Origin of the sequence: [Clostridium] fimetarium (assembly GCF_900111235.1) — a bacterium.
Taxonomy (GTDB): domain Bacteria; phylum Bacillota; class Clostridia; order Lachnospirales; family Lachnospiraceae; genus Clostridium_N; species Clostridium_N fimetarium.
In genome coordinates this window covers 56,868-287,553 of record NZ_FOJI01000001.1, presented here as the reverse complement: position 1 = coordinate 287,553, position 230,686 = coordinate 56,868, and the positions used below count along the sequence as shown (strand labels likewise).

The window sequence follows — 230,686 nt, the reverse complement described above, 5'->3', positions numbered from 1 at the left end:
GTCATCGTTATGAAGTCAACAACGACTACAGAAATGTACTTTCAGAAAATGGAATGAAACTTTCCGGTCTTTCACCTGATGGAAGAATTGTTGAAATGATTGAATTAATAGACCATCCATGGTTTTTAGCAACACAAGCTCATCCAGAATTTAAATCAAGACCAAATAGGCCACATCCTTTGTTTAAGGGATTCATAGCAGCTGCACTTAAGAATAAGGAAGATTGAGTGGGATGTTAGCGAGAACGGGCGAAAAAACGTAAATATGTCCTCATGTTCGCTATTGCCTCTACAACCATATGAGATTGTTTCCATTCGGTTCGACACAAAAAGATGTGTCAACCGCCTGGATACAATCTCATATGGTTGTAACGGCAAATGCGGACAATCGAGGACATTTTTACGTTTTTTCTTGGTTCCATCGCTAAGGACTTCAGTCAATCTTTGCGCGCAAAAAAACCGTTCATAGGAAGATAGTTTCTCCCGGTTAGGCGGTTTTCGCTCTTTCCCGCGTGAATTTCGGCTACGATCGAGTAGAAAAACTGGGTATATGTCCTCTATTGTCCGCATTTGCCGTTACAGCCATACGCGATTGTCTGCAGGCGGTTGACACATCTTTTTGTGTCAAACCGAATGCAGACAATCGCGTACGGCTGTAGAGGCAATAGCGAACAGGAGGACATATACCCGGTTTTTCGTCCGTCCATCACCAAAATTCATCCCATCTTGACCATCTGAAAGAACACGTTTCTAACCATCTGCGTCATTGCTTTCCTCGTATCCTTCGACATCCCTTTTATTCCAATTAATATCCCAAATGCTACTCTTCTCCAATTTGATACAAACTCATTTGCGGTTCTTATTTTATTTTTGATAATGATTCTATATATGATATCAACAAGTCTTTTTCTTTCATCATCACTAATATTTTCAATCAAAGTATTCAGCAAACTGTTTAATTGAACGGAATCTTCCCTCAAATTATCCAGATATACAAAATCACCATTTTCAACTACCCACGAAAAAGCATCATGTTGTAGAATTCCTTTTACACTACTTTCTACAATAAAATAGTTTTTTTCTTGTAATAGTAACATTCCTACTATTGATGAATTGGGAACATATTTTAGGATTCTATCGACTACACGCAAGTATCCCTCTTGTGTATGAATATCTTCCTTAAATCCTGGTGCATCAAAAGAATAGATTGCAACAATTCTATTCTGCACCTTTTCATCCGCATATGTCGCACTATATATCGCTAAATTTCCGCCCTTAGAATGTCCGCCTAAATATATTTTCCCATTCGTTTGTTTTGAAATATAATCAATATATATAGATGCTGCCCTTTGAGATGGAATTATAGATATATAGGACATATTAAAATTTTCTTTCCAACCGACAAATGAGTTGTCAGTTCCTCTATAAGCTATAAATGCACTATCCTCAAAAAATACCGTAATGGCAGAAAATTGTTTTTCCTCTTTTTCATCATGTTCATTCACATAGTAATTTAATTGAATACTACCAAATCTCTTACTTTGCAACATCGCTTGAAATAATTCTTCACTTTTCAAGGGATCAAATGTATCTAAAAACATCTCCTCATAATTACTGGATTTAGACAAATCAACTATCGTTACATTTTCTGATTCAGCACTAACAGATGGTACCAACTTGCCAAAATCAAAATAAGCAAAACATGCAAGAACCAAGCCATCAACAGCTTCAAATGGTTTTTCTTTAAAATTTACTGATTGAAATTCGTTAACATAATCAATTATATTACCCATTATTTTGCTCCTTCGCTGTTTGATTGTAATAACTCATATCTATACTATACAAATAAGGATATTGATGTGTCATAAACCCATATAGCTTTATATATATGTTTACAAAGCTGTAAAAAAATGGCACAATATATTTTATGAGGCTATAAAGCAGTAGTATATTATAAGTATGAAAGATATTTCATCTTTCATACACAAGAATGTTGAAAATTTAAAATGAATAGAAAATTTTTAAAATAGTATTGAAATGAGGGAAATTATGATTCAGGTAAATAGTATATGTAAAAACTACGGTAAAAATCATATTCTTAATGGCGCAACTTTTAATGCAAAAAAGGGTGAATACATAGCAATTGTTGGTGCGAATGGATGTGGAAAATCAACTTTACTCGGTATTCTTTCCGGTTCTAGGAAATCAACTTCAGGAAGTATCTTATATGATGGAAAAGATCCGATTAAAAATCCGAAGTTATTTTCTGACTATGTAGGCTATGTGCCGCAAGACAACCCTCTAATGGATAAGTTATCTGTGCTTGATAATCTTCGTTTCTGGTATTGTGAAAGTACAAGAAATCTAGATGAAGATTTAAAAACTGGTGTTCCAGCTAGATTTGGTCTTGATTCTTATAAAAATTATCCTGTTGAAAAATTATCAGGTGGTATGAGAAAACGTTTGAGCATTGCTTGTGCTCTTGCAAAAAGCCCGCCGATTCTTATCCTAGATGAACCAGGCGCCTCCCTTGATATTATTTGCAAAGAAGATATTAAATATTATTTAAAAACATATATTAAAAATGGCGGTACAGTAATTATTACAAGCCATGAAGAAGCTGAACTAGATTTTTGCACCCGTATGTATCTTTTGCAAAACGGCATCCTCACTGAGCTTTTAGATAAGCCAGTTGGTCAAAAATTAATGGAAAGGATGATTGCAATTCATGGCTAAATACCTTTTATTATTATGGTTTCAAATAAAAGCCGCATTCAAATCTCTTCCAAAACTAATTTGTGCGACCCTAATATTTGCATCACTTGTTGTACTGATAGGATTTTGTGGAACGAAACTGTTAACCAACAGTAAAAGCAGTAGCAAGATGGACATTGCCGTAGTGCTTCCTCCCGATGGTGACGCATACACATCCCTTGCTTTTTCATTTTTATCAGAAATCGAGACAGTAAAAAATGTTTGCACTTTTAAAGAAATGAGCAAAGAATCTGCGTATGAAGGTCTAAAAAATGGTAGTATCTATGCCATAATATTAGTTCCTGATAATTTTATTAATCACATTATTGATGGGACAAATACACCCGCAAATATTATTTTTCCTAGAAGTGGAATCGGCACAAAATCAATGCTGTTTCGGACTCTTGTGAATTCTGGAGTTACCGATATTGGTGCTGCTCAAGCTGGAATTTATGCAGTTGATGATGTTTGTAATTATTACAAAATCAAAGATGGCGTAGAGAAATCAGAAGATTTTTTGAATAAGGCATATTTTTCATATGCGCTAGATAGAAGTGTATATTTTAAAACAAATACTATTTCTGCAACTGGTAATCTAACAATTATTCAATTTTATATATGTTCTGGAATTGTACTTCTCCTTTTACTTAGTGGAATCTCTTGCTCTGATTTGTTAAAGCGAGAAACTAGTGCACTCAGTATTTCCTTGAAAAGGCGCAGAATTCCAATTTTTTTGCTGTTTTTATTTAAAATTGTAGGTGTAACTTTGGTGTTTTTTACCATGCTAATATTTGCATATATGATGACAGCCCTCGCCCAAATAAGATTTCCAGCGATTAGCAATGTTCTTGTTTATATTAATTTCACTTCTTTTATTAGCTTATTTTTACTAATATTTGGTGTGTTTTCAATGATTCTTTTCATTTTTCAATTTGCGAACAGTCAGTCTTTAGGCGTGTTATTACTATTTACACTGTCTACATTAATGCTATTTATCTCAGGCGGATTTATTCCAAGCTCACTTCTTCCAGAAATAGTACAAAAAATTGGCGTATTTTTGCCAACCACCTATTTCATCAAACTTTGTGGAGAAATCATTACGAATACTACAACCCTTGGGACTTTTATAATAAATGTAGGATTTTCAGGGCTTTTTATTGGTGGTGCCGCATTTTTTGACCATGTTCAACAAAATCGATTATAGAATGGAGGCTAATTTAAAGATATGAATAAAATAATTTTATGGTTTTTCCTTTTAGTAAAAAGACAGTTGAAAAATATCGTTTTGCTAATATTCTTGATTGGGCTTCCGTTATGTGCCTTTATTATTAGTCACATTCCTAAAGCCTTAGAAAGTGAAGCCCCTCGCATAGGAATCGTTCTTTTAGATCTGGACTCAACCTCAGTAGACACTGCTAACTCACTGATTAGTGACAGTTCTGTTTTAGAATTTTATACATGTGATTCCTCTGAAGAGCTCTACCGAAGTATTGAAAACGGAGATACGGACTGTGGATATATTTTCTCCAAAGATCTTACCAACCAGCTAGACAGCAAGTCCTACAAAGGATGTATCACGCTCATAAAGAACTCATCTGAATTTATATCTTCACTTTCTAATGAGATATTATTTTCTGCACTTTTTCGTGTCTATGGTAAAAACATTGCAACGAATTACATAAATGAAAGCACACTTTTCTCTTCTATTAAATCGAGCGCAATTAAAATGACTAATGAGAAATATGATTACTATGTTAATGGTGCTGCAACTTTTCACATTGATTATAATACGCTCTCAGATAATGGAGACACCAATAGCCTCAGTGAAATAAAAGTCGAAAAATCTAGTTTTCCGATACGAGGAATTCTATCGATTTTAATATTTGTAGCAGGATTATTTGGATGTGTGCAATGGTTAAAGGACTCTGAAAATGGTGTTTTTGCGCCAATGAGCTACTCATTTCAGCGAATTAGCAGGATTTTATATATCGTGATCCCAACACTTTTGTTTGCTATTTCATCACTGCTTACAATATATCTTGCTAATGTTCAAGTATCACTTTGGGTAGAATTAAAATCTATGATTTTATATATTTTACTAATTATTGTGTTTTGTTCACTTCTTTCCTATATCATTCGAAAAAGTTCACTAATGATTTCGCTAATACCTGTATTTATCATTGGAAGTCTAGTATTGTGCCCTGTTTTTATAAATATCGCGGCATTTTTACCAGTTGCAAATATACTAAACAAGCTATTTTTACCTTATTATTATCTTATGTGGGTTGCATAGGCAAACTGGCTATTGTATAGTTTTGAATAAAATCCATTTTCTTGAATTAATGATTTATGGTCACCCTTTTCAATGATATTTCCATCCTTCATTACAAGGATTATATCAGCGCTTTCTATCGTCGATAGTCTATGTGCAACAATAAAGCTAGTACGGCCTTTCATCATTTTCGCAAAAGCTTCTTGTATCTTAATTTCTGTACGTGTATCAATTGAAGATGTTGCTTCATCTAATATAAGCATTGGTGGAAGACACAGCATCACTCTAGCGATACATAGGAGCTGTTTTTGTCCTTGTGATAGGTTTCCCCCATCTTCTGAAATAAATGTATTGTAACCGTCTTTCAAACGCTTGATAAAGCTGTGTGCATGAGATGCTTTTGCTGCCTCAATTACTTCTTTATCTGTTGCATTTGGTTTACCCATTACAATATTATCTCTAATTGTTCCAGTCTTTAACCAAGTATCCTGAAGAACCATCCCATAACTTTTTCTAAGACTATTTCTGGTTATTTCTTTGATATTTTTACCACTTACATTAATTTCACCACTACTAACATCATAGAAACGCATGAGTAGATTAATGATTGTTGTCTTTCCACAACCCGTTGGTCCAACAATTGCTACTCTTTGACCTTTTTTTACATGAAGATTAAAATTTTCTATTAATTTATAGTCAGGATTATACGAAAAATATACATCATTTAACTCTACAATTCCATTAACATTTTCCATATTAATTGCGTTATTGGGCTCTGCCGTTTGTGGTTCTTCTTCTATTAATTCAAATATTCTATTCGCACATGCCAATGCATTTTGAAGTTCTGTAATTACACCTGATATTTCATTAAATGGCTTTGTGTACTGGTTTGCATAACTAAGAAAACAGGAAAGCTGTCCTACGCTCAAGCTGCCCGAAACAACCGCAAACGCTCCTGTGATACCAACTCCTGCATATACAATACTATTTACAAATCTAGTTGCCGGATTCGTTATTGATGAGAAGAAAATGGCTCGAAGCGAGTATTTTTGAAGTCGGCTATTGATTTCATCAAATTTCTCTTCTGTTTCAGGTTCATGTCCAAATGCTTGAACAACTTTTTGATTTTCTATCATTTCATCAATTAAAGCAGTCTGTTCGCCTCTGGTTTCTGATTGAAGCTTGAACATCTTGAATGTTTTCTTGGCAATATAACTAGCCACAAATAGTGAAACGGGCGTGATGCAGACAACTACCGCTGTAATCCCACCATTTATTGTTAGCATAAATCCCAACGTCCCCAAAATTGTAATAACTCCTGTAAATAGTTGCGTAAACCCCATTAAAAGTCCATCTGCAAACTGATCAACATCTGCAACGACACGACTTACTATCTCCCCATAGGAATGTCCATCAATATATTTCAAAGGTAAAATTTCTATCTTTTTAAATGCTTCCTCACGAAGATCTCTAATTACATTGTATGCTATTTTATTATTGCTTATATTCATAACCCATTGTGAAATTGCGGTTATTCCGATTACAATCGCAATTTGCAACAGGATATTAAATACGAAATCAAATTCTACCTGCCCTGGTTTTATAATGGAGTCAATTGCTCTTCCTATAAGAATTGGAACATACAACGTGGAGGCAACTGTAACTGCTGCCGAAATAATTGAAAGTATAATGTATAACCAATACTTTTTGATTCTTTTAAGAACCTTGCTTATCGTTTTTTTCTGTACTTCTTTTGGTTTTACTATATGATTTTGCATTTATTTCACCTCCACTTCTGAATTACTTGTATGATGTACTTGAGAAAAATATATTTCCTGATATACATCACAATTTTTAATCAACTCATTATGGGTTCCTATTCCGACCACACTACCATCATCTAATACAATTATCTGGTCTGCCTGCTGAATCGAAGATGCTCTTTGCGATACAATAAAGACAGTTGGTGCATAATTCATCTCTTGAATTGCCTTACGAAGGTTTGCATCTGTTGCAAAATCAAGTGCAGAAGCACTGTCATCTAAAATCAATATTTCTGGATCTTTAATGATTGCTCTTGCAATTGTAAGTCTTTGTTTTTGGCCACCTGATAGGTTCTTACCACCTTGGTCAACAAATGATTCAAGTCCCTCTGACTTTTTATCAACAAATTCTTTTGCCTGCGAAATTATTAAGGCTTGATTTATTTCATCCTCTGTCGCATCCTTGTTTCCCCAAAGGAGATTTTCTCTAATTGTACCCTTAAACAGAACTGCCTTTTGCATTACAACTCCAATTTTATCTCTAAGTTCCTCTAATGAATATTCTTTTACATCTATTCCATTAATCAAAACAGCACCATTTGTTGCATCATAAAACCTTGGAATCAAATTCACAATTGAAGATTTTCCAGAACCAGTTCCACCAATAATACCAACTGTTTGTCCACTTTTTATTTTGAAATTAAGATCCGTAAGTGATTCCTCACCCGCATTTTTATAAGTAAGACTTACATGTTTAAATTCTACTGAAACGAAGTCTAGCTGGCGCCTACTTACGTTCTTAGTCTCAACCACACGATTTCCCGTGATTAAGTTCTCATTTCTCACTACAGTTTTGCTATCATCTTTACTTACACGCTTAATTTCTTCATTGTTAGTTTCTTCATTGTTAGTTTCTTCATTGTTAGTTTCTTCATATTTAGTTTTCATGCTAGATTCAATTTCGAATATATCTTCAATACGATTAGCACATGCTAACGCCTTGGTTACTGTAATAATTAAATTTGCCAGTTTCACTAATTCCACAAGAATCTGTGACATATAGCTTACCAATGCAATCAATTGTCCCTGCGTTATATTACCAGCCTCTACTTTTAGTGCTCCATGCCAAATCAGCGCTATAATTGCTACATTTATAATGACATAGGTAATTGGATTCATTAACCCAGAAATTTTACCAACATATTTCTGAATATTTGTAAGGGTTTGATTGCTATCTTGGAAATGCTTTATTTCATTTTTTTCGTTGCCAAATGCTCTGATTACTCTGGCTCCAGTAAGATTCTGCCTAGTAATTCCAAGTACCTTATCAAGATTTGCTTGCACTTTTTTGTACATTGGCATACTAATAAACATAATACCAAATACTACAATTGAAAGAATTGGAATTGTGATAACAAATATAAATGCTTCTCCTGCATTAATTGTAAACGCCATTATCATTGCTCCAAACACAATAAATGGTGAACGAAGAAACAATCTAAGCACTAGATTTACGCCAGCTTGCACTTGATTCACATCACTTGTCATCCTTGTAATTAATGTTGAGGTTCCAATTGTATCCATTTCTGTAAATGAAAGATTTTGAATGTGATGAAATAGTTCGTGTCTCAATTTTGTTGAAAATCCAACTGCTGCTTTCGCCGCAAAAAACTGAGCGGATATTGAACATACAAGCCCAATAATAGCAAGTGCTACCATTAGTGTGCACATTTTTACAATATAGCCCTTATCTCCATTTGCAATTCCATTATCTATAATCAATGCCATAACAAGTGGCACAAATAATTCAAACAATGCTTCAAGCATCTTAAATAATGGTGCTAAGATACTTTCCTTTTTATAATCTTTTAAATAAACTAATAAATGTCTCATTTTTCTCCATCCCTGTGGTTACTTTTGCAAGAGTGTCTTCTTCTTTTGGTAAATTATATTTGCCTACGAATTTTGCTACACTGTGTTTTATATTACCACAGAATTATTTGAATTGTATAGTGTTTCACAAACTTGCTACAAAAAAAAGAGTTGCACACTAAAGTTCATGTGACAACACTTTTTAAATAATTATCTAATCTATTCCATCTTATTTAATATATCATCCAATATATCTGAAGCATCTTCAATACAACCCTGACAGCTACGAAGTACTTGATTCGTCTCTATCCCCTTTAGATCCTTACACACAATTGCTTTATTCTTATTCTTAAAGGTTTCCACTAATTCTTTAGATAACTGATATGTCTTTCCCTTAGAATTAGGTGCTTCTAAATTAGCCGTACTATTTTTGAAGCCAAGGATAGTTATTGCTCCCGTAATCGCTCCGCATGTACCTTCCATACATCCCATTCCAAGACCAAGACCTTCTGTCATTTTAAATGCAGTTTCTTCATCTACTCCAACTACATCACAGTAGGCACAAGCAATGGCCTGACCACAATTATATCCTTTTTTATGATTCTCTATCGCTTTATGTTTTCTATCTTCCAAACTTACGCCTCCTAGCTATCTTACTTATTATTTACCCATGCCAAATAAAATATTCGCAATCACCATTGATACATTATTATCAGATTAACTTCTTCAATCCCTGCTTATCTATGATTTTCACGCTTCCTCTTTTCAGAACAATAAATCCTTCTTCCGAGAAATATTTCATCATTCTAGTCACTACTTCACGGGCACTGCCTAGATGATTGGCAATTTGTTCATGTGTTATTTTTAGTGTATCTGTTTTTTCTAAATCCGATTGTATAATCAAAAAATGTGCTAACCGTTTATCAAAGCTCTTAACAAGCATTTCTTCTAATACCCACATTACATCTGACATTCTAGAACTCACCACTTCGTTTGTGAAATTCGCAACTGCAATGTTTTTTTCGGATATCTGGCTATAAAGAGACGATGGGATTAGAATTGTCTCGACATCTGTTTCTGCTGATATCCATATATCAAAGCTTATGTTTCTCATCATACATGATGCTGAAAATATGCATAATTCTTTCTCCACCAATCGAAATAATGTAATTTCTTTTCCTTCTTCCGTCACAATATAAGCTCTAATTCTACCTGATCGTATTAAAAATAAACCAACGCAATCTTCACTTCCTGCATGTAAGATCGTTCCCGTTAGATAATTTTTATCAATTGCTCTCTGACTCAACATCGCTTTTTGTTCATTTTGTAGTTTATTCCAAAATGGTAACATTTCCTCTAATTCTTGTTCTAATTTAGATGTCATATTTGCTCACATTTCTGCGCATATTTCAACGCATCGCTGGTTTGTGCAATTGCTTACTGGTTATTGGTTAATGGTTATTGGTTAATGGTTAATGGTTATTTTTCAGCAATCTTCAAATCATTTTCAAGAATATGTTCAACCAACCAATTATTTATAAATTCAAGAATATCCATACAAGCTTCTTTTTGATCTGCATCAATCTTATCTGGATTATAAGAACTCATCTTTTCAACAAATTCAGCATGCTGAATCTTCTGTGTAAACATTCTTTTGTAATTAATCTTCTCCATATAAGCTTCTTCATCTGCAAAATGTTTTTTTGCATAATCTTTTAACTCACCGACAACTTCAAGAATATAGTCATATTTGTCTGGAATAAATTGATCATTTAATAAATTATAAAGTTTATCGGCGATTTCAAATAGCTTTGTGTGCTCTTCATCAATCATTTCAATCCCTGTTAGATATTCATTCTTCATTTCGTACATAATAAATTCCTCCATTTGGTATATAATCTATGTTATAGAAACTTGTAAGTTCTTATAACTAATTTATTCGAATTATATCATAAGATAGCGCGTACTGTACACAATGATTTTTTGTATTAGTATAATAGTTTTATGTAATAATATATTATTTTTATGTAGTAGCAAAATATTTTTATAGTAGTATAATATTACAAATTTTGCTATAATAACATTATTATCACTTAAATAGGAAAGGGAGGATTATTATATGATTGAAATATTCAAAACAATAGATGGTAATATTCAAAAATTAGACGAAATCACAACTAATTCGTGGATATGTGCTACACATCCTACTCCTGAGGAAATACTTCATATTTCAGAACGTTGTGACATTGATCTAAACGATGTAAAAGCTTCTTTAGATATTGAAGAAGCATCTCGTATTGAACGTACTGATAACTACACCCTTATACTGGTTGATATACCTAGTCGTGAGATTCGTAATGGCAATGATGCCTATACAACAATCCCCTTATCAATTATTTTATCTAAAGATGTAATTATCACTGTATGCACGGAAGACTCTATTGTTCTTAGCCACTTCAAAGCTGGAAAACACAAGGATTTTAACACAAGTAAACGAACCCGATTTATATATCATATTCTCTATAGCAATACTTCCGTCTACCTGAATTGTCTTCGTAATATTGATAAATCAAGAGAAGACATTGAAGCCAGATTGCATAAAGGTACTAAAAATATCGATCTAATTGAGTTACACGAATTAGAATCCGATCTTGTATACTTTGCAACTTCACTACGTGTGAATGGTGTTGTATTAGACAAATTAACTCGTTACGGCAAAATCGAACATTACGCTGAAGATCAAGAACTTCTAAGTGACGTTATTATAGAAAATAAACAGGCCATCGAAATGGCCAATATTTATCGCGATATTTTAAATGGTACTAGAGAGCTTTTTGCCTCTATAATCGATAATTCATTGAATCAAGTCATGAAAGGATTAACCTCCATTACGATTATAATGGCGATTCCTACTATTATTTCAGGAATATATGGTATGAATGTTAATACAGACGGAATGCCATTTTCAGATAGTTCCTTTGGGTTTGCTATGATTTGTACAATCACTTTGGTTACTTGTGCTATTTCAGCCTTTGTATTAAAAAAGAAAGGGCTATTTTGATTTAACCAGATTTTGAATATTATAATATTTTTAAGGGAGGCCCATTTGAGCTTCCCTTAATTTTTATCTTTATTAATACTCTCCAAACCAACGTGGAGATTTTTTCTCAATCGCTTCACCTTGAAGTAAACTCTCTTTCGCATCAAGGATTCTCTGATTCGAACTTCCACGATATATCAATGAAAGATTTCTAAGACCTAGAATAAAAGGCCCATCGATTAGGACATCAATATTTTGTAGCAAGTCTTTTTGTTCTTTTGTACCGTTCACAAGCTGTTCAAATGTATATCCAGAATAGCTAGCAACTTCATATCCTTCTTTTTTTAAAAGCTTTGCAAGTTTTGCAAATCCTGCTGCTTGGTCAAATGGCTCACCACCTGAAAAAGTAACGCCCTTTACCAATGGATTCGCCTTAGCCATCTGCACAATTTGTTGCTCTTCCATTTCAGTTCCGCCACAAAATTCCCAAGTATCGGGATTATGGCATCCCTCGCAGTGATGACTACATCCTTGGCAAAATACTGTCAGCCGAATGCCCGGCCCATCTACGATACTATCATCCACTAAGCCTGCAAGATTAAGCACTTAATTTTCCAGGACCATGCTTTACACGGTCCTTTTCTTCTGCCTTCTTTGCATCATTCCATTTGTCCATGGTTCCTACTAGATAACCTGTAATTCTTCTTATTCTTTCAAATCCAACTTCTTCACCTATTTTTTGATTTTTTAATTGTTCCATAATATTTCTCCTTTTGTTATATGTATTATTTTGTAACTATAGAATATATTTCTATTGTTAATTGTGTCCGTAAAACTGAGCCATCTCTGGGTACATCTTTTGTAATTCGCCTAATTTTTCGGGAGCAATGGATTCTCCTTCGTGACGTCCACACCTTGGGCATACATCATCAATAACGCCTACATAGCCACATACAGGGTCTCTGTCTACAGGATGGTTTACACTTCCATAACCAATTCCTAAATCATGCATACAGCGTATAACGCCTTCAAATGCTTCTACGTTTTTAGAAGTATCTCCATCTAATTCAACATAGCTAATATGACCTGCATTTGTTAATGCATGGTATGGTGCTTCTTTCCTTAGCTTATCATATGCTGAAATGTGATACCACACTGGAATATGAAAACTATTTGTATAATATTCACGATCAGTAACACCGGAAATAGAGCCGAAACGTTTCTTATCCATTTTAACAAAACGTCCTGATAATCCTTCTGCTGGAGTTGCAAGCAATGTAATGTTCATTTGTAGTTCTTTCGATTTTGCATCTGCATATTCACGCATATAACGTACAATCTGCAACCCTTTTTCCTGGATTTCATCACTTTCTCCATGATTATGACCATACAAAGCAGTTAATGTTTCTGCAAGTCCAATAAATCCTATAGACAACGTTCCATGTTTCAGCACTTCCCTTACTTCATCTGTAGGGCCTAACTTATCAGAATCCAGCCATATACCCTGGCCCATTAAAAATGGATAGTTATATACTTTTTTCTTTGCCTGTATCTCAAATCGGTCAAGTAATTGGTTTGTAACAAGTTCTAACATTTGATCTAATTTTTTATAAAAAAGATTCTCATCGTGATTACTTTCAATTGCAATCCTTGGTAAATTAATTGATGTAAATGATAGATTTCCTCTTGAATAAGCAGTCTGTCTATCAGTATCATATACATTTCCCATAACTCTTGTACGGCATCCCATTGTCGCAACTTCAGTTTCTGGATGACCAGCCTTATAATATTGAAGATTAAATGGAGAATCTAGGAATATATAATTAGGGAAAAGTCTCTTTGCACTTACCTTACAACTCAAGCGAAACAAATCATAATTAGGATCTTCTTCGTTATAATTTACTCCTTCTTTCACTTTAAATATGTGAATTGGGAAAATACATGTTTCACCATGTCCCAAACCTGCATCAGTAGCAAGAAGTATATTTTTTATGACCATTCTGCCTTCATTTGATGTATCCGTTCCATAATTAATGGAGGAAAAAGGTGTCTGCGCGCCAGCACGACTATGCATCGTATTTAAATTATGTACAAAACTTTCCATTGCTTGGTAAGTTTCTTTATCAATGGCTTCAATTGCACGTTTTCTTGAAACAGCTACTATATGCTCTGCATTTTTAGCCTCAATATTCTTCTTACTGATAATCTCATCTACCAATACCTTATCAAATGCTACCACGTTATCATTCATACGTGCGTAACTACCTGTTGTAGTTTTAGCAGTATCTGTTATTTCTTGTACAAACTGGCTTTCATCCTCTGTAAATAATGTGTCTTCCAATATCTCTCTGATTTTACCTTTATATATCTTTACAAAAGACTTCGCAACACCTTGTGCCATACCATAATCAAAATTAGGAATGCTTTGTCCGCCATGCTGATCATTTTGATTAGATTGAATTGCAATTGCTGCCAATGCTGCGTAGCTTTGAATTGCCTGTGGTTCACGAATGAATCCGTGTCCTGTTGAAAATCCATCTTTAAATAATCTCACAATATCAATCTGCGTACAGGTTGTTGTCAAAGAATAAAAATCGAAGTCATGGATATGTATATCACCTTCACGATGCGCTTTTGCCTGCTCAGGTGTCAACAAATATGCTTCATTATATGCTTTTGCACCAGCAGTTCCTATTTGAAGCATGCTACCCATAGCCGTGTCACCATTTATATTGGCATTGTCTCTTTTTAGATCACTGTTTCGAGCATCTACCATAGTAATTTCATCAATTGTCTTCATTAGGCTGGTATTTGCTTCACGTATTCTACTGCGATTTGCACGATATAAAATATATGCTTTCGCCGCATCTTCAAAACCGTTTTTCATAAGTTCAAATTCAACTTTATCTTGAATCTGCTCAATTTGAGGTTGAAAATCTCCTGAACTTGCTTCTATATCTTTTGTTACAGTCTCAGTTATTCTTTTTGCATCATCAATTCCCCCAGATTTTGAAGCTTCTAATGATTTTAAAACTGCTTTTATAATTTTATTTTCGTCAAAAGGAGCAACCCTTCCGTCCCTTTTTACTACACTATTAATCATAAATAATTTTCCTCCCTATTGGTTGTTCATATATCACATTTCTCTTATATTGTGTCTTATATTATAATTCTATACCATATATTGTGTTTGTCAACTTGTATTTTCACGATAACCGACTTTTTTATAAGATTATGCCATTCTATGCACACCACTAAAAAGCAAAGATAACTAATCCTTATTATCTTTGCTTTACCTGATTTATTTAATATGTGTAAAAATTATCTTGGCAAAGAGACAATAAATTCACTGCCCTTGGTTAGTTCACTTTTTGTCGAAATGCTTCCACCATGTGAATCAACAATAGCCTTTACGACTGACAAGCCAATCCCTGAACCACCAGTGCTTCGATTACGTGATTTATCGACTCTATACAAATTATCAAAAATATTAGGTAAATCCTGCTCTGCGATTCCAATCCCTGTATCAGAAACAATAAGTTCCGCCTTGTTACTATATTTATTTACCGTAATCTTTATGCTTTCACCATTATCCGTATATTTGATTGCATTTGATAGCAAATTAACGATTACTTGAATAATTTTATCCTTATCACCATATATTTCACATTCCACTGTTTGCGTTACAAGACTAATATTTTTGGCCACGATGGATGGCTGAAAAGTTAGAACGATTTGATCTACAACCATTTTTAAATCAAACTTGGTCTTTTCGAGTAAAATGCTCTCATTTTCAATCTTAACAATTTTATCAATATCCGATATCATCCTTGTCAAACGCAAAATTTCTTCTCGGCAACTTTCAAGTCGCTGCGCATTCGGTTCCCAAATACCATCAATCATTGCCTCCAAATTTAATTGCAAGGTGGCTAATGGCGTCCTAAATTCATGTGCATAATCACTTGCCATTCGTTTCTTAGAAATTTGTTGTCTTTCAAGTGTTTGGGCTAATGTATTAACACTGTTTATTAATTGATTAATTTCATTTGTTCTTGATGTAAACTGGAGTCTATCTGAATAATCTCCGGCTTCAATTTCCCTAGTTTTATCAATCACTTTTCTAATTGGTTTTGATATTCTATTTGCCATAAAATATCCTAAAACGGCAGCGATTAACATAAATATTATAGCAACAGCGATAAAGATTTTATTTAATACATTTAAAAATTGTACATCTTGATCATTATAATAGAACGGACCATAATATCCAAGTGTAACCGAACCAATTTTTAGCTTATTTTTTACAATATCGTATGACTTTTGTCTATATTGGCCCTCAAAGTTTGGGTATATGCTTGCCATATGAGTACTCATACTTGCAATCATATCATCACACATTTCACTATAATCATCACTCATACAAAACAATTGGTTATCATTTGAGTCATTGACCATAAGCACCAGACCTTCTGATAACGCTGTATTTCCTATGTTTTGAAAAGCATCTGCACTCAGAACGTTTCCATTTTCGTCAAATTCATTTGTAACTAAATTTACAATGTTATAATTTTTATTCTCTTGCGTATTTATAATATAACTCTGGAACTTTTTTTGGAGCAAATAATTGGATACGACAAAAAGTGAACTAACTAGGAACAGCGAAAGTAAAACATATGATATTGTAAGTTTCATTTTTAGACTTATTTTTAGACTTATTTTCATACTTGCTCCCGTCTGCGCATCTTTTAATGGCTTTAATTTGTAATACCAAATTTATATCCGACGCCTCGTACCGTAACAATATAGCGCGGATTTGTTGTGTCATCCTCTATTTTGCTTCTCAAATTTTTAATATGTGAATCAATCGTTCTATCAAATCCATCATAATTTGCTCCGAATGCAACTTCAATCAATTCTTCCCTTGTAAATATTTTTTTAGGATATTTTATCATTGCACATAATAATTTAAATTCATTTGGTGTAAGATTTACAATTTCACCTGACTTTTTAACCGTATATAAATCAAGATCAACTTCAAGATCATTATCATTCCAGCTCATCTTATCAAAAAGAGGAGATGCCCCTTCATCAGAGCGCCTCAATAGACTATTAATTCTTGCCATTAACTCCCTAGGACTAAATGGTTTTGTAACATAATCATCGGCGCCAATATTGAAGCCGTTTATTTTATCATCTTCATCAATTTTAGCGGTAAGCATAATAATCGGAATTCTTGAAATTTTTCTGATTGCTTTGCACACCTCTTCGCCTGAAATTTGGGGTAACATTAAATCAAGAACGACTAGATCAGGATTCATTTTTTCTACTTGTAATAATGCATTTTCTCCATCATAAGCAGTAATAGCCGTATAACCACTATTTTCGAGATATGCTGCCACTGCTTCTACAATTTTAACCTCATCATCAACGATAAGCACTTTTTTCTTTTTATCATTCATAATTTTCGCCATTCCTGCGCATCTTTCTGCACAAACCTAGTTTATGTTTATACCCTAGCAATATTATTACACATAACCAATCCAATGAAAAGATTAATATCCACAACATCCTTTGGGGATTCCTGTGTTATCAACATTTGTTGAACTTTCTGTGCCCGGATTTACTGCAGAAGACTTTAAATCCTCAACAACTGTAATATTACTTCTAATCATTCCCATCCAACAGCTATATCCAAATGTACCTGCTTTTATTGGTGTAAATAAAATAACATTCTCTCCTACAACAAGTTTTTGTTCTACATTATATTGTGGAATAACGATTTGATTATTACAACCATTTAAGTTCTTAGCATCTGCAGTAATCGTCCATTTCACAGGAACGCCCGCTTGTACTGTGATTGCAGGATATTGTCCCGATTCTAATGTTGATTTAATTTCTTGAACATTATTATTAACAACAGCGGTGTTTTGACTATCGCTACTACTATTACTACTACTTTGCGCTGCAAATGAATTCATTGAAAACCCTGTAAATGCAACCCCTCTATTCACCATTACAAATCCCAAAACGATAACGATCATTGCACTTGCTTTTATCATGTTTTTTGAGAACTTAGAACTGAGTAATGAACCTAGTGCACCAAATGCAAACAAGAGAGGAACGGTTCCTAGACTAAATGCAAGCATAGATATTGATCCAGCTATAAAGCTTCCTGTTCCAAGGGCATATAACTGCATTGCCTGTAATGGACCACAAGGCATTAATCCATTTAATAATCCAACCACAAATGGACCTTTGTTTTTCTTCTCACTATGGATTTTATTTGCAAATGCTTTCGGCATATGTGGGTTTAATTTTCTTAACGAAGGGAATATATTTAACATATTTAATCCCATAATCACCATAAATCCACCGGCCAATATTGAAATAAATGCACTTCCAGTATTGGATATACTAAAAACCGAACCCAGTGCACCAACAATACCGCCGATTATTGTATAAGAAATAACTCTTCCTGCATTATACATTAAACTTGGTTTCAATTTTGAAAATTTGCTATCTTTATCCTTGTCAAATTTATATGATACACATACTGACAGATTAATTCCACCACACATCGCAACACAGTGAAGTGATGTTAGTAGTCCAACAACAAATAAGATTCCGTATCCCATATTAGGATTAATATCTGGTATAAGATTAAATCCAATGGTATGTTTTATAATCATATAAGCACCTAAAATCATAACGCCTATTATAATCAACTGACTATTTGGATTAGTTGAATTACTTGAATTAGTTGTATTAGTAGTATTACTTGAATCACTTGAATTCTTTGGGTTTTTTCCAATTTCATAATCTGTTTCTGTTATATCTTTCCTGACATTGTAATCTAATTTTTCAATTGTTTTAATAATTTCTTCTATTGAAACTTTATCTGAATCATATGTAATTTGGAGAATTGAAGTTACATAGCTTACTTCTGCTTCTTGAACGCCATCCATTTTTATAAGCTTATTTTCAATCCTTGTTTCGCAGGATGTACAAGTCAGTCCATCTAATTTAAATGCCTTTTTAATTATACTATTTCCCATTATTAAATCCTCCTGATTTATGACTTCCACTTAGCAAACATTGTCTTTGATTTTTCAAGAAAGCTCTTTGCTATTGTTATATTTGTTCCATCAACTGTTTTATCTGCATCAAATATTGGAACCGGGTTACAACCACCCTTTGAAACTTCAACTTGGTCTGCTTTAAAACGATTTCCACAGTTTTGACAAACAAGATTGTCTCCTTGTTGAACGTAATAGCCTTTTCCTGAGCTGTAGCATACCTGGCAGGTGTTAAATGCGGTTCTGATTGAGCCATCTGCAGCTTTAATCGCAATTACTTCTAATTTTGTACCATTCACATTATATTGATAAAAGCTCGCTTTTTCTGTTATACCAGAAAGCGGAATAACCAAGTCGCCATTCGCAGCTAATTGACCCTGCGTAGAACTCGCACCAGACTGCACATTATTTGAAGCTAACTGTACTTGCGTTGAGTTTGGCTGCGCATTGTATGTTTGTTGCTTATTATTTTTTCCGATTGCAACTAACACAATTCCTACAAGTACAATCACAGCTAATCCCGAACCAATTAACAACTTCATAGGTCTGTTTGTTTGATTTGTTTTGTTTCCTTTACTTTTTTGATTTTGAACCACTTTATTTTTCTCCATTTTTTCTCCATTAAATTAAATTTTTTCATTAAATTTTGTTTCAATATTTTCTTGGTTATATTTCATATGATAATAATAATTCTTTAGAGTGGAGATTATATGGAGATTTTATATTATCACACAAAAATTGAGTATAATTAGAAAATAATAACAAAATAGTAATTAAAACAATGCTACTTTTATAAGTAATTAAAATAATGCTAACTTTATATTGACAATTTCATAATAATTAACTATAGTGGTACTAGATAAACCAATCCGGTACCAAATTGTAAAAAGGAGAAATCGTATGGAGAAAATTATATATCTCAAAACATTAAAATTAATTGGAAGTGTAGGTTTAAGATTTACAACTGAAGATTTAGCAAAAGAAATTGGTACAAGTAAACGTACAATCTATTCTTATTTTTCTAGTAAAGAGGAGCTTATAGAAAAAACCATAGATTTTGTTTTCAATGATATTAGTATATCAGATGCAGAAATACTTGAAAATAATGGACTTTTACTTGAGGAAAAGATTAAATTATATTTTCAAAATATTCCTGATGCATACAATTTAGGATCAATTATTCGTCATATGGATGATCTTCAAAAATATTATCCTTATTTATGGAAAAAAGTTAATGATAATCTAAATACTATATGGGATGCCCCTATTCAATTGATAGAACAAGGGATAAAAGATGAAGAACTTGAACCAATAGATACGGTTATACTCAAACTAATGTTGAATGAAAGTATTAAAAAACTTTTGGATTATGAATTTGTTGCAAAAAATCAGGTTAGTTTTGATTCAGGTCTTAAAGCAATTAGTGATATTATTTTATATGGTTTAATTAAAAGATAGTGTCATTAAATTATAAAACAGGAGGAAATAAAAATGGAAAATATCTCAATTGTAAACGGAAACCCAATGTCTCAGGTTGGTGGAAAACTTAATAGTATTGCTTTGGATTATATGGCTTATCCACTTATTGGATCCAAAAATTCAAATTTGATTGAAAAAACGTTTAATAAATTATGGACATTAACTTCAAATCGTTTTAGTCATCAATATGCTTTTGAAGCTCAAATCAATCAGAAAACTGTAGGCATGATAACATGTTATCCAGTGTCAGAAATGAAAAAGTTAGCATGGCCAACATTTAAGAAATTAATAAGTATACGAAATTGGGCGTTAATAAGCCATTCGTTAATGAACTTTAGAGAATTATGGTCAATAGCATCTTTAAATGAAGGCCGAGAGGATGAATATCATATTGGCACATTGGCAACATTGCCGGAAAGTAGAGGCTATGGTATTGGTTCAAAATTAATCGCTTTTGCAGAGGAACAGGCAAAACTAAGTAAGTATAATAAATGCTCATTAACGGTTAAAAAAGAAAATATTCAAGCATTTAAGTTGTACGAAAGAATGGGATATCAAATTGTAGATTCTATTGAAAAATATCCTTATAATATGTATCGTATGGTAAAACATATTTAATTTATACTTACATTTTATTTGATTTAGTATTATACACCCTAAATGGAGGAACTCTAATGAACTTAAAAGAAAGATTTTTGAATGCTACTCTATATTCTATTAAATTTAAATTAGTAATGGCAATTGTAATTGTACAATGTTTTAGTTCTTATATTGGTCAAGTTGTTAATATGGCTATGGCACGTGGAAAACACACTTTACAAGACATGGGTCTAAATACGTATATTCTTGATGGTACTATCGGTATGATCTTATCTACTATTATAAGCATAATAATCTCAGTATTTATTATTGTTTATTTCTATGACAGACTTGTTTTGAAAAGACTAAAAAAAGTTCTGAATTTTACAGAAAAACTAGGTAATGGAGATTTATCTAATACGCTTAGTTTTAAAGGAAATGACGACATTAGCCGATTAGGGAATTGTTTAGATAAAGCAACCACAAATATCAAAATATTATTAGCAGATATAATAGATATTTCCAGTACAATGAATATCTCAAGTCATGAACTATTAACCTCTACAAAAAAATCTTATGAAAGTATAAACTCTATTAATTCAACATCATCCGTTCTTTCTGACGATGCTTTTGAGCTAATAGATACAACCAAAAAAGTTAATTACTCTATCGATGAGATATTAAAAATAACAGATTTACTTTTATCAAAAGTAACTGCTGGATTAAATTCATCAATGGAAATGGAAAATCGAGCATCCGACATGAAATTAAAAGTATCAGGTTCTTTAGAAAAGGCAAATAAAACATATAGTGAAAAACAAGAAAAAATACTTACTGCTATCGAATCTGGTAAAATAGTAGATGAGATTAAAATAATGTCAGATACGATAAAAGGTATTGCAACCCAAACAAATTTACTAGCGCTAAATGCAACAATTGAAGCAGCAAGAGCTGGGGAACAAGGAAAAGGTTTTGCAGTTGTTGCTGAAGAAGTAAAAAAATTAGCGGAACAATCAACTCAAGCTATTTCAAATGTGGAAAATCTGGTAAATCAGGTAAGTGCAGTTTTTGATAACCTATCAATCAGTGCCCAGGATATTCTTGAATACATAGAGACAAATGTTAAATCTGATTATGAATTATTACTTCAGACAGGGGATCAATATCAAGATGATGCAAAACTCATAAATAATATTTCCACAGAAATTACTTCCTCTGCAAAATTAATGAATACTTCTATTGAAGAAATAAGTAATGTGATTAATTTTGTTATTGAAATGTCTGGAAAAACGTCCAGTTCCACAGAGCAAATTAATTCTAATTTATCAGAAATAAATATAATTATGAATGAAGCAAATGAGTCTATGGAGTATCAAGTAAATTTGACTAAAAGATTAGAAAAATCTGTAGAAAAATTTATATTATAATGCATTGGATTGCAGACCGGCTGATAGCTGTGCTTATATTTTGTAAAGACTCAGATAAAAACCGAACAAAGTGAGACGCTTCGGCTCGTTTGCTCCCTATCCTACGCATAAATCTGACGTTACCACTTCAACTCCAAGGACTCAGTACATACCGCTTTCTTACTGTAGATTAAAAGGCTTTAAAAACTTCATAACTTCAATTGTCTTTCCAGTATTATCTTTCATTTGAACTGAAGCATATTTCCAGCCTTCTACTTTGTCTGGATCAACACCAGCTGCAATGAAGATTTCAGGATTTACTACAAATACAATGTCTTTATCATTTTTACTCATATCCTTTGACCATTCAAACTTGTTACCGCTTCCTAAATCAACACCGTAATGATCTAACACTTCGTGGTATCCAATCGAAGCTCTATATAAATCAACAATTTGATTAAATGACGTTAATGGAGTTACTTCTCCACTATATTTAAGTTCATTATTTCCTAACTTTGTTCCAAGCATTATTTTGTCCTCAACAACAATACCAGCTGGTAGCTTATTAACATCCAAACCTGCAGCTATAAAAGGAGCAGAATCAAATTCTAACATAACGTCATGAATTGGACTTTTACTATAATCTTTACTCCAAATAAACCTCGCTGAATTATCTGGTGCACTCAAAGACCAACCACCATTCATTTCATCCGGTTTTACTTGATTCGGAATTGTTTTTAGCACAGACTCAAAAGAGGTCTTAGAAACTTTACCTATTACATCTGTTTGGGCACATGCCGTAAGCGATCCTATCAATAATAAAGAAATTGATGCAATTACAAGTTTTATATTTTTCATATTTTATTTATTCCTTTTCTCATATTATATTTTTCTGTTCTTATTTATACGGTTTAAAACCTTTTAATCTAAGTGCATTTGTTAATACAGAAACTGAACTTAATGACATTGCACCCGCTGCCAATATTGGATTGAGTGTTGGTCCGCCAAATACATACAACAATCCTGCTGCAACTGGTATTCCAAGTACGTTATATCCGAAAGCCCAGAATAGGTTTTGCTTAATATTTCTGATTGTGCTTTTGCTTAATTGAATTGCAGTCGGAACGTCCATCAAATCACTTCTCATTAACACAATATCCGCTGATTCCATTGCTACGTCTGTACCCGATCCAATTGCTATACCAATATCGGCTTGAACTAATGCTGGAGCATCATTAATTCCATCACCGACCATTGCTACTTTTTTACCTTCGGCCTGTAATTTTCTAACTTCATTTGATTTATCCCCCGGAAGTACTTCAGCCAAAACTCTGTCAATTCCAACCAGTTTTGCAATTGCTTCTGCAGTTCTTCTATTATCGCCCGTAATCATTGCTACTTCGATACCCATATCATGAAGTTTTTTAATTGCCTTTGCACTGCTTTCTTTTACGACGTCAGCAACCGCTATTATTCCGGCAAGTTCATTTTCAACTGCAATATACATTGGGGTTTTTCCTTCAGATGCCAGTTTGTCTGATTCCATTTCTAATTTGGACAGCGAAATACTTCTATCTATCATTAATTTTCTATTACCAAGAAGTATTTTTTTACCCTCTATCGATACCTCAATACCATATCCTGGTATTGCTTCAAAGCTATCTAATTTTATCATTTCTAATTTTTCTTTTTCTGCGCCACGTACAATCGCTTCACCAAGTGGATGTTCTGAACCTTTTTCTGATGATGTGGCTATTTGTAATAATCTTTGCTTTGATATCTCTCCTATTGTTAATATATCTGTTACTTCAGGTTTCCCTTCTGTTATAGTGCCTGTTTTATCAAATACGATTGTATTTATTTTATGTGTGGATTCAAGCGCTTCTCCACCTTTAATTAATATGCCATATTCTGCTCCTTTTCCTGTTCCTACCATTATCGCTGTAGGTGTAGCAAGGCCTAAGGCACATGGGCAAGCAATTACTAAAACCGAAATAAATATCGTCAAGGAAAATACGGCACTCTGACCACTTAGGAACCAAGCAATTGATGTTACAAGGGCGATTCCAAATACAATTGGTACGAAATATCCTGCAACGATATCAGCCATCTGCGCAATTGGAGCTTTTGTTCCTTGTGCATCTTCTACTAATTTAATAATCTGCGCTAAAGCAGTATCACTACCGACTTTAGTTGCTTTAAATCTGATAGAACCATTTTTATTGATACTAGCTGCATATACTTTATCGCCCTGTTTCTTTTCAATAGGCATACTTTCCCCTGTTAACATAGATTCATCAATTGAGGTATATCCTTCTTGTACAATTCCATCCACTGGTATTTTTTCGCCCGGTTTTACTAGAATGATATCATTCACTTCTACTTCTTCTATTGGAAGGATAACTTCCTTTCCATCCTGGATTACAATGGCTGTTTTTGGAGCAAGGCCCATTAGCTTTTTGATTGCTTCTGATGTTTTTCCCTTTGAAACAGCTTCAAGCGATTTTCCTAATAAAATCAAGGTTATAATTACGCCGGCTGTTTCGAAATATAAATCCTCCATATAGCCAAAATCACCAATCGAAATTCTATAGGTTGAATATAGGCTGTATAGAACGGCCGCTGATGTACCCATCGCAATCAAAGAATCCATATTCGGACTCCGTCTTATAATTGCCTTAAATCCTACTGAATAGAATTTGTTACCTACAATTAGAATAGGTAATGTTAATACTATTAGCGCAATTGCGTAATTCAATGGATATTGCATCGGTTCTAAAATATTTGGAATAGGAAATCTTAGCCACCATATCATAGAGCCCATTGCCAAATATAATAAGGGAATACAAAACACGAAAGATATAATAAATTTTGTCCAAAGTGTTTTGATTTCCTTTTGTTTTCTGATTTTATCTTCATCTATAGCAGCTTTTGTTTCTATTTCTAATGCCTTATAACCGGCCTTCACTATAGCTTGCTTAATCTCTGAAATGCGTACCTTTTCCGGATTATATTTTGTTACAAGCTTTTCTGTTGCGAAATTTACAGCGGCCAAAGATACGCCTTCCAGTTTTGAAACAACCTTTTCTATTCTATTTGCACAGGCGGCACATGTCATTCCTTGAATTGGGATAGTTATTTCTTTTTCTTTTGATTTTTCCAAAACCTCATATCCCGCTTTTGTTATTGCTTCTTTTATGATTGGAATTGATAATTTTTCTTCATCAAACTCTATTATAAGTTTTTCAGAAGAAAAGTTTACGTTGGAAGATAAAACTCCATCTAATTTCTTTGTTACTCGTTCAATTGTTTTGGCACATACAGCACACGACATTCCTATAATTTGTAAATTTTCTTTTTGCATCCTTAATCCTCCTCGCTCAGTTCATGTAAATCAATTTATACTACCTCATATCCTGCATCTTCAATGGCCCCTACTAAATCACTGTCCGCTACAAGGTCGATATCATATTGCACGGTTACCGTCTTCCCGCTCAAATCAACATCTGTATTTGATACTCCATTTAATTCATTTAATGCATTTTTTATTGCTCTTTCACAATGGCTGCAAGACATTCCTTCTACTTTAAATTCTTTTTTTATTACTGACATACTATGTCCTCCTATAATTTACTGTTATACACCGCACCCCCCTATAGTGCTTTTAGGAGGAAATAGTTGTATTTATTATTTATATATTACAATTCCTTTATGCAGATTTGATGGAGATTCTCTAACATCTAAATAATTTTAATACAGAAAACTTCCATTACCTTTCAATTTGTATCTATACATTTAAACAAAGAGAAAAACCCTAATACCGAAGTAATATAAATTTCGGTATTAGAATTTTTCTCTTTGTTTTATTCGAAAATCTAGTAAATCTTATTTTGTGACTATTTTGCTAATAATTCCTTAACTATTTTTTTTGCATTATCTTTGCATTTCTTACAGCTCGTACTAACCTTAGTTGCTTCCTTAACCTCTTTAAATGACTCTGCTCCATTTTCGATTGCATCTTTCAAATCTTGTATAGTGACCTTAAAACAACTACATATTACTTTTTTATTATTCATTTTATTTTCTCCTTTAAATTGAACATCTTAATAGTATTTTGTTATCTTGAGTTATTTTACTATGCTCTATATTATTTTTTTAAAATACATTTTATTTTTTCCACTAACTTTCCATCTAATTCATAATTAAGGACCATATCATCAATAATTGACCAAACTTTTTCTACGGGAATTTTATTTCTATATGGCCTATCTTCTGTCAATGCCTCATAGATATCACATATTGCCATAACTCTATCTAATTCACCAATTTCATTCTCCGCTAAATGTAAGGGATACCCATTTCCATTTAGTTTTTCATGATGATTTGATGCATAGTTTGTAATGTTTTCAAATCCGTCAATTTGTTCTAAAATCCATCTTGTGTAATAGGTATGCTTATTAATCTCATACCGCTCTTCTTCATTAAGGTTTCCTACTTTATCGATAATATCATTTGATATCGCTAATTTACCTATATCGTGTAATAATGCCGCAATATACATCTCATTTTGAATTTCTTCATCATAACCTAATTGTACAGTTATTTTATTAACGAGATCAGCAATCCCAATAGAATGTTCATAGGTAAATCGGCTCCTCATATCTATTATTTGAGAGAATGCATATGCAAATCTTCTCACGCCTTCAAAATCTAAATCTTGCCCTTGTATCTCGATTCTTTTAAATGACAACTCATTAAAGTTTTTACTAAAATAATCTAAAAATATGTATTCTTTTTTTATAAGATTTGTAAATGTTGCTAGTATTTCTGGTTTAAATAATTCCTTATTATTGATAAGCCATATTTTTATGTCATTGATAACATCTAAATTTAGCTTCACTACATTCCCAAATTTTATATCAAATGAATTCGCAATACATATAATTTGCGCAAGTAATGGTATTTGGTCCCCCTTTAATTTAAATGGACCTGTACCATCAAAATATTCATGATGGTAATAAACATACTCTGCTATTATATTTTTAATCGGAAGTTTTAAGATGATATCTTTGCCTGCTTTGCAGTGTTCTTGAATTATGTAGGTATTCCTTGCCCCGATATCATGCAAAAGCGCTGCGTAATAAAGGTCCTCTTGTTGTTCTAATGATAATTTTAATTCCTTCGCTATCATAACTGAAATATATGCCACATGTTTTGAATGAGACAAATACGATTTCTCAGCAATATCCAAAGCATAAGATAGTCCCTCTACAAGCGGTCTGCTGTTGATTTTCATATTATTTCCTCCCCAAACCAATCTTTGGTCGGTATTCTTACTATTTTTTCATATTCGTTTAAAAATATAAGATTAATAGTATCACATATTTGTGGGTAATTTAAGCGAATAATTATAATTGGTATATATTACCATCTCTATCTATTTTCCTTTCATTCACATTATACGTCCCTAATTTTTTATATAAATATACATCCACTTTCTTTTAGTGCATTTATTACGTTATCCAGTTTGTCCTTTTTAATAAATATATAGTCTGTATCATATGTTGCAACTGCTAAAATACCAGTCTTTTCTTTTGCGATTATAGCCGACAAAAATGCAATCATTCCATATTTTTCAAAAGATGCATCCTCTGCTATTCTAAAACATCCCCATCCATGCTCCACACTTATATTCTCTTCTATTACATAGCGGCTCTCACATATAACCGACAATTCAGTATCCGTTTTGCTGATAAATACAAATTCATTCTGTAAAATTTCATTATTTAAACTTTTTACCTTGAAAATTGAAAAGTCCCTGTTTATCAATTGTAAAATCATTTTTATTCCTCCTAGGATCATTACCATATGCCAGTCTATACGCAATTACGAGGCTGTCCCTATTGCCTTTGTATAAATATAAAATAGCATTTGAATTCCATATCTTCTGTGGCCTAACGAGATGGAATTCAAACGCTAAAATTAGTATACTTTACCCGGCGGAAAAGTGTTGCGTATGGTTTATTTAATTATCTATTAAAATATCACAATAAATATACTGTGTCAATCTATTACTTCTTACTATTGTTTTATAATATGTTTTATAAATTTATTTATATTTAATTATGATCATGAAAGTGCTTATGACCGTTCCCGTTATTCCCTTCATGACTGTGATAATATTCATCAACAAGATTTACTTTTTTGAGCAACTCAATATCCTCCAATAACTTCTCTGTCGGCATATCTGCAACAATTTTATGTTTTTCATCAAAAAGGATTGCCCTGTTTGAAATCTCGGAAACGAGTTCGAGATTATGCGTTGATGTAATTAACGTTTTACCTGCTTTACTCAGTTGTACCAGAAATTCAACCAACCATCGTTGCGTTCTTGGATCAAGTCCATTCATCGGCTCATCCAACACCAAAACATCTGGATTAAGTGACAGCACACAAGCAATAGCAACCTTGCGTTTTTCTCCACCACTTAGATGATATGGTGTTCTATTCTTTAGATCCTGTATGCTTAATAAAGTAAGGCAATCATTCACCCTTTTATCTACTTCAATTTCATTCATTCCCATCTGCCTTGGTCCAAATGCAATTTCATCATATACAACCGAACAAAATAGTTGTGTATCTGAATTTTGAAATACAAATCCGATTTTTTGATGAAATGATTTTCCGAACTTTGCATCTTGAAGCATTTTATGGTTTATTTCCTGATTGTCAAATTTATATGATCCGCTATCTGGTGAAATGATACCATTGATTAATTTAAGCAAAGTTGATTTTCCGCATCCATTTGATCCCATTAATGCAACGGTTTCGCCATCTTCAATTTTTAAACTTATATGATTCAAGGCATTGTCGCCTTCATATGAAAAAGAAACATCATTTATTTCTATCATCTTATATCCTTTCAAAATACATAAATATAAATACGATTCCGATATTCATTACAATATATATGTAATCTGCAATATTGATTTTAGAATTACTATATACATAGTATTCACCTGTAAATCCCCTGCACTCCATCGCCGCATACATATCGTCCGCCATTTCCTTTGATTTAATGAAAATAGTTCCAGCAATTCCTGAAATCGAGGTATTTTTTGTTTTGTTTTTTCCTACAGACCTTAACTTCAAAGCATATAACATATTCAGTGCAAAGTCACCTAGCATGACTATGTATTTGATCGTGATATCAAGAACAACGATAAAAATATTAGGAACAAAGAAACTTTTTAATGCACTGGTAATCGCGTTCCATCTTGTCGAATGTGAAAGTATTCCAACCGCTGTAATTGTTGCAAACTCCTTTGTCGTTATCATAACTGTGTTAAAGCTATTACCCCAAATTGCAGAAGGCAATAGCACGATAAAGGTGAAAAAAGTGGTCACTAAACTAATCTTTAAGATTTTTACAATTACATCTGCATCCATAAGACATAAAGTGGAAATCAAATATACATTTATAATTATTACAAACGTAAAATTTCTAGAAAATGAAATTAACAATATAAGCATAAATGTAAATGCCACTTTCACAGTAGCATTTACGCTATGTTTTGCTGATTTACCAGAGCCTTGTGCCCTTATTCTAGATAAAATACTTAATACAGAAAGGATACTTTTATTGATAAAAGTATCCTTATCTGTTTGAGGGGAATAATCCTCACCTTTTAATAGCCAACCAGGCATATCAAATTGTTTCAATTTATTATTATCCAATACTATCTCCAACTTTACCTTTTTTAAATGTACTTATCACTTTAAACAAAATAATTAGTATCGCAACACCTGCCACTGCAGACAATATATATCCTACAACATCCGATAGCCCACCGACAGCATAATCAGGCATGATCGCCTCAAAGCTGAATCCATTCGCCATTTTTTCTGGTATATATCCTAGTGCACTTCCGCCGGATACAACTTCGTTTATTTCATCGATGTCCCATTCTCCCCAGGCTGTACCTGTTGCTATAAGTCCAAGTGGCGTCAGACAAATCAAGGCAATAATTAAGCCATAAATTGCTTTTGTCTTTTGTTTTGCACCTTCATAGATTGTACCAGGCGAAACATTTTTAATAAATGAAAAGATAGCAACTGTAAATATAACTTCAACTACTCCTGCAATTAAAAGATGAGGAATTGTCATTGCAGGTATTGAAACCGCTAGTGGATAAGGGCTATATAGTGCTTGCCCTGCTGCGTTTTTAAAGAGCAACGGCTGAATTCCAAATTCTATTGCTGTACATAATGCTGCTACATTAATACCAATATATGAGCCGAAAACGATCCCTAAATATTCACCTTTTTCTGTTGTTGCTCTATCCTTAATGAATTTATAAATAAAGTATCCTAAGAAGGGTAATACGAACGCCATATTAAAGCAATTTGCTCCAAATGCCAATATACCTCCATCGCCGAACATAAGTGCTTGAATCAGCAGCGCTACCGACACAGAAATACATGCTGAATATGGTCCTAGCAGAATTGCCAGCAATGTTCCTCCAACTGCGTGTCCAGTTGTTCCCCCAAGAAGCGGTACATTAAACATCATCATTAAAAATGAGAAAGCGGCTCCAATTCCGAGTAATGGAAGTTTCTCCTTTGTTACTTCGCTTTTGATCTTTCTGACTGATATGGTCCATATAGGTACCATTGCCGCCCCCATCACAGCACAAGTTGATGGACTTAAATAATTGTCTGGAATATGCATTTTTTATCTCCCTTTCATTTATATGGTTAGAATTGTATAATTGTATATAAATCATTCTAATCCGCTCACATCCAGCCTGCAAGCCCCTACAGGGGATAAAATTTATTCAAATATTACTGTTTTATTTTTTCCACTTGTCTTTGCTGCATACATTGCAGTGTCTGCATTATTAAATAATTTGTTTGAATCCACTCCCGGCTTCCATGATGCGATCCCAGCGCTAATAGTGATTGCTTCATTGTTGAAACCAAATGTCCGTTTTTGAAATTCCGTCCTAAGCGCTTCCATATATCCAAACACATCATTGATTTCGATTCCAGAAAATATAATAGCAAACTCTTCACCACCAAATCTTGACAAAAAACATCTTTCGCAATTACTTTGTTGCATAAGTGCAGATAGTGTAAGTATCACTTTATCTCCTGTTAAGTGACCATGTGTATCATTGACTTTTTTAAAGTCATCTATATCTATTATAGCCAACGTAAATCCTTGATTTGTCGTTTCGGATGATTTCACCATTTTATATAGGGTTTTCATAAGCATTCCGTGGCCATATAAACCGGTCTTCTGATCTTTACTGACTTGATCTTGCAAATCTAATTGTTGTAAATACCCCTTATAAATAATATCACTTTTTTCGTTTTGATATTGAATCAATACCGAACAAATTATTCCAGATGCAATCAGAATCGCAAATGCAATTATTGCTTCGGGTACAAAATTATCATCTATCTCCATTTTAAATGGTGAGAATTTTCTGCTCAGTAATGCAAGAATCAAAAACATACCGCATATTATCTCTATAGTTCTTGTCATTCTTTTATCACCAAAGAGAACAGTTATAAACATTGGGAAGAAGAAAAAACATAATGTAATTGGAAAAACAAAATGCGTAGAAGCCACTATTAGTGCAAGAAAAGCCATTTGAATCACGGGTATGTAATTAATAAATTTAAAATCAGTAGACACATGTTTTAATATAAAATTTCCTATTAAAACAACCAAGACATTCGCTGTGCTTGGTAGAATCAAGAAAGCAACTATATATACTGGTATTGCTTGAAAAATCAAATTGGATTTTAACAAAATAAAATACATAAAAAATTCTACTGCGAAATTAAAAACGACAAAATATAGATTCGTACGTGCTATTATTTTTCTCCACTTATCAAATGTCTCACCATATTCTTGCATAAAGCTCCCTGTTTTCAACAAAAATAACCTTATTAGACACTACTAATAAGGTCATTTAATTTTTTTCGTCAGAATAATATCTTTAAAATATTATATCATAAATAATCTATTTTACCATATCTAAAAAAAAATTATATCAATTCATTTCTCTGGAATTTTCTAAACCCTGCATACGTTAAAACAGTAATAAGAATGATGCATACAAGGCTCCTTTCTCATTATAAATATGCCCAAAAATAAGACAGGTAATATTAATATTACCTGTCTTATCTTTTAAAAAAATAAAAGGCTGGCAATTAAGCCAACCTTTTGTTTTTTTTGAATTAAAATTAAGCTACGATTACGTTAACTGCTTGTAATCCACGAGCGCCATTAGTAATATCAAAAGTAACGTTTTGTCCGTCTTCTAAGCTCTTAAAGCCTTGTGAAGCGATTCCTGAAAAATGAACGAATAAATCTTCGCCATTTTCGCTGTTAGTAATAAAACCAAAACCTTTTTGAGCATTAAACCATTTTACTGTACCTTTATTCATGAAAGATACCTCCTATTATTATATTAATATTTTGTACTGTACATAAAAAAATCACATATTTGTGTAAATCATTACATCCAGTAGAGTTAATGACTTACAAAAATATGCGAATCAAAAATAACATCTAAAATACTTCCCTAATAGTATCATGAATAAATACATGTGTCAACCATTTTTGCAAAATAATTTATTTATTTTTTTATCTAATAAATTATGATGATTATAATAGCTTACATCTATGTTCATCCGCACTCCTATTGTCACGTTATATACTTCTAATTCCATAATGTGTGTATATATTACTTTTATTTCTTATCCATATCTGATGCTATTCTAGCAAGCGTAGTTGCTAATAATTCTTGGTCAGTACATAAAATCACCATTGCTATTTCTATTGCGATATATGAGATCTTATGAACTTGCAAATAACTTATATCTTCTTCTATATTCTTATAAATAATATACTTGCTAATAATACTGTTTAGATTTTTGAAATATGTCATTAGATCCTTGAAATCATTTATATCATCTAATACACTTTTTAGGTTATTTTTATATTCATTATCACAAGTTGTGATAACCTGCATCGCCAGTTTTAATTCTCCTGTTGTATCTGAAGCTTGCATTAAAACATCAGGTCTCTTTTTTAGAGACTCAACAAAGTATGTCTTTGCTCCATAAATGTCCTTGTTTTTAAAATACTGCGCCAGTTTTAGTTTCATTTCCTTTGTTTCGTATTTTTCTTCCGTCATACCTACCATGCATTCATATGCTTTTAATTTTTTTGTAGATACCCATACCATAAGAAGAAACTCAGATATAAAACCAAATACCCGTTTATGATATTCATCATAAGAACTAACATCAATTCTTTTCTGAACTTCAAAGAATATATCGAATAGCCACGAAGAATACTCATCAAATAACTCTTTCGAGGTAACCATTATATTTCCGAAATATGATTCATTTGAGTGTACAAGCCGTTCAAATTCAGTATAATACTCAGGGTATTTTTCACTGATTACTTTTCCAGTTTCAATTAAGTCAATTATATTATGGGCATCTCCATATCCATCATAATATGTAAAATCGTATTTCAGTTTTTTTGACGTAATGATATCATAATCTTTTAATATTGCATTATATTCAGATTCGCCCAACATTTTGCCTTCTGAATTAATTAAATATCTTCTATAATGACATATTCCAACATAACCTAATATTTTATAGTTCTTCCAAATCCAGTAAATTCCTGTGAGTTCGCTATAGTAGCAGTTCATTTTTGAAATATTTTCACCTGTGTCATCCCCAAGGTAACCTAAATCGACTGATTTTCCCTTTCCAACATGAAGTGGTATATATATCTTATCTGTAGGCTCATTGAATTTTTTATGTGTCATTGTAAATATTTTTACCGACATATGCGGCCTCGTTTCTTAACAAGATTTGTTAGCATTTTTAAGTGAAAGAACTCAACCAATTACTGGAGTATAATTCTTAAAGATATCAAAATCATCAAATATTACATTCCATGCGCTGCCACCACCTGCAATCACCACCACGTAATGTCTTCCATTTTTTTCTGCATAACTAACCAAACAATTTCCCGATTGATCCGTATAACCTGTTTTTCCAGCTATAATTCTCATCCCTTGAACTTCATTTCCATACATTTTGCTAAACATATTACTCGTCAGCAGAATTCCCTCTGGATGCTGCACGGTTGGAGTCGTCGTATACTGATATGTTGATAAAATCTTAGCACATATCTCATTTTTCATAGCATAATCCATTATCATAGCCATCTCTATCGGGGTCGTGTAATGGTTAATATCTTGTAATCCTGATGTATTCACAAAATGAGTATTTTTTAATCCCAGCTCTTCGCATTTGCTGTTCATCAGATTCACAAATTCTTCTTCAGATCCAGCAATCATATCTGCCAATGCTACGGCCGCATCTGCACCCGAGGGAAGAATAAGCCCATATAGTAAATTATTAGCATCCACGATCTCCCCTGGATCGAAGCCTGCCCTTGAAGCCTGCTGTTTCATAAGGGAGGATACGATATCACTGGTCATCGTAAATGTTGTATCAAGCCTTTTCAATTTTTCAACCGCAACAATGAGGGTCATTACCTTCGTCATTGATGCAGGATATATTCTTCTCTCACAGTCTCTTCCTGCAATAATCTGATTATTCTCAACATCTAAAAGAGCTAAGTAAGGACTTCTAACCGTAGCTGATGTTATTTGCATATATGAATTGATAATTTCAGGATAAGGATAAACCTTTTTCCCTTGTGGCTGAGGCTCAGTTACAACTTCTCTTTGTACATTGCCATCATCTACCGCCACAATATTCTCAATTTCTATATTATCTGTATTCGAGCTGGTTGTCCCTTTAACAACTACAGTTACAACCGCTAATATTAAAATTATACATGCAGATAATTTTATTATTTTCATTTTTCTTTGCTGCTTTGCTCGCTTCTCTTTGATCCGCCTATATGATTCTGTGGCTTCTTTATTAGAATTATCAATATTATTGTACATTTCTCCCTAGTCCTTTATTAATTATCTTATTTGTAAATTCTTCTTAATAAAATTGCAGCCATTATATTATTTTCGCGTTTTTCTTTTGTAATATTTCACGCAATTTTTTGTACGATTTCTTGTACAATTTTTTGTGCAATTTTCCTGTGCAATTTCTTCTGTAATCATACCACTTTTTTATTTGTATGGAAATATATTTTTTACAATTTTTCTTGTAAAATTACAATATTTTTTAAATTAATTGACCATCGTAAATGTTACATAATAAAGCAAAATGAGTTATTTTATATAACAAAAAAGTCTGCTTTCAGATTACTAAACCCGAAAACAGACTATATCCCTCATTTTATTTTTAAAAGATATAACGTTATAATTTTTATGTAAATAGTATCTCTAGTCTAACAAAAATAATTCTTCATACCTTAAGACATCTATAAAATGAAAAATGATGCCGCTATTATAATATAAACGGCTATAAGCTGAACGCCCTCTAGCCAGTTAGACTCGCCATCACTTGCCAATCTATTTGCAATTAATACCGAAAATATCAGTGCAATCAATTCAAATGTATTGAACACGATACTCATTGGTGAAAATAATAGGCTTAAAAAGATAAGAACCGGTGTTACAAAGAGAATGATTTGTAAGCTTGAACCCAACGCTATTTCAATTGCCACATTCATCTTATTCTTGTATGCCATCATTACGGCGGTGCTATGTTCAGCTGCATTACCAATGATTGGAACTAAAATAATACCAACGAAGAATTGACTCAATCCAAATACCTTAGTCATTGGTTCAACGGTTCCAACAAAAACTTCTGATTCAATTCCAATGAGCACTGTAGCCACAACCAAAACCATGATTGCTTTCTTTAATGACCATTTTGGAGCAGCTTCTTCCTCACTTTTGACCATATACAAATCTTTATGTGTGAAAAACGAAAAAACCATACTCAAAATATAAATTGCTAACATAATAAATGCAACTAACACACTAAGCCCTTCGTATCTGGTCGTTAACAATGTTGGTGCGACAGTATATGTAAAAATTGCCGGAATTGTTAGGCCGATTACTGCAAAGAGTAGCATACTGGCTGTAACATCAATTACTTTCTGATTAAAGTATTGTGTTTTATACTTTAAACCTCCAACAAGCATACTCAACCCCAACACCAGTAAAATGTTACCGATAACAGAACCTGCAATGGAAGCTTTCACTACATCAAACAAACCTGCTTTCATAGCGAAGAATGCAATAATCAACTCTGTTGCATTTCCAAATGTTGCATTGAGAAAACCGCCAATACGATTCCCTGCATAATAAGATATAACCTCTGTTGATTCCCCCATCACTCCTGCTAGTGGAATAATCGCTAATGCGGAAAATAGAAAAATTAATGGCTGTGAAATGTCCATAAATTCAGCAATTAAGCTGATAGGTATGAATATTAATAAATATCTAAGTATTTTCATTTAGCGCTCCTTTTTTATTGTGCTGTTTTTCTGTTATAATATGGTAAATTGTATCATATTTTTATCCACTGCACCACAAAAAAGTTGGCCTTTTCCCTATTTATAATTATAAGCGGTAGGAAAGCTTTTCTGCAATTTTTCCAACGCGTTCATAAGTAATTAATTTGCATATATTGTCGGTTACTTTACCAAATTTTCGATAAACAAAGTTAAACAAAAAATATGGCACTCGCTGCCTATGCGTCTTTGGCACCCTTTTAAGTATATTTTTTATGGAGTAAACTTGTTTGTAAATCCATAGGTATCCATTATAAAGTTCTTCAGCAGTCATATTGGGGGGCTTAAATACAACATTAGCAGTATTATACTTTGAAAAGTCAAAATCTGTAATTCTATCATTTGTGACAAACTCATCATAGACTATAGTTCCTGGATAAGGTGTAAGTATATGAGATGTAACCGTTTCGATCTTATTCTTTACTATCCAATCTAATGTCGTCTGAAACGTTGTAGAATCATCGGCATCAAGACCAAATACAAAACTGGCATTAATCATAATTCCACGATTGTGAATTTCTTCAACCAATTTCTCGTATTTTCGTATATTGTTCTGACCTTTATGAATATTCTTAATCGCATTTTCATTTAAGCTTTCAAACCCAATAAATAAACTTTCACATCCCGAAAGAGCCATTTCATCAAGCAAATCAAGCATGTCGACCATATTTGCTGACACTGCTGCATTCCATTTCAAGTGCATCGGACGAATAGATCTTACAAATTCTAACGTCCACTTAGGATTGCCAATAAAATTGTCATCAATGAACATTACATGTCGCTTACCAATTGTTTTTATATCAGCAATCACATCTATAATCGGTCTATTGATATATAATTTTTTATATGCTTCACTGCTGTTATAACAAAAATCACATTGAAATGGGCATCCCCTGCTAGTGCTAATAACATTACAGAATAAATACTTTTTCTTATCAATCAAATGATAGCCCGGAGAAACAATCTCACAACCTTTGATTTCACTGTTGCAGCTATATATTTTTTTCAGTTTTTTGTCTTGAAGATCCCGAATAATATCAGGCCATGTTTTCTCCGCTAATCCAATAGATATAACATCAAAGTATTTTTTGACTTGCTCTGAAAATGCAGTGATATGAATTCCACCTGCCACAACCGGAATTCCTTTGCTTTTATAGATTTCTGCAATTTCTGTTGCACGAACCATAACATCAACGGTAACTGTAATGCCTACAATGTCTACCACATCATTAAAATTGATATCTTCAATATTTTCGTTTTCGATTATTACTGTATGTTCATTATGAAAAATATTTGCAATTGTCAATAGCCCAAGTGAAGGTGACATTCTGGTTTTCAGTTGTGTATCCATTGGTCTCATTATCATTTTGGGTTGTATCAATTTGATAATCATATCTGTATTCCCTTCTTATTTAACAATATTATGCATGTCTAAACATTATTAAATCATAATATAATTTTTTATTTGTACTATATTGTCTATGACGACTATGAAAATACAGCCAACTGCATAACAAATTATATCCTTCCAGTCAAATGATGTTCCAATCACTACATTTGCAAGTGTATTCCCACCCAAACCAAGGCATCCAACGATATTCAAAAACTGCAAGCATTCAACTGCTACTGCAAATATAAAGATATATATTGGTAATAACTTAATCTTAAGAGTAAATATTCTTGCAAAACAATAAATCACTATAACTACGAGAACATCCCCTATATATGGACGTATAAATCTATCATGAATGAATAATGCGATTATAACTTCTATTAGTAATAGCACAATAAATGCCATCACATATGGGGTTCGCTTTTGCATGTTATACCTCTTTTCTTGCATTCTTTGGAAGATACTGTAGAGCAATTCTGTTCTCAGGTTTTTTATCAAATAAATATAGTACAATCAAAAATATCCATTCCAGTGGTTTCATGATCAAATAAGTCAAATCTGCTAACCATGCTGTGCGAATCAATTTTGATATTGGATATCCGTATTTATCATAAAAATTCCTGATCGCACGATGAAAGCTTGGAGTTCTCTCCATTATCAACTCCTCGAATGCATTTGCAATGCAAAGCTGTCTATTAACCACAATCTTTTCTCCACCCCTTATTCCATATCGAGTTGGCTTTACTAGTCCCTTATGTCCTCTTAAGGAAACCGTGCATAAATAATGACCATTATAATTCACGGTTGGTGGAGGTGAAATCTGCTTTGATAGCATCCAGTCGCTGGTCTGTGTAAATGCTTTTATCACACTATCAGGTTGTTGACCAAACAAGCATAAAATCATCACTACTATTATTATAAGGGGTATCATTACCACAAATGCTGACACATGCCAACTATTACATCTTAAAATACAATTATTTACAACACGGATGAATCTATTTTTATATTCTCTATCTATTTGATAAGTTGCTTTTTCTTTTGCCACCCCTACAAGTAATGCAAGCGCATTTATAAGATAATTAAGCGGAATCAATACCATATAAAATATATATCCAGTTTTCTCGTAGTATGAATGAATTGATTTTAATGTTACATCCACCTCGCTCACTACCGCACCCATCAATTGTATAATTATCAGTGAACTAATGATGCAGCCAATGTATACCCCTGCGATTAATATTACAGATAGCAATGGTGAATATTCCTCTTTGTGAAATTTTAACGCGAAATAGGAGCTAATCCCTATCACAACGAATGCACAAATTGTTCCAATATGATTTGTCGATATTAATTGATGCAATCCAAGTGACTCAGCTAAATTTACAGGAATTGTATAGTCTGGAAGTCCGGAGCTCATTTCTAACATAAACCATATTCCCATCCCATATAAACATGCTTCAAATCCTAGATTTTTCTTCTTTTTAGCTACATATATTATATTTGTTATTGTTACAATAATTGGTGATATTAGAATCAATGTTCCTAATATGTAAATGAAAACCAACAAACCCCCATCAAATATATCATTCATACCATCCCCCTTGTAGTGCCCCCAAAATTAGCACTTATTTATTCACATTAAAGAACTCTGCTGCCGCATTTTTCCCTATATACTTAGAAAGATTAAACGTTCTTGCATCCATATCTTCTCCATTGTTATATACTCTGGTAAAATAAGAATTAAAATCCATGACACTAAACATTGTCGAACTGAGTTTCGTATCTTTCTTCAGTTGCTCTGTGTAATCTAAAATAGCAGGAGCTGCATCCGCACACAGTTCGCTTAAGTAATTAGAATCTAATCGGTTTTCATTTACGAAACTTGCCTGACCATAATTATACTTTGCAACCAAATAATCGGGATGGCTAAAAGAGAATACGATATAAAGTGCTGTTATGGTAACTATGGTATATTTTAATAATGGAAACTCTGGTTTTAATATAAAAGTTACAATTCCAGTCATCATCATAAAAATTACTACGAGAGACCAAAGTACAATAATTCTTAGAAATGTCAGATGATACTGACTGATATATAAAATCATGCGAAATGCACTTGAAGCAATCATTATATAAGTACATAAACTAATTATGGTAAGGATCATTTTTAACGCTTTATGATCTTTGAAATAATAGATAGAAAAAAGTACCAATGTAAGATTCAATATACAGACTGCAACCAGCTGGAAAAATCCCTCTCTTGCATACTGAGCATAAGAGTAATCTCTTGGGATATTTCCAAGGAAGAGATAAAATATCTGAATGCCGCTAAAAATTATATATATCAATGCGATCAAGCTAGTAAATGTGATTGCAATAATAGGTTCGCCCTCTTTTCTCTTGCCCTTATTCATTTCTACCTTTTCTTTTGATAGATATGCCAAAAAGCAATAAGATGAAAGGAAAGCAAAAATTGTCATCATCGATATTCCAATCAAGTTTTTTGGTAAAACAATGTTTCTAAACAGAAATTCTAACGAATTCGCAAATACTGAATCTGCACTAGTTAACAACATTAGAATAATGATTACAAAGGGAACCGAAATCAAAAGGCCGGTAAAGATATATTGCATTTTACTACTTTTTCCCTTTTCCCTTGACTGAATCATATGATTACAATCATCAAAAGGCTGTGCTATATGAAACATTGACTCAACTAAAGTAGTACAAAAGTTAAAAATATATTGAGGAATATCCCATTCTTTATCTTGAAAAAACTGATGCATCATGAAGCTTACAATTAATATGAAGCTTCCCATATAATTCATTAATATTATTCTTTCATCATCAGTGAACCACGTAGCGAGCCCCAAAAGTATAATCGCTGCTTCATAAAAATATCCATCTCTTTTTTTTGAAACTTCTAACTTTTTCATACATAAATGATAGTAGCAAAGGGTTCCTAATGTAAACAAAGGGATTGTAATCCCCGATAAATTTTTGTAGAGGCAAAAAGTAAAAAAGCACGCATATATACCACTTAATAAGCCAAAAAATATAAAATTCTTTTGCATTATATGGCCTTTAACCATAATTTCTTCATTTTCATTCATAATCGTTTTCCTCTTCTTCAATTTTCATTTTAAATCTCTATATCTATTTCTTAAATCTTCATTTAATAATTAATTAGAATGAATTATAAGAGCTGTTCTTTGAACTTTTTATAATGAAAGGTTAAAATTTTATGATTTGGTATACCGATTAGAAGCGCTTCTTATTACAGACGTCTTGTGTTATTCTTTAATGATTTCGTCATCTACGAACTCTAAAATATCCCCGGGTTGACAGTTCAGCGCTTTACATAATGACTCTAGCGTAGAAAAACGAATTGCTTTTGCTTTATTGTTTTTTAAAATTGATACGTTGGCTAAGGTGATATCCACCTCACTGGCCAGTTCGGTCAGACTCTTCTTGCGTTGGGCCATCACAACGTCTAGATTAATTACAATTGACATTTTGACCCTCCTTATATTGTTAAATCATTCTCTAGTTTATAGATTATCGCTTTATCAAATACCTGTGACAATACCTTTGAAAAAAGGCCTGCAATCAAAAATACCACAACCACTACAATTACTCCTGGAGTGATGTAAATAATCAAGCGAAATGCTGTAATTAATGCAATCAGGAAGCTATAATTTCCCATTCTTCTTAGACTCACAACATTTTCATTAATAAAACAGTCGTCATCAATTACCGTTTTAAATATCTTTCGCAATTCAAAGATCACTAGTACAGCAAAAAATCCTGATAAGGAAAATAAAATGGTTAGGCTAATCGCATTATCTTTAAAATAGATATTGTATCTTCCATATAATTTGATAATTAAAAACATTAATACAGTAACTAGTATCCCTATAAAGAACATAAAATCTAAAAGTAATTTTGTGGTTCGAATCAATTTATTGTTCATCCTAATATATCTCTCCTTTTTTTCCCATCTTTTTTTATAATATAGCATCAAAAAAATTGAATGTCAACAATTATTTATTGTTTTTCAATAAATAGTTGTTGATATTCAATCTATTTTTCAGACAGGAAACTCAATAGCAGATGAAATACAAAACGAGATTCCCATTTGTATTGTAAGAATCCAAGGTAATATGCAAAGAAAAAGCTGAATTTTTCGTATTGAATACGATTATTCAGCTTTTTCCTTTTATTTAAATACAACCACATACACAAAACTTGATTGCACTTTTATATTTATTTATGATAACTTCTCTTTCAATCGTATTATCCTGCAAGCCCACCATACATGATATATGCTATGATACAGCATATAAAACCGACGATCCAACCTGTTGGAATTGACATTTTCATATAATCCTTTGTGGTTACCCTTGTATAACCGAATCCCCAGGCTACCCAAGATTGTGTAATATCCAAATGCTGAGGAGCAATTGTTGTTACTGCAAACAAAGGATAAAGGAATGCAATTGGAAAGTTCGCAGGGCTAGATATAACAACTACAAGAATAGCAGCACCACATCCAACTAGATTCAAAGGTCCACGGAAGAATCCAAGTGGTGTAAGAATTGCAAATGCTACGGCGATTATCAATGCTGAAGTAGGAATAAAGCTGCCTAATAATGTTTGAAAGTAAGGAGCTGCAAAGATTGCTGCATTATTGAACATAGAAAGCATTAACAAGAAACCAACCATAGGTGCAACATCAACTGCACCATCTGCAAAAAGTTTTGCAAGCATACTACAAACACTAACAAAACTTCCTTTTAACTTTCTACACGTAAGCAAAGCATAGAAACCTGAAACAAGGAATCCTAAAATTATTGGGAACTTAAATGCCACGACTCCAATTACTGGTAAAATAACTGCAATCCATGAAATGGCTGGTGCATTATTATCAACACTTCCTGAACTAGTCTTTGCTGCCCACGCATGTGAAATTTTGTTTTTATTCAATGCAATATTAGCCACAACCAACACTACAACAATTGTTATAATCATACATATAATTCCGAAATTGAAGTATTGATTGTAAGTATATTTGCTATATTCACTGTTTGCAGCAACAAACATTGCCTGATACTGATTGAAATTTACAACATTTGCAAAAATTCCAGACATGATAGATCCCATAAACGCAAATAATGTTACATTTGGCGGAAGACCAAGCGAAAGCAAGATAGGAATAACAATTACTGCGATTGATATAACTGGTCCAATACCTGTCATTGTAGTAAAAATAACTGATGTGGCAACACAAAGAAGTGTCATTGTGACTCTTGGTCGATCTCCGCCAAGTTCAACTGTTTTTCTAATTAATGTCGATGCGATTCCGGTACTCATAAGGATTCTTCCAAAGAACGCTCCAAAGAATACATTTACCAATATTGACTTACCATAATTTTGTGGTCCATCTTGAAATACATTGGTCAAAACACCAATAAAATCAAGCTTCGCCATTGCCGAATTAGGGACTATTTTATTACCAACCAAGGCTAATCCAGTCCAAAATATAGCCATTATAAAAAATCCAATCATCAGATTATAACCTTTTACACAATACCATATCATTCCAAAGAATGATAAAATCATGATTAATCCAATTATTACATTTACCGAGTTCATACACAAATACCTCCTGAAAATAATATAATACTTTATTAGAATCTACTTAATTTGCGTAAGACAAAGCTATCGTACTCAATTCTCTTGCAATTAGTATGATTATTATTAACTGCAACGCACTTTTTTATGTAATTTATTTATCCTAGTCTAGAATCTGTTGATTTCAGGTCACTTTATATTTCACTTAAAGTCATCAGAAAAAATTATCTGAAAATGTTAAAAATTAAAAATAACCATTCTACTCGCGCGTTTTATCGCATTAATAGAATGGTTATTTTAAATTGTTATAAATTCCTTAGCTTCACTTAATCGTTCATTAAACTGTAAATAGAAATCAATATTTGTATCATATGGCTTCATATAAAAGTTTTTGAGAATATTCATATTAATATCCTTAATCAGATTATCATCCTGCGTACTTTTTACAACATTTTGTAAATCTTCAAGAAAATAGTGCCAATCTATCACAAAACATTCATTATTCTTTATGTCAGGTGTATCAATCCACTTACGGACTTTTATTTTCGTTTTATTCGCCTTTTCACATTCATGAACTTGTAGAAAATATTTAAAATCATGATTCTCATAATATCTGCCCAATGGAAACAGCCTACACATTCCTGGTCTAAATGCGTGGATTCCACATCTGCCTTCACTACTTAGAAATAAACATTTTTCTGATAATCCCATCATTTTAAGATTTGGAATAATCATTCCATCTACAACATTTAGTTCGATTTTATCAACCAGTAATTCTTCGAATGTAATATTTAGGTTGATCAGTAACCGATGAATATCGAGAGGATCTAGAATAATAGAATTTCCCATCCCTTGGCAACAGGTAGAACATCCATTGCAGTCATTGCACCCTGCTTTCACCAGATCATTTAATTCATAGAGTTTTCCGTCTGATATTTCATTAAGACTAACATTTCGTTTCATTTTGTGTTCCTCTCTAAAAAACCATTTTGAAAAATTTTACAATCCATCTAGGTGTCTCTGGCAGATTACTTGAAATGCATGTAAGTATGTCATTACGATCCCATACGTTACCTTGCTGTTTCACCGAGAACGTATATATCCCTTTTACTTGATCTCCAACTGCAATTTTACCGCTTGCATATCCTCCAACACCAATATTCATAGCCATCGCATATCCACCAAGTGCATAAACGCCTATTGCAACACCACCGATTGCCAAATACCCAATTGCTACTCCTCCAACGGCGATTCCTCCTAATGCAACACCTGCAACTGCAGCAAGCCCAAGCGCAAAAGCTCCTAATGCAAAAATTCCGATTGCCAAAGTTCCGATTGCAATAATTCCCTTTGCTATCACTCCAATTGCTATCACTCCAGTAGCAATATTTCCGATGGCAATAATGCCTTTGGCCTTATAAACGCCTACTCCAACGTTCACATGAACAAGGGGTAGGCCTTTTATTTCTCTTTTGCTTTTATATTCATAATGAATTCCTGACCTTATATTACTGCTTGATTGCGCTGTATTCGTCTTCACATTCTCAGATTTTAGTCCCAACAGCTCATCTACTGATATATCGAATAATTTTGATAATTCAATTAACTTATTCATTTCAGGAGTTGTCTGCCCCATTTCCCATTTAGAGACTGTTTGTCTTGATACCCCGATCGCATTTCCAAGGTCTTCTTGTGACATTCCATTTTGCTTGCGCAAAGCGATTAACTTATCTTGAAATTCCATATGTATACCCCACTCTTTTTTTCAATCTTATGATAAGCTGTCATTTAAGTCTACCAATTTGGCTTGGAAATCTGTCAACCAAACTTAACATACCCAAACTGATTCCTTAACAAATAGAAACCAATGTTTTAGTATCTACTTTTCAGATTATAATGTGTTTAGATTTACATGTCAACAAGCCTACTCTGTTAAGATAATTTCTTTAACCATTTCTCAACTTCCATTTCGCGGTTTTCGCCCACTAAGAATTCCTTGTAGGCAGCAATCTGTCCATCAATGATATAGAGTATTTTCCTCGCTTTGGCTGCGACACATGAATCGTGAGTTACGGTCATTATAGTCATTCCTTCACGATTCAAGTCCGCAAGGATTTTTAATACCTGCTCCGTAGCTTCGGAATTTAATGCTCCGGTCGGTTCATCCAAGAACAAAACTTCAGGTGTATTAATCATAGCCCTGCAAATGGATGCTCGTTGCAACTGTCCACCAGATACTTCGCGAATATCACGCTCTTCAAGCCCTTCAATCTCCATACGTTTCATTAATTTGGATGCACGTTTCCTTATGTCATTAGCCGGTTCATTCTTTGCTACAAGACCAGGTAATATAATATTATCAAAAATGGAAAGATTTTTTAACATTTGCGCATTTTGAAATACGAATCCCATCTTCGTCAAACGAAATTCGGACAACGCTTCCTCCTTCATTTCACTAATATTCATATTTTCAAACATCACCTTGCCGTTACTTATGCTATCCATCCCGCTGATACTGTATAGAAGTGTTGACTTGCCGGATCCGGACGGTCCCATGACCGCAACGAAATCCCCCTTTTTTATTTCAAAAGATATGTCATGCAATATCTGTGTATCTTTAAATGACTTACTAATATTTTCAACTTTTATCATGGCTTCGCTCCTTATTCCATTAATTGATTTCTGATATGATAGTTTCTAACAACTTTGGTTCCAATAATAACTGTAATGAAGACTACAAGCATTTGCACCATTGGGGAAATTAGATAGGCGGTAACCGGTTCTACTAACATCGTTATTTTTGATGCACCCATAGAAGATAGCATCAGTGAGAATATAGACTCTCCCAAGGTGTTCGCAAGGACCGTTCCGACTACGATTGCCACAAATTGAATCACAAGGATCCGTATTCCAAACTGCATTCTAATATCTTTGTTTGAAAAACCAATCGCTTTCTTAATGGCGATCGCACTATGTTCCCTCGCTGTGATTAGTTGCAAAAACATCACCGTAATCAACGTGATTAACAGCAATGAGATCACGATGGCCGCGTCTTTTACAAGGCTCATGTTATCCATAATTCCGCCAAGTGTCTGAGAAATGAACTCGCTTATTGGCGTTATTTTGCTATCTGTTAGAATACTTCGTATTTCATTCGTCTTTTCCAATATATTGACACCGTCGTTGACATCCAAATATATGATATAGACTTGCACATCCTTTTCGTCAAAATCGATTGCAGCTTTGGCAGTCTTACCACCATATGTGATATCCTGGTATATTCCCAAAATATTGAACAAAATCTCTTTATCCTGGTAGTTTACCGTCATCGAATCGCCAACTTTTTTCCCTAATTCTGAAGCTTCCAGATAAGAGAGGGCCATTTCTTTACTACCATTTGGTGCATTTTCATCAGGTGCCCTTCCTTCAAGATACTCCAGTGGGAAAGCGGATTCATCGCCGTTTTCTACACGGAGATATTCCCATTCACCCTTCGTATTTTGCAACTGAACGTAACCATTTTTATAAATTTGATATTTTTTGATCTGAGAATCATTTTCCAAATAGGATATTGCGGAATCTTTTTGTTTTTCTAATTTCTCGCTGTACTGCATATCAATACGGATATCGCATTCTCCTATACCCATATAAGTTATAAATGATGGATTTTCAATTGTATTTTTCATATTCATCGGAAGCAAAATCAAAAATGATGAAAATACAAAGACGAAAAATATGACCGAATATTCTTTCCATTTACATTTTAATTCACCGAATGCAATTGTAAGATTTCGGTGTCGCAATCCTGCCAACGGCAAAGTATAGTGACCTTCTTTCTTTATTCTTTCTTCCCCACGCATCAGTTCTACAACCGTACTTTTCATATTCTTACGAACAATTTTGCGACATCGAAGTATTACAAGCAGACCAAATAGTATTAGCCCCACAAATGGATATACCCATTTCATCCACTCGTCATTACCATTTCCACAGTACTTAATTATCGATGCAGAGAAGAAATTTCCGAATGGAATTCCTACTAAATAACCGATTGCTGCCGCTACCAACGCCAGTATGCTATATTTTATTTGATATGACTTTTCGATTTCACTTTTCGGAAATCCAATTGCTTTCATCTCCCCAATCGTATAATTTTCTTCTGCCAAAGTTGCTCGAATAATATATGACAAACAAAGAATTGCTATCATTACTAATAGAAAACTGATCGCGATAATTATAAATGCTACAAGACCATAAGAAAGTGCATTCATCATAGTCAGAAGACTTCCGGTTATTGCTACACCGCTAGAAGGCATGCTCGCATCTATATAATCTTTCTGTAAAACTGATGTAGACGTACCATCTTTTAACAGAAATTCAAAACATTCTTCCCATTCTCCCATGTGCTGGCTGATTTCATCAACATCCGATTGACTGATTAAGAACCGCTTTGAAGAGGTAAGTGCCGAATTCATTGTCGAATCACGAATAATCGTTGATACAGTCAGATTCTTACTGTAATTACCTTTACGTAGCGTAATAACATCACCTTCTGCAATACCTAGCTCCTGTGCATAATAAACAGGTACTCCGATTTTCCCATCCCCAACCACTGCAACTTCATTATCCATATTTAGGAGGAGATCAAATCCTTTATTTTGAATGACAAATCCATTATCCATCAGACATTTCTCTAACGTTTCTCCCTGGTAAATAATATTTGCATTGCTTATATCAAGCATCTTAACGATTAGTGAATCCTTAATATAATCATGACTTTTCACAAAGTTATTAAATGCACTCTCGTCATAGGTTCCCTTATTCATCTGCAAGTACTGGGGCGGTATAGCCCGTTCATTTAATCCATCCAGTGAAGAGAACATTGTACCTGCCACCCTTAATCCACCAGCCATCAAAATGGCCGAAAGGATCAGAAATACGGTTAGGACCGTTGTGATGACCGGGTTTGCCTTAAAATCCTTCCTTACAAGCTTCAACAAAAGTTTCATTTTTGATTCCCTCCGTTTCTTTAATCGTTTCACTTTCCAATGTAGTTAAACTTTCCAACATATTTACACTCTTCAGTTTGAATACAATAACTCCAACAATCGCTAGCGCCATGCCTGCAATCAATATCAGCAACGCAATTCCTCTTCCCTCACCTGATCCGATTACTTTGCCGATTTGTATTGCTAACATGCTGTTGCCGCTCATAAACGGTTCAAACACATAATCAGAAAGGATTCCAGCCAATATATAGGCAAAAATATAGCCCATCTGAGTAATAAAACTAATCATTCCAAAAGCACGCCCCTGAACTTCATTTGGAAGATTCTTTCGAATTAGGACTTCTGCTCCAATCTGAATAGCGGGCATAAATACAAACATCATAAATCCAAATAATGTAATCAAAAACAGATTTTGTTTTACGCCCATCAATGAAAAAAAGATTCCACAGCCAATTAATCCCAACGAAAGCATTTTCCGATAAGATTTTGTATTCTTTAAACAGCTAATTACGATACTGCCAGCCATCATACCAAATGCACAAACGGACGCAAGAATACCAAGCTGCGTTTTCCCTGCGAAAGCAAGTATGAGTGGTTTACATAAAATTTGTACGAAGCCAAGACAAAATACGACGATTGTCATAATTATAATCATCGCCACAATTCCGCTTTTCCCACGTATTGCAGCAATCCCTTCTTTCATTTCTAAGTGAATACTCAGCCCCGCACCCTCCCTGCGTTTCGTAACCATTCCTTTCTTCACAACTACAATTACAAATACTGTTGTAAAGAAAGTAAGAATATCAATAAAGATTAGGGTACTTACAGATGTAATCTGCAACAACAATCCTGCAATCGCTGGAGCGATTAAAAGTTTGGCATTATTTGCGATTTGAACCATTCCACCTGCCTTAGCGAAATCTTCTTCCGATAATAAATCTGTAATCGTCGCTTTAAATGCAGGTTCCATCAACGCCATAAATAACGAGCTGACACCAACTCCAATGCAGATTACCACAAGTGAAGGTTTTGCGCTCATAACAGAAGCGAGACAAATAAATAGTCCAAGTCCGGAAAACAATTCTCCGAGAATCATCATTGCCCTTCTGTCATAATGGTCTGCCAAGACGCCTCCCACCGGTGCTAACAAAATAGATGGAAGGAATGCGCAAATGCTAACGATACAGGTCGCCGTAACAGAGCCTGTCAGTGCCAGAACATAAATTGCAAGGCCAAAGTCCGTTAATCCACTTCCAACGCTTGATATCAGCTGTCCAACCACCAATATTGTAAATTTCTTCATTGATTTATTTCTGTCTTTGATTTCTATATTTTGTAAGTCCCTGTTTTGTATTTCCATATTTTGTATTCCACCTCGTTGATTCATTGTTATCCTCCTTAAATCTTAATAATGCCTATATTACCGACTGGTTTACCAACTAATTTAACAATTGTTTGTAGACCGTCGGTCGGTTTTCGTGTAAAAAAAATAACATTTTTCCTTCCAACAAATGTGAAATTTCCACTTATGACAGCTGTCTTTAAATCTATGACAACTGCCCAAACATCTGTAGAAATTCATCTAATTCGCCTACGCTTGTTCCCATTATTCTCTCCGCATTACATAAAAATGCCTTTATTTTTCTTGGGAAATCCTCTGTTTTCCATTGAAAGACATCACAATCGAACATCATATGTCCCAATAGTAAAATAGATTCTATACCTTCCATTGGATAGTCCATATGGAATACATCACGTTCAATACCTTCTAATACAGGTTCTTGTAAAACCTGGGTCATACGTTTCAACATAGCCTTTAAATATAACTGTTCCAGCTTTGCATTCTCAACCTTATGAAGTTCTTCTGCTATCTCATTTGAACCTTCAAACTCTGGGGCCTGTGCCATTATTGCCATCATAATTCGATTCACTAACGGAATGGATTTATCTTTTAGGATCATCTGCGCCCGCCTTGCTCCTTCTTCAACAATATCAAGAATAATTGCCTCCAGAACTTCTTCCTTGGAAGCAAAATAATAGTAAAAGGTGCCTTTGGCTATATCCACAATCTTTAGGATGTCATTGATAGAAGTCTGTTCATAACCTTTCTTAATAAATAACTCGCGCGCTGTTACAAGAATTTCACGTTTTCTAACTTCTCCTTCTTTGATTGCTTTCATATCATTCGCCTTTCTATCTGTCTATTATGTCTCTGTCTATCTATCGACCGTCGGTCTGTATGTATGGTTATAATAAACCTGGAAAAAGAAAATGTCAATCCCTATTTCATAGATATTATTCGATTATTTTATTCAATGATTAATGATGTGTGAATCGCGGATGAAAGAACTATCTAATTAATCTATCATTAGACTTAAACAGCAAAAATTTGAGCAGTACTGACAACTTAACTTACCGTTATCAATACTGCTCACTTATTAAATATCAAACTATAATTGTAAAAAACTAGGTATTATTTGAATCTTATTACCTTCGCCTTCCCTGAAGTAACTGAACGATAACCATTATCAATACAATTACAAGAAGCAAATGTATTAACGAACCACCGAAAGACGTGAGCAAGCCCAAAAACCATAAAATCAATATTACTACTACAACTGTCCAAAGCATATTATTGCACCTCTTTATTTTTATTTTAACAAGTTCTACTTGCTATTAGAATTTTTACTCTTTTTTATTTCTTATCCATTTTTTTAATGATTTTATCTGCGATATTTTCTTTTATCTCGTTTATATTATCTTTAACATCCATTTTCTTTTCAAGGTCGGCTTTTGAAACTTGCAACTTACCCTTTAGTTCCAACTGCTTATTTCCAGTTATTTTACCTGCTGTTTCATTAAGTCCACCTGCAATCTTATCTATTGCATTGTCCATTTTGTCTTTTACATCTTTCATCTCATACCTCTTTCATTTCCTATTTAGTTATCTTACATTTGAATCTGGAAACATTCTAAACTATTCATCATGTTCCATATATTGAGTCTTTTTTGTTCTGTTACTTGAATTTGGCATCAACATTATCACTATCATGGCAACTATGCCAATAACAATCATAGCGATCAAAGTTGCAGGTTCAAAAACTCCCACTGTTTCAGTGCCGCCCGTTGTTGACCCCGAGAAAATACCTTCAAATAATTTCACAAAAGGGTGACTAATATTATAGATTCCTTTCACAAAAGCGTTTCCCGCATTTGCTCCCATCAGTTTGAGAACGATTCGAAAAGCTAGTATAATCTCTATTATGCCAAAGATTACTTTAATAATTCGTTGTCCTGTATTACTTTCTTGTGTTACATTTTGCATTTCAGTTTGTTTCGTGAAATTTTCCATTTTTCATTCCTCCGATGATTCCTGTTTTTAATTTAATAAAGTTTAATAAAGTCAATATTTTTTTAGGACTTATATATACGATTACCAAGTATATTGCCACTATTCATACTTTGTTTTTATTTTTATATGTTCAACAATAATTTATATATCTAACAAACATTCAAATGTTATCTGTCTATATTATATCACGCTTTGTATATTCAGTCAATTTTGCGAGTATTTGATAATTGTATATTTTTTAAATTCAACTCAGTGTATGATATTTTATTTTCCTAATATTCTCTTTTCTGTTTATCACTTCCTCATATTAAAAAAGCCAACATACGTAGGTTTAGTACGTTTGTTGACCTTAGAAATTCAAAACACTCCAAAGATAAGACTAATTCATATAGCTACCACCATTCACATTAATGGTTTCTCCTGTTATAAATGCTGACTTCTCTGACACCAGAAATAAATATTACTGTGTCTGCCTCATTTTTTGCTTCACCTAAATGACCAAGTGGAATCTTCCGGTATTATTGACCAAGATATCGATTTTTCCATAGCTATCCATACAAGTCCTGGCTTCAAAAAGGGAAGCCTGCAAACAGATTCAGCTAATTGGAGTGCGCAATACCAATTTATCTTTCCGTTAACAGACTTCCAGTTTTTCTGAAAAATATCTTGCAAATAACTTTCCTAATATATATAGAGTAGCGATTTAATTAACTTTATACTTCACTCCATAATTGATGGTAGACATCGTAAACGATAACGAATTTTGAACAACATATGTCTGAACCAGAAAAGATTGTGAATATTTATCAAATACTATAGTGAGATATCCAAATCCACCATAACTAGTCTTTGATAACGCTGCAATAGGATTGCCAATATAGTTTAGCTTCATAATCACTCTAAACTCTGTATCAGAGTTTGTAATCGGGCCTGCACTTTTAATGATTAATATATAATCATTGCTTAATGAGAACGCTTCTTTTGCTTTAGTTGCATCTGCACAACATTCATTAAGATAGCTTATACATCTTGATGCATATTCGCCTTGACTCTCAGATGCTCCTTGTGGATAGCTCACAACATTTTCTCTAAGTATGACACCTTCATTATCATTTGTGAAAGTTACTATGCCATCACTTGATTTTGTAATAACCAAACCACTATTAAATAATACAGGCTGTACTTCCGTTCTAACAGTGTAATTATCATTAGGTCCAACCTTAGCTTCAAACAAATTTCTTGTTGATGTAATAGACAACGAATTCACATCAATGGTGCCAGCGCTTCCACTAAAATTATATTTAACTGTACTTACTGGAGCATTCGTGCTAGTCCATGCATTCGTATAAGTATTTGAAGTTGTTGTTGTATTTGTTGTTGGTACTTTTGTTGGCGCTGTTGTTGGTGCTGTTGTTGGTGCTGTTGTTGGTGCTGTTGTAACGACTTCCTGAACTTTTGTTGTCTGCTTTTCGGTAGATGCCTCAGTAGCATTAACCTTAGCTATCTCGGTTGATGTATCGGTTGACTTCTGAGATGTCTTTTCCTTTTGTAATTCCGTTGACAATTGTGACGTATCCGAATCACTCGATAATGCAGTACCTTTTATCGAATTTCCTGCAATCGAAAACGCTCCCCCAACATCGAACACAAAAAACAGCACTACAACCATTGCAAACACACTTGCGGCACTTGAATATCTAACTATTTTTTCTCTTTTGCTTATCTTAAGCTTTTTAAATATTTGACTATGTGCAGCATCTACTGTTGTTTGCTTTAATTCGCTGCTGGCCTTGAAATTCTCCAGCATCTTCTTATAATCAGACCCATTCATATCTATCTCCCATTCCTTCGCTTAATATATACTTTGCTCTATGTAGTTTTGAACGCACCGTTGATGGTTTATCATGAAGCATATTTGCTATTTCCTCAGTTGAATACCCTTCAAAATAAAACAAATGAATTGGCACTCTATATCTTTCCGGAAGTTTTTTTATTTCATTCCATACCTCATGGTATGTCTGATCCTGAAAAGGTAAACCTTCATCAAGTTCCTCCGTTTTTCTGTTCCAAAACAATTTCAAAAGATCCAGACTAGTGTTTACTGTTACTTTCATAAGCCATCTTTTTACGTGCTCATCGGATTCAAATATTTTATCACATCTATAAAGCTTAATAAATGTGTCTTGAAATACATCCTCAGCATCCTGTTTGTTTTTTGTCTTTACCATTGCAAGTTTGAATACCGAATCCGCATATAAATCCACGATTCTAATGTATTCAGCATCTGAAAACCCCATATTTCTCATTTAAAACCTCCTTTTATATATTACGATTATGGCAATCATAATGTTGCACTGTAATTTTAACATCAAAAAATGAGCAGTATTGATATTTGAAATTATAGAATCAATACTACTCGTTTATAAACAATAAAATAATTGGCACCATTCACATGAATGGCTTCTAGTTCACTTTATATATCATTCCATAAGTAACAAAGGTAGACATTGAAGTCATAAATGAAATTTGAGCAACATATGTTTGAACCACAAAACATTGTGTGTGTCTGTCAAAAACAATTGTTAGATTTCCAAAACCAGCAGAGCTGCTTCCATTAGTGTTATTCTTGGATAAAGTCGCAATAGGATTGCCCGTATAGGTTAATTTCATATTAGCTCTCCACTCTGTATCAATATTGGTCATAACAATCGCACTTTTTGTATTAAAAACATAGTCATCGCTTAATGAGAATGCTTGTTTTGCCTTCGTTGCATCCGTACAGCATTCTGTAAGATAGTTTATACATCTTAACTCATATGCACTTTGGCTTTCGGATGATTGTTTTGGATAGCTGAAAACATTTTCTCTAAGTATAATGCCTTCCTTATCATTTGTGAAAGTCACTATTCCATCACTTGACTTTGTAATTACCAAACCATTATTAAATAATGCAGGGTGCACTTCGGCTCTTATGGTGTAATTTTCATTTGGCCCAACTTTAGCTTCAAATAAATTGCCTGTTGATGTTATAGACAACGAATTTACCTCAATGCTGTCAGCACTTCCACTAATATTATATTTCACTGTACTAATTGGAGCATTCATGTTAGTCCATGTATTTGTATAAGTAGTTGAACCATTCCATATCTGCATTGTTGACGTTGCTGTATTCGTATTTGCTGTGGTAGGTGCAGAAGTAGCATTAGCTGTAACTTTCTCAGTAGATTTTTCGGTTGACGTATGCGTTGACTTCTCATTTGATAAACCAGTTGACAATTGAGCTATATCCGAACCATTCGCTGCTGACGACTGACCGTTTATAGCTTTTGCCGCAATTGATATCGCTTCGCCAACATTAAATACAGAAAATAACACTACAACCATTGCAAACATAGCTGCAACACTAGTATATCTCACGGTCTTTTCTCTTTTAGTTAACTTAAGTTTTTTAAAAATATGACTATGTGCAGCACTAATTGTTGTTTGCTTTAGCTCACTACTGGCCTTGAAATTTTCGACCATTTTCTTATATTCAGACCCATTCATAGCTATCGCCCATCCCTTCGCTTAATTTATTCTTCCCCCTATGTAGTTTTGAACGTACCGTTGATGGCTTGTCATGAAGCATCTCTGCTATTTCCTCAGTTGAATACCCTTCAAAATAAAAAAGGTGAATTGGTATTCTATATTTTTCCGGAAGTTTTTTAATTTCATTCCATACCTCATGGTATGTTTGATCTTGAAAAGGTAAACTTTCATCAAGTTCCACCGTTTTCCGGTTCCAAAACGATTTTAAAAGATCCAAACTAGTGTTTACAGTTACTTTCATAAGCCATCTTTTTATGTGTTCATCTGATTCAAATATTTTGTCACATCTGTATAGCTTAATAAATGTGTCTTGAAATACATCCTCAGCATCTTGTTTATTTTTTGTCTTTACCATTGCAAGTTTGAATACCGAATCCGCGTATATATCCACGATTCTACTGTATTCAGCATCTGAAAACCCCATATTTCTCATTTAAAACCTCCTTTTATATATTACGATTGTCGCATCCCTAATGTTGCACTCTTTTTCGCTCCTAGAACACCCCTACGACTGCCTAGCGCGAATCCAATTACTGTACTAATAAGATTTCTGCGCTACTTTCTGCGCATCTTAAATTTGACAATTTACTATACACTCTTCATAATGTCTTCTGACCAGGCAATTGCTTGTATATACCAATCAAATAATCTGGTTTCATCAACCTCGATCTGAGCAGTTGTCTGATATAGCAAAGTGCAGTCTACTTGTTCACAGCATCTTATGATATCATAAACTGGTTTCAGCTCTCCTCGATGATAAATCAGAACCTCTTTCACATCCTCACTGACGGCAATTCCCACCAAAGCGTCTTCCATCGTTTGGTCTAGCATGGTATCTAACACACTAAACAGGCACATGAGTGAGATTTCATATCTTCTCTTAGCTAAATTACTATTTATTGCTATTAATTCTCCAAATTTTGATCTAATTAAGGACATTTTAATTAATTCCTGTGTCTTATTACCTGACAGTTCTTGTAGCATTAAGACATTGACCCAACGCTCCAGTTCTCGAAATCCCATCTTAAGCAAAGAGCCTTTAATGGTCTTATTCAGATCCTTATGGTTATCCTTCTCGTTTCCTAATACTTTCATTACTCTGTAAGCCATATTAACATCTGTACTTATAATTTCTGCAAGTTTTTCAAAAGAAGGTTCTTCGGTATATAATTCTGAGATAATACTCTGATATACTGTCGTTGATGTTTTGCGGGTACGAAGTCCGCCTACGATTTTAGGTTTACTAAAAAAATATCCTTGGAACAGATGGAATCCCATTTCTCTGGCTTTTATGAATTCGTCTTCGGTTTCTATTTTTTCAGCAAGCATTATCTTGCCTTGTTCTATTCCATATTTAACATCTTTATTTAATGTATCAAGTGGCGTTATCAAAATATCGTATTTTATAATATCTGCCATTGGTACAATCGGATATGTTTGGATACTTTCAACAAAATCATCAAGTGCTATTTTATAGCCCTTATCTTTAAGCTCTTTTATTCTATACAAAATGGGGGCGTCCACTTCAACATCTTCCAACACTTCAATCACAAGGATATTGGGGTTAATTAATTCAATGGAATCAGATAGCAAAAACTGATAATCAAAATTAATAAATGCTCTCTTGTTTCCAACAATCTGGTCTAATCCTAATTCAAAAAGGCCTCCCAACACTGTGGCCGTAGAACTTTCGGCTGTTGACAAACCATACGAAGACGCTTGTTCATTGGTACGAAACAATAGTTCATATCCATATACATTCATAGCCCTATCAAAGATAGGTTGTCTTGCAATAAACATAGCCCCACCCCTTTCTGTTGCATTTATTTTACGCTTGTCCCACAATGATTTATTTTAGGTATATTATACCATTTTCAAATCCTATTTGCTAGATTATGGAATTTAAAGTTGCAGCTTTCTTTTTCATTTTCTATTACAGTTTTCAATCAATAAAATATACTCGTGGAATACTTTGACGTTATGCTTCTAATTTTATGGCCCACTTTTTGAATTAAAATCTGTAAAATGACTATAATACAAATAATTCCAAATGATTTCCATTATATTTGGGTTATATTTCAAATTTTCCTTTATAAATATCAAATAATACATTATAATTTAAAGTAGAATTATATTTGACACTTCTATTTTAAATCGATTACAGAAAGAGTGGGATGTATGGAAAGAACATTAGTTATCATTAAGCCAGAAGCTGTAAAAAGGAAGTTAGTTGGTAGAATCATTTCCATTTACGAAGATAATCATTTGGAAATTATTCATTCACACAGAATTCGGGCTACAAAAGAAGTTTTAAAGAAACACTACGACGATATCAAAGATAAGCCGTTTTTTAATGAAGTCATTGACTACATGTCTTCCTCAGAAGTTGTGGTCCTCATTTTGGAAGGTGAAAATGTTGTTAATATTGTAAGGGAGGTAAACGGAGCAACCAACCCCGCACAAACAAGACCTGGAACAATTCGTTATATGTACGGAGTTAATGTTCAGGAAAATGCAGTACATGGTTCGTCATCAGTCGAAATTGCAAACAGAGAAATAGCTATTTGGAGTGACTTGATTAAATACGAAGGATAAGACAGATTTATACATTTAGCATAAAGCTTCTAGTATAATTATAGACGAACAATTAAAACATCCTCACAATATTCTTTTTGGATTTAAAAAGAATATTGTGAGGATGTTTTGCTATCATAGTAATTATAGGTTATTATTTATAAATTTAAAATCACAACATTCTCCACCCATTCCCAACGTTTAAGTCCTTCATATGAAACGATTGAAATTAATCGAAAAAAGTGGTATGATAGCTACTGTAAACTCAAATAAATGTCTTTACTACATGAAAATTGATTATAAAATTATGATTGCGAAGATACTATATTATGAAGAGCTTTTTTATAAGCTCTTTTTTAGCGATAAAGAGAGGTAATAATATGATAAAAGCAGAAAACCTATCCTACTCATTTCCACAAAAGGACCTATATAATAATATATCATTTACATTAGAAGATGGTCAACATTGTGCATTTATTGGAACAAGTGGCAGCGGAAAAAGTACATTGGTAGATATCATTATGGATCCAGAACGATATATGTTCGATGGAACGTTAGAGATAGCACCTAATTGTAGAATCGGATATGTAAGTCAATTCTCACAATTAGACGAAACAAAAGCGGTTACAGTTTACGAGTATATTGGGGAAGAATTTATTAAGCTACAAAACGAAATAACATCAATATGCACTGAAATGGAAACAGCTTGGGATATCGAGCCTTTAATGGAAAAGTACCAACAAGCTTTAGATGCATTTCACGCGATTAGCGGGGATGATTTTGAAAGTAACATTACTAAAGAACTCAATCTTTCAGACTTAAGCAAGCTCAAAGATCAATTAGTATCTAAACTAAGCAGTGGAGAATTCAAGCTAATTCAGGTCATTAAGGAAATGCTAACCGGTCCAGATTTAATGATTATGGATGAACCCGATGTATTTTTAGACTTTGAAAATATTAATTCTCTTAAAAAGCTAATTAATTCATACAAAGGCACAATGCTAATTATTACGCACAACAGATATCTATTGAATCATTGTTTTAATAAAATCTTACATCTCGAAAATACAGAACTTCAAGAATTTGATGGAAGATATATTGATTACAACTTTTCATTACTTCAACGTAAAATTGAGTTACAAGAACTTGCGATTGCTGATACTGAAGAACTTGCAAGAAACGAGTTCTTAATTAACAACTTAAGAGCTGACGCAACTGTTCACGTGGAATCTTCTAAAAAAGGGAAATCTTTAAAGGCTAGAGTAAAACTGAACGAAAGATTAGAAGCACGTAGAATCAAAACGCCATTTGTAGATATTAAACAACCGAGAATCCGCTTTGTTACAGATAATGTCCTTGAAGATACGATTGCTTTAAAAGTCACTGATTACAGTGTTTCTTTTGATGATGTGATTTTAGAACATGTTAATTTTGAAATTAAATCTACGGACAAAGTCGCTCTTATCGGTCCGAATGGTACTGGAAAAACAACTTTACTCCGAGATATCTTTCAAAACTGCAAAGATTCTATTGAGATAAATGAAAACATTGAGATGGCATTTTTGTCTCAACTTCAAGGTGAAATGCTAAATGAGTCTAATACGGTAAGCGATGAGTTCTTCGATGCTGGATTTAAAACCAACCAATCGATTCAATCTTATGTTATAAACTATGGTTTTGATGAAGAAATTGTAAATCAAAAGATATCATCTTTATCTGGTGGTGAAAAAAATATACTTCAATTGGCTAAAATTTCTGCCGGCAATGCAAACCTGTTGCTTCTTGATGAACCAACGAGTCATCTAGACACCTATTCACAAATAGCACTAGAAAAAGCAATTGAAGACTATAAAGGTGCGATCCTAATGATTTCTCATGATTATTATTCTATCATTAACTGTATGGATTATCTTTTAATCATTGATGATAAAACAATCAGGAAAATAACAATGCGAAAATTTAGGAAAATGATTTATGCAAACCATTTTGATAGAGATTATTTAGAAATTGAGCAAAAGAAAAAAGCAGTTGAAACGAAAATCGAATCTGCTTTGAAAAATACTGATTTTGAGCTTGCGAAAGTGTTGTCTGAAGAATTGGAAGGATTGATTAAATTGTTATAAAACTTATGTTTTTAAATACAAATTGGTGAATTGCTATTTCAAATAAGATTTGAGATAGCAATTTACCAATTTTGATTTCACACGTTATTCAAAATCACTTTTCACCTTTTTCTTCTTCTCGCACATCCGATCACACTGATTGGAAAACGCATATATTCTTCCCTCCAGAAGTCGTTTTCTGCCTTCTGGATTTCTTGTAAAGACTAAATCATATTCACCCATCACATTACTGATTGCAGTTTTAAAAGCAAAGGCATCCTCTTTCTTTTGAGAAAAAACCGCTGGTACTGCAAAATATTCATAATGTAATCGCTTTTTCTTCCTAGAAATCAAAATATAGCGCTGATTATCCAGTGTAGCAAAAAAATCATATACCGCAGTAGCAAAAACATCCTTTTCACGCATGGTTCCACCCTTTAAATAGCTAATTACCAAAATATCTTGATTGACTTCCACCTTTGGCAAAACGTCAGTAGATGTAATCAGGCCTTTTTGCTTCAACGTCTGTAAAATCGCTTTTGCAATCTGTTTCATACGTTTTTGAGGTGTCATGAGGGAAAATAGTTTATAACCATATTTTCCAGTGACAGCCAATGCAACTAATATCAGTATTATGAGAACCAGACTGTATCCCGCTCCTAGTTTAGACGACATAAACGATATTTGCAAAAGGATCCCCAAAACGCTAATGATTGTTGTTACGATAACATAGCTCCAAACATTTAACATAAAAAATCCTGACTTCAATGCTTCTTCTCCGATTTCACTCGTAACTTCCACTTCCAACTTAGCAGTATTATCCATTGCTTCCATCCAACGCTGTTTTAATGCATCACGTTCACTAGAAAGCTGTAACATCTCTTCATTCATTTTCTTAACGGATTTTGTTGTAAACGGATGCTTGATAATACTAATTCTTTCAATTCCACCTTCAATACTATTTTCTGTATAATGAACTCCTAGAAATCCATTCATTCTACGTTTTACCATTTCAAAATCCTCTGAACCTTCATCTGTTACAGATACGAGATGCCAGATATTACCCGTTTTGTCCGGATCTGCGCGATATGTACGAATTGCCCTGCCACGCATCTGATTTGACAGCATAAACGAACCTACAAACGTTGCTAAAATCAATGTATTAATACAAGGTGAATCCCAGCCTTCCCCAAGCAAAGATTTCGTTCCAATCAAGATTGTAATATGACCTGTGTCAAAAAGCTGCGTGATGAGTGCAGTCTTCATGTGACCATCTCCAACTATATCCACGCTCACATATGGCAAATCCTTTACTGGCTTGTAATTGGCCGACATATCATTTTGTTTGAAGAGTTCATCAAGATATTCCTGTGCCTCAGCAGGAATCAGAATGACACTGCCTGACAACACGCCCAGCTTCTGACCAGAAATATTTTCGCGACGTAGTAATTCAAATACCGGAATCACTCCAATAGTATCCACCACAGCAGTGCTGTCCCCCAGTTTTGATAAATATTCTTTTTTTATATAATCACACAATATAAGTTGACGTAGCTTGGGTCCCATTTTGTTACTTTCAGCTAGCGTAATTTCACGGATGCTTTGAATTTTTCCCATACTGCTAATCAACATCTTATTAATATTTTGATTATTGACCAAACTAACCTGATTGCGAACAATGAGATTTTCACTTTTCAAGGTATGTATCCATTGTTCCCTATACTCTTCTGTACAGTTATAGGAATCTGTGTCTCCATATAAAAATCCTTGAAGTAGTTTTTCCATCCACTTCGGTTCCATCTTTGGAATTTTAGCATTTGTACCTATAAGAGTCTTTAATGCTTTGGGATATTCCATCCCTTTTGCATTCATAAACACCAATAATGATGACAAATAAGCTGGATCATCCAAGAATTTTTCACTGTAATCTTTTGAATCGTTGATCCCGGGATGCGTCATAATCACATGTTCAAATTCACTGTTTGCCATAGCTGTATCGATGATTGTCGATACTTTCTTTTTCCATTCTACTACAGACTTCTTTTCTTGTGCTGTTGGATAATTAAAATATACAAAATCCTGATGTGGGCAAAGACTTCCCTCTTTGATTAGTTCAGGAACGGTTATTTCTTCATCTATTTCTCCGCAAAGATTAATATAACGTTCCCATTGTCCCGGCGTAGAGTCATAGGGTGGCGTCGCTGTCAGAGAGACCACCTTTAGGCATGGCACTTTTGCTATCAACTCTTCAAGCGCTTTCCACCATTCATTTCGTAAATGATGCGCTTCATCCAGACATAATACGCCAATTCCAGCTTCCTGGATCGTCTTATATAAATCAAATCCCCTATAATCTACAGTCTCAACTCCTGTAATCAGTTCCTCACTATCATCCTTTTCAGCACTATCGTGTGTTTTAGCTCTATATTGTATTTCCGTTTTATCTTGTATTTCATCTCCGTCTTCTGACTCAATTAAGTCACCACTGTAGCGGATGGTGCAGCTATGAAGCGCCTGATATGTAATCGTGGTAATTGCTTTCGGCTTTTTAATATCTCCTGAAATCCATTGTTCACCCTCTACTCCTACTTCCAAAAATCCCGCTTCAATTCTATCCTTCCACTGTTCGCGAATAGTAATACTTGGGGATAAAATCAAGCACGGCTTCCCTAGCTTACGGATAAATTCAATTCCAATTGTAGTCTTTCCAGAACCAGGTGCTGCAACAATATGTACTTTATTATCATTCAAATAATTATCAAAATTCTTTAAAACTCTAACCTGATAATCCCTCCAGGTGCCTTTAAATTGAAGAATTCCATCATAAATGTTACTCATATTCTTTATTCTCCTTCTATGTAACGATCACCTGTACATTTCTCAATATCGTATTTTTTCCTATAACACGCATTCCATTAGCACATACTCGTATTGATTATCCACAAATCCTTTTCCATATATATTCGTCACTTTATTTTCCAACATCAAACCACCAATCATGCCTGACCTTCTTATCCATATTGACTTTGCGATTTTTCTAGTCATAGCCATGCCTAGGCCATAATGGCCTTTATTCGCTCCAATATAAAGTACGACATAACGCTTGGCATAAATACTTCTTCGTAAAAGTTTGCATTTATTTAGAAACTTTTCTTGTTTGTATGGCAGGTCTTCATAATCTGGCAATGTGATATATTCATCCTCCAAAATGGGTTTAAAAATCGGGAATCCTTTATACAAAGATGTCAAAAGCTGATATACCGCAGCGATAAGCGTATCATAGTCTACTTTTTTAGCCCTACGAAATTCATAGTTATCTGCTTTGAATTTTTTATAACGTTGTTTTGCTTTTGGCGTGCAAAATGCTCTTTTTGATACCCTCTTGGATTCATTTGAATAATAACGTTTTGTAATTGAGAAACCATTTTCTGTTTTATATCATAAGGTAATTGCTTAAAATTACGATATTCTTTACGACTTAACTAAGCATTTATCATATTTTTACATTTTCCATAATTTGTAATACTATCAAAATACTATAACGTAAATCTATATAAATATCAAGATTTAAAGCTAATGTCTGGTTTTGTAATAATATGCAGTTTCGTCTCGAAGTGGAAATCGCGCGTTTGACAAATTGTCAAATTATGGTAGTTTATTATTTCTGTTTATTATATAATTCTATTAAATAGTATTATTAGTGAACTTGAAAACTAGATGTGCGCAAAAAGATGCGTAGGAAAGAGAGGAATTATGCAGGATATTTATTTGTTTGGCTCAATTGTTGTTACAACTGGTTTACTACTAGATAGTTCATATCCAAAACCGGATGGATATGCAGAATTATCACAGGTTGATTTATTTTTAGGGGGAGAATGCGGTGTTGCGGCCGCCATTTTGGATCACTTTGGCTGTTCCAGTAAGGTCATCGGTTTTCAATTAGGTTATGAAACAGAACCCATCGTAAAATCGTATTTCCAAGGTACCAAAGTGGATGTAAGCGCGCAAACAACCGATGAAAATTGGGTTGGTGTGCGTGATTATGTTGTGATTGATCAACAGAATCATACACGGACTTGCCTTGGCTCATTTGAGCACATGCATTCCATGGAGAAACATCATTGGGACATGCCAATAGAAAAAGATATTGCTGAGTCTTTTGTAGCTGGTATTGATCCTCATCTTTGCGCCGAAAAGGATGAAGCTGTTCGTCTGTGTGACAAACAGAACATCCCCTATGTAACTTATGATTGCACATATGATAGTATACTTCATCAAAAGAGTGCCATTAATGTAGTTTCCTCTTGCTATCTTCGCGAGCAGTATCCACAGTATATTGAATCTGAGATGGATGAACTGCTCAGCCTATATACGCATCAATCTAAAGGTTTGACCATTTTTACATTTGGTTCAAATCCCATACATTACGGACGTGGTGATTCTTTCGCAACGGACGAACCCTTTAAGTTAGATATCCGTTCCACCCTTAGTGCCGGCGATTCTTATCGTACAGGATGTATCTACGGTTTATACAAAGGAATGGAAGATAAAGACATCGTCAGATTTGCAAGTGCTCTGGCTGGATGTGCACTCATGCAGTATCCAATCACAAACCATTTACCTGATTTAGAGGATGTTTTAAAGTTGTTTGTTGGATAACTTGACAAGATAAAATGGCATAACCGGGCAAGGGCAAGTAAAAACACTTTGGATTGCTCATCTAACTCATGTGATTTTGATTATGGTAAATATGTTTAAATAAAAACGACAGGTGAATTGAAACCTGTCGTTTTTATTTTCACTTTTTTATAACACTCGTTCGCATAAATATATGTATTCTAGTACCAAATCTAATAGCATTAAAGTCATAATATGCGCATCTACTTCACCACCCCACCATGAAAATAGCATTCGTATATTTTCTTATCCAGATAAAATATTTCTTCATATCCATGGTACCACACGAATTCGCCTTCTACGTTACAATGATAATTATAATCACCCTTTTGATAGATAGCAGGGCCTCTGTATGGCATTTCATATGGGACATGATTCAAAACCTCTTTTAGAAAATCACCATTAAACGTTTCTCCTAGTACGCGTCCCGAATAATTCATACACCAAATTGGATTCGCATTTAACCATATGGCCTCCTCTCCCGAAAAATTCTGACCGCCTAAATAGGTATCATAATATAAGTGATTTCCTTCTTCATATTTCAGATCGTGTGATGCAACTCTAGAAGAATCCGTTTCAGCTCCATATCCGGAATATGTCTTTTGCTTTGCATGAATTAAAAATTTTATAGCCTCTTCTATATCAATATCTGCCGGATTATGTAAACTAATATTACATTCATCGTCATCCTTTACAATTCGGTCAATGCTAACGCCATATAATCCACTCATCTCGATCAAGCTATATAATTCTGGAATCGCCTGTCCACTTTCCCATTTTCCAACTGTCTGCCTCGAGACGCATAACTTATCCGCTAACTGCTCTTGGGAATACCCACTCTTTTTTCTTAATAACTGTAATTTTTCTTGTAATATCATTCTTAACCACCTCGATCTTATAATATCTTATTTTAATATTATAATAGATTTCAAAATTATCTTCAAGCAATCAGGCCATACATAAATGTCACTTCTAATATACTTGAAGATCCATGTATGATCTTCATATGTGTTTTACTATCTTATATATTTAATCCAATAAAAAAAAGATAGACCACGTTCACTTACGCAGTCTATCTTTTATAAATCGTTTCCATATAGTTAATAAAGCTCTAATAACCAATTTTACATATCCTTAAAGTTGTATCCATTATTGCTTATATGCATTTATCATAATTAAAATCATCTTTTTTCCGAATGCAAAATATTTGTCCAAATCAAAGGACTTTTCATCCATTAGATACTGAATGGTTGCCCCTTCTAGTATCGATACAATATGTGCAGACAGATATACTTTTCCTTCTTCTGGCACATCTGGTATATATTTTTCCAATACCTGTCTGATTTCTTCTCTCCAACCTGAAAAAGAATCTGCAAACCCTTTTTTGATATTAGAATCAACCCTACTCTGCACCCAAAAATCAATTTCTGCATAATCATATTCGCGATATTCCATTATGAAGGCTTTTTTTTGCTCAAAAAATACATTTAACTGGGACTCCAAAGTGTCTTTTGAATGTGCTCTAATATCTGCTCTCAACTTAAGACATTTATTTAATACCTTCTGCTGAAGTGCAAGTAATAGTTCATCCTTCGTCCTATAATAATAATGTATATTTGAAGGAAACATTTCTGCCTTTTTTGCAATTAAATGCATTCTAGTTCCACTAATTGTATAATCTTCAACGACTTCCAACGCCGCTTCTAAAATTCGCTCTTCATTTTTCATAAACAATTAAGCCCCTATCGTTCTTCTCTGAAATATCAGGCAGTGCTTATCTTTCTTCTCTGAAATATGGTAACCCAAGACTAGTTGGAGGTTGATTTTCCTGTTTATTTCTTTTGCTTGTCATAATCAATACGATAATAGTAACTATATAAGGAAGCATTTTAACTATCTCTCTTGTACTTCTAGATAACCCCGGTATATAAATATCAGCAATATATAATCCACCAAACAGAATAGAACCCCATATTGCATGGATTGGATCCCATAACGCCATGATTACCAACGCAATCGCGAGCCATCCTCTGTCACCAAATCCATTGTTTGACCAGGTTCCACCCAGATATTCCATAACAAAATATAGGCCTCCAAGTCCTGCGATTGTCGCCCCTGTAATGGTTGCAACATATTTGTAAACTGAAGTATTAATACCTGCTGCATCTGCTGTAGCAGGGCTTTCTCCAACCGCTCTTAAATTCAGACCTCTTCTCGTTTTTTTCAAAAAGAAAGATAATCCAATCGCCAGAACAATCGCCAGGTATGTCATATAACCGTAAGAAAATAATACTTGGCCGATAATAGGAATCTTAGATAAAAAAGGGATTGGCATACGATAAGCGTCCGCTGTAATCGTAACAGAAATCTGACCAGCACCGCCTGCAAGTTTTGATATAGATCCGCCAAAAAAGTTTCCAAATCCTACGCCAAATGTTGTCAATGCAAGACCAACAACATTCTGATTCGCACGAAGTGTAATCGTTAGGAAGCTATATATGAATCCGCCCAAGGCAGAGGCCAACATTGCACACAATAAAGAAATCAAAAGTCCGACCAAACCGCTAGGATTAGCAGCTCCTTTTTCATAGAAAAAAGCACCCATTAAGCCAGCAATACCGCCCATATACATAATTCCAGGAATACCCAAATTCAGATTTCCTGATTTTTCAGTCACGATTTCACCGGTGGCTCCAAACAAGATTGCAATACCCTGTTGAATGGCTTTTTGTATAAATGTAGTAAACAATACTTCCATTATACTTCCTCCCTTTTCTTTTTCCTAAATTCCAGTCTATACTCAACAAAAAATTCACAACCAATTAGGAAAAATAGTAATATACCTGTAATAATATCAGAAGCATTTTTGTTCAGGTTATATGCTGTTGCTATCTGTATAGAACCTTGCTTCATAAATATCAGAAATGCTGAAACCAAAAGCATGACCCATGGATTGAATTTTGACATCCATGCAACGATAATCGCCGTGAATCCTCTTCCAGCTGCTGTACTTGTAGAAATTGTATGACTTGCACCGCTTACAATTAGACATCCTGCAATACCACATATCGCACCTGATATCATCATTGTACGAATAATAACCTTTTTCACATTGATTCCAGCATATTTGGCAGTATTTTCGCTTTCACCAACTACTGCAACTTCATAACCTTGTTTGCTATATTTCATATATATATGAACACCTACAGTAATCACTGTAACAATAATAATAATCAAAATGTAGGAATTACCAAAAATATCTGGGAACCATCCTTGTTGTGTCTTCGGATTGATGATACCAACTGTATTCGAACCAGCAGGACTTTCCCAAAATACAATACAAAAATTAACTAACTGCATTGCCACATAATTTAACATCAATGTAAACAATGTTTCATTTGTATTAAAATATGCTTTAAATATGGCAGGGATCAGTCCCCATATCATACCAGCAATTGCGCTAACAATTACAATCACTACTAACAACAACCAGTTTGGCATCCTACCTGCACCATAAATCATGAGGGATGCAGTTGCAATTCCTCCCATTAAAACCTGTCCTTCTGCACCGATATTCCAAAATTTCATTTTAAATGCAGGGGTAAGTCCAACTGCAATTACAAGCAATATTAATATCTCACGAATCGTTACCCAGGCTCTTCTGCTGGTACCTACCGCTCCAGATATAATACCACCATATATTTGAAATGGATTCTGACCGGTAGCTGCCACTATCAAAATTGCAACAACAATCAAGGATAGCAGAATTGCGATCAAACGAATTTCCCATGATTTTGTTCTTGATATAGAGTCACGCTTTACCATACGAACCAAAGGCTCTTTTTTGAAAACAATGTCTTTAATCATTTGCCTTTTTTTCCTTTCTAGAACTAGTCATCATTAGACCAAGTTGTTCCTTAGTTGCAGTCCGAGCATCCACAATTCCTGTAATATGTCCGCTACTTAATACCAGTATTTTATCGCATAATTCCAACAATACATCCAAATCTTCACCTACACAAATAACCGCAACGCCTTTTTCTTTCTGTTCATTTAAGAGATTATAGATCGTATAGGAAGAATTGATATCAAGGCCTCTTACCGGATAAGCTACCATTAGAACGATTGGACTAGAAGATATTTCTCTACCGACCAGAATCTTCTGAACATTACCACCTGATAATTTTCTGACAGGAGTATCCACGCTAGGTGTAATAACGCCTAGATCTTCCACAATCTGATTTGCCAGTTCCTTAGGCGTTTTCCTATTTGTAAAGATACTATTTCCTTCTTTATAGCTTCTAAGCATCATATTATCCGTTAGATCCATGGAGCCTACAAGTCCCATGCCAAGTCTGTCTTCAGGAACAAAAGATAACTGTATTTTCAAATTTTGTATTGCCTCCGCCTTCATATCGGAGATTTTTTCCACTCTGCCTTCTGGACTATAGTAGAGGATTTCTCCACTTTCAATGTCATGTAACCCTGCAATTGATTCCAGTAATTCTTTCTGCCCGCTTCCAGCAATACCTGCTACTCCAAGAATTTCACCACCATTCGCAGTAAAAGAAGCTTCTTTGAGTACTGAAATGCCTTCCCTGTTTTTACATGTAACGCCACGCATCTCTATTCTTTTTTCAGGAGATACTGGTTCTGTACGATTGATATCCAATGTAATTTTCTCTCCAACCATCATCTCAGTCAAAGAATCTACTGATGCTTCGCTGGTTGGTACTGTTCCAATATATTTTCCTTTTCGAAGGACAGCAACCCTATCTGAAATATCTAGAATTTCGTTTAATTTATGTGTAATAATGATAATTGATTTCCCTGCATTTTTCATATTGCGCAAAACAATAAAAAGTTTTGCAATTTCTTGTGGTGTCAAAACTGCTGTCGGCTCATCCAAAATAAGAATCTCCGCGCCCCTATACAATATCTTTATGATTTCTATCGTCTGTTTTTGGGATACAGACATATCATATACCTTCTGTTTTGGATCGAGTTCAAATCCATAGCTCTTAATAATAGAATCTATTTCATTATTAATTTTGTCCATACGCAGATGCTGTTTTCCAGAAAGACCTAATATAATATTCTCTGCAGCCGTAAGCACATTGATTAATTTAAAATGCTGATGAACCATTCCAATTCCCAAATCAAGGGAATCTTTCGGGGAACAAATTGTTACCTCTTTTCCATTGATGGCGATCTGTCCCTCATCAGGAAAATAGATACCTGAAAGTATATTCATCAATGTAGTTTTTCCACTACCGTTCTCACCTAAAATAGAAAGGATTTCTCCCTTCCTTAAGTTTAAATTAATATCGTCATTTGCAATTACTTCACCAAATTTTTTCGTGACATGTTTTAATTCAATCGCATTTATCTGTTCCACTAGAATCCTCCTTATACAAATTGCGGAACTATAGTTTTATAGCTCCGCATTTTATAATTATCTAGAATTATTTCAATTTATTTGCTTATTTTGTTAATTCTGTAATACCATCAATTCTAAGATCAAATGATGGAGCTGAACTTAATTCTGACTCGTGGAAATATCCTTTTGATACATATTTCTCATATTTCTTAAAATCTGCGTTAGAAGCGATCAATGATTCAATGGTTGCGCCTTTTACAGTGAATTTAGTAGTATCAAATACATTGAGCGTTCCACTCTTAATTGCTGCTTCAACTTCTTTTACTTTATCAGCAGTTCCCGCAGCGATTGCCTTTGTATTCAAAGTAGTAATACTATCTGCATTATCGGCATAACCCTTACACCAGTCAGTATCAATTGTTGTTCCATCTATCACACTCTTTACAGCATATGTGTAATATGGAGCCCAGTTAATTGATGCAGATGTTAATGCCTGATTTGGAGCGATTGATGTCATATCAACATTGTATCCTACAATTGGAATACTCTTCTTTTCACAAATAGAAGGAGCGCCTGTTGTATCTGCATGTTGGCTGATTAATACAGCTCCGTTAGCGATCAACTGACTAGCAACTTCGCCTTCTTTTGCCATATCTGCCCAGCTGTTTGTATACTGAACTTCCATTGTTACTGAAGGACACACACTCTTTGCTCCAAGGTAGAATGAAGTATATCCCGATACTACTTCTGCATATGGATAAGCGCCTACATAGCCCATCTTCGCTTTGTCCGCTGTAATTTTACCTGATTTAATCATATCATTGATTTTTAAACCAGCTACAACACCTGATACATAACGTGATTCATAAACATCTGTAAAATAATTGTGCATATTGCTTAAACCTGAAAGTGCTGCTTGATATCCTGTAGCGTGACAGAACTGAACATTAGGATATTTTTGTGCAGCTTGCTTCATATAATCCTCATGACCAAAGCTGTTTGCAAAAATAATTGTACATCCCTGATCTGCAAGGTCTGCTGCTGCTTCATAACAAGATTCATCTTCTGGAATACTAGTTTTTTCAATAACTTGGCTGTCAGATAAACCTAAAGCCGTTTTCATATCCTTGATACCCTTCATATGTGCTTCTGTATAACCTTCATTTTCATCGCCAATGTAGATAACTCCTACTTTGACCTTTGACGCGCTTGAACTACCTGACTCTGTTTTGTTTGAAGCACCACATCCTGCAATTAAACTAGTCACAATTGCAAATACAACAAATAGACTTGCCCACTTTTTTTTCATAAATCCATTCCTCCTAATTAAATATATAATAATTAATTTATAATATATGCAATAACGCATAGTATCCGTATCTAGCAAAAGCAATATTATCTATAGTAAATACATCAAAAAAAGGGGCAATAAGATATGTCATTTCATATCTTAAAGCCCCTTTGCTTTTACTAATATTTTAAATTATTCTAACATTATTTATTTGAATAGTCAATCAAAAAACACAATATTTTCACGATTTAAAAAATATATTATTAAAAATTATTTTTCAAATTTTTACGTAATATTTCCTGTTTGATTTCGTAGAATAAGTTTCTATGAGGGATTGTATTTTTCACAGTATATGATAAAGTATAGTATATCAATTAAATAGGTTCTTAGACCAAAGGAAAGGAAAAAGGCATAGGCAATATGGAATTACTAAAGGAACGAATTAGAAAAGAAGGCCGTGTAAAAGCAGGAAATGTATTAAAGGTGGATAGTTTTCTGAATCATCAGATGGATATAGAGTTATTTAACGAGATGGGAAAAGAGTTTAAGAGGTTGTTTGCGGATAAACCAATCAACAAAATACTTACCATTGAGGCTTCTGGAATAGGAATTGCATGCATTGCAGCCCAATACTTTAACGTTCCCGTTGTATTTGCAAAGAAGGCTGAAAGCATTAATCTAGACGGAGAATCTTATGTCACTAAGATAGAATCATTTACGAAGAAGAGACAATACGATATCATTGTTTCCAAAAAGTACCTTAGCCCAGCAGATCACATTCTTATAATTGATGATTTTCTGGCAAATGGTTGTGCTGTTGCCGGATTGATTGATATTGTAGAATCAGCTGGAGGCACAATTGAGGGCGTTGGAATTGCCATTGAAAAAGGTTTTCAATGTGGAGGAACTCTTATTCGTACGAAAGGTGTTAAGGTAGAATCCCTTGCAATTATTGAAAGTATGGATGATGTGAATGGGACCATTCAATTTGCATAGGCTATAGCCAGTGCAAGCTATGGCATATATAACAAAAGATATTTTCAAGGCTACTGCTGTCTTAATCGTGCATAATGAACATAAAAAAAGAGTCCTCTCAACTGATAGGACTCTTTTTTACATACAAATGAAAATAGCATGTATATATTTTCTTATCCAGATAAAAATTTTTCTCATATCCATGTACCAGATGAATTCCCCATCTATCTTACAAAGATAATTATAATCACCTTTTTGATAGATTGCAGGGCCAATGTATGGCCTTTCATATGGTACATGATGCATTTATCGGATATACTCAACCCCTAAAATATGACGCTGTATCACAAGTATATCAAAAATATTTACAGCCGAATCTCCGGTTACATCTGCAGCTTTCAAAGAATTTCCAGAAAGTAACTCTACTCCAAGAATATTCCTCTGAATGACTAAAATATCGAATATATTTATTATATTATCAAGGGTAGGATCACCGATTCCAACAATCATTTCTGAAATTGCTGAACTTCGTACTACTTCCCCGATTTCAGTATCTTTTACATCTATGTAAATCTCTTTGCTTCCCTTACTGTCAGCTATCCAGTTATATGTACTACTTGCTCCAAAATCTGCTAGTGTTTTCCACTCACCAGTTTCTTTACTATATTGAAGGAATTTATATGTATACTTTCCACTTCCTCCTCTTCCCACCGCACTGATTGTGCGCTTGTCACCAACCATGCTGATAGCGGCATCAACTGATGAGCTAACTCCAATTTTTTCATTTTCACTTACCATAATTCCTTCAGTTGAAAAGAAATAACATTTATCGACAATTGTCTGCCACCCTATAAGCATATGTCCATCATTTTTATCAAAATAATATCTATTTCCATCAATTGTCTGCCATCCTGTAGCCTTTTGATTATACTTAAAATAGTACTTGTAGCCATCCTGGTTTACCCATTCGCTACTTTTCACTACTGTAAAGTTAATACTTTTTGCAGCCGCAAACGTTTGAGCATAACTGCCATTAGCCCCATACATAATAAGATCATTGCTAATATACATAAAATTATTCGCCATTGTTGTTACGCTTTCTGGAATTGTTATGCTAATCAAACTAGTGCAGTTAAAAAACGTAAAATAGGGAAGTTCTTCAACGCCTTCTGGTATAATAATGCTGCTCAGATTTATACAGTCATAAAATGCAGCGGGAGCGATAGTTTTTAGACTTTTAGGCAATTTTACGCTTACAAGCTTGGTGCAGTCTGCAAATGCAGTTGTTTCTATGGTTGTTACTCCCTCTGGTATTTCTATTGTCTGTAATCCAGCGTTTGAAAATGCATCTTGTTCTATTACTTTCATTTTATCTGAAAGAGTTAGCATACTTAAATTATCACATTGATAAAATGCAAGCCTGCCAATGTGAGTAACGCTTGGAAGTGTAATACCCACTATTCTTTCATTTCCATTAAAAGCCAATCCACATATACTCGTCACACTATCAGGTATTGTTATATTGCCAACTGCCGTAGTTCCATCAACAAGTATACTATTTACTATTACCAAGGGATCTATTGCTTTTTTCTTTGAAATCCAACTTGTGTTATAAAACGCGTCGGTCCCTATACTTGTTACAGTGTCTGATATTGTTATTTCATCTAAATCTCGGCACATAGAAAATGTAGAAGTTCCAATCGTCGTTATGCCGTCAGGTATTACTACGCTTGTCATAAGGTATGCTCCATAAAATGCATAAGTGGTAATTGTTGTTACATTCGATGGTATTATCACAGCCCCCTGTGACGCACTTCCGTCTATAAGGATGTTATTAAATATTACCAATGGATTGATTTTTTGTTGCGCCGTCAACCATGGCGTACCCATAAACACCCATGCTCCTGCACTCGTTAGGTTTCCTGGCAGTTTTATATTGCTTAGGCTGCTGCAAGCTTTAAACGCCATTTCACCTATACTCTCAACGTTATCAGGAATCTCTATGCTTTTCAAACTACTGCAACTGCCAAATGCATCTTCGCCTATACTTATTAAGCTTTCCGGCAAAGTTACGTTTTGTATTCCTGCAAAATTGTAAAATGCATATTTTGCTATACTAGTTGTGCCCTCAGATATTATTATGTCCTTTAAGTTAATGCACCCATCAAGAATATACTGCTGAATCTCTTTCATACCGCCCGGAAATTTTATGCTACTCAAGCTGGTACATCCACTAAAAGCATAATCGGAAATTGTTGTCACACAGTCTGGTATGTTAACACTTGTTAAACTGGTACAGTTTGAAAATGCCTTGAAACCAATACCTTTAACTCCTGTTGGTATGATAATGCTTGATATGCTTGTACATCCGTAAAATGCAGAAGCCCCAATGCTTGTTACCCCCAGACTTTCAGGTATAACTACAGCACCTCCTGTGCCCGTATATTTGGTAAGTATTCCGGATGATACAACAAAATCCCCACTCGTTGCAGCTTTTGCGCCTGTTGCTGGTATAATACTAATCATTACAATAACTGCCAAAAGCAGCGAACTTACTTTTTTTATCATATACATTTTCTCCTCTGGTTCTTCAATTAAAATTTAAAATTGTTTTTTAATGAAATCCATCTCGTAAGGAAAACTGTATCAGCATAAAATAAGTAATAATATAAATATTTTATCCCCATTTTTTTCCCCCTAAACAATCACACATTATTCCCTATACCATGAAAATTAATTGTTTTGATTGTATCATAAACAATTCTATAACTCAACTAAGTTCTTTCTTATACTCTAGTTTTCTTATGATTCTAATTACCCTATAAGGTTTGCCTGTCTACGCTACAAATGGTGATGTAACATCCGTATACTAACCCTTGATAATTTTGAAAAATCATCTCTTTTTAATGTACTCTAAATCATTAACTCTACCTGCGAAAGTGGAAGCTGGGTTTTCTTCGCCACCTGCTCCACCGTCATTCCAGTCTTTAAAAACCTTCTAGCAACATATTCTAAGGACTCTCCAACTTCAATTATATGTTTATCCGGGTCATAAAGGCGAATCACCCTTTGCCCCCAGTCATGTTCTATGCATTTGTTCAAATATTCTATAGTATAATTGTTTTTTTCTAGTTTTTCCAAAAACCCATCAATATCATTTTCTTCGAAATAAAGCTCCGCATTATTGCCGCCTGAAACGACTTCTTTATCGATGAACCTCTTCCATAAGTTTTTTTCTTGCAATACGAGGCCCTCTGTTAAAATAACATTTTCACCAAAGTCCGATAGGACGGCTAATCCGAACAAATCTTTGTAAAATGTTTTGGATACCTCGATGTCATCAACGACAAATAGGATGTTTTTGAGTTTCAATTTTTATGACCTCCTTATGGAATATATTCGATTTCATCGTATTCTTTATCTTTTATATGATAATTAATTATAAACTATAATTAAAAATTGATAAAGATTTAGTTTAGACTCTATACGCCTAGGTTTCGTATTCATATTTTAATAGATTATGGCGGTTGAATATGGTACACTTATCCAAATGAAAAGACTTATCTTGAAGTAAATGAAATGGTAGATTTTCTTAATACAATTTAAATTATCTTCATTATATACTGCAAATAGATAAAAATCATTTTAATATGTACTTTAAAATGTTGGAATCTTTCTTAGGGAGAACATTCATGAACAAGCCGATTTAACCCACAACAACATATTTAAATAACCATACGTTGCAATTAAGTGACGCTATTTTGTTGTACCCAAAATCGGAAAGGATTTATTTATTATGAATAAGAAAAATATATATATAATGTTTGCCATTGCACTTTTACAAGGCATGGTGTTTTATGGTCCAATTGCTACACTGTATCGCCAAGCGCATGGTATCTCTATTCTACAAATCACAATAATAGAAAGCATCTCTTTGGCCCTTTGCCTTCTGCTGGAACTTCCATGGGGAATTATTGCTGATAAAATCGGATATAAGCGCTCCATGATAATCTGTTGCGTATTGTATTTTGTCTCCAAAATTATATTCTGGCAAGCTGCTGGCTTTGCTGCTTTTTTGTTGGAGCGTGTGCTTCTCAGCGTTGTCATTGCGGGTTTGTCCGGTGTTGACACCAGCATTCTATACCTTTCTTGTGAAAAAGGTGAAAGTCATAAGGTATTTGGAATATATAATAGCTTACAAACTACAGGCTTATTGATTGCTGCATTTGTTTTTTCCACTGCTGTTGGAGATAATTATAAGTTATCTGGGCTTTTGACTGTGATTAGTTATGGAATTGCAGCACTGCTTTCGCTAGGGTTAAAAGATGTATCCCCAGAAAAATGCAACTCTTTCTATGCGCAAGAATTTGTTTCACTCCTACGACAAACCTTTAAAAATAAGCATTTACTTTTATTTTTAATTGGTGTCACATTCTTGTCAGAAACTCATCAAACTATTACCGTATTTCTCAATCAACTACAATATGTAAAGAGTGGCTTGTCATCTTCCACAATTGGATACATATATATTGCGGTCACAATCGCCGGGCTAAGTGGTATCTTTTCTTCACGACTTATCAAAAAGGCTAATATTGCCCGAACGGTCGGTTTTATATATACAGCTTCCATGGTGGCATGCGTGCTGCTAGCTTTTACGACCAGTGCTTGGCTTTCTGTTGCAGGAATTCTGATAATACGCATTTTATATAGCATATTTCAACCACTACAAATGAATCTTCAAAACAAGCAAGTGTTTACACAAAACCGTGCAACAGCGTTGAGCATGAATGCAATTATAATGGACAGTGTAGGCATTGGGACAAATGTAGCGTTTGGGTACTTGGCAGATTATAGCCTTACTTTAGCATTTTTATTGGGAGCTGGGCTATGTTTGTTTGGATTGATTATGTTTATAGTGTGGTATAGAAATCAAAGTGATACTACTCAGAACGCGCTTATACTTGATAAATAATACGATTAAATAGCTCAATTCCTTGGTGTCAAATACTTTTTACATACCTTTTTCGGCAATGTCAAAGTTATTTGATAGCACGATTTCCATGAATGTCATATCATAGATTCAGGTCAAGAGAACCTATCTATTAGGAAGGAGGTATTTTACCTTGGAACTTAATACGCAAATAAAGAAATACCGCTCAAACATGAATTTATCTCAAGAAGAGTTAGCTGAAAAAGTCTATGTAACAAGGCAAACTATTTCTAATTGGGAAAATAGCAAAAACTATCCAGATATTCATAGTCTGTTATTGCTTAGTTCATTATTTAACATATCTCTTGATCAATTAATCAAAGGAGATATAGACATTATGAAAGAAGAAATTAAAGAAGCAGATATTCAAAGGATGTATCTTTATGGCAAAGTTCTTACCGTACTAATGATGATTACCGCTATCACATGCGTACCACTTGCAATTTTTTTGAATTACTATGGTTTGATAATTACAGCTGTCTTATTCATCATAACTTTTTTCTTTGCCCTTAAAATCGAGAAATTAAAAAAAGAAAATGATGTTCAAACTTATAAGGAAATTGTTGCTTTCATGGAAGGTAAGCGCCTAGATGAAATCGAAAAGCATCAAGAATTTGGTAAACGAACTTATCAAAGTTTTTTTCTGATGTTAGGGAGTGCTTTGATAACATTTTTCATTTGTATAGGAATGATTTGGTTGCTGAAATCATTCCTACAATAGGTCTGTTACAAGGAAAATAATCTCAACCCGGTTATCTGCACTCATCCTACTCTATCGCCAATTTTGAAGAGAGAGCCAATGGTTTTTTCCATGCCATTCGTTCTAATGGGATGTCAACTTCTAGATGTATGATTCATCCGCTTACTCCATCTATAGAAGGGGCATATGCTGATATGTGTGCACTACTCAAAAATAACGAGACTATTGCTTCCTGTTATTTTGCAGATAATGACCTCATTGCTTGTGGCGCAATGAAAGCATTTAAAGAATACGGCTATAAGATACCTCAAGATATTTCTATTATTGGCTTTGATAATTTACCAATCTGCAATTATTCTGACCCTATGCTTACAACCCTAAAAGTTTCAGTTAATAATATGGGACAAACCGCTATTTTACGATTAGTCCATATTATAAATTGCAAAGTATTCGATTTCTTTAAAATTGAACTTGCCCCAGAACTTATTGTACGAAACAGCGTAAATTAATGTTTATTTATTGAAAATATATTAAACTGAATTATATAGAAGCAACAAATAGACACTATATATGACCAATTGAAAAGCAAAGGATCATTTATAGTGTCTAAATATTTACTTCATATATTTATTTTATATATTTATTTCATTTTAATTCTCTTTTCTGCGCTTCTTCTACTCTTCTTCTCTCTCCCTCTTTTTCTCATTCTTCTTAATAATAACATAACCCAGTACAACTACACATGAAATACCGGCAATGAATATATACAAAAGAACATTAGATGAATCACCTGTATGAGTTGATTCTACATCTGCTGAAGCCTCTGTTGATGTTTCTGTTGGTGTTTCTGCTGGTGTGACTATTGGTGTTTCTATTGGTGTTTCTGTTGGTGTTTCTGTTGATGGATCTGTTGGTGTTTCTGTTGGTGTTTCTGTTGATGGATCTGTTGGTGTTTCTGTTGGTGTTTCTGAATCATTCTTCACAAAGTTTGCATTTACCGTTACATTTGCACTTGGCATTGTAAATGTATTATCTGCTGCAATCGTTACGTCACCACTGATAACTGTCCATGATGAGAAATGATAACCATCAGCTGGTGTTGCTTTTAATTGAATGGTTTCTCCGGCAATTGCTGATGCAAATGTTGCATTCGCTGTTCCGTTGTCATCACTGCGAACTGTTACTGAATAGCTAGTTGGATCCTCTGTTGAATCTACTGGCACAAGTGGTGCTGTTGGATCAACTGGTGTAAACTCAATACCATTTAGCCTAGCAGTCATTGCGTCTGCTGCCAGACCTGCTGTACTGTCGAACAATGTTAAGCTGGCTGTTCCCATCTTATAACCATTTGCTGCGCTAAGTACATCTGACTCTGTTACTTCTATTGTATAGATAGAAGATGCGGCTGCGCTCTGTCCGCCACCACTTGATATCTGTGTATATACTGTCTTTCCATCAACTGTTGAAACTGCTGTATTACCTGTGCTTAATGCAGCTTTTCCATCGCCAAAGTATAACATTGTTGTATTATCTGATAACTTATCTCCTGTATATACGTATACATAATAAGTTCCTACTGGCAAATCCGCTGTAAATGTGTAAGGTGTTCCACCTGCTCCATAAACATAATCTCTAAAGTATGCGCCACCTGATGCTGTTTCATTTGCATTTACTTCTTTGTTAAATCCGAAATGTTGTCCGTTGTCTAAAGTATTTGCTGTATATAACATGGTTGGCAATCCCTGGATAATATTCGTTCCTATTGTTGTATGACCGCCATCACCACCTAATTTAGTTACATCAGATACCGCTGAGGTTGTTGTCCCAAAATCAATTAAGAGTTCTCTTGCAATATTTCTAGGAACCAATCCATCATATGCCTTATTAAGCGCATCCACAACTGGTTGATACTGCTGTATATAAGCCGAACCTTTAATGATAATCTCATTTGCATCTGCTAATGCTGTGCTAAAGATTGCCCAGCTTGATACTGTATAATTTGCTTCTTGAAGTTTTTCTGCATCAATTTTCTCTACCAATGTCTTTAATCCATCCATATTGACTGCATCGACATCTATATCTACAATTTGTTCAATTAATATTGCATTATAATAGCCGCCAAATGTAAAGTCAATCGTTCCTGCTTCTGCTACTGTAAGCCCAACATCTCTTACTGTGTAAGATGCTGCTGCTGCAGTTACTGCATCATTCTTAGCTAATTCTTTACCGCTGGCATCCGTAATAGTTATCTGACTCTTAGCTTTACACCCGGCCATCAAATCCCCGCTATAATAAGTTACCTTATAGTTTCCAGCTGGTAGATCTGCTTTAAATTTACTTGCAAAGAACCAGTCATCCAATAATGAATTTCCACTTGCTCTGTTACGTCCTGCTGCCTTATCATTTGCGAATGCTGACGCAAGTCCATAACCTGTTTCTGCTGAATATACCTTATCACGTGTAATCGATGTATAACCTGCTGTTTTATATGCAGTCGTTGTACTAGCAATATCCATATCTGCATACAAGCTAAATGATTTTGGTACTGAAGTAGTATCTATTCCCGTTAACCAGTAATCCATTGTGCTTATTGCTTGTGTTACAATTGCATTCATGCCATCTAACTTTTCAATCACGGCATTTAATTCTTCAAGTGCTGTCGCTACTGTTGCTAATGAACTTTCTGTATACAATGCTTGATTAGCAATTGCTTTTTCTGCTCTTGTAATAGAATCTTCACTTGTGGTTACATCTACTAAAGACATTCCTTCCACTGTCTTTAATGCTTCTCTTACAGCAATCATCTTGTTAGCAAAACTTGCATCAAAGTTAAGAGGTGTAGAATCATCTGCCATCAACCCCATCTTTATATTTAAAACTGCAATCGCTTCCTGTAATGATTTCCATGCTGTTGCATCATAAGCCTTTACTTCTTCTACAAGGTCACTGGCAACAGTGGCGTTAAACAATGCTGTTGCTGTTTCTGTTGTTACTGCCTCTGCAGTTACTGCATTTACTGCATCTTCTGTTACTTCCTCTATTGTTACTGCATTTACTGCATTTTCATTTGGTGTGCTAAATGATGCTGTTTTAATGCCTGCTACTTGTTCTGACTTTACTGTCACAAGACAATTGTCTGTATAAACAGTATCATCTACTGAGTCTATAATTGCAGAAGGTATTACTATTGCTGTTATGATTGCATTGCCTTCTGCAACCGCTGTAACAACACCATTTGCATCAATTGTTGCTACCGCTGCATTAGAAGATACATATTTAACTGTTGTTCCATCTAATCCTGTTGTTGTTGCTGGCATAGCCGCTGTCTGACCTACAATAACTGACTTTGCTCTCTCAGGTAATACTACCGAAACATTAACTTGAGTAAGACCTGATTTTAAGGTATCCAACTGATTATCTTCGTTGTATGAACCGATCAAATTCGCTACCAGCTGTGTATATATCTTTCCACCATTTAATAAAGTATGAACATAATCGCTTCTATACATCGATAATGCATCTACTGCTGCAACTGAACCAAGTCCATTTAACATTGCTACAGTCGAACCCATTAAATCGATTACGGGAATATTATTTGCAGCTGCTAATTCAAGCATTCCCTCACGATAATCTGTAAATCTTTCTTCCACACTTCCATTTTCTGTATAGGAAGCAAGTGAAATAGGTGTTACAAGAACAAAAGTACCGCCACGTTCTTCAATGGCTTTTTTGTATGCTAACAGATTGGCTTTGTATTCTTCTACTGTTGCTGCCCTGTTCGTTCTCTGCCAGTAATCATCATTATGACCTAACTGTGCAAATACATAATCACCTGGTTTTACATTAAGAAGGATCTTGTTCAGTCTACCTTCTTCCAAGAATGAAACTGTACTTCTTGCATCTCTTGCATAATTCTCAATTACGACTGAAGCTGTTTTATATTTTGCATAACCTGTTGATGTTTCTTCCAATACTGAATCAGCTGTTCCGCCAAACATTGTATAGAGTAACTGAGCCCAGCTTGCTCTATATGATGTATCTGTATATGTCTGAACTGTTGAATCACCAGCGATAAAGATTGTTGGAACATCGCCTGTTGTCTGTGCTTTATCTTCAACAACACTTACGCTTTTAACGCAGACTGTCTTAGTTCCGGCAGTTTCTACTGTAGAAGCAGCTGTATTCTGAGCAAATCTTAATGTTAATTGACCATCTGTAAGTGCAATATTAAATGTTACTGTCTTTGTCTGATATCCGCCAAGTGTTACTGCTGCGAAATTATTTGCATTATCACCACTTGTGTATCTTACAATATCTTCTGCATCAACTACTACATCAATTGGATTCTTTGATGGATTAGTCAATGTCAACGTTACTTCATAGTTACCATTTTTAAGGTCCATATCAAAGGATGATGTATTTACATATTTAATAATATCTTCATCTCTTGTTGACTGGCCTTCAACTGGTACTGGCATTTCATTCCACGCCTGTGCATTAATTGCAAGGTAATCTGTGGCTGAATTATTTGCATCCACATAAGAAGTTCCTGATACTTTGCTAAGATTTCTTCTTATATAACTGTAGGTTGCTGTAGGATAAGCTGAATTATCAGCTACAAATCCTGCTGCTGCATCTGGATATGTATAATTATTAAATCCAAATCCTGTTTCTTTATTGTAAGCTGAACCTGCTGTTACATTTCCATTCGTACCAAATGTATAAACAGTTCCAACTACTGTTACTACCATTGAATCGCTCTTACCGCTAGTTGTTGTTGCTGTAATTGTTGTGCTGCCAGCTTTTTGAGCTTTCACTGTTGCATTTGAGCCGTTTCCTGTTACTGTTGCAACTGTTTTATCTGATGATGACCATGTAATCTCTTCGTTCGCATTCGTTGGAGCCATTGTGGCTGTAATATCTTTGCTAAGTCCTGCTACTACCGAGATATCATCACCTGTTGCAATTGATGTTGCTGGTGTCTGTGTTGGAACTGCCTTCGTCGCTGTGTCTAATACGGAAATCGCATAGGCATAGTCCGCTGTAGTTGCAAATCCTACGTTGGCATCCATAATATCTTTTACTATTCCTGCTAATGCAAATTCATCATTTGTTAATGTACTTGCTGCAATTCCTTTAATCGCTGCATCATATGCAGTTACTGCATCGTTATAACCTGTTGCATCAGTCACTACTTCTTCTGCTGCATAGTAGATACCAAAGTTATCCATGTATGTATCCCAAAGAACAGATAAATCATTACCTCCAGCATCATTCTTACCTCTCATTGATAAGAAATTAAGCGTTGTGATCTGTGTTGTTGCCGCTGAAATAGCAATATCTTTTACTACTGCTGACTCCTTGGTAAAATCATCTCTTGGTACTAAATATAAATCTGCTGTGTGATTGTTAAAGTTAAATACTACTCTTACGTTGTACCAAATATCATTGGTTAATCCACAATCAGTGGCAAGCGTATTAGCTGCCTGAAAGCCATCACCTTGTAAATAAGCTATTTGTGTTGTATCATCTCCAACTACATATCCGATATGTCCATTATTTGATGTCTTAAGTGAGAAAATAGCTCCTGCTGCATCCTTGAGCTGAACCTCTACACAATTTCTTGTGTCCGGCTGACCAGGTAACCACTCAAATTCCACATCTAATACTTTTGAATCAACTGCCGTAACTGCTTTTGTCGTATTACGTGTTCCAGCTGCTTCTACATAAGTATTCGCTAACTTATTACCATTGTCCTCCATCTTAACAGATAGAAGTGTATGTCCTGTTGTTCCCCAGATTGATCCTGAAGCTTCACTCTGGAAATCTGTTTTCATTGCCTCTGTTACATTTAGCACTAACCCACTAACTGCTGAATTAACTGCCGTTAATGTTGTATTAATTGTATCATCAGTTGCTGATCCATCTGCTAATACCGCTTCTGCCTTTGTAAGTGCTAACTTAAGTACTGCATAGCTTGCTGCTGTATAGTGAGTTGCATCATATAATTGTTCGCTATACTTTTCTACAATATTATAAAGACTTGTTCTTGCTGTTGCTGTATATGCATCAACTGTTATTGCTCCTGTCTTAGTTCCTTCCCCAGCGAAGCCTACGACTGATACTGCATAATCATAAGAACCTGTTACTGGTGCCTCAATTGTTACTTCAAGCTTAGGTGCTGACATTGAAGCTGATACATAGGCTCTTGTCTGTCCAACCTGAGCAAATGTGCTATTATCTGCACCTTTCGCTTTACGATATACATTAAAACGTGTAATTAATTGATCTGGATCATAAAGCGTATCCTCACTGATTGCCCACGCAAGTGTTACACTTCCTGCTGTCTGAGCCTTTGCCGATAATCCAGTAGCAACTGCTGTTGGCGCCGTTGTCGTAATTGCTTTTTCATTCACATAACCTGAAATAGATAGCCCTTCCAGTTTTGACAAACCATTTGCAACAATCTGTGCTGCAATCACTCCACCAACTCTTGTAAGATGGGTTCCATCTACTGTCATATCACCTTGTTCTGCTGCTGTAATCGTTGACTTGTATGTATTATACTGTGTAAGCAAATCTATATATGGAAGATTTAACTCTGTTGAAAGCTTTTGCATAACTGCTGTATATGTCGTGGCTGAGCTTGTTCCCGAGCTAATTACTACATCAAGTCCAAATGCCTGACAGGAAGATATGAAGTAGCGTAAATATGCTTCATAACTTGCTGCATCACAGTAGCGACGTCCTGCTGCACTATCATTAATACCACCTTCAATTACTACTGTATCTCCAGGATGTGATGTCCTAAAGAAATCATTATAATATCCATCAGATACATAACTCTTAATTGAACTTCCTGCTACTGCTTTGTTAACAATATTAGCAGTGTTTTTCATAAACTGTTTCAGTGCAAATTCTGAACCCCAACCGGTTCTTTCTGGAATTGGTGTCCATGTTCCGCCATCCTCTGGTGGATAAGTTGCTACTGTTGAGTCCCCAATAAATCTAAGTGTCGGATTTTCTGAATCTGCTATAATCTGAGATACTCTCTTAACGTTGATTGATTTAATATAAGTTGTTCCTGATACACCTGCATCTGTAAGACTTGTAGCTAACTGAATCGTTAACTGTCCATCTGCAACTGCAGTTGTTACAGTATTTGTCTTATCTGTTCCTGCTATTGTCACTATATTTTTTAATGCTGATGGTTCTGTAAATGATGTTGAAAATGCTTCCTCATTCCATCTTACAGAATACATATCACCTTCCATATAAGCACCATTTACAGAATCTACTGTATCTGATCCTTGTACTAAAGTTACTTCATAGATACCAGCTGGCACATCAAGTACAAATGTAGGATAGTCATATGTTGTTGTTGTTCCAGCTGTTCTTACATTATTACCTGCTACATAATTCGTACCTTCATTTAATGCAATTGTCCCTGCATTGTCCCATCCGAATCCTTTAGCTGATGTATAAGCAGCGTCTTTTCCAACTAAAGTTGTTTCAGAAACTGCTGCCGTACCAAATGTGAATGCTTTTGACCCATTCATTGCAAATGTATCTGTACCCGCATCCTTGTACTGTGCTTTGATATACACCTTTATCGTTGCTGTAAGGCCATTTTGAGTTGTTGCAATAATAGTTGTTGTTCCGGCCTTTACACCTGTCACTGTTCCGTCATTGCTAACTGTTGCAATGCTTTGATCTGATGATGTATATGTAACTGTTTTATTAGTTGTTTTTTCTGGTGCAAAATTAGCTGTAACTATTGTCTGCGCACCTTCTTTTACCATAAGACTTGTATTGTCAAATGAAACACTTGTTGGCTGAATTTCTACAATACCTGGCTCCTGATCTTTTTTTGCAGTTGGGATTGGTACATATCCCCAGTCTGTATCAGCTGCAAAATAGAAGCTTGTATATGATGGCTGATTATATGTTGAATTCTGCCCTGAAACCTGCGCTCTGTACTGTGTGTCATGCATAAGTGTATACATCTTATGTGATGTAACCTCTGTCGATGTATAGATACGAAGTGCTGAACTGTCTGTTGTTCTTGTGATAACTTCTTCTCTCCAATCACCAAGGATATCTGCAATTAAACCCGCATTACCCTTTGTACCATTATTGGAAGATGTTCCTGTAAGAGTTGCCACAGTCTGTACTGCAGTTCCATTTGCTTTTCCAATTGTTGTTCCAAGGTAACCTTGTGTTGTCATATCTGCACAGAACTTCAGATTCTGATTCGTTGTAATTGATGTACCTGAGATAACATTTCCTTTGCAGTCTGTGAATGCCATACCAGATAATTCAATTCCTCTGATTCCTGCATTGAAATCGCCAATAATGCAACGTCCTGTATCTGCTCCTGAATACACTGAGTTAGCTCCTGCAATTGCAACATTGGTAGCTGCATCTCTAAGTGCTGTACCATATGGTGCACCTGTACCACCTTCGAAACATGAGAACATCTCTAATCCTGGTCTGTCAGGATCAATATCTGTAAGGTGAATTGAGTCTCCGTGTCCATACTTCGAATACGTTACTCCATCTGGTAAATATGCTCTACCACTGCTGTATAGATCACCATTATTGTCTACAATTGCACCACCAAATATAATTTCCTGGCACCCATCGCTATCAACATCACCAACTGTCATGTAATGGTCCCCTTGTCCTGAAAGCAGGCCTTTTCGTACTCCATTGGTCCCGGTGTCTGTATTATTACCATCAAATCCATGAGGGCCATCATTGAATGGGTTCGTCATTACTGTCCAACCACTATCAATTGTCCATCCTGGCACGAATTTTCCCTCTGCGCTTAATTTGTAAGTAGCTATTGTTGCTCTTGTATAATAACCACGTGCAAATACCATAGAAGGTGTTTCGCCATCCAGATAAGCTGTTGTTGCAAGGAATCTGTCATTCCTGTTACCAGGTTCCATGTAATTCATCGCATAATCGCCCCAAAGCATACCATCATCTTCACGTGCAAATGGGTACATAATTGTATCCGTCTCAGCACCTGTCATGCCATTGAATACTGTCAAATATTCAGAGCCTGAAATAATATAGCCTTCATAATTATTGAGGTTATGCTTCTTCATACGGTATTGATATCCACTCAGGAAGTAATCAGCAAGCGCTGTTGCTTCTTCTACTGTATATCCTCCTACATGATTCATAGAGTCTACTAATCCAGTAGCTGCTGTAAGATCTGTACCTACTGAATTGTATAAAACGGTCTGCATATAAGCATTTGCGACACCATCTGCATGATACACTACATTACCATCTGCATCTCTTATAGGTACATTCACAACAACGTCATTTGCATTAAACCCTGCTTCTACTAATGACATATTTGTAGATGTATAAGTTCCATCTGCATTCTTAGTTGTAACTGTTGCCTTACCACTTTCCGGTGCAAATAAGTTAATTAAGTTCTTATCCCATGCGGCTTTTGCATCAGTCATATCTTTAGAATCATTAGCCCATACTCCCCAGTCCATGAACATTTTAATCAAATGTTCTCTGTACTGCGCTGCAGAATATACATAATTATCAGTATTTTCTGTATTAGCAGTATCCTCTTCCGGAATTGTAATATATTTCTCCGTAGCAATTTCATTCTGGTTATTGTTTTTAAATGTCAAGATTTTTGTTCCTGGAGCAGTCTTCATTGCCACTTCAGCATATCCATCCTGATTATAATCTTCTACTAAGAACTCTGTATAATGTGCACCTGAACGAATATTGATACCAAGATCAATTCTCCAACGAAGTGTTCCATCTAATTCATAACAGTCAATATACTGTTTTCCAGTATATCCTTGCTGCGATACATCCTTTGCAAGTGATGGATCCCATTTAACAATGAATTCGTATTCTCCATCTGCATCAACATCACCAACACTGACATCTGTTGCAGCGTAAGTGATTTCTGTTGTTGAGTATATATCTGTACGATTTTGCTTTAACAAGGTAACTTCAGCTGTTGAAATTCCATAAGTTTCTTCAATTGTTGTATTAGCAGGTGCCTGCAGTGCAATATCCATATACCCAGCAGCGCCTTCTCCTGTTGTCATCTTGATAGCTGCATCAGATGTATCTTTAGCAACTTCCTCTCCATTGACAATTGGTACTACTGTATATGTACTCTCTATTGCGCCACCTGTAACCATATAGTTTGTACTATCTGTTACAGTTGCAAGCTTTGTTCCATCCTTATAAACATTAAAATCTGTTCCTGTAAGTCCCGTTGCACTATAGCCTGTTACTTCTGTACCAAGTAATCTCCAGCTAAGGAACATTCCCCCTGACGTTGGTACCACTACCAAACCTCTGTCAAGATTCTCAAGGTATAGATCAAATTCTGTTGCGGTTGGGGACTTAACTGATGCTGTCTTTGCGCCCTCTCCACCCTTAAGAACAGGTGACACCTTAAAGTAATAATTTACATGTGTTGATTTATTGTATGTAAAACTTGTCGTATTATTTTCTACTGTGATAGACGATGTGTCATCGTCTGCCGCTTTTGTTCCATCACCTTTTAGCTTTGCATAAACTTGCGTATCTGTATCTTTATCAGCCCAATATACATTGTATCCCACAATGTCCTCTGAGTTAAATGCGTCCCATTCCAATGTGACAAAATCGGTTCCTACTTGCGTTACTGCTAGCCCGTCTACGGTTGCTGCACTCTCTAAACCATCTAGACCTGAGTTCAGCTTTGCTAAAGCATCTTCATAGTTCTGACTATTTTCCATTCCATCTGACACATCCTTTAACGTGGATGAGATGTCATTTTTCCATGACACTGTTTCTGCCGATACATTCACTGTAAGTAAAACACTAGTCGTTGTTAAGATAACCACAAGAAAAAGTGCTTCAATACGTCTAAGCCTTCCTTTTGACATAAAAAAACTAATTATTTTCATTTTTAGCCACTCCTTTTATAATTGTTGTATGCAAATACTCTTGAACATTATCAACAAATATTCTTTGTTTTTGCAACTATTAATAGTACAATTCACAACAGTTTTCTTTGAACCTCTTAATTGTATATCGATTTAAACGGAAATACACATCATATACGCAATGAAACTGTGCAAATATGACTATTTTATGAATGTATACATAGAACATAGCAATACATAGGTGTGATTCTGCATATTGTAGTAAATGATGACAAATAGTAGAACTGAACGATACATTAATATAAATGAATTAGATAATATATTTTGCAGCATAAATGGAAGTGAATAACTTTAGAATTAAACTAGAATTACAGCAAAAAAATAACGCTACAACCCTTATGAATAATGGGTTGTAGCGTTTCTTTATGTCACTGAGCTCGCAAAGTTCGCTGTAGTAATGGATATTTCTCATATCTTTTATGGTTACTGGTCCCACTGGACCATATAATGCTCGTCCCGGTATTTCTTAGGTGTTACTCCAACCTTTTCTCTAAACAGCTGTATAAAATGACTTTGTGATGAAAATGATAGACGATTTGCTATCTCAATCATAGAATAATTGCTGAATTGCAAAAGATTCTTCGCGATTTCCATCTTCTGATCTCGGATATATTCACTCACAGAAATGCCTGTCTCTTTTTTGAATAAACGCGAGAAATAACTTGCAGACACATCGAACTCCTCCGCAAGACTTTCAATCGTGATACGTTCTTTGATATGAGAATAAATATATTCTTTGCAGTCATTGATATACTTGGATTGTATATTTTTCTGATAATATCTGCGCATCTTTTCTGTATAATCAATTACCATCTCATCATGTAATTTTTTTACGCCCTGCGCTGTACTGATATAATCCAGCTTTTGAATATAGAAGTCACTCACCCGAAATGCGTGCTCTAATTCCATACCATTCTGTCTGCACATACGAGTTACCATTGCAGTTGTTATTACAAAATGATACTTCAAATTCATAACAGGATCTTTCGATAATACTCCCACGCCATTACTCTCCACAAACCTTCCCATCTCACAATTTCTTCTTACCGCATCTACATCTCCATGCGCTACCGACCGATAAAAAAGGAATTCTTCCGATGTTTGTCTGTGTTCCATCTCATCGATATCATCGTCAGCTTCAAATAGTAGCCACTCATCTCTATAATTCATACACTAACCCCTCAGACATAATAAATAGTGTCAATTTCATACTATCATAATATATGTTTTATAACAAGTCGCCACCAACTTTCTCTTCGTTCAAGTCACTATTCTTGTATAACTATTTAAATCCCAATAATGTAAAAATGACACGTGGCCAAACTGCCACATGCCATTCTTGCCTTATGAATAAACTACTGTACCTCCACCAATGAAAAATCTGATAAAGTTATGGTTGATGCAGGAGTAGCCACTCCATCGATCACACCCATAGATACTACCATTGTCATATTCATATCAGTAGCTTTATCCACTGTAAACTCAGCTACTACATCTTTCGTCACATCTTTTGTTAAAGCAATATCTGCTCCACCATACCAGTCATATTTTGTTGTAAGCATAGCCATTTTAATTGTTCTTGCTTCTGTTGACTTAGCCTTAAAGGTTACTTTATATTTATGTCCCTGTTCCAGCGTAATCCCACTCTGCTTGAGCTGAACATTCCAGTCAGCTGATCCTACATTGGTTATAGCGTAAGTCGCCTTGTTATCTGTAAATATTGCTGTTGCCTGTCCTGGTGCAGTAATTGCACTTTCCCAGTTGTCAATGCTGCCATTTACAAAATTAGAATTCTTCAGCAGATTTCTTCCTGGTGTAGCAATCTTTTCCAGATTAATATTATCAATACAGATCTGATGTTGCGTTGTAATCTGTTTTCCATCTACCGCACCCATAGAGATACTTAATATAGACTTAAGATCTGTTGCTTTCGTCATCTGGAATTCAATTGTAAATTTCTGATAACCACTTTTCAGATCTACAATCTGCTCTCCGGAATATGGGTCCCAGTTATTATCACCACTGCCATCTCTCTGAATTGCAAACATCAACTTTCTATCTATACTTGATTTTGCATCCAGAGTAAGTTTGTACCACTGGTCTTTCACCAGTTCCACATTATTCTGCTTTAACTGAATCTTCCAAGCCGCATCTCCTGTATTATCAATGGTAAGAGCTGCTGCTACATTCTTCTCTGTTATGCTGTCTACTACACAAGTTGCTTTTGCAGACGTATCAACAAATGCTTCATATCCTGCCAATCCTGCATTAAAGCTTCCGTTCTTAATCAGTGTATCCTCAGCAATACGAATCTCATCTAAATAATAAACGCCCGGTTTGCTGATTGTAAATGCAATATCATTTACTCCACTTGTCGCTGGCATTGTGAAACTATAACTATAGAAATTATTTTTTCCATCAAGTGTAGCATCAAAAGTCTTACCTGCGACAGCTGCCTGAATGCTCTTACCAGATTCTCCCTCAGCTTTGAAACTCAATGCATAATTTATACCTGCTGTTAATGCAAGTCCGTTCTGTGAAATCACAACCGGTTTCGAAGCTGTTGTTCCTTCTGGAGCTTCAATCTTTAATCTTCTTCCATCCTCTAATGGTGTGACATAAGCCTTACCATTTTCTAATTTAATATTCCAGAATCCCAGATGATTGGCTCCTTCCTGAAAATTAGCATTGTAAACGTAGTTACCATCTGCAAGTACTGTTTTCGCTTCATTAGAACCATCAGACTGTGAAATCTTCTTCAGCGTTACATTGGTGATATGGATATTCGCGGTGGAACCTGCATTACCCATATTAAATTCCATACGCCCGTTCGCATCATCAGCCTGTTTCATAGAAAAATCAAAAGTATATTTACTCTTTTGTGTTGTTAAGTCAAGTTTGGTATCCGCCATATAACGCACATAACCATTATCTGGTCCTGTCACGCCTACCTTCATTGTTCTGGCTTCATCTGCCCATGCATCAAACGTAACCTGATAATTTCCACCCTTTTTCAATGGAATATTAGGCTGTACTAGCTGTACACTGTAATCTGCAGTTCCACCATTGGTGATATTATTAATATCAATCTTGTTATTATTTATTACCGCCTGCGCATCTCCTCCTAGAGCTGTAATGAACTTCCAATCTTTGTCATCTGTCAGATTTTCTGCAGTTGCAAAATCACCATTTATAATATAGTTTCCATCGGCAGCTGGGTCTCTCTGAGTGACACTGCTTTCAGGTTTTGTTACATTTTCATCATAACTATCCTTCTGATATACTTTTACATAATCAATACTGTAAGCCTGATTATTAAAATCTGTAGTTTCATCCGGATTTCCAACCCAGCTTCCACCAACTGCAAGATTTAAGATCATATAGAATTGCTGATCAAATGGAGCGGGGTAAGTAATCTCTCCCTGACCTTCTGTTGTGGAATACCAGTTATCTGCACTATGGAATAGAACTCCATCCATATACCAGTTGATCTTACCTGGAAGCCATTCTACAGCAAAGTCATGATACGTATCAGAAAATGTATCATTACTTAATGTAGAGGTTCCCTGACTTTGGTTATGAGGATTGCCAAAATGAAGGGTTGCATATGCTTTCGATGTATCTTGTCCCATTACTTCCATCGCATCAATTTCGCCACATCTTGGCCATTGACCATATTTATTCTCATCGGCAGCCATTAACCAGAATGCTGGCAGATATCCTTGTCCTTTAGGTACCTTGACTCTTGTCTCAAAAATACCATACTTAAAGTTTTCCTTATTCTGTGTAGTAATACGACCTGATGTGTAGGATGTCACTCCATTCTGATCAACAGTTTTGATTGGTTGTAATACTAATTTGCCGTCTTTCAGATAGATATTTTCAGCAGAATCAACATACTGCTGTTTTTCTTGATTTACCCATCCGGCATCATGTGTTTCTACGTTCCAGTCATCTCTGTTTAGTGTTGTCTCATTAAACTCATCCTGCCACTTTAAGTTATAACCTTCATAAGACAATTTATCTGCAACCTGTCCCTGATTCTCAAATGTCATCTTTACTAACAGAGTTATATTCTTTCCAGCAACTGTAATGTCTTTGGTTGCTGTGATCGTGTTGGTTGCTGTGTTTGTCTTGCTTTCTGTGCCTGTTTCTGCTGCATAGGCACTGCTCATACAAATAGCTGGAACCATTGCACCAATCATTGTGATTACTAAAAGAACTGTGATTAATTTCTTACCCTTTTTCTTCTTTACAACAAATACAATGAAGCCTGCACTTATGAGCAAAATGCATACCCACAATTGTGCATGACTAAAGTCGCCAGTACCCGGATTATTATTTGCGTTCTGTACTGCCCCTTGGTCTGCCTTTTTCGGTGTGAATACAACGTTTGTTTCTGATGTATCTCCTTTAGCAATCTGTGCGATGGTATAGATCCACTCTCCCGAAGAACCTTTTCCATCCTCTGTTACATACCCTTCCGGCACCTGTACTTTGATTTCAATATTTGTCAATGGATTTGTACTAAGATTATTCACCTTGACAATTCCAGCGATATTATCACTGTCTGAATATTCAGATTTGTCCGTTTGCACTGACAATTCCGGCGCTCTGTTTGTATCTTCAGCAGCAAATACAGGCATCATCATCATTGTTGCCATAGATAAAAATACAACCGCTACCCCCGCTACTATTTTACTCCTTTTCAACACATCTACTCCTCCTTCTCATCAAACTATGCTATTTCGATAGATGCCATCATAGTACTTTTTTTGTCTACTTAGATATACCATATAAAATAAAAAAATATAAAATTCATGCACTTATACATAATAAAATGAAAATGGAAAATCTACTTCTATTGCAGCTAATTCAAGAAAAATTCTTTTACCATAATTTGTAAGGCATCCCCCTTCTGTATAAATCTCATCCCATGAATATTTGATTTCTTTTAGCATTCACATTACAATATCTTTTAAAAACAATAAAATAGATCCTATAGTGATAGCAATTGGAAAACAATTGCACTTTTTAGGATCTTTTTTATTTTAGGTTATGTTCTATTCAAGCAGTATGTTCAGGGTATGCTCTGTTGTTCCTTCTAAGGCTGCAAATGGTATCTTCACAGATTGTCCTTTCGAAATCTCTATGATTTTTCCATCCAGGACTATCTCACAGATATCATAGCAGCCATAATCCTTCTTGCCTGGATTCTGGTATGTTACCTGAAACTGCTGTTCCCTGAATGGAAAAACTGCTGCAATCTTGCCTTGCTCATCAAACTGTTCCATTCGTAGTTTCGGAGCAATACATAAATCTCCCTGCTCTCCGCAAAAACCATATACTTCAGTAATGAGAGTCATCATATACCAGCTTGCTGCTCCTGTCAGATAGGAATATTTTCCTCGCCCCTGTGAGTCAAAATATTCAGGGATACCAGGATACATGCCACTGATTTCGCTGTTCATAGACTGTTGCAGAAGAGCTTCTAAAACCTTATGTCCTTCTTTTACAAAACCTCTTTTATACAGAGCCTTTGCGTACATAACAGACATATGTGAAAATACTGCTCCATTTTCCTTTTCGCCATATGCGAAATCGAACATTCTTCCCAAATCATATTTTTCTTCATCAAAATCGTTTTTCAAGCGATATCCTCCAAATTCCCTTTTATATAGATAGGTATCTGCACTTTCACAAATGGAACGTACCTGTGGTTACCCCACATTCCGTCATCTCAATTCTGTAACTGCTTTTAATGCCCACTTCATTTGCAACCGGAAGATACAGACTTGACTGTATCTTCGGATTATGAATAAAAATGTGCCTGTATTTCCAGAAAACTGAATTTTACTTTCCATCATTTTCTCTTTCCTCTTTATGATATTGTAAGTACTATATCCGTATTCTCTGTCATTTTCTCAAATGGAATATAATTGCCCTTCATCGCTTCTCCATTGACCAAGAGTTCCACACATCCGCTCTCTTTCTGATTATGGTTATAGACCTGGATGTGCAGATGTTTTCCACGGAACTCTTTTTTTGCTGTAAACGTATCCCACTCTTTGGGAATGGATGGTGAAATGCATAGACCAGAAAAATCTGGACGCATTCCAAGAATTCCTTCTACACAACCTACCATAATAGTAGATGCAGTGCCTGTCAGCCAATGTACATGAGAACGTCCAAAGTGTGGGCTGTCCTTTCCTTCTGTAAATTGTCCGTAGCAGTATGGTTCCAATTTTCGAATATCCGCTTTCTCATTCTGGGCAGCCGGTGCATTCTCCATAAAGTAAGTAAAGGCACGGTCTCCATGGCCACGCAGCGCTTCCGCCAAAATGATCCATCCCTGAGATTGGGAGAAGATTCCTGCATTTTCTTTCGAACCTGCATTATAAATTACTGCAAGAGCTCCTTCAAAGGCATGCTTGTAATATGGTGGATCCATCAGAATTGCGCCATACTCTGTATTCAGACGTTGGTACACCGTATCAAGGGCTGTATCTGCCTGTTCCTCACTGGCAAGTCCACTGATTACCGCCCAACTTTGAGGATTTAACCACATATTTGCCTCAGGATCTGTCTTGCATCCGATGATTTCACCCGTTTGTGTATAGCCACGTATAAACCGATCTTCATTCCAGCAACATTCGTTTATGATTTTCCCAAGCATGTTTTTCTTTTCATCCAGATAGATACCATACTGGGTATCCTTTTTGTATTCCGCACATCTTTTTATGATGTCCATTGCATAATAGAACTGCAACGCTACAAAAGCAGATTCTCCATTCTTTCCTAGTCTAAGGCAATCATTCCAATCTGCATACAGACCTGCAGGCATACCATGAACCCCAAGACGATTCATTGAGAAGTCAATCGCACGCTTCAAATGTTCATAGACAGTCCCCTCATCTTTATTAGCAAAAGGAATTACCTCATCAAGAAATTCCATGTTACCGGATTCTGCAAGGTACTTATACACCGTTGGGAAGAGCCATAACGCATCATCCGCACGATATTCCGGATGTCCAGTTTCCTTCACATAGGATGCGTCCTCCGGAGTATCTTCATGTCCCGCATTATGGTTGAATTTTACCAATGGAAGACCGCCTCCATTGTCTACCTGTGCTGAAAGCATGAAACGGATCTTTTCCAGTGCCATTTCTGGCGCAAGGTGAATAATTCCCTGAATATCCTGAACCGTATCGCGGTAACCATATCCATTGCGTAGTCCACAATAGAAAAAGGATGCAGCCCTGGACCAGATGAACGTTATAAAGCAGTTGTAAGCATTCCAAGTATTGATCATGGTATTAAATTCTGCACTTGGTGTCTGTACCTGGAAGTGAGACAGTCTGCCATGCCAGTAGGTAATCAGCTCATTTAATTCCTTCTCGCACTGTTGTGTTGTATTTTCATATTTTACAATAATTTCTTTTGCTTCTTTGTTACCCTTCATTCCAACAAGAAAGGCAATGTCCTTTGTTTCATTCGGTTTTAAACGAATTACTGTAGAAAGTGCCCCACAGCCATTTTGGTTGTAGCACATTTCTCCCGATAACTGGCCCTTTTCTACTCCCTGAGGATTATTATATCCATGGTAGCGTCCAAGAAATTCTTCTCGATCTCCACAGTAAGAATCGACAGTCGCTCCAGTCAGAGCAAAGAAACGATCAATTACAAGCTCATCGTCTACTTCCTCTCCTTCTTTTGCCCAGTCAAGATTCCCATGAATCACATGACGGATTCGATTTTCATGAAACTCCGTACGTGTAATAAACTGGGAATATTGGAGGTTGATCTGATCCTGTTCATAATTATTATTGTTGGTAAACTCTGCATATCCAGTCACGGTAAGTTCCCTGTCTTCAGCGGACTGATTCGTCAATCTTAGATTCCATACTTCATATGTCTGATCCAGTGGCACATAGTACAGCGCCTCTGAATGAATGCCACTATAATCAGCAAGCATTTTTGTATAAGCGGTACCATGATGACATTCACTTTTGTATGCTTCGAGATCTTTTCCTACTGGTTGCCAGGATGCCGACCAGTAATCCTGTGTTTTGTTATCGCGAATGTACATATATCGTCCCGGCTGATCGAACTGATTGAATATATATCTCAAAATTCGGCCATTTGCACCGGATTTCGCAAAACTGTATCCACCTGCATTATTAGAGATCAATGCACCATACTCTGGTGATCCCAGATAATTCGCCCAAGGTGCCGGTGTATCAGGTCGTGTAATCACATACTCTCTTTTTGTATCATCAAAATATCCATATTTCATTATCTTTCCTCCAATTTTCATTCTACTCTATCACAGTTAGAGTTATTTTATCATTTTCGTAGAAATATTTATATCAGAATGCCTTTTAAAATATCAGATAGATGTCATGAAATCATTTTTTTCTACGCTCTTTCACCATTTTCACGAATCATTCTACCATATTCACTTCATCTTCCCATACATTAAAAATATTTGGAACTCCACCTTTAATTATAATAACTCTTTTTTTACTATCCCTGAATTGTTTCTTCGTTTAAATCCTAGGCTCAAGAATTTTGCTACACCACTTCCTTCATTCATATCATTACTGATACCAACTTGTGGTCCGCTACACTTGGCGGTAAATACCCGTGACTGGACTTTCACCAGCTAGATTATTGCCATGCCTGGCACACATAAATAGCCTCCAACCGATAGCAACGGAAGGAGGCTTACTCTATACGGTTTAAATACCGTTTAATAATTTAAATATACAAATTCACTACTTTTCTGATTTCTGGTGGAAAATAACTTTAAATATTGGGAAAAATACCCAAAAAGAAATAGCACAGTTTATAATAATTGTAATGAAATCCGCCACCGTTTCTCCAAAGGAACCTAAATTCCATGTGTTCATAAGCAAGTTATAAATAGGTGCTTTATATAATCCTTGAAGAGCTGCTGCTCCAATTGATATAATTATATATGCAATTACATACCACATTGCTGCTTTCCATATGTTACTATTTGACTTAAAGGTTATATTTCTTTGAGCAAAAAAGTTGATAATCTGCGCAATACCCATAGTTATCTGTACTGCAAGAAAGTATGCAAGTCCGCCTCCGCCTCCAGCGGAAATCGCCCCAGCTGCATAATTAAATACAAAATATTTACTTCCGTCAAAATTATGACCTGCCTGCAAAATTTGAAAACTTGTATCTACTAGTGATGTACCCGCAAACATGCCTTTAAGCACAGGCATTAAAACCATTTGCAATATTGTTATACCGTTGCTCAACATGAAAAACACCAGAAATTGTGCACCTGTTGGGTTCTTCTCCTTAAACCGTGTCCAAATTCCCAGAATCCCTGAAATATTTTTATTTTTCAAATGGTCTTCACTCATTATTTACCTCATTCCTGCGCGTAGCATCTTTTTTCTTTCGCTGAACACATGCCTCAGGCCTTTAAAGAAATGCCCATTTACTATCATAAGAACGCCATCTAACATAGGCATATTCATAATTCCACCTGTCAATCTAGCAATACCACGAAACGGTTGATGATAAACTGACATCATGATAATATTGGCGATTTTTCGCTTTCCTATTTTTTTCAAAAACCAATAGGCAAAAACTAATACATGATATGCAAATCTTGCAAAAGCTCCCTTAGCATATTGACACTGAGCAATTGTGTCGTTATAGCCAAGCGGTTTCTTTCTATCCCAAGTGGTCTTAGGTGCTTTATATCCAAGTAGGCTTTCAAATTCAGATGCACTGACATTTTCTGCTTTTCCCGAGAAATAGGAAGGTAGCCGTTCCTTATCATAAGGAAGTGGTGCATTTGTTCCTTCAATATAAATGTTGTCCGTCAATTTAATGTCAATGCTAGAAGCCCCGATCATAATTTGATAATCTGCTGTTTCAATCTCCCAGCGTTTACTTTTAATATTAAAATATCGGAAAGTCTTATCATCAAAGAGAATTGTAACCGTCTTTGTCTCTCCTGGGTTAACTAATGTCTTTGCAAATCCTTTTAATTCCTTATTCGCTCTAAAAATCTCCTTTGAGTTACATCCAACATACAACTGTGAGATTTCCATCCCTGCATGTTTTCCGGTATTTGTCAGTTTAAAGGTTACCGCATCTTTTGTAACTTGAAGGTCAGAATACTCGAAAGTTGTATAACTAAGTCCATATCCAAAAGGAAATAAGACATCAACTTTTGCTGTATCGAAATAACGATACCCGATAAATAATGCTTCCCTGTATTCTACGCTCACTTCTTTTCCTGGAAAATTATGACAAGAAGAGGTATCCTCATAACAAATAGGATAAGTCTCTGCTAATTTTCCTGAAGGATTTACTTCGCCAGTCAGAATTCTTAAGATGGCCTTTGCTCCGGCCTGCCCGCTCAAATATGCATGAACTAGACCTTTCACCTTCGTTATCCATGGCATTTCTATCACTGAACCACAAGAAAGTACAACTACAATATTAGGGTTAACCTGATACAACGCATTTAATAATTCTATTTGGTTTTTAGGCAGTTTCATATTCTGTCGATCAAGACCTTCCACTTCACTCACTTCATCTAGACCAATATATAGTAGAACAGCTTCTGCTTTTTTTGCAAGTGCACAAGCCTTACTAATCATGCTACTACTTCGTTTACCATATCTGTTATATCCAACTTCAAAACCAATAGTTTCAATACCAAAGGATTTAATGCAATCCAATGTATTATCTAACGAGGTAGGATTTACAATAGATGAGCCTGCGCCCTGATATCTTGCTTCTTTCGCAAAATCTCCAATAACAGCCACTTTCATCCCATGTCTTAGTGGTAAAATATTATCATTATTCTTTAGCAGTACAATTGACTCCTCAGCAACTTCTTGTGCCACTTTATGATGCATTTCCGAATCAAAATCCTCGATTGGCGTCTTAAATGTTTCCTCTGTTGAAAAAATAAGATTCAATAATCTGTCTACACATGTATCTAGTACTTCTTCTTTAATAATTCCATTCTTAATTGCTTGTATAATATACTGATTAGTCTCACCTGCTGTGGTTGGCATTTCTAATTCATTGCCAGCTAGTAATCCTTCTATACGATCATTGCTACCGCCCCAATCAGTGATTACACATCCATTGTATCCCCATTCTTCACGTAGGATTTGCTGCATCAAAAATTTATTTTCATTCGTATAAGTGCCGTTAAGCATATTATAAGAAGACATGACAGACTTCGTATTACCTTCCTTTACGGCAATTTCAAATGCGGTCAGATAAATTTCCCGAAGAGTCCTTTCATCTACAATCGTATCGATTGCCATACGTCTCTCTTCCTGGTTATTTACACAAAAATGTTTCACACAGGCGGAAATTCCATTTGATTGAATTCCTCTGATATACCCTGCCGCCATTTTACCTGCAAGATAAGGATCTTCACTAAAATATTCAAAATTTCGTCCACAAAGTGGATTTCGTTTCATATTGACTCCGGGTCCCAGTAGCACATTAACTTTTTGGCTAACTGCCTCTTCGCCTAGGTACTTTCCGACTTTTTCTCCTAATGCTTCATTCCAGCTGTTTGCTACAGCCGCCGCTGTCGGAAAACAGGTTGCAGGAATGCTTGCATTTAGACCCAGATGATCTGCCGCTGCTGCTTGCTTTCTGATTCCATGCGGTCCATCTGCCAAAAATATATTATTAATTCCCAAATGCCCAATTTCCTGCGTTTGCCAGAAATCTTTACCAGACATAAGCGATGCCTTTTCTTCTAATGTCATTTTATCAATTAATTCTTTATACTTCATATTGGGTCCCTTTTTTTTAGTACTTTTGTATTGTTATTTATAGAGGCACCAATTTACATCCTAATTCAAGGATGTAAATTGTGTGCATCTAACTGAAACATGTATAGATAATTCTTCGCTATATTTTACTTGAAATAACTTGTTTATTTTATTCAGTGCTAATTTATTTATACGTTTTTATTTTTACGAACTCTAATAATAACCCATGAATATCCAGCCAAGAGTAGAACTGCCATTGCAATATTTACTCCGATTTGAGCCTTTCTCCAAGGTGGTGTTGTGTAACTAATAATTGTTCCAGGAACAATACCATTCATTGCATTACTATTTACTTGGGTATACAGAATTCTGTGAGCAGCTTTTCTTAAATTAGTTACTGCTGTTGCACTAGTTGCATCCTCAATGGTCTTCATTGGGGAAATTGTCAACATTAAGTCGGAACCTGCTGCAATACCTTGATTTGTATACATATATGGGTAAAGATTAAAGTCAGTAATAACAAATCCTTCAAATCCCCATTCATCACGAAGTACGTTCTCCAACAGAGCAGTATCTCCACCAGCCCATGTAGCTCCAACACGATTGAAGGAACTCATAACTGCTGTACAACCTTTAACATCTTTTTGAGAAATAGTTCCTTTGTCATCTGAAATGTATTTGAGTGTAGTCGTTGCGGTTTCAACTGAAACTTCAAAAGGCTTTAGGTAGATTTCACGAATTGCCTGCTCATTAGCCCAGGTAGAAACACCATTATTTACTCGATTCGTTTCCTGATCATTCAATGCAAAATGTTTAATAAATGCGTAAACACCTTTGTCAGCTGCTCCTGATACACAAGCAGTTCCTATCTTACCAGCAAGCAAACCATCTTCTGAATAATATTCAAAATTACGTCCTGCAAACTGTGAACGATGTGTATTCATAGCAGGAGCATACCATCCGTTTACTTTATTAAAAAGTGATTCATTTCCTACCATAGTTCCCATTTGTTTTACTAACTCTGTATTATACGTAGAAGCTATTACAACTTCTGAAGGATATGCTGTGCCGCTCGTTGCTGTCATAAAGGAACTGAGACCAGCCGGTCCATCTAATTCCACTGTTGCAGGCTTTCCAAGTGTATCCAATGGATCTGTCTTATAGGCACCACTTATTATCACTTTAGATAATGCTTCAGGATCTAATTGATCCAACAAAAGATCCCAGGCCGAATCATCAAAGCTTACACCACGAAGATCAATCAACTGAAGTCCGTTACTAGCCTTTGTAGTAGGCATCGTAGCACCTGCAACTTGATTATCTGCCGCTACAAAAGCTTGGAATCCCTTAATAATGTCGTTATTTGCAACCTTATCTGCATCTGTTGGAGCAGTTGGGAATGTGCCCACGAAATCAGCTCTTGACATATTAGTTGCATTTCCTTTGGTAGCTGTATCTGTAAACATAGCTGATACATCATCAAATTCATTTGTAACTGCTGTTACATCGGATGCACGATGATTATCACCACTATAGACAATAGTCTTATTAACTTTGTATGTAAAAGGTTGTGTACTTTTTTCTACATTATGAGAATCGCTTTGAATACTGATGTTATAATCACCAGCATCAAGTACATATGCTTTTGCTGTCTTATAATCATAAGATGCCATATTTTCTACTGCTAATGTAAGTGTTACTGTTTGTGATTCTCCTGGTGCAAGTAACTTAGTTTTTGAAAAATCACCAAGAACAACTTGAGATTTTTCAATTCCACCTTTGGTATAAGGTGCAGAGTAATACATTTGAACAACGTCTTTACCTGAATAAGTACTTCCAGTATTTGTTACTTTAACATCAACGGTTATATCACCATTTACATTTCCTAACTTTTGACTTACAATCTCCTGGCTAAAAGTTGTATAACTTAGACCATAACCAAAAGGATATACTACTGCTTTATTATAATTAATGACGTTTTCTGCAGCTGCTGTCTCATAATATCTGTAACCAACATAAATACCTTCTTCGTATTGAACAAAAAATCCATCTCCAGATGCATTTTTTGCATTAATATTAGAATATTGATAGTTACCAAAGTTTGCAAAGGAAGGATCCTTTGTAAGATCTGCTGGATAGATATCTGCTGTACGTCCTGAAGGAGTTACGCTACCGTTCAAAACATTTCCCACTGCGTTGAAACCAGTCTGTCCTGGAGCTCCAACCCAAAGAATTGCATCAACCTTATCATCAGTCGCTAAGTCGCCAAGTTCCATTACACTACTAGAATTGATAACAACAATTACTTTATCAAATTTCTGCTCAGCAAGTTCCAACGTTTGTTTTTCATCATAATTTAACTCAAGCTCATGCTGACCTGCTGTGTAGTGATCATCCCAACCCGTCATGTCTGTAGCAAGATCGCCACCTTCTCCACCACCACGACCAAATGTAACAATAGCTGCATTGCCATAGGTTTTAAAGCTTGCAATCGCATCTGGTGTGTAATTCTCAATTGGCATTTCTCCAATATTGAAAGTAGAGACAGCAGGTTTATCCATTACAATATTTACTTTGGGATGATCGAACACTTTATCTTTTCCGCCACGCATATTTGTAACTTCTTTATAAGAAGAATATTCCTTCAATATAGAAAATACGGTATCATTAACTTGAAAACCTGCATTTTGTAATCCTGATTTAAAATCTACAACTGTGCTCAATTTTACTGAACCTGAACCTGAGCCACCATAAACAGGATCAGCCGCATCACGACCCATAAGTGTTACCTTTGCGGGGCTGTTTGCTGATGTAGCAAGTGGAAGTGCTCCATTGTTCTTCATCAAAACAATGCCTTCAGACTCAACAGTTTCTACCATTTTATTTGCTGCTGTATCAAGTGTATCTTTTGAAGTGTAGTCGCTGGTATAGTATTCGCTATTCCAACTTTCTGTACCTTCAGATTTTGTTAATACAAGGTCACCACGCCCCAAGTAGAGGTCAACGTATCCACTAAATATGTTGGCCGCAATGTTGGCCACTAATACCAATACTAATACAACTGAAAGTATTGGTATCCATATAACCTTGAACTTCTTGTTACTCATTCTCTTCTTTATCATAAATATCTTCCTCCGTCAATCTAACATTTTTCTCCCTTTGCTCACAGGTGTATTCATTATATCACGTGATTACATTTGTGCACATTTTCAGCATAGATTGCTAATTTCAAATCATAACCTGTTATATTGATACAAAAAAAGCAACAATCAGATTTTTTTTTGGAAGTATTGCACAAAAAACGGAAGTGGATTTTCGATATTCATTTAATTAAATCGTTTATTTTACTTTGTTTTCGATGAGTGGTATTAAAATTCTCAATGTAAACCATTGATTTTCACTGTGGATAGTCATGGTTCCCTCATACTTTTCCACTGCAAGGAGGATACTCTTAATCCCATAGCCATGAAATCGTTTATCCATTTTTGTAGAAACTGGAAGTCCATCATCCATGGTCAGTTCTATTTCGTTATAATTTTCTACTCGGATCATTAAAAAATCATTTTGTGCAAACACCGCAGCACGGATTAATCGTGAGTTGGTGTCTTGTGATTTCTCTACACTCTCAATAGCATTATCTAACACATTACCAAAGATTGTGCATAAATCCATCACCGAAATAAAATTCAGAAGCGTTCCATCCGCCACGCAGGTAAAATTGATATCGTGTTGTACACAATACATACTCTTGTTTGTCAAAATGGTATCCAAGACGCTATTTCCTGTCTTGTTTTGTGCCTCATACATTTTGATTCCGGTTTCCATTTCCTCCAGATACTCTTCTTTTTTCATCGGGTCACTTTCCGCCCTTATGATACTAATTTGATGCTTCATATCATGATATTTACGGTTAATCAGTTCAATATTTTCACGCGACTGCTGATACTGTTTATACTGCTGATTCAATATAAGATTGATCGACTCTAATTCATGTTTCATATGTAATTCCTGCCATTTGTCCTGCTGAGCAAACAAAATGGCAAAGCCTGCAAGATCTACCAATGTACGGATATATAGTATTTCTATCCTCATTTGCCCGCTAAAGAGTGTATCCATATATGCGAAACTGATATTACTCATAATAAACGCCGCAACAGCAATCAAGGCTGAACTAGAGAATTCACGCCGAGTTACATCAAGCTTCTTACCTTTTGGTATATGTTGTCTTTCCAAAAAATAAACGATTAGATTAATTAATCCATTAAAGACTATCATAAATCCAATAGAAATCCACTGTGATTGGTTCCCCCGTTCTGCAAAAAATATATAAGCCTGCCATTCAAAAGAAGCTGCTAATTCTGCCAATACGATTGCCCTAGCGCAACAAGCTCCCACATCCAATATTGAAAGTTCACAGCAGGATAAAATAAATACGTACATCAATACGATCGCAGCAATCATTCCCGGAATCCATAAAGCCAGGGGCAGTTCACCATTTAATAGTTGCAAGGCACAAAGGGAGATAAATCCTCCTACTAGAAATAATCCCAATTTAATCCCCGTAATGCGCTTTCTCATAATCATGATATAAACCACACAAGCGATCCATTCGTTAATTGCTGTATATAAGCGAGGAATATCAGGTATCGTCGTCATATGATCTCTCCTCCCACAAAATCCGTCAAAGCATTCATAAATGCCTTCTTTTTGGGACGGCTTATTTGTAATTTTTCTCCCGCTAATGTTACGATATTCTGATGAACACTTTCTACATGTCTCAAGTTAACTAAATAGCAATTATTGCACCTTGAAAACTTATATACGCTCAATTGCGCTTCCATATTTTTCATGGTTGCTATCGTTTTGTAAATAGCATTTGGTGTATGGATCAGTATTTTATGTCCGTGACTTTCTACATATGTAACCTGTAAAACATCAAGGCGGATCATTCCACTCTCCTGCTTAATCATTATATGAGCGACGGCCCTTTCCTTCATCCTTCTTACTGCTTTCGCAAGCTCTTCCGAGAAAGCAAAATAGGATATTGGTTTAAGAACAAAGTCCATTGCATTAACAGAATATCCTTGTATTGCGTACTGCGCCATATTTGTAATAAAAATCAAAATACAATTATCATCCATTTTACGGATATTTTGAGCCGCCTTCATCCCGTCCATTATCTTCATCTGAATATCCATGAAGATGATATCATAAACTGCCTTATACTCATATACGATATCATCACCATCCCAAAATTTTTTTACATCAAATTTTTCGTCATTCTCTTCTTCATATCGATTTATATATTCAGTTAATTGATTCATATATATAATATCATCCTCGACTATGGCTATTCGTATCATAGTATCCTCCCACATCTCTTCTTCATTTTTTTAGCAATTCATAATATGATTTCAATATATTTTTAATCTCATCGCAATACATGCTTGTATTAATTATCTATTATTTCTATATTTTGTTGTGATTTAATAATAATATTATTATTTTATCATTAAATCTTTAAAAAATCACTTCATTATTTCCTATCACATATTTTAAATGAAAATATTGGTCATAAAAATGAATCCCCATCAATTCAGCTGCCTTTTCCAGCTTTTCTGTAATTAATATCCTCTTTCGAAGGTTCTGACACTCCACTAGGATGGAAATGTGCATGTTCGTTTCTAGCAAGTTTATTGATTTTGAACATAACTAATTTTCCAGACGTTCTAATATTTTCACACATTAATTCCACCTACTTTTAGACAACAAAAAACAGACTCCACAATTAGCAAGCCTGTTCTAATTATTTAGTTGTTCCTTTATAAGTCTCTATCAAAGGTATTGCTTATACCTATTAGAAACATTGCAATTTAATGCTCATTGTTTTGTGATACTCACGCTACCTTTAGCATTTTTGCCCGTTACAGAAACTTTATATTCGCCACTTTCGTTTATATTAACTTTAAACGAACTCGTAGGAACATTAGTTCCTTCATACGCTGGTTTTTCTCCATCTTTTTGAAAAACAATATTTAATTTTCCAGAATCATTTTTAATTTCAAAATTCACAATATCCCCTGCTACTAATTTTAACATCTGAAAATCTGTTGTATTTAAAATAGTATAATCCATAATTAACTGACTTTCATTTCCAGTTCTATTCCCATTAAACTTGGACGTTGAACAACCTGATAGTAATAATGTAACAAATACTATTATTGATAATGCTTTTCTTCCCCTCATAACATACTCCTTCACACCTTCTGATTGTTTTTTTCAGTGTTTATAAAACAATCGAATTAATTACTATTATCCAATTTTACAGATTAATTCCAATATTCCTAATCTAATAAAAGTATAGCATATCATTTTATATTTTTCATTATTTTTCACTCAATATATCATTTATGGTTTCTTCCAATAAATAATCTTCATACTTTCCAAATCGACTCGCATGTGTTTGCGAAATGCCATGAGCTTGCCGTAAGAATTGTGGTCCATATAACTCAGATATAGCAGTCAAACAAATAATTCTCAAAGTCTGCGGATTAAATCCCGAAAAATTCTTTACTAAGTTTAATATACAAGGTTGTCCAATTGGAGTATCTCTATATACCCTCCCTCTCCGACTTTGCATAAATTAATAGTTTCTGCCTATACAGTTAGGAAAACTCTCTCTCAAATTCAAGTATTCCTTCAAAATCATCATATCTGATAATGTCAAATATATATTAGGAACTTCTTTTATCCGTATAACGCTCCTATCCGCATCTATATCTGAGAGTAAAATTGAAGATATAGATCGTGGCGATAATGCATGATAAAATGTCAGGAATATCAATAATGCTTCGTATGGAAAACTGAGACCTTCAGATTTTATTCTCTATGCCAGAATACATTGCTCCTTAACGGTAAGGACGTAATTAATTCTTGGCACTTCTCGCACCTTTTAATCGGTCATTGGAATGGTAAAAATACATCTCTTACGGACTGCAAATTTAAAAACTGATATAAATCCTTTTACATACATTCTCAATTTGAAGGTGTTAATGAAAGTAGAAATTGATTTACCATTTCTTTTGACACATCAAGCCACGACCTATAATCCGGATAATTTCTAATGATCCACTTTACATTCGGCTTCTTGTCTTAGGTTTTGTAACAATATCCTCGCCTTTTATTCTCTGGTATGGTTTTGTAATTGAAAGAACTTTAGTTTCAAAATTTAAATCTGCTGGCGTTAATGCTAAAAGCTATCCAAGCCTCATTCCACAACAATACAACAATTCAAATGCATAATATGAATATGGCTTATCTACAATCGTCGGAATGCACCGCAAGTATTCTTCCTTTGTCCAGAAAAGCATCTCATCTGCTTGACCACATCCAAGTGGTCCTGCCTTTCTTGACGAATTACATGCAAGCTCATAGAAATTTACTGCATGATTGAAGATACAGGACGATTCTGCCTGCACAGTTTTCAAATAGGTTCCTGAATACATTTTCCCATTCCTTCCTTCCATTTGTAATAATTCCTTCTGCCATTGAATTACATCTCTTGCAGAAATATCATTCATCTTCTTCTCTTTGAAATAAGGTAGAATTTTCTTTGTTACGACATATTCCTTTGTGCACCACGTATTATATTTCAATTTAGGTTTTACATCAGCCTCATATACTTCCCAAAAATCTTTAAAGGTCATGTCAAGACATGCAGCCTTTTGAAGTTTAAAACTGCTCTCCCAATCTTGAGCTTCTTTTTTCGTTCTGAAACCTCTCTTACACTTTTTTCTGCTTGTCCCTGTCCAATCCTTATAATAGAACTGAGCCCTCCAAGCTCCTGTTTGATTTTTAGATGCTGGCATTGCCTTCCTCCTTGTGTTTTTATTCCATAAAATCTTTCATTAAAATACTGACGACTCACTCTGCCAGGAACAATCATAAATCCCTTGATAGAGAGTTCACCATTCAGATCATGAATAACACCATATGCTTTAGAAGATGAAACACCCAAAAGTTCTTGAATCTCTTTTACGCCAATAACTATAGAAGTCACCATACGTGTCTGCCTCCTTTCTGAAAAGACAACTTCTTCTCTTTATCACGTATATGGGTTCACTCCTCAGCTTTGCCACTCCTAATAATGATTTCTATTAAATTATTTTTCTTTCTTGGAAATAAAACGAAATAAAATGAATGTTGAAAATATAGAATATAAAGACTAGAAAAAAAGAATTTTATTATTATGACATATTCATGATGCCTGAATATAGAGTCATTTTAGAGTCATAGACATATAAAAAACGCCTGGAACTCAGCTAAAAGCTGGCTCCAGGCGTTTGAAAATCTATTCGAACTCGCAAAGTTCATTGTAGTAATCCTTGATTTCTTATCTTTTATTTAACAAATTTGTTAAACTTTTATATTTTCTATTCACATTCTTTTAGTTTACCACACTTTTTAATGCCGAAGTAATGCCGGTGGAGGGGCATTATTCTTGGATTTAATGTGGTTTTCAAGTGATGTTTTTTCGACTAATTCCACACTTAGTAGCCATCAGAAAATATCCAAAGAATAATGTGAGAGTAGTTAGTTTGTTTGTTCGCACTCTATACAAATAATTATAAATCGATACCAGCAATAATACAATGAAAGCTTGATTTTTATCGCTCATTATATCGCTCACTTAAATGAGCAATATATTTCTTCATCATCAGGAATAGTACATATAGCTTTTGCTCATGGCTTGCAATCCAGTCTTTCTTAATCTAAAAATATTGTGACAGTGGTTTGCAGTTCCATTGCTATAATTATAAAATTGATTGATAGAAAAAGCAATCAAATATTTATGTTAATGCCAGAACTTATCAGGTGAATTAAAATTTTTCATGCTCCTATTGTTAATAGATATATTTAAATTAACTTTAAAACATTAGGTAATATTCCTGTTATCATCGTAAAACATATTATTAAAATCAATAATCCAAATAGAATATGTAATGTGCCATTTTTCGTGCTTCCACATGTTTTTCTCAATACGAGCATCCAAAACGGTTGTATTTCACTGCCTTTAGCAACATTAATCACAGCAATAATATACAATTCGGAAACTATTATATAGATAAGAAAACCCCCTGATATTATTACTCCAGCCATTTGATAAATCACAGATGTTCCGACTGATGCATTGAACAATATAGATATTAAACCTTCATTTCTCATTTGTTGCTTCAAAATAGAATATTCAATTCCTTTGAAAAAAAATGGCTTATCTATCAACCACATTAAAACCGGAACCATAAAAATGGATACCGTGTTAAATCCCATCACTTTCTTAATATTTTTATCAAAATAGATATTCTTTCTTTTTCCCGTATAATATGTAACTATTGTTATTAGTTCAATAACTCCTGTTGCTATAAATAACCCTAGTTGAATTTCTCGTTTATATTCGATAAAAAAACCTGCTGCAACAATAGCAATAATAAGAGCAAATGTAACTGTATCATTAGAATGACTTGATGAATTTGTGGTATTGGTTTGCTGTATGTTGCTTACATTGTTAACATTATTTACAATTGTTACTTTTTTAATAACTTTATGATCACAATTACAACATTTATTATTTTGCTCTGCAGTCAGATTTCCATTCCCGTAATTTATGTTTACTTGTCCATCTTTACCAATATTATAGGTTATAACTGGAGCGTTAGACTCTTCTACTTTACTATATTCATTTTTATCTCGTAAATTAGTATTTTCGTAAATATCTTTTTCCTCATTTCATCACCATTTTATCTGTCATTCTATTACATGATTAGATATTCTAGAATATAGTCACCTCTAAATTAACCGCTTCTATCCCCGTTTACTTCATAACAATTCAAAATAGTCTTAGAAATCAAAAATATTCTTTTATCTTTTTATCTCTTTCAATTATTTGTTTTGTTTCATCGGAATCTTCACCAAAAATATACGTGTAAATTTCAACTGCACGCTTACTATAGCCAAGAGCTTCTCTATTTTTTTGTTTTTGTTTGACCAACATATTCGCTAAGTTCGAATACGTCAAACCAACTTCTATGCTATAAGCTCCTAAAACTTCAATTCTTTTTGTTATTACTTCACCCATTGAATCTATAGCTTCTTTTTCATATCCTAATTCAAACAAAACATTCGACATATTCGCTGTTATACGAGCATAATCAGGATGTTTTTCACTTATTATTTTTTTTCTCAAATTAAGAGATTTATTATAGTACTTTATGGCATTGTATAGTTCCTTTTTTCGTTTTTTGTTATTTATATTTCGTTTCTTTGCCTTATAGTAATATACATTTGCAATATTATTGTATGTGCGAGCTAAATCCATAATATGACTATTTCTATATATCCTTCTTATTTTTAATGCGTCAATCAAATATTGTAAAGCTTTTTCATAATTAGGGTCCTTTAAATGTGTGTAAAACCCTCCGATACAATTTAGGATAGTTCCTCTTTCTTGTGCATCAGAACAAATAATATCAAATTCTAACAACTTTTCCAATCTATCAATTGCTATTTTTTTCTGGATATCGTCTTGCGCAAATTTGAACAAAAATAGTGCATAATTAATTTCGTAATCAATAATAAAATTTTCCAACTTATTATTCTCTATATATTTTTTTGCACATTCATAATATTTTTCTGATTCAACTTTATCACTTAGCTTTGAATAACTACTTCCTAATAAAATATTTGCCCCTACATAGTTACTAATTTTTTTTTCAGAAACTTTTTTCGACCATAATATCGATTTACTATAATCACCATCTTCTATTAAGAAATTAGATATTTCTAAAAATAACTTTTCAATATCATCAATTTCTTTTTCATCATTGACATTTATCTCTTCTGCAAAATTAAATATACAAGGATAATATTGGCGATACTCTATTTTTTGTTGATCATCTTTACACTTCATCATTTCGTAAAAATGGTTATATAGATTTTGATGATCTTTTAGTTTGGGTTTAAGCTTTAACAGAAAAAAATCCGAAAAAACTGGATGCAAAAAATACCCATCATCAGATTTACTTAACCACCCTTTTTCATATAAGTCATAAAAGATTTCTTTTTCATCGATTTTAATATCATCTTTTAACCATAACAAACATAAATCAGTATTAATTATCATTGAGTTAAAGGTTGCAAAAATACCTAAAACATTCACTTCTTTATCATTTAGTTCTGATATTGTATAAATTTTATCATACTCTTTCTGTATATTAGTTATTTCACCATCTTCCTTATACTCGATTTGAAATTTACTACAATCTAGTCTTTTCATCATCTCTTCTAATGTCCATTGTTTACGTTTTAGAACTTTTGCCAATAACTCAACTGTCAAGGTATGCCTACCTAATACTACTTTTATAAAATATTCTAATTTATCATCTTCATAATAACCATTCCTTAATTCAGCTATTTTCAGAAACAAAGCTTTACAATCTTCAACAGGCAAACAATCAATATAAATCGGTTCAAAATTATTGTATTCTCTTTGTCTAGATGTAATTATCACTGTTTTAGATAATCTATACAACTTTTCTATTTCCTTGTTACCAACAGGAAAATTATCAATAATAAAAATTGTATTTTTGTTATTCGCAAGCTCCTCAACTATTTTCCAAGCATGTTTTACATCTTGTTCTTTATCTCCTGTAAAATCAACATTAAGTGCATTCATAATTGAATCATCTAAATTATCTTTATATGTGAAAAATCCTATGTAGCTATTCAACAAATTTTCTCTATAATAATTATATAGATATTTTGCAACTGTTGTCTTCCCAATTCCGCCTATACCCGATATTAATATGTGAGAGTATTTATTTACTTTATGATTAATTTTTTCTATATCCTTTTCTCTACCTCGGAAATAATTTGTATACGTTATATTTTGAGAATGAGTAACAATATTGTTTATAAAAATTCCTTTTTCCATACTTAAATTATTATTTTGTTCTGCAGATATAGTTCCTTCATCTAATGACAAGTTAAATTGACCGCCTGCATGAACATGTACATCTATTTTTGTTTTATCTCCCATTTATATCACCTACTTTATAAACGGCATAATAAATTCTTGCAACTTCTGTAAATTAGTTGCTAATACGGGGATTCCATTTGCTATCGTCATCATTGGGGCTATCAATGTCACACAATTTCTCAGCCGACTTACCTTAGGTTGCGATTTTGCTAATTCTTCTTTCGTAATATCTATAATGTCTATAATTCCTTCAGCATTCTCCTTCTTCAGCTCAGATAAATTTTCTAATATATTTTTCACTATACTATCCAATTCATCTCCAGAAACTCCATTGTTTTGCGTTGCATTTATTGTTGCACTTTCACTTGCAACATTTAATTGCCCACCACTCACATTAAAGGTAACATTTTTATCCATTCCCATATCTATACCTACCTTTCTCATATGCACTTTTGTAATCTAATAAATAGATTTTATTATTCTATCTAATCTGTTTACTTACTTTTTTATTGTCATTTCTTTCATTTTTCCTCTTCAAGATCAAATAAGCAATTTTGTCAAAAAGTATTATTTCTTTTTCTGAATATTGTTTAGAATATTCCTTTCCATTTTCATATGGTATACGTCCTTCATACCGTATTGCTCTTTCACACATAAAGCAAGGCTTTCTTTGAATAATTAAGCACACATTCTTATATTTTCTTTGACGTAATTGTGAAAGAAGTTTTCTTTCACAACATGAGAAAAGCCTATTCAACTTTGAATCAGCTATTTTCATATTCTGCAAATCCTTGTTTACTTCTTTGCTGACTTTTTCATAATCACTTATAACTATATAATGCCCTGAATAAGCATCATAATAGTAACGAACTTTATCTATGCTTTCTACCAAACGGTAATTACTATCCACAATCACTTCCAATATTTTTTTAAGTTTTTTGTTATAATCATCATGTTCATTATATCCACTTAATGCAACAAATTTATCTGTGTCAGCATGCAATATTGCAAAACAACTGTGCACATGCTTATTTAGATACTTATTTTTCAAGTCGAAATCCAGCTCCAGTATCTTACGTAGCCGACTTAAATTCTGATATACATTAGGTCTTTTTACTGGTTTCTCCATCATACAGCAAAACATCATATCAGATTGAATATTTTGTTGATAATATGTTGAATACTCGCTAATCATTTCAGTTAAGTCAGAAATATGTGACCAAAATTCTTCAGAATCAATATGATTAAAATCAAGGTATCGCAAAGGTATATGGTGATAGCTTCTTTCGCCTTCCTCTAAAAGGCTAATACAAGTATCACATAAAATCGAAAACCATATCCTTTTTCCAAATTCGCCAAAAATTTCACTCTTGATTATTTGTAAACATTTACGAAATATATCGCTGCTAAAATAGATATTGTCATTTTTATATATATCCTTAATATTTTCCATACCTTCATCATAATATTCTCGTAGTATATTTCTGAAATAATTCTCCTCATCTAAAGAAACGTTTTTATATATATCCTCTACTGTTTTTAAGACTGCTTTAATAAAATTATCTCTTACAAAATTCCATTCATCTAGATATAATACACTTTCCAGATTATATTTCCTTAAATTATTCCTTAATACATTGGAGCAATATGGTATCAATTCTTCATTATGAAATAGCTCATCCCTATCTCTTGTACTTCCACTAAGAGTGTTATATTCATTATTTATTGTGAAAGTAATCCATAGTAAATTTTGATGTTTTATATCTAAGTATGACAACTGATCCATTTGACTTTTTATCCTATTTGTCTGATCTTGATTTTCAATTGTATCTGCATAATCATTCTCTTCCAACTTTGTGATATCATTTTCTTTAAAATATCTATTTTTCTCCAAGATTTTTTCGTATCCAAGTACATAATAGATTTCACCAATAGCTTGAATTAGTTTTACTCCTTCATCTACATCATCAGTTCCCCTTATATTATCCCCCAAAAAATGATTGATGTCTATTTCATCATTTTTTTCATTGTCAATATTTATAAACTTCCATTTTAATCCCGAATTCTCCATTACAATCTCCTTTGTATTATCAAGCAATATTAACATACTCTTTTTAAAATATTCAAAAAAACTCCTCAATGTTTTTATAGGAGTAACTCTTTACAATTCAACTCAGAATACATCCCCACATCATATAGTATTTTACATCTTCTTCGCTTTTAATGTCCAAATGGTTATTTTGATCCATATTTTTTAATCACTTCCAGTTCGGCGGTAAGCCTTTAATTTTTCCTTTTTTATCTAAACATTTTATACATTTTTGCGATAGATGCGATACCGTACGAACCTTTTTACATGCCAAACATTTTTTGACTTGTTTTTCAAAATCACTATAGTAACTATTCTTAAACTTCTGTAGTGCTTTTACTTCTAGCTCTCCAACAATAAGAATATCATTTTCTCCACCCTTTATCTTTAAAATATCCTTGAAATCAGTTTTATACGGGCCTGTCACTCTTGAATCTCCATATTTCGAAGTATTTGCTTGAACGACTAAAGTATGCAAATCTCTTGCAGCCGATTCAACTATACTTGAAAAATAGTTTGTATCTCTATTTAATTGTGGCACACATAAAAAATCCACTTCACCCTTCATTATCAATCTGGAAGCAATATCTGTAAATTCAAAACATAAAATTGTACTAAATTTTTCTTTTCCATTATTAACCATGTAATATGTAGCTTTGGATGGATTTTTACTTACATATCCAAGCGCCGCTAATTCCATTCGCTCTTCTGGCGCATAATAATTTTTTTCTCTAAATAATGGAATCATATTCTTAAAGTATGTCTTTCCACATGTACTTGCAATCACGCAAACAATATTAAAAACTCGATCATTACAAGCAATATATTGAAGTCCTGTAACAACCGTAATTCCATATTGTTTTGTAAAACCGCCAATATCACTAAGCCACAATGCAGGCATGTAGAACTCAGGAAAAACTAAGTATTTTACCTTTTCTTCCTTTGCAGTGTTTAAAAGCTTATACAAACTCTGTTTTTTTTCAACTGTTATCCCCTTTTCAGGGTACAATAATATATCAAATACTTCATCTTCATTAATTTTTGTATTTACCAAGCCCACTTTAGTATTTCTCTTATCACAATTATCGCTTATTACAATATCTTTTCTCGCTATATTCAATTCAGCAGAAAAGTTTTCTACGTCATAAATTATAGGATTTGGAATCTTTTCACTTAAATTGTTCATTCTAATATAACTTTTAAATATTGAATTATTATCTTCACGCACAAACTTATTTCCGCTTCCTATTGTGAAGTAAAAAACGCAAAAATATAATTCATTCAAATGAATAAACCTTGGTGACCAGCGTATTTTTTCTTCATCTAGCTTAAACAATTTTTTTCTAATAGTTACATCTGATAAGATTTTATTCAAATTCATATTTATTAACGGAATTTCATTAATGCTATCATCCATTGAATAATTTATTAAAGGAAATGAGACCATATTATGACTAAGCATATTTGCCTGTCTTATCTTTTGTCCTAATATTTTATGTTTTTTTATATTGCCCCTGTAGTAATCTAACGCAACAGCCAACCCAATAGAGATATCTAACTTAAGCAATAATGAACATTTCAATTTATTTAATATAGGCTGCTTCTTTTTTGAATAAATTTCATCCTCTTCAACATAATCAAACGAAAGATTTCCTATCTCCTTTTTAACATTAAAATAGAACGTACTTGCCCTATCCTTATCTTTACATAGAAATAATAATTCAAAAATAGTTCTCCATGTATTTGAGAATTCAATTGCCTGGCTTCCAGAATAAAAATTAATAATATCTGTCAAATATTTTTCGATATACTTTTTATCATAAGAGGCATTTTTTAAAATTCCTTTTAGACCATTAATGAATAATGTTGCATTATAATTATCACTTTCCATAAATTCAAGATTTCTTATTTTCATAGAATCATCACTTGAATTCATAGTATATGCTCTGCTATTAAATGAATCTCTTAAAACATCTATATCTGGTAGTAGATTTGCTTCACTTGAATTTTTTTTAATTTTTTTACAATACACATCAAGAAGAATATTTTCTTTACCTTTTTCAAAATAGAAACAATTAACTTTTTCACCCTGTAATTTGACTGATGGTTCTGCAAAAAAATTATATTCACCATTTGTATTCTTCGCATTCAATATTTGCTTCTTGACCAAGATATTTTCAATAATTTCTTCTACTGATATATGTTCTATTTGACCTGTTCCAACAACTATTAGCATATCATCTACATATCTTCCGTAATACTTCGGAGATAGACCTGTTTCTATACTATTGTCAACCCCCTCAAGTGCAATATCTCTTAATATTAATGGACTTATTAAACCAATAGGGAATACTGTCTTGCCAATTGATTTTTTAATTCCTTTTTTGTACTTGACAACTAATTCTGTATATTTAGTATATATGTCACTTATTACAGATGTAAGAAATTCGATGCTGGTATATCGTTCATCATTATCAAATAATTTAGCAAACTCTCTAAAATCAAAATCGATATTGTAATAAAAACTTTTCAAATCGAGGCTAATCATCGCAGTATTTTCTTCTTTACCTGTTTCCATAGCAGCATCTAATGCTTTATTTCTCCACCTTGTATAACATTGAAAGTAAGGCTCAAAGCAACGATTAGATTTAAAATCTATTCCTGAGATCAAATCCTTTTCTGCGTTAAAAAGACCTTTTTTAAATTGTCCTGCATGAGAATAAGTGAATTCTCCATATTGCTCTGTATATATTTTTTTAATAAACAGAGTCCACATTAAATCTAAAATTAATAATTCTACAGGTATGTCTATTGTAAAATTTACTTTGCAAATTTTTTTATTCTTATCTATATTTCCTCTAATAAGTCTTATATCGTTATTGATACTCTTAAATGTTTTTGGCATAACACAAATTTTTATTTGATTCTCCAATTCATCAAAATACTGTCTATTGTCCTCAAATACATTCTTTGCTAACATTTCTAGATTATCTTTAAATTTTCCATCCGTTTCAAATTCAACTATTTTCATTTTTATATACAACAATGTCTTGTCATAATAATAATATGATTTAAGTTTTTTGTAGGAACCCTCTACCATATAACGTACATTATCTAAACTATCAAACATTTTAGCATCCTCTATTCCATCCAATCCAACATCTGTTCATTTAACTGCCTCTTCACTACTTGCCAATTCGGATAAAACTGATCCATATACGCTCGAAATACATCAGCACCTAGCTCTAAAATTCATTGACATTCACATTTCTTACAGTAAGAAAATGAAGAGCCATCCGTTGTTACTAATTCCTTCTTCTCCTGGATAACTTTCAATCGCAAGCTTTTTCCTAATATATCAAAATCCTCACCGCTAACATATTGTCTTGGATCAAATGACCAACTTGTTCGATTACTTATACCCTAGCTTGTTCGGATTCTACGATTTCGCATAACGCATCATATATTGTAGTTGGTAATAAATTCACGAATCTTATGAATGAGCAAAATAGTCACATTCTCCCAACGTTTTATAATATTCTTAAGAAGTGCCTTAATTTATGTTCAACAGACCGCCATGCAAATAACATCTTGGATTACAAATTCCCCATTTGGTTCTCATTCAATATTCAAACAAATTATTTTCATGCATTTTATCTTCTATCTTCTCTGGTATTTTCAATTTTTTTCTATTTATATAAATTATTATTCAATTCAATTATTTTTTTGTAAAAAAATAGTCAAGAATATTCTTGACTGGAATAAATTTTATATATATTACTTAAACTTTTTTATTCACAACACAATTAATTTAGTCCCAAACTCTTGTCAATTATGTTTTTAAAACAGTCCCCTAAAAGTAATACAATTACTTATTTATTCTCCCCAGAATCAGAAATACTCTCTATAAAATATATTACCATAATATACTAAATAAGTCATTATTTTATCAAAAATTGTTTTAAAATGTATATTTTTCTGATTAACAATATAAAGCAACCATATATTTCTTTTTATACTACAAATTGCATCTGTGTTATCTATAAATTTCAGCAAAAAAATAGAGCAGAATCGTAAATAACAATTCCGCTCCGCAAAGGCAACTAGACCTTTTCAATGTGATATTATTGTAATCTTAATCAAAGAAAATGTCAACACATTTTCTCAAAAATATAAAATTCGTTTTTATCTTCTCATTAGAATCATAATATGTAATATTTCTAAATAGACGTTCCATTAACCTTAACATCTTGTCCTTGCTATGCCGCCTAACCCCTTCACTTGAAACTATCTTATTGTGCATATAAAAAACGGTGATAATTTGCTTAATTCGTTCATTGCAAAGCTTTGTATCTCTTATGGATTTTGTAATTCCATTATCTCCAAGTATTTTTATGATTCTATTGTTAACTTCACCTTTACAATACCGTGGATCTGTTTTACCCAATTCATTAATGATACAATTACTATGGGCAGAAGCATTTCTAATAGATTTAATTGCCATCAGCAAATAAAAATCGTCCTTCATATCCTTACTATTATATACATCTGCACAGAATTTATAAAAATGAATGAACTCTCCAAAAGGTATCAATTCCAAAAATACCCATATAGGATAACGTGCCTCATATGTTTCTATCAGCCCCCCACAATAGGGATTATCTCTATTACGATTTAATTCAGACAGCATGGCCTGATAAGGATTATATTTTTCCGTTTCCATACTTTTTAAATGCTCAAAATAGGATTCCACTAATTTATATGCATCTACCGCCTTCTCCTCAACAATTCGCAAAAGCTTTACCTTTGCATAATGTTCAATATTCAAGGCTAAATGTACCAAAACATACCTAATCTCCATATCAATAATAGCCAAATCTTTTAGCATTGCAAAATCAAGATCGATATACTTATCTTTATTAACGCCATCTGGATGCTTACTGAAATTTTTTCTATAAGCTCTCAATTTAAAGTAATTATTATTTTCCTTGAGATAATTTTTTGCTTCATCAGCTTTCATAATTTCAAATTTAATGCCCTTATCTTTTAAATGTTCAATTTGACCATCTAAATCAAGAATAGGTCTATCCTTTATTTCCATTGAATTCCTCCCCGTTTATCCCACTAATGCATTTTTCCTAATCTCATTCACCAGTTTCACAATCTCAGACTGTCTCTTACTATCAAACAGCTTCACAAAGCTCATCGGCTTATCAAACGGTGGTTTCATCAATTCAGTAACATTCTCAATATATCCATTCTGTTCCACATAATCAACAATTTTCTTCACGAATACAATCTGTTGCTGATTCAAGGACTCATCATCAATAAATAATGAAAATGCTTTCATTGCCGCTTCATGTTCTAGTTTTGCAATTTTACGAATAAGTAAGCCAAATGGCGTATCTCCAAATTCTCTCTTATAATCTTCTTCATTCCCCAATTCCTTTGTGAATATACTTGCCAATGTCTCGTAATCTCCTGCTTCCAGCTTCACATTATTACGAAGTTTCCAGATTGCAATATGATCCTTATGTTGCTCAATATAACGATTTACCTTTAATCGATAATCTTCAAAATCGTAAGCAGCATCTAAGATATCGCCTTCTTTTCTAGTCAGAATCGGATCTGCAAGACTGGTCATAATCGGCTGTTTTCCGCTTCCTTCATCCACTGTAAGCTTGATCAAATCTCTTAGCTCCACTCGAATATTTTCAAACAACATAATATCATTTGCCGCCCAAAATTCATCCGTGGTAACCGTTTGAATCAGCGGAAGCTTTTCCTTAATTTTTGGAATAATTGCTTTTTGTTCCAAGGCTCCCATTAATGTGCATACTTGATTTTTTGCCTTTTTAAAACCTGGCAGTATTTCCAGCTGGGATATAATCAATCCATACATCAAGTTATCAAATCTTTTTGCATATTCATCCTTATCTTCCATGGTTACTAATGGTGCTATATGCCTTGATAAATCATGGGAATCCTGCTCTGATATACAGGTAAATGCTTCTCCTTTATCAAATTTCTCTATATGACGTAGTTGCATATGTACTGCTGTCAGTTCTTTATTCAGACTCTGTATCTGCTGTAATGCGATGTCAACGAGCTCAGTTCTCCAGTTTTGATATTCCACCCCTAGGTAATCGGATGTCTGCAGATTTTGAATAACTCGTACTCTCTTACTAAATATCTTTTCACTAAGACTTTCGGTATCTTTTCCTTCAATTCCTTCTTTATTGGTACGGAAATATTCAAAGTTTCCGCAATAATCGAAGATATAGAATCTTTTTTTATCCGTATATTCTCCATCTTGCCTGTCTACAAAAGTCAGATCTTTGCAAAGTCTGGTCCCACGTCCAATCATCTGCCAAAACTTTGTTTTTGAGCGCACTTTCTTGAAAAACAGAAGATTGACCACTTCCGGAACATCGATACCGGTATCCATCATATCTACAGACACTGTGATATATGGTGCTTTATTAGCTACCTTGAATTCATCAATAACAGACTGTGCATAAGTATCTTCACAGGTAATCCGTTTTGCGAATTCCCCTTTTAGTTTTGGATAGAGTTTGTTAAACCGTTGTAAAATAAATTCGGCATGTGTTTTGTTTTGGGCAAAGATAATCGTCTTCCCTATTCGATCTCCGCCTTCTACTTTAATTCCATTTTCCATTAAGTCCTGTAATACAAGATCTACAGTCTTTTCATTAAAAACAAATTTATTAAGAGTAGGTGATGGCACACACTCTGGTATATTTCCCTCGTCATCCCCAAAATCATCTTCGTAACGTTCTTTGTCTTTTTCTTCCAGATCATCATATACAATTCCTTCTTCCAGGAATTTTGTAGATGTCTCAATATTAAAATAAGGCACAAGTACGTGGTCATGATAGACTGCCGTTTCATAATCATAGGCATAGGTTGGCACCCCATGTTCCATTTCAAAAAAGTCATAGGTATTGCGATCCACATCTGTCTTTGGTGTGGCAGTCAGCCCTACTACAATGGCATCAAAATATTCGAATATTGTACGATATTTCTTGAAAATACTTCTATGCGCTTCATCTACGATTATGAGATCAAAATGTGAAGATGTAAATAAGCGCTGTCCATCCTCTGTCTTTTCAGAATCAATAGCATTTAATATAGTTGGATATGTCGAAAAAATAATTCTGGCATTTTTATCATCTTTATTGGATAAGAGATTGCAAAGGCTCATGTCCGGAAGATAATTTTTAAAATCATCTTTTGCCTGTTTTACAAGTGCTGTTCTATCTGCCAAGAACAAAACATTTGTCACATATCCACCTCTGGATAATACGTCTGTAAGACTAGACGCCGTTCTTGTCTTTCCAGATCCAGTTGCCATGACCAGAAGATTCTTACGGTGCCCCTGCAGTACATTATCACACACAGCGCGGATTGCTTCTTTCTGGTAATAGCGATCAGTTATTTTATCATCAATGTGAATCGTAGTTAAATCTTTTCGTTCCTCCCTGCGATTCATCAATTTTTGCAAATCAATTTTTGAAAAAATACTGCTTACTTTTCTTTGAGGATAACTTTCATCATCCCAAAAATAGGTTTCAAAACCATTGGTAGTAAACATCATCGGTCTACGACCATATCGCTCTTCCAGTGCTTTTGCATAAAGTAATGCCTGCTGTCTTCCAATGTTGGCATCCTTACTTGTCCGCTTTGCTTCAATAATTGCAAGTGGCAAACCATCTTTACCAAACAAAACATAGTCAGCATATCCCATCTGACCTAGTTTCCCATCCATATTCTTAACTTCAAATTCTTCTTTCACATCATCGTCAAAATCCCATCCAAGTAATTTCAAATCTACATCTATATATTTCTTCCGTGTCTTGAACTCTGACAAATCTTTTGCAGTAAATGTTCTTTCCTCTTTGTGCTGATCTTTTCCCGCTGTAAATGTAGCAGAAAGTGCCTCTATCTTTGCTCTAAGTGTTTTTATTTCACTTTCTTTTTCCGAAAGTAAACTTTCCTGCTCTTTAATTTTTGCCACATCAACTATGACTTTTTCTGATGGAATTAATTTTTCATCAAAATTTCTTTCTTGATACTCACTTCCATAACAATAATCGATCCACTCAATAAATTCAAATAATCCCTGTAATGCCAATACTGCATCACTTTTTGATACTTTTTTCTCTGTATGTACTGACAGATTGCCTAGCTTAATGATAAATGGCATCTTGCCCCACGTTTTGCCATCCAGGGCAAAACGAAAACTTGGTTCGTGAATCAATGATTGCAAATTATCTTTATAAGGCATTGAAATCGTTGTATCGGCAGAATATACCCATTTTACTGCAAGCTCTAGTGCTTTTCTTGCTCCAACAGCACTCATGGCAGGAGATGAAGTCAAGACCTTCTCCGCCTCAACACAGGCTGCTGCAAAAAGTTCATATTCAGTTTTTGATGTTAAGAATTCGAAGTTTGACATATATCTCCCCCTAATATTACACTTTTATTCTTGATAACTATATTAATTTCCAAGATTTCTCATGGTAGGAAATTCTCTATTATATATACTTTTTAAAGTTTTGACTATCTTTTAAAAATAGAACTTGTTTATCTTTATTCATACTCCAAATTATCTCTATGTAAAACCTTTATATCTTATTACTCTGAAATTTTTTATATTGATTCAAATTATAATTCTATACGTCAACTTCTACTTTGTATAGATATTCATTACTTGCTACTATATATCTTTGCCAGTCATCTTTCAAATACTGATTCATATATTTATTAAGATAACTTTTTCTTTCTTCGTTTAACCTTAATTCCCAAATCCTTATTTGCAATTTCAGCAATTTTAATTTTTGCTTCTTTAGCCTCGTATCCAGGTCTATCAAAATAAGAAACCCAATCTCCATTTCTTTCATCTTCAGATTTTGTACTTGATGACTTCATTAATTCATCTAAAATGTCAATAACTTCGTTATTCAACATAAATACGGGTGATGAAGACAACATTTCCAACTCACGCTTAGCAAGTATATATTCTTCTTCTCTTAATTCTCGTTCTACATTTTCTTCATCATTTTCATTTTCTATACATCCTGAATGTTCATCTATTAAATGCCAATAATAACGTTGTGTTTTGTTTAATGAATCAATTATTTGACTGTACTTCGTTTCTTTTCTCAACCATATTTCCTGTCTATAAAATCCTCTCAAAGACAAATTTGAAGTCAATACAGCAACTATGATTGCAATTATCAAATTAATTAATATTGATGTATAATCCATATGCATCCCCCAATAAAACATAAAATTTAATTACTTGAAATATTTTTGTATCTGAGAATCAAACAACAACTATGTTTCATCTAAGTATTTCTGCACTTCGACTTTCAATTTGTATGAAATAATTGTACTGTAATTTATTTCCACATTCTTTATATATAAATTTTAATATACTGCCAACGTCGGATAAATTTTCATCAAGTTCTGCTTCATAGTTAATGTTTCTTGATGCAGTCCTAAGTATTTCCTTGCTTTTCTCTTTCAAATTCTTTTACTAAACCCATCCATGGTTTTTCTATTCCTGTTTTTGTTACATCTATCATCGAGATAAACTCTTCAAAATTTACTAATTCGAAATAGTTGAATTTACGTTCAGTAATAACCTGTTTTCTAATCTCTTTGGCTCCTCTTGAAAAACTTTTAGCTGTAGATAAAAAAATCCCCTTCTTTGCATTCTTCAAATACATAGCTCCAACAAATTCTCTTATAGGAGACACAAGTTCAACATGTTCTGGGCTTTGTCTTCTTTTTACTTGTACTAAAATCGGCTCATCTGATTTAACAAGTAATAAATCTACTCCCCCGTCACCAGTTTTCCCTACATGCTTAACTTCACAATTGTAGTACGATGAAAAAACATGTTGACCAACCTCTTCAAGCTTGTATGGGTCAATATCATATAAAATATCTTTTCTTTTCTCAAGTTCTTTCATAAGTGCTTTTATTGGCAAGTCCTTATCTGAAACATCATATTTTTTAATTATTGCATGCCGAATTGTATCCCAACGCTTAATTACGACCTTGTCTATCCAATCTTCTTCTTCACTAAAACGTTTATAAAATTCCCACCATCCACATTCAGGACATTCCCAGATATCAATATGACTCCACATTTCTACTCCCATTGTTCTGCAATAAATGTTAGTATATACATCAGGAATTTGTATCTTACAAAATGGACAAAATCCTCTTTTTCTAAAAAACTGCTTTTTAGAATCAGGCTCTTTTATACTAATAATATTCATCTTTTCCTTATTTCCATTCTTATCAAACTCATAGTTGTCTTCATAGAAATCTGAATAATCTAAAATGATTTTACTCATATATAATCCCTTCTTTATAATTTATTAATAGATTCCTTTATGCCAGCCTTTAATTTGTATGGCTATTACTAAAAATATTTCTTCATCAATGAGTCAAATAACAACTGTGTTTCACCCAATGACTTCTGTTCTTCAGCTCTCAATTTTTCTGGCTGCTTAAATTTTCGTTCTATCTCTACGCTTATCTAACAGTTATTCTTAATACATTTTCTATATCAAGGCACAAATTAATACTACTTATTGTCCGGTAAAATTCTAAAATATGCACGTTTATCCATACCTGAATTGTAAAATCCCCAATTTCTAGAATATGTATTATATGCAACTAGAGCTTCTGCATAAAACTCCTTAGCCATCTCATAGACAACTTCCTTTACATTTTCACAAGCATATTTTTCTAAATATTGGTCAATCAGTAATTCATGAAATTCGAGACAACCATATTTTTCTTTTAAATCTCTATAAAATAAACTTTTTTCATTGTTTTCACTAAACATTTCTTTGACGTCTAATTTAATCTCTTTCAAAATATCCAAACTTTGTCCAACTTGCAGTGAAATAGGCACAAGATCTATATTTTCCCTGCCAACTAAAATCCATACTCTTCCACTTTGTTTATTATTTGATTCCTCAACATCAATATTTTCGTTTTTACCATACTCATCTATTTGATTTAGTATCTCTTCTGCGGTGTTCTCACACTTGATTTTACAAATTTCTTTTAAAATATCCGAACCAAGCAAATCATTAAGGTTTTTTTGAAAATCTATATCTTTTATCGGTTTTATTTTAGCCATTCTTCTCCTTACTGTTTTAGCAAACTATAAAATTTATCTTATCAGAGTTCTATAACATTTAAAAATGCAACTTTCATTTCTAGCCAATGATGATTTGCGATTACTTAAAATATTGCTGCATTAACGAGTCAAACAATATCTGAGTTTCATACAAGGATTTCTGCACTTCAACTTTCAAGTTGTCAACTTGTTGGACGAAGGTTGCAAACTGCTCTTGTAGCCTCCTTGGTGGCGTTAGCACATCAATATCCTTAAGCAAAAAAATTTTGAACTCGGCAAATGTTGATCCTGATCCAAGCTTTGGATATTCAATCACTGTTTTTTGTTTCATGAAAAACTGTAAATACCATGTGTCATATATTTCTCGATCAGCAGATATGCTAAGAACTCGACCATCTTTATAGTAAAATGGCTCTTCTGTATCTACCATCCAAACCTGCCCTTTATTGCAAATAGACGGCATTAACAAGTCTCCAACCTTTGGTTTTGTATCATCATTTGCAAGTCTCTTATAATGCTCTTGTGAAATATAGTAAGGGGCTGATGGTTTCCGACCATTTGCAAGCTCACCTATTTCAGTTCCCCTGTAGAATGGTATGCCCTCCTCGACGAACTCTGTTGTAAATACTCTATGACTTGAACCTACATTAGCTATATCCCCAAGCTTAAGAGTTTCATACTTGTACTGCCCTGTGGATATGTCTCCAAACATATCCACAAATCGGGATTTGATGAGGTTGTCTAAATCTAATAATTGCCTTTTTCTTAATATTATCAACTTATTAGCTTTATCCAAAACAGAAACAATATTCTCTTGTTCTTTGACCTCATGTAATTTAATTTTAACTTTTGATAAAGTTGCCTTATTTAAGGTTTTACCCATAACAGCTTTATTTGTTCCTTCATTCCAATCTTTACTTAAAAGTAAGTAATATAAATAGTCAGAAGATAATCTCTCTCTTTTTTTATCAATTAAGGCCATTATGGCTTCGTTGGAATAAATCTTTTCTGTTGTAATAGCCAGTTTTCCAATAGACAGCTTAAAACTCATAACAACCGTATTAGAAGGTATTTCTTTTATACCCGATTCAGTAATTGCTAAATCTGTGAGTTGTTCTTTGGTTTGACTGACATATTTATCGTATCCAGAAAGATCTCGTATTGAAATCCAATCATTATTTCCATTGTTCCAATATTCACTATTTTCTCTCGCAGGCGTCTTTCCCATCTGTAATTCGAACAAGTCTTCCAAGTAATATTCTCTCATATCCACCCCTACAAATCTAAATTTAGTAATTCTTTTAATTCTGTCTTTAAGGTTACAATTTCTTCATCTATTTGATCAATTCTCTCCATAATAACCTTAGGTGAATCATATTCAACTTTTTCATAAATCACTTCTTTATACTTATTAATTGAAAGATCATAACCATTTCCTTCTATTTCTGCTTTTGTAACAAAAAATGATTGTTCTGTCTTTGCTCTGTCAAATTCCTGATCAAGGTAATTCCATCTTTCCAAAATATCCGGAATATCATTTTTATCTGTCTCCTGGCGTTTGTCATCAAGTGTCTTTCCATCTGACTTCATATCATAGAACCATACATTATCCGTTCCACCATCATCTGTTTTCGTAAATATTAATACAGCTGTGGAAACCCCCGCATATGGTTTGAACACGCCACTTGGCATAGAGATAATTGCCTGCAGATGCTGATTTTCTACAAGTTCTCTTCTAAGTTCTTTATGTGCATTCGAATTACCAAATAGTACACCATCTGGCACGATACAAGCACATCTTCCGCCCTTTTTAAGCATTCTTAAGAATAGTGCTACAAATAATAGTTCGGTCTTTTTTGTACTACAGATTGCCTTCAGATTGTCGTTAATACTTTCTGAATCAACTGTTCCTGCAAATGGTGGATTTGCAAGACAAATTGAATATTTTGATATAATTTCATTCTGTTTTGACACACTATCTTTGTAATCGATATCTGGATTACTTATGGAATGAAGCATCAAATTCATTGCTGAAATTCGAAGCATTGTTGAATCTGTATCAAAACCAGAAAATGCACCTTTATCAAAATGTTCCCACTGCTCACTCGTCATGGTTGCTTCGTATTTTTTCCTTACATATTCAGATGCAGATACTAAGAAACCTGCTGTACCACATGCTGGATCACAGATGGTATCATCTGGGGTTGGATTTACTAACTGAACCATCATTTCACGGATGTGCTTAGGCGTTCGAAACTGCCCATTTTGCCCTGCAGTAGCAAGTTTATCAAGCATATATTCGTACAAATCTCCCTGCATATCGAGTCCGGTCAAATCTTTTTCATATAAGTCATCAAGACCCGTTACGATTTTCTGTAATATCTGCGGGGTCGGAATCATAAACATAGCATTCTCCATATATCTAGAAAAAGCAGATGCATTATTCCCATTCAAAGACTTAATAAAAGGAAATACCTTTTGTCCAATAACTCCAAATATCTCTCTAGAATCTTTATCCTTAAACTTACTCCAACGCATAGCCTGACCGTCGTCATCTTGCGGAAATATCTTTTCCATCTTTTCGCTTGTTAAAGCTTCAAAACTTTCGTTTTCTAACTCTTTTTCATCCAAAGAACGTATAAACATTAGATACGTAATCTGCTCAATTACTGTCAAAGGATTGGTAACACCCCCTGCCCACATATCTGTCCATATTTTATCAATTTTATTCTTAATCTCGCCTGTTATCACGCTTATTTCCTCCAGTGTTACATCTATTGTATTTTTCAGATTATCTAACATCTAAATCATTTACATATCTTCATTTAAACATCTACATATCTCTATTATCCATCATACCCTGTCCCAAAAATCCGATCTTACAGTGCACCTTTACCACTCTTTACCCATGCATCAACTTCAGAAAACTTGAATTTCCAAAGTCTCCCGACTTTATGAGCTGGTATATCTGCCTTTTTAATCCAGTTTCTTATGGTATCTTTGGTCACTCCCAGATACACTGCTGTTTCTTCTAAACTCGACCATTTTTCATTTATTTCAGGCATACATTTTCCTCCGAATTGTCTAATTTATGTTTTTATACAACTACAGCTATTGTATCGTCAATCCAGCATATTTACAATCTCTTTTCGCTCTTTTACATATGATTAAGTATGATTTATACGTAACAACTCTAAATGTATTGCTCTTTAATTAGGTTTTCTAATGCGACTTAAAATTTGTTTTCGTGATTTTTAATTCTTGGTTACTTTCTAGCCTAATTACTCTTAGATATGCGAAGCTTTTTTCCATCTCAGCTATAATGCTTCCACTATCCCCTTTTCCAACGCAGCTATGTTAGTGCCAAAACAGTGCCAAACGGCATAAAAAAAGCCCGCAACCCTTGATAAATCAAGACCTTGCGGGCATTAAGAACCTATTCGAACTCAATAGTAGCCGGCGGTTTCCCCGTGCAATCATACAACACACGATTCACGCCCTTAACTTCATTCACAATCCTTGTAGTAACTTTCCCAATCACTTCCCAAGGCAATTCAGCCGCCTCAGCCGTCATGAAATCACTAGTATTAACAGCTCTCAATGCAATCGCGTAGTCATAAGTTCTCTCATCCCCCATAACTCCAACCGATCTCATATTCGTCAACGCTGCAAAGTACTGACCTAAGCCTTTATCAACTCCAGCCTTAACAATCTCTTCTCTATAGATTGCGTCTGCTTCCTGTACAATCTTAACTTTTTCTTCCGTAACATCTCCAATAATCCTTATCCCAAGTCCTGGTCCAGGAAATGGTTGTCTATATACTAAGTAGTCAGGAAGTCCAAGTTCCAACCCCGCTTTTCTAACTTCATCTTTAAATAGATTACGTAGTGGTTCCACAATTTCCTTAAAATCAACATAGTCAGGAAGTCCGCCAACATTATGATGGGACTTAATCACTGCTGATTTACCAAGGCCAGACTCAATAACATCTGGGTAGATTGTTCCTTGTACAAGGTAATCGACTGTTCCGATCTTTTTCGCTTCTTCTTCAAATACACGGATGAATTCTTCACCGATGATTTTACGTTTTGCTTCGGGTTCTGATACGCCTGCAAGTTTTTCGTAGAATCGTTCTTGTGCATTCACACGGATAAAGTTAAGGTCGTATGGGCCACTAGGACCGAATACTTTTTCAACTTCATCGCCTTCGTTTTTACGAAGAAGACCGTGATCAACAAATACACATGTAAGTTGGCTACCGATCGCTTTTGAAAGCATTACGGCAGCTACCGATGAATCAACACCGCCTGATAATGCACAGAGAACTTTCCCTGTTCCTATCTTTTCTTTGAGGCCTTGGATTGAGGTTTCAACAAATGCATCCATCTTCCAGTCGCCTGCGCAATTACAGATATTGAATAAGAAGTTGCTAAGCATCTTCGTTCCTTCAGCTGTGTGCATTACTTCTGGGTGAAACTGAACTGCATATAGATTTTTATCCGCATTTTCCATTGCTGCAACTGGACATACTGGTGTAGATGCAGTTACTGCAAATCCTTGTGGAGCTGTTTCTATATAATCTGTATGGCTCATCCATGTACTTGTTGAGCTACTTACACCGGTAAATAATTTTGAAGAAGTATTAATTGCGACTTCTGTTTTACCGTACTCACTAACAGGAGCAGTTGCAACTTTGCCGCCTAATTTGTGTGCCATAAGCTGTGAACCGTAGCAGATTCCAAGAATTGGTATTCCTATTTCAAATATTTCTTTCACGTAACTTGCTGATTCTTCTGCATATACACTATTTGGTCCACCTGTAAATATAATACCCTTAGGGTTTTTTGCTTTAATTTCATTAAGACTCATTGTGTAAGGTACAACTTCACAATAAACGTTACATTCTCTAACTCTTCTGGCAATCAATTGATTGTACTGTCCGCCAAAATCAAGAACTAATACTAATTCCTTTTCCACGACTTATCCTCCTGTTTAAAATTCAATATTGATTCATTATACAGAAACAGTACATATATATCAAGCTATAGTTCTAGGTATTTCTTTACAAGTTTTATTTACACATATTTCTCTGCACATATTTCCTTATTTTTTCTCAATATCCCTATAACATCTTGCACATTTCTATAATCCCAAATATTTCTTAAGATACTTCCCAGTATAAGATCCTTCACATACTGCAACTTCCTCTGGTGTACCTTTTGCAATAATTGTACCACCTCTGTCGCCGCCTTCAGGTCCGATATCAATAATATAATCAGCAGTCTTAATCACATCCAAATTATGCTCAATTACAACTACAGTATTCCCACCTTCAGTAAGTTTTTCAAGGATTTCAACAAGCTTGTGAACATCTGCAAAATGAAGGCCTGTAGTTGGTTCATCTAAGATATAGATAGTCCTTCCAGTGCTTCGTTTACTCAGTTCCGTTGCAAGCTTAATTCTTTGCGCTTCACCACCTGATAATTCAGTGGATGGCTGTCCTAATTTGATATAGGATAGGCCAACTTCATTCATTGTTTCAATTTTACGTTTGATATTTGGGACATTTTCGAAGAACTTTACAGCCTCTTCTACTGTCATGTCAAGGATATCGTGAATATTCTTGCCCTTATACTTCACTTCTAAAGTTTCACGGTTGTAACGCTTCCCATTACACACTTCACACGGTACATATACGTCAGCCAAAAAATGCATCTCGATCTTAATAATACCATCACCACTACAAGCTTCACATCTTCCGCCTTTTACATTGAAGCTGAATCTACCCTTTTGGTAACCTCGTTCCTTTGCATCTGGCGTAGCTGCAAATAGATCTCTAATTTGATCAAACACGCCCGTATAGGTCGCCGGATTCGATCTTGGTGTTCTGCCGATGGGAGACTGATCAATCGCAATAATTTTATCCAGTTGTTCTATTCCCTCAATCCCATCGTGTTTTCCTGGTATTAATCTCGCTCTATTCAGCGATTTTGCCAAATGTTTGTAAAGAATCTCATTGATTAATGAACTCTTACCCGAACCAGAAACACCAGTAATACACGTCATAATTCCCAGTGGAATATCAACATCGATATTCTTAAGATTATTCTCTCTAGCTCCTCTAATTGTAATAAATCCATTCGGTTTTTTACGTTCGGTCGGTACTGGCACTTTCATTCTTCCACTAAGATATGCTCCCGTAATAGAACGTTTGTTATTCATAATATCTTTTGCGGTACCAACAGCAACAACTTCTCCACCATGTTCGCCAGCTCCAGGACCGATATCCACAATATAGTCCGCAGCAAACATCGTATCCTCATCATGTTCCACAACAAGCACTGAATTACCTAGGTCGCGAAGGTGAATAAGCGTCTTTAGTAACTTATCGTTATCTCTTTGATGAAGTCCAATACTAGGCTCATCCAGAATATAGGCAACACCTACTAAGCCAGAACCAATCTGGGTTGCAAGTCTAATTCTTTGCGCCTCGCCCCCTGATAATGATCCAGTTGCTCTGGCAAGCGTAAGATAATCCAATCCAACATCCACGAGAAATCCAATTCTTGCCTTAATTTCTTTTATAATTAGGCTTCCAATCTGTAACTGTCTATCTGAAAGCTCCATTTTTTCAAGGAAATTCTTAGCTTTCACAATAGACATTGCCGTAAAATCAGAAATATTTTTATCCACAATCGTTACTGCAAGGGAAGACTTTTTGAGCCTCTGTCCATGACATTCCTTACAAGGAGTTATCTGCATAAATGTTTCATATTCCTGTTTTTGAGAATCAGATGCCGTTTCTCTATAACGTCTTTCTACATTCTTAATGAGTCCATCAAATGACACATCATAGATTCCTTCTCCACGCTGTCCTCTATAATATACCTTTACTTCTTTGCCCTTTGTTCCATATAAGATAACGTCTTTTATATTCTCTGGATAATCTCGAAATGGTGTATCAAGACTAAACTTATATTCCTTTGCTATCGCATCCATTATCGCTCTTGTGTAACTAGACTTATCCGTTACCGATTGCCATCCCATAACAACGATTGCGCCTTCATTGATACTGAGGCTATCATCCGGAATCATCAAATCCATATCAAATTCCATCTTATATCCAAGTCCAGAACATTCAGGACACGCTCCAAATGGATTATTAAAAGAAAAGTTTCTAGGCTCAATCTCATCTATACTGACACCACAATCAGGACATGAAAAACTCTGACTGAAATTAATAGGCTCACCGCCTACAACATCAACCTTCATCAACCCATCTGCTAACTTAAGTACTGTTTCAATTGAATCCGTAAGTCTCTTTTCGATACCTTCTCTAATAGAAAGTCTATCAACAACCACATCAATATTATGCTTCTTATTCTTATCGAGCTTAATATCATCCGTAAGTTCATATACACTTCCATCCACCATCACTCTAACATAGCCGCTTTTCTTAGCCTGTTCAAATAACTTCGTATGTTCCCCTTTTCTGCCCCTAACCACTGGCGCAAGTAGCTGAATCTTCGTTTTCTCAGGAAGTTCCATAATCTGATCAACCATCTGATCAACCGTCTGTTTTTTAATCACTTTTCCACATTCCGGACAATGTGGAATTCCTATTCTTGCAAACAACAAACGTAAATAATCATAGGTTTCCGTTACCGTACCAACTGTAGAACGTGGATTTCTATTCGTTGATTTCTGATCAATCGAAATCGCAGGAGACAATCCTTCAATACTTTCAACATCTGGTTTTTCCATCTGTCCAAGGAACTGTCTAGCATACGAAGACAATGACTCCATATATCTTCTCTGACCTTCTGCATATATCGTATCAAATGCAAGTGAAGACTTACCAGATCCACTAAGGCCCGTCAATACTACTAATTCATTTCTTGGAATGTCCACAGAAATATTTTTTAAATTATGCTCATTCGCACCACGTATCTTAATATATTGTTTTTCAATTTTTTTCGCCATGTCCAAAACCTTTCGTAAATATAATATATATCATTTCAACTCATACAACTGCTTATTAATCTCAACCATCTTATCTCTCAGCTTTGCTGCCTCTTCAAAATTCAACTCCGCTGCAGCTTTATGCATATTCTTATCAATTGCTTTCACTACTTTTTCAAGTTCCTTCTTGCTCATAGATTCATAATCTTTATCTATCTCAACACCAATTCCAGCCTCTGCCGCTCTGGATATACTAATCAGATCACGTACAGCCTTCTTAATAGTCATTGGTGTAATCCCGTGTTCTTCATTATAAATCTGTTGAATGCCACGTCTTCTGTTGGTTTCGCTGATTGCTCGATTCATAGAATCGGTAATCTTATCTGCATACATGATAACATGTCCATCAACATTACGAGAAGCACGTCCGATTGTCTGAATCAGAGATGTTTCAGTTCGCAAGAACCCTTCTTTATCCGCATCTAATATGGCGACAAGTGTAATTTCTGGAATATCCAAACCTTCTCTGAGCAAATTAATACCTACCAACACATCAAACGCATCAAGACGCATATCACGAATAATCCTAGCGCGCTCTAGCGTATCAATATCTGCATGCAAATACTTAATACGAATTCCAATCTCACGCAAATAATCCGTCAAATCCTCTGCCATTCTCTTCGTCAACGTTGTGATCAATATCTTATTTTTCATAGCAATTTCTTTGTTAATCTCTGAAATCAAATCATCAATCTGGCCTTCAATTGGTCTTACTTGAATCTGAGGATCAAGAAGTCCCGTTGGTCTAATAATCTGCTCCGCGACCAACATCTCATGTTCTCTTTCATAGACAGAAGGTGTTGCAGATACAAATAACATCTGATCAATCTTTCCCTCGAATTCAGTGAAATTCAGAGGTCTGTTATCTTTTGCTGAAGGGAGTCGAAATCCAAAGTCTACAAGTGTAGACTTTCTAGACTGATCTCCTGCATACATTCCTCTAATCTGAGGTATTGAAATATGTGATTCATCAACAATAATCAATAAATCCTCTGGGAAATAGTCTATCAACGTATATGGTGGCGCTCCCGGCTCTAATCCCGACAAATGTCTCGAGTAATTCTCAATTCCCGAACAAAATCCAGTCTCCAACAACATCTCTATATCAAAATCAGTTCTCTCTTTTATTCTTTGTGCTTCTAACAGCTTGTCTTCACTTTTAAAAAACTTAACACGTTCATCAAGTTCAGCCGAAATATCCTCTACGGCCTTAGCAAGCTTTTCCTTATCAACAACATAATGAGATGCTGGAAAAATCGCCACATGGTCAACTACCGCCTTGATCTCACCAGTTAGTGTATCAATCTCTGTAATTCTTTCCACTTCATCACCAAAAAATTCCATTCGGATTGCATCTCCACTTGATGATGATGGGAAAACTTCAACGACATCACCTCTAACGCGAAAGGTTCCACGTTTGAAATCCATATCATTTCTCATATACTGAATATCAATGAGTTGTCTAATCACTTCGTCTCTATCTTTTATCATTCCTGGTCTAATAGAAATAACCATCTTCTTATAGTCAATAGGCGCACCCAAACCATAGATACATGAAACACTGGCTACAATAATAACATCTTTACGTTCTGAAAGTGCCGCTGTCGCCGAATGCCTGAGCTTATCGATCTCATCATTAATGGCAGAATCCTTCGCAATATAAGTATCGCTCGCAGGCATATATGCCTCCGGCTGAAAATAATCATAATAACTCACAAAATATTCAACAGCATTCTCCGGGAAATATTCCTTAAACTCACCATAGAGCTGTCCAGCTAACGTCTTATTATGTGAAATAATAAGTGTAGGCCTCTGAAGTTTTTGGATAACATTGGCCATAGTAAATGTCTTACCAGAGCCTGTAACTCCTAATAAAGTCTCAAATTGATTGCCTGCTTCAAATCCCTTAACAAGCTTATCGATTGCCTGTGGCTGATCACCTGTAGGCGAATATTCTGATACAAGTTTAAATTCTCCCATACTTTTCTCCATTTCTGTGGCTTGCGAAAGCAAGATACATCCCACGACTAATGCATATCTTTCTGGCTCCTTTATAATATTAAAAGATTGCCAAATCATGACTCCTTTATAGTCTAAAAAGACTGCCAAATCATGACAGTCTTTTTATTCTGCAATGATACAATAGCTCAAAAGCTTTCAACCATTGTATCATATCATTTTTCTATTTGCAAACATTTGTTCTGATATTCAGTTACTGAGCTATCTTACCCTTAACAATTTCAATCGCTTTCTGTAACTGATTGTCTTCTTCAAATGTAATTCCTGTTTTGTTTTTAATCGCTTCATCTACCTCAACAACAACATCTGGTGTAACACCTTTTCCCTGAATTTCTTGTCCTTTTGGAGTGAAATATTTTGAAATAGTGAATTTAATTGCACTACCATCTGTAAGTTGTTTCACTGTCTGTACAATGCCTTTACCAAATGTAGTTGTACCTACAATCGTTCCAACACCATAGTCTTGAACAGCACCTGCAAATATTTCAGATGCACTTGCACTGTCACCATTCACTAGTACAGTCATTGGAACTTTGATTTCATCTGTATTTTTGCCTTTATATTCGATTTTTTTACCATCTTTATCTACAGTATAGACAATCAAACCATCTGGTAAAATCTCATCAAGCATATTTACGACTGTATCAAGACTTCCACCTGGATTAGAACGAATATCAATTACAAGACCCTGCATGCCATCAGCAGTTAAAGTTTTATAAGCATCTAAAAACTGTGCATATGTAACTGCATCAAATTGTGCAACTGAAATATAGCCGATTTTGTTATCTAACATCTTATGTGCAACCGTTGGAATATCTATCTTTCTGCGTTCTACTGTAAGTGAAATAGGATCCGCAACACCTTCTCTTAGAAGTTCAATTTGAACAGTTGAACCCTCAGCGCCTTTTATTTCTGCTACAACTGCGTCCAAATCCCTGTCCATTACAGATACGCCATTTACCTTAGTAATAGCATCTCCGATCTGCATTCCAGCTTCACTACCAGGACAATTTTCATATGGCAATACAACTTTAATTGTACCATCATCATTCTTACTGACTACGACACCAATTCCATAATAATTACCTGTGACAGCCTGAGTAAAAGACTTATATTCTTCAGCTGTATAATAAACTGTATATTTATCTCCAAATGAATTTAAATATGCCTTATAAATGTTTTCAGAAGCATTTGAATCATCCACGTCAGCAAAATAAAATGAATTAAGAACTTGTTCTAACGTATTTAACTTTGTTAACACCTTATTGCCAATACCATCTTGTGCTTGTGTGACAGATGTATCCTGAACATAGATTTCTCCATTTGTTCCAAGATGAATATAACCTTGCTTACTAAAAATCACAAATGCAATTGCTACGATTATTAAAATTGATAAGATACCTGCTAGCGTTCCTTTTAGGAATAAATGTTTCTTGTTCTTCTGATTTTCCATTTTAATGCCTTTCCTATTGCCAATTTTGGCTATTATATTATTCCCCCAAATATTTATAATAAACATATGTATTTAATAGCCGTTCCAATATTATGTAATCACTGGCGATTTAAATATTGTGAACCTAACGGATCAACATATTTACCATCTAGTCGTACTCCAAAGTGTAAATGTGCTCCTGTTGACGTTCCACTAGTAGCACTTGGGTTTCCACCCATAAGTCCAATAACCTGACCCTTTGTTACATGATCTCCATTGGATACATTTATCTTTAACAAATGCATATACACTGTGTATAATCCACCACCGTGATTAATCCATATCCAGTTTCCTGCAGTTCCAGCATATTCGGCCGCTGTTACAATACCATCACTCGCAGCGACTATTTTCTCACCTTCCACTCTGGAAATTGATGCTCTGATATCAACCCCATTATGTGGAGCCGTTCTACCATCCGTATCTCCAAACTTTGATGATACTACTCCGAAAGTTAGAACTGGCCATGCAAATGTACCACCATTATAATTTAACAATGTACTTGATCCACTTGGCCCTTTCGCCGCAGCGGCAGCCTCCGCCTCCATTTGTCTCCTATTGTCAGCTTCTTCCATCTTCACAATCGCAGCTTCTTGCTCTTTATCAGCTTTTTCCTGCTGTGACTTATATGCGGCAGCTTGTTCTGCTTTTGCATTTATATTTGCAAGTTCAGTCTTTTTTGCACTCTCAACGAGTGCTAATGAACTTTTCTGTGATTCAACTGAAACCATGGCAGTCTCTAACTCAGCATGTTCATTTTGCAAAGCTACTTCAGTATCTTGAATTGTTTTTTCTGTTTCCACATATTTTACTAGCATTTCCCTGTCATAACTCGTTATTTTATTGAAGTACTCTGCTTTGTTAAGCATGTCTCCCATATCTTTTGATGCCAACAGCACTTCAATATATGATTCTGACTTATGCTCATACATATATTGTATTCTCAATTTCATTGCTGCATACTGCTCTTTAGAATCTATTTTGGCCTGTTCAAGTTGCGCTTCATTATCTATGATTTGAGCTTCTTTTTCAGCAATCTGTTGATTCAAATCATATATCTGGAAATCTATATCGTTCATTTCCTTATTCAGTGCATTGATATACGATAACGCATCCGTTTTATCTTTTTCCAACTGTGCAAGTAGATTTTTTGTATCATTTATTTCCTTTTGAGTATCTTTCTGCTTATCTTTCGCTTGATTAATGTCATCACTAGTCGTTCCACTAGCGATAACCATATAGGAAAGAATCATTGTAAAAATCAGCAGTATCGATGTAATTTGTTTTACTATAGGAATAATGCTTTCACTTATAGAAATAATTCGTTTCCCCTTCGCATTTCTCATCGGCTCGCCCCTCTTTGAATTACGTATACTCATTAATGATCTCTTTAGAAAATATAGCTACCTATGTATTAATTACTCAAATATTTAGGACCTAACGGATTAACAAATACACCATCCACACGTACCCCAAAGTGTAAATGTGCTCCCGTTGAGTTGCCCGTATTACCCATTAGAGCAATAACTTGGCCCTTAGTAACCTTAGCTCCTACAGCAACAAGCATCTGTGAATTATGCATATATACGGTATATAATCCATCTCCATGATTAATCCATATCCAGTTACCTGCTGAAGTACTATATGCAGCAATTGTTACAACACCATCGTATGCCGCGACTATTTTATCACCACTCACACCAGACGTTGCTGCTCCAATATCAAGCCCATTATGTGATACAGATCTATCTTCCATTTCCCCAAAATATGATGTTATTCTATGAGAATTTGGAACCGGCCATAAAAACTTACCGCCATCATAATTCATTGCTGGACCGCCACTTGCTTTCGCCGCAGCTTCAGCTGCCTTAATGGTAGCTTCCATCGCTGTGATTTCGGCCTCTTGCTTCTTTTTATCATTCTGAAGCTGTGTCGCATTTGCATTTGCCTGTGATACTTTTTCACTTAGTTTTTTTAGCTCGACCGCTTTTGCATCTTGAACTAATTTCATTGAACTTTTCTGTGCTTCTACTGAAGCCATTGAATCCTCAAGTTCCGTTTGTTCATTTTGCAAAGCTACTTGTGTATCTTGAATCATTTGTTCTGTTTCCGCATATTTTACGAGCATTTCTCGGTCATAGTCTGTTATTTTATTTATGTATTCTGCTTTATTAAGCATATCGCCCATATCTTTTGCTGCCAGCATAATTTCAATATATGACTCAGACTCATGCTCATACATATATTGTATTCTAAGCTTCATCGATGCATACTGCTCAACGCTTTCAATTTTTGCCTGTTCAAGTGCTGCTTGATTTTCTTTAATCTGCACCTGCTTATTATCTATCTGTATATTCAAGTCATTAATCGAACTATCAACTTGAGCCATTTTTAAATCAATTGACTTGATGTATGATTCTATATCTGTTGAATCTTTGGCAAGCTGATTTACCTGCGCTTTTGTATCTTCTATCTGTTTTTCTAAACTACTCTTTTTATTCTGTGCACTTTTAAGATCATCTGTCGTAGTTGTTCCCGTAGCGACAACTGCATACGGTAGAATCATCACAAATATTAACAACACAGAGATAATTCGCTTTCTCATCCAAATCCTCATAAGTTTTCTCCTTTAAGGATTCTAATTAAAAATCAAAACCCCTTTTAACAAAAATAGCTATCATTACGATAGCTATTTTTTTTATTTTCATCATGACTATATGGTCTTATACATTAACATGCTTACGCAATGCTAAATAACTACCAATAGAGCCAATTCCAATTCCCAAACCAATTGATATAGGAATTAAAGTTGCAAATACTGTTTCACTTGGTAAAAACGCTAAAATATTATTAAGAAGTGAAAACTTACTCAAAACAAATCCCACTAAATTACTATACAAATAATGCAATAATAATAGTGGCAATAAAGATCCAACTATACCAATCGTAAGACCTTCTACTATAAATGGTGCATCTACGAACATGTCCGTAGCGCCAATCAGTTTCATAATAGAAATCTCCTCCTTACGAACGGTAACACCAATTACAATTGTGTTAGTAATAAGGAAAATTGATACTGCTAATAGTATTATTATAATTACTACAGACGCATAACCGACCAAGACCGCCACACTAGAAAGACTGCTTGCCGTTATATCCGACTTATTTACTTGTCGTATTCCATCCATATTCTCAAGATATGTAACCAATGTTGTCTGCATAGATGCATCATTTAAATAAACTTCATAGGAAGCGGAATTTGCAAGTGGATTATCATCCTTAAATCCTTCTGCCAAATCTGCATACTGTCCAAAATATTCTTTTTGGAACTTATCCCATGCCTCTTGTGAAGATGTAAAATGAATATTTGAAACTTCCACACGACTCTGTATATTTTTGCCGATATCTTGAACTTGTTGATCATTCACGCCTTCATCGAAAAACACAGTAACACACACTGAGCTTTCTGCTTTTTGAACCATATATTGAAAATTTGTTAAAATTGCATAAAATACACCAAACAAAAATAAGCATGCTGTAATCGTTGCAATTGACGCAAGTGAAAACATTCTATTTCGATAAATGTTTTTCAATCCTTGCTTTATATTATATGCTAAAGATCTAATCCTCATAGAAATATCCACCCTTTTCTACATCACTAATGATTTTTCCACCACTCATAGTGATTGTACGTTTCTTCATCGCTTGTACTATTTCCATATTATGAGTAACAACTAAAACCGTTGTTCCTCTCTTATTAGCCTCATCCAAAATCTTCATGATTTCCCATGAATTTACTGGATCAAGATTACCTGTAGGTTCATCACATAGTAAAATAGATGGATTATTCACTAGTGCCCTAGCAATGGCAACTCTTTGCTGCTCACCACCTGAAAGTTCGTTTGGAAATGACTTATACTTGTCCAACAATCCAACCATAGAAAGCATCGCAAGTACTTGACCTCTAATCTGTCTAGCTGGTGCTTCTACAACCTTTTGTGCAAATGCTATATTTTCAAATACGTTTCTATCAGTTAATAAACGGAAATCCTGAAATACAACTCCAATATCTCTTCTTAACATTGGAAGTCTTTTTCTAGTAATTTTGTTCAAAAATTTCTTATTTACATAAATCTTACCTGTAGTAGGTTCTAATTCCTTCAACAACAATTTAATTAATGTTGATTTTCCGGATCCACTATTTCCAACGACAAAAACAAATTCGCCTTTTTCTACTCTTAAGTCAACACCGTTAAGTGCTGGAGCGCCTGATGAATATGTTTTTGAGATATTTTCTACAATTATCATTATTGCCTCCATGATTTAAACATATTGAGCTCGTGGCCGCATTCAGCTCGTAGCCCAATACATCTCTTATATTAATTAGTAATTATCTCTGCTTTCCATGTACTTCATGTACTTAACAACCATTAATGCTATCTTAAATGTAATAGCATCGTCAAATACTCGCAAATCGAGCCCAGTGCTCTTCTCAAGCTTATCAAGTCTATAAACAAGCGTATTTCTATGGATATATAACTGTCTTGATGTTTCAGAAACATTTAAGCTGTTTTCAAAAAACTTATTAATCGTTGATAATGTCTCTTCATCAAAATCGTCTGGGGATTTCCCCTCAAATATCTCTCTGATAAACATCTGGCACAATGGTATTGGAAGTTGATATATCAATCTGCCAATTCCAAGCTTACTATAGCCAACAACATTCTTTTGACTATAAAAAATCTTTCCAACATCGAGGGCCATCTTAGCTTCTTTGTATGACTTTGACACTTCTCTGATATCATTAATGATTGTACCATAAGAAATATGAGCGGTACTCATTGCTTCTGTATTTAACATATCGATAACAATAGCAGCTGTTTTTTCAAGATCTTCATAAGTCTCACCAACCTTTACCTCTTTAACGAGAATAATATTTCTCTCATCAACTGCGGTAATGAAATCTCTAGACTTAGATGCAAACAAAGTTCTAACTGTCTCAAGTGCATTTGTGTCTTTTTCATGCTTCGTTTCTATTATATATACAACTCTCTTAGCTTCTGTATCAATGTGAAGTTTTTTTGCTCTAGTGTAAATATCAACTCGTAATAAATTATCCAATAACAGATTTTTTATAAAATTATCTTTATCAAATCTTTCCTTGTATGCAACGAGTAGACTCTGAATTTGGAAAGTAGCTACTTTACCAATCATATATACATCGTCACTAGTTCCCTTTGCAAGTAAAATATATTCTAAGTGTTGATCATCCATAACTTTAAAGAACTGATGTCCTTGAACCACCTGACTATCTGCAGGGGAATCCACAAAAGACAAAGCCTCAGCTTCGCATCCATCTGAATCTGGATAAGTTGATGCTACAACTTGTCCATCAGTATCTATTACAGACAAGTCGATTCTTGTAATAGACTTTAAACCATCAATCGTATTTTGCAATATTTGATTAGATATCATTATTTTGAAATCCTTTCTCCCGATATTTTATATCTTCCTCTATTGTAATGCAAAACGAGGAAAATTAAAAGAGGAAATGCATAATTTCTATACATTTCCTCAAAATTTTACATATTCTTCTAATTAAAGCATCTCTTAGTGAACAACAACTTGCTCTGTTTCTTTATCAAATACGTGAAGCTTAGCTAAATCAATTGCAAATTTGATTACATCGGCTGCACGAGCTGTTGTACGAGGATTAACTTTAGCTGTATAAGTAGCTCCATCAAGGTCAAAATGAAGGTTAACTTCAGCGCCTAATAATTCATACACTTTGATAGGTACTTCAATAATGCTGTTTGGTGATGATGCAATAAATAATTCTTCATCATGTACATCTTCTGGACGAATACCAGCAACAACAGTTTTACCAACATAACCGCCTTCAACAACTTTCTTTGCTTTCGCTTCTGGAAGTATAATTGAATAATTAGTTCCTAATTCAAGTTTCACAACTGAACCTTCTTGAACAACTTTTGCATCAATCAAGTTCATTTGAGGTGATCCGATAAAACCAGCAACAAAAAGATTGTTAGGTGTATTGTAAAGATTCTGTGGAGAATCTACTTGTTGAATAATACCATCTTTCATAACTACGATCCTTGTACCAAGTGTCATAGCTTCTGTCTGATCATGTGTTACATAAACGAATGTTGTTTCAAGTCTCTGATGTAATTTTGAAATTTCGATACGCATTTGAACTCTCAATTTTGCATCTAAGTTTGACAAAGGTTCATCCATAAGGAAAACCTTAGGATTACGAACAATAGCACGACCCATAGCAACACGTTGTCTTTGTCCACCTGACAAAGCTTTTGGTTTACGATCTAACAAATGTTCAATATCAAGTACTCTAGCTGCTTCATGAACTGACTTGTCTATCTCTGCCTTAGGCATTTTTCTAAGTTTAAGTCCAAATGCCATATTGTCGTATACTGTCATATGTGGATATAATGCATAATTCTGGAATACCATTGCAATATCTCTATCTTTAGGTTCTACGTCATTAACTAACTTGTCACCAATCCACAATTCGCCTGAACTAATCTCTTCAAGACCAGCGATCATACGAAGTGTTGTTGATTTTCCACAACCTGATGGACCTACGAAAATAATAAATTCTTGATCAGCTACTTCAAGATTAAAATCTTTTACAGCTACGAATCCGTTAGGATATACTTTACATACATTTTTAAGTGATAAACTTGCCATACTTTAAATCCTCCTAATATTACATTACATTTTTCCATGCAACGTCTAATTAACTAACTTTGATTATAATACAATAAGATAATGATAAATACCATATTGCATTTTACCAAATTATAATTTAAGAATTTAGGCAAATTCACTATAAAATTAATTGTTCTGTGTATTTTTAACAAAGCCCTCTCCCATTACTTCTCTCACATCATTTACTATTATAAATGCATCGGGGTCATATATTTGTGTTATTCTCTTGATTTCAATTGACTGTTTTTTGGATACGACACAAAATATGACTGGTCTTTCCTTATTGGAAAATTTACCGGTCCCCTTTAAAATAGTAACTCCACGTCCTATCTCCTCTATAATAGATTGCGATATTTCATTATATTTTTCTGAGATAATAAATATCCCTTTTGCAAATTTAAGTCCATCTATAACCCTATCAGACACTAATGTTGTCACGTATATTGCAATGACTGCGTACAGGCTTTTTTGAATGCCAAAAATGAATGCTCCTAGTAATACAATTGCGCCATCTAACAACTGCATAATTCTTGCAATCGATTGATGTCTTACATAATGTTGAATAAGCGATGCAATTAAATCGGTCCCCCCCGTTGTTGAATATGATAAAAGTACCATCGCAATTCCAGTACCACTAAACACTCCACCAAAGACTGCAGCTAATAATAAATCCGACTGTGTTAACGAGAATTTTGGTAATATTGCCAGATATATCGTCAAAAATATTGTTGCAAATATAGTTCTTCCTACGAAATGCTTACCTTTAACAATATATGCTATAAAAAATACAGGTATATTTAATATTATTGTTGTTATCCATAATGGGATTCCACCTTCAACCAAAAATGTGGTCTGATGCTTTATAATAATTGCAATTCCAGCAAAGCCTCCAGTAACCATACTAGCAGAATCATATACTGAAATATATGCTGTGGCCATTAGTAAAGTCCCTATTGCAATAAGAAGAAACGGTCTAATTCTTTCTGCTATATTGGTTTTGTCAAACTTTTTCATATTTACCCCCATTTCAATCAATAAATTCATCTGCCTTGCCTATTACGATAATGATTAGATTGTCTATCTGCTTAGTGATTTCCAATTTAAGTATATCTTATACTATATTTAAATGAATTATCTTGTCATTAATAAGCATTTGAAGTATAATTATGTTATAAAAATACTCTTTAAATAGGTTTAGACGGAGGTGTTGATATGGATATAGCATCATTATCAATGGCAATGGGTACTTCAAATGTGAACTCAGATGTTGGGATTGCAGTTCTTGGGAAAAATCTTGATACTTTAAAGCAAGCCGGAGACGGAATGCTTAAGATGATGGAATCGTCTGTAACTCCAAATCTTGGTCAAAATATTGATTACTCAGCATAACGAAAAAGATGGGCAAATGATTAGATACTCTAGTCATTTGCCCATCTTTATTTAATTAATTGATTTTCAAATAAAATATTCCGTATATATCATAAATCCTACACATAAAAGCAAAGTCACAATCAAAGGAATTGTTGCAAACTTTTCATCATTTTGTGGTTTTATTCCTTTGCGTATTTCACCGGTAATATAATTCCAACGGTTATTTCTTTTTGCAAGATTTTTGTATATTACAAATGAGATTATCCCAAAAGCAGATGCGACCACCGCTAACACACAAATTGTCATTATTGTTGTCTGCAAAGTCATTGATTGAATAATTGAATTTGCATTTTCACTATTCTTCATTGAATCCGGCACTAACTGCATTATAATAATCGAATATGTATTAATTGCAAAATGAGCAATCATAGAGGTCAGCATAGAGCCTGTAGCTTCTACTAATAATGCAAAAATCACACCCAGAACAAATGCATAAACGAACTGGTTAATATTCAAATGCATAATACCAAATATAAATCCACTTAATAACGCAGCTCCAAGTATTCCATTCTTTCTATATGAATGATAAAAGATCCCTCTAAAGACAAATTCCTCAACAAATGCAGGTATTACTGCCAGAAAAAATATTTGAACTAAAAATGGGTACTCCATTAGCGCACCAGTCGCCTCTTGGATCTTGTTTGTCGAAAACAACATTGAAACATAGTTTAAAAGTATCATCATTGGAATTAATGAATATCCAAAAAGCAATGCAAGCAAAGCATCCAATGGCTTTAAAAGCTTATATGGAAGACATTTTGCAACATTGATTTTTTCATATAAAACAAACAATATCACTGGAACTAAAATAAGTAATTGGCTTTCTATTAGTGAAAACCATATTGGCATCGATCTTCCATGTAACAAATAGCTTATCAAATAGGAACCGCCAATATAAAATAGCATAAGTATTGGAAATAATCTATTTACCTTTTTACACATAGATCTCCCCCACTATTTCCATGCTATCGCTTCAACTTCAAGCAATACATCCTTGGGAAGTCTTGCCACCTCTACACATGAGCGTGCAGGAAATGGTTCTTTAAAATACTTCTTATATATTTCGTTAATTTTACCAAAATCATTCATTTCTTTGATAAACACTGTTGTTTTAACAATATTTTCTACCTTTGAACCTGATTCTTCTACCAATGCGCATAAATTACTAAATGCTTGATTAGCCTGTGCTTCAACGCCTTCAGGGATTTCTCCTGTTGATGGATTAACTGGAATTGCACCTGATGTGTATACCATTCCATTAATTTCAATTGCTTGCGAATATGGTCCAATCGCACTTGGTGCCTTGTCTGTACTAATAACTTTTTGCATTTTCTTATCCTCCTAATTCAAATTATTATTTTATAAATTTTGCATGACAACATTCTATTAACGCAATTTAACTACTTTATTTCTTCAATTGAATCTGACTTAAGATTAATCTTTCCTTCTTTTAACAGTCTTCCAATAGCCCTTTTAAAAGCATTCTTACTCATATGGAACTTACTCTTAAGAAATTCCGGATCAGCTTTATCTGTAAATGGTAAGCTTCCACCATTTTTCTCTAACTCATCAAGAATTAATTTTGAATCTTCATCCATTTGAATATATGCCTTTTGTTTTACACTGAGCAATAACTTGCCATCTTCTCTAACCTTAGTAACTCTGGCATCAATATGGTCGCCAACCTTCATATCATTAAACATTTCTGCTTTTGGAATCATTCCATAATACTGATTGTCGATTGCCACAAATACACCAAACTCAGGATTGATTTCAATGATTGTTCCGCTCACATGACTATCTTTAATATAAACGCTTCCATTTTCAAGGTAATCATATACCTTCATTGTTGCACATAATCTACTGCTCTTATCTATATACAAAGCTACCAAGCATTCATCATCTTCTTTTACCTTGAATGTCTGCTCTTTAAATGGTAGAAGTAAATCTTTTTCCAAACCCCAGTTGAGAAACGCTCCAATAGCGCCTACTTCCACAACTTTTAAAGCTGCAATCTGATTTAATTCAATTAATGGTTCATTTGTTGTCGCAATTAAACGGTCACTTGAATCTCTATAAATAAAAACATCAATTGCATCTCCAATTTCAGTTCCTTCTGGTACCTGCTTTTTAGGAAGAAGAACTTTTTCCAGTTCTGTCCCAAGATATATTCCAAAGTCTGTTTCTTTTACTACGTTTAAAGATTGTTTCATTCCTAATTCTATCATTAATCCTCTTTCCAGCATTACTGCTTACATTGCTGATATCATTATTCGTGATAATTAGCAATTATATTAAATCGTTAGTAGTATTATTATATCAATTATCAATTAAAATTCAGTTTTGGCAAACTCAATCAATGCAAACGTCTTCCCATCTTCATTTCGCAAATCAATAACAAATCTCTCTTCTTCTTCAATTTGAACATATGGACAAATAGCATCTCCATAGTGTGCGGACATCTTATATTCTGCCCTTATTTGACCAACCTCAAAACCTTCTGGTAAATATTCCTCTGCCATCTGTATATATTGTCCATTATTTACATGATTATATGTATCTAAATTACATTTTCTCACATGGAAGCTTTCCATCTTTTTCATATTCTTTAGTGCAAATATTTTTCTTCCTTCATAATTCATAGCTTCATATTTGTCTTCGAGAATATAAGCATCTTTAAATTCACTTTCTGGTAATACGGGGCGCCCTGTGTCTGTATTAATAAATACCCACATAGAATTAGCACATGCAATTATTTCCCCTTCTTTATCTACTATAGTAAAGTTACGAGTTCCACAAAACCTTTCAAAAGCATATGGCCAAGTGCTAACTTTAACGCAATCCAAAATTTGGGGCATTCGATTAATTACAATCTGCCATGATGATAGCACCCAAGCTCTATGCGCCTCAGCCAGCTCATCTGTTCCTATATGTAACGTTTCTGAGTGAAAAGAACTGCAATCCTGGAAATAATTAACTAAGCCTGTGACGGATAACTTTTCATTTTTATCTGTTTCACTATACCGAACCATACTATCAAATGAATACATATTCCTGTCCTTTCATTTCTAAATAAAAGTGAAAACAAGCAAGCTTACTTTTGCCTACACGTTTTCACTTTTGCCGTACAAACACTTGCATAACCAACGGAGATGATGGGATTCGAACCCATGTGCCGCATTAATACGACAAACTGATTTCGAGTCAGTCTCGTTATAACCACTTCGATACATCTCCACAACTATTCAATTATATCTTCTAAATGCCAATTCGTCAAACGTAAAAATCCCCCGCATAATGCGAGGGATATATTAAGCTGGGCTTAAGGGACTTGAACCCCTAAATGCAGGAATCAGAATCCTGTGCCTTACCATTTGGCGAAAGCCCAATATCGTGACGACAAAATGTATTATACAATATTGTTTTTATGATTGCAAGTAGATATTCAACATTTCGCTGGATATATTTAACATTTCGCTGGATAATATGATATTTAATCTTTTTACATATTATTAACGCTTTGTAACTTGCCTTACGCTACCATCCGCATCGCTGCCCAATGATGACTTAACAAAGAACTTGTATTGGTCTAGTACTGAATCCTTTTTCATATCCGAAAGAGCCTTAACAACATCCAAATCTTCAGCTTTACTCTGAGCACCTACAAGATTGAATTCATTATTCTTTTTGAAATCAAATGTGATTTTTTCAAGATTCCCAGTTCGCGATGGCTTAAGCGTTTCTGTAGCCGGTTGCTGTGGTTGATCCTCCGACGCCGTTGAAGATTCTAAGGGGAGTGGCTGATTAACTGTGCTAATCTGGTTCACTTCTGCATCAGTAGATGAAGAATCTACTCTTTTCGTGTAACTTGCATATGAATATGAATTACTAACTCCTGAAATTGTCATAACCGCTCCTCCTTTACAAAAGTTCAACTTATAAATATTTATTCTGTACTATCTATGTTATTCCGGATTCTAATATAATTTACAAAGAATTTATTGAACTATTCAAGCTCAAACTATATGAGCTTAAACCTAACATGTAATACATATCGGCACTACTTGCTAAATTGTTTATAGATCAAGCTAAATTTTATCGATAATACACTGATAATACGAAGTTATCCTTTCTATTTTACCTAATTAAACCTGAAAAGACAAGTGTTATTTCCATAATAAAAAGGAATAGAAAAAGTTAATTTTTCATAAACTTATTGACCTTGTAAATATTTTACATTATTATATGAAGATACAGGTACTTAAAGTACATTTATTATGGAGGTTTTATAAATGAGCAAAAAAAACATTACATTAATACTAGCTGGGATTTTGATTCAGATCTTAGAATTCACCGTTAAAATTGGTGATGTACGAATTGATTTGTTTTCAGATATCATTGCATATATCCTGATTCTTATCGGTATTATGCCACTCGTTCAGCGAAATAATCTATTTAAGAAAAGCAAAAATACAGCAATCAAAGGTCTTATTATTTCTATTCTTGTACAGGCTATTAACTTCATTGACTTTGGAGAGGGCGCTGGGAATATTGATACATTTACAAAAGGGCTTATTACAATCTTTTCCATTTACTTTACTTATTATTTTACAGAGAGCATTATGCTTGAAGCGAAAAATCAGGATAAATCTGCTATAACTCGAAACTTTAGAGTTACTTGGTCCATCCTTGGTATATTTATTTTTGTATATTACATAGCCTTTGTTTCTTCTATTTCGATTTTATCGATTGGCCTGCAAGCAGCAACTTTACTATGTGCTTTATATTATATATCAATCATTTGGACTGGTAGCACACAACTATACACTGATAAGATTTCCGATCACATTGAATTATAACTTAATTATTATTACATCAAGTGGTGTATTTTCACTAACTTGATATGCGCAAAAGATGCGCAGGAATGGGGAGAATTATGAAAAAGCTTGAAATAATTATTAAACCGGAACGTCTTGAAGATTTGAAATCAATTCTGGATAATTGTAAATCTACTGGGCTTATGATTTCTAACATAATGGGTTACGGAAGTCAAAAAGGATTTACGCAGATATATAGAGGTCACGAACATACCGTTAACCTCTTGCCTAAAATCAAAGTAGAAACTGTAGTCAACAATGATATTGCAGATTCAATTATTGATGCTATTGTTGCAAAAATCAATACCGGTGCTTTTGGTGATGGTAAGATTTTTGTATATGACGTTGCGGATGCCGTTAGAATTCGTACAGGTGAACACGGTGAACAAGCACTTTAATTTATTATAGACTTTATATTTTACTAATATATATTTTGTACATAAAAATAACAATGGAGATAACCGTTGCACATGCGACAGTTATCTCCATTGTTATTATATTGTTTTATTCAATTATTCTCTCATTTTTTCTAATACATATCAATATGATAAGCATCTGATTCATCTTCTTTTTCTTTTGGTTTGGTATATATATTGAATATTCTAGTCATTATGTAAGCAGTTATATATAATGATATTCCAATAGAAAAAATAATAAATGGAGGATATGTAAATGTCAAATATACAAGATAGCCATTAATAATAACCATTATAATTGTTTGTGGCAAATGTTTCATTGCCATTACCATAGAATTAATAATTAGTTTTATTGTTTTATTATCAAACTTAGCAAGCATTGGAAATATATATATTACTATTGCAAAGACAATAACCAGAAATCCTAGTAAAACAAAGAATAATAAATTTGCAAAAAGACTCTGCTCCGCCGAATGTGCCCATTTATAAGTGATGGAAAGATCAAAATATAATAAACCAGCTGCCCCAAATGTAATTAACTCAATTATGAATCCTTGTAGAAAATTTTGTTTGAAGGCTTTTATAAAACTCTTCACTACATAACCTTCTTGGTTTTTCACCTCTTTCAATGCCACATAATATCCCGCCGACAACGCTGGACCTATTGTAATAATAGGTATAGAAAAAATCATTACTAATATATCTAAAATAATGAAATCCGCAACTCTTGTCATACCTCCGAAAAAGCGGCCTTCAATACTAAAAAACTTTCCCATTTTATCCTCTTTTCTTTACACCTGGTTAATTAAAATTCAATACAAATACGATTATATAGTATATTCCACCAAAAATCAAAGGCCATTTATAAGATTATTATTAAATATTTATAAAAACAGTGCGATTAGTGGTTAAATATGTTAAACTTACTAAAGTTGATACACCTAAATTTGATTTTGGAAAGGGATATTATGGCAAATAAGCTTAGTTTAAGGGATGAAATCAAGGTCCAAAATAAAAAGTTAAAAGATATGACTTTTTCACAAAAAAAAGAATATATTTGGGAATATTATAGAATACATATCATCGGCACTCTTATAGCAATTGTAACCGTAATTTGTTTGATAATAATGTTTATGCGCAACGATTATGAAGCCGTATTTACTACTGTCGTAGTTGATGGGAACATGACTGGTTTTAATGATAACAAAGATAAATTGACTGTGGAATTCACCCAGTATTTAGGAATAGATGGAAAAAGTAAGAGAGTTATTTTTAGTAATAATTATTCTCTTATTCAAAGAGCCGGCGATGAAGATGCTTATTATAGTACACAAAAGATTGTTGCAATGGCTACTGCAAAATCGATTGATGGTTATTTATGTGAATATGATTATGTAACTTTTTACTCTTCGGATGAGGAATTATTTTTAACCGATTTAACGGAACTTTTTACGGCCAATGAGTTAAGCAAGCTTTCTGATTATTTAGTATATTATACTGCAACTGATGGAACTAAGTTTCCAATCGCTGTTGATCTAACTTCTACTCGCGTCAAAACAGAAACGGACTTAACGATGACCAGACCTTGCTATGGTGTTGTATCGACATCTACGCACACTGATAATGCAGTTAAATTTATCAAATATGCCTTTGGACTATAATAGGAATCTGAATTCGAACTATCATAGGGATCTGAGCTCGGACTATCATTTTTAATACAATTTGACAATTAATCATTTCTTATAGTAAGATATAACACATAAACTCGTTTTAACGAAAGGAATCTAATATGGCAAACCAAAACCCAATAGTTACAATTACAATGGAAAACGGCGATGTTATGAAAGCTGAACTATACCCACAGATAACACCAAATACTGTTAATAATTTTATTAGTCTTATAAAAAAAGGTTTTTATGACGGACTAGTTTTTCACAGAGTCATTTCTGGATTTATGATTCAAGGTGGTGATCCACAAGGAACCGGAACTGGCGGCCCTGGATATGCAATCCCTGGCGAATTCAGCCAAAACGGTTTTCAAAATGACATTAAGCATGACATTGGAATTCTTTCAATGGCACGTGCTCAGCATCCAGATTCAGCAGGTTCACAATTTTTTGTTATGCATGCACCAGCGCCACATCTTGACGGCTCATATGCTGCATTCGGAAAATTAACTGAAGGTGTTGAAGTACTGAATTCAATTGCAGCACTAGATGTTGACTGGAATGATAAGCCAAAGAAAACGCAAACAATGAAAACTGTTAAAGTAGATACATTTGGCGTTGAATATCCTGAACCACAAACATTATAATATTTCCTTTGTAAATTACAACAAAAATCCACATATACATATAACGGACTTTATTTCTTAATTGTTTATAAGAATAAACGTCAATATATGTATATGTGGATTTTTTTATTGTATATTAAAATTTTGAACTTCCACCACTAAAGCCACTGCCTCCGCTACCACTATTCATAGAGCCTCCGCCGCCGCCTTTATTCGTTTCAATCTTATGTGTCACTACAGTCGTATTGAGAAATATATCTCTTGTATCTCTAATATCAAAATTATGGTCTTTCACATATGTCTGGCATCCAACTGACATCTTTGCCTTTGCATTAAACATCATAACAAGTACAGCAACGACTCCAATCCCAATTGCAATTAATACCTTAATTCCCATATTAGCCATAAGCTTTTGTGAAAAAGTCTGATCCTCTGTAAAATCTGTATTACCATCACCTGATTTATCACTTAAGGAAGGCAGCGATCTCATATAATTTTCCATTTTAGTTACAAATAATTCGCATGCACCGTCATAATCAGAATTTTTTAATCTTGCTTTTACTGCGGTTATAATATTATCTGTTCTTACTTCTGATAAATAAGTTTGACCACTTCCAAATGGTCTAACGCCAACTTCTCTACCTTCCATATCAATTACTAGAATCACGCAATCTCCATTTGCTTTATTATATCCAAATTCATGTGATGAATAAAAATCTTGTGCATATTTCAAAGAGGTTTTCCCTTGATTATCCAACGTTGTTACTATAACAATATCGATCTTGGATGTCTGCGCTGCATCCGTACATAATTTCTGCAATTTGCTCTCTTCAATACTTGTCAAGATTCCTGCATCATCATATACTTTTTGTTGTGTAGAATCAAATCCCATAAGCATAAATGCACACGTTAAAAGTATCATTAAAACTAATGTTAAATTTATTTTTTTCATGATATGAACAGTCCTCCAATCAAAGTAATAATAAATGCGCCCGTTGTAATAATACCAAACCATGCAAATGCCCTCTTCATACTAATCGGTCTATCTGCCACAATTTTTCCTGTCTGGCCATTTAGCATAAATTGATAATCTTTGCCATTGAATTTGTAATTAAGCATCCATACAGGAAACAATGCATAATCGTAATGAGTATTGTTTGCACTGACTTCGTTTTTTAAAATGTTTACAGTCGAATACCCATTAATTGTTCCTCGTGTAATGTCGGTAATATATTGATTTGCGCGTGCTCTAGTACGCTGCTCCATCTCTTCTGAAGTAAAGTTATACTTTTCGGATAAAAATCCTGACAAGTATGGCATTTTAAAGTCTGTCATCTCTTGATAATCAAAAGGTTCAAGCTTATCCATTGCATCATCTGGCATTTTCTCAGATGCATCTGCTGGAATCTGAACAAAATCGGCTTTTACATCTCTATATATTGCGTAGTGATCAGTGTAGATATACTCATAATCACCGTGTCTCTCCATTCTTGTTCTAGTAGCCGCTGCTTCCATATAATCAGAAGCTTCGTAATCATATAACCAAAAGGGTGCATATAAACCAGTTATTTTCTCTATAGTACTCTTTGAAAATAATGTTCTTGGAGTCAACGGCCCTTTTTTTATCCACTTTTGATAAATATTTTTAGCATTTTCTTTATCGATTTTAAACGGTATTACAAGGGATGGTGAAAAATCCCCAGACAGTCTATCTTCAACAAGTGAAGGATTCCCGCAAAATCCACATATTGTTGCAGAAGTAAATTCATCAGTAATAAGCTCTGCCCCACAGCTTTGGCAATGATAAATTTTTACATTGTTATCATCTGACTGATTTTCTTTGGTTTCCCCCTCATTATCATATAGCCTTTCATACTCTTCAACACTAATGCCAAAACCACAGTGATCGCACTTTAAGGTCTGTGTAGGACCATCAAATTCCATGGCCGAACCACATGAATGACATTTATATGTAATCGTCATTATATAAATACCTCCTCCGTTATTATTCATACTATTCATGATTTCCTTTTAAATACTATTCCTATTATATATTTATTTTATAAATATAACAAATGAAAACTCAATGCTAACATTCATTCTTTGTTCACATTGTATTCAATAAAAATTAACATAATACACATTGTTTCTTCATTTTTAAACTTTATAATGAAATTGTATCAAAGTAATAATTAACTAACTAATAATTAAATAATTTGATAACTCCTTAACATTTTTTCATAAACTGAGTTGTTAAATACAGAACAACTCCCTCCCCTTCTCATCGCCCACAACAACGTGGGCGATATTTTTTTCCTCTACTATCGATAAAAATAAAAAGCCCTCTATGAGAGCCTTTCGTTTGATTCTAACTTTACTATTTAACAAAAAACGAGCCTACTAACATTATAATACCTAAGATATATACAATTCGGCCTTTCCTAGTACCTTTTTTCTTTTTCATTTTAATATCTTCTGTTGGTACATCGTGAGGTGCATAAAACACATTCCATTCCCTTTTTGCTGCACTTGCCATAATCAAGCCTGCAAATGTAATAACTACTCCGAAAAGGAACATCAAAAACCCAATAAATGGCCAAACAGAATTCCCCGCATCACTACTTACACCAGCAGCATTCATTGTAAGAAATATATTACTAATAGCATTTCCAAAACACATTATATTTTTCTCCTCTTTTCCTAATTCAGCTTTATTAACAATAGCCTTTAACTACTGAAAATAGATTTTAAATCTATTAGATTAATTATAACATTAAACTTTTATAAATCAATATCGATAAATAACTTTTCATATTTCGTAGTTCTTACTTTTATTTTTCATTAATATAGCGTATAATTATATTATTATTTATCATAGGAGGTATTATATGTTAGTTTCAGCAAAAGAGATGCTAATTAAAGCAAGAGATGGAAAGTACGCAGTTGGTCAATTTAATATCAACAACCTTGAATGGTCAAAATCAATATTACAAGCTGCACAAGAGATGAATTCCCCTGTGATTTTGGGTGTTTCTGAGGGTGCCGGCAAATATATGGGAGGCTATCACACAGTTGTAGGAATGGTAGAAGGATTACTAAAAGACTTAAACATTACAGTTCCTGTATCACTGCATTTAGACCATGGCTCATATGAAGGTTGCTTAAAATGTATAGAAGCAGGTTTTTCATCAATTATGTTTGATGGTTCAAGCCTTCCAATTGAAGAAAATATCGACAAAACAACTAAACTTGTGGAAACATGTAAAGAAAAAGGTATGTCACTAGAGGCTGAAGTTGGAGCAATTGGTGGTGAAGAAGATGGTGTAATTGGTAATGGTGAATGTGCTGATCCACAAGAATGCAAATTAATTGCTGATCTTGGTGTCACAATGCTTGCCGCTGGTATTGGTAATATTCATGGAAAATATCCTGCAAACTGGACTGGCCTTAGTTTCGAAACACTTGAAGCGGTTAAGGGACTCACAGGTACTATGCCATTAGTATTACATGGTGGTACAGGAATACCTTCTGAAATGATTCGTAAAGCGATTTCACTTGGTGTTGCTAAAATCAATGTTAATACAGAATGTCAGCTTTCATTTGCTGCAGCTACTAGAACTTATATCGAATCCGGAAAAGACCTTGAAGGCAAAGGCTATGATCCAAGGAAACTTCTAACACCAGGTTGTCTAGCAATTAAAGCCACTGTAAAAGAAAAAATTGAGCTTTTCGGTTCCGCTGATAGAGCCTAGTAAAGCATAGTAATGGAGACTTTTTATGGATATCAAAGACAAAAGCAAAATTTCTGATGAATATGATAAAAATGTTGACTTGAATAAAGAGAATCATTTAGACACTGATGAACTTAATTCGGATGATGGTCAATACGAACTTGATTGGGATGTCGACTCAGATGAACTTGATTCAGATGAACTTGATTCTAATCTCAAGTCACATGGGCCAAATAAACATAAAAGCGATAAAAAAAAGAGAAAACTTTCTTGGGGAAATATCATTCGATATATAATAATGATAATAGCAGCTATTATATTTCTTTATTCAGGCTTTATGCTAGCTAAGATTTATTTAGAATATAAGCAAGGTGATGACATATACAAGTCAATTGCAGATACGGTGCTTGTACCTGTTGAAGCTACTACATCAGATAATACACAAGAAATACAATCACCTTTTAAGTATGATCATCAAGCTCTATTAAATATCAATTCTGAAGGTATCGGATATTTATATATTCCTTCAATTAATTTAAAACTTCCACTCGCACAAGGAAGTGATAACGATTATTATCTTACTCATGCATTTAATAAAACTTATAACGGCGGCGGAACATTATTTGAAGATTATAGAATTAGTAATGGTTTATCCACGTCACATATTATTATATATGGCCATAACATGAAAAATGGCAGTATGTTTGCTGGGTTAAATAAGTATCTAACACCGTCATTTTACAAAACAGAAGGAAATGACATCTTCTATATATATACAGGAAACAAATTACTTGAATATAAGATTTTTACAGCCTACATTAGCGAACCAATAAGTGCTACCTATACGTATAACTTTACTAATGCCACTGCTTTACAGGCCTATGCCCAGTCAATGAAACTATTATCTAGTTATAATACTGGTGTAGATGTATCATCAGCTACTCAAATCGTCACTTTTTCAACATGCACTGGTGATGGATCACAAAGGGTTATTGTTCAAGGAACCTTTATGAACGAAACTCCTTTGGAATAACAATACTTTAGAATAATAATACTTTACTGATTAAACCAGTCATTGTAACAATGTTTAATTAAAAATGTAAAGTATTTGCAAAAAGCACTTGCTATTTGTATGAAATTGAGTTATTTTATTTAAAGGTTAATTAATTTTTTAGATTAATCTATTTACCCAAAAAAATAACGTGTTACTTTAGTAGGACAAAGGCGTCCCTTTTATTTAGGGCGCCTTTTTTATATAAGTCACGTTACAATTTTTAATATGAAAGGATGATTATATTATGAGTGAAAAGTTCAATGTAGCCGATATTTTTGGCGAAGACGTATTTAACGACACCATTATGAAAGAACGTTTACCAAAACACGTTTATCAAAACCTAAAAGAAACTATTGTAAATGGTGCTGACTTAAGTTTTAGTGATGCTGATGTTATTGCAAATGCAATGAAAGAGTGGGCAATCGAAAAAGGGGCAACGCATTATACTCACTGGTTCCAACCTCTTACAGGTATTACAGCTGAAAAACATGATTCATTTATTTCTGCACCTAATGCTTCTGGGAAAATCCTCATGGAGTTCTCAGGCAAGGAATTAATTAAAGGTGAACCAGATGCTTCATCATTCCCTTCAGGTGGTCTTAGAGCAACTTTCGAAGCAAGAGGATATACAGCTTGGGATTGTACTTCACCAGCATTTGTTAGAGAAGATGCTGCCGGTGCTACTCTTTGTATTCCAACAGCATTTTGTTCATATACAGGCGAAGCACTTGATCAGAAGACTCCTCTTCTTAGATCTATGCAAGCTTTAAATATTCAAGCTCTTCGTATTTTAAAATTATTTGGAAACACTACAGCAAAAAAGGTTATGCCTTCTGTCGGTGCTGAGCAAGAATACTTTATCGTTGATAGAGAAAAATATTTACAAAGAAAAGATTTAATATTCTCTGGACGTACTTTATTTGGTGCTATGCCTCCTAAAGGTCAAGAATTAGAAGATCACTACTTTGGTGCTATTAGAGAAAGAATTGCTTCATTTATGAAGGATGTTAACAAAGAATTATGGAAGCTTGGTGTTTCAGCTAAGACTCAACATAATGAAGTTGCTCCAGCACAACATGAATTAGCTCCTATCTATGCACAGTGCAATATAGCTGTTGATCACAATCAATTAACAATGGAGACATTGAAAAAAGTTGCAGGTCGTCACGGTTTAACATGTTTACTTCATGAGAAACCATTTGCAGGTGTTAACGGTTCTGGTAAACATAATAACTGGTCAATTACAACGGATACTGGACTTAACCTATTAGAGCCTGGCAAAACACCTCATGATAACATTCAATTTTTATTGGTTTTAACTGCAATCATGAAAGCAATTGATATCCACTCAGATTTACTTAGAGAATCCGCTTCATGCGTAGGTAACGATCATAGACTTGGTGCTAACGAAGCTCCTCCTGCTATCATCTCAATGTTCCTTGGCGAGCAATTAGAAGATGTAATTGCACAGTTAATCAGTACTGGCGGTGCTACAAGCAGTATTCAAAAGGCTGATTTAGATACAGGCGTTAAGTCACTTCCAAACCTTAGCAAAGATGCAACAGATAGAAACAGAACATCTCCATTTGCTTTCACTGGTAACAAGTTTGAATTTAGAATGGTTGGTTCTTCAGATTCTATTTCATCAGCTAATGTTGTTCTTAATACAATCGTAGCTGAAAGTTTCTGTGAAATTGCTGATGAATTAGAAAAAGCTGAAAACCTTGATTTAGCTGTACATGATTTAATTAAGAAGTTAGCTTCTGATCACCATAGAATCGTATTTAACGGAAATGGTTACTCAGAGGAATGGGTAGTTGAAGCTAATCGTCGCGGACTACCAAACATAACATCTATGGTTGATGCAATTCCTACACTTCTTACACCAAAAGCAATTGCTGTATTTGAAAAGTTTGGCGTATATACAGAAACTGAACTTCATTCACGTGTTGAAATTAAATTTGAGGCTTATGCAAAGGCTATTAATATCGAAGCAAAAGCAATGATTGATATTGCTGGAAAGCAACTGATTCCAACAGTTATTGCATATACAACTGAACTTGCTAACTCCGTAGTAACTGTTACAGAAGCTGGCTCAGATGCTTCAACTCAGAAAGCTTTACTTGATGAAATTTCATCATATTTATCAGAAATGAAAGCTGCTAGTTCTGCTCTTGTAATCGCTGATAATGAAGCAAATGAAATAGCTGATGCTCAGGAACAAGCAAAGTACTTTAGAGATGTTGTTAAACCAGCAATGATTGCTTTAAGAACTCCTGCTGATAAACTTGAAATGATTGTCGACAAAGAATTTTGGCCTTTCCCATCTTATGGCGATTTACTTTTTGAAGTTTAATTATATAAAAGTTATTTAATATAGTTATTTTTAATATAGTTATTTTTAATCAAAACAAAGCCCTTGGTTTTCATATTGAAAACCAAGGGCTTTGTTTATGTGTATATAATCATAATTTTATATTTAATGAGGATAAGTGCCTAGTCGGAAGTTCTCTATTATTTCATATGAAAGACTTATCCTAGCAAAATCAGGTTCTATCTCTTCACGCGTAAACCAACGTGCTTCCGCTATTTCTGATTCTTGGCACGTTATTGTGTCATCGCCGTCCAAATCTGCATAGAAACCAATCATCAAGCTATCTGATGCGCTCCAAGGTTGACTTTTATAGAATCTTAGATTTTTAACTTTTATGCCTACTTCTTCCATAACCTCACGTTTTATGGTATCTTCGAAAGATTCACCAATTTCCATATATCCTGCAATTAGCGCAAATCTTAGAAATGTTCCATATACATTTCTAGCCATTAAAAGTTTGTCACCGTTAATAATAGCGACCGCAATCGCTGGTGATATATTTACGTAGATTGTTTCTCCGCATTTATCACAAATTAGTGCTCGTTCTGTTGTGCTCTTCAACATTTTACTTCCACAGCAACCGCAAAATCTGTGTTTTTTCATCCATCTATAAAGTTGTCCTGCTGTCATTATTGCAAACGCTATGTACCGTTCTTCTAATGTCCTGTATATTTGATTACTTTGAAATTCCAATTTAGAATCTGGGACACATAGATTTTTAGTGTTTTTATCTCTAAGCAAGTAATACGCTCTATCATCTATTGAAAATAAGTATTCTAGCTCTTCCATCTTGAAATCTATTTTTGAATATATATCACAAATTTGAGGAATATTTAATTCTTTTAATAATACCTGATCTTCTTGAAATATGAATACATAGTCATCTTGTGTCGCTGTTCTAAAAACCATTTCATTTTTAAATACGTGTGGGGCTATTTCATTTATCTTTTTTTTCTCCATCCTGCGTATCTTTTATTGGCCCGCTCTACGAGACAATGCGCATATCAAGTTTTTTGCCACTGGCATTAATCTTAATTTATATTGGTTTATTTTGTTTTTTACTATTTTATATTAATTTGGATAATTCAATCTCTCTGCTGTTGGATTATCAAGCACTTCTTCTTTATACTTTTTTATATATATTTTTGCGAGATTCAAATTATTATCTAAGTAATTACCACAATCTCTTGGTGAATATCCTGGAATCTCCCCTTCGTAGGCCAAAATATAATCCGCCATCTCTTTTAATAAATCAACAATGTCTTCTGATTTTAAATCACCAGAAAATATTACATAGAATCCTGTTCGGCATCCCATAGGTCCAAAATAAAGTGTTTTTTCACCCCAAGTTGGATGGTTTCTAAGAAATGTTGCACCTAAATGTTCTATTGAGTGAATTCCAGGATTATCCATAGGTGGTTCTTCATTGGGTCTTGTAAAACGCAAGTCGAAAGTTGTAACAACTTCTTCTCCAATATAATCTTTTCTTGATACATAAATTCCTGTTAATAAATCTAAATGATTTACTGTAAAGCTAGCTATTTTGTTCATTTCTTATCCTCTTATATTCTATTTTATTTTTTATATTTTTTATGCTCTTGAACATTTTTTTTGCCATTTTCCACTTAAATATCTTGACGCAAAATAAATCGCTCTAAATATCCAGTCCAAAATCATTGCTATCCATACGCCTATTGCTCCCATTCCTAGCCATACGCCTAGTATATAGCTAAATCCAATACGGAAGGTCCACATTGAAAATATAGCGACTACCATTGTAAATTTAACGTCATTACATGCTCGAAGAACATTTGGCAGTGCAAACGCAATCGGCCACAAAAGCATCGCGATACCGTCATGAATCAGCACTAGAATTGCTGCTAATTGAGTCGTTTCTGAACTCAATCCATATATTTTTAAAATGTATGGCAACGCTAAAAGAATGCAAGTATTTACGACAATTGTAATTATATAAGTCATTTTAATTAATTTCTTTGTGTAATATTTTACTTGATCGAAATCCCCGGTTCCAACACATCGTCCTATCACCGAAATTATCGCAAGGCTCATTGCCTGCCCTGCAATGCAGCCCATTCCATCCAGACTATTTGCAACACCATTCGCAGCGATCTGTACTGTACCAAATCCTGCAATAACACTAACGACCATAACCCTACCTAATTGAAAAATACCATTCTCCAGCCCGCTTGGAATTCCAATATATAATATCTTCTTTATCATTCTGCCATCGAATCGAAAACGCTCTTTTACTAAATAGATCATATTTTGAGGGTTTTTTAGCAAACAGTATATTATAATTGCTGACACTGCTCTTGAGACCAAAGATGGAATTGCGACACCTGCGACCCCCATATGTAATACAAGAATGCCCACCGCACTTCCAACTAAATTGATTATATTCATTAATAAGGATATTTTCAATGTAATTTTTGAGTTTCCCATTGACCGAAACAATGCAGCACATGAATTATATAAAGCAAGAAATGGGTATGAAATTGCTGATATCAAAAAATATATAATTGCACTTTGCATAACAGCTTCATCAATATTACCAAATAGCATTGATAGTAATGTTTTGTGTACTATTAATACAAATATCGTTATTACGATAGAGATAATTACTGAAATCACAACTAATTGTTTCGCTGATTTACATGCTTGCTCTTTTTTTTCAGCCCCAATAAATTGAGCAGTCACTACCGCGCCTCCCGTTGCTAGGGCAGCAAGAACACTTATTATTAAATTATTGAGCATATCTACTAGCGATACTCCAGAAACGGCAGCTTCACCCACCGAAGAAACCATCATTATATTTACCATTCCAACAGTTATCACTAGCGTCTGTTCAAGAATTAACGGAATTATTAGTCTTTGTAAATCTTTTTTTGAAAATAACATTATTTGCCTTTCCGTGCAACCTTACAGCATCCAAGCAACCCCCAAAGCTTCGACTTGGAGGTTGCTCGGCTCATTGCTTACACAGATCTTTTGTTTCTGCTTGAATGTAATTGATCAGATCTTGGGGATTCATTAATATCTGCATTCCTCTAATTCCGGCACTTATTGCAATTAGATCAAACAGTTCGCAAGTTTCATCGATAAATGTAGGGAATTTTTTCTTCATTCCAATGGGAGAGCAACCACCTCTAATATATCCAGTTACCATAAGTAAATCTCTCATCGGTATCATTTCCACTTTCTTATCACCGGCGGCTTTTGCGACTTTCTTTAAATCCAATTCCTCAGAAACGGGAATACAGCATACTAGATATCCTTTTTGCTCTCCCTTTAAAACCAGCGTCTTAAAGACTTGTTCAACTGGTTGTCCAAGTTGAATCGCCACATGCACACCTGATAAATCATTTTCGTCTACTTCATATTCCTTTATAGTATATGCGATATTTTCGCGTTCTATCAAACGTACTACATTCGTCTTTCCCATGTTTTTCCCATCTAAAAATAGTATTACGCAAATTAAAATTCACGCAAAACCAATTCCGTAATCCCAAGATTATTTCCACCTTGGACCTTTTTCACTTTCTCACTACGTTCATAGCTATATTCATCCATAAGCATAGATTTCAGACTTGTGCCACCATGAAAACCGTGAATCACTCTGATACGATACACACTTCCATTTGCGTTCATCAAAACTTTATCAATATAGTTTTTTGCTTCACAAGCGGTCATTCCATGGATGTCTACTTCAATAATTCCGGTAGTTATCATAACACAATATCCTCCTCTATATTTTTATCAAGAAGTTATAATTCACAATTGTTTACTGTTCTTGGAAATGGAATTACGTCCCTGATATTTCCCATACCAGTTAAGTACATTACACATCGTTCAAATCCAAGTCCAAATCCTGCATGTCTTGCAGAACCATATTTTCTAAGATCAAGATAGAATTCATAGTCTTTGATATTAAGATCTAGTTCCTGCATACGACTAACCAGCTTGTCATAATCATCTTCTCTTTGACTACCGCCGATAATTTCGCCAATTCCTGGGACAAGACAATCCATTGCTGCAACTGTTTTTCCATCTTCATTTAACTTCATATAGAAAGCTTTGATCTCTTTTGGATAGTCCGTAACAAATACTGGTCTACCAAATTCTTTTTCTGTTAAGTATCTTTCATGTTCTGTCTGCAAATCACAGCCCCATGATACTTTATATTCAAATTCATCATTATGCTTCTCTAAAATTTCAATGGCCTGTGTATAGGTTACATGTCCAAAAGCTGAACTAGTGACGTGTTTTAATCTATCAATTAATCCTTTATCTACAAATTGATTAAAGAATTCCATCTCCTCAGGTGCATTTTCAAGTACATAATTGATAACATATTTTAGCATACTTTCTGCCAAAACCATATCATCTTTTAAGTCAGCGAATGCTATTTCTGGCTCGATCATCCAAAATTCAGCTGCATGTCTAGTTGTATTAGAATTCTCAGCCCGAAATGTTGGTCCAAATGTATAGATATTCTTAAATGCCATCGCAAATGTTTCACCGTTTAATTGTCCACTTACCGTCAGACTCGTTGGCTTATTGAAGAAATCATCAGAGAAATCGACCTTATTATCTTCTGTCTTTGGAATATGATTTAAATCCATTGTTGTAACCTGAAACATCTCGCCAGCACCTTCACAATCACTACCTGTAATAATTGGTGTGTGCACGTAAACAAAATCTCTTTCTTGAAAAAACTTATGAATCGCATATGCAATCATAGATCGAACTCGAAATACTGCTTGAAATGTATTCGTTCTAGGTCTTAGATGCGAAATTGTTCTCAAATATTCAAATGAATGCCTTTTCTTTTGTAATGGATAATCTATTTGCGAATCACCTTCAACTTCAATACCGATTGCCTGAATTTCAAAGTTCTGTTTTGTATTTGGAGTCGCTGTCACTACACCAGTTACAATAACCGCAGCTCCAACGCTTATTTTTGAAATTGCGCTAAAATTGTGAAGTTTATCGGAATAAACCACTTGTAATGGTTCAAAAAATGTGCCATCATTAACGACCAAAAAGCCAAATGTTTTCGTATCCCTATTGCTTCTTATCCAACCGCCAATCGTAACTTCTTTGCCTATATAATCACTTTCTTTTCTAAATAACTCTTTAACATTAACTAATTCCATAGCGATTCTCCTTAACTAATAATTACAAATATAGCATATAGTCAATATTATAGACTATATGCTATATTTTATCAATATTGTATGTTAAATTATGATTTATTTTTTGCGTTAATTACCCAAAATTACCGAAGTTATTATGTCCAATTAGTCTGCCATCAAATCTTTGACAACCTCGCCTGCAATTATGAGTCCCACTACCGATGGAACAAATGCATTACTACCGGGGACTTGTCTCCTCTGTGTGCATTTTCTAGTCGTTCCTGGAGGGCAAATACAATTTGCTTTACAGCTAATAGCCATATCTTCTATGGGTTTCATTGGGACTTCCTTCGAATAGACTACTTTGAGCTTCTCTATTCCACGCTTTTTTAATTCTTTTCTCATAACCTTGGCCAACGGGCATATCGACGTTTTATATATATCAACGACCTCAAACCCTGCTGGATTCATTTTGTTTCCAGCTCCCATTGAACTTATAATTGGAACTCCTGCTTCTTTTGCCTTTAATACAAGTTCAATCTTTCCAGTTACAGTATCTATTGCATCTACTATATAATCGTACTTAGTAAAATCAAACTCATTTGCAGTACTAGGCAGAAAAAAAGTATTATGAATATTTACTATTGCATCTGGATTGATTTCGAGTATTCGTTCCTTTGCCACATCTACTTTATATTTTCCTACTGTCTTTCTTGTTGCATGAAGCTGTCTATTAAGGTTTGTCAAACATACTTTATCATCATCTATCAAATCAATTTCACCGACACCACTTCGTGCCAATCCTTCAACTACATATCCTCCAACACCACCAATACCAAAGACAGCGACTTTTGCTTTATATAATTTTTCCATTCCTTCTTTTCCAAATAAAAGCTCTGTCCTAGAAAATTGATTTAACATATTTTTTACTCCAATCAGTGTATTAGTATTCTTTCTTTTTTAAAAATATATGTACTTTATTATAGCACTTTGTACCTTTAAATTTAATTTTTTATAGTATATCAATATTCTTCGTAGTATGTCAATTTACTTTTCGGTTCATTAGAAATAAATTTTCAGGCCATTTTTATAATTAATTTTAAAAGAATTGTTATTTTCTAACCGTTAAACAATTATGATTAGTACAACGACTCCAAATATATTGTCGTTGTACTAATCATTTACTACAAAGATACTAGAAATAAATTTAATTTAAATATAACTCATTTTTTATCTTATTTGCATGATAACTAAGTGTGCTGAAACAGGTCGTGTTCCTCCAGCAGATGGAGTAATGATTTGTGCTACTGGATTACCTGCAGGATTTCGTACTGTAAGAATTGAGTTGATGGTTGCGGTCTGTACAATTGCCATTCCAATTATCTGAGTAGAACCTGATGCTCTTCCTACCACTGTATATGCTAAGTCGGCGCCATTAAGCGTTAAAAGGAGTTGCCCTGTCTGGGTCACACTCACCTCAAATAAAATTTGATAAGCTCCAATTGCTGATAAGTTAAACGTGCTAGGACCGGTACGCACAATCGTCGATCCACTCGTAGGTCCATTTTGAGGGAAACTTACATCTGTTCCAGGTTCCACAGCTACTGGATTATCAGCAGGCATTAATGCATAGAAATCAGCAAAATTTATCACTCCTGTTGCTCCCGTTGCTCCTGTTGCCCCTGTTGCTCCTGTTGCTCCAGTTGCTCCCGTTGCTCCTGTTGCTCCTGTTGCTCCTGTTGGTCCTGTTGGTCCTGTTGGTCCAATTGGGCCGATTGGGCCTGTTGCTCCTGTTGCTCCTGTTGCTCCTGTTGCGCCTGTTGGGCCGATTGGGCCTGTTGGGCCGATTGGGCCGATTGGGCCGATTGGGCCGATTGGGCCTGTTGCTCCTATTGGGCCGGTTGGGCCTATTGGGCCTGTTGGGCCGATTGGGCCGATTGGGCCTGTTAGACCGATTGGGCCTGTTAGGCCGATTGGGCCGATTGGGCCGATTGGGCCGATTGGGCCGATTGGGCCTGTTGCTCCTATTGGGCCTGTTGGGCCGATTGGACCTGTTGGGCCTGTTGGGCCGATTGGGCCTGTTACTCCTATTGGGCCTGTTGGGCCGATTGGGCCGATTGGGCCTGTTGGACCGATTGGTCCTGTTGCTCCTGTTGCTCCCGTTGCTCCGGTTGCTCCTGTTGCTCCTACTGGACCGATTGGACCCGTTGAACCTGTCGCACCTGTTGCTCCCGTTGCTCCTGTTGCTCCCGTTGCTCCTGTTGCTCCCGTTGCTCCTGTTGCTCCTGTTGCTCCTGTTGCTCCCGTTGGGCCGATTGGGCCTATAGGGCCGATTGGGCCGACTGGGCCTGTTGCTCCTGTTGCTCCTGTTGGGCCGATTGGGCCGATTGGGCCTGTCGCTCCTGTTGCTCCTGTTGGGCCGATTGGGCCTGTCGCTCCTGTTGCTCCTGTTGGGCCGATTGGGCCGATTGGGCCTGTCGCTCCTGTTGCTCCTGTTGGGCCGATTGGGCCGATTGGACCTTGAGGACCTCTAGGTCCGGCTGGCCCAGTATCACCCTTTGGTCCTTTACAACAACATCTTTTTTTACAACATTTTTCAAGTTTCTCTTTATAAAATTCTCTACACTGCTCTATTTTTCTCTCATAATATTCATGACATTCTGCATTACGACATTTTCTACTTTTATTTCTAAAATAACTTACACATTCTTCACATTTCCTTCTATAATATTCTTCACAGTCTCTTTTTCTGGAATCGTAATCTTCAATTTCATCTACATTATCGAATATATCCCTTTCAAAACTTGTTTCACTACTATCAATAAACATAACATTATCTCCTTTATCATATTATGGATAATAATATCCTTATATATAATATGGAGCTGTAATAAAATGTTGCATATTGTAAAATAAAAACTTATTTTATAATTTAGTGGAACATATCAAGTCTTTTTTTAAGGTAAATGAATAAAATAAAAAGGGATGTTGTTTTGTTTATTTGACTATTTTACTCAGCAAGCATACCATCTCCACATGTACACTGTGTCCAAATTGATCCACTGGCTGAACCTTTACTAGTTTATATCCATTCTCACACATATATTTAAGATCTCTAGCAAGTGTCGCAGAATCACAACTTATATACACTACTTTTGCTGGTGCCATCATTACAATTGTTTTAAGTAATGCTTCCTCACAACCTTTTCTTGGTGGATCCACAATGATCACATCGGCATACTCATCTTGATGTTCTTCATAATAAGCTGGCAATACTTCTTCAGACTTTCCTACAAAGAACTCTACATTATTGATATTGTTAATCGTAGCATTCGTTCTTGCATCATCAATTGCCTCTGGCACTATTTCCACGCCATAGACTTTCTTTGCTTTCTGAGCCAAAAACAACGAAATTGTTCCTATTCCACAGTATAGATCCCATACGGTTTCATCACCACTAAGATCAGCATACTCTAATGCTTTATTATAGAGTATTTCGGTTTGCTTTGGATTAACTTGAAAGAATGAAAGCGGTGAAATCTGATATTTTACACTACCAATATAATCTTCGATATATGGTTTTCCCCATAAAAGTTTTACCTTTTTACCTAAAATTACATTTGTTTTTTCTTTGTTAATATTAATCATTATTGACTCAATTCCTTCTATCTCCATAAGACTTTTAACAAGTTCATCTGAATTAGGAAGGAACTTTCCATTGATAACCACGCACACCATAACTTGGCCTGTAGTTGCACCTACACGAATTAGAATATTACGTACCAATCCGGTCTGTTGAAACTCATTGTAAGGGCTAATATTATATGTCAACATGAATTCTTTAATTTTTGCAAGAATTCCTGCATTTATAGGTGCACCAATGCAACAGTCGCTGTTTGTAACAATGGCATGAGAGTGTGCTGCATAAAATCCCATAACCAATTCCCCAGTATTATCTAGTCCCACTGGATATTGTGCTTTGTTTCTGAAATTATATGGGTCTTCCATACCAATAATTGGGCACATTTCAAAATCAGAAATTCCGCCAATTCTCTTCAAATTATTCATAACCATATTTTGCTTATACACAAGCTGACTTTCATAACTCATCTCTTGAATTTGACAGCCACCGCAAGCTTTTGCGACCGCACATCTTGGTTCTACACGATTAATAGACGGTGTAATAATCTTTATTAGCTTTCCATATCCATAAGTTTTCTTAGCTTTTATAATCTTTACTTCCACCACATCTCCAATAACGGCATCTTTAATAAACAATGTAAATCCATCCACTTTTCCTATACCTTCACCTGCAGTGGCAATATCCTCAATTTTAACCGTAGCTATATCATTTTTTTCTAAGCTCATTTATTTCTCCATTTCGTGTTGTGCCCACATTGGCACATTTTTAAAGTTATAATTACATTTTGTTCCATAAATATAGTAAGGCAATTAAATCGATTCCGCAAGCATTTTTACATTCATAATAAAATGTCAAAAAATATCTGCTCATAAGAACGCCATTAATCACCTTACCTATTGGATTGAAAATCATAGAATCATTTTCATTTTATATAGTAGTTCGTTTCATATTACTTTCAAATAATCTATTATACCCCATCCACTCCTGGGCATTCTCTTTACTATCAAATAATTCTTTGATTGTTTCCATCTTAGCATCCAAATTATCTGCCATACTAAGCGCTACTGCTTCAACAAGTGCTGGTTTCTTAGGTGACCCATATGCTAATTCACCATGATGTGATAAAATACAATGCTTGATTTGACTGGATAGCTTTTCAGGGAAATTATTAATATTCTTAATCTTTTCTCCTACCATCTCTGAACCAATAACTATATGACCAAGCAAATTACCATCATCCGTATAATCATTTTCTGGAAATGGTGAAAATTCTTTAATTTTACCGATATCATGAAGCATTGCTGTCGCAACTAGTAGATCCTTGTTCAGTATCTCATATGTATCAGCAAATATTCCGGCAAGCCTTGTAACTCCTAAACTGTGTTCTAATAATCCTCCGACAAATCCATGGTGAATTGACTTAGCCGCTGAAATACTCTTGAACTTTTTAATTATTTCTTCATCTTCAACAAAGAAACTTTCGAGTAATTTTTTAATAAATACGTTTTCAATTCTATTCATATATCCCAAGAATTCACTATACATTTCCCCAATATCATATCTACTTACTGGTAAATAATCTGAAGGATCATATTCGCCTTCTGACACCTTACGAAGCCTTTCGATCTTTAACTGTAAAGTACCATTAAAACTAGTTACAAGTCCATGGACATCAATATAATCAAGAACATCGTATTCGCCTATTCCTCCAGAAGTTAGATCCCAAATTTTTCCCTCTAGTGCTCCCGTTTTATCCTGAAGTATTAAATTTTCATATTCCTTACCTGTTTTTGTCATAGCGAGTGTTTTGTTTTTTACCAGAAAAATATCCGAAACTCTATCGCCATCCTTAAATGTCTCTATATATCTCATTTTTATTGCCTTTCTGTATCTTATAATCGGATTTTAGAAGCTATAACTAGCTTCTTTTGTTATGATTTTCTTTACAAATCTAACATCTTATATTATAACCCTATTTTTTACCTAATGTCACGTTAAATGAAAAAATTTTATAATCGTCTTTTCCTAGCTTTCGCTTTAACTCTATAATAATTGTGTCGCCGCTTTTGTACTTATATATTGAGTCGCATAGGGACTTAAATGTATAAACCGCTTGTCCATTTATTGTAGTAATAATGTCACCATTCATCAGTCCTGACAAAAGTGCTGGTGAACCTTCTGCTATTTCGGTAATATATACACCCATTGGAAGGTTATAAGTCGCTGCTTTTGTATTTGTAACTGACTCGCCAGTAATTCCAAGATATGTAATCTCTTCATTATTTGACATCTTCTCTATCAATGGTTTTAAATCAGAGATTCCATATGCAATCACTTCAGCGTTTGGATTATCAACGCTATCATTTTTTGTGATTCCAATTACATTCCCATCAGCATTAAATAAAAACGCATAATCGCCACTTTTCTGCTGCATATTTGTAGATATTAGGTTGTAATATGAATCTATTCCACTTTTACTTATCTTAACATTAATTGAAGTTCCATAATTCACTGAAGCAGTATTTCCTAACAATTTTCCTGCTGCAAAAACGATATCACCTTGGTCAATCAAATAAGAATTATCAAGTTTTGCAACACTAATATTTGCTCTATCTATAACTGATTCCTCGCTCAAGTTCACACATATAACTGCAATTCCCGTATCAACATCGGCGCTTGACAAATATGCGGACATAACATTACCATTATTAAATAACACACTAATACTTCTCGCATTCTTCATTACACTATAGCTTGTAAGTATTGTAAACTTATTATCTGACATTGCAATAATTAAGCCCGAAGTATCGCCATCACTCTTATTTTCATTTAAAAATTCAGTAGTTTCATTATATATAGCTGTTATTGTTACAATCGATTTTTTTGTATCAACCATTGTTTCACTAAGCAGTTGAAACGTATTTTGAAAATTCTTTGTTGATGTTTCTGAATCCAATGTTAATAAATCTTGTGTAGAACTTTCTTCTATTCCATCTGGATATTCATCCTTTGGAATAGAAATTATAATTTTGTTATCACCCAATGAAAGCTGATTGCTCATCCATGGATATAAAGCTGTAAATGCAAAACAAGCTACACTGCCAAAAACAATAGCTTCTAGCATTAGCTTACCAAAGTGAATAACTTTTCTATATTTCACAGATTTCTTTATAACTATGTTCTCTGTGTATAAATTAAATTCTTCTTCGTCATGTTTGTCCAATTTATTATCTTCTGACATTACAAATTCCTCTTATAATAATTTACAGTTATTTTTATTATATATAATATATATGAACAATTTATGTCATATATGTAAACATATTAAAATGAAAGTAGCATTTATATATTGTGCCCATTCCAGATAAGAATTTTCCCATTGGAAACACATTAAAAGAGAGAGTATTTCGCTAACTGCGAGCAACTCTCTCTACATATATAATTTTACGATTAATCATTTTACATTTTTAAATTTCTTGTCATATCAAATAGGATAGATGATTAAACAATATCGTTAATCCATTTTAACATTAACTTTCATATAATTTCCTGGATTTTTTTCAATATCAATAATCGTTTCTGCAACTTCATCCATGCTGACAACCTTAGTCAAGATTGCTCTAACATCAACTTTACCCGAACGAATTAGTTCAAGCGCTTCTTCGAATTCTCCAGCACTTGTACGAGCCCCTCGAATATCAATTTCCTTGCGGGTTATAATGTCCGTTGGTATTAATGTTTCTTTCTTTGGCCAACCAGTTAGCGTTATACGACCTGCATTACAAACATAATCAAACGCATTACGAATTGCAGCATTGGCACCAGAACACTCCATTACCTGCTGTGCCATATTGCCATTCGTTATTTGTGAAATGCGCTCTACAACATCCTCTTTACCCGAATTAATAATATGCTCAATACCAAGTGATTTTGCGAAGTCCAATCTTTCCTGAACCAAATCCAACAAAATAACATGTGCGTCATAAGCCTGCGCAACCATTCCAGCTAACAATCCAATAGGGCCGGCGCCAATAATTACACAATATTCTCCTGCTATTAATCCGCCACGATGAATGCCATGTAACGCAATTGTGAGTGGCTCTGAAATAGGGGCTAAATCCCAAGGGATTTCATCAGGCAACCTTGTAAGCATATCAGCAGGGTGACAGAAATACTCCGTCATGCCACCATCTACGTGTACGCCAAGGACTTTCAAATCAGTACAGCAATTGGTACGTCCGATACTGCATGGATAGCAGTGTCCACAATATAGATATGGATCAACTACAACACGGTCGCCGACTTTTAGTCCTTTTTTATTATCATCCGGTATCTCCAAGATTTCGCCCGCAATCTCATGACCAATTATACGTGGATAGCTTACCAAACCGTTACTTCCGCGAAAAGCACCAATATCACTGCCACAAATGCCAGCCATTTTTACCTTTATGAGTGCTTCTCCTAAACCAGGAGTAGGCTTTTCAATCTCTACGCAATCAACTTTCCATGGTTCCTTAAATCTAATTGCTTTCATAATCCTGTTTTCTCCTTATAATCAAATTTTAACTTTTACTACAACTTTCTTAACTGCGCATGCCTCGCCTGCAATCAATCGTGGTTTATGTGCATCTTCTGGTGCAACTACAATTAAATCACCTTGTAAAAGTAATACGCTACCATCCATATCTGGATCATCATAGAAAATCAAATCGCGTTCAGCTATAGTTTCCTTTACCTTAAGTCCATCACGTTTGCAGATACCAAACTTCTCTTTTCCACTAACGATGTATTGAATATCAAAAAACTTTTCATGGGTCTCATAAGAGCCTTCACTAGGATCTATTGTTGTATATGATTGAACACTGGCATATACATCCTCACCAATGATTGGATAGGTTCCATCGTCCAAAGGTGCGATGTCTGTTTCTCTTAGCCATTTATATGCAGCCAAAAATTTTTCCTCAAGATAGTTATACTTCTCCGCGATAGATACATTTGCAAAATACATAATATTTTCTCCTTTTATGGTACTTATTTTTTAGTTTATAGTAATTGTTTTTGTTTATTTTATTCTACTTTTTTGCTTTGCTTTCTTTGTCAATTGCTTCCCATAGACCATTCAGATAAGTAATACCCAGTGCTCTATCGTATAATCCGTAGCCAGGACGGCCTACTTCATCCCAAATCATTCGTCCATGATCAGGACGGATGGATGTATCAGGACAAGTTTCATAGATTGCTTTCATAATCTCATACATATCAAGGCTGCCATCACTCGATAAATGACTAGCTTCACGAAACTTATGGTAACCTAGATATTTTACATTACGAACATGAAGACATCCAATACGATCCATTTCACCGAAATGACGTATAGCTGCAGGGATATCGTTATTAGGATCACTTCCTAAGCTTCCTGTACATAGACAAATTGCATTACTTGGGCTGTCATATAATGCCATAATCTTATCGTAGCCTTCTTGGCTATGCGCCATACGTGGAAGTCCAAAAATTGGCCAAGCTGGATCATCTGGATGACATGCCATCTTTATCCCAACACTTTCACATGTAGGAATAACTCCCTCTAAGAAATATTTAAAGTTAACAAGCATCTGTTCAACATCAATATTCTTATAAGTCTCAAGCGTCTTTTCAAGCTCCTTCATACGCTCAGGTTCCCAACCTGGCAATGAAAATCCATTACTACTTTTTGCTGTATTTTCAACAATTTCGAGTGGCGTCATACCCATTAGATCAGCTTCATCAAAATACAAGCTGTTACTTCCGTCTTCGGGAATTTCTCGCGCTAAGTCCGTACGTAACCAATCCAAAACTGGCATAAAGTTATAAACAATCACCTTAACACCAACTTTTGCAAGATTCTTGATTGTCTCGCAATAGTTTGCAATATATTTATCTCGCGTCGCTAGTCCCATCTTAATGTCCTCATGAACATTAACACTCTCTATTACCTCACACTCTAAACCTGCTTCGTGCACATGATCTACGTAAGCCTTGCATTCTTCATAATTCCAAACCTCTCCAGCGGACTTTTGATCCAACACACCCATCAATCCTGTGCATCCAGGAATCTGCTTGATTTGTTTTAAAGTAATGGAATCACTTCCTTCACCATACCACCGAAATGTCATTTTCATTTATTTGTACCTCCTAATTGGTGATAGCATATACAATACATGTAATTGCTATTTTCATATATACTTATTATAAATCTTTTGTGAGAAATTAATCATTATAAGTTAATATAACTTTCATTGTATGCTCCGGATCTTCTTTTACCTTATTAATTCCCGTGAGAACCTCTGTAAAGCTTAGACGATCCGTAATAATACGTGTTGGATCAAGTTTTCCGCTCTCAATCCACTCAATTACCTGTGGAAATTTATTATTATTTAAACGACTTCCTCGAATATCTAACTCATTCTTAGTAATCTGAAGTTCTGTAATTGGTACTTGACGATCAGCGAATCCCATTGTCACAACAACTCCTGCATTACGAGTACACTTCGCTGCCTGCTCCAATGTTTTTCCTACGCATGCCGCATCAATTGAAACATCAGCACCAATACCATCAGTCAGTTCAAGTACTCTCTCATAAATATCCTGGTTTAAAGTATTTATAACCTCATCTGCACCATACTCCTTAGCACGAATCAAACGTTCTTCAACCAAGTCAGTGATAATAACATGTGCACCCAATAGCTTGCATACCTGAAGCACCGTAAGTGCAATCTGTCCAGCACCAAGAATCAAAACTATGTCTCCCTCAGAAACGCCACCACGGCTAGTAACCTGTGCGGCAACTGTATATGGTTCAATAATTGCTGCCTTTTCCCATGGCATATCCTTTGATACAGCAAAACAATTCATCGCTGGGACATCAACATACTCACGGTAACCACCATCTACGTGTACACCGATAACACTTAAGTTTTCACATACATTACTACGGCCTTTCAAACAGATTCGGCAGCATCCGCATCCAATCACTGGATTAACAGCAACATGATCTCCTAGTTTTACATTCGTGACTTCGGTGCCAATTTTTACGATTTCACCAGCAAATTCGTGTCCAATCACCCTTGGATAAGTTGCAACCGGAGAAGTACCTCGATATATAGAAATATCACTACCGCAAATACCTGCCGCATGTACTTTAATCAAAACACTCTTTTCATCTTTCAATTCAGGAATTGGCTCTTCAAGGCATTCAAGTTTACCGGGTTCAATAACTTTCATAACTTTCATCTAAATTATCTCCTTTCATATATATAATTCAATTTGGCTTTTTAATAGCCGCTTAACTTTCACAAATGAAACATATATGCATATATCAATCACTCCTCTTTTCATTTTTTACAACTGATATATCACCAGTTTTGGGGTATGCATATTCGTTTATCCCCCATTTTCATTGGCTTATTAACGTATTTTTCTGCTTTTCAGCTCTATTTAATGCTTTTAATTACAACATAATCTTATATTAATATATCAGTTTGTATGTTATAATAATAACACAAGTTCATCATTATACAATCTGCATTATTTCACAAAGAATCAGCTATAATTTTATACATTTTCCACAAAAATATAGACAGTGGCTTGATTTGTAGCTAGTATACTGGTATATTAATCTAATAGTGATTTCAGAAAGGACAACCGCAAATATGGAACTTCACATAACGCCTCCCGAAAAAAGTGAGAACAATCGCGAATACGCATGTCGTTTACTTCGTAGTAATATTATGACCTTGCAATTGCCACCTGGTTCATCTTTAAATGAAGATGAATTGAGCGAGCAATTAAAAATGAGCCGTACTCCTATTCATGAGGCAATTACCATTCTAAAGGAAGAATGGCTCGTAGAGGTTTTGCCTCAACGCGGTACAAAAGTAACACTTATCAATCCAGCTTTAATGAAGGAAGGTTATTATGCAAGAATCTTGCTAGAAAGCTCTGTGCTAAAAGACTCTGCAGGTAATCTAGATAATAATCAATTACAGCAACTTTTACTTATTCTAAAGAAGCAAGAAGAAGCTAGTAGAAATACCACTGACCAGATTGATGCATTCATCCGCCTTGATGATGAGATGCATAAGATGATGTATTTTTTTGGTGGTCGTTCCCACACTTGGAAAGCTACACGAGGCTTAGTTTCGCATTACGATCGAGCTCGCTATTTGGATGCTTTGTCTGGCAATACTGTTTTCGAAAAAGTTTTAATTCAACATCGAGAATTTTGTGATTACATGCTTATGGGAATACCCCATAACGTAGATGCGCAGCAAAAGGTTACTGCTCACCTTACTTCTTTTCGAGAAAACTCAATTTCAACCATTGAAAAATATCCAAATTATTTTTCTTTATAAACAATCATCAAAGACCACCAGCATGTAGTTGGTGCGCTTATTATAAAACAAAAGCGAAGCTTTCCAATTTTATATGAAAGACTTCGCTCTTGTATCATTTTATCTAGACTATATTAGTCGTTTGTAATAATTTCTTCTAAACTTGATTTTATTTCTTCTGGTAAACGTGCGATTTTTCCTGCATGTTCCATCATTTCCTCATAGAGTCCACTTGCTTCCTCAGGATTGTAGCCATATACCAAAAACACATCCATAATATACGGAGAATAGGAAAGTCCTGTGATTTCTCTTGCAAAAGCCATTGCTGCAATTTCACTTAACACATTAATGCCGGAACGATTATGAAGTGGCTTTGGAGCCCACAATTCTACTTTTTCAGTGCGTGTAAAAATTGTTTTGGCATTCTGTTCTTCAATATAATGGAAAAGTTCATGAGCTAACAAAACATTAGTTATATTCAAATCATTTCCCAAGATATCTCTACACTGTGACTCGTTCATTGTATCATATGCCTTTTTTACAGAATCTGTATAAATATAGACTTTATTAGGATCTTTATATTCTGCGAACAAAACACGATCTGCATTCTGTGGCATCTCTGGATAAAAAACTTTAACGCCCAACTTATCCGCTAGATCTACTGGTTCTGATTCATTATATTGATTTATATACTTGCGAGCATATTCCACTCCACATGCATTACATTTTAAAATCAATTCACTGCGTTTTTCATCACTGAACTTACCGTTTAAAGGTTCGCGGGAGAAAGCATATTTCCCCCATGAAATATCATCATTTCCGATAAGATCCTCAAGCATCATATTAATAGGTCGCACAATAAAATGTGGTTTCACATAGTGTTGTGTTTTCTGTTTCCCAAATAAGCCCTCTGCAATTGGACTAAATGCTTTTTTAAGACTTTCTTTATTCATATTGCTCCTCGCTCTTACACATTAAATATCATTAATAGCTCCAACAATAATAATCTCTTCCTCTGGGTTTCTATCTACAATATCTAAGCTCATTAACATTATATTCTGTACCAAATCAACAGAAGAATAATCGCATACACGTGGTCCAACACATAAATAGTAATCTGGTCTAATAACAGAATCTGTTTTAAATGTTGCCAATTCATCCCACATTTTTGTTACTACTTCTTCATAATCTTTAGCTAGGCACTTAACTGCAACTCCATTCGTACATTGAACCTTGATAAATCCTTTTTTATCAACGATTCTAATCGGATTAAAGGTTCCACAATCTGCTTCATATACGTAGAACTTATCTGTCTTATCTGCAAGTTTAATATTGCAAACTTTGCCTCCAAAATCTTCCTCTGCAAGTGTAGTAGCTTCTTCTTCATCACACTCTTTAAGTAGATCTGTTGTCTTAACCTCTGTTGATCCTGTAGCGATTGCTGTTATCTTTCCAGTTTGAGAATCGATTTCAATATGAACTTCAATACTATCTGGTGAAGCTCCAGAACCAATTGCAGAATCCACTGCCTCTTTCTTTATCTCAGCAACATCTGCCTGTGTTGGATTAGGAACAATACGTTCAACAACATCACGAACCATAGATAATGCAACACCAATAGATGAAATAACTTCAGCATTTTCTGGAATACCATAAGGTACTTTCATTTTATCTGCACAATAGCAGATCAAACTAGCTGCACCACCGCCAACACCAACCAATTTGATTTGGTCATGTGCTAACATATATTTTTCTGCAAGTTCATTGATACACTGATTGATTTTTTCATATGATTTTTCCATGATTTGAGTTGCTAATTGTTCTACTGTAAGACCCATCTTATCAGCAACAGGCTTCATAGCCTTACGTGCTGATTCAGGATTACCATAAGAGAAATGTTCTGGTTTTACAAGTCCAAGTGCATTTGCTGCACATGTATTTGTTATTGTGATACGTTTTCCGTTCTTAAGACGAACAACTACATAATCACTAGGATCTCCTGGTTTAGGGCTAATCAGTTCAACTTGTGGATCTTCAATTTCTTCAATTGGAGTAAATACAGAATACTCTGCACCAGCAATATGAGCAGAACGTGGCCCTACATCGACAACCTCATGATCATTAATACGAATCATAGAACCGCCTGCAGTTCCAAGTACTCGTACATCTAAAGAACTAATATATGTTGCATGTCCACCAACGATAGAATAATCAACGCCTGGACGGCCATTCTTAATTACACCAATGTTAGTTGTTGTTCCACCAACTTCGAAATATACTGCATTTGATGCACGTAAATACATCAATGATCCCATAACAGAAGCTGCAGGTCCTGACAACATTGTGAGTACTGGACGCTTACGCATCTCACTAATTTCCATAACACCACCATCACCACGCATAATCATGAGTGGTACTGTAACGCCAGCTGCATGAACAGCGGCTTCAGTTGCATTTGCAGTTGAAACCATCTTAGGTAAAATAGATGCATTGATAGCTGCTGTACGTGTACGACGTGTAAGACCATATAACTTAGTGATATCAGAAGCCATCGTAACAGGTAGATTTTTCTTTTCAGCACGCTCAAAAATCTTTAATTCCTCTTCCATACTATCAACTCCAAAGGCCATTGAAGCCACAATAACTTCCGCTCCTTTTGCTTGAAGTTGATCAATATTCAGATCAATAACTTCATCAGTTAATTGTTTTTTCTTAATAAAAGAGTTGTAAATCTTAATTACACGGCCAACGCCAGTGCCTAAATCAATATCTTTAATTGCTAGCTGACCTTTTGCCAAAAATCCTTCAAGGCCACCGCCGGCAACGCCTACAACTCCAACCTGTGCAACATCGCCTTCAATTAATGCGTTCGTTGCCTGAGTGGTAGAATGAGCAACAAACACTACATCCTCTGGAGCAATATCATTCTCACGAAGGCAGTTCTTAAAACATTGAACAACACCTTCTGCTACACCATCTTTATGCGTATGGGTAGTTTTAACTTCATTTTTTCCTATGATTTCATGTGTTATATTATCTAATGCAACAGCTTTCGTATAAGTACCACCTACATCAATACCCATTCGGACTGCTGGATGTTTCTTTTGCTCTGGCATATTTTTTCTCCTTTAATTATATAATTGTGTTTTATTTTTTTCCATTTAAAAAAACTTATTTGGTTACATGATTATTTTTATCTTACTTGTGTATTAAATATTTGTTACCTACTTATTGACCATTGATTACTTATATGTTTGTTTACTTATTATTATCTATTTACTTAGTATACACATTTTATAAATTTTTAACAAGGGACGCCACCAAACTACAATGACGACCCCTTGTCTAAAATTCAAAAGCTTAATTTATTAATTTAATATTTACATAAACCACTGAGTGCCAAGTCCAGCAAGCGTTATCATTGTAATCGCATACAAAATGGCAGAAGTAATATATACATTTGGTATAGATAGCTTCAAGAAGTCCTTTGACTCAACCTTTGTATATCCAAGGCCCCAAGCAACCCATGACTGTGTAATACATGAACCAATGTTAGTAGTGATTGTTGGTATTGCAAATACTGCGAATAAGAAAGGTACTGAGAAATTACCAACATTTGCTAAAACGCCAAGTGTTGCAGCACCGCAACCAACCAATGTCAAAGGTCCACGGAATAAACCAAAAGCAGCAAATACTGCGAATGCAATACATACAACAATTTCACTATGAGGCATAATTGGCCCTATTACAGATTGGAAATAAGGTGATGCATATGAAGCAACCTTATTGAACATAGGTAATGTCAACAAGAATCCTACCAATGGAGCAGTATCAACAACACCATCATAGTATAATTTATTAACTAATTGACAATTTTCTTTGAAAGATCCCTTCATGTTTCCACAAATGAATAATGCCAAGAAACCAGCAATTACAAATCCTCCAATAACTGAAAAATCTAGCCATATCTTCAAAACTACTGGAACGATAGGTAAAATCAATGCAATAGCAGGAGCGTTTTTACTACTATTATTCTGACGTGTCTGAGCAGCCCATGCATGAGATTTCTTTGAAAATTTCAAATATACTCCAGATAAAACTGTAGTAACAACTAACATAACGATCATTGCAAAGATTCCCCAATGTCTTGTATACCAACCAAGTGTAAAGTCAGGCATCTTATCTGTAGCAAGGAAAAATGCACGATACTGTGCAAAGTTAACAGGATTAATGTATATACCTGCTGCAACAGAACCCATGAATGAAAACATTGCGATAGATTTTGGAATTCCAAGTGAAAGCAATATAGGTAAAATAATAACACCAATTGCAATAACAGGGCCTGCACCAGTCATAGAAGTAAATATGACAGCAGTTACAGTATTAAGTAATGCAACAGTAAATATTGGACGATCACCGCCAAGTTCAACTGTCTTACGAATTAATGTTGAGGCAATACCGGTTTCCATCAGAACACGGCCGAACCATGCACCCCAACAAACATTTACAAGAGTAGATCCCCAACCTTCTGGTGCATCTTGAAAAATACCGTTTAAAATCTTAACTAAGGTTACAGTATAAATACCTCCAAACTGTAACGACTTGTTGTTCGCGATAAAATCAGCACTTACAATGTATCTTCCACCAATTGATAAAAGTGCCCAAATAACAGTAATAATCAAGAACCCAATCATCAAGTTATGACCTTTAATACAATATACCGCGAGGCCAACAAAAGATAATAACAATATTATACCAATTACGTATTCCATTCTATATTCCTCCTATAAATAATAATTTTATTTTTTCTCTTCCGCTAACTTACAGACTTCGGCCCATACAGCCTCATCCACTTGAACGCCCTCACTCATACTCTTTTCACGAGTTACTATGGTGCGTTCTCCAGGACATGAAACATGTCCGCCTTCTTTTTCTGGTTCAGTTGCATCAACAGCTGCCACTCTACCATTTAACATTTTTTGAATTTCTTCCTTCGTTCCAAAAAGATATGGGTCATATACTATAAATACTTGACAACATTCTCCACATGAGCCCTTACCGACTTTGTCTATCTGATCACCAGATAAACCATTTGCCATAAGTGCTGCTGCCATATCAAGGGCAATTGCCATCCCTGAACCTTTCCAATAACCCGTTGGTAAAATACGCATACTTTCTTCAATAGCGCCGGGATCATCAGTTAGTTTTCCTTCCTTGTCAAATCCGCCTGGATAAGGAAGTTTGTTACCTGCTAGTCTGTACATGCCAAGTTTGCCATAGGCATACTGACTCATTGCCATATCAAGTACTATAGGACCATCTTCACGAGGAATACCAATGCAAAATGGGTTATTACCAACTCCAGGTTCTTTACTTCCCCAAGCCGGCATGCAACTTTCAGTATTTATCCAGCTAATTGACATATACCCAGCGTTAACTGCCTGCCAAGCGTATGTACCACCGCGCATCCAATGAGTAGTGTTTTTCAAAGTAACACATCCAATTCCATGATCCTTTGCAAGTTCAATCGCACGATCCATGCAGAATTGTGCATTCATAATTCCAATGCCCAGATTACCATCATAGTTTTCCACAGCACCTTTGCCACCGACTTTATCGCAGCTAGCCTTCAGATTCACCCAGCCTTTGTCAACATAATCAACAAAACGGGGCACACGATTGAGTCCATGGCTTTCGACACCATCTGCGCTAGAAGACGCATGAATCGTGGCGCAAGATTCAGCCTGTTCTTCTGTCAATCCTGCATTTATCAGAGCTTTTTTTACAGTCGCCTTAACTGTCTCGTAGGAAACACGTATACTCATTTCTATTTTCTCCTTTTCTATGTTTTTAATCCTTGATATACCTTTGCGAAAATATTGTTGCCTATTCAACTTGCAACTGAATATGCATTTATCTTTGGCTTATTAATATATCAGTTGGTATATTGTTATAATAACATAGCCATTTTTTAAATACAATCGGTACTTTTTTACAAAAAGAATATTGTATTTTGTATATATTTCACAAAAATTTGTATTTTAGCAATTGATTTTTTGCTACTATTTGCCATTTTCGTATTACTTGTGCTAATATATCAGATATGTTATAATTTCACATTAAACAACGCATTTTTTTCAAAACTAATTGACGCTGTCTTTTAAAAGTGTTATATATAAAAAATATTATTTCTTTTTGAATATTTACGAATAGTATAAAATTAACATGTTAATTTTATACTATTCGTAAATATAATTTCCCTTACCATAAAAAAAGGGAGATACGCGCACCTATGAATGATGCGCAGAAATGGAGAACAAAATGCAAAATTATCAAAACATGTTCAATCTTACAGGACACGTAGCCTTGATAGCTGGTGGCACCGGCGGACTAGGTAGCGCTATCGCAGAATCATTTTTGCAAAACGGTGCTGATGTAGTCGTATGCGGTGGTCATCCTGAAGCAGCTTCTTCACTAGAAGCTATCGCTAAACAATATGGTCAAAATTTTCTTGCTATTCGCTGTAATATTTTGATACAATCAGATATTGATATTATGCTTGATCAAATCGAAACAACGTTTGGTCCAATTGATATCCTAGTAAATAGTGCTGGAATGAACAAACTACTACCGGCCGAAGATTACGATGAAGACAGCTTTGACAAAGTGATGGACTTGAATGTTAAAGGTACCCATCTAGTCACAAGATCTGTCGGCAAGCGCATGATGATTCCCCGAAAATATGGTCACATAATTAATATTTCCTCTGTAAAAGGTACTCTTGGTACCCAGCAAGATTACCTAGCCTACTGTACAAGCAAGGGAGCTATCAACATGTATACAAAACAAATTGCTTGTGAATGGGCTAAATACGGAATTACTGCAAACGCAATCGCGCCTACTTTCGTTCGTACGCCTATTAATTCTTTTCAGTTAGATGACCCTGATTTTTTTAGCAAGCTTGTTAACCGAATTCCCCTAGGTCGTATTGGTAGTGCAAAAGATATCGCCGCAACTGCAATATTTCTTGCAAGTGACGCATCCTCTTTCATTACTGGGCAGATTATTGCTGTAGATGGTGGATTGACTGCAATCCAATAAATGTTTGAGGAGGTATTTTCTTATGAATAATAACAATATTTCAAATAATGCCGGCATAGATGAATATCTTGCCGAGCTTGCCGTGGTGGACCCTAATGAACGACGCTCTGCTCTTTGCAGTATATTGACTCGTACTGGTTTAAATTATACAATCCAGAAGATTGAACCCACAGAGGAAAAACCGCAAGGTATCGAAAATTACTTGGTTGATATTGGCCCTACTGCAGATCCACACTTGCTTTTTTGCGCCCATTATGATGCATTTCCTGCCAGTTGTGGCGCAAATGATAATTCGGCTGCAGTCTGTATACTTATAGCATTGGCCAATGAATTGAAAAACCATAGCGAAATTTCAGCATCATTTGCTTTTTTTGACGGCGAGGAATCTAAGCATTTAGGTAGCAAGCTCTATGTTAAAGAATTGGATAAAAATAGTATTTCTGCCGTAATCAATCTGGATATCTGTGGATATGGTGATACAATTACGGTTTATAGTCATGGTAATATTGACAAATTGCCTATACGCAATTTTTGCAACAAAGCGCTTTTGCTACGAAATAATGCTCAATTAGTAAAATATTTACCCGAAAGTGATGATATCGCATTTAATGGCTCCCATTTACCCACTCTTAATGTGGCGATCATGCCTAAATGGGATGCGCGCACATTGAAATCTCTAGCTACCTACAATGATAACATTCTTGGTAAACCACCAGAATTCGAGATGATCTTAGGTCAAATGGAAGTGATTACAACTATGCATGGAAGCTTTCGTGACAAAATCAGTACTGTGCAACCTATCGCGATGCATCAAGTATATAATTACTTATTTGATTCTATCACCTCACCTCTACTCCCGAAAAAAATGTTCTACTTTTTCTAAAATATATCTAGGCTCAAAATATTAATAACCAAATCAATCTTGTTTTATACTTAATTGTTCAACATCATACAATTTTTTCAAATACAATTATTCTCAAATGATATCAAAACGAATAGGCGGTGATTGCTTGTATCACCGCCTTCCCTTTTTTATTTTTCTTTTTCTTCCATTGCATGTACCATTTCTACTATAAACTCATGTGTAGGCGCCGGTACCCCGCACTTCTTAGAGGCCTTTACCACAAATCCACTTATTGTATCAACCTCGGTTCTTCTTCCATCACGCAAGTCTGCATAGATAGATGTATAACCATTGGGATTATTCATAGAAACACTTTTTATATTCTTTAATATTTCCACTTCATCAAACGCTATTCCGAGACCTCGGGAAACTTCTACAGCTTCTTTAACCAAACGTTGCGTCATAAACCAAGCATGTGTATTTTGAGCAATATAGCCCATATTCACTTGCAGCACGCCCGTCAAAACGCTCAAAGAAACGTTCGTAAATAATTTACTCCAAATCAGTTCTTGTATATTATCATGAATAACCGCGACAAATCCACATAGATTAAATGTTGCTTTTAATTTTTCAAGATATTCATTGGTATCTTCAACTAACATACCAATATTTGTCTTACCTGAGCCACCGTGTTTTACATATCCTGGAGCTAATACTGCACCATTATCTTCCGTGGTTCCAATTATGATTCTATCCTTTGATACAAACTCTGAGATAATGTCCTCATGTCCACCGCCATTTTGGAGTGTCATGATGTATGTCTGTTCGCCAATCATTTCTTGGTTGCAACTAAGTGCTACCCTAGAGAATAGTGATTTCACAAACAGAATAACCAAATCAACCTCTCCAATTTCTACTGCAGAAGTCACAGCAATGGGATGATACGAAACATCAGTTCCATTCTCTTGAAGTATTACACCATCATGGTTGATTTTATCTACTACTGATTGATTTGTATCTAGCAAATACACTTCGTTATGCTGCGACAAGTGCCCGCCATAGATTGATCCCATGGCGCCTGCTCCTATAACCGCTATCTTCATCTTGATCTCCTCTTATTTAGAAAATTCCGCCAATCCTTCAATTGCATATGCTCTAATAGGGCAAGAATCTAAGCCCTTAATTGGAAGTGGTGAGTAAGACATAAAGAAAGTATCTGTAGTCAATTCCTCTAGATTCTTAAGCACTTCAAGGAATACCACATTAACTTCCATCAAAACATCATGGAATGCCTTAACATCCTCATTGTTACTTTCGATAGAAACGCCATCGCCAAATCCAACGCATTTCACTTTCTTTTCTTTAAACCATTCAGCAGTTTCGCGACAGATAAAAAGTCTCTTATCTTCAGCCGTGTTAGATGCTGGTGTAAATGGCGAAAGTTTAAGAGGTGAATCAATAATTACTATGTCACCCTCTTGAATTCTATCTCCACAAGCTTTTTCTAAATCTGCTGCTTTTATTTTATCATTTGCTTCCATATGAGTTATGTTTACATATATTGCTCTTCCCATAAATGTTGTAATAGGAAGTTCCTGAACATCTGACCAATTATCATTATGATGATATGGACATTCAACATGTGTTCCTAAATGACTTGTTAAATCCATTATAGTATGAAAATCAGGAATAGGACCACCTGTATTAAATCTTGTTAAACCACATCTTCTGCTTTCAGTCTTTGGATCTAAAACCTTTGTCAAATCAACTACTTTTAAATTACCCATTTGAAATGTACTCATTGCAATATCCTCCTTGAAATCTTTATTTAAAATTATTTTTGTATCTAATTGTATTGTACAGCATACCGGTATCCCGGTCAAGTGGTTTTTATTGACTTCATATAATTTTTAATATATGATATTATAATAAAAAGTTAATATTTTTGATTAGATTCTTCGCAAGTGAAAGGAAAGAACTTTATAATGATTTTAAAAAATTTAGTACAATTTCAAGTTTATGACTATTTAAAAGATAATATATTAAATGGCAAATTGCAAAATAATACCTTATATTCGGAAACTAAGCTCGCAGCTGAATTAGGAATTTCTAGAACCCCAATTCGAGAAGCTTTACACTGTCTTAGTCAAGATGGCTATATTAATATAATACCCAGCAAAGGATTTATTATTCGCCAGTTAAACGAAAACGATATGCATGAAACTATCCAAATCCGATGTGCAATTGAAGGTTTTTGTACTCATATTATTGCCGCAGAAGTAGATAGCGAAAAAGGCCAAAATTTAATCAATAATCTTACTAATTTATTGGATCTTCAAGAAAGCTCATTAAAGCCCAATATTTCTTTAAAAGATTTTATGGAATATGATCATGAGTTCCACTTAGCCTTAGTAAATTATGTAGATAACAAAGAATTCAGTCAAACATTTCAACGTTCGATGTATCAGATTCATTTAACCACAACAAGCGCGTTATCTTTTCCAAAACGAACTGAAGACACGCTGAATGAACACAAACGATTTTTCTCCTTTTTAAAGTCTGGTGATGGAGATTCCGCATACCACATACTAATCGATCATCTCATGATGCCATTGAATATGCATATTTTAAAGGATAATGTAGAGACTAAATTTTAAACATATCAATAAATCAAACCTGGTAAACTTGGAATTATATACTCCAAAATTTATCAGGTTTTTTACAACTCATCTTCATTTACAATTTGATTTTTTCGCTTGTCCGTAATATAAGAAAATCAGAATATTTTAATATAGTATTTTAACATAAATTAAGGTAAAATGAAGTAGTACATCAATTATTTTTTAAGGAAGGTTTTTATATGAACTCAAAAGTTTTTAAAACATTAGAATATTACAAAATTATCGATAAATTAGAGAGCTTTTCATCTTCCCCTATGGGTAAAGATATGTGTAGAAGCTTAGTTCCATCCACTGATATTAATGATATTAACGCTGCACTCGCTCAAACGAACGATGCTTTATCCAGAATTCTAACGCATAGTAGTATTTCCTTTTCGGGGATTTATGATATTCGTGGATCTATAAAACGGCTCGAAGTACAAAGTACATTAAACATTTCCGAATTACTCAAAATAAGTTCTCTTCTTGATGTAACAACTAGAATTAAGTCTTATGCAAAACATACAAGAAACGAATCAATGAATAGGAATTCTTCTGACGGTGACTACTATTTAGAAAATGCTGATGACAATATTTTTAAAGATTCACTGACTCCAATGTTCTTAGGCCTAGCACCACTTACGCCTCTTAATAACGAGATCAAAAGATGTATTGTTTCCGAAGAAGAGATTAGTGACGACGCTAGCAGTACACTAAAAGATATTCGTCGAAAAACAAGATTAACCAATGAAAAGATACGTTCAGAGCTGAATCGTCTCGTGAATTCGCAGACCATCCGGACTTATTTACAAGATTTTGTAATCACTACACGTTCTGGTAGATACTGTCTTCCCGTAAAAGCCGAGTACAAATCACAATTCCCAGGTATGGTGCACGACCAATCCTCAACCGGTGCAACAATCTTTATAGAACCAATGGCAGTTGTAAAACTCAATAATGATTTAAAAGAATTAGCGCTGAGTGAGCAAGCCGAGATTGAAATAATTCTTGGAAATCTAAGTCTTCTGGCTTCGCAATATTGTTTAGAACTATCAACCAATTTGTCAACACTTTCAACTTTGGATTTTATATTTGCCAAAGCAATGATTTCACGCCATTACAAATGCAGTCGTCCTATTATGAATGAGCAAGGCTATATCAATATTAAAAAAGGCCGCCATCCCTTGATTGAGCCACATCAGGTAGTTCCTATTGATATCTATCTAGGAAAAGATTTCAATCTGCTTATCATTACCGGCCCAAATACAGGCGGTAAGACGGTTTCTCTAAAAACGGTTGGACTGCTTACTCTTATGGGACAGGCCGGGCTTAATATACCGGCGTTTGATAATTCAGAGTTAACTGTTTTCAACCAAGTATTTGCTGACATTGGTGATGAGCAAAGTATTGAGCAAAGTTTAAGTACCTTCTCATCACATATGACTAACACCATTCGGATTTTAGAAAATGCGGATAGCAAAAGTTTGATTTTGTTTGATGAAATAGGTGCTGGCACTGATCCAACCGAAGGAGCTGCACTTGCAATCTCTATTTTGACCGATTTACACAAACGGGGAATTCGAACCATGGCAACCACTCATTACAGCGAATTAAAAGTTTTTGCGCTCTCTACACCTGGCGTTGAAAATGCTTGTTGTGAATTCGATGTAGAATCACTAAGACCCACTTATCGGTTGCTAATTGGCATTCCAGGTAAAAGTAATGCATTTGCAATCTCTAGCAAATTAGGGCTTCCTAAATATATTATAGACGATGCAACTTCAAGAATTGGTGTTCAAGATATCCAATTTGAAGATTTGATTACTGATTTGGAAAACAATCGTATTCAGATTGAAAATGAACGCAGTGAAATCAGCCGCTATAAGAATGAAATTGAAGTTCTTAAGAAAGAACTTGAAGTTAAATCTGAACAGTTAGAGGCTAAAAAAGATAAAATTATTAGACGAGCAAATGAAGAGGCAGTTGAGATTTTACGTGAAGCCAAAGAATATGCAGACAATACAGTTAGAACGATGAACAAACACGGTATTTCAATGAAAGAATTAGAACAAGAACGCTCTACTCTTCGTAAAAAAATGGGCGACACCGAAGGAAAGTTAGCTTTGAAGGTGAAAAACAATATACCTAAAAAGCAGAACAAGCCATCAGAATTTACTTTAGGTGTTAAAGTCAAAGTGTTAAGCATGAACCTACTGGGTACTGTAAGCTCAAAGCCAAATGCAAAAGGCGATTTATTTGTACAAATGGGTATTTTAAGATCACAAGTAAATATATCTAATCTTGAAATAATTCAAGAGGATGCATATGGTTCGAAATTAACCAAATTTACAGGCTCCGGAAAAATCAAGATGTCAAAATCATCGACTATATCATCAGAAATCAATCTACTTGGACTAACTGTTGATGATGCGATTGCTAAGTTAGACAAATATTTGGACGATGCTTATTTAACGTTACCGCAAGTACGTGTGGTACACGGAAAAGGTACTGGTGCACTTAGAGCCGGAATCACCAACTATTTAAAAAGTGTTTCCTATGTCAAATCCTTTAGACTAGGTGAAATTGGAGAAGGTGACACAGGTGTTACTATTGTAGAATTTAAGTAACTATTCAGAAGGCAGTATTTTGCGAGCCGTGTAATTGTTCAGATACAAAACAGTTACGAATTTAAATAATAATAGATTGGATGGGAAAAATTATGGCAACAAAGCAACGAATATTAATTGTAGACGACGACAACAATATTGCAGAACTAGTATCCCTTTATTTAACAAAAGAGTGTTTTGAAACGAGCATTGTAAATGATGGTGAAAGTGCTATTTCTGCAGCAATATCATTTAAACCGAACCTTATCCTTCTAGACCTTATGCTTCCAGGCATGGATGGTTATCAAGTTTGCCGTGAAATCAGAAAAAGTCACAACATTCCCATTATTATGCTCTCTGCAAAGGGAGAAACATTTGACAAAGTTCTAGGGCTAGAGCTTGGTGCCGACGATTATGTAATTAAGCCTTTTGATTCAAAAGAGCTAGTGGCAAGAGTAAAAGCAGTACTTCGCAGATATCACCTTCCACAATCAGTAAGTGGAATTTCAGACAATACGAAAAGTGCAGAATATCCTGACCTTTCAATTAACCTAGGCAATTATTCTGTGATTTACAATGGCGCATCCATTGAAATGCCTCCAAAAGAACTAGAATTATTATATTTTCTTGCATCTTCTCCTAATCAAGTCTTTACAAGGGAGCAACTTCTTGATCATATATGGGGATACGAATATCTAGGAGATACACGAACTGTCGATGTCCACATAAAACGACTACGGGAAAAAATCAAAGACCACCAAAACTGGAGCATAACAACCGTATGGGGAATTGGATATAAATTTGAGGTGAAAAAATAATGAAGTCTAATCTTCTGTCAAAATTTGTAATTATATATTTTATTGTCATAATTATTGGTTTTGGCAGTATGTCAACTATTTCTTATGGTATTAACAATAGAAATTTGACCGAAAACACCGTCGATTCTATGTCCAAAGAAGCGTTTGATATTGCTAAGCGGTATACTGACAGTGATTTTACAATTGAAACCCTAAAATCTATTAAAGTTACACTTTCTACAGTTTCAACCTTTAGTGATACAAGAATCATGTTTATTAATCCCGATGGGAATATTATTTTCGACACAGGCTCTAATATCAATTCAGAAAATACATACCTTCTCAAAGATTTCGACTCGACGCTTACCGGAAGCAAATACTACCAAACTGGCTCATTTTTTGGTTTTTTCAATGATACGACGATTAGCGTAATGGCTCCAATAACCATCACCAACTCTTTTACAATGAAAGGCTACGTTGCAATTCACATCCCAGTTTCTGAAATAACTGATACTGTTGATACCACTTTTAACTCAAATTATGTTACATTTACTATTATGCTAGCTTTATCTTCACTGTTCATTATTCTATACTTTATTCAAGTTCATAAGCCTCTTAAGGAAATTATAAAAGGCGCTAATCAATATAGCAAAGGTAACTTAAACTATAAAATCAAATCTTTGAATCATGATGAAATCGGGCGTCTTGGAGTATCGCTAAATTATATGGCATCCGAATTAAATGAAATGGATAAATTTCAACAAAAGTTTCTTTCAAATATTTCTCATGATTTCAGATCTCCTCTTACTTCAATTAAAGGTTATCTTGAAGCAATTCAAGATGGGACAATTCCACCTGAAATGATTAATAAATATATCAACATTGTATTATTTGAAACTGAACGATTAACAAAGCTCACAAGCAATATTTTAACATTAAATGAGCTCGACCCTAAAAGTATAAGATTAAATATTTCTGCCTTTGATATAAATAGCATTGTAAAGCATATCATTGAGACTTTTGAAGGTATCTGCAAAGATAAAAAAATATCTTTTAAACTTACTTTTTCTTCCAAATCTCTTAATGTGGTTGCTGACATTGAAAAAATTCAGCAAGTTGTATATAACTTGATTGATAATGCGGTGAAGTTTAGTCCATCCAATTCAACTATTCGTATAACAACGACCGTAAAAGGGGAAAAAGCATTCGTTTCTATAAAAGATAATGGTTGTGGTATCCCCAAAAATAATATGGATAAAATATGGAATCGTTTTTATAAATCAGATATTTCTAGAGGTAAAGATAAAAAAGGCTCTGGCCTTGGATTATCCATAGTCAAAGAAATCATGCTATCACATAGTGAAAATATTGATGTCATCAGCACTGAAGGGGTTGGGACTGAATTCATATTTACACTACCCAAGTTGAAGATTTGAAACAAGCTATTAATACGGTCGAAAAAGCTTATGTATGTCCTCATGTTCGCTCATTGCCTCTACAGCCTTACGATATTGTCTGCATTCGGTTCGACACTAAAGTGTCAACCGCCTGCAGACAATATCGCAAGGCAGTAACGGCAACATGCGGACATTTGAGGACATACATAAGCTTTTTCTCGGTTCCGTCTTAGATCAGCATATTTCTTCATGCGCGAAAAGAAAAAGCGTCGTCAAACGACTGCACGGCAGTATCGCAAGGTTGTAACGGCATATACGGATATCAGAGGACATACATAAGCTTTTTCTCGGTTCCGTCTTAGATCAGCATATTTCTTCATGCGCGAAAAGCAAAAGCGTCGTCAAACGACTGCACGGCAATATCGCGAGGCAGTAATGGCAACATGCGGATATTTGAGGACATACATAAGCTTTTTCCCGGTTCCGTCTTAGATCAGTATATTTCTTCATGCGCGAAAAGCAAAAGCGTCGCCAGACGCGTGAACAACAATATCGCAAGGCAGTAATTGCTACATATGGACATTTGATGGCATACATAAGTTTTTTCTCGGCCCATCTTAGATCAGTATATTTCTTCATGCGCGAAAAACAAAAGCGTCGCCAGACGACTGCACGACAATATCGCGAGGCAGTAATGGCAACATGCGGATATTTGAGGACATACATAAGCTTTTTCTCAGTTCCGTCTTAGATCAGTATATTTCTTCATGCGCGAAAAGCAAAAGCGTCGTCAAACGCGTGAACAGCATTATCGCAAGTCCAACGACTGCGGATTACATCCGTTATATTTAAAGCTCCCATCCCCTCCGGGTGCACTACGACGCTAATGTAAAGTTGCAGCCAAGCGAAATATCAAATATCGGCCTCTTGCGCCAGAAAAAACTCATATATCACCTCAATTGTCCGCCTCTTACCGTTACAGACTTATAGGATTGTGTGCAGGCGGTTGACACCGCAGGTGTCGAACCGAATTGCATACAATCCTATAAGTCTGTAGAGGTAATGCGCGAACAAGAGGTAATATATGAATTTTTTCGTCCGTCTATACCAACTCATTTTATTTCCCTTACCGCCACTCGTAATTCCTAAGATGGCCTTCGAGGTTCATTTGATCAAAATTATTTTGTCTAAGTGCTTCATAAAGCACGATTGCAACTGAATTAGAAAGATTTAGTGAGCGAATATCTCCTATCATTGGAATTCTGATGGATGTATCTTGATGATCCACTAAGATATTCTCTGGTATTCCGGCGCTTTCCTTACCAAACATAATATAGCAATTAGGCTCATAGTGAACCTCTGCATATGTTTGTGGTGCCTTTGTTGTTGCCATATATATCTTAGCCTCTGGATTCTTCAAAATGAAATCCTCATAATTATCATATATTGTCACATCAAGCTTATCCCAGTAGTCTAATCCTGCTCTTTTCAACATCTTCTCATTTATATTAAAACCTAATGGCTCAATCAAATGAAGTCTTGCTCCAGCTGCAACGCAAGTACGTCCAATATTGCCGGTGTTAGCTGGCATCTCCGGTTCATGTAAAACTATATTTATCATATTACTCCCATCTTCTACAGAAACTACGATTCACCCTTAACAGCAATATCAAGCTCCATTATCACTTTGTTTTCATAGCTGAAAGGAATACAAATATTTTTAGCATATGAAGTGGTGAATGAAAGATTGCCTCGACAAATTGTTGGTGGAGTAATATCAATTCCGATTCCTTTTGTTGAAAGAATGGTTGCTGTATTTCCCATAATCATATTACCTAATTCACTAATCGCACTAATTGATAAATCATTCAGTTCCGTCACTGGCATACCCATCATCATCTTAGATGCAACATCACATGCATTTGAAATTGTTAATGCGATAATTATCTGACCTCTCATCTCACCTGTCACACCTATCATTATCAAAATTGAATCGTCAGCAAATTCAGTGTTTTTAATATAGGGTTTTTCCACTTTTAACGCGATTTGACACATATCTTTTAAAATGCCTACTGTCGCAATTAAAAATGGATTTATAAATTCAACATTTATATCCGTCATTTTTACCTCCTTAGTGATTTTCCAGTCTTTCTACAAATCTTCGAATTCTCTCTAGCCCTGTTTTTAAATTTTCCAAAGAATATGCATACGATATTCTAAGAAATCCTTCTCCACAATCGCCAAATGCCGTTCCTGGAACAACCGCTAATTTTTCATCCTGTAAAAGTTTTGTTGCAAATACTTCCGAAGTCATACCAAACTTTTTAATAGATGGAAACACATAGAATGCACCATGTGGCTCAAAGCATTCAATCCCCATCTCTTTGAAAGCATTCAGCAGATATCTTCTTCTCTGGTTATAAGCTTCAACCATTTTATTAACATCCTCATCGCAGTTTTTTAGTGCCTCTATAGCTGCAAACTGGCTATTAGTTGGTGCACACATAATTGCAAACTGATGAATTTTTGTCATTTGATTTATTATCTCGGCAGGTCCAACAGCGTATCCTAAACGCCATCCAGTCATCGCAAATGCTTTTGAAAAGCCATTAATGACTATTGTTCTTTCTTTCATTCCAGGAAAGCTTCCTATTGATGTATGTTTCCCTTTGTATGTAAGTTCAGAATATATTTCATCTGAAATCACAAACAAATCATGTTCAATTATAATCGGAACTAATTCTGCTAGTTCCTCCTTATCCATAGTTGCACCAGTTGGATTATTTGGAAATGGAAGTATCAAGATTTTAGTTTTCTCAGTAATACTCTCGATAAGTTCTTCCTTCGTTAGCTTAAAATTATTTTCAGCTTTCAAATTGATTATAACTGGTACTGCATCCGCTAATACCGCACATGGAAGATAAGAAACATAGCTAGGCTGTGGAATCAGCACTTCATCACCAGGATCAACCATAGCTCTTAAGGCAGCATCAATTGCCTCGCTACCGCCAACAGTTACTAACGTTTCTTCAAGTGGATCATAATGCAAATCGTATTTTCTATCTAAATAATTACATATTTCAACTCTTAATTCCTTAAGGCCAGAATTAGATGTATAGAATGTACGCCCCTTTTCAAGTGAATAAATGCCTTCTTCTCTGACATTCCAAGGTGTATCAAAATCAGGCTCACCTACTCCAAGGGAAATCGCATCACTCATCTCGCTAACGATATCAAAAAACTTTCTGATTCCAGAAGGTTCAATTGCTGCTACTTTCTTTGATATTGGGTTTCTCATGGCGTTACCAAAATCCTTTCGTCTTTGTTAGGTGCCTCAAGAACAGTTCCATGGTCTTTGTACTTTTTGAGTACAAAATGTGTAGATGTACTAAGCACTGATTCCAAAGGTGATAGTTTTCCAGATACAAATTGGGCGACAGACTTCATCGTCTTCCCTTCTATAATTACTGTGAAGTCGAATCCGCCTGACATAAGATAAACAGCGGTGATTTCATCGTAATTATAAATTCGTTCTGCAATACTATCAAATCCCAAACCCCTTTGAGGCGTAACTTTCACCTCAATAAGCGCTGTTACTTTTTCTTCACTTGTTTTATCCCAATTAATCAAGGTATGGTAACCACATATAATATGTTCGCTCTCCATATCAGCCATCGCATTCGCGACTTCAGCTTCAGTAGTACCAAGCATTACTGCCATATCTTTTAAGTCAATTCGGCTGTTTTTTTCTAGCATATTAAGAATTTTTTCTCTCACGATAACTCCTATCCGCTGCTTTGGCAGCACTTAAATGTGATATATTTCATCCTGCTTAGGTGTATCTAAAAACCTTTTCTCACCATTATTATATATTATCTTATCATTTGTATCTGTTGTCCTGCCAATGATTGTTGCGCTTATGCCATTTTCTTTTAATGTTTTTACTATATCATATCCATTTTCATATGTCATTAATAAACATCCTGATGAATCAATTTCGTATGGATTTTTATCAAATAATTCGCAAATTTCTATTATCTCCTGTTTTACTTTGATTTTTCTAAAATCAATCTCGATCCCTACCTTACCTGCTTCTGCCATATCCCACAAAGCCGCAAAAATTCCGCCTTCTGATACGTCGTGCATTGCAGTGATAGCGTTTTCCATAGCTATCTTGGATTCTTTAACAACAGACATTTCACTTATATCGCCAATTGCTCGATCCAGGAATTCTGCTGTATAGATTTTAAGGATTTCTTCTCTCTTTAACTCAGATATAATTCTTGTGCCTTCTATGCCAATCCATTTTGTCATAATTATATCTTGATTCGGTTTTACATTTTTGGAAGAGATAGAGATATTCTTTTCAGCATACCCTACTCCTGTTATACTTACAACTGGTCTTGTAACTGCATCTGATGCTTCAGTATGTCCTCCAATGATTTGCACGTTTAAATTACTGCATTGTTCTTGGATTCCATATATGACTGATTTTAAATTTTGTTCTTCAAAATCATTAGGCATTATTACATTACACATCACCGCGACGCTCTCTGCACCACATGCCGAAAGATTATTAACAACGCGGTAAATTCCATACTTATTATCACTTGTAGCAAGGGCTATATTGTGTTTTTCTTTACCTTCAATTATGCCACAATCCATCCCTATTCCTGGTCCACTAATCACTTCTTTTTTACCGTGTTTAATAAGTTTTAAAACTGACCTTTTTAATATAGAATTGGAAATTTTACCTGAATTCATAACAAATCTCCTTGCTATACCGATTCGTAAATCGGCACAACTGCATTTTTCTGTATATTTAATTCCACTTATAAATGTGCTTTTATTAAATATAAATTATCATATGAACGCAGATAGTATAGCTGGAACAACCATTGCCAACACTAAAATAATGATGATTACACTAGAAAAAATTTTCTTTACTTTTCTGTTTGAAAAATTAAACATCTTTACACTCTCCTTGTTTTTAAAATTGATAAATATTAGCAAATTAAATTATATCACAATTCCTTTTGATACCCTACTATTTTTTAAAATTAATGACAAACATTTATTAAAATCGGTGGTAGGATTTGAATCAAGATATTATTTTCCCATATTCAGAAATTATATTATCAATCATCCTTGATGCCTGACTTTTTGTGAGGCTTTTCACTTCAGCTTGCATTGCGATACTATGATGGATTACAAGTTTCGTCAAATATGAATTCTGTGCAGGCGTGATTGTAGAATCACGTTTTGCAGAAAAGTTAAGTTTGGCAGTCTCTAAAAATCCTTTATCCTTACGGTTTAGTTCATAGAGCTTCTCATAAACTTTCATTGCGCTTATAGCATCGTCCATAGCCCTATGGCTATTTTGGGGGTCTATACTAAAATAACTGCAAAGATACTCTAGTCCTTTGTGTTCAAGATGTGGTAGCATTCTTCTTGCCATTTTCAAAGTATCAATTCCTTCTTTTTCAAAAGTTAATTTATTATTAACTGCGGCCTTTTTCAAAAAGCTAAAATCGAATATTATATTATGCCCAAGAATTGGCATATCTTCCGTATATTTAACAAAATCTTCAATAATATCTTCAATTAATGGTTGATTCTCCAACATCTTTGAATCAATTCCTGTAAGCTTGTTTATCTTAAAATTAATCGGAATCTGAGGATTGACTAATGTTGAATATGTTGAAACTATTGTTCCATTTATAACTTTTGCCGCACCGATTTCAATTATTCTATCAGTTGAAGGATTTAATCCTGTCGTCTCCAAATCAAGTGCTATATATGAATTTATCATTTATTTTCCCTCGCCTTGCACAGTTCATTTAAAAAACAGATCTCACACTTTGGAGATCTTGCCGTACAGATTTCTCTTCCGAATCTTATTATTTGAATATTATATAGTATCCAGTGTTCTCTAGGAATCGCTTTCATCAAATCGAATTCGATTTTAACTGGTTCTTTCTCTTTTGTAAACTCTAATTTATAAGAAATACGTTTTACATGTGTATCTACAACAATACTTGGAATATGATAAATATTGCCTCGTATTACATTTGCTGTTTTTCGTCCAACACCTGGTAAAGCTGTTAATTCCTCCAAAGCCATTGGAATCTTCCCATTATACTTATCCAATATAATTTTTGCACTCGCAATTATGTTTTTGGCTTTGTTATGATAAAACCCTGTAGACTTAATTGCAAGCTCCATTTCTTCTAAATCAGCTTGTGCGAACGCCTCTACCGTTGAATATTTTCTAAACAAATCTCTTGTAACAATATTAACTCTCTCATCCGTGCATTGTGCACTTAGTATCGTTGCAAACAATAGCTGCCAGGGAGCCTCATAATCAAGGCTGCAAAAAAGTTTTGTTGTATAGTTTTTATCAAACAAATCAAGAATTGTTTTGGTTCGTTTCGTTGCCATCTCAAGCTCCCTTCTGGACATCAAATTTGATTATATGAATACTCAAGTTCCAATAATCGATACCTTAGCTTCATAATTAAGTGGACTTCTGTCTTCATAATCAAATAACAGAAACATATTCTTAGAATGTGATGTCTCATCAATTCTCCCACCATTCTTCTTGTACTTTTGAATATTGATATTACATACTTTTTCAATATCAATAGAAAATGGTTCAATATGAGAATTCTTATTCGTCGCGTACGTAATGTAAAGATCTCTAAACAAAGCTTTATTCTCGCTTATATCAATCGCAAATAATGGTCTTGTCTTAAGGTTTTCCCTCAGATACAAGTCAAATACCATTACCTGTTCAAATACATTGATTTCTTTGCCTACCCTTTTCTTAATAAATTCTAAAAGAATATTATATCTAGTAATTCTTGTATGTTTTATATCAAAAAGATTATTATCTTCATAATAATCCGCAAGCACCTCATACATTTCAAAAGGTGTATTAAACTTTGTTTCTAAAAGCTCCATAGTATGCCTGTACTGACCACTATTATAATATAATTCTACTACTTCTTCAACATTCTTCATTCTAAGGACATCTACGTAACTTATCCAATTTGTGAACAGCACTTCGTAAGGCGATTTCTCAGTATATACAATGCCGTATTCTTTCACTTTTCTATGCATCTTTGATCCCTTAAGGAGCTTTAAGAACCCTAATTGTAGTTTCTCTGGTCTTAACTTGTATACATCATTAAATGAGTGGCCAAATGAATCATAATTTTCATAGGGAAGACCCGCTATCAGATCCAGATGTTGATGAATATTCTCGCCTTTATTGATTTTCTCAACAAGTCCAGAAAGTTTATCGAAATCCATAACTCTGTCAATTTCATGAATGGTTTCCAAATTAGTTGACTGAACCCCTATTTCTAACTGAACAAGACCCGGACGCATTGTTTTCATGATTTCTATTTCTTGGTCTCTTAACAAGTCAGCTGCTATTTCAAAATGAAAATTAGTAATTCCATTGTCATTATCTCTTATAAATGTAAGAAGAGCTTCCGTTCTTTCATGGTTACAGTTAAATGTTCGATCAACAAATTTAACTTGTGACACCTTATTTTTCAGAAAATAATGAAGTTCTTCTTTTACTTTAGATATGCTTCTAAATCTAACTGACTTTTCAACGGAAGACAAGCAGTAGCTGCAACCAAACGGACATCCTCTACTACTTTCATAATAAATTATTTTATTTTCAAATTCCGAAATGTCATCATATATAAACTTTAGGTTATCCATATCAAGAAGTGGTCTCGGTTCAGTTGTTATGACTAAAGACTCTTTATTATGATAAGAAATTCCTTTAATAAGTTTAAAATCATTCTCAATCCCACTTTTTGCGTATTGTGTCATGACTTCTGAAAAAGTTTCTTCCCCTTCTCCTATCATAACACCTTTAATATAAGGATGCATCTTAAGTACAGACTCACTATCATAAGTAACTTCAGGCCCACCAAGCCAGATCTCTATATTAGGCAGTATCTTTTTTAATTCCAAGGACACTTCATACACAATATCGATATTCCAGATATAACAAGAAAAAGCCACAATATCGGGCTTTTTCTTATATATTTCCTTGCATATGAAATTAGTGTATTGATTAATTGTAAATTCTACAATACCTATATCCATTCCGCAATCCTCACTATATGCCTTAAGGCTGTATACTGCTAAGTTTGAATGAATATATTTTGAATTGATTGCTACTAATAATGTTCTCATTACACAACTTTACTTCCATTTTCCAAGTTTATTTAAAACAATACCATTTCAAAAATCTTCCCTAGTATGCTCAAATAACTTATATCTAATTCTGTCCATTTTTTTGATGATTTGCTCTTATTAAAAGTAATAAATCCCTTTGGCGCTTCTTTTGGTCCTACCATATATTGAATAGATGCATTTATCTTACTTATAAACATACTTTCATACGCTGAATCCGCTTTTCTTACCAAATAATTAATGTTATCAATAACCATAATATTATTATCATTAAAATTACTTATATAATTATCTTTATCAAAATACTCGCCATCCAAATCATGATCCATAAGATATCCCCAATAAGATTCACTTTTTCTATTCTCTCCACTAAAAACGCTTATATCTTCAAGTTCAAAGCAAGGTCCAACTTTTTCACACGCTTGTTTTATGGTCATATTTTTTGTATAGAGTAAATTCTCCATGATATCGTTAACAATATTAATCTTATTGTATTTACTAAAGTCTTTCTCAAAATGTATAATATCGTCAATTCCTTCTACATACTTACCATGTAGCTCTTTATCATATATAATATATCTGTTCTTTCCTTTTTCCTTCGCGACATATAAGCACTTATCCGCAATATTAAATAATGTCTCGTAATCTTTTGCATCTTTTGGATAACTTGCACACCCAATTGAACAAGATAGCATTAGAGAAGTAAGTCTCCCTTTATATGCCCACTCAACATTAGATCGAATCGTTCTTAAGATTCCTCTTAGTTCATTTTCAGAGCCTATATTTTCAAGTATAATTAGCATCTCGTCGCCACCGATACGTCCAACAACACCCTTATCATCCACAGCTTCTTTCAGAATCTCCGCCACTTTACTAAGAACATCATCACCAAACATATGTCCATATGTATCATTCACATATTTGAAATTATCTAAATCGATTATTGCAAATGTAACTGGATAATTAGGCTTGGAGTTAATAAGTTCCGTTGCATATTTCGTAATCGCTCTTTTATTAATTAAATCTGTTCCATTATCCTTAGATGACTCAATTGTCAAATTGATCTTATGCTTTTTAGTAACTGGATTAATCTTGGAAACTGTAGCTATTACATACTTTTCGCCAGTTGAACTAATAATGGTTTTACCTTTTAAAAGGCTCCACTCCATATTATCGTCCTCCGGGAACAGTTTGATTTTCATCTCATATTCAAATGTCTTATCTCCATTTGTAAAACTTTCACACAATTTTTCAAATAGAGGAACATCTTTATTATCTAAATCCTCATTCGAAATTTTATTTTTCTTCCAATCGCATAATGTTCCATTATATAAATTTATCTTTTGTTGGTTTGCCATCATAAATATTATAAATTTATCAGATTCAATATCATATGATAGCATGAAATATTCCATTAGGCTAAAATACTCCTCATACTCTTCACAAGTATTCTTAAGTACTTCTAATTCATCCATAATTATCGTAATATCTTCCATTTCAAATGAAATCAACTTTTGACCATTAATTATTTCTAACTTGGAATAAGATAAAAATATAACCATCCATCTATATTCAGCATCAAATCTTAACATTCTTAGCGTCACAAAATTATGTTCTTGCGCTTCTAGTTCAGTAATAGAATTCTCAAACTTATATAAATCATCTGGATGAATCACCCTAGTCAAAGAATACATTGCATTTTCCCCTACGAAACCATAAAATTCATCATCCGCATTTTGAATTTGGAAAAAGCCATCTATTACTGCCTTCCCACAGAAATATCTATTTTTAAAATCCACTCCCATAATTTCCTCCGAAATACCTATTGCTATAAATCAAAAAACACCAACCTAATATAATTAATATAAATTTATTTCTAGATTAATTAATTATACAATATCCTTATATATATAACAATAGTACTATAAAAAAGATATCATCATTACCTATTATAATAATAATACCTTACTCTATATTTCTTTCGTTTTTAAGTTGTCAAAATACAGGTTATACAAATCCGGTCGATACTGCTTGGTTCTCTCAATCGACTTTTCCAGTCTCCATGCATCCACTTTCCCATGATGCCCTGATAACAATATTTCTGGCACATTCATGCCTTCAAACATCTCCGGCCTTGTATACTGTGGATACTCGAGCAAATTATTATGAAAACTCTCAAATTCTGCGGAATCCTCATTATTAAGAACACCTGGTACCAATCTTGAAACCGCATCAATAACAACCATAGCTGCAAGTTCTCCACCTGTAAGTACATAATCTCCAATAGATACATAATCCGTTACAATTAGCTCTAATGCGCGTTCATCGATTCCTTCATAATGACCACATAATATAACCAAATCATCTTCCTTCGAAAACTCCCTAGCCATACTTTGTTTAAATGGATAACCCTGTGGAGTCATATATATCACTCTAGGTTTGTGTTTCATCTTTTCTGCCACATAATTGTAAGCTGCACATACAGGTGCAGCCTGCATAACCATCCCGGCACCGCCGCCATATGGATAATCATCTACCTTTAAATGCTTATTCGTAGAAAAATCCCTAATGTCAATCGCACTAACAGATAAGGTACCTTTTTCGATAGCCCTACCTGTTATGCTTGTATTTAATCCGTCAATAATCATCTGAGGAAACAATGTTAATACATGAAAATTCATGGAGCACTAATTCCTTTCTATTTGAGCATATCAGCAATTGTATTGAGCAAATATCCATAATAATCACTGCTAATATTAAGGCCATTACTAGTTGCACTTTCATTTAAATAGCCTGTACTATTCTGGAATTGAGTTCCCAACTCAAGGTAACTCACGCCTGATGTCGGAATCAGTTCCTTAAGCTTACTATTTAGTTGATCCAAATTGCCTTTTCTAATAAATACATTCGCTTTCGCCTCAAAAGATTGAGTTATCGGAAGTACTGATAAGATATAAATCTTAGCCGATGGTAATTTCCCTTTGATTTGAGCAATTAACGTTGCATAATTGGCCGCTATTGTATCTACACTTCTTACTCCATAATTTAGATCATTAACACCAAGCATTATAAATACTTTTTGTGGTGCGCTTGAAACTAACTGGTCTATATTGTTAAGTGCTTTATCTGTAGTCAGATTCGTATCTGCGACAACTTTATTCTTTCCTAAGAATCCATAATATTCAATACCACTAACAATAAAATCTCCTAAGAATACTGAATTATCATAGAATGACGAAGAGGTAAAATCTTCTTTTGCAAGAACCCTTGTCGTTGTATATATCTTATTGCCTGTTGCAGCTTGTGTTGTTGATTGCGTTACCGCTTTAGACTGCTCAGATTCCGATTGTGTAGATTGATCACTTGAATCTTTTGTTGTTTCAACAATCTCATTTGGATCTGTAACCTTCGCACTTTCATCTGAACCACTCTTACCGCAACCTTTAAATACGACCACCACTAAGAAAATTACTGCAATAATCCCTGCAACTGCAATAATATAATTCTTATATTTATTCCATAATCTCATTTTTTTATTGATTCTAATATCACTAATATTTTGTTCGGATTTATTTGATTGATTTTGTTTATTCATTTTATTAATAATCCTTTCACCAGTTTTTTTTCGTATTTGATACTATTTAATCTTTTTAAGTATCACTGCTGATGTTTTTCTAAGTCCAATTTCCAAATATCCATTTGGGATACTATATCCTAACTTCTCTGTACTATACCCGCCATCATAACTCAAAAAAATCTGCTCAACATCATCATTATATGTTAATCCCAATTCCCAAGCCGGAATCCTTACTTTTCTCTCATCATCACTGTTATTCACAACAATAATAATAACATCAACAGCATCAAACCGTCCATAACTAATTAAATTATTTTCTGCATATAATTGTTTATAGGAGCCGAATCTTAAAGCCTGGTTTTCTTTATGCAACTTGATAACCGCTGTATGAAACCCAATTAGTTCTTCGTCTTCGTTGCCCCAAGGGTAGGTTCTTCTATCATCAGGATCTGTCCATCCGCAAACGCCTGCCTCATCACCATAATATACTGTCGGTGCACCTGGCCAAGTCATCTGCATTACAACTGCTTCTTTAAATACAGCCTTATTAATATTATATTCAGCTGCTTTCGAACCTTTTGACTCTATACGCCCAGTCGTCTTATTCGTTCTTGTAAGAAATCTGGAATGGTCATGATTAGATAATTCATTCATAGCAATTGCAATTGACTGTCCACCTAGTCTAGCCATATTGTGATTCATAGCATCAAAAAATTTGTCTGCATTGCCAAGCATATCTTCTCGAAATTCATCGCTATGCTTCTGCATTCCAGTTAAGAACCATGTTACAGGCTCCATAAATGCATCATAGTTCATAATCGTATCCCATTGATCTCCCTGTAACCAGTCGTAGGAATCACCATAGTTTTCAGCCAAAATAAGTGCATTGGAATTGGCCTCCTTAATCACTTTTCGGAACTTCTTCCAAAAATTATGATTATATTCTTTACTATAACCCAAATCTGCCGCAACATCAAGCCTCCAACCATCTACGTTAAATGGAGGCGACACCCATTTTTTACCAATATTCAAAATATATTCTTCTAACTTTGGAGAAGACTCATAATTTAATTTTGGTAGTGTACAATTTCCCCACCATCCATCATATGATATATTTTCAGGCCATTGGTTATCATAAAACTTAAAGAATGTATGGTATGGACTTTGTTCCTCTATTGAAGCTCCAGCCTGATATTTATCAATACCATTACTATAAATATGTTCCCTATCAAGCCATTTGTTAAATGAGCCGCAGTGATTAAATACACCGTCAATAATCACTTTCATTCCACGACGATGAATTTCTTCTATAAGTTTAACGAACATTGCATTACTTGCTTCAAGATTTTTCTTATTTGTAACTCGATTAATATACATTGAGGCACAAGTATTATCCTGCTCACATGCCCCAAGCACTTCACCCTTTTCTTCTACAATTATGCCAAAATGCGGATCGATATAGTCATAATCTTGTATATCATATTTGTGGTTAGAGGGAGAAACAAATAAAGGATTGAAATATATCGCTTCGACCCCAAGTTTTTGCAGATAATCAAGTTTATTCATAACGCCTTGCAAATCTCCACCATAGAACTCTCTAATTCCAACCTGTTCCGGGTATTTGTTCCAGTCGCTTACTGCATTTACTTGCTTATCCATATATGAATATTCACCATCACGCACATCATTAGAGGTATCACCATTACAAAACCTGTCTACAAAAATCTGATACATAACAATACCTTTAGCCCAATCAGGTGTTTTAAACCCAGGGATAATCTGAAAGTTAAAAGATGCATTCAAATCCTTGGCTACCCCAATTTGATTGTAGTAGCATCTGACTTTTCCGGCTCTTACTTCAAAATAATAATATATTTTATCACTTCCAGTATGGACGCTGGCTTCATAATAGTCAAATATCTCATCCGAATATGCACGTGTCATTTTAATTGAATTATCATTAACAACTATACTTGCTTCGTCTACATTATACTTTGCAGTTCTGAGTCTAATTGTAACCTTCTCATCTACTCCTGGCTCTGTAGGATTCCTGTAAACCGCTGTTGCATCACTAAATAATGCTCTTAAATTTAAAATAGGTCTAACATTAGACATATATAATAATTTCTTTTCTCTATCTGATATGTCATCAAATGACTTAACTACCTTCATGAATATCAACTCCTAAACATCGTAATATATTCATTCTATAACTAATTTTAATATAATTCAACCAAATTGTGCGCATAAGTGATGAGGAAGATGAAAAAAACAGAAAAACGAGGGAATCCAAATTTGCTTGGATTCCCTCGTTTTCTGTTTTTTTCACCTAACAAATACCGCGACAGCTTCCGAAAACTGTCTTTTTTGGAGAAGGTATTTCACTTATTATGGGGTGTAACAAAAAAATATATAATGTATTGGGGGGGGTTTTACAATATTAATTGTAACATTGAGCAACACAAAAGTGTTCACAAATATCACAAATATTCTTACTTAATTTTGTGCATTATGCAATATTTAAAATACAAAAATGTATACAATATGACATTTTCTTCTTATTTTACACGAATCAAATAACTCAAATAATTTTATACCTCAAATAATACCTCAAATTCAGCTCTTGTGATTTTTTCTTTATCTAATAGAAGTGCTGCACATCTGTGTAATACGTTAACGTTTTCTTTAACCATATTTTTCGCTTTCGTGTAACAGTTATCAATAATCGCTTTGACCTCAGAATCTATTTCACCTGCAATGTTTTCGCCATAAGGCCTTGCATGTCCAAGATCTCTGCCGAGGAACACTTCTCCGTCTCCACCACCATTATCATAATTAATAAGTCCTAATTTCTCTGAGAAACCATACTTCGTAACCATTGCTCTTGCCGTTGAAGTTGCAGTCATAATATCTTGTGAAGCGCCTGTAGTGATATCATCAAAAATAAGTTCTTCAGCAACTCTTCCGCCAAATCCAACAATAATATCCTGAAGCATCTTTCCTTTTGTATTAAACATCTCATCTTTTTCAGGAAGTGGCATTGTATAACCTGCCGCGCCCATTCCATTAGGAATAATAGAAATCGAATGAATAGGTCCTACATCTGGTAACAAATGAAATAATATTGCATGACCTGCTTCGTGGTATGCCGTAATCTTTTTTTCTTTATCTGAAATAATCTTACTTCTCTTTTCTGTACCTATTGCAACTTTGACAAATGAATATTCAATGTCTTCGTTAATAATATACTTTCTATCATGTTTCGCTGCACTTATAGCTGCTTCATTCAGAAGATTTTCCAAATCCGCGCCTGTAAATCCAGCAGTCGTTCTTGCAAGTGTTTCAAGATTAACGTTATCACCAAGTGGCTTCGAATTCGAATGTACTTGTAATATTTCCAATCGACCTTGCACATCAGGCTTTCCAACAAGAACTTTTCTATCAAACCGACCTGGTCGTAGTATTGCAGGATCTAAAATATCTACTCGATTCGTAGCTGCAATAACGATAATTCCTTCATTAATTCCAAATCCATCCATCTCTACAAGCATCTGGTTTAATGTCTGTTCTCTTTCATCATGACCACCGCCCATACCAGTTCCTCTTCTACGGGCAACCGCATCTATTTCGTCTATAAATACAATACAAGGTGCGTTTTTCTTAGCTTCTTCAAATAAATCTCTTACTCTTGAAGCACCAACTCCAACAAACATTTCAACGAAATCGGAACCTGAAATACTAAAAAATGGTACTCCAGCTTCTCCCGCTACTGCTTTCGCAAGTAATGTTTTACCTGTTCCTGGAGGGCCTGTAAGAATGATACCTTTCGGAATTCTAGCACCAAGTTCTGTATACTTTTTCGGATTTTTAAGAAAATCTACTACTTCCACGAGTTCTTCTTTTTCCTCTTGTAAACCAGCTACATCTGAGAATTTGACTTTCTTTGATAAATCATTAATCATCTTCGCTTTACTTTTTCCAAAATTCATCATCTTAGAATTACTACCACCAGCATTTTGTCGTGACATCATCAAGAAAATGAATATTACAGCTGCCAATCCAATTGCGCACGGTAAGACAATGGTAATCCAAATACTATCGCGCGTCACATCATTAATTTCATAAACAATTCCCTTATCCGCAAATAAGTTCTTTATCTCCTTAACATCCGGCACATACAAGACTTTTCTTGTGTATTCACCGGTTTTAAGTTCAATTGTAAGAACGCCTGTTGGGACTTCTTTATTCTGACCAATTGTTACTTTACTTATATTATCATTCTCAATATCTTGTGTCATCTCCTGGGGGGTATATTGCTCATTTTTCAAATTGGTATGTCTCACAGCAAAATATGCTGCAATAAAAAGGACAATAACGAGAAAATATATTCCCATTCCGCCTAGTTTATTCTTATTCATCTGTTACCTCCTAAATCTTTTTTAGTTATTAACTTACATATTTAATAAATATTATAAATGCACTACTCCAATATATGGTAGATTTCTATACTTCTGGTCATAATCAAGTCCATAACCAACTACGAATTTATCTGGAATCTGAAATCCATTATAATCAACTTGAATTCCAAACTCTCTTCTTTCTGGTTTATCTAACATCGTACATAATTTCAAGCTATTAGGCTTTCTATCTTTGAGCATTGGAATAAGAAAGCTAAGTGTTCTTCCTGAATCTATAATATCTTCAATTACAATAACATCTTTTCCCTCAATACTCTCATCTAGTTCTTTCTTAATATTAATGCTACCACTAGATACTGTTCCACTTCCATAACTTGAAACAGAAATAAAATCGAGTGTCACAGGAACTGTTATTCTTTTCGCTAACTCGCATGTAAAAAATATACTTCCTTTTAAAATGCAAATTAAATGAACACATTTCCCTTCATAATCTTTGCTTATTTTTGTACCTAATTCTAGAATTTTATTGTCTAATTCCTCTTCAGAAATCAAGACACTTATATCATGCTCTAGTTTCATTTTTGTTATCCTCCGCGCTTTAATATATCTTTACTTGTAAAAATTTCTTTGTCATATTTTCTATTTTATAACCTTCACTCATCCTAAATCCAACAATCCATAAAATGCAGTTACCATCGGCTAACAAAAGCACTCTGTCTCGGTAATCCCTAGGCACTTTAGAGTCAATAAAAAAGTCTTTTAGTTTCTTGTTACCACCGTTTTTATCGATTTGTATGTAATCTCCAGTTTGTCTTGTCCTAAATTGAAGAGTAAATTTTATTTTATCATAATCAAACACTTTCGTATAGTCATTTCCTATGATTTCTTTTAATTCATCTAATTTGCAGAACTCTGCTTCATGAAACCTCATAAAACTTTCTTCTTTCACATAATAACTATCTTGGATAAAAACAGTAGTTTTTTCTTCAATAACAATATCTTTAGATTCATTTTTATAAGTGTATTTTTCATGATTCGATTTATTTTGAATCATGATTTCGTTGTATCCACGTTTTGCGACAATTCCATAGGCTACATCAACTTGGCTTCCTACTTGCTTATTCTCTAATGCAAGGATTGATTCAATATGAATTTTGTATACATCTTTTAGTTTTCCAGCTAATTCATCTATTACTTTTCTAATTATATATTTCTTAATTATAATATCATTTTCAGAAAATAAGGAGATATTAATTGTATGTGTATTGTCCTCATTTATGTTATCACATTTACTTTTGGCAACTATTGCTTGACGATTAATATAGCTTTCGGCCTCACTTATCATTTGTGCCATTCCACAAATGTTTTCAACGCAATGTTGATTCACGTTCTCTTCAAGATAAGGAAATACAACATTTCTCAAACGATTTCTAGTGTAATCATTGTCAAGATTCGTACTATCTGTTCTAAACGGCTGCCCTTTCGTTTGAAGATAATGTTCTATTTCACATCTTCGAACACAAAGTAAAGGTCGGATAATATTATCTCTGACCGGTTGCATACCACAAACCCCTTTGATGCCGCTGCCCCTGAACACATTCATAAGAATAGTCTCCCCTTGGTCGTCCATATGATGTGCAACTGCAATTTTGCCTGCGCTTCCACCTACAGATTGTGAGAGTACTTCTTCAAATATTCTATACCTTGCTTTTCTGCCTGCTTCTTCTACTGAAATCTTGTCTTGCTCCGCCATCTTTTTCACATCTACAGCGAATGGCTTAAACTCAACTTCCAATTTTTCACATAACACTCTTACAAATTCTTGATCCATATCTGATTCATAACCACGTATGCAGTGATTAATATGTACAACAATGATAAAAAAATCAATATTTTCCTGCAATTCCTTTAAAATTCTCAAAAGGCACACAGAATCAGCACCACCAGATACCCCAACCACTATGGTGTCTTGTGATGCTATCATATTATTTTTTATCATAAATTGATGAATTCTGTCTAACATATTAACTCCTATTTGCCATACGGATGTAATTCGTATTTTTTTACTGTATTTAAAATCAAAATTATTATTTATATACTAATATACTTTCCTATATGTGTCAAACACACCTGCAACAATTACTGTCATATCATCTTTTGCGATCATAGAATTATACTCCAATGACTTTTGTAGTATTTCTTGTGCAATTAAATCTGGAACCTTCACATCTATTTCTGCGATTATTTCCACTAATTTCTGCTCTTTATCAATAAATGGCAGATTTTCCAAAACTCCGTCGCTTACCATAATTACATAATCCCCATCATATAATTTCTTGACCGCATTATCGAAGTCCACTTGTTCAAATACGCCAATTGGAAGTGTGGTAGATTTTATAATTTCAACCCATCCATCACGCTTTATAAATGTTGAAGCCGCCCCTAGCTTTATACAATTTAACACTCCAAGATATCTATCGATAACGCACATGTCTACCACAATAGGATTCCTTATTAATTCTCCATTTGAGAATACCGAATTAATTAATCCAATCGTAAGTCTTTCATCAAATCCGGCCTCAAGGCACTGTTCAACCAATTCAATCACTGTTTCACTTTCACAATATGCTCTTTTCCCAGCACCCATTCCATCTACAAGTGTAGCCACAACTCGTCCACATTCAAGCTGTGCCATTGAGAAGTTATCCCCAGATACGTTCATCTTATCCATATTTGACTTTGCATTCCCAAAAAGAACCTTAAATCTTGGTACTTCAATAAATATATATTCGCAGCATTCATCACTTACAATGCTTCTATTATTATCACTGGAGTAAAAATCAGTTTCAAAATACTTGTTTATCTCAATTGCTATATCCTTCGTAGTAACACATCCCCTTTTCGCTGTTTTAGCCTGAATTACTATTTCCTTCCTATTGAGTCCCCTTTCAAATACGTGAAGCCACTCTACTTTTACCCCCTTTGATAATAGCCCTCGAATTATATCATTTTCATGCCCTTTACTTAAGTATATAATTTTTGTACTTGACCCACAACATTCTTCCAATACATTTGCCATTACATATAGTTGCTCTGTAATTGCAGGTAATGCACTGCAATCGCTTTGCATATCTTCATAAGTTTCCCCTAACTTTCGAAATGTTCTAGCCGTTTCAGTAAGCCTTGTCATTGAGTACGCCAAATTATAGCGCTCTAATTCTGCTTTCATTTATTGCCCCCTTTAAAATCCTGGTAGTAATGCAACATTATAGATTGTTAGTCCCTATTATTTTGTCAAAGAAACGTTGCATTTTGTAAAAATTTTTCGACAATTAATTTCATATTGAAAATTAAAAAAGATGCCTAAAATATAGACACCTTACTATTATCAATTTAAATTTTTATCCTAACCAAGTTAATTGCTACTGGATGGTTTAAATACCAACTCATCTGGATATATCAGATTATACCTTTTCGCAACTTCTTCAACGTATTTCTTCGTTTTTATATATTTTTTGTATTCTTCAAGTGAAATACTTCTTGCTTCTTGTTCTTCAATTTTCTGCGACAATTCTTGTCCCTTAGCCACATACACGCTTTCCTTTTCAACCAATGTCTGTTTTCCATTCCAAATGACAATACTGAGCAAAAAAACAACAGCTATCGCAGAAAACATAGCAATCGCATTAGAGCGCTTTTGTCTTTTTATTCTTAATTCTCTGCTCCTCTTTGTCTCGTATTTTCTCATCTGATTGATTACCTACCTTTTTCAATCTTCGTTTCTCTTTTTTTTGAAACTTAGATTTATTTATTCTTATTGTAAATGATTTACATAATTTTTTCAATGGATTTATAACTATTTTCAAAGCTATTTTTATCGACATTCTCTTTAAAATTATAAGCAATTTCGATATATATTTTACTATGTAATAGCTAACCGTATATTGATACATTACACTTCCAAGACCAAACGCAATAAGTGCAAAGCTTCTTATTATCCCGTCATTTACCATGAATATGACATGAAACATTGCAAACCCGCATATCATCCAAAACAAGATATCTTCAACTGCAAGCCAAGCAACTTTTCTATGAATCATAACTCTTCTAAAAATCCTTAATCCATCGTAAACGATAGACAAAATCATTCCCCACATTACTGCAATTGCAAAGAATTTCCATTCCCATGTTATTAGCTCACTCATATGTTATCACTTGAACATTCGATTAATGAATGATTCACCCTTTTTAGTGTAGCTACTAATATCTGAATAATTGATTCCATCTAACTTCCCATCAATGTCAACTTCGCCCTTTTCAACAGATAATCGATTCACATGTAAATTGCTTCCTTTTATTGTTATCATCCCATAATCGGTTTCTAAAAGAATCGTGTTTAGATCAAATGAAATAACATCATTAACGCCGGTAATTTCAGCTTTCCTTCTGTTGTCTGTCATTATCTTATGAGACTTTGCAGTTTTTATTTTTTCGTCCATCAGATACCTCCCGCAATCGCAATAATTTGTCTTATTAAATATATTGTTATTAGTGAGAAAATATACTATAAACGTTTCCATTTCTATAAATATTTGTACATCTCTTTTGCTTCGTCTTTCTTGGTCGTATCTTTTATATCTGTAACTTCTACTTTTACTGATTTTGTGCCAAAAAGTACCTCAATCAAATCGCCCTCTTTGACGTCTGTTGATGCTTTTGCTACTTTATCATTTATCATTACTCGTCCAGCATCGCATGCATCATTTGCTACAGTTCTTCTTTTAATTAACCTTGATACTTTCAAATATTTATCTAATCTCATATATTATTTAATCTCCCATACTAATTATTTTTCTAATTAAAATATCCCAACACCATAAATTGCGTATTGGGATATTATCAACTAGTTAAAAGTCATTAATTATTAACTGTTTCCTTCAAAGATTTACCAGCTTTAAACTTTGGTGCCTTTGATGCAGGAATGTCAATTGCGTTTCCTGTCTGTGGATTCTTTCCAGTTCTTGCTGCTCTGTCAGATACTTCAAATGTACCAAATCCAACTAACTGAATCTTTTCACCCTTTTTTAGCTCTTCACTTACTACATCAATAAATGCCTTTAAAGCCATCTCACTATCTTTCTTTGTTAATTGAGTCTTCTCAGCAATTGCAGCCACTAATTCTGTTTTATTCATTCGAAATGATTCCTCCTCAAATATATTATTTGTAGGTACTACACCTAATAACTTTATTTATATACTCTTCAGTGGCTTTTGTCAAGGATTTTTCAGCATTCTCGCCCATTTCACTTGATAATTTAACCACCTCAAATATTAGATTTCCTACCAAGTTTTGGCTGTTATTTTTATCCGAATTATTTTCTTGCTGAATTTCATACTGACTTATTAATCGCTTTATATTTTTCACAGTAGATGTCGAATCGTTATCAGCCTTATATTCTTTAATAGCCTTTTTTTGAACTTTCTGTGCACGTATTATTGCCGGAAATGATTTTGGAATTTTCTTAAGTTCATGCAATGCGTCTCCACTATTTTGAAGTGATGCCTCAACCTTTTCTTTTTGCTTAATTGACTCCCAATTACGAAGTCCATCATTTGCATCCTTAGCTGGCTCACCCTCACCAAAAACATGCGGATGACGCCTTACTAATTTCTTAGCGAGCTCATTAATCACATCATCAAGAGTGAATTCTTGTTCTTCCCTTGCTATCTGTGCATGTAGCAAGACCTGTAACATTACATCTCCAAGTTCTTCTCTTAAATTTAAAACATCTTTATTTTCAACCGCTTCGATGACTTCATAACATTCCTCAATCAAACAACTGCGCATAGTTTCGTGTGTCTGCTCTCTGTCCCACGGACAGCCATCAGTATCACGTAACTTCTTAACAATTGCAAGTAAATCTTCCCATAGATAGTTTTCTTTAACATACTCCATATTTCTTGCTTTCGAGTTTTGCTGTAAAATCAATTTATCTACCAAATCGTCTGTAGAAATGTTGTTGCTCATCTGAGCTGTCCTCTTTTCGTACTAATTTATGCTTCCATCTGTCTTCCTAAAAATCCGGATGCTGACTGAGCTAGCTTTAACTCCATCTCGCCAAATTTAATTTTTGCATCTTTTGTCATAATTATTACGGCTCCAATGGCATCACCTTCGGAAATGATTGGGCTAACAATTTGTGACTTATATTCTTCTGTATCTTCGCTTGATATAACAATGAATTTTTTATCATCAGATGCAGCTAATATATTTTCTCTTCCATCAATTGCGCTCTCGAGACCTCTACTAATCGGTTTTGATAACAAATCCTTCTTTGGAGCTCCTGACACTGCTATTACTTGATCTCTATCTGTCACACACACGATATATCCTGTTGTTTGTGCTAATGAATCAGCATATTGTTTAGCAAATAAACCTAATTCTCCGATAGGAGAGTATTTCTTAAGTATTATCTCTCCTTCTCTATCTGTAAAGATTTCTAGCGGATCGCCTTCTCTAATTCTAAGTGTTCTTCTAATTTCCTTTGGAATGACCACGCGTCCGAGATCGTCAATCCTTCTAACGATTCCTGTTGCTTTCATAAAAATTCCTCCTGTATTTATTTATACGATTTTTGAATTTCCATTTACAAATATTGGTTGTTGAAATTCTCAATGTATAGATTTGTAGTTATTATCTGTAAATACTTGGGAAATATTCATCAATTTATCTGAAATAAAATTTTATAATTAATTCAACTTACTATTAAACATATACCTCATAAAATCAATTTTATATTACTAATATATTTTATATTTTATCAAAAATGTCAACTTCATCCTTCAACGCTACACTAATTTCTTGATTATTTCTAGCTTGATCATTAATAAGTTTCATGGCAAATACTAATTCACTAGATACACCAGCCGCATTAGTTATGCCCTTTGTACTCTCATCTATAGTATTAACGATCTCACCAATTCCCGTATTCATTTCACCCATTGTGATTTCAAGAGTTGATGCATTTTTTGAAAATTCCTCAAGTATTTTATAAATGCTAACTGAATCATTTCGATAATGTTCAGCGGTATCTACAAACATATCATAATCGTTTAGGACGCTTATGTCTACAAAATTTAACATTTTTTTTGCATCTTCTGCCAATTTTTGAACACTTTCGGTTACCAAGTGACTAATATTTTGTATGTTATTTGCTGAATTTCTACTGTTTTCTGCAAGACTTCTTATTTCATCTGCAACAACCGCAAACCCTCTACCTGCCTCGCCAGCTCTAGCCGCTTCAATTGAAGCATTCAATGCCAGAAGATTTGTTTGAGATGAAATATCTAATATTTCTTTTGTAAGCTCTTGAATCTTTATAACCGATTTGCTTTTTTCGATAGATTCATTTAGTACTTCTTTCATTCCTGATATCATTTTGTTCGTCTTATTTTTGCCATTTTCTGCATTTGTGCGATATTCCTCTGAACGATTCTGAATTTCACCAGAAAGATTTTGTCCATCGTTCACCTGTTTTGTTATATAAACAATTGAATCAAATACATTACTTACCCCAGTACTTAATTGTTCTACTGTAGCTGATATTTCTTCCATTCCCGCTGCAAGTTCCTCCATTGTTGAAGAAACCTCATTCACATTTTCTTCAGAAGTTATGACTTGAGATATCACTGTTTCCACTGAGCTTTCAAGATTTTCCGATTTAATTTGAATCTTTTGCATAATGCCTTGAAGTCTTTCCAGAAAAGTATTCATACCTACAACCAATCGCCCGACTTCATCTTTGGATTTAACAGAAATTCTTTTCGTTAAATCACCTTTACCATTATCAATTTCATCTATAATCATATTTAATTGTTGATTCGCTGATTTTATTGGTCTTACTACAGTTATTACCGTTACTACAATAATCACTATACCCATTATGATAAGTACAAAAAATAATATATTATTTAATGTTGTTGAAACTTGGTATTGCTGCGTTAACTGTTGTGAAGCAGAATCAACTTGTCCATAAATAAGAGAATATAACGCTTCGTATGATGCATCCAATTCATCAGTCATATTCTGCATGTTATCAGTTGTTCCAACTGATTGTGTTGTGGTTGTGTTTGTATTTGCTGCATCTGAAGTTGTTGTATTTGTATTTGCTGCATCTGAAGTTGTTGTATTTGCTGCATCTGTAGTTCCAGTCGCATTGGATGTATCTGTGGTACTAGTAGGCACCATTGCACCGGGTCCCGCTGCTGCCATTGCCTTAACATTTTCATAATATGCGTTGTATGCTGTTTCATAAGATTGTAATGCAGTTGACATCTCTGGCATATTAAATTTATCGACAATTTCTTTTAACTGTGTAAATTTATTCTCTAAAGCTTGCTCTTCTTCCGCACTATCGGTTGAAGAACTATTTACAAACTTCTGAACACGCTCTACGCTTCTAGCCGTATCCGCCAAAATGCTAACTGCATCCATACAATCAGTTGCTATAACCTGTGCCTTTGTGTTCATATTATTGATAGAACTTGACCCTAATACATTACTTAACAAGCCTGCCAATAATAAGATGGCTACTAATCCTAAGATTTTTATAGTGATACTTTTTTTCATCGAAATATTCTCCTTTGTTAATTTATTTACAATATAAACATTTATTGTGATGTCTTTATGGTAAATAAATGTAGCTAATGTGAACACTCAGATCGAATCCATTCAGCTACTTCATTCAAATCTGCTTTTTTCGCAAATAGCAAATCATCAACTTCGGAGGTATCCTTAATTAAATCAGGAACCATTACTGGCATCATTTTGGCCGCATATGCAGCTTTAATTCCATTAAATGAATCTTCTAATGCAATTGCGTTTTTGGGATTAACACCTATTACTTCACATGCTTTCAAATAAATCTCTGGTGATGGTTTCGCCTGGGTTACCATATCCCCGCATATAAACGCTTGAAAATATGATGTGACATTCTTAGCTTCCAGGTTCTTCATGGCACTTTCCCTACCAGTTGAAGTCGCAACTGCCATAGGGATGCCAAGTTGTTTCAAAGTCTCAAGCAATTCATAAAGGCCTGGCTTTGCATCTATTCCATGCACATTTACATATTCATAATATTCTTTTCTATAATCTCGAAGAAACTCCTGAAATGGGAATTCTTTTCCGTATTTACCCATAAAATATTCTTCTCTTCTAACTACGTCAAGTCCCATTGTATGATATATATCTTCTCCAAGGTCAGCATATCCCATGCGTTTCCCCACAATATTCCATGAATTCTGAACGATTCTTTCCGTGTCTATCATAAGCCCATCCATATCAAAGATAACTGCATCGATTTCCATATTTTAAGTCTCCTAACTTTTCAGCATTTTGCTGATTATATCACAATCTCATCAAAAAAAACAAATGCAAGTAATACATATTAATGTATTTACCTGCATTTGCTTTCTATTGTTCCCATAGTACACATTATTCCAAGTCTAACAATGCTTGATAGAAATTCCCATAATCAACCTTTTTATCTGAAATAAATTGAATTGCCGACCTTGGATGCTGATTCAAGCAACCCGTTAGCATGTAAGGAATATCGTAACCCCAAACCAATCCTTCTTCTTTTAACTTCATTATATCATTTTCAATAAATTCAATTACTGCTTGAAGTTTGTATTTCGGATTTTTTAGAAATCCCATAATTAATTCCATTGGACAATTTCCTGCTCCACGCCCAAGACTGCTCATCGTTGCATCTAGATAACTAACACCCATTCTGGCCACTTCTATTGTATTTGCAAATGCTAACTGCTGATTGTTATGCGCATGAATACCAATCTTTTTATTATATTTTTCAGCTACTTTCAAGTACTGATCTGCAAACTTTTCAATCTGTTCTGGGTACAATGAACCATAACTGTCTACAAGATAGATTACATCCGTCTTACTTTGTCCTAACAATTCAAGTGCAATATTAATATCACTTTCACTTGATGTTGATATTGCCATTACATTCACGCAAGTTTCATATCCCATCTGCGAACAGTAATTAACCATCTCAATAGCTGCCGGAATCGTATTAATATATGTTGCAACTCGAATTAAATCGATGACACTATCTTCTTTTTTTATAATATCTTTTTTAAAATCAGTTCTACCCACATCTGCCATTACAGAAATTTTTAAATCGGTATCATTGACTCCGACAATTTCACGAATGGAGGATTCATCACAAAACTTCCACTTCCCAAATTTATTAATATCAAATATATCTTTTGAAGATTTATATCCAAACTCCATATAATCTACGCCAGCATCTATATTAGTATGATATAGATGCTTAACAAATTCATCTTCAAAATAGAAGTTATTAACTAAGCCTCCATCGCGTACAGTACAATCCACTACTTTAATATCTGGTCTAAATGATATCTGATCACCTTTATTACTCACTATATTTTCCTCCTAATGCTTACTATAATATTAAATTCAACTGACTTTAACCTTACAAATAGCTCCAAGCTTTTGTTTTAAGCTTTTGCTTCAAGCTTTACTTTATTGCTTTAAAGTTTTACACTTTGACGTGTTGAAGTCTTAATATATTTATTATAGCAGAAAAATTATGAATAGCAAGGTGTTTTTGGTTATTTTTAAATTTTATAATTGATACCTATAATTTAATCTTTAAGCACTTGAGACATTTTATTAAGAAGTTCCTTCAGTGCATTCATATATTCTTGTGCGTCTTTACATTTTTTCTTATTAACCGTATACGAAAAGAAAGGATCCTTATCCACTGTAAATCTCAGTTCCCTATCATATTCTTTTATCAGTTCTGGAATATTAGCAGCGTTTACATCTGCTTGAGGAAACATCTTAATCACTGTCATCCAATTAGTACCTGCTAATCCACCTTTTATCTCAATAACACCAAAACTATGTGCGATTGATTTTATTAATGCAATATTTAACAAGTTCATCGCTGATTTCGGTAGTTCACCAAATCGATCCATAAGTTCATCCTGAATATCCATAAGTTCTTCATTCGTTTCAATTCCTGCGATTCTCTTATAGATGTCAAGCTTTTGAAACTCACTTCTTATATACGTCGCTGGTATAAATGCATCCACATTTATATCAACCGTGGTTTGAAATAAATTATCGTTTACAATTCCTTTCAGTTCATTTACCGCTTCATTGAGCATTTTGCAGTACAAATCATAGCCTACCGCTTCCATATGACCATGCTGTTTTTGCCCAAGGACATTACCTGCTCCTCTGATTTCAAGATCTTTCATGGCAATCTTAAACCCAGATCCCAAATCAGTAAATTCTTTGATCGCATGCAATCGCTTCTCTGCCACTTCTTTCAGCATTTTATCTCTTTTATATAATAAAAATGCATAAGCAGTACGGTTAGATCGTCCAACTCGGCCTCGAAGCTGATATAACTGCGATAGGCCAAACTTGTCTGAATCCTCTATAATCATTGTATTTACATTAGAAATGTCAAGCCCAGTCTCAATAATTGTTGTTGAAACCAATACATCTATCTCACCATTAATAAATTCATACATGATTTTTTCTAGTGTATGTTCGTCCATCTGACCATGTGCGAACTCAACAATTGCTCCTGGGACTAATGCCTTAATATGTGATGCTGCTTCATCAATTGACTTAACGCGATTATAGACGTAGTACACCTGTCCACCCCTACTGATTTCACGGTTAATTGCCTCTCTAATCATTTCATCATTATGTTCCGTAACAAATGTCTGAATAGGCAATCTGTCAACGGGCGGTTCTTCAAGAACACTCATATCCCTAATTCCTACAAGGCTCATATGAAGAGTTCTAGGAATTGGCGTTGCACTCAATGTAAGAACATCAACATTTTCTTTCATCTTCTTAATCTTTTCTTTATGTGTTACACCAAATCGTTGTTCCTCATCAATAATCAGTAGTCCCAAATCTTTATATACAATATCTTTTGATAACAGGCGATGCGTTCCTATTACAATATCTACAAATCCTTTTTTCAAATCTTCAAGCGTCTCTCGAATCTCTTTTGCAGTCTTAAACCTAGACAGAAGTGCCACTTTAATCGGAAAGTCCTTCATTCTTTGTTCAAATGTATTAAAATGCTGCTGCGCAAGTATCGTTGTAGGAACAAGATATGCCACTTGCTTTCCTTCTTGGACTGCCTTAAAAGCTACTCTTATCGCAATTTCAGTCTTGCCATATCCAACATCACCACAAATAAGACGATCCATGATTTTTTTACTTTCCATGTCACGCTTGGAATCTTCAATTGCAGTAATCTGATCATCTGTCTCCTCATAAGGAAATGTTTCTTCGAATTCCTTCTGCCATACTGTATCCTTACCAAATTGATAGCCGATTTGTTGTTGCCTTTTTGCATACAATTCAACTAAATCTTTTGCAATGATTTCAACCGCTCCATGTACTTTTTCTTTTGTCTTACTCCATTCGGCACTTCCTAGCTTATTCAGTTTTGGTTTTCTAGCATCAGCCCCTGCAAATTTTTGAAGCATATCAAGTTGTGTTGCAAGAATATACAAATTACCATTATGTGAATACTCTATTTTGATATAATCCTTCTCAATATTTTCAACTGTAACCTTTTCAATACCTCGGTAGATACCTAGCCCATGATTTTCATGCACTACATAATCACCGACAGATAAGTCATTAAAAGCTGCGATTGCCTTACCTTCATATTTTTTCTTTTTCTTTTTTTCTTTTGTTATTCTTCCAAATATATCAGATTCTGCAATCACAACAAATTTAAGTAGTGGGTACTCAAATCCTCTATGTATATTTCCATATGTGACCATTATTTCGCCATCTGCAATCAATTTATTAAAGTCCTCGCTAAAATAGGAAGATAACTCATACTCTCTTAAATCTGCTGCAAGTCTTTGTGCCCTAATTCTAGAATTAGATACAACAATAACCTTATACTTAGACTTTTTATACTTTTTTAAGTCTTCTACAAGGAATTCAAATCGATTATTATATAAACTTACACTTTTACAATCTATTCTAAATGTTTCTTCAATGTCTATTAGTTCTGGCTTGTACTCCAACGTTGTAAGCACCAAAAACTTTCTAGCATTCAGTTTTGCATATATTTCCCTAGTACTATATAGCAGGTTACTTTGACTTGGCAAAATGTATCCATTTGTAAGCCTGTTTATCATACTTTCACTAAATTCAAGCTCTACTAAATCCATTTTATCTTTTAATCTATTCGGTTCATCTACCACGAACAGCGTATCTTCTCTATCAAAATAATCCAAAAATGAAACTGTAGTTTTTGCAAATGAGTGTAAATATCTTTCACATCCAATTGACTCATCAAATTCGTTTATTTCTCTTTCCAATCTCTTAGCAGCCTCAATATTACCTTCTTTTTTCAGTACTGCCATCTGGTTCTTTAGTTCCGTATTTATAGAAATGATACCATCTTGAATTTCATTTTCTGTCAATATCACTTCACATGCCGGATATATTTCCACTTTTTCTAATCGTTCAACTGACCTCTGGCTTTCAACATCAAATGCTCTTATAGAATCTATTTCATCATCCCACAGCTCAATTCGAATTGGCGCTGCTTCTGTTAATGGAAATATATCAATAATTCCGCCTCTAATTGCAAATTGACCATTTCCATTCACTTGGCCCATCCGTTCATAGCCTAATCTCACTAATATTTTTTTCAGTTTTTCAACATCGACAATTGCTCCCTCTTCAAATGTTAGGATGTTCTTTTGAATTGTTTCCAACGGCATTAACATCTCTGCACAGCCATCTATAGTCGTAACTACTGTCAATGTATCCTTATAACCATTTGTAGTGTCTGTATTGCCTGTAATGTCTGTAATGTCTGTATTGTCTGTATTGTCTGTATTGTCTGTATTGTCTGTATTGTCTGTATCATCTGTAGCTCTTCTATTATTTATAATTTGTTTGATTACTTCTACTCGCTCTTTGACGATTACATTTCCATGAACATCTGCGCTATAAAAAATGAAATCCTTTGCAGGATAATAGACAGTATTTTTATTATAAAATCTGCAGTCATCAAATATTTCTCTGGCTTTTGTTTCATCATAAGTAATTATTACCCTGCATTTTGCTTTTTGACCGAGCGCATTTACCAAATGTGCTTTTTCCGAATCAATGCACCCACTTATCATTGCAGTTTTTCCTTGAGTATCTAATAAATTTATTATACTCTTATAGCCTGCCAAATCTTCTATGGGCTCAAAAAATGTTCTCATATTCTACTACCTTTCCTCGTCATACCATTATATTTATTTTCTATATTTATTTACGTTTATTAGTTATATTTATTCATTCCTACTTCGATTCCATCCAAAAGAATAGTTTCAACTGCTTTGCATGCATTAGCAAGTCCCTCATTTACTACTTCTTGTTGTTCTTTTGAAAATCTTCCAAGTACCCAATTAGCCAAATCATACCCTCTAGGTTTGTCACCAACGCCAAATTTTATTCGCTTGAATTGATCGGTGCCCAAATTTGCAATAATGCTCTTGATTCCATTATGTCCTCCAGCGCTTCCCATCGGTCTAAGACGAAGTTTCCCAACATCCAGGCTTATATCATCAAAAATGACTAGCATTTTATCAATATCTTCCTTATAAAAATCAATCACCTCTCTAAGGCTCTCTCCACTAAGATTCATGAACGTTTGTGGCTTTACAAGAACCACTTTTTGGCCTGCAATAACCCCTTTACCACATATTGCCTTATGCTTTTTTATATCCATACTAATGTTATATTCATCAGCTAGCTTATCTATAACTGCAAATCCCACATTATGTCTAGTTCCAGCATATTCCTTTGTTGGATTTCCAAGTCCTGCAATAATATACATACTTTATCTCCATCCTTTCACTTTAAAATTATCCCTAAATATGTCATCCAGGTAACACAATATGGCTAATAAGAAACAATACCCCTAAAGGTAAATTTCAAATCAGCCTTATCTTATGTTAAAATATTTGCGTCCCAATCATTAATATTATCTAATACTTCTATATCATCTATAACTATAAATAGAATACTCTACTTTATTAATCTAATCAACAACTTTTAGAACCATGATTTAAATACACGCTATTAAATCTCTGATCCAGACCGATTTTGAATCAATTCAAAGTGGGGCGCATATATATGCGCCCCACTCCATTTCTTACAAAATTCTGCTATGAGTATTAATTAACTTTTTTGATCTTTCTCTTCTTTGTTGCATATAGAACTGTTCCTGCTGCAATGCCCATAATAAGCATATACATTGTAATTGGTGATGTATCACCTGTCTTAGTTGCTGGTGTTGCATCTGGAGTCACTACTGCAGCTACTTCAGGAGTTACTACTACAGCATTTGCTACCTGAGCAATAACATACGTACTAAAATGATCTGTCTCAAATACGCATTTTCCATCTACAACTTTTGTATCAAGTTTTGTAAGAGTTCCGTCGGTTTCAACTCTAAATACACTAATCGCCTTAGTTAGATCAAATCCACTCGGAATTGGAAGTGATACACTTACTTTTCCCTTTAATTGTACTGCGATTCCATCTGAATTTTTAAGGTCCATTTCAAAAACTACAAATTGTTCAAGCTTATTTGCAGTTGCTATTGTATTAACAATTGTTGCAGTTTTTTCAAATACCTCACCACTTGTTACTGCCTTAACTTCAAATTTTGATCCTTGTTCAATATTCGCATTAGGATCAACAAGTTTAATTTCTGTATTTCCAGTAGCTGCAATAATAACTGGTGCTTTAACTAAAGCTGTTACTGCATTAGTTAATGCCGTTGCTGCTGCATCTATTGAAGACTGTTTGTCAATCTTCAAACCATTCACAACTGCCTTTGCTGCCGTAATTGCTGTTGTAACTACTGCATAGCTTTCACTTGTGTATACAGATGATGTATGTGCTTCTGCTGATGCAATTGCTGCTGTAAGTGCTGAGTAATCTGCATCCTTTAAAACTAATGTTGCTACAGCACTATTTAAATTTGTTAATGCTGTATCAACTATTCCTTGGCTATCAATCTTTAAGCCAGTTGCAACTGCTTTTGCTGATGTAAGTGCTGTACTAACTGCTGGATAACCAGTTATATAGTTTGTTGCCGTAAGTGCTTCTGTTGATGCAATTGCTGATGTTAGTGCCGAGTAATCTGCATCTTTTATTACTAATGCTTTAAATGCATCGGAAATACTAGTTGCCATTGCATCTACTTTTGCTTGTTCTGAAGAATCTAAACCGAATACTAATGCTGCCACTGCTGCTGTTACTGCACTAAAATCTACATATTGTGAAGAAATCAACGCATTTATTGTTGAAATAATTGTATTAACTGCCGTATAATCTGCGGGCAATATTTTATTTACATAATCACCTAAAACTGTTATTGTTGCGTATTCTGCAGCCTGGTTTGGAGAAAAAAGGAATCTATCATTATTTACAACAAATCCAGGGCCATATGAACCATATTCTGCAAATCTTGCGTTCAAATAACTATTGCCGCTCATATCTCCATATCCAGCAGCTGCAATTGCAGATGTCAAATAACAATTAATAAATATTGCTTCTGCATCAGCTCCCCATGGGCGAGACATACGGAAAGATCCTGCCGCAACACCCGCTTCTGCTAAGAAATGACAATTACTAAATACAAAACCATACTTAGTTGACGCGTATGTTCTACCTGCTGAGAAACAGCCATCTGGTTTATATGATGTATATCTAGCAACGATATCGCAATCAGAAAATACGGATGTACCTGCACCATAGATAAAATCTACATTACCTGTAATATAACATTTCTGGAAATACTGACGTGTAACTTCATAATTCCCACTTGCATCTTTTACTCTTGTATCAGTAAGAAGAGTATCCTGATAACCTATCAGTCTAATATTGATACAAGTTGTCTGATCTGCAACGATACATAATGCATCTGCCTGTTGATCAGTACCATTTGAATATGCATACGAGTTTTCAATTGTTAAATTTTCTGCTGCAAATCCATCTGCTGTTGAATCAACATACATGCAGTTTCTAGTCCACATATCTTTAGCTGAACCATCTGCTACCGCTACTGATTTATAAATTCTTGTCTTTACGCTATCTTCTCCAAGCAAGCTTACATATGGAGATTTTATTTCTACTCTTTCATTATAATCACCATTCTTAATGAAAATAACTTTTGATGCTGCATTGTCAGCTGGTACTGTTGCTACAGCTGCGCTTACTGTTTTATATGTAGGAACTCCATTCACTAAATCTCCATCAGTTCCTGTAAAAGCCCCATCTACTAAGATGTTATATTTTTCTAAGTAAATAAAATTAAATGTTTTTCTTGTTATTTTTCCATCAGCATCTGTAAGGTAAAGATTAACATCATTTCTATACTGTGTTAAATCGATGTCAAATGAAAATGTTCCATTTGCAGTTATAGTTGCTGAACTAATCTGTTTACCATTTACTTCTAATGCTAGAGTACCTGCTTTGTCAACAGTTCCTGCAATTGAAGCTTTCCTAGCTGTTACTGTATCATTTGATTTTGAAGTAATAGTAAATTTTGCTGCTGCTGCTTCATACACATAAGTTCCAACATGTCCTGGTGTAGGAAGTGCTTGTTGTATTACTGAAACATTACTTGTATTGGTATCATTCTTTGCCAATATTGTATAATAATAAGGATTTTCATTTGTTACATCAGTATCAGAATATACAAGTTCAGAAGTTCCAAATGATTTTACTAAGCTCCATTTAATCGCTTCACCTTGACCATCTGTTTTATATAAATCATATGATGTTGCTCCTGTTACTGCTGTCCATGCAAGATCAATTTTCTTATCTGTACCTGTCGCAGTAAGTATTGTTTGACTAAGTGGAGTAACATATGGTACTTGTGCAGATATTTGTGCTGAGTCAACACTACTCAACTCACCCGCTTTACCATAAACTTTAAAAGTATATGTTCCATCTGCTGTTGGTTTATAAGAAAAATTAGTTACTTTAGAAATACCTGCAGGAGTATACGCTCCCCCATCCTTAGATACCAAAATCACATAAGATATATTCCCTTTGCCTTCTGTTACAGTCCATGAAAGATTAATTGCATCTCTCAGTTGAGTTACAACTGCTGAATCTATGGTTGTTACCACTGGGGCTACACCTACTGCTATGTAATAATCATTCTGATCATATACAATATAACCATCAATATCTGTAAGTGTTATATTTGAAATCTGTGCAGTAACACCTGCGAATGCAAGTCCATACTGTACACTTTTGCCATTCTGCAAACTTGCATAGCACTGTGTCAAATCAAAAGCAGGTAAAGTCGCCGTTCCATTACTTGCCAATATAGTTCCTGAAGCATCTAACGTTTTCATTATGCTTGTATTACCACTAGTCTTCTGATAAGACAATATATAATCCTTACCTACTATAACAGCATTTGCTGCTGTCTTAGGATCGCCGCCATTAACGCCAGCACCGGATGTTGTAAAATTATGTTGTGTTACAAAAGTTTTGTTTGTTTGAACAATATCCATAGCCATTGGCTTATAAGTTCCTGATGGAACTGCAAATTGTCCTACGGCAACACCAAATTTATCAGTGCCAGTGTCTAGTCTACTCATGTTAACTTGTGCTGAAATTGTATAGTTCGAAGTGGTTGCTGGAAATAACAAATAATCAGTTTGTTTATCGTCACGAATAGAACCTTTAACTGCTCCTTTTTTATTATCAACATTTAAAATATTACCATCTGCTGATGAAGCGAATACAGTATCACTATCATATGTTCCACTATAAGCTTTACTATTTGAAAATGTTGGAATCAATTCACCAATTGAAGAATCAAATACCGTTTTCTTAATTGTTATGCCATCTGCGGTGTTCACAGATGTAACTTTTACATCCGAAAATACTGCGGTTGTTCCTGCGGTGGCAAAAAGCCCAATCTGTTTTGCATCTAATCCTGTAATCGGCTGTGACTTTGCTACTACACCAGCAAAATCGGCTGTTGTACTAACATAAAATTTAGCTGTTTCTCCAGATATTTCAATTTTAACATAAATATCAGGGGAAGCTGAAGTAATTGCAGTATTTAATGCTGACGCTCCGCCGCCAGTAGATGCTTTATGATATCCATATCTGATTTGTCCTTTATTACCATAATCTGCATATATTGCTGCGCTTGTTGCGCCTACTTCTTCAGAATTTCTAACTAAAACACCAACTTGTCCAGCTGTTGTTCCTGTTGGTGTTATTTTTGCCTGAATTGTAATATCACCTTTTGCTGCAAAATATGCATAGTATAAATCATCTACTCCTGCACTCTTGTCAAATTTTGCACCTGCGCCTACTATTGATACTGTCTTTGCTACACTATCATATGTATAACTTCCTGCTGTTGCTGGCGTTGCAGTTGCATGAGCACCAATTTCAGCAGTTTTCCATATTGTTGTTAATGGATTAGTTGCTACTGCCCCATCTGCTGCCAATACCTTTGTTGCCCCCGTAAATGGAATCGTACCCAAAATCATACAAACCGTTAATACGATACTTAGGAATTTTTTCCTATTCTTACTTTTCATACTTCTCCTCCTGGAAACTAATTATTTAATAACTTGTTATTTAGTAAATATTTATAATTTATGTAAAATATTTACATTCATACTGTTACAATATCAAATTTTTACAAAAGTGTCCATACTATTTTTTATATTATTACTATTTTATCGTTTTTTTTATTGCGTTTTTTGTGCATTATCACGTTTTTATTGTTAAATAATTCCTAATCAGTACTTATGCACAATAAACTGGCAAAAAAATAGAGCCACCTTTATTTAGCGACTCTATTATATCATTCAACCTTTTTACTATTCTGTTACCAATTCATCTGCTGCCTTCTCAAAAGCATCTAAAACGATAGCTTGTAATTTATCACGCGTCTTCGTATTAATTGGATGGGCAATATCCCTATACTCTCCATCTGTTGCCTTTCGGCTTGGCATCGCTATAAACAATCCTTTTTCTCCCTCAATTACTTTGATATCATGAACTACAAACTCATTATCAATTGTAACTGACACTACTGCTTTCATTTTACCCTCTTTTGCTATTTTCCTTACTCTTACATCTGTAATATTCATAATCGAACCCCTTCCATTATATATAGTTTAATTATAAGAACTTAGATAATTCTTATAACCAGATTTACGAAGCGATATATCCACCTCTTTTATAATAGCTTGCTTCGCAACTTCTCATAAGTTATATTTTTGTATTCCAATAACTTCTTATTACATACCATATGAATTAATCCATATAAAGCATACTTTTCTCTACTACGATTTCAATTTTATCCGATTTTCCAACATGATTTGAATTGGCTTTAATTGTACTTTTGCTCTCAACTATACAATTTTCAATATAAGCATTGTCTCCTATATAAACGTCATTTAGAATAATAGAATTCTTGATAATCGTGTTATTACCTATATATATCTTTTTAAATAAGACTGAATTTTCAATTGTTCCATTTATGATACAACCGCTAGCAACCAGACAGTTCTTAACATTAGCTTGGCCATTGTATTTTGTAGGCGGCAAATCGTCTATCTTAAAATACACATCTGGATATTGTTTGAAAAAGTAATCTCTGATTTCGGGATTAAGAAAATCCATATTGGCCTTATAATATGATTCAACAGTTGAAATGTTACTCCAATAGGATTCTATTACGTATCCATAAATATGTTTCAGATTTTTATATCTTACTAAAATATCTTTTACA

188 protein-coding genes, 2 tRNA genes and 1 pseudogene (2 of these 191 only partly in view) are annotated in these 230,686 nt (G+C 34.5%); 30 read left to right on the top strand and 161 right to left on the bottom strand.

Annotation, left to right across the window (positions count from 1 at the left end):
* Nucleotides 1–227: the 3' end of a CTP synthase gene (locus BMY18_RS01300; RefSeq protein WP_092449792.1), read on the top strand. 1,381 nt of this gene lie to the left of the window's left edge; 227 of the gene's 1,608 nt are visible here — the last part of the coding sequence; its start codon lies off the left edge, out of view; it ends in the stop codon at nt 225–227.
* A gap of 488 nt (nt 228–715) precedes the next feature.
* Here BMY18_RS01300 and BMY18_RS01295 read toward each other — a convergent pair whose 3' ends face one another.
* Nucleotides 716–1,792, bottom strand: a complete 1,077-nt coding sequence (locus BMY18_RS01295) for a DUF2974 domain-containing protein (RefSeq protein WP_092449790.1) — start codon at nt 1,790–1,792, stop codon at nt 716–718.
* A 256-nt stretch (nt 1,793–2,048) separates the two neighbouring features.
* Here BMY18_RS01295 and BMY18_RS01290 point away from each other — a divergent pair, with 256 nt between their 5' ends.
* Genes BMY18_RS01290 through BMY18_RS01280 form a run of 3 tightly spaced genes read left to right on the top strand, consistent with a single transcriptional unit; the run spans nt 2,049 to nt 5,046 of the window.
* On the top strand, nt 2,049–2,735 hold the full coding sequence (locus BMY18_RS01290) for an ABC transporter ATP-binding protein (RefSeq protein ID WP_092449788.1): 687 nt from the start codon (nt 2,049–2,051) through the stop codon (nt 2,733–2,735).
* On the top strand, nt 2,728–3,957 hold the full coding sequence (locus BMY18_RS01285) for an ABC transporter permease (RefSeq protein ID WP_092449786.1): 1,230 nt from the start codon (nt 2,728–2,730) through the stop codon (nt 3,955–3,957). Before BMY18_RS01290 ends, BMY18_RS01285 begins: the two co-directional genes overlap by 8 nt.
* A gap of 21 nt (nt 3,958–3,978) precedes the next feature.
* Complete coding sequence (locus BMY18_RS01280; RefSeq protein ID WP_092449784.1) at nt 3,979–5,046, top strand: ABC transporter permease; 1,068 nt, start codon at nt 3,979–3,981, stop codon at nt 5,044–5,046.
* On the opposite strand, the gene BMY18_RS01275 is transcribed toward BMY18_RS01280, so the two are convergent.
* The 5 genes from BMY18_RS01275 to BMY18_RS01255 all read right to left on the bottom strand — a co-directional run bounded on the left by BMY18_RS01275 (nt 5,025) and on the right by BMY18_RS01255 (nt 10,532).
* Nucleotides 5,025–6,803: an ABC transporter ATP-binding protein gene (locus BMY18_RS01275; RefSeq protein ID WP_092449782.1), complete on the bottom strand. Its 1,779-nt coding sequence runs from the start codon at nt 6,801–6,803 to the stop codon at nt 5,025–5,027. The genes BMY18_RS01280 and BMY18_RS01275 overlap by 22 nt on opposite strands.
* Nucleotides 6,804–8,681, bottom strand: coding sequence for an ABC transporter ATP-binding protein (locus BMY18_RS01270; RefSeq protein WP_092449780.1), 1,878 nt, complete (start codon nt 8,679–8,681; stop codon nt 6,804–6,806).
* Between the two features lie 198 nt (nt 8,682–8,879).
* Entirely contained in the window at nt 8,880–9,293 is a 414-nt protein-coding gene (locus tag BMY18_RS01265; RefSeq protein WP_092449778.1) for a C-GCAxxG-C-C family protein, read from the bottom strand.
* Nucleotides 9,294–9,372: 79 nt separating this feature from the next.
* Nucleotides 9,373–10,044, bottom strand: a complete 672-nt coding sequence (locus tag BMY18_RS01260; RefSeq protein WP_092449776.1) for a Crp/Fnr family transcriptional regulator — start codon at nt 10,042–10,044, stop codon at nt 9,373–9,375.
* Between the two features lie 95 nt (nt 10,045–10,139).
* On the bottom strand, nt 10,140–10,532 hold the full coding sequence (locus tag BMY18_RS01255) for a bacteriohemerythrin (protein ID WP_092449774.1): 393 nt from the start codon (nt 10,530–10,532) through the stop codon (nt 10,140–10,142).
* Nucleotides 10,533–10,779: 247 nt separating this feature from the next.
* Between BMY18_RS01255 and BMY18_RS01250 the strand changes: the two genes are divergently transcribed.
* The gene (locus tag BMY18_RS01250; protein ID WP_092449772.1) at nt 10,780–11,721 is read left to right on the top strand and encodes a magnesium transporter CorA family protein; all 942 of its coding nucleotides are present in this window, start codon (nt 10,780–10,782) and stop codon (nt 11,719–11,721) included.
* Between the two features lie 72 nt (nt 11,722–11,793).
* On the opposite strand, the gene nrdG is transcribed toward BMY18_RS01250, so the two are convergent.
* From nrdG to BMY18_RS01220, 7 genes are all read right to left on the bottom strand, one after another.
* On the bottom strand, nt 11,794–12,306 hold the full coding sequence (gene nrdG / locus BMY18_RS01245; protein ID WP_092449770.1) for an anaerobic ribonucleoside-triphosphate reductase activating protein: 513 nt from the start codon (nt 12,304–12,306) through the stop codon (nt 11,794–11,796).
* Nucleotides 12,299–12,460 (bottom strand): anaerobic ribonucleoside-triphosphate reductase, encoded by a 162-nt coding sequence (gene nrdD, locus BMY18_RS20670; protein ID WP_139197195.1) that lies wholly within the window; start codon nt 12,458–12,460, stop codon nt 12,299–12,301. The genes nrdG and nrdD overlap by 8 nt, the downstream gene beginning before the upstream one ends.
* Before the next feature lie 57 nt (nt 12,461–12,517).
* Nucleotides 12,518–14,803 carry an anaerobic ribonucleoside triphosphate reductase gene (locus tag BMY18_RS01240; RefSeq protein WP_092449767.1) on the bottom strand — a complete coding sequence of 762 codons (2,286 nt, stop codon included), beginning with the start codon at nt 14,801–14,803 and terminating at the stop codon, nt 12,518–12,520.
* Nucleotides 14,804–15,021: 218 nt separating this feature from the next.
* Nucleotides 15,022–16,422 carry a sensor histidine kinase gene (locus BMY18_RS01235; protein ID WP_092449765.1) on the bottom strand — a complete coding sequence of 467 codons (1,401 nt, stop codon included), beginning with the start codon at nt 16,420–16,422 and terminating at the stop codon, nt 15,022–15,024.
* 32 nt (nt 16,423–16,454) lie between these two features.
* Complete coding sequence (locus BMY18_RS01230; RefSeq protein WP_330385907.1) at nt 16,455–17,171, bottom strand: response regulator transcription factor; 717 nt, start codon at nt 17,169–17,171, stop codon at nt 16,455–16,457.
* An 81-nt stretch (nt 17,172–17,252) separates the two neighbouring features.
* Nucleotides 17,253–18,755, bottom strand: a complete 1,503-nt coding sequence (locus tag BMY18_RS01225; protein ID WP_092449763.1) for an urease accessory protein UreH domain-containing protein — start codon at nt 18,753–18,755, stop codon at nt 17,253–17,255.
* Between the two features lie 17 nt (nt 18,756–18,772).
* Nucleotides 18,773–19,387: a DUF2318 domain-containing protein gene (locus tag BMY18_RS01220; RefSeq protein ID WP_242940929.1), complete on the bottom strand. Its 615-nt coding sequence runs from the start codon at nt 19,385–19,387 to the stop codon at nt 18,773–18,775.
* A 289-nt stretch (nt 19,388–19,676) separates the two neighbouring features.
* Here BMY18_RS01220 and BMY18_RS01215 point away from each other — a divergent pair, with 289 nt between their 5' ends.
* Genes BMY18_RS01215 through BMY18_RS01205 form a run of 3 tightly spaced genes read left to right on the top strand, consistent with a single transcriptional unit; the run spans nt 19,677 to nt 22,261 of the window.
* The gene (locus BMY18_RS01215; protein WP_092449761.1) at nt 19,677–20,234 is read left to right on the top strand and encodes a TetR/AcrR family transcriptional regulator; all 558 of its coding nucleotides are present in this window, start codon (nt 19,677–19,679) and stop codon (nt 20,232–20,234) included.
* A gap of 33 nt (nt 20,235–20,267) precedes the next feature.
* Nucleotides 20,268–20,873 (top strand): GNAT family N-acetyltransferase, encoded by a 606-nt coding sequence (locus tag BMY18_RS01210; RefSeq protein WP_092449759.1) that lies wholly within the window; start codon nt 20,268–20,270, stop codon nt 20,871–20,873.
* Between the two features lie 56 nt (nt 20,874–20,929).
* A complete protein-coding gene (locus BMY18_RS01205) occupies nt 20,930–22,261 on the top strand; it encodes a methyl-accepting chemotaxis protein (protein ID WP_092449757.1) in 1,332 nt (443 codons plus the stop codon).
* A 159-nt stretch (nt 22,262–22,420) separates the two neighbouring features.
* Here BMY18_RS01205 and BMY18_RS01200 read toward each other — a convergent pair whose 3' ends face one another.
* The 35 genes from BMY18_RS01200 to BMY18_RS01030 all read right to left on the bottom strand — a co-directional run bounded on the left by BMY18_RS01200 (nt 22,421) and on the right by BMY18_RS01030 (nt 57,567).
* Nucleotides 22,421–23,098 (bottom strand): hypothetical protein, encoded by a 678-nt coding sequence (locus BMY18_RS01200; RefSeq protein ID WP_092449755.1) that lies wholly within the window; start codon nt 23,096–23,098, stop codon nt 22,421–22,423.
* 40 nt (nt 23,099–23,138) lie between these two features.
* On the bottom strand, nt 23,139–25,604 hold the full coding sequence (locus BMY18_RS01195; protein ID WP_092449753.1) for a heavy metal translocating P-type ATPase: 2,466 nt from the start codon (nt 25,602–25,604) through the stop codon (nt 23,139–23,141).
* A gap of 35 nt (nt 25,605–25,639) precedes the next feature.
* Nucleotides 25,640–25,852 (bottom strand): heavy-metal-associated domain-containing protein, encoded by a 213-nt coding sequence (locus BMY18_RS01190; protein WP_092449751.1) that lies wholly within the window; start codon nt 25,850–25,852, stop codon nt 25,640–25,642.
* A gap of 284 nt (nt 25,853–26,136) precedes the next feature.
* Entirely contained in the window at nt 26,137–26,316 is a 180-nt protein-coding gene (locus tag BMY18_RS01185) for a (2Fe-2S)-binding protein (protein ID WP_092449749.1), read from the bottom strand.
* 71 nt (nt 26,317–26,387) lie between these two features.
* Complete coding sequence (locus tag BMY18_RS01180; protein WP_092449747.1) at nt 26,388–27,536, bottom strand: HD-GYP domain-containing protein; 1,149 nt, start codon at nt 27,534–27,536, stop codon at nt 26,388–26,390.
* A gap of 179 nt (nt 27,537–27,715) precedes the next feature.
* Nucleotides 27,716–28,081 carry an ACT domain-containing protein gene (locus tag BMY18_RS01175; protein WP_170841244.1) on the bottom strand — a complete coding sequence of 122 codons (366 nt, stop codon included), beginning with the start codon at nt 28,079–28,081 and terminating at the stop codon, nt 27,716–27,718.
* Nucleotides 28,082–28,359: 278 nt separating this feature from the next.
* On the bottom strand, nt 28,360–29,151 hold the full coding sequence (locus tag BMY18_RS01170; RefSeq protein WP_092449743.1) for an energy-coupling factor ABC transporter ATP-binding protein: 792 nt from the start codon (nt 29,149–29,151) through the stop codon (nt 28,360–28,362).
* Between the two features lies 1 nt (nt 29,152).
* Entirely contained in the window at nt 29,153–29,977 is an 825-nt protein-coding gene (locus BMY18_RS01165) for an energy-coupling factor transporter transmembrane component T family protein (RefSeq protein ID WP_242940928.1), read from the bottom strand.
* Nucleotides 29,970–30,971, bottom strand: a complete 1,002-nt coding sequence (cbiM, locus tag BMY18_RS01160; protein WP_092449741.1) for a cobalt transporter CbiM — start codon at nt 30,969–30,971, stop codon at nt 29,970–29,972. The genes BMY18_RS01165 and cbiM overlap by 8 nt, the downstream gene beginning before the upstream one ends.
* A gap of 102 nt (nt 30,972–31,073) precedes the next feature.
* On the bottom strand, nt 31,074–32,168 hold the full coding sequence (locus tag BMY18_RS01155; protein ID WP_092449739.1) for a GGDEF domain-containing protein: 1,095 nt from the start codon (nt 32,166–32,168) through the stop codon (nt 31,074–31,076).
* Nucleotides 32,169–32,497: 329 nt separating this feature from the next.
* Nucleotides 32,498–32,701, bottom strand: a complete 204-nt coding sequence (locus BMY18_RS01150; protein ID WP_092449736.1) for a cold-shock protein — start codon at nt 32,699–32,701, stop codon at nt 32,498–32,500.
* Nucleotides 32,702–33,006: 305 nt separating this feature from the next.
* Complete coding sequence (locus BMY18_RS01145; protein WP_092449734.1) at nt 33,007–34,122, bottom strand: DUF4422 domain-containing protein; 1,116 nt, start codon at nt 34,120–34,122, stop codon at nt 33,007–33,009.
* A 51-nt stretch (nt 34,123–34,173) separates the two neighbouring features.
* Nucleotides 34,174–35,256 carry a D-alanyl-D-alanine carboxypeptidase family protein gene (locus BMY18_RS01140; protein ID WP_092449732.1) on the bottom strand — a complete coding sequence of 361 codons (1,083 nt, stop codon included), beginning with the start codon at nt 35,254–35,256 and terminating at the stop codon, nt 34,174–34,176.
* Between the two features lie 431 nt (nt 35,257–35,687).
* Nucleotides 35,688–36,731, bottom strand: a complete 1,044-nt coding sequence (gene cax / locus BMY18_RS01135) for a calcium/proton exchanger (protein ID WP_092449730.1) — start codon at nt 36,729–36,731, stop codon at nt 35,688–35,690.
* Between the two features lie 106 nt (nt 36,732–36,837).
* Nucleotides 36,838–38,181 (bottom strand): B12-binding domain-containing radical SAM protein, encoded by a 1,344-nt coding sequence (locus BMY18_RS01130; protein ID WP_092449728.1) that lies wholly within the window; start codon nt 38,179–38,181, stop codon nt 36,838–36,840.
* A gap of 48 nt (nt 38,182–38,229) precedes the next feature.
* Nucleotides 38,230–38,610, bottom strand: coding sequence for a ribosomal maturation YjgA family protein (locus tag BMY18_RS01125; RefSeq protein WP_092449726.1), 381 nt, complete (start codon nt 38,608–38,610; stop codon nt 38,230–38,232).
* Nucleotide 38,611: 1 nt separating this feature from the next.
* On the bottom strand, nt 38,612–39,775 hold the full coding sequence (locus BMY18_RS01120; protein ID WP_092449724.1) for a DUF6688 domain-containing protein: 1,164 nt from the start codon (nt 39,773–39,775) through the stop codon (nt 38,612–38,614).
* Nucleotides 39,776–39,809: 34 nt separating this feature from the next.
* A complete protein-coding gene (locus BMY18_RS01115; RefSeq protein ID WP_092449722.1) occupies nt 39,810–41,297 on the bottom strand; it encodes a DUF4153 domain-containing protein in 1,488 nt (495 codons plus the stop codon).
* 180 nt (nt 41,298–41,477) lie between these two features.
* Complete coding sequence (locus BMY18_RS01110; protein ID WP_092449718.1) at nt 41,478–41,699, bottom strand: helix-turn-helix domain-containing protein; 222 nt, start codon at nt 41,697–41,699, stop codon at nt 41,478–41,480.
* 11 nt (nt 41,700–41,710) lie between these two features.
* Entirely contained in the window at nt 41,711–42,157 is a 447-nt protein-coding gene (locus BMY18_RS01105; RefSeq protein WP_092449717.1) for a DUF2975 domain-containing protein, read from the bottom strand.
* 323 nt (nt 42,158–42,480) lie between these two features.
* Nucleotides 42,481–43,839 (bottom strand): citrate transporter, encoded by a 1,359-nt coding sequence (locus tag BMY18_RS01100; RefSeq protein WP_092449715.1) that lies wholly within the window; start codon nt 43,837–43,839, stop codon nt 42,481–42,483.
* 276 nt (nt 43,840–44,115) lie between these two features.
* Entirely contained in the window at nt 44,116–44,781 is a 666-nt protein-coding gene (locus BMY18_RS01095) for a YkgJ family cysteine cluster protein (protein WP_092449713.1), read from the bottom strand.
* A 13-nt stretch (nt 44,782–44,794) separates the two neighbouring features.
* Entirely contained in the window at nt 44,795–45,562 is a 768-nt protein-coding gene (locus BMY18_RS01090; protein WP_092449711.1) for a helix-turn-helix transcriptional regulator, read from the bottom strand.
* 188 nt (nt 45,563–45,750) lie between these two features.
* A complete protein-coding gene (locus tag BMY18_RS01085; protein WP_092449709.1) occupies nt 45,751–46,470 on the bottom strand; it encodes an ABC transporter ATP-binding protein in 720 nt (239 codons plus the stop codon).
* Nucleotides 46,471–46,481: 11 nt separating this feature from the next.
* Complete coding sequence (locus tag BMY18_RS01080) at nt 46,482–48,827, bottom strand: ABC transporter permease (RefSeq protein ID WP_092449707.1); 2,346 nt, start codon at nt 48,825–48,827, stop codon at nt 46,482–46,484.
* Nucleotides 48,790–50,214 carry an MFS transporter gene (locus BMY18_RS01075; RefSeq protein ID WP_242940927.1) on the bottom strand — a complete coding sequence of 475 codons (1,425 nt, stop codon included), beginning with the start codon at nt 50,212–50,214 and terminating at the stop codon, nt 48,790–48,792. The genes BMY18_RS01080 and BMY18_RS01075 overlap by 38 nt, the downstream gene beginning before the upstream one ends.
* Nucleotides 50,215–50,374: 160 nt before the next feature.
* Nucleotides 50,375–51,007 (bottom strand): TetR/AcrR family transcriptional regulator, encoded by a 633-nt coding sequence (locus tag BMY18_RS01070; RefSeq protein ID WP_092449705.1) that lies wholly within the window; start codon nt 51,005–51,007, stop codon nt 50,375–50,377.
* A 307-nt stretch (nt 51,008–51,314) separates the two neighbouring features.
* Nucleotides 51,315–51,458, bottom strand: a complete 144-nt coding sequence (locus BMY18_RS20665) for a lmo0937 family membrane protein (protein WP_139197193.1) — start codon at nt 51,456–51,458, stop codon at nt 51,315–51,317.
* A gap of 64 nt (nt 51,459–51,522) precedes the next feature.
* Entirely contained in the window at nt 51,523–51,744 is a 222-nt protein-coding gene (locus BMY18_RS01065; protein ID WP_092449703.1) for a hypothetical protein, read from the bottom strand.
* 60 nt (nt 51,745–51,804) lie between these two features.
* Nucleotides 51,805–52,179 carry a YggT family protein gene (locus BMY18_RS01060; RefSeq protein WP_092449701.1) on the bottom strand — a complete coding sequence of 125 codons (375 nt, stop codon included), beginning with the start codon at nt 52,177–52,179 and terminating at the stop codon, nt 51,805–51,807.
* 703 nt (nt 52,180–52,882) lie between these two features.
* The gene (locus BMY18_RS01050) at nt 52,883–54,010 is read right to left on the bottom strand and encodes a hypothetical protein (protein ID WP_092449697.1); all 1,128 of its coding nucleotides are present in this window, start codon (nt 54,008–54,010) and stop codon (nt 52,883–52,885) included.
* Nucleotides 53,997–54,485: an RNA polymerase sigma factor gene (locus BMY18_RS01045; protein ID WP_092449695.1), complete on the bottom strand. Its 489-nt coding sequence runs from the start codon at nt 54,483–54,485 to the stop codon at nt 53,997–53,999. Before BMY18_RS01045 ends, BMY18_RS01050 begins: the two co-directional genes overlap by 14 nt.
* A 157-nt stretch (nt 54,486–54,642) precedes the next feature.
* A complete protein-coding gene (locus BMY18_RS01040) occupies nt 54,643–55,725 on the bottom strand; it encodes a hypothetical protein (protein WP_092449693.1) in 1,083 nt (360 codons plus the stop codon).
* Nucleotides 55,712–56,200, bottom strand: a complete 489-nt coding sequence (locus BMY18_RS01035) for an RNA polymerase sigma factor (protein WP_092449691.1) — start codon at nt 56,198–56,200, stop codon at nt 55,712–55,714. The genes BMY18_RS01040 and BMY18_RS01035 overlap by 14 nt, the downstream gene beginning before the upstream one ends.
* 155 nt (nt 56,201–56,355) lie before the next feature.
* Nucleotides 56,356–57,567, bottom strand: a complete 1,212-nt coding sequence (locus BMY18_RS01030) for an EAL and HDOD domain-containing protein (RefSeq protein ID WP_092449689.1) — start codon at nt 57,565–57,567, stop codon at nt 56,356–56,358.
* A gap of 378 nt (nt 57,568–57,945) precedes the next feature.
* On the opposite strand from BMY18_RS01030, the gene ndk reads away from it, so the two are divergent.
* Together ndk and BMY18_RS01020 are read left to right on the top strand one after the other, a co-directional pair.
* Nucleotides 57,946–58,362, top strand: coding sequence for a nucleoside-diphosphate kinase (gene ndk, locus BMY18_RS01025; protein ID WP_092449687.1), 417 nt, complete (start codon nt 57,946–57,948; stop codon nt 58,360–58,362).
* A gap of 359 nt (nt 58,363–58,721) precedes the next feature.
* Nucleotides 58,722–60,464 carry an ABC-F family ATP-binding cassette domain-containing protein gene (locus BMY18_RS01020; protein WP_092449685.1) on the top strand — a complete coding sequence of 581 codons (1,743 nt, stop codon included), beginning with the start codon at nt 58,722–58,724 and terminating at the stop codon, nt 60,462–60,464.
* Between the two features lie 84 nt (nt 60,465–60,548).
* On the opposite strand, the gene BMY18_RS01015 is transcribed toward BMY18_RS01020, so the two are convergent.
* Nucleotides 60,549–63,281: a DEAD/DEAH box helicase family protein gene (locus BMY18_RS01015; RefSeq protein ID WP_092449683.1), complete on the bottom strand. Its 2,733-nt coding sequence runs from the start codon at nt 63,279–63,281 to the stop codon at nt 60,549–60,551.
* 60 nt (nt 63,282–63,341) lie between these two features.
* The gene (locus BMY18_RS01010) at nt 63,342–63,629 is read right to left on the bottom strand and encodes a hypothetical protein (RefSeq protein ID WP_092449681.1); all 288 of its coding nucleotides are present in this window, start codon (nt 63,627–63,629) and stop codon (nt 63,342–63,344) included.
* A gap of 567 nt (nt 63,630–64,196) precedes the next feature.
* Here BMY18_RS01010 and BMY18_RS01005 point away from each other — a divergent pair.
* On the top strand, nt 64,197–65,102 hold the full coding sequence (locus BMY18_RS01005) for a PfkB family carbohydrate kinase (protein ID WP_170841242.1): 906 nt from the start codon (nt 64,197–64,199) through the stop codon (nt 65,100–65,102).
* 221 nt (nt 65,103–65,323) lie between these two features.
* Here the strand turns inward: BMY18_RS01005 and BMY18_RS01000 are convergent, their stop codons facing one another.
* The 6 genes from BMY18_RS01000 to BMY18_RS00975 all read right to left on the bottom strand — a co-directional run bounded on the left by BMY18_RS01000 (nt 65,324) and on the right by BMY18_RS00975 (nt 71,809).
* Nucleotides 65,324–65,998 (bottom strand): DUF5680 domain-containing protein, encoded by a 675-nt coding sequence (locus tag BMY18_RS01000; protein WP_092449677.1) that lies wholly within the window; start codon nt 65,996–65,998, stop codon nt 65,324–65,326.
* A 271-nt stretch (nt 65,999–66,269) separates the two neighbouring features.
* On the bottom strand, nt 66,270–66,848 hold the full coding sequence (locus BMY18_RS00995) for a TetR/AcrR family transcriptional regulator (protein ID WP_092449674.1): 579 nt from the start codon (nt 66,846–66,848) through the stop codon (nt 66,270–66,272).
* Nucleotides 66,849–66,894: 46 nt separating this feature from the next.
* Complete coding sequence (locus BMY18_RS00990; protein ID WP_092449671.1) at nt 66,895–67,878, bottom strand: ABC transporter permease; 984 nt, start codon at nt 67,876–67,878, stop codon at nt 66,895–66,897.
* On the bottom strand, nt 67,878–68,987 hold the full coding sequence (locus BMY18_RS00985; protein WP_092449669.1) for an ABC transporter permease: 1,110 nt from the start codon (nt 68,985–68,987) through the stop codon (nt 67,878–67,880). The genes BMY18_RS00990 and BMY18_RS00985 overlap by 1 nt, the downstream gene beginning before the upstream one ends.
* A complete protein-coding gene (locus BMY18_RS00980; RefSeq protein ID WP_092449667.1) occupies nt 68,980–70,518 on the bottom strand; it encodes an ABC transporter ATP-binding protein in 1,539 nt (512 codons plus the stop codon). Before BMY18_RS00980 ends, BMY18_RS00985 begins: the two co-directional genes overlap by 8 nt.
* Before the next feature lie 85 nt (nt 70,519–70,603).
* The gene (locus tag BMY18_RS00975) at nt 70,604–71,809 is read right to left on the bottom strand and encodes a BMP family ABC transporter substrate-binding protein (protein WP_092449665.1); all 1,206 of its coding nucleotides are present in this window, start codon (nt 71,807–71,809) and stop codon (nt 70,604–70,606) included.
* A 402-nt stretch (nt 71,810–72,211) separates the two neighbouring features.
* Between BMY18_RS00975 and BMY18_RS00970 the strand changes: the two genes are divergently transcribed.
* Complete coding sequence (locus BMY18_RS00970; RefSeq protein ID WP_092449663.1) at nt 72,212–72,787, top strand: xanthine phosphoribosyltransferase; 576 nt, start codon at nt 72,212–72,214, stop codon at nt 72,785–72,787.
* Between the two features lie 117 nt (nt 72,788–72,904).
* Here BMY18_RS00970 and BMY18_RS21760 read toward each other — a convergent pair whose 3' ends face one another.
* From BMY18_RS21760 to BMY18_RS00960, 3 genes are all read right to left on the bottom strand, one after another.
* Nucleotides 72,905–73,072 carry a DUF5680 domain-containing protein gene (locus tag BMY18_RS21760; protein ID WP_408644704.1) on the bottom strand — a complete coding sequence of 56 codons (168 nt, stop codon included), beginning with the start codon at nt 73,070–73,072 and terminating at the stop codon, nt 72,905–72,907.
* Nucleotides 73,073–75,334 (bottom strand): leucine-rich repeat protein, encoded by a 2,262-nt coding sequence (locus tag BMY18_RS00965; protein ID WP_170841241.1) that lies wholly within the window; start codon nt 75,332–75,334, stop codon nt 73,073–73,075. It abuts the gene before it with no gap.
* A 345-nt stretch (nt 75,335–75,679) separates the two neighbouring features.
* The gene (locus BMY18_RS00960) at nt 75,680–76,138 is read right to left on the bottom strand and encodes a VOC family protein (protein ID WP_092449659.1); all 459 of its coding nucleotides are present in this window, start codon (nt 76,136–76,138) and stop codon (nt 75,680–75,682) included.
* 424 nt (nt 76,139–76,562) lie between these two features.
* Between BMY18_RS00960 and BMY18_RS00955 the strand changes: the two genes are divergently transcribed.
* The 3 genes from BMY18_RS00955 to BMY18_RS00945 all read left to right on the top strand — a co-directional run bounded on the left by BMY18_RS00955 (nt 76,563) and on the right by BMY18_RS00945 (nt 78,965).
* Nucleotides 76,563–77,738, top strand: coding sequence for an MFS transporter (locus BMY18_RS00955; RefSeq protein ID WP_092449657.1), 1,176 nt, complete (start codon nt 76,563–76,565; stop codon nt 77,736–77,738).
* Nucleotides 77,739–77,889: 151 nt separating this feature from the next.
* Complete coding sequence (locus tag BMY18_RS00950) at nt 77,890–78,477, top strand: helix-turn-helix transcriptional regulator (RefSeq protein WP_092449655.1); 588 nt, start codon at nt 77,890–77,892, stop codon at nt 78,475–78,477.
* A gap of 35 nt (nt 78,478–78,512) precedes the next feature.
* Complete coding sequence (locus tag BMY18_RS00945; protein WP_092449653.1) at nt 78,513–78,965, top strand: substrate-binding domain-containing protein; 453 nt, start codon at nt 78,513–78,515, stop codon at nt 78,963–78,965.
* 165 nt (nt 78,966–79,130) lie between these two features.
* On the opposite strand, the gene BMY18_RS00940 is transcribed toward BMY18_RS00945, so the two are convergent.
* The 39 genes and pseudogenes from BMY18_RS00940 to BMY18_RS00750 form a co-directional block, all read right to left on the bottom strand.
* Entirely contained in the window at nt 79,131–89,405 is a 10,275-nt protein-coding gene (locus BMY18_RS00940) for a rhamnogalacturonan lyase family protein (protein ID WP_092449651.1), read from the bottom strand.
* 462 nt (nt 89,406–89,867) lie between these two features.
* On the bottom strand, nt 89,868–90,614 hold the full coding sequence (locus tag BMY18_RS00935) for a helix-turn-helix domain-containing protein (RefSeq protein ID WP_092449649.1): 747 nt from the start codon (nt 90,612–90,614) through the stop codon (nt 89,868–89,870).
* A 185-nt stretch (nt 90,615–90,799) separates the two neighbouring features.
* Nucleotides 90,800–94,159, bottom strand: a complete 3,360-nt coding sequence (locus BMY18_RS00930; protein WP_242940925.1) for a carbohydrate binding domain-containing protein — start codon at nt 94,157–94,159, stop codon at nt 90,800–90,802.
* Between the two features lie 348 nt (nt 94,160–94,507).
* Nucleotides 94,508–95,149, bottom strand: coding sequence for a GH36-type glycosyl hydrolase domain-containing protein (locus BMY18_RS21755; RefSeq protein WP_139197192.1), 642 nt, complete (start codon nt 95,147–95,149; stop codon nt 94,508–94,510).
* A 30-nt stretch (nt 95,150–95,179) separates the two neighbouring features.
* Nucleotides 95,180–95,311 (bottom strand): hypothetical protein, encoded by a 132-nt coding sequence (locus BMY18_RS21470; RefSeq protein WP_278280949.1) that lies wholly within the window; start codon nt 95,309–95,311, stop codon nt 95,180–95,182.
* Nucleotides 95,312–95,325: 14 nt separating this feature from the next.
* Entirely contained in the window at nt 95,326–97,740 is a 2,415-nt protein-coding gene (locus tag BMY18_RS00920; RefSeq protein WP_092449646.1) for a glycoside hydrolase family 94 protein, read from the bottom strand.
* A 481-nt stretch (nt 97,741–98,221) separates the two neighbouring features.
* The gene (locus BMY18_RS00915) at nt 98,222–98,845 is read right to left on the bottom strand and encodes a hypothetical protein (protein ID WP_092449644.1); all 624 of its coding nucleotides are present in this window, start codon (nt 98,843–98,845) and stop codon (nt 98,222–98,224) included.
* A 3-nt stretch (nt 98,846–98,848) separates the two neighbouring features.
* A complete protein-coding gene (locus tag BMY18_RS00910) occupies nt 98,849–101,263 on the bottom strand; it encodes a beta-glucosidase (RefSeq protein ID WP_092449642.1) in 2,415 nt (804 codons plus the stop codon).
* A gap of 167 nt (nt 101,264–101,430) precedes the next feature.
* Nucleotides 101,431–104,364: a beta-glucosidase gene (locus BMY18_RS00905; protein ID WP_092449640.1), complete on the bottom strand. Its 2,934-nt coding sequence runs from the start codon at nt 104,362–104,364 to the stop codon at nt 101,431–101,433.
* 217 nt (nt 104,365–104,581) lie between these two features.
* Nucleotides 104,582–105,898 carry an ATP-binding protein gene (locus tag BMY18_RS00900; RefSeq protein ID WP_092449638.1) on the bottom strand — a complete coding sequence of 439 codons (1,317 nt, stop codon included), beginning with the start codon at nt 105,896–105,898 and terminating at the stop codon, nt 104,582–104,584.
* Nucleotides 105,895–106,605, bottom strand: a complete 711-nt coding sequence (locus BMY18_RS00895) for a LytR/AlgR family response regulator transcription factor (protein WP_092449636.1) — start codon at nt 106,603–106,605, stop codon at nt 105,895–105,897. Before BMY18_RS00895 ends, BMY18_RS00900 begins: the two co-directional genes overlap by 4 nt.
* A 233-nt stretch (nt 106,606–106,838) precedes the next feature.
* On the bottom strand, nt 106,839–106,988 hold the full coding sequence (locus BMY18_RS20865) for a hypothetical protein (RefSeq protein WP_170841240.1): 150 nt from the start codon (nt 106,986–106,988) through the stop codon (nt 106,839–106,841).
* A 134-nt stretch (nt 106,989–107,122) separates the two neighbouring features.
* The gene (locus BMY18_RS00890; RefSeq protein WP_092449634.1) at nt 107,123–107,488 is read right to left on the bottom strand and encodes a putative periplasmic lipoprotein; all 366 of its coding nucleotides are present in this window, start codon (nt 107,486–107,488) and stop codon (nt 107,123–107,125) included.
* A gap of 1,010 nt (nt 107,489–108,498) precedes the next feature.
* A complete protein-coding gene (locus BMY18_RS00880) occupies nt 108,499–108,948 on the bottom strand; it encodes an N-terminal phage integrase SAM-like domain-containing protein (RefSeq protein ID WP_242940924.1) in 450 nt (149 codons plus the stop codon).
* 72 nt (nt 108,949–109,020) lie between these two features.
* Nucleotides 109,021–109,110 (bottom strand): annotated as a pseudogene (locus tag BMY18_RS21750) (hypothetical protein); the annotation flags it as partial.
* Nucleotides 109,111–110,158: 1,048 nt separating this feature from the next.
* Nucleotides 110,159–110,467 (bottom strand): hypothetical protein, encoded by a 309-nt coding sequence (locus BMY18_RS00870; RefSeq protein ID WP_139197191.1) that lies wholly within the window; start codon nt 110,465–110,467, stop codon nt 110,159–110,161.
* Between the two features lie 679 nt (nt 110,468–111,146).
* A complete protein-coding gene (locus tag BMY18_RS00865; RefSeq protein WP_092449627.1) occupies nt 111,147–113,336 on the bottom strand; it encodes a tetratricopeptide repeat protein in 2,190 nt (729 codons plus the stop codon).
* 9 nt (nt 113,337–113,345) lie between these two features.
* Nucleotides 113,346–113,699: a hypothetical protein gene (locus BMY18_RS00860; RefSeq protein WP_092449625.1), complete on the bottom strand. Its 354-nt coding sequence runs from the start codon at nt 113,697–113,699 to the stop codon at nt 113,346–113,348.
* 58 nt (nt 113,700–113,757) lie between these two features.
* On the bottom strand, nt 113,758–115,347 hold the full coding sequence (locus BMY18_RS00855; RefSeq protein WP_139197190.1) for a hypothetical protein: 1,590 nt from the start codon (nt 115,345–115,347) through the stop codon (nt 113,758–113,760).
* A 187-nt stretch (nt 115,348–115,534) separates the two neighbouring features.
* On the bottom strand, nt 115,535–118,495 hold the full coding sequence (locus BMY18_RS00850) for a reverse transcriptase domain-containing protein (protein WP_092449621.1): 2,961 nt from the start codon (nt 118,493–118,495) through the stop codon (nt 115,535–115,537).
* Nucleotides 118,496–119,500: 1,005 nt separating this feature from the next.
* On the bottom strand, nt 119,501–120,466 hold the full coding sequence (locus BMY18_RS00845; RefSeq protein WP_092449619.1) for an Abi family protein: 966 nt from the start codon (nt 120,464–120,466) through the stop codon (nt 119,501–119,503).
* A 15-nt stretch (nt 120,467–120,481) separates the two neighbouring features.
* Nucleotides 120,482–123,844: a DEAD/DEAH box helicase family protein gene (locus tag BMY18_RS00840; RefSeq protein WP_092449617.1), complete on the bottom strand. Its 3,363-nt coding sequence runs from the start codon at nt 123,842–123,844 to the stop codon at nt 120,482–120,484.
* Between the two features lie 308 nt (nt 123,845–124,152).
* On the bottom strand, nt 124,153–124,656 hold the full coding sequence (locus tag BMY18_RS00835; RefSeq protein WP_092449615.1) for a hypothetical protein: 504 nt from the start codon (nt 124,654–124,656) through the stop codon (nt 124,153–124,155).
* 233 nt (nt 124,657–124,889) lie between these two features.
* Complete coding sequence (locus BMY18_RS00825) at nt 124,890–125,756, bottom strand: restriction endonuclease (RefSeq protein WP_092449611.1); 867 nt, start codon at nt 125,754–125,756, stop codon at nt 124,890–124,892.
* Nucleotides 125,757–125,989: 233 nt separating this feature from the next.
* The gene (locus BMY18_RS00820; protein WP_092449609.1) at nt 125,990–126,553 is read right to left on the bottom strand and encodes a hypothetical protein; all 564 of its coding nucleotides are present in this window, start codon (nt 126,551–126,553) and stop codon (nt 125,990–125,992) included.
* A gap of 100 nt (nt 126,554–126,653) precedes the next feature.
* Nucleotides 126,654–127,820, bottom strand: coding sequence for a restriction endonuclease subunit S (locus BMY18_RS00815; protein WP_092449607.1), 1,167 nt, complete (start codon nt 127,818–127,820; stop codon nt 126,654–126,656).
* An 8-nt stretch (nt 127,821–127,828) separates the two neighbouring features.
* On the bottom strand, nt 127,829–129,304 hold the full coding sequence (locus BMY18_RS00810; protein ID WP_092449605.1) for a type I restriction-modification system subunit M: 1,476 nt from the start codon (nt 129,302–129,304) through the stop codon (nt 127,829–127,831).
* Between the two features lie 128 nt (nt 129,305–129,432).
* Nucleotides 129,433–129,618, bottom strand: coding sequence for a helix-turn-helix domain-containing protein (locus BMY18_RS00805; protein ID WP_092449604.1), 186 nt, complete (start codon nt 129,616–129,618; stop codon nt 129,433–129,435).
* A 371-nt stretch (nt 129,619–129,989) separates the two neighbouring features.
* Complete coding sequence (gene guaA / locus BMY18_RS00800; protein ID WP_092449602.1) at nt 129,990–131,531, bottom strand: glutamine-hydrolyzing GMP synthase; 1,542 nt, start codon at nt 131,529–131,531, stop codon at nt 129,990–129,992.
* A 165-nt stretch (nt 131,532–131,696) separates the two neighbouring features.
* The gene (gene uvrA, locus BMY18_RS00795) at nt 131,697–134,537 is read right to left on the bottom strand and encodes an excinuclease ABC subunit UvrA (RefSeq protein WP_242940922.1); all 2,841 of its coding nucleotides are present in this window, start codon (nt 134,535–134,537) and stop codon (nt 131,697–131,699) included.
* 30 nt (nt 134,538–134,567) lie between these two features.
* Nucleotides 134,568–136,556: an excinuclease ABC subunit UvrB gene (gene uvrB / locus BMY18_RS00790; RefSeq protein WP_092450204.1), complete on the bottom strand. Its 1,989-nt coding sequence runs from the start codon at nt 136,554–136,556 to the stop codon at nt 134,568–134,570.
* Nucleotides 136,557–136,788: 232 nt separating this feature from the next.
* On the bottom strand, nt 136,789–138,048 hold the full coding sequence (locus BMY18_RS00785; protein ID WP_092449600.1) for a S41 family peptidase: 1,260 nt from the start codon (nt 138,046–138,048) through the stop codon (nt 136,789–136,791).
* Between the two features lie 98 nt (nt 138,049–138,146).
* Nucleotides 138,147–139,430: a murein hydrolase activator EnvC family protein gene (locus BMY18_RS00780; RefSeq protein WP_170841239.1), complete on the bottom strand. Its 1,284-nt coding sequence runs from the start codon at nt 139,428–139,430 to the stop codon at nt 138,147–138,149.
* A 68-nt stretch (nt 139,431–139,498) separates the two neighbouring features.
* A complete protein-coding gene (locus BMY18_RS00775; protein WP_092449596.1) occupies nt 139,499–140,701 on the bottom strand; it encodes a murein hydrolase activator EnvC family protein in 1,203 nt (400 codons plus the stop codon).
* A gap of 106 nt (nt 140,702–140,807) precedes the next feature.
* Entirely contained in the window at nt 140,808–141,716 is a 909-nt protein-coding gene (gene ftsX, locus BMY18_RS00770; protein WP_092449595.1) for a permease-like cell division protein FtsX, read from the bottom strand.
* Nucleotides 141,706–142,392: a cell division ATP-binding protein FtsE gene (gene ftsE, locus BMY18_RS00765; protein WP_092449593.1), complete on the bottom strand. Its 687-nt coding sequence runs from the start codon at nt 142,390–142,392 to the stop codon at nt 141,706–141,708. Before ftsE ends, ftsX begins: the two co-directional genes overlap by 11 nt.
* Before the next feature lie 75 nt (nt 142,393–142,467).
* Complete coding sequence (locus tag BMY18_RS00760; RefSeq protein WP_092449591.1) at nt 142,468–143,559, bottom strand: PucR family transcriptional regulator; 1,092 nt, start codon at nt 143,557–143,559, stop codon at nt 142,468–142,470.
* A gap of 135 nt (nt 143,560–143,694) precedes the next feature.
* Entirely contained in the window at nt 143,695–144,810 is a 1,116-nt protein-coding gene (locus BMY18_RS00755; RefSeq protein WP_092449589.1) for an ABC transporter ATP-binding protein, read from the bottom strand.
* Between the two features lie 147 nt (nt 144,811–144,957).
* Nucleotides 144,958–145,845: a YitT family protein gene (locus BMY18_RS00750; RefSeq protein ID WP_092449587.1), complete on the bottom strand. Its 888-nt coding sequence runs from the start codon at nt 145,843–145,845 to the stop codon at nt 144,958–144,960.
* Between the two features lie 198 nt (nt 145,846–146,043).
* Here BMY18_RS00750 and BMY18_RS00745 point away from each other — a divergent pair, with 198 nt between their 5' ends.
* Nucleotides 146,044–146,220: a YjfB family protein gene (locus tag BMY18_RS00745; RefSeq protein WP_092449585.1), complete on the top strand. Its 177-nt coding sequence runs from the start codon at nt 146,044–146,046 to the stop codon at nt 146,218–146,220.
* Nucleotides 146,221–146,286: 66 nt separating this feature from the next.
* Here BMY18_RS00745 and BMY18_RS00740 read toward each other — a convergent pair whose 3' ends face one another.
* The 7 genes from BMY18_RS00740 to BMY18_RS00710 all read right to left on the bottom strand — a co-directional run bounded on the left by BMY18_RS00740 (nt 146,287) and on the right by BMY18_RS00710 (nt 150,170).
* Entirely contained in the window at nt 146,287–147,204 is a 918-nt protein-coding gene (locus BMY18_RS00740) for a CPBP family intramembrane glutamic endopeptidase (RefSeq protein ID WP_092449583.1), read from the bottom strand.
* Nucleotides 147,205–147,216: 12 nt separating this feature from the next.
* The gene (locus BMY18_RS00735) at nt 147,217–147,591 is read right to left on the bottom strand and encodes a RidA family protein (protein ID WP_092449581.1); all 375 of its coding nucleotides are present in this window, start codon (nt 147,589–147,591) and stop codon (nt 147,217–147,219) included.
* 71 nt (nt 147,592–147,662) lie between these two features.
* Nucleotides 147,663–148,490: a CvfB family protein gene (locus tag BMY18_RS00730; protein ID WP_092449579.1), complete on the bottom strand. Its 828-nt coding sequence runs from the start codon at nt 148,488–148,490 to the stop codon at nt 147,663–147,665.
* A 102-nt stretch (nt 148,491–148,592) separates the two neighbouring features.
* Nucleotides 148,593–149,312, bottom strand: coding sequence for an acyl-[acyl-carrier-protein] thioesterase (locus BMY18_RS00725; protein WP_092449576.1), 720 nt, complete (start codon nt 149,310–149,312; stop codon nt 148,593–148,595).
* Nucleotides 149,313–149,409: 97 nt separating this feature from the next.
* Nucleotides 149,410–149,499: transfer RNA gene (locus tag BMY18_RS00720), tRNA-Ser, on the bottom strand.
* 79 nt (nt 149,500–149,578) lie between these two features.
* Nucleotides 149,579–149,650, bottom strand: a tRNA-Gln gene (locus tag BMY18_RS00715).
* 124 nt (nt 149,651–149,774) lie between these two features.
* Nucleotides 149,775–150,170 (bottom strand): hypothetical protein, encoded by a 396-nt coding sequence (locus tag BMY18_RS00710; protein ID WP_092449574.1) that lies wholly within the window; start codon nt 150,168–150,170, stop codon nt 149,775–149,777.
* Between the two features lie 384 nt (nt 150,171–150,554).
* Between BMY18_RS00710 and BMY18_RS00705 the strand changes: the two genes are divergently transcribed.
* Both BMY18_RS00705 and BMY18_RS00700 read left to right on the top strand, forming a co-directional pair.
* Nucleotides 150,555–151,121, top strand: a complete 567-nt coding sequence (locus BMY18_RS00705; RefSeq protein ID WP_092449572.1) for a hypothetical protein — start codon at nt 150,555–150,557, stop codon at nt 151,119–151,121.
* A gap of 77 nt (nt 151,122–151,198) precedes the next feature.
* A complete protein-coding gene (locus tag BMY18_RS00700; protein ID WP_092449570.1) occupies nt 151,199–151,537 on the top strand; it encodes a P-II family nitrogen regulator in 339 nt (112 codons plus the stop codon).
* Between the two features lie 131 nt (nt 151,538–151,668).
* On the opposite strand, the gene BMY18_RS00695 is transcribed toward BMY18_RS00700, so the two are convergent.
* Nucleotides 151,669–152,331 (bottom strand): YesL family protein, encoded by a 663-nt coding sequence (locus BMY18_RS00695; RefSeq protein ID WP_092449568.1) that lies wholly within the window; start codon nt 152,329–152,331, stop codon nt 151,669–151,671.
* A 192-nt stretch (nt 152,332–152,523) separates the two neighbouring features.
* Between BMY18_RS00695 and BMY18_RS00690 the strand changes: the two genes are divergently transcribed.
* Nucleotides 152,524–153,216, top strand: a complete 693-nt coding sequence (locus BMY18_RS00690) for a hypothetical protein (RefSeq protein WP_092449566.1) — start codon at nt 152,524–152,526, stop codon at nt 153,214–153,216.
* 128 nt (nt 153,217–153,344) lie between these two features.
* On the top strand, nt 153,345–153,869 hold the full coding sequence (locus tag BMY18_RS00685) for a peptidylprolyl isomerase (protein ID WP_092449564.1): 525 nt from the start codon (nt 153,345–153,347) through the stop codon (nt 153,867–153,869).
* Nucleotides 153,870–153,984: 115 nt separating this feature from the next.
* On the opposite strand, the gene BMY18_RS00680 is transcribed toward BMY18_RS00685, so the two are convergent.
* The 3 genes from BMY18_RS00680 to BMY18_RS00670 all read right to left on the bottom strand — a co-directional run bounded on the left by BMY18_RS00680 (nt 153,985) and on the right by BMY18_RS00670 (nt 156,528).
* Nucleotides 153,985–154,800, bottom strand: a complete 816-nt coding sequence (locus BMY18_RS00680) for a TPM domain-containing protein (protein WP_170841238.1) — start codon at nt 154,798–154,800, stop codon at nt 153,985–153,987.
* Nucleotides 154,797–155,831, bottom strand: a complete 1,035-nt coding sequence (locus tag BMY18_RS00675; RefSeq protein ID WP_092449560.1) for a TFIIB-type zinc ribbon-containing protein — start codon at nt 155,829–155,831, stop codon at nt 154,797–154,799. The genes BMY18_RS00680 and BMY18_RS00675 overlap by 4 nt, the downstream gene beginning before the upstream one ends.
* Before the next feature lie 394 nt (nt 155,832–156,225).
* Nucleotides 156,226–156,528 carry a hypothetical protein gene (locus BMY18_RS00670; protein WP_092449558.1) on the bottom strand — a complete coding sequence of 101 codons (303 nt, stop codon included), beginning with the start codon at nt 156,526–156,528 and terminating at the stop codon, nt 156,226–156,228.
* 208 nt (nt 156,529–156,736) lie between these two features.
* Here BMY18_RS00670 and fba point away from each other — a divergent pair, with 208 nt between their 5' ends.
* From fba to BMY18_RS00655, 3 genes are all read left to right on the top strand, one after another.
* On the top strand, nt 156,737–157,600 hold the full coding sequence (gene fba, locus BMY18_RS00665; RefSeq protein WP_092449556.1) for a class II fructose-1,6-bisphosphate aldolase: 864 nt from the start codon (nt 156,737–156,739) through the stop codon (nt 157,598–157,600).
* A gap of 25 nt (nt 157,601–157,625) precedes the next feature.
* Nucleotides 157,626–158,612 carry a class B sortase gene (gene srtB / locus BMY18_RS00660; protein WP_092449552.1) on the top strand — a complete coding sequence of 329 codons (987 nt, stop codon included), beginning with the start codon at nt 157,626–157,628 and terminating at the stop codon, nt 158,610–158,612.
* A 265-nt stretch (nt 158,613–158,877) separates the two neighbouring features.
* Nucleotides 158,878–160,989, top strand: a complete 2,112-nt coding sequence (locus BMY18_RS00655) for a glutamine synthetase III family protein (RefSeq protein ID WP_092449550.1) — start codon at nt 158,878–158,880, stop codon at nt 160,987–160,989.
* Between the two features lie 123 nt (nt 160,990–161,112).
* On the opposite strand, the gene nudC is transcribed toward BMY18_RS00655, so the two are convergent.
* The 15 genes from nudC to BMY18_RS00580 form a co-directional block, all read right to left on the bottom strand.
* Complete coding sequence (gene nudC, locus BMY18_RS00650) at nt 161,113–161,967, bottom strand: NAD(+) diphosphatase (protein WP_092449548.1); 855 nt, start codon at nt 161,965–161,967, stop codon at nt 161,113–161,115.
* 111 nt (nt 161,968–162,078) lie between these two features.
* Nucleotides 162,079–162,558, bottom strand: coding sequence for an S-ribosylhomocysteine lyase (locus BMY18_RS00645; RefSeq protein ID WP_092449546.1), 480 nt, complete (start codon nt 162,556–162,558; stop codon nt 162,079–162,081).
* A gap of 39 nt (nt 162,559–162,597) precedes the next feature.
* The gene (locus tag BMY18_RS00640; RefSeq protein ID WP_092449544.1) at nt 162,598–163,926 is read right to left on the bottom strand and encodes an MATE family efflux transporter; all 1,329 of its coding nucleotides are present in this window, start codon (nt 163,924–163,926) and stop codon (nt 162,598–162,600) included.
* 70 nt (nt 163,927–163,996) lie between these two features.
* The gene (ybaK, locus tag BMY18_RS00635) at nt 163,997–164,470 is read right to left on the bottom strand and encodes a Cys-tRNA(Pro) deacylase (protein ID WP_092449542.1); all 474 of its coding nucleotides are present in this window, start codon (nt 164,468–164,470) and stop codon (nt 163,997–163,999) included.
* A gap of 32 nt (nt 164,471–164,502) precedes the next feature.
* Complete coding sequence (locus BMY18_RS00630) at nt 164,503–164,757, bottom strand: Smr/MutS family protein (protein ID WP_092449540.1); 255 nt, start codon at nt 164,755–164,757, stop codon at nt 164,503–164,505.
* A gap of 35 nt (nt 164,758–164,792) precedes the next feature.
* Nucleotides 164,793–166,184 carry an asparagine--tRNA ligase gene (asnS, locus tag BMY18_RS00625; RefSeq protein ID WP_092449539.1) on the bottom strand — a complete coding sequence of 464 codons (1,392 nt, stop codon included), beginning with the start codon at nt 166,182–166,184 and terminating at the stop codon, nt 164,793–164,795.
* A gap of 144 nt (nt 166,185–166,328) precedes the next feature.
* Nucleotides 166,329–167,084 carry a tRNA threonylcarbamoyladenosine dehydratase gene (locus BMY18_RS00620; RefSeq protein ID WP_092449537.1) on the bottom strand — a complete coding sequence of 252 codons (756 nt, stop codon included), beginning with the start codon at nt 167,082–167,084 and terminating at the stop codon, nt 166,329–166,331.
* A gap of 309 nt (nt 167,085–167,393) precedes the next feature.
* Nucleotides 167,394–168,992, bottom strand: coding sequence for a collagen-like domain-containing protein (locus BMY18_RS00615; RefSeq protein WP_092449535.1), 1,599 nt, complete (start codon nt 168,990–168,992; stop codon nt 167,394–167,396).
* 168 nt (nt 168,993–169,160) lie between these two features.
* Nucleotides 169,161–170,531 (bottom strand): 23S rRNA (uracil(1939)-C(5))-methyltransferase RlmD, encoded by a 1,371-nt coding sequence (gene rlmD / locus BMY18_RS00610; RefSeq protein ID WP_092449533.1) that lies wholly within the window; start codon nt 170,529–170,531, stop codon nt 169,161–169,163.
* 202 nt (nt 170,532–170,733) lie between these two features.
* Complete coding sequence (locus BMY18_RS00605; protein WP_092449531.1) at nt 170,734–171,678, bottom strand: 3'-5' exoribonuclease YhaM family protein; 945 nt, start codon at nt 171,676–171,678, stop codon at nt 170,734–170,736.
* A 100-nt stretch (nt 171,679–171,778) separates the two neighbouring features.
* The gene (locus BMY18_RS00600) at nt 171,779–173,047 is read right to left on the bottom strand and encodes a S1C family serine protease (RefSeq protein WP_092449529.1); all 1,269 of its coding nucleotides are present in this window, start codon (nt 173,045–173,047) and stop codon (nt 171,779–171,781) included.
* 273 nt (nt 173,048–173,320) lie between these two features.
* Nucleotides 173,321–174,340 carry a zinc-binding alcohol dehydrogenase family protein gene (locus BMY18_RS00595; protein WP_092449527.1) on the bottom strand — a complete coding sequence of 340 codons (1,020 nt, stop codon included), beginning with the start codon at nt 174,338–174,340 and terminating at the stop codon, nt 173,321–173,323.
* Nucleotides 174,341–174,361: 21 nt separating this feature from the next.
* The gene (locus BMY18_RS00590) at nt 174,362–174,814 is read right to left on the bottom strand and encodes a NanQ anomerase/TabA/YiaL family protein (RefSeq protein WP_092449525.1); all 453 of its coding nucleotides are present in this window, start codon (nt 174,812–174,814) and stop codon (nt 174,362–174,364) included.
* A 64-nt stretch (nt 174,815–174,878) separates the two neighbouring features.
* A complete protein-coding gene (locus BMY18_RS00585) occupies nt 174,879–175,964 on the bottom strand; it encodes a mannonate dehydratase (RefSeq protein WP_092449522.1) in 1,086 nt (361 codons plus the stop codon).
* A gap of 88 nt (nt 175,965–176,052) precedes the next feature.
* Nucleotides 176,053–177,075: a zinc-binding alcohol dehydrogenase family protein gene (locus tag BMY18_RS00580; RefSeq protein WP_092449519.1), complete on the bottom strand. Its 1,023-nt coding sequence runs from the start codon at nt 177,073–177,075 to the stop codon at nt 176,053–176,055.
* Nucleotides 177,076–177,494: 419 nt separating this feature from the next.
* Between BMY18_RS00580 and BMY18_RS00575 the strand changes: the two genes are divergently transcribed.
* Nucleotides 177,495–178,196, top strand: coding sequence for a GntR family transcriptional regulator (locus BMY18_RS00575; protein WP_092449517.1), 702 nt, complete (start codon nt 177,495–177,497; stop codon nt 178,194–178,196).
* Between the two features lie 113 nt (nt 178,197–178,309).
* Here BMY18_RS00575 and BMY18_RS00570 read toward each other — a convergent pair whose 3' ends face one another.
* The 4 genes from BMY18_RS00570 to yiaK form a co-directional block, all read right to left on the bottom strand.
* Complete coding sequence (locus tag BMY18_RS00570) at nt 178,310–179,128, bottom strand: hypothetical protein (RefSeq protein ID WP_207647416.1); 819 nt, start codon at nt 179,126–179,128, stop codon at nt 178,310–178,312.
* A gap of 21 nt (nt 179,129–179,149) precedes the next feature.
* Nucleotides 179,150–181,291 (bottom strand): hydantoinase/oxoprolinase family protein, encoded by a 2,142-nt coding sequence (locus BMY18_RS00565; protein ID WP_092449515.1) that lies wholly within the window; start codon nt 181,289–181,291, stop codon nt 179,150–179,152.
* 264 nt (nt 181,292–181,555) lie between these two features.
* Complete coding sequence (locus tag BMY18_RS00560; protein WP_092449513.1) at nt 181,556–182,947, bottom strand: citrate transporter; 1,392 nt, start codon at nt 182,945–182,947, stop codon at nt 181,556–181,558.
* Nucleotides 182,948–182,974: 27 nt separating this feature from the next.
* On the bottom strand, nt 182,975–184,000 hold the full coding sequence (gene yiaK, locus BMY18_RS00555; protein ID WP_092449511.1) for a 3-dehydro-L-gulonate 2-dehydrogenase: 1,026 nt from the start codon (nt 183,998–184,000) through the stop codon (nt 182,975–182,977).
* A gap of 496 nt (nt 184,001–184,496) precedes the next feature.
* On the opposite strand from yiaK, the gene BMY18_RS00550 reads away from it, so the two are divergent.
* A complete protein-coding gene (locus BMY18_RS00550; protein ID WP_092449509.1) occupies nt 184,497–185,276 on the top strand; it encodes an SDR family NAD(P)-dependent oxidoreductase in 780 nt (259 codons plus the stop codon).
* 22 nt (nt 185,277–185,298) lie between these two features.
* Nucleotides 185,299–186,159 (top strand): M28 family peptidase, encoded by an 861-nt coding sequence (locus tag BMY18_RS00545; RefSeq protein ID WP_092449507.1) that lies wholly within the window; start codon nt 185,299–185,301, stop codon nt 186,157–186,159.
* Between the two features lie 149 nt (nt 186,160–186,308).
* On the opposite strand, the gene BMY18_RS00540 is transcribed toward BMY18_RS00545, so the two are convergent.
* Nucleotides 186,309–187,223, bottom strand: a complete 915-nt coding sequence (locus BMY18_RS00540; RefSeq protein ID WP_092449505.1) for a ketopantoate reductase family protein — start codon at nt 187,221–187,223, stop codon at nt 186,309–186,311.
* A gap of 12 nt (nt 187,224–187,235) precedes the next feature.
* On the bottom strand, nt 187,236–187,922 hold the full coding sequence (locus tag BMY18_RS00535) for a cyclase family protein (RefSeq protein WP_092449503.1): 687 nt from the start codon (nt 187,920–187,922) through the stop codon (nt 187,236–187,238).
* Between the two features lie 183 nt (nt 187,923–188,105).
* On the opposite strand from BMY18_RS00535, the gene BMY18_RS00530 reads away from it, so the two are divergent.
* The 4 genes from BMY18_RS00530 to BMY18_RS00515 all read left to right on the top strand — a co-directional run bounded on the left by BMY18_RS00530 (nt 188,106) and on the right by BMY18_RS00515 (nt 193,619).
* On the top strand, nt 188,106–188,777 hold the full coding sequence (locus BMY18_RS00530) for a GntR family transcriptional regulator (RefSeq protein ID WP_092449501.1): 672 nt from the start codon (nt 188,106–188,108) through the stop codon (nt 188,775–188,777).
* 203 nt (nt 188,778–188,980) lie between these two features.
* Complete coding sequence (locus BMY18_RS00525) at nt 188,981–191,407, top strand: endonuclease MutS2 (protein WP_092449499.1); 2,427 nt, start codon at nt 188,981–188,983, stop codon at nt 191,405–191,407.
* A 92-nt stretch (nt 191,408–191,499) separates the two neighbouring features.
* A complete protein-coding gene (locus BMY18_RS00520) occupies nt 191,500–192,204 on the top strand; it encodes a response regulator transcription factor (RefSeq protein ID WP_092449497.1) in 705 nt (234 codons plus the stop codon).
* Nucleotides 192,204–193,619, top strand: coding sequence for a sensor histidine kinase (locus BMY18_RS00515; protein ID WP_092449495.1), 1,416 nt, complete (start codon nt 192,204–192,206; stop codon nt 193,617–193,619). The genes BMY18_RS00520 and BMY18_RS00515 overlap by 1 nt, the downstream gene beginning before the upstream one ends.
* 1,087 nt (nt 193,620–194,706) lie before the next feature.
* Here BMY18_RS00515 and BMY18_RS00510 read toward each other — a convergent pair.
* The 31 genes from BMY18_RS00510 to glgD all read right to left on the bottom strand — a co-directional run.
* Nucleotides 194,707–195,201 carry a tRNA (cytidine(34)-2'-O)-methyltransferase gene (locus BMY18_RS00510; RefSeq protein WP_092449493.1) on the bottom strand — a complete coding sequence of 165 codons (495 nt, stop codon included), beginning with the start codon at nt 195,199–195,201 and terminating at the stop codon, nt 194,707–194,709.
* Nucleotides 195,202–195,224: 23 nt separating this feature from the next.
* Nucleotides 195,225–195,701, bottom strand: a complete 477-nt coding sequence (locus tag BMY18_RS00505) for a chemotaxis protein CheX (protein ID WP_092449491.1) — start codon at nt 195,699–195,701, stop codon at nt 195,225–195,227.
* A 10-nt stretch (nt 195,702–195,711) separates the two neighbouring features.
* The gene (locus BMY18_RS00500) at nt 195,712–196,878 is read right to left on the bottom strand and encodes an aminotransferase class I/II-fold pyridoxal phosphate-dependent enzyme (protein WP_092449489.1); all 1,167 of its coding nucleotides are present in this window, start codon (nt 196,876–196,878) and stop codon (nt 195,712–195,714) included.
* Complete coding sequence (locus BMY18_RS00495) at nt 196,875–197,357, bottom strand: Lrp/AsnC family transcriptional regulator (RefSeq protein ID WP_092449486.1); 483 nt, start codon at nt 197,355–197,357, stop codon at nt 196,875–196,877. The genes BMY18_RS00500 and BMY18_RS00495 overlap by 4 nt, the downstream gene beginning before the upstream one ends.
* Before the next feature lie 30 nt (nt 197,358–197,387).
* Nucleotides 197,388–198,344: an AIR synthase family protein gene (locus tag BMY18_RS00490; RefSeq protein ID WP_092449484.1), complete on the bottom strand. Its 957-nt coding sequence runs from the start codon at nt 198,342–198,344 to the stop codon at nt 197,388–197,390.
* A gap of 337 nt (nt 198,345–198,681) precedes the next feature.
* Nucleotides 198,682–199,392 (bottom strand): 3'-5' exonuclease, encoded by a 711-nt coding sequence (locus BMY18_RS00485; RefSeq protein ID WP_092449482.1) that lies wholly within the window; start codon nt 199,390–199,392, stop codon nt 198,682–198,684.
* Entirely contained in the window at nt 199,389–200,021 is a 633-nt protein-coding gene (nth, locus tag BMY18_RS00480) for an endonuclease III (protein WP_092449480.1), read from the bottom strand. Before nth ends, BMY18_RS00485 begins: the two co-directional genes overlap by 4 nt.
* 42 nt (nt 200,022–200,063) lie before the next feature.
* The gene (locus tag BMY18_RS00475; RefSeq protein WP_092449478.1) at nt 200,064–201,800 is read right to left on the bottom strand and encodes a B12-binding domain-containing radical SAM protein; all 1,737 of its coding nucleotides are present in this window, start codon (nt 201,798–201,800) and stop codon (nt 200,064–200,066) included.
* 32 nt (nt 201,801–201,832) lie between these two features.
* Nucleotides 201,833–203,605: a GGDEF domain-containing protein gene (locus BMY18_RS00470; RefSeq protein ID WP_092449476.1), complete on the bottom strand. Its 1,773-nt coding sequence runs from the start codon at nt 203,603–203,605 to the stop codon at nt 201,833–201,835.
* A gap of 165 nt (nt 203,606–203,770) precedes the next feature.
* Entirely contained in the window at nt 203,771–204,481 is a 711-nt protein-coding gene (trmD, locus tag BMY18_RS00465) for a tRNA (guanosine(37)-N1)-methyltransferase TrmD (protein ID WP_092449474.1), read from the bottom strand.
* Nucleotides 204,482–204,498: 17 nt separating this feature from the next.
* On the bottom strand, nt 204,499–205,395 hold the full coding sequence (locus tag BMY18_RS00460; RefSeq protein WP_092449472.1) for a GDSL-type esterase/lipase family protein: 897 nt from the start codon (nt 205,393–205,395) through the stop codon (nt 204,499–204,501).
* Nucleotides 205,396–205,437: 42 nt separating this feature from the next.
* Nucleotides 205,438–207,549, bottom strand: a complete 2,112-nt coding sequence (locus tag BMY18_RS00455; protein WP_092449470.1) for a glycoside hydrolase family 13 protein — start codon at nt 207,547–207,549, stop codon at nt 205,438–205,440.
* A 419-nt stretch (nt 207,550–207,968) separates the two neighbouring features.
* Nucleotides 207,969–209,795 (bottom strand): ATP-dependent zinc metalloprotease FtsH, encoded by a 1,827-nt coding sequence (ftsH, locus tag BMY18_RS00450; RefSeq protein ID WP_092449469.1) that lies wholly within the window; start codon nt 209,793–209,795, stop codon nt 207,969–207,971.
* A 51-nt stretch (nt 209,796–209,846) separates the two neighbouring features.
* Entirely contained in the window at nt 209,847–210,374 is a 528-nt protein-coding gene (hpt, locus tag BMY18_RS00445) for a hypoxanthine phosphoribosyltransferase (protein ID WP_092449467.1), read from the bottom strand.
* Nucleotides 210,375–210,393: 19 nt separating this feature from the next.
* Complete coding sequence (gene tilS / locus BMY18_RS00440; protein ID WP_092449465.1) at nt 210,394–211,818, bottom strand: tRNA lysidine(34) synthetase TilS; 1,425 nt, start codon at nt 211,816–211,818, stop codon at nt 210,394–210,396.
* Nucleotides 211,819–211,893: 75 nt separating this feature from the next.
* On the bottom strand, nt 211,894–213,024 hold the full coding sequence (locus BMY18_RS00435; RefSeq protein WP_092449463.1) for a SpoIIE family protein phosphatase: 1,131 nt from the start codon (nt 213,022–213,024) through the stop codon (nt 211,894–211,896).
* 186 nt (nt 213,025–213,210) lie between these two features.
* Entirely contained in the window at nt 213,211–213,471 is a 261-nt protein-coding gene (locus tag BMY18_RS00430; RefSeq protein WP_092449461.1) for a septum formation initiator family protein, read from the bottom strand.
* A gap of 10 nt (nt 213,472–213,481) precedes the next feature.
* Nucleotides 213,482–214,000 (bottom strand): spore cortex biosynthesis protein YabQ, encoded by a 519-nt coding sequence (gene yabQ / locus BMY18_RS00425; protein ID WP_092449459.1) that lies wholly within the window; start codon nt 213,998–214,000, stop codon nt 213,482–213,484.
* Nucleotides 214,001–214,006: 6 nt separating this feature from the next.
* Entirely contained in the window at nt 214,007–214,294 is a 288-nt protein-coding gene (yabP, locus tag BMY18_RS00420; RefSeq protein WP_092449457.1) for a sporulation protein YabP, read from the bottom strand.
* An 83-nt stretch (nt 214,295–214,377) separates the two neighbouring features.
* Nucleotides 214,378–214,617 carry an RNA-binding S4 domain-containing protein gene (locus BMY18_RS00415; RefSeq protein ID WP_092449455.1) on the bottom strand — a complete coding sequence of 80 codons (240 nt, stop codon included), beginning with the start codon at nt 214,615–214,617 and terminating at the stop codon, nt 214,378–214,380.
* Between the two features lie 95 nt (nt 214,618–214,712).
* A complete protein-coding gene (locus BMY18_RS00410; protein ID WP_092449453.1) occupies nt 214,713–214,988 on the bottom strand; it encodes an HU family DNA-binding protein in 276 nt (91 codons plus the stop codon).
* Between the two features lie 25 nt (nt 214,989–215,013).
* Entirely contained in the window at nt 215,014–215,823 is an 810-nt protein-coding gene (gene mazG, locus BMY18_RS00405) for a nucleoside triphosphate pyrophosphohydrolase (protein WP_092449451.1), read from the bottom strand.
* Between the two features lie 26 nt (nt 215,824–215,849).
* A complete protein-coding gene (gene spoVT, locus BMY18_RS00400; protein ID WP_092449449.1) occupies nt 215,850–216,398 on the bottom strand; it encodes a stage V sporulation protein T in 549 nt (182 codons plus the stop codon).
* A 208-nt stretch (nt 216,399–216,606) separates the two neighbouring features.
* The gene (locus BMY18_RS00395; RefSeq protein WP_092449447.1) at nt 216,607–218,424 is read right to left on the bottom strand and encodes a methyl-accepting chemotaxis protein; all 1,818 of its coding nucleotides are present in this window, start codon (nt 218,422–218,424) and stop codon (nt 216,607–216,609) included.
* Nucleotides 218,425–218,498: 74 nt separating this feature from the next.
* Nucleotides 218,499–219,161: an HAD family hydrolase gene (locus tag BMY18_RS00390; RefSeq protein ID WP_092449445.1), complete on the bottom strand. Its 663-nt coding sequence runs from the start codon at nt 219,159–219,161 to the stop codon at nt 218,499–218,501.
* 127 nt (nt 219,162–219,288) lie between these two features.
* A complete protein-coding gene (locus BMY18_RS00385) occupies nt 219,289–220,263 on the bottom strand; it encodes an aldolase catalytic domain-containing protein (RefSeq protein ID WP_092449443.1) in 975 nt (324 codons plus the stop codon).
* Between the two features lie 224 nt (nt 220,264–220,487).
* A complete protein-coding gene (mfd, locus tag BMY18_RS00380) occupies nt 220,488–224,117 on the bottom strand; it encodes a transcription-repair coupling factor (RefSeq protein WP_092449441.1) in 3,630 nt (1,209 codons plus the stop codon).
* Nucleotides 224,118–224,176: 59 nt separating this feature from the next.
* Nucleotides 224,177–224,734 (bottom strand): aminoacyl-tRNA hydrolase, encoded by a 558-nt coding sequence (gene pth, locus BMY18_RS00375; protein WP_092449439.1) that lies wholly within the window; start codon nt 224,732–224,734, stop codon nt 224,177–224,179.
* 340 nt (nt 224,735–225,074) lie between these two features.
* The gene (locus BMY18_RS00370) at nt 225,075–229,484 is read right to left on the bottom strand and encodes a pectinesterase family protein (protein WP_092449437.1); all 4,410 of its coding nucleotides are present in this window, start codon (nt 229,482–229,484) and stop codon (nt 225,075–225,077) included.
* Between the two features lie 285 nt (nt 229,485–229,769).
* Nucleotides 229,770–230,042 carry a septation regulator SpoVG gene (gene spoVG / locus BMY18_RS00365; RefSeq protein WP_092449435.1) on the bottom strand — a complete coding sequence of 91 codons (273 nt, stop codon included), beginning with the start codon at nt 230,040–230,042 and terminating at the stop codon, nt 229,770–229,772.
* 166 nt (nt 230,043–230,208) lie between these two features.
* On the bottom strand, nt 230,209–230,686 hold the final stretch of the coding sequence (gene glgD / locus BMY18_RS00360; RefSeq protein ID WP_092449433.1) for a glucose-1-phosphate adenylyltransferase subunit GlgD. The gene runs 644 nt beyond the window's last position; the window shows 478 of its 1,122 coding nt (coding positions 645–1,122); its start codon lies beyond the right edge, outside the window; it ends in the stop codon at nt 230,209–230,211.

Excerpts from the sequence above, each read along its gene's own strand:
- BMY18_RS01285 (WP_092449786.1), top strand. The coding sequence starts at position 2,728 with ATGGCTAAATACCTTTTATTATTATGGTTTCAAATAAAAGCCGCATTC.
- BMY18_RS00460 (WP_092449472.1), bottom strand. The coding sequence starts at position 205,395 with ATGAATAAACAAAATCAATCAAATAAATCCGAACAAAATATTAGTGAT.
- BMY18_RS00675 (WP_092449560.1), bottom strand. The coding sequence starts at position 155,831 with ATGACGATTACATATAAATGTCATTCATGTGGTTCGGCCATGGAATTT.
- BMY18_RS00395 (WP_092449447.1), bottom strand. The coding sequence starts at position 218,424 with ATGAAAAAAAGTATCACTATAAAAATCTTAGGATTAGTAGCCATCTTA.
- ftsE (WP_092449593.1), bottom strand. The coding sequence starts at position 142,392 with ATGATAATTGTAGAAAATATCTCAAAAACATATTCATCAGGCGCTCCA.
- BMY18_RS01075 (WP_242940927.1), bottom strand. The coding sequence starts at position 50,214 with ATGAATCAACGAGGTGGAATACAAAATATGGAAATACAAAACAGGGAC.
- BMY18_RS20665 (WP_139197193.1), bottom strand. The coding sequence starts at position 51,458 with ATGCTTTGGACAGTTGTAGTAGTAATATTGATTTTATGGTTTTTGGGC.
- BMY18_RS00580 (WP_092449519.1), bottom strand. The coding sequence starts at position 177,075 with ATGAAAGTTATGAAAGTTATTGAACCCGGTAAACTTGAATGCCTTGAA.
- BMY18_RS01200 (WP_092449755.1), bottom strand. The coding sequence starts at position 23,098 with ATGAAAAATATAAAACTTGTAATTGCATCAATTTCTTTATTATTGATA.
- BMY18_RS01045 (WP_092449695.1), bottom strand. The coding sequence starts at position 54,485 with ATGAGAAATATGGGGTTTTCAGATGCTGAATACATTAGAATCGTGGAT.
- BMY18_RS01100 (WP_092449715.1), bottom strand. The coding sequence starts at position 43,839 with ATGAACTCGGTAAATGTAATAATTGGATTAATCATGATTTTATCATTC.
- BMY18_RS01235 (WP_092449765.1), bottom strand. The coding sequence starts at position 16,422 with ATGAAAATAAGTCTAAAAATAAGTCTAAAAATGAAACTTACAATATCA.
- BMY18_RS01070 (WP_092449705.1), bottom strand. The coding sequence starts at position 51,007 with ATGAAAGCAATCAAAGAAGGAGAAGTTAGAAAACGTGAAATTCTTGTA.
- BMY18_RS01090 (WP_092449711.1), bottom strand. The coding sequence starts at position 45,562 with ATGGAATTTCAAGATAAGTTAATCGCTTTGCGCAAGCAAAATGGAATG.
- yabQ (WP_092449459.1), bottom strand. The coding sequence starts at position 214,000 with ATGAGTGAGCTAATAACATGGGAATGGAAATTCTTTGCAATTGCAGTA.
- BMY18_RS01020 (WP_092449685.1), top strand. The coding sequence starts at position 58,722 with ATGATAAAAGCAGAAAACCTATCCTACTCATTTCCACAAAAGGACCTA.
- BMY18_RS01030 (WP_092449689.1), bottom strand. The coding sequence starts at position 57,567 with ATGTTTATTGCAAGACAACCTATCTTTGATAGGGCTATGAATGTATAT.
- BMY18_RS00540 (WP_092449505.1), bottom strand. The coding sequence starts at position 187,223 with ATGAAGATAGCGGTTATAGGAGCAGGCGCCATGGGATCAATCTATGGC.
- BMY18_RS01260 (WP_092449776.1), bottom strand. The coding sequence starts at position 10,044 with ATGACATCTAAATTAGAACAAGAATTAGAGGAAATGTTACCATTTTGG.
- ndk (WP_092449687.1), top strand. The coding sequence starts at position 57,946 with ATGGAAAGAACATTAGTTATCATTAAGCCAGAAGCTGTAAAAAGGAAG.
- BMY18_RS00850 (WP_092449621.1), bottom strand. The coding sequence starts at position 118,495 with ATGTTTGATAGTTTAGATAATGTACGTTATATGGTAGAGGGTTCCTAC.
- BMY18_RS00905 (WP_092449640.1), bottom strand. The coding sequence starts at position 104,364 with ATGATAAAGAAGAGAATGAGTAACAAGAAGTTCAAGGTTATATGGATA.
- BMY18_RS01215 (WP_092449761.1), top strand. The coding sequence starts at position 19,677 with ATGGAGAAAATTATATATCTCAAAACATTAAAATTAATTGGAAGTGTA.
- BMY18_RS00490 (WP_092449484.1), bottom strand. The coding sequence starts at position 198,344 with ATGAATTCAGGTAAAATTTCCAATTCTATATTAAAAAGGTCAGTTTTA.
- BMY18_RS00755 (WP_092449589.1), bottom strand. The coding sequence starts at position 144,810 with ATGGCAAGTTTATCACTTAAAAATGTATGTAAAGTATATCCTAACGGA.
- BMY18_RS01095 (WP_092449713.1), bottom strand. The coding sequence starts at position 44,781 with ATGAAACGAAATGTTAGTCTTAATGAAATATCAGACGGAAAACTCTAT.
- BMY18_RS00995 (WP_092449674.1), bottom strand. The coding sequence starts at position 66,848 with ATGAAAAATGAAGAGCGAATTTTAGAAGCGGCGTTGGAAGTCGTTGAA.
- BMY18_RS00585 (WP_092449522.1), bottom strand. The coding sequence starts at position 175,964 with ATGAAAATGACATTTCGGTGGTATGGTGAAGGAAGTGATTCCATTACT.
- BMY18_RS00595 (WP_092449527.1), bottom strand. The coding sequence starts at position 174,340 with ATGAAAGCAATTAGATTTAAGGAACCATGGAAAGTTGATTGCGTAGAG.
- BMY18_RS01040 (WP_092449693.1), bottom strand. The coding sequence starts at position 55,725 with ATGAATGGGTCTGAATATAAGAAAATGGTCGAAAATTTCAAGGCCAGT.
- BMY18_RS00745 (WP_092449585.1), top strand. The coding sequence starts at position 146,044 with ATGGATATAGCATCATTATCAATGGCAATGGGTACTTCAAATGTGAAC.
- BMY18_RS01080 (WP_092449707.1), bottom strand. The coding sequence starts at position 48,827 with ATGAAACTTTTGTTGAAGCTTGTAAGGAAGGATTTTAAGGCAAACCCG.
- uvrB (WP_092450204.1), bottom strand. The coding sequence starts at position 136,556 with ATGGGAGAATTTAAACTTGTATCAGAATATTCGCCTACAGGTGATCAG.
- BMY18_RS00760 (WP_092449591.1), bottom strand. The coding sequence starts at position 143,559 with ATGATATCTAATCAAATATTGCAAAATACGATTGATGGTTTAAAGTCT.
- BMY18_RS00780 (WP_170841239.1), bottom strand. The coding sequence starts at position 139,430 with ATGAGAAATGCGAAGGGGAAACGAATTATTTCTATAAGTGAAAGCATT.
- BMY18_RS00370 (WP_092449437.1), bottom strand. The coding sequence starts at position 229,484 with ATGAAAAGTAAGAATAGGAAAAAATTCCTAAGTATCGTATTAACGGTT.
- BMY18_RS01255 (WP_092449774.1), bottom strand. The coding sequence starts at position 10,532 with ATGTACGAAATGAAGAATGAATATCTAACAGGGATTGAAATGATTGAT.
- BMY18_RS01180 (WP_092449747.1), bottom strand. The coding sequence starts at position 27,536 with ATGAAAATCAACAGCAGACCGCTTGTAGAGGGACTATCTTATGCTTTG.
- BMY18_RS01290 (WP_092449788.1), top strand. The coding sequence starts at position 2,049 with ATGATTCAGGTAAATAGTATATGTAAAAACTACGGTAAAAATCATATT.
- BMY18_RS00410 (WP_092449453.1), bottom strand. The coding sequence starts at position 214,988 with ATGAATAAAACAGAATTAGTGGCTGCAATTGCTGAGAAGACTCAATTA.
- BMY18_RS01190 (WP_092449751.1), bottom strand. The coding sequence starts at position 25,852 with ATGTCAGTAATAAAAAAAGAATTTAAAGTAGAAGGAATGTCTTGCAGC.
- cbiM (WP_092449741.1), bottom strand. The coding sequence starts at position 30,971 with ATGCATATTCCAGACAATTATTTAAGTCCATCAACTTGTGCTGTGATG.
- BMY18_RS00600 (WP_092449529.1), bottom strand. The coding sequence starts at position 173,047 with ATGTCAGAAGATAATAAATTGGACAAACATGACGAAGAAGAATTTAAT.
- BMY18_RS00700 (WP_092449570.1), top strand. The coding sequence starts at position 151,199 with ATGAAAAAGCTTGAAATAATTATTAAACCGGAACGTCTTGAAGATTTG.
- BMY18_RS00910 (WP_092449642.1), bottom strand. The coding sequence starts at position 101,263 with ATGAAGTATAAAGAATTAATTGATAAAATGACATTAGAAGAAAAGGCA.
- BMY18_RS00565 (WP_092449515.1), bottom strand. The coding sequence starts at position 181,291 with ATGCCAGAGCAAAAGAAACATCCAGCAGTCCGAATGGGTATTGATGTA.
- BMY18_RS00560 (WP_092449513.1), bottom strand. The coding sequence starts at position 182,947 with ATGGAATACGTAATTGGTATAATATTGTTATTATCTTTTGTTGGCCTC.
- BMY18_RS00865 (WP_092449627.1), bottom strand. The coding sequence starts at position 113,336 with ATGGGAGATAAAACAAAAATAGATGTACATGTTCATGCAGGCGGTCAA.
- BMY18_RS00575 (WP_092449517.1), top strand. The coding sequence starts at position 177,495 with ATGGAACTTCACATAACGCCTCCCGAAAAAAGTGAGAACAATCGCGAA.
- BMY18_RS01220 (WP_242940929.1), bottom strand. The coding sequence starts at position 19,387 with ATGGAGAAAAATAAAGTGGTTCAAAATCAAAAAAGTAAAGGAAACAAA.
- BMY18_RS00970 (WP_092449663.1), top strand. The coding sequence starts at position 72,212 with ATGGAATTACTAAAGGAACGAATTAGAAAAGAAGGCCGTGTAAAAGCA.
- BMY18_RS01205 (WP_092449757.1), top strand. The coding sequence starts at position 20,930 with ATGAACTTAAAAGAAAGATTTTTGAATGCTACTCTATATTCTATTAAA.
- BMY18_RS00695 (WP_092449568.1), bottom strand. The coding sequence starts at position 152,331 with ATGGGAAAGTTTTTTAGTATTGAAGGCCGCTTTTTCGGAGGTATGACA.
- BMY18_RS01110 (WP_092449718.1), bottom strand. The coding sequence starts at position 41,699 with ATGTCAATTGTAATTAATCTAGACGTTGTGATGGCCCAACGCAAGAAG.
- BMY18_RS01150 (WP_092449736.1), bottom strand. The coding sequence starts at position 32,701 with ATGAATAAAGGTACAGTAAAATGGTTTAATGCTCAAAAAGGTTTTGGT.
- BMY18_RS00550 (WP_092449509.1), top strand. The coding sequence starts at position 184,497 with ATGCAAAATTATCAAAACATGTTCAATCTTACAGGACACGTAGCCTTG.
- BMY18_RS00570 (WP_207647416.1), bottom strand. The coding sequence starts at position 179,128 with ATGAATAAAGAAAGTCTTAAAAAAGCATTTAGTCCAATTGCAGAGGGC.
- BMY18_RS00620 (WP_092449537.1), bottom strand. The coding sequence starts at position 167,084 with ATGTTAAATCAATTTTCTAGGACAGAGCTTTTATTTGGAAAAGAAGGA.
- BMY18_RS00640 (WP_092449544.1), bottom strand. The coding sequence starts at position 163,926 with ATGTTATTTTCAAAAAAAGATTTACAAAGACTAATAATTCCGTTAATT.
- BMY18_RS00740 (WP_092449583.1), bottom strand. The coding sequence starts at position 147,204 with ATGTGTAAAAAGGTAAATAGATTATTTCCAATACTTATGCTATTTTAT.
- BMY18_RS01005 (WP_170841242.1), top strand. The coding sequence starts at position 64,197 with ATGCAGGATATTTATTTGTTTGGCTCAATTGTTGTTACAACTGGTTTA.
- BMY18_RS00670 (WP_092449558.1), bottom strand. The coding sequence starts at position 156,528 with ATGTGTTTTGGAAATGCTATTAGTAATATATTTCTTACAATGAATGCT.
- BMY18_RS01000 (WP_092449677.1), bottom strand. The coding sequence starts at position 65,998 with ATGATATTACAAGAAAAATTACAGTTATTAAGAAAAAAGAGTGGGTAT.
- BMY18_RS00985 (WP_092449669.1), bottom strand. The coding sequence starts at position 68,987 with ATGATTAAAGACATTGTTTTCAAAAAAGAGCCTTTGGTTCGTATGGTA.
- BMY18_RS00655 (WP_092449550.1), top strand. The coding sequence starts at position 158,878 with ATGAGTGAAAAGTTCAATGTAGCCGATATTTTTGGCGAAGACGTATTT.
- BMY18_RS00710 (WP_092449574.1), bottom strand. The coding sequence starts at position 150,170 with ATGACAATTTCAGGAGTTAGTAATTCATATTCATATGCAAGTTACACG.
- BMY18_RS01035 (WP_092449691.1), bottom strand. The coding sequence starts at position 56,200 with ATGAGAAATATGGGGTTTTCAGATGCTGAATACAGTAGAATCGTGGAT.
- BMY18_RS00820 (WP_092449609.1), bottom strand. The coding sequence starts at position 126,553 with ATGGCTAAAATAAAACCGATAAAAGATATAGATTTTCAAAAAAACCTT.
- BMY18_RS00470 (WP_092449476.1), bottom strand. The coding sequence starts at position 203,605 with ATGGGAGTGGATTTTAAAAATAGATATTTCTGTGGGAAGGCAGTAATA.
- BMY18_RS01250 (WP_092449772.1), top strand. The coding sequence starts at position 10,780 with ATGATTGAAATATTCAAAACAATAGATGGTAATATTCAAAAATTAGAC.
- BMY18_RS00500 (WP_092449489.1), bottom strand. The coding sequence starts at position 196,878 with ATGAGAAACCCAATATCAAAGAAAGTAGCAGCAATTGAACCTTCTGGA.
- BMY18_RS01105 (WP_092449717.1), bottom strand. The coding sequence starts at position 42,157 with ATGAACAATAAATTGATTCGAACCACAAAATTACTTTTAGATTTTATG.
- BMY18_RS00685 (WP_092449564.1), top strand. The coding sequence starts at position 153,345 with ATGGCAAACCAAAACCCAATAGTTACAATTACAATGGAAAACGGCGAT.
- asnS (WP_092449539.1), bottom strand. The coding sequence starts at position 166,184 with ATGGAATTAGTTAATGTTAAAGAGTTATTTAGAAAAGAAAGTGATTAT.
- BMY18_RS00705 (WP_092449572.1), top strand. The coding sequence starts at position 150,555 with ATGAGCAAAAAAAACATTACATTAATACTAGCTGGGATTTTGATTCAG.
- rlmD (WP_092449533.1), bottom strand. The coding sequence starts at position 170,531 with ATGAGCTTAGAAAAAAATGATATAGCTACGGTTAAAATTGAGGATATT.
- BMY18_RS00645 (WP_092449546.1), bottom strand. The coding sequence starts at position 162,558 with ATGAACAAAATAGCTAGCTTTACAGTAAATCATTTAGATTTATTAACA.
- BMY18_RS01270 (WP_092449780.1), bottom strand. The coding sequence starts at position 8,681 with ATGAGACATTTATTAGTTTATTTAAAAGATTATAAAAAGGAAAGTATC.
- BMY18_RS00455 (WP_092449470.1), bottom strand. The coding sequence starts at position 207,549 with ATGAAGGTAGTTAAGTCATTTGATGACATATCAGATAGAGAAAAGAAA.
- BMY18_RS00855 (WP_139197190.1), bottom strand. The coding sequence starts at position 115,347 with ATGGAGAATTCGGGATTAAAATGGAAGTTTATAAATATTGACAATGAA.
- ftsH (WP_092449469.1), bottom strand. The coding sequence starts at position 209,795 with ATGAATAAGAATAAACTAGGCGGAATGGGAATATATTTTCTCGTTATT.
- BMY18_RS00915 (WP_092449644.1), bottom strand. The coding sequence starts at position 98,845 with ATGAGTGAAGACCATTTGAAAAATAAAAATATTTCAGGGATTCTGGGA.
- BMY18_RS01175 (WP_170841244.1), bottom strand. The coding sequence starts at position 28,081 with ATGATTTTACAATTGATAAACAGGGACTTTTCAATTTTCAAGGTAAAA.
- BMY18_RS00990 (WP_092449671.1), bottom strand. The coding sequence starts at position 67,878 with ATGGAAGTATTGTTTACTACATTTATACAAAAAGCCATTCAACAGGGT.
- BMY18_RS01295 (WP_092449790.1), bottom strand. The coding sequence starts at position 1,792 with ATGGGTAATATAATTGATTATGTTAACGAATTTCAATCAGTAAATTTT.
- BMY18_RS00510 (WP_092449493.1), bottom strand. The coding sequence starts at position 195,201 with ATGATAAATATAGTTTTACATGAACCGGAGATGCCAGCTAACACCGGC.
- BMY18_RS01065 (WP_092449703.1), bottom strand. The coding sequence starts at position 51,744 with ATGAAAGATGTAAAAGACAAAATGGACAATGCAATAGATAAGATTGCA.
- ybaK (WP_092449542.1), bottom strand. The coding sequence starts at position 164,470 with ATGGGAAAGACGAATGTAGTACGTTTGATAGAACGCGAAAATATCGCA.
- trmD (WP_092449474.1), bottom strand. The coding sequence starts at position 204,481 with ATGAATTTTCATGTATTAACATTGTTTCCTCAGATGATTATTGACGGA.
- BMY18_RS00390 (WP_092449445.1), bottom strand. The coding sequence starts at position 219,161 with ATGGAAATCGATGCAGTTATCTTTGATATGGATGGGCTTATGATAGAC.
- BMY18_RS01280 (WP_092449784.1), top strand. The coding sequence starts at position 3,979 with ATGAATAAAATAATTTTATGGTTTTTCCTTTTAGTAAAAAGACAGTTG.
- BMY18_RS00630 (WP_092449540.1), bottom strand. The coding sequence starts at position 164,757 with ATGATAACTACCGGAATTATTGAAGTAGACATCCATGGAATGACCGCT.
- BMY18_RS00975 (WP_092449665.1), bottom strand. The coding sequence starts at position 71,809 with ATGAAAAAAAAGTGGGCAAGTCTATTTGTTGTATTTGCAATTGTGACT.
- BMY18_RS01015 (WP_092449683.1), bottom strand. The coding sequence starts at position 63,281 with ATGAGTAACATTTATGATGGAATTCTTCAATTTAAAGGCACCTGGAGG.
- BMY18_RS01170 (WP_092449743.1), bottom strand. The coding sequence starts at position 29,151 with ATGATAGAAATAAATGATGTTTCTTTTTCATATGAAGGCGACAATGCC.
- BMY18_RS00615 (WP_092449535.1), bottom strand. The coding sequence starts at position 168,992 with ATGTTTATTGATAGTAGTGAAACAAGTTTTGAAAGGGATATATTCGAT.
- spoVT (WP_092449449.1), bottom strand. The coding sequence starts at position 216,398 with ATGAAAGCAACAGGAATCGTTAGAAGGATTGACGATCTCGGACGCGTG.
- cax (WP_092449730.1), bottom strand. The coding sequence starts at position 36,731 with ATGAAAATACTTAGATATTTATTAATATTCATACCTATCAGCTTAATT.
- BMY18_RS00880 (WP_242940924.1), bottom strand. The coding sequence starts at position 108,948 with ATGACCTTTAAAGATTTTTGGGAAGTATATGAGGCTGATGTAAAACCT.
- spoVG (WP_092449435.1), bottom strand. The coding sequence starts at position 230,042 with ATGAATATTACAGATGTAAGAGTAAGGAAAATAGCAAAAGAGGGTAAA.
- BMY18_RS00805 (WP_092449604.1), bottom strand. The coding sequence starts at position 129,618 with ATGCCTGAAATAAATGAAAAATGGTCGAGTTTAGAAGAAACAGCAGTG.
- BMY18_RS01060 (WP_092449701.1), bottom strand. The coding sequence starts at position 52,179 with ATGGAAAATTTCACGAAACAAACTGAAATGCAAAATGTAACACAAGAA.
- BMY18_RS00835 (WP_092449615.1), bottom strand. The coding sequence starts at position 124,656 with ATGGATTATACATCAATATTAATTAATTTGATAATTGCAATCATAGTT.
- mfd (WP_092449441.1), bottom strand. The coding sequence starts at position 224,117 with ATGAGAACATTTTTTGAGCCCATAGAAGATTTGGCAGGCTATAAGAGT.
- nrdD (WP_139197195.1), bottom strand. The coding sequence starts at position 12,460 with ATGGAACAATTAAAAAATCAAAAAATAGGTGAAGAAGTTGGATTTGAA.
- BMY18_RS00895 (WP_092449636.1), bottom strand. The coding sequence starts at position 106,605 with ATGATACGAATAGCCATAGTCGAGGATGATATTATATATATGAATCAA.
- BMY18_RS00680 (WP_170841238.1), bottom strand. The coding sequence starts at position 154,800 with ATGAAAAAAATAAATTTAACATTAGTTTTAATGATACTTTTAACGTGT.
- BMY18_RS00825 (WP_092449611.1), bottom strand. The coding sequence starts at position 125,756 with ATGAGTAAAATCATTTTAGATTATTCAGATTTCTATGAAGACAACTAT.
- BMY18_RS01130 (WP_092449728.1), bottom strand. The coding sequence starts at position 38,181 with ATGATTATCAAATTGATACAACCCAAAATGATAATGAGACCAATGGAT.
- BMY18_RS00475 (WP_092449478.1), bottom strand. The coding sequence starts at position 201,800 with ATGAGAACATTATTAGTAGCAATCAATTCAAAATATATTCATTCAAAC.
- BMY18_RS00530 (WP_092449501.1), top strand. The coding sequence starts at position 188,106 with ATGATTTTAAAAAATTTAGTACAATTTCAAGTTTATGACTATTTAAAA.
- BMY18_RS00690 (WP_092449566.1), top strand. The coding sequence starts at position 152,524 with ATGGCAAATAAGCTTAGTTTAAGGGATGAAATCAAGGTCCAAAATAAA.
- BMY18_RS00535 (WP_092449503.1), bottom strand. The coding sequence starts at position 187,922 with ATGAGTACATTTCAAATGGGTAATTTAAAAGTAGTTGATTTGACAAAG.
- BMY18_RS01140 (WP_092449732.1), bottom strand. The coding sequence starts at position 35,256 with ATGTACAATAATATTGATAATTCTAATAAAGAAGCCACAGAATCATAT.
- BMY18_RS01230 (WP_330385907.1), bottom strand. The coding sequence starts at position 17,171 with ATGGCGAAAATTATGAATGATAAAAAGAAAAAAGTGCTTATCGTTGAT.
- BMY18_RS00525 (WP_092449499.1), top strand. The coding sequence starts at position 188,981 with ATGAACTCAAAAGTTTTTAAAACATTAGAATATTACAAAATTATCGAT.
- fba (WP_092449556.1), top strand. The coding sequence starts at position 156,737 with ATGTTAGTTTCAGCAAAAGAGATGCTAATTAAAGCAAGAGATGGAAAG.
- uvrA (WP_242940922.1), bottom strand. The coding sequence starts at position 134,537 with ATGGCGAAAAAAATTGAAAAACAATATATTAAGATACGTGGTGCGAAT.
- BMY18_RS00955 (WP_092449657.1), top strand. The coding sequence starts at position 76,563 with ATGAATAAGAAAAATATATATATAATGTTTGCCATTGCACTTTTACAA.
- BMY18_RS00750 (WP_092449587.1), bottom strand. The coding sequence starts at position 145,845 with ATGAAAAAGTTTGACAAAACCAATATAGCAGAAAGAATTAGACCGTTT.
- BMY18_RS00940 (WP_092449651.1), bottom strand. The coding sequence starts at position 89,405 with ATGAAAATAATTAGTTTTTTTATGTCAAAAGGAAGGCTTAGACGTATT.
- BMY18_RS01145 (WP_092449734.1), bottom strand. The coding sequence starts at position 34,122 with ATGTCGGTAAAAATATTTACAATGACACATAAAAAATTCAATGAGCCT.
- BMY18_RS21470 (WP_278280949.1), bottom strand. The coding sequence starts at position 95,311 with ATGATGGAAAGTAAAATTCAGTTTTCTGGAAATACAGGCACATTTTTA.
- yiaK (WP_092449511.1), bottom strand. The coding sequence starts at position 184,000 with ATGAGTATACGTGTTTCCTACGAGACAGTTAAGGCGACTGTAAAAAAA.
- BMY18_RS21760 (WP_408644704.1), bottom strand. The coding sequence starts at position 73,072 with ATGCATCATGTACCATATGAAAGGCCATACATTGGCCCTGCAATCTAT.
- BMY18_RS00590 (WP_092449525.1), bottom strand. The coding sequence starts at position 174,814 with ATGTATTTTGCAAATGTATCTATCGCGGAGAAGTATAACTATCTTGAG.
- nudC (WP_092449548.1), bottom strand. The coding sequence starts at position 161,967 with ATGGAGAAAAAAAAGATAAATGAAATAGCCCCACACGTATTTAAAAAT.
- BMY18_RS01225 (WP_092449763.1), bottom strand. The coding sequence starts at position 18,755 with ATGGGAAATAGTATAATTAAAAAGGCATTTAAATTAGATGGACTGACT.
- BMY18_RS00545 (WP_092449507.1), top strand. The coding sequence starts at position 185,299 with ATGAATAATAACAATATTTCAAATAATGCCGGCATAGATGAATATCTT.
- BMY18_RS01155 (WP_092449739.1), bottom strand. The coding sequence starts at position 32,168 with ATGCAAGAATATGGTGAGACATTTGATAAGTGGAGAAAAATAATAGCA.
- BMY18_RS00415 (WP_092449455.1), bottom strand. The coding sequence starts at position 214,617 with ATGAGATTAGATAAATATTTGAAAGTATCAAGGTTAATTAAAAGAAGA.
- BMY18_RS00815 (WP_092449607.1), bottom strand. The coding sequence starts at position 127,820 with ATGAGAGAATATTACTTGGAAGACTTGTTCGAATTACAGATGGGAAAG.
- BMY18_RS01050 (WP_092449697.1), bottom strand. The coding sequence starts at position 54,010 with ATGAATGGGTCTGATTATAAGAAGATGCTGGAGAATTTCAAGGCCAGC.
- BMY18_RS00860 (WP_092449625.1), bottom strand. The coding sequence starts at position 113,699 with ATGGGAATGGATAAAAATGTTACCTTTAATGTGAGTGGTGGGCAATTA.
- BMY18_RS00515 (WP_092449495.1), top strand. The coding sequence starts at position 192,204 with ATGAAGTCTAATCTTCTGTCAAAATTTGTAATTATATATTTTATTGTC.
- BMY18_RS00965 (WP_170841241.1), bottom strand. The coding sequence starts at position 75,334 with ATGATAAAAAAAGTAAGTTCGCTGCTTTTGGCAGTTATTGTAATGATT.
- BMY18_RS00520 (WP_092449497.1), top strand. The coding sequence starts at position 191,500 with ATGGCAACAAAGCAACGAATATTAATTGTAGACGACGACAACAATATT.
- BMY18_RS20865 (WP_170841240.1), bottom strand. The coding sequence starts at position 106,988 with ATGTGTGAAAATATTAGAACGTCTGGAAAATTAGTTATGTTCAAAATC.
- BMY18_RS00435 (WP_092449463.1), bottom strand. The coding sequence starts at position 213,024 with ATGAAAGCAGAATTAGAGCGCTATAATTTGGCGTACTCAATGACAAGG.
- BMY18_RS00845 (WP_092449619.1), bottom strand. The coding sequence starts at position 120,466 with ATGGAAATAAAGGATAGACCTATTCTTGATTTAGATGGTCAAATTGAA.
- BMY18_RS00900 (WP_092449638.1), bottom strand. The coding sequence starts at position 105,898 with ATGACGACGATACCTGATATTCCTCGCTTATATACAGCAATTAACGAA.
- tilS (WP_092449465.1), bottom strand. The coding sequence starts at position 211,818 with ATGTTAGACAGAATTCATCAATTTATGATAAAAAATAATATGATAGCA.
- BMY18_RS01195 (WP_092449753.1), bottom strand. The coding sequence starts at position 25,604 with ATGCAAAAAGAAAATTTACAAATTATAGGAATGTCGTGTGCTGTATGT.
- BMY18_RS00430 (WP_092449461.1), bottom strand. The coding sequence starts at position 213,471 with ATGTTTTCTGCGATAGCTGTTGTTTTTTTGCTCAGTATTGTCATTTGG.
- BMY18_RS00890 (WP_092449634.1), bottom strand. The coding sequence starts at position 107,488 with ATGAGGGGAAGAAAAGCATTATCAATAATAGTATTTGTTACATTATTA.
- BMY18_RS00870 (WP_139197191.1), bottom strand. The coding sequence starts at position 110,467 with ATGAGAAATGAAGGTTTAATATCTATATTGTTCAATGCATCAGTCGGA.
- BMY18_RS00605 (WP_092449531.1), bottom strand. The coding sequence starts at position 171,678 with ATGAGATATATAGAGACATTTAAGGATGGCGATAGAGTTTCGGATATT.
- BMY18_RS01085 (WP_092449709.1), bottom strand. The coding sequence starts at position 46,470 with ATGATAAAAGTTGAAAATATTAGTAAGTCATTTAAAGATACACAGATA.
- BMY18_RS01240 (WP_092449767.1), bottom strand. The coding sequence starts at position 14,803 with ATGATTAATAGTGTAGTAAAAAGGGACGGAAGGGTTGCTCCTTTTGAC.
- BMY18_RS00775 (WP_092449596.1), bottom strand. The coding sequence starts at position 140,701 with ATGAGGATTTGGATGAGAAAGCGAATTATCTCTGTGTTGTTAATATTT.
- pth (WP_092449439.1), bottom strand. The coding sequence starts at position 224,734 with ATGTATATTATTGCAGGACTTGGAAATCCAACAAAGGAATATGCTGGA.
- BMY18_RS00505 (WP_092449491.1), bottom strand. The coding sequence starts at position 195,701 with ATGACGGATATAAATGTTGAATTTATAAATCCATTTTTAATTGCGACA.
- BMY18_RS00485 (WP_092449482.1), bottom strand. The coding sequence starts at position 199,392 with ATGATAAATTCATATATAGCACTTGATTTGGAGACGACAGGATTAAAT.
- BMY18_RS00840 (WP_092449617.1), bottom strand. The coding sequence starts at position 123,844 with ATGTCAAACTTCGAATTCTTAACATCAAAAACTGAATATGAACTTTTT.
- BMY18_RS01120 (WP_092449724.1), bottom strand. The coding sequence starts at position 39,775 with ATGAATGATATATTTGATGGGGGTTTGTTGGTTTTCATTTACATATTA.
- BMY18_RS00725 (WP_092449576.1), bottom strand. The coding sequence starts at position 149,312 with ATGTATTCATTTGATAGTATGGTTCGGTATAGTGAAACAGATAAAAAT.
- BMY18_RS00920 (WP_092449646.1), bottom strand. The coding sequence starts at position 97,740 with ATGAAATATGGATATTTTGATGATACAAAAAGAGAGTATGTGATTACA.
- mazG (WP_092449451.1), bottom strand. The coding sequence starts at position 215,823 with ATGAGCAACAACATTTCTACAGACGATTTGGTAGATAAATTGATTTTA.
- ftsX (WP_092449595.1), bottom strand. The coding sequence starts at position 141,716 with ATGAGGATTAGATCTTTAGCATATAATATAAAGCAAGGATTGAAAAAC.
- hpt (WP_092449467.1), bottom strand. The coding sequence starts at position 210,374 with ATGAAACTAGAGCATGATATAAGTGTCTTGATTTCTGAAGAGGAATTA.
- yabP (WP_092449457.1), bottom strand. The coding sequence starts at position 214,294 with ATGGACGAAAAAATAAAAACTGCAAAGTCTCATAAGATAATGACAGAC.
- BMY18_RS00730 (WP_092449579.1), bottom strand. The coding sequence starts at position 148,490 with ATGATAGAATTAGGAATGAAACAATCTTTAAACGTAGTAAAAGAAACA.
- BMY18_RS00785 (WP_092449600.1), bottom strand. The coding sequence starts at position 138,048 with ATGGAAAATCAGAAGAACAAGAAACATTTATTCCTAAAAGGAACGCTA.
- BMY18_RS01115 (WP_092449722.1), bottom strand. The coding sequence starts at position 41,297 with ATGAATGAAAATGAAGAAATTATGGTTAAAGGCCATATAATGCAAAAG.
- BMY18_RS01185 (WP_092449749.1), bottom strand. The coding sequence starts at position 26,316 with ATGAATAATAAAAAAGTAATATGTAGTTGTTTTAAGGTCACTATACAA.
- BMY18_RS00735 (WP_092449581.1), bottom strand. The coding sequence starts at position 147,591 with ATGCAAAAAGTTATTAGTACAGACAAGGCACCAAGTGCGATTGGACCA.
- nth (WP_092449480.1), bottom strand. The coding sequence starts at position 200,021 with ATGGCAACGAAACGAACCAAAACAATTCTTGATTTGTTTGATAAAAAC.
- BMY18_RS00935 (WP_092449649.1), bottom strand. The coding sequence starts at position 90,614 with ATGAATTATAGAGATGAGTGGCTACTATTTGAAGCTGACGATGATATC.
- BMY18_RS01275 (WP_092449782.1), bottom strand. The coding sequence starts at position 6,803 with ATGCAAAATCATATAGTAAAACCAAAAGAAGTACAGAAAAAAACGATA.
- BMY18_RS01125 (WP_092449726.1), bottom strand. The coding sequence starts at position 38,610 with ATGCAAAAGCGAACCCCATATGTGATGGCATTTATTGTGCTATTACTA.
- BMY18_RS01210 (WP_092449759.1), top strand. The coding sequence starts at position 20,268 with ATGGAAAATATCTCAATTGTAAACGGAAACCCAATGTCTCAGGTTGGT.
- srtB (WP_092449552.1), top strand. The coding sequence starts at position 157,626 with ATGGATATCAAAGACAAAAGCAAAATTTCTGATGAATATGATAAAAAT.